Annotated in this window: 203 protein-coding genes, 3 tRNA genes, 1 rRNA gene and 7 pseudogenes (1 of these 214 cut by a window edge); 112 read left to right on the top strand and 102 right to left on the bottom strand. The window is 59.1% G+C overall.

Annotation, left to right across the window (positions count from 1 at the left end):
* From rbsK to BMZ10_RS22220, 3 genes are all read right to left on the bottom strand, one after another.
* On the bottom strand, positions 1-187 hold the start of the coding sequence (gene rbsK / locus BMZ10_RS22230) for a ribokinase (RefSeq protein WP_093467259.1). The gene continues 734 nt to the left of window position 1, outside the view; 187 of the gene's 921 nt are visible here — the first part of the coding sequence; its start codon is at positions 185-187; its stop codon lies beyond the left edge, outside the window.
* 376 nt (positions 188-563) lie between these two features.
* On the bottom strand, positions 564-1514 hold the full coding sequence (locus BMZ10_RS22225) for a DUF979 domain-containing protein (RefSeq protein WP_093467256.1): 951 nt from the start codon (positions 1512-1514) through the stop codon (positions 564-566).
* Positions 1511-2239: a DUF969 domain-containing protein gene (locus BMZ10_RS22220; RefSeq protein ID WP_093467253.1), complete on the bottom strand. Its 729-nt coding sequence runs from the start codon at positions 2237-2239 to the stop codon at positions 1511-1513. Before BMZ10_RS22220 ends, BMZ10_RS22225 begins: the two co-directional genes overlap by 4 nt.
* A gap of 264 nt (positions 2240-2503) precedes the next feature.
* On the opposite strand from BMZ10_RS22220, the gene BMZ10_RS22215 reads away from it, so the two are divergent.
* Positions 2504-3430, top strand: a complete 927-nt coding sequence (locus BMZ10_RS22215; RefSeq protein WP_093467250.1) for a LysR family transcriptional regulator — start codon at positions 2504-2506, stop codon at positions 3428-3430.
* 169 nt (positions 3431-3599) lie between these two features.
* On the opposite strand, the gene BMZ10_RS22210 is transcribed toward BMZ10_RS22215, so the two are convergent.
* Positions 3600-4487, bottom strand: coding sequence for a LysR family transcriptional regulator (locus tag BMZ10_RS22210; protein ID WP_093467247.1), 888 nt, complete (start codon positions 4485-4487; stop codon positions 3600-3602).
* 106 nt (positions 4488-4593) lie between these two features.
* Here BMZ10_RS22210 and BMZ10_RS22205 point away from each other — a divergent pair, with 106 nt between their 5' ends.
* The gene (locus BMZ10_RS22205) at positions 4594-5097 is read left to right on the top strand and encodes a multidrug/biocide efflux PACE transporter (RefSeq protein ID WP_093467244.1); all 504 of its coding nucleotides are present in this window, start codon (positions 4594-4596) and stop codon (positions 5095-5097) included.
* Here BMZ10_RS22205 and BMZ10_RS22200 read toward each other — a convergent pair.
* The gene (locus BMZ10_RS22200; protein ID WP_093467241.1) at positions 5092-5991 is read right to left on the bottom strand and encodes an alpha/beta fold hydrolase; all 900 of its coding nucleotides are present in this window, start codon (positions 5989-5991) and stop codon (positions 5092-5094) included. The two genes, BMZ10_RS22205 and BMZ10_RS22200, sit on opposite strands and share 6 nt — an antisense overlap.
* Before the next feature lie 239 nt (positions 5992-6230).
* Between BMZ10_RS22200 and BMZ10_RS22195 the strand changes: the two genes are divergently transcribed.
* Positions 6231-6668: a carboxymuconolactone decarboxylase family protein gene (locus BMZ10_RS22195; protein ID WP_093467238.1), complete on the top strand. Its 438-nt coding sequence runs from the start codon at positions 6231-6233 to the stop codon at positions 6666-6668.
* 28 nt (positions 6669-6696) lie between these two features.
* On the opposite strand, the gene BMZ10_RS22190 is transcribed toward BMZ10_RS22195, so the two are convergent.
* Positions 6697-7848, bottom strand: a complete 1152-nt coding sequence (locus tag BMZ10_RS22190) for an MFS transporter (RefSeq protein WP_093467235.1) — start codon at positions 7846-7848, stop codon at positions 6697-6699.
* Between the two features lie 283 nt (positions 7849-8131).
* Positions 8132-8773: an HD domain-containing protein gene (locus tag BMZ10_RS22185; RefSeq protein WP_093467232.1), complete on the bottom strand. Its 642-nt coding sequence runs from the start codon at positions 8771-8773 to the stop codon at positions 8132-8134.
* A 262-nt stretch (positions 8774-9035) separates the two neighbouring features.
* Between BMZ10_RS22185 and rarD the strand changes: the two genes are divergently transcribed.
* The gene (gene rarD, locus BMZ10_RS22180; protein WP_093467228.1) at positions 9036-9920 is read left to right on the top strand and encodes an EamA family transporter RarD; all 885 of its coding nucleotides are present in this window, start codon (positions 9036-9038) and stop codon (positions 9918-9920) included.
* Positions 9921-9964: 44 nt separating this feature from the next.
* Here rarD and zapE read toward each other — a convergent pair whose 3' ends face one another.
* Positions 9965-11086 carry a cell division protein ZapE gene (gene zapE, locus BMZ10_RS22175; protein ID WP_093467225.1) on the bottom strand — a complete coding sequence of 374 codons (1122 nt, stop codon included), beginning with the start codon at positions 11084-11086 and terminating at the stop codon, positions 9965-9967.
* Between the two features lie 9 nt (positions 11087-11095).
* Positions 11096-12304, bottom strand: a complete 1209-nt coding sequence (locus BMZ10_RS22170; protein WP_093467222.1) for an MFS transporter — start codon at positions 12302-12304, stop codon at positions 11096-11098.
* A gap of 608 nt (positions 12305-12912) precedes the next feature.
* Between BMZ10_RS22170 and BMZ10_RS22165 the strand changes: the two genes are divergently transcribed.
* The 3 genes and pseudogenes from BMZ10_RS22165 (at position 12913) to BMZ10_RS28420 (ending at position 16574) form a co-directional block, all read left to right on the top strand.
* The gene (locus tag BMZ10_RS22165; RefSeq protein WP_093467219.1) at positions 12913-14358 is read left to right on the top strand and encodes a SulP family inorganic anion transporter; all 1446 of its coding nucleotides are present in this window, start codon (positions 12913-12915) and stop codon (positions 14356-14358) included.
* 278 nt (positions 14359-14636) lie between these two features.
* Positions 14637-15719: pseudogene (locus tag BMZ10_RS28425) on the top strand (cache domain-containing protein); the annotation flags it as partial.
* A 117-nt stretch (positions 15720-15836) separates the two neighbouring features.
* Entirely contained in the window at positions 15837-16574 is a 738-nt protein-coding gene (locus BMZ10_RS28420) for a methyl-accepting chemotaxis protein (protein WP_371266145.1), read from the top strand.
* An 84-nt stretch (positions 16575-16658) separates the two neighbouring features.
* Here BMZ10_RS28420 and BMZ10_RS22155 read toward each other — a convergent pair whose 3' ends face one another.
* Positions 16659-17219 (bottom strand): cysteine hydrolase family protein, encoded by a 561-nt coding sequence (locus BMZ10_RS22155; RefSeq protein ID WP_093467213.1) that lies wholly within the window; start codon positions 17217-17219, stop codon positions 16659-16661.
* 30 nt (positions 17220-17249) lie between these two features.
* Complete coding sequence (locus BMZ10_RS22150; protein WP_093467210.1) at positions 17250-18173, bottom strand: LysR family transcriptional regulator; 924 nt, start codon at positions 18171-18173, stop codon at positions 17250-17252.
* A 118-nt stretch (positions 18174-18291) separates the two neighbouring features.
* On the opposite strand from BMZ10_RS22150, the gene BMZ10_RS22145 reads away from it, so the two are divergent.
* The 10 genes from BMZ10_RS22145 (at position 18292) to BMZ10_RS22100 (ending at position 26333) form a co-directional block, all read left to right on the top strand.
* Entirely contained in the window at positions 18292-19041 is a 750-nt protein-coding gene (locus tag BMZ10_RS22145) for a 3-oxoacyl-ACP reductase family protein (protein WP_093467207.1), read from the top strand.
* A gap of 164 nt (positions 19042-19205) precedes the next feature.
* Positions 19206-19295, top strand: a tRNA-Ser gene (locus tag BMZ10_RS22140).
* A gap of 424 nt (positions 19296-19719) precedes the next feature.
* Entirely contained in the window at positions 19720-20202 is a 483-nt protein-coding gene (locus BMZ10_RS22135; RefSeq protein WP_093467204.1) for a helix-turn-helix domain-containing protein, read from the top strand.
* A gap of 67 nt (positions 20203-20269) precedes the next feature.
* A complete protein-coding gene (locus BMZ10_RS22130) occupies positions 20270-20701 on the top strand; it encodes a DUF4124 domain-containing protein (protein ID WP_177182194.1) in 432 nt (143 codons plus the stop codon).
* 160 nt (positions 20702-20861) lie between these two features.
* On the top strand, positions 20862-21260 hold the full coding sequence (locus BMZ10_RS22125) for a YybH family protein (RefSeq protein WP_093467198.1): 399 nt from the start codon (positions 20862-20864) through the stop codon (positions 21258-21260).
* A 188-nt stretch (positions 21261-21448) separates the two neighbouring features.
* On the top strand, positions 21449-22951 hold the full coding sequence (locus BMZ10_RS22120; RefSeq protein ID WP_093467195.1) for a purine-cytosine permease family protein: 1503 nt from the start codon (positions 21449-21451) through the stop codon (positions 22949-22951).
* A 177-nt stretch (positions 22952-23128) separates the two neighbouring features.
* The gene (locus BMZ10_RS22115) at positions 23129-23422 is read left to right on the top strand and encodes a DUF6388 family protein (protein WP_093467192.1); all 294 of its coding nucleotides are present in this window, start codon (positions 23129-23131) and stop codon (positions 23420-23422) included.
* A gap of 147 nt (positions 23423-23569) precedes the next feature.
* Entirely contained in the window at positions 23570-24262 is a 693-nt protein-coding gene (locus BMZ10_RS22110) for a crotonase/enoyl-CoA hydratase family protein (protein WP_093467189.1), read from the top strand.
* Between the two features lie 251 nt (positions 24263-24513).
* Complete coding sequence (locus BMZ10_RS22105; RefSeq protein WP_093467186.1) at positions 24514-25290, top strand: lysophospholipid acyltransferase family protein; 777 nt, start codon at positions 24514-24516, stop codon at positions 25288-25290.
* A gap of 71 nt (positions 25291-25361) precedes the next feature.
* Entirely contained in the window at positions 25362-26333 is a 972-nt protein-coding gene (locus tag BMZ10_RS22100; protein WP_093467183.1) for a magnesium and cobalt transport protein CorA, read from the top strand.
* 55 nt (positions 26334-26388) lie between these two features.
* Here the strand turns inward: BMZ10_RS22100 and BMZ10_RS22095 are convergent, their stop codons facing one another.
* The 3 genes from BMZ10_RS22095 to BMZ10_RS22085 form a co-directional block, all read right to left on the bottom strand.
* Positions 26389-27111: an amidotransferase gene (locus tag BMZ10_RS22095; protein WP_093467180.1), complete on the bottom strand. Its 723-nt coding sequence runs from the start codon at positions 27109-27111 to the stop codon at positions 26389-26391.
* Between the two features lie 141 nt (positions 27112-27252).
* Positions 27253-29412 (bottom strand): 3-hydroxyacyl-CoA dehydrogenase NAD-binding domain-containing protein, encoded by a 2160-nt coding sequence (locus tag BMZ10_RS22090; RefSeq protein WP_093467177.1) that lies wholly within the window; start codon positions 29410-29412, stop codon positions 27253-27255.
* A gap of 90 nt (positions 29413-29502) precedes the next feature.
* Positions 29503-30708 (bottom strand): acetyl-CoA C-acetyltransferase, encoded by a 1206-nt coding sequence (locus BMZ10_RS22085; protein WP_093467909.1) that lies wholly within the window; start codon positions 30706-30708, stop codon positions 29503-29505.
* Positions 30709-31362: 654 nt separating this feature from the next.
* On the opposite strand from BMZ10_RS22085, the gene BMZ10_RS22080 reads away from it, so the two are divergent.
* Complete coding sequence (locus BMZ10_RS22080) at positions 31363-31734, top strand: rhodanese-like domain-containing protein (RefSeq protein ID WP_093467174.1); 372 nt, start codon at positions 31363-31365, stop codon at positions 31732-31734.
* A 21-nt stretch (positions 31735-31755) separates the two neighbouring features.
* The gene (locus BMZ10_RS22075; RefSeq protein WP_371266143.1) at positions 31756-32562 is read left to right on the top strand and encodes a cytochrome c; all 807 of its coding nucleotides are present in this window, start codon (positions 31756-31758) and stop codon (positions 32560-32562) included.
* Positions 32563-33006: 444 nt separating this feature from the next.
* Here BMZ10_RS22075 and BMZ10_RS22070 read toward each other — a convergent pair whose 3' ends face one another.
* From BMZ10_RS22070 to BMZ10_RS22050, 5 genes are all read right to left on the bottom strand, one after another.
* On the bottom strand, positions 33007-33846 hold the full coding sequence (locus BMZ10_RS22070) for a transglutaminase family protein (RefSeq protein ID WP_093467169.1): 840 nt from the start codon (positions 33844-33846) through the stop codon (positions 33007-33009).
* On the bottom strand, positions 33843-34802 hold the full coding sequence (locus BMZ10_RS22065) for an alpha-E domain-containing protein (protein ID WP_093467166.1): 960 nt from the start codon (positions 34800-34802) through the stop codon (positions 33843-33845). Before BMZ10_RS22065 ends, BMZ10_RS22070 begins: the two co-directional genes overlap by 4 nt.
* 12 nt (positions 34803-34814) lie before the next feature.
* Positions 34815-36224, bottom strand: a complete 1410-nt coding sequence (locus BMZ10_RS22060; RefSeq protein WP_093467163.1) for a circularly permuted type 2 ATP-grasp protein — start codon at positions 36222-36224, stop codon at positions 34815-34817.
* Between the two features lie 523 nt (positions 36225-36747).
* A complete protein-coding gene (locus BMZ10_RS22055) occupies positions 36748-37086 on the bottom strand; it encodes a ribonuclease E inhibitor RraB (protein ID WP_093467160.1) in 339 nt (112 codons plus the stop codon).
* A gap of 247 nt (positions 37087-37333) precedes the next feature.
* Entirely contained in the window at positions 37334-37570 is a 237-nt protein-coding gene (locus tag BMZ10_RS22050; RefSeq protein ID WP_093467157.1) for a hypothetical protein, read from the bottom strand.
* A 285-nt stretch (positions 37571-37855) separates the two neighbouring features.
* On the opposite strand from BMZ10_RS22050, the gene BMZ10_RS22045 reads away from it, so the two are divergent.
* On the top strand, positions 37856-39151 hold the full coding sequence (locus BMZ10_RS22045) for an OprD family porin (protein ID WP_093467154.1): 1296 nt from the start codon (positions 37856-37858) through the stop codon (positions 39149-39151).
* Between the two features lie 186 nt (positions 39152-39337).
* Here BMZ10_RS22045 and BMZ10_RS22040 read toward each other — a convergent pair whose 3' ends face one another.
* From BMZ10_RS22040 to BMZ10_RS22030, 3 genes are all read right to left on the bottom strand, one after another.
* A complete protein-coding gene (locus tag BMZ10_RS22040) occupies positions 39338-41410 on the bottom strand; it encodes an LTA synthase family protein (protein WP_093467151.1) in 2073 nt (690 codons plus the stop codon).
* Positions 41411-41719: 309 nt separating this feature from the next.
* Complete coding sequence (speE, locus tag BMZ10_RS22035; RefSeq protein ID WP_093467148.1) at positions 41720-42580, bottom strand: polyamine aminopropyltransferase; 861 nt, start codon at positions 42578-42580, stop codon at positions 41720-41722.
* Between the two features lie 170 nt (positions 42581-42750).
* Complete coding sequence (locus tag BMZ10_RS22030) at positions 42751-42942, bottom strand: PLDc N-terminal domain-containing protein (protein ID WP_093467145.1); 192 nt, start codon at positions 42940-42942, stop codon at positions 42751-42753.
* Between the two features lie 238 nt (positions 42943-43180).
* On the opposite strand from BMZ10_RS22030, the gene BMZ10_RS22025 reads away from it, so the two are divergent.
* From BMZ10_RS22025 to BMZ10_RS22015, 3 genes are read left to right on the top strand one after another with little or no spacing between them, the layout of a single operon-like run.
* On the top strand, positions 43181-43912 hold the full coding sequence (locus BMZ10_RS22025) for a hypothetical protein (protein ID WP_093467142.1): 732 nt from the start codon (positions 43181-43183) through the stop codon (positions 43910-43912).
* Complete coding sequence (locus BMZ10_RS22020) at positions 43912-44337, top strand: phage holin family protein (RefSeq protein ID WP_093467139.1); 426 nt, start codon at positions 43912-43914, stop codon at positions 44335-44337. Before BMZ10_RS22025 ends, BMZ10_RS22020 begins: the two co-directional genes overlap by 1 nt.
* Positions 44334-45191 carry a DUF3618 domain-containing protein gene (locus BMZ10_RS22015; RefSeq protein ID WP_093467136.1) on the top strand — a complete coding sequence of 286 codons (858 nt, stop codon included), beginning with the start codon at positions 44334-44336 and terminating at the stop codon, positions 45189-45191. Before BMZ10_RS22020 ends, BMZ10_RS22015 begins: the two co-directional genes overlap by 4 nt.
* Before the next feature lie 84 nt (positions 45192-45275).
* Here BMZ10_RS22015 and BMZ10_RS22010 read toward each other — a convergent pair whose 3' ends face one another.
* On the bottom strand, positions 45276-45800 hold the full coding sequence (locus tag BMZ10_RS22010) for a hypothetical protein (protein ID WP_093467133.1): 525 nt from the start codon (positions 45798-45800) through the stop codon (positions 45276-45278).
* A 67-nt stretch (positions 45801-45867) separates the two neighbouring features.
* The gene (locus BMZ10_RS22005; protein WP_093467131.1) at positions 45868-46413 is read right to left on the bottom strand and encodes an ankyrin repeat domain-containing protein; all 546 of its coding nucleotides are present in this window, start codon (positions 46411-46413) and stop codon (positions 45868-45870) included.
* Positions 46414-46911: 498 nt separating this feature from the next.
* Between BMZ10_RS22005 and BMZ10_RS22000 the strand changes: the two genes are divergently transcribed.
* On the top strand, positions 46912-47190 hold the full coding sequence (locus BMZ10_RS22000; RefSeq protein ID WP_093467128.1) for a DUF3509 domain-containing protein: 279 nt from the start codon (positions 46912-46914) through the stop codon (positions 47188-47190).
* 133 nt (positions 47191-47323) lie between these two features.
* Here the strand turns inward: BMZ10_RS22000 and BMZ10_RS21995 are convergent, their stop codons facing one another.
* The 6 genes from BMZ10_RS21995 to aroC form a co-directional block, all read right to left on the bottom strand.
* Positions 47324-48040, bottom strand: coding sequence for a helix-turn-helix transcriptional regulator (locus BMZ10_RS21995; protein ID WP_093467125.1), 717 nt, complete (start codon positions 48038-48040; stop codon positions 47324-47326).
* Between the two features lie 315 nt (positions 48041-48355).
* Positions 48356-49039: an acireductone synthase gene (gene mtnC, locus BMZ10_RS21990; RefSeq protein ID WP_093467122.1), complete on the bottom strand. Its 684-nt coding sequence runs from the start codon at positions 49037-49039 to the stop codon at positions 48356-48358.
* A 7-nt stretch (positions 49040-49046) separates the two neighbouring features.
* Entirely contained in the window at positions 49047-49592 is a 546-nt protein-coding gene (locus BMZ10_RS21985) for a 1,2-dihydroxy-3-keto-5-methylthiopentene dioxygenase (protein ID WP_093467119.1), read from the bottom strand.
* Between the two features lie 86 nt (positions 49593-49678).
* Positions 49679-50293: a methylthioribulose 1-phosphate dehydratase gene (locus BMZ10_RS21980; RefSeq protein ID WP_093467116.1), complete on the bottom strand. Its 615-nt coding sequence runs from the start codon at positions 50291-50293 to the stop codon at positions 49679-49681.
* Positions 50290-51438 (bottom strand): MFS transporter, encoded by a 1149-nt coding sequence (locus tag BMZ10_RS21975; protein WP_093467906.1) that lies wholly within the window; start codon positions 51436-51438, stop codon positions 50290-50292. Before BMZ10_RS21975 ends, BMZ10_RS21980 begins: the two co-directional genes overlap by 4 nt.
* Positions 51439-51475: 37 nt before the next feature.
* Positions 51476-52567, bottom strand: a complete 1092-nt coding sequence (gene aroC / locus BMZ10_RS21970; RefSeq protein WP_093467113.1) for a chorismate synthase — start codon at positions 52565-52567, stop codon at positions 51476-51478.
* 127 nt (positions 52568-52694) lie between these two features.
* Here aroC and BMZ10_RS21965 point away from each other — a divergent pair, with 127 nt between their 5' ends.
* Both BMZ10_RS21965 and BMZ10_RS21960 read left to right on the top strand, forming a co-directional pair.
* Positions 52695-53690 carry an alpha/beta hydrolase gene (locus tag BMZ10_RS21965; RefSeq protein WP_093467110.1) on the top strand — a complete coding sequence of 332 codons (996 nt, stop codon included), beginning with the start codon at positions 52695-52697 and terminating at the stop codon, positions 53688-53690.
* 166 nt (positions 53691-53856) lie between these two features.
* Positions 53857-54657 (top strand): hypothetical protein, encoded by an 801-nt coding sequence (locus BMZ10_RS21960; protein WP_093467108.1) that lies wholly within the window; start codon positions 53857-53859, stop codon positions 54655-54657.
* Positions 54658-54777: 120 nt separating this feature from the next.
* Here BMZ10_RS21960 and prmB read toward each other — a convergent pair whose 3' ends face one another.
* Positions 54778-55686, bottom strand: coding sequence for a 50S ribosomal protein L3 N(5)-glutamine methyltransferase (gene prmB / locus BMZ10_RS21955; RefSeq protein ID WP_093467105.1), 909 nt, complete (start codon positions 55684-55686; stop codon positions 54778-54780).
* Positions 55687-55939: 253 nt separating this feature from the next.
* Between prmB and BMZ10_RS21950 the strand changes: the two genes are divergently transcribed.
* From BMZ10_RS21950 to BMZ10_RS21940, 3 genes are all read left to right on the top strand, one after another.
* Positions 55940-56563, top strand: a complete 624-nt coding sequence (locus BMZ10_RS21950) for a cysteine hydrolase family protein (protein ID WP_093467102.1) — start codon at positions 55940-55942, stop codon at positions 56561-56563.
* A gap of 240 nt (positions 56564-56803) precedes the next feature.
* Positions 56804-57124, top strand: a complete 321-nt coding sequence (locus BMZ10_RS21945; protein WP_093467099.1) for a hypothetical protein — start codon at positions 56804-56806, stop codon at positions 57122-57124.
* Positions 57125-57218: 94 nt separating this feature from the next.
* A complete protein-coding gene (locus BMZ10_RS21940) occupies positions 57219-57779 on the top strand; it encodes a Smr/MutS family protein (protein WP_093467096.1) in 561 nt (186 codons plus the stop codon).
* A 583-nt stretch (positions 57780-58362) separates the two neighbouring features.
* Here the strand turns inward: BMZ10_RS21940 and BMZ10_RS21930 are convergent.
* Positions 58363-58551: a hypothetical protein gene (locus BMZ10_RS21930; RefSeq protein ID WP_306470498.1), complete on the bottom strand. Its 189-nt coding sequence runs from the start codon at positions 58549-58551 to the stop codon at positions 58363-58365.
* A 235-nt stretch (positions 58552-58786) separates the two neighbouring features.
* Between BMZ10_RS21930 and folE the strand changes: the two genes are divergently transcribed.
* On the top strand, positions 58787-59332 hold the full coding sequence (gene folE / locus BMZ10_RS21925) for a GTP cyclohydrolase I FolE (RefSeq protein ID WP_093467093.1): 546 nt from the start codon (positions 58787-58789) through the stop codon (positions 59330-59332).
* 73 nt (positions 59333-59405) lie between these two features.
* Positions 59406-59777: a glutathione S-transferase N-terminal domain-containing protein gene (locus BMZ10_RS21920; protein ID WP_177182193.1), complete on the top strand. Its 372-nt coding sequence runs from the start codon at positions 59406-59408 to the stop codon at positions 59775-59777.
* Between the two features lie 72 nt (positions 59778-59849).
* Here BMZ10_RS21920 and BMZ10_RS21915 read toward each other — a convergent pair whose 3' ends face one another.
* From BMZ10_RS21915 to BMZ10_RS21905, 3 genes are all read right to left on the bottom strand, one after another.
* Complete coding sequence (locus BMZ10_RS21915) at positions 59850-60236, bottom strand: lysozyme inhibitor LprI family protein (RefSeq protein WP_093467091.1); 387 nt, start codon at positions 60234-60236, stop codon at positions 59850-59852.
* Between the two features lie 125 nt (positions 60237-60361).
* Positions 60362-60964 (bottom strand): glutathione S-transferase family protein, encoded by a 603-nt coding sequence (locus BMZ10_RS21910; RefSeq protein WP_093467088.1) that lies wholly within the window; start codon positions 60962-60964, stop codon positions 60362-60364.
* 57 nt (positions 60965-61021) lie between these two features.
* On the bottom strand, positions 61022-62188 hold the full coding sequence (locus BMZ10_RS21905) for an aminotransferase-like domain-containing protein (protein WP_093467894.1): 1167 nt from the start codon (positions 62186-62188) through the stop codon (positions 61022-61024).
* Positions 62189-62269: 81 nt separating this feature from the next.
* Between BMZ10_RS21905 and BMZ10_RS21900 the strand changes: the two genes are divergently transcribed.
* Both BMZ10_RS21900 and BMZ10_RS21895 read left to right on the top strand, forming a co-directional pair.
* The gene (locus tag BMZ10_RS21900; RefSeq protein ID WP_093467085.1) at positions 62270-62707 is read left to right on the top strand and encodes a MarR family transcriptional regulator; all 438 of its coding nucleotides are present in this window, start codon (positions 62270-62272) and stop codon (positions 62705-62707) included.
* 192 nt (positions 62708-62899) lie between these two features.
* On the top strand, positions 62900-64087 hold the full coding sequence (locus BMZ10_RS21895) for a benzoate/H(+) symporter BenE family transporter (protein ID WP_093467082.1): 1188 nt from the start codon (positions 62900-62902) through the stop codon (positions 64085-64087).
* Between the two features lie 503 nt (positions 64088-64590).
* On the opposite strand, the gene BMZ10_RS28415 is transcribed toward BMZ10_RS21895, so the two are convergent.
* The 4 genes and pseudogenes from BMZ10_RS28415 to BMZ10_RS21880 form a co-directional block, all read right to left on the bottom strand.
* Positions 64591-65454: a methyl-accepting chemotaxis protein gene (locus tag BMZ10_RS28415; protein ID WP_371266141.1), complete on the bottom strand. Its 864-nt coding sequence runs from the start codon at positions 65452-65454 to the stop codon at positions 64591-64593.
* Positions 65452-65676, bottom strand: a pseudogene (locus BMZ10_RS28410) (HAMP domain-containing protein); the annotation flags it as partial. The pseudogene BMZ10_RS28410 and the gene BMZ10_RS28415, both read right to left, overlap by 3 nt.
* A gap of 1218 nt (positions 65677-66894) precedes the next feature.
* Positions 66895-67824 (bottom strand): S66 peptidase family protein, encoded by a 930-nt coding sequence (locus tag BMZ10_RS21885; RefSeq protein ID WP_093467891.1) that lies wholly within the window; start codon positions 67822-67824, stop codon positions 66895-66897.
* Between the two features lie 139 nt (positions 67825-67963).
* Complete coding sequence (locus BMZ10_RS21880; protein ID WP_093467076.1) at positions 67964-69436, bottom strand: mechanosensitive ion channel domain-containing protein; 1473 nt, start codon at positions 69434-69436, stop codon at positions 67964-67966.
* Positions 69437-69604: 168 nt separating this feature from the next.
* On the opposite strand from BMZ10_RS21880, the gene BMZ10_RS21875 reads away from it, so the two are divergent.
* Complete coding sequence (locus tag BMZ10_RS21875) at positions 69605-70180, top strand: TetR/AcrR family transcriptional regulator (RefSeq protein WP_093467073.1); 576 nt, start codon at positions 69605-69607, stop codon at positions 70178-70180.
* 1 nt (position 70181) lies between these two features.
* Here the strand turns inward: BMZ10_RS21875 and BMZ10_RS21870 are convergent, their stop codons facing one another.
* A complete protein-coding gene (locus BMZ10_RS21870; protein ID WP_093467070.1) occupies positions 70182-70943 on the bottom strand; it encodes an SDR family oxidoreductase in 762 nt (253 codons plus the stop codon).
* Between the two features lie 249 nt (positions 70944-71192).
* Here BMZ10_RS21870 and BMZ10_RS21865 point away from each other — a divergent pair, with 249 nt between their 5' ends.
* From BMZ10_RS21865 to BMZ10_RS21855, 3 genes are all read left to right on the top strand, one after another.
* Complete coding sequence (locus tag BMZ10_RS21865; RefSeq protein ID WP_093467067.1) at positions 71193-72197, top strand: NADP-dependent oxidoreductase; 1005 nt, start codon at positions 71193-71195, stop codon at positions 72195-72197.
* Positions 72198-72451: 254 nt separating this feature from the next.
* Positions 72452-73795 carry a CDP-diacylglycerol--serine O-phosphatidyltransferase gene (gene pssA / locus BMZ10_RS21860; protein ID WP_093467064.1) on the top strand — a complete coding sequence of 448 codons (1344 nt, stop codon included), beginning with the start codon at positions 72452-72454 and terminating at the stop codon, positions 73793-73795.
* A gap of 2 nt (positions 73796-73797) precedes the next feature.
* On the top strand, positions 73798-74451 hold the full coding sequence (locus BMZ10_RS21855; RefSeq protein WP_177182204.1) for a TetR/AcrR family transcriptional regulator: 654 nt from the start codon (positions 73798-73800) through the stop codon (positions 74449-74451).
* 183 nt (positions 74452-74634) lie between these two features.
* Here the strand turns inward: BMZ10_RS21855 and BMZ10_RS21850 are convergent, their stop codons facing one another.
* From BMZ10_RS21850 to BMZ10_RS21835, 4 genes are all read right to left on the bottom strand, one after another.
* Positions 74635-78243: a molybdopterin cofactor-binding domain-containing protein gene (locus tag BMZ10_RS21850; protein ID WP_177182192.1), complete on the bottom strand. Its 3609-nt coding sequence runs from the start codon at positions 78241-78243 to the stop codon at positions 74635-74637.
* Between the two features lie 14 nt (positions 78244-78257).
* Positions 78258-78746 (bottom strand): (2Fe-2S)-binding protein, encoded by a 489-nt coding sequence (locus BMZ10_RS21845; protein ID WP_093467058.1) that lies wholly within the window; start codon positions 78744-78746, stop codon positions 78258-78260.
* A gap of 247 nt (positions 78747-78993) precedes the next feature.
* Positions 78994-79452, bottom strand: a complete 459-nt coding sequence (locus tag BMZ10_RS21840; RefSeq protein WP_093467055.1) for a MarR family winged helix-turn-helix transcriptional regulator — start codon at positions 79450-79452, stop codon at positions 78994-78996.
* Between the two features lie 243 nt (positions 79453-79695).
* Complete coding sequence (locus tag BMZ10_RS21835) at positions 79696-80745, bottom strand: 2,5-dihydroxypyridine 5,6-dioxygenase (protein WP_093467052.1); 1050 nt, start codon at positions 80743-80745, stop codon at positions 79696-79698.
* A 356-nt stretch (positions 80746-81101) separates the two neighbouring features.
* Here BMZ10_RS21835 and BMZ10_RS21830 point away from each other — a divergent pair, with 356 nt between their 5' ends.
* From BMZ10_RS21830 to BMZ10_RS21810, 5 genes are all read left to right on the top strand, one after another.
* Positions 81102-82250 (top strand): FAD-dependent monooxygenase, encoded by a 1149-nt coding sequence (locus BMZ10_RS21830; RefSeq protein ID WP_093467048.1) that lies wholly within the window; start codon positions 81102-81104, stop codon positions 82248-82250.
* Positions 82247-83065 (top strand): alpha/beta fold hydrolase, encoded by an 819-nt coding sequence (locus BMZ10_RS21825; RefSeq protein WP_093467046.1) that lies wholly within the window; start codon positions 82247-82249, stop codon positions 83063-83065. Before BMZ10_RS21830 ends, BMZ10_RS21825 begins: the two co-directional genes overlap by 4 nt.
* Positions 83066-83141: 76 nt before the next feature.
* The gene (locus BMZ10_RS21820) at positions 83142-83774 is read left to right on the top strand and encodes an N-carbamoylsarcosine amidohydrolase (protein WP_093467043.1); all 633 of its coding nucleotides are present in this window, start codon (positions 83142-83144) and stop codon (positions 83772-83774) included.
* Between the two features lie 391 nt (positions 83775-84165).
* Positions 84166-85479 (top strand): MFS transporter, encoded by a 1314-nt coding sequence (locus BMZ10_RS21815; protein ID WP_093467040.1) that lies wholly within the window; start codon positions 84166-84168, stop codon positions 85477-85479.
* A gap of 205 nt (positions 85480-85684) precedes the next feature.
* Entirely contained in the window at positions 85685-86761 is a 1077-nt protein-coding gene (locus tag BMZ10_RS21810) for a nucleoside hydrolase (RefSeq protein WP_093467037.1), read from the top strand.
* A gap of 376 nt (positions 86762-87137) precedes the next feature.
* On the opposite strand, the gene BMZ10_RS21805 is transcribed toward BMZ10_RS21810, so the two are convergent.
* Together BMZ10_RS21805 and BMZ10_RS21800 are read right to left on the bottom strand one after the other, a co-directional pair.
* The gene (locus tag BMZ10_RS21805) at positions 87138-88109 is read right to left on the bottom strand and encodes an aldo/keto reductase (protein WP_093467034.1); all 972 of its coding nucleotides are present in this window, start codon (positions 88107-88109) and stop codon (positions 87138-87140) included.
* Positions 88106-89407 (bottom strand): NTP/NDP exchange transporter, encoded by a 1302-nt coding sequence (locus BMZ10_RS21800; RefSeq protein WP_093467885.1) that lies wholly within the window; start codon positions 89405-89407, stop codon positions 88106-88108. Before BMZ10_RS21800 ends, BMZ10_RS21805 begins: the two co-directional genes overlap by 4 nt.
* 181 nt (positions 89408-89588) lie before the next feature.
* On the opposite strand from BMZ10_RS21800, the gene BMZ10_RS21795 reads away from it, so the two are divergent.
* Positions 89589-89933, top strand: a complete 345-nt coding sequence (locus BMZ10_RS21795) for a hypothetical protein (protein WP_093467031.1) — start codon at positions 89589-89591, stop codon at positions 89931-89933.
* Between the two features lie 106 nt (positions 89934-90039).
* On the opposite strand, the gene BMZ10_RS21790 is transcribed toward BMZ10_RS21795, so the two are convergent.
* Complete coding sequence (locus BMZ10_RS21790; RefSeq protein ID WP_093467028.1) at positions 90040-90381, bottom strand: carboxymuconolactone decarboxylase family protein; 342 nt, start codon at positions 90379-90381, stop codon at positions 90040-90042.
* 113 nt (positions 90382-90494) lie between these two features.
* Between BMZ10_RS21790 and BMZ10_RS21785 the strand changes: the two genes are divergently transcribed.
* The gene (locus BMZ10_RS21785; protein ID WP_093467025.1) at positions 90495-91445 is read left to right on the top strand and encodes an AraC family transcriptional regulator; all 951 of its coding nucleotides are present in this window, start codon (positions 90495-90497) and stop codon (positions 91443-91445) included.
* Between the two features lie 226 nt (positions 91446-91671).
* On the opposite strand, the gene ligD is transcribed toward BMZ10_RS21785, so the two are convergent.
* Both ligD and BMZ10_RS21775 read right to left on the bottom strand, forming a co-directional pair.
* Entirely contained in the window at positions 91672-94320 is a 2649-nt protein-coding gene (ligD, locus tag BMZ10_RS21780; RefSeq protein ID WP_093467022.1) for a DNA ligase D, read from the bottom strand.
* A gap of 47 nt (positions 94321-94367) precedes the next feature.
* Positions 94368-95288 (bottom strand): non-homologous end joining protein Ku, encoded by a 921-nt coding sequence (locus BMZ10_RS21775; protein ID WP_093467020.1) that lies wholly within the window; start codon positions 95286-95288, stop codon positions 94368-94370.
* A 245-nt stretch (positions 95289-95533) separates the two neighbouring features.
* On the opposite strand from BMZ10_RS21775, the gene BMZ10_RS21770 reads away from it, so the two are divergent.
* Together BMZ10_RS21770 and BMZ10_RS21765 are read left to right on the top strand one after the other, a co-directional pair.
* Positions 95534-96745: an MFS transporter gene (locus BMZ10_RS21770; protein ID WP_093467016.1), complete on the top strand. Its 1212-nt coding sequence runs from the start codon at positions 95534-95536 to the stop codon at positions 96743-96745.
* Positions 96746-96799: 54 nt separating this feature from the next.
* Positions 96800-97522, top strand: coding sequence for an SDR family oxidoreductase (locus BMZ10_RS21765; RefSeq protein ID WP_093467013.1), 723 nt, complete (start codon positions 96800-96802; stop codon positions 97520-97522).
* A gap of 86 nt (positions 97523-97608) precedes the next feature.
* Here BMZ10_RS21765 and metC read toward each other — a convergent pair whose 3' ends face one another.
* The 10 genes from metC to BMZ10_RS21715 all read right to left on the bottom strand — a co-directional run bounded on the left by metC (position 97609) and on the right by BMZ10_RS21715 (position 108610).
* Positions 97609-100347, bottom strand: a complete 2739-nt coding sequence (metC, locus tag BMZ10_RS21760) for a cystathionine beta-lyase (RefSeq protein WP_093467010.1) — start codon at positions 100345-100347, stop codon at positions 97609-97611.
* Between the two features lie 79 nt (positions 100348-100426).
* Positions 100427-101083: a glutathione S-transferase N-terminal domain-containing protein gene (locus BMZ10_RS21755; protein ID WP_093467007.1), complete on the bottom strand. Its 657-nt coding sequence runs from the start codon at positions 101081-101083 to the stop codon at positions 100427-100429.
* Positions 101080-101676, bottom strand: a complete 597-nt coding sequence (locus tag BMZ10_RS21750) for a cysteine dioxygenase family protein (RefSeq protein WP_093467004.1) — start codon at positions 101674-101676, stop codon at positions 101080-101082. The genes BMZ10_RS21755 and BMZ10_RS21750 overlap by 4 nt, the downstream gene beginning before the upstream one ends.
* A gap of 176 nt (positions 101677-101852) precedes the next feature.
* On the bottom strand, positions 101853-102692 hold the full coding sequence (locus BMZ10_RS21745) for an amino acid ABC transporter ATP-binding protein (protein ID WP_093467001.1): 840 nt from the start codon (positions 102690-102692) through the stop codon (positions 101853-101855).
* The gene (locus BMZ10_RS21740; RefSeq protein ID WP_093466998.1) at positions 102679-103467 is read right to left on the bottom strand and encodes an amino acid ABC transporter permease; all 789 of its coding nucleotides are present in this window, start codon (positions 103465-103467) and stop codon (positions 102679-102681) included. Before BMZ10_RS21740 ends, BMZ10_RS21745 begins: the two co-directional genes overlap by 14 nt.
* A complete protein-coding gene (locus BMZ10_RS21735; RefSeq protein ID WP_093466995.1) occupies positions 103457-104209 on the bottom strand; it encodes an amino acid ABC transporter permease in 753 nt (250 codons plus the stop codon). Before BMZ10_RS21735 ends, BMZ10_RS21740 begins: the two co-directional genes overlap by 11 nt.
* Positions 104206-105423 carry an aminotransferase class I/II-fold pyridoxal phosphate-dependent enzyme gene (locus BMZ10_RS21730; protein ID WP_093466992.1) on the bottom strand — a complete coding sequence of 406 codons (1218 nt, stop codon included), beginning with the start codon at positions 105421-105423 and terminating at the stop codon, positions 104206-104208. The genes BMZ10_RS21735 and BMZ10_RS21730 overlap by 4 nt, the downstream gene beginning before the upstream one ends.
* On the bottom strand, positions 105420-106859 hold the full coding sequence (locus BMZ10_RS21725) for an FAD-binding oxidoreductase (RefSeq protein WP_093466990.1): 1440 nt from the start codon (positions 106857-106859) through the stop codon (positions 105420-105422). The genes BMZ10_RS21730 and BMZ10_RS21725 overlap by 4 nt, the downstream gene beginning before the upstream one ends.
* A 17-nt stretch (positions 106860-106876) precedes the next feature.
* Positions 106877-107725, bottom strand: a complete 849-nt coding sequence (locus tag BMZ10_RS21720) for a transporter substrate-binding domain-containing protein (protein ID WP_093466988.1) — start codon at positions 107723-107725, stop codon at positions 106877-106879.
* Positions 107726-107767: 42 nt separating this feature from the next.
* Positions 107768-108610, bottom strand: a complete 843-nt coding sequence (locus BMZ10_RS21715) for a transporter substrate-binding domain-containing protein (protein ID WP_093466986.1) — start codon at positions 108608-108610, stop codon at positions 107768-107770.
* Between the two features lie 404 nt (positions 108611-109014).
* Here BMZ10_RS21715 and BMZ10_RS21710 point away from each other — a divergent pair, with 404 nt between their 5' ends.
* Positions 109015-109869, top strand: coding sequence for a LysR substrate-binding domain-containing protein (locus tag BMZ10_RS21710; RefSeq protein WP_093466984.1), 855 nt, complete (start codon positions 109015-109017; stop codon positions 109867-109869).
* Between the two features lie 43 nt (positions 109870-109912).
* On the opposite strand, the gene BMZ10_RS21705 is transcribed toward BMZ10_RS21710, so the two are convergent.
* The 3 genes from BMZ10_RS21705 to BMZ10_RS21695 form a co-directional block, all read right to left on the bottom strand.
* Complete coding sequence (locus BMZ10_RS21705) at positions 109913-110635, bottom strand: alpha/beta hydrolase (protein ID WP_093467882.1); 723 nt, start codon at positions 110633-110635, stop codon at positions 109913-109915.
* A gap of 277 nt (positions 110636-110912) precedes the next feature.
* The gene (locus BMZ10_RS21700) at positions 110913-112238 is read right to left on the bottom strand and encodes an LLM class flavin-dependent oxidoreductase (protein ID WP_093466982.1); all 1326 of its coding nucleotides are present in this window, start codon (positions 112236-112238) and stop codon (positions 110913-110915) included.
* Positions 112239-112252: 14 nt separating this feature from the next.
* On the bottom strand, positions 112253-113194 hold the full coding sequence (locus tag BMZ10_RS21695; protein ID WP_093466980.1) for an aliphatic sulfonate ABC transporter substrate-binding protein: 942 nt from the start codon (positions 113192-113194) through the stop codon (positions 112253-112255).
* Positions 113195-113405: 211 nt separating this feature from the next.
* Between BMZ10_RS21695 and BMZ10_RS21690 the strand changes: the two genes are divergently transcribed.
* Complete coding sequence (locus tag BMZ10_RS21690; RefSeq protein WP_093466978.1) at positions 113406-113849, top strand: hemerythrin domain-containing protein; 444 nt, start codon at positions 113406-113408, stop codon at positions 113847-113849.
* Between the two features lie 78 nt (positions 113850-113927).
* On the opposite strand, the gene BMZ10_RS21685 is transcribed toward BMZ10_RS21690, so the two are convergent.
* The 3 genes from BMZ10_RS21685 to BMZ10_RS21675 all read right to left on the bottom strand — a co-directional run bounded on the left by BMZ10_RS21685 (position 113928) and on the right by BMZ10_RS21675 (position 117454).
* A complete protein-coding gene (locus BMZ10_RS21685; protein ID WP_093466975.1) occupies positions 113928-114926 on the bottom strand; it encodes a bile acid:sodium symporter family protein in 999 nt (332 codons plus the stop codon).
* A gap of 203 nt (positions 114927-115129) precedes the next feature.
* Positions 115130-115312: a hypothetical protein gene (locus BMZ10_RS21680; RefSeq protein ID WP_177182191.1), complete on the bottom strand. Its 183-nt coding sequence runs from the start codon at positions 115310-115312 to the stop codon at positions 115130-115132.
* A 234-nt stretch (positions 115313-115546) separates the two neighbouring features.
* Positions 115547-117454, bottom strand: a complete 1908-nt coding sequence (locus BMZ10_RS21675; RefSeq protein ID WP_093466969.1) for a sigma-54-dependent Fis family transcriptional regulator — start codon at positions 117452-117454, stop codon at positions 115547-115549.
* Between the two features lie 246 nt (positions 117455-117700).
* On the opposite strand from BMZ10_RS21675, the gene BMZ10_RS21670 reads away from it, so the two are divergent.
* The 12 genes from BMZ10_RS21670 to BMZ10_RS21610 all read left to right on the top strand — a co-directional run bounded on the left by BMZ10_RS21670 (position 117701) and on the right by BMZ10_RS21610 (position 137144).
* The gene (locus BMZ10_RS21670) at positions 117701-119539 is read left to right on the top strand and encodes an NAD(P)/FAD-dependent oxidoreductase (protein ID WP_093466966.1); all 1839 of its coding nucleotides are present in this window, start codon (positions 117701-117703) and stop codon (positions 119537-119539) included.
* 698 nt (positions 119540-120237) lie between these two features.
* Complete coding sequence (locus tag BMZ10_RS21665; protein ID WP_093466963.1) at positions 120238-122613, top strand: type I restriction enzyme HsdR N-terminal domain-containing protein; 2376 nt, start codon at positions 120238-120240, stop codon at positions 122611-122613.
* A 265-nt stretch (positions 122614-122878) separates the two neighbouring features.
* Positions 122879-123775 carry a bacteriophage abortive infection AbiH family protein gene (locus BMZ10_RS21660; protein WP_093466960.1) on the top strand — a complete coding sequence of 299 codons (897 nt, stop codon included), beginning with the start codon at positions 122879-122881 and terminating at the stop codon, positions 123773-123775.
* A 495-nt stretch (positions 123776-124270) separates the two neighbouring features.
* Positions 124271-125485 (top strand): hypothetical protein, encoded by a 1215-nt coding sequence (locus BMZ10_RS21655; protein ID WP_093466957.1) that lies wholly within the window; start codon positions 124271-124273, stop codon positions 125483-125485.
* Complete coding sequence (locus BMZ10_RS21650; RefSeq protein ID WP_093466954.1) at positions 125482-125961, top strand: three component ABC system middle component; 480 nt, start codon at positions 125482-125484, stop codon at positions 125959-125961. The genes BMZ10_RS21655 and BMZ10_RS21650 overlap by 4 nt, the downstream gene beginning before the upstream one ends.
* A complete protein-coding gene (locus BMZ10_RS21645; RefSeq protein WP_093466951.1) occupies positions 125958-127817 on the top strand; it encodes a DUF3732 domain-containing protein in 1860 nt (619 codons plus the stop codon). Before BMZ10_RS21650 ends, BMZ10_RS21645 begins: the two co-directional genes overlap by 4 nt.
* Positions 127818-127853: 36 nt before the next feature.
* Positions 127854-129242, top strand: coding sequence for a DUF6035 family protein (locus BMZ10_RS21640; RefSeq protein ID WP_256214553.1), 1389 nt, complete (start codon positions 127854-127856; stop codon positions 129240-129242).
* 361 nt (positions 129243-129603) lie between these two features.
* The gene (locus BMZ10_RS21635; protein ID WP_093466948.1) at positions 129604-130260 is read left to right on the top strand and encodes a hypothetical protein; all 657 of its coding nucleotides are present in this window, start codon (positions 129604-129606) and stop codon (positions 130258-130260) included.
* A complete protein-coding gene (locus BMZ10_RS21630; protein WP_093466945.1) occupies positions 130260-131129 on the top strand; it encodes a hypothetical protein in 870 nt (289 codons plus the stop codon). Before BMZ10_RS21635 ends, BMZ10_RS21630 begins: the two co-directional genes overlap by 1 nt.
* Positions 131130-132480: 1351 nt before the next feature.
* Positions 132481-133059, top strand: a complete 579-nt coding sequence (locus BMZ10_RS21620; protein ID WP_093466939.1) for a site-specific integrase — start codon at positions 132481-132483, stop codon at positions 133057-133059.
* A complete protein-coding gene (locus BMZ10_RS21615; protein WP_093466936.1) occupies positions 133056-136451 on the top strand; it encodes a hypothetical protein in 3396 nt (1131 codons plus the stop codon). Before BMZ10_RS21620 ends, BMZ10_RS21615 begins: the two co-directional genes overlap by 4 nt.
* Positions 136452-136463: 12 nt before the next feature.
* The gene (locus BMZ10_RS21610) at positions 136464-137144 is read left to right on the top strand and encodes a hypothetical protein (RefSeq protein ID WP_093466933.1); all 681 of its coding nucleotides are present in this window, start codon (positions 136464-136466) and stop codon (positions 137142-137144) included.
* Between the two features lie 312 nt (positions 137145-137456).
* On the opposite strand, the gene BMZ10_RS21605 is transcribed toward BMZ10_RS21610, so the two are convergent.
* Positions 137457-137681, bottom strand: coding sequence for a hypothetical protein (locus tag BMZ10_RS21605; RefSeq protein ID WP_093466930.1), 225 nt, complete (start codon positions 137679-137681; stop codon positions 137457-137459).
* Positions 137682-137884: 203 nt separating this feature from the next.
* On the opposite strand from BMZ10_RS21605, the gene BMZ10_RS21600 reads away from it, so the two are divergent.
* Together BMZ10_RS21600 and BMZ10_RS21595 are read left to right on the top strand one after the other, a co-directional pair.
* The gene (locus BMZ10_RS21600) at positions 137885-138289 is read left to right on the top strand and encodes an avidin-fold protein (RefSeq protein WP_371266047.1); all 405 of its coding nucleotides are present in this window, start codon (positions 137885-137887) and stop codon (positions 138287-138289) included.
* A 613-nt stretch (positions 138290-138902) separates the two neighbouring features.
* A pseudogene (locus BMZ10_RS21595) lies at positions 138903-139413 on the top strand (ProQ/FinO family protein).
* Positions 139414-139432: 19 nt separating this feature from the next.
* On the opposite strand, the gene BMZ10_RS21590 reads toward BMZ10_RS21595, so the two are convergent.
* A complete protein-coding gene (locus BMZ10_RS21590) occupies positions 139433-139651 on the bottom strand; it encodes a hypothetical protein (RefSeq protein WP_093466927.1) in 219 nt (72 codons plus the stop codon).
* A gap of 205 nt (positions 139652-139856) precedes the next feature.
* A complete protein-coding gene (locus BMZ10_RS21585; RefSeq protein WP_093466924.1) occupies positions 139857-140225 on the bottom strand; it encodes a histone-like nucleoid-structuring protein, MvaT/MvaU family in 369 nt (122 codons plus the stop codon).
* Between the two features lie 645 nt (positions 140226-140870).
* On the opposite strand from BMZ10_RS21585, the gene BMZ10_RS27535 reads away from it, so the two are divergent.
* From BMZ10_RS27535 to BMZ10_RS21575, 3 genes are read left to right on the top strand one after another with little or no spacing between them, the layout of a single operon-like run.
* The gene (locus tag BMZ10_RS27535; RefSeq protein ID WP_143070321.1) at positions 140871-141248 is read left to right on the top strand and encodes a hypothetical protein; all 378 of its coding nucleotides are present in this window, start codon (positions 140871-140873) and stop codon (positions 141246-141248) included.
* A gap of 11 nt (positions 141249-141259) precedes the next feature.
* Positions 141260-143134, top strand: coding sequence for a hypothetical protein (locus BMZ10_RS21580; protein WP_143070320.1), 1875 nt, complete (start codon positions 141260-141262; stop codon positions 143132-143134).
* Positions 143131-143958 (top strand): N-acetylmuramoyl-L-alanine amidase, encoded by an 828-nt coding sequence (locus BMZ10_RS21575; protein ID WP_093466920.1) that lies wholly within the window; start codon positions 143131-143133, stop codon positions 143956-143958. Before BMZ10_RS21580 ends, BMZ10_RS21575 begins: the two co-directional genes overlap by 4 nt.
* Positions 143959-144398: 440 nt before the next feature.
* Here the strand turns inward: BMZ10_RS21575 and BMZ10_RS21570 are convergent, their stop codons facing one another.
* Both BMZ10_RS21570 and BMZ10_RS21565 read right to left on the bottom strand, forming a co-directional pair.
* Positions 144399-145610 carry a hypothetical protein gene (locus BMZ10_RS21570; RefSeq protein ID WP_143070319.1) on the bottom strand — a complete coding sequence of 404 codons (1212 nt, stop codon included), beginning with the start codon at positions 145608-145610 and terminating at the stop codon, positions 144399-144401.
* Positions 145611-146365: 755 nt separating this feature from the next.
* A pseudogene (locus BMZ10_RS21565) lies at positions 146366-146596 on the bottom strand (cation:dicarboxylate symporter family transporter); the annotation flags it as partial.
* 105 nt (positions 146597-146701) lie between these two features.
* On the opposite strand from BMZ10_RS21565, the pseudogene BMZ10_RS21560 reads away from it, so the two are divergent.
* Positions 146702-146830: pseudogene (locus tag BMZ10_RS21560) on the top strand (CopG family transcriptional regulator); the annotation flags it as partial.
* 775 nt (positions 146831-147605) lie between these two features.
* On the opposite strand, the gene BMZ10_RS21550 reads toward BMZ10_RS21560, so the two are convergent.
* Together BMZ10_RS21550 and BMZ10_RS28405 are read right to left on the bottom strand one after the other, a co-directional pair.
* The gene (locus tag BMZ10_RS21550; RefSeq protein ID WP_093466914.1) at positions 147606-148268 is read right to left on the bottom strand and encodes an HAD family hydrolase; all 663 of its coding nucleotides are present in this window, start codon (positions 148266-148268) and stop codon (positions 147606-147608) included.
* Between the two features lie 468 nt (positions 148269-148736).
* Complete coding sequence (locus BMZ10_RS28405; RefSeq protein ID WP_371266044.1) at positions 148737-148886, bottom strand: hypothetical protein; 150 nt, start codon at positions 148884-148886, stop codon at positions 148737-148739.
* Positions 148887-149388: 502 nt separating this feature from the next.
* On the opposite strand from BMZ10_RS28405, the gene BMZ10_RS21535 reads away from it, so the two are divergent.
* Positions 149389-150618, top strand: a complete 1230-nt coding sequence (locus tag BMZ10_RS21535) for a hypothetical protein (protein WP_143070318.1) — start codon at positions 149389-149391, stop codon at positions 150616-150618.
* 285 nt (positions 150619-150903) lie between these two features.
* Here BMZ10_RS21535 and BMZ10_RS21530 read toward each other — a convergent pair whose 3' ends face one another.
* From BMZ10_RS21530 to BMZ10_RS21500, 6 genes are all read right to left on the bottom strand, one after another.
* Positions 150904-151263: a hypothetical protein gene (locus BMZ10_RS21530; RefSeq protein ID WP_093466907.1), complete on the bottom strand. Its 360-nt coding sequence runs from the start codon at positions 151261-151263 to the stop codon at positions 150904-150906.
* 177 nt (positions 151264-151440) lie between these two features.
* Complete coding sequence (locus BMZ10_RS21525; RefSeq protein ID WP_371266138.1) at positions 151441-152064, bottom strand: AbiJ-NTD4 domain-containing protein; 624 nt, start codon at positions 152062-152064, stop codon at positions 151441-151443.
* A 1428-nt stretch (positions 152065-153492) separates the two neighbouring features.
* On the bottom strand, positions 153493-153873 hold the full coding sequence (locus tag BMZ10_RS28400; RefSeq protein WP_371266136.1) for a DUF6957 family protein: 381 nt from the start codon (positions 153871-153873) through the stop codon (positions 153493-153495).
* A gap of 237 nt (positions 153874-154110) precedes the next feature.
* A complete protein-coding gene (locus BMZ10_RS21510; RefSeq protein WP_093466898.1) occupies positions 154111-154608 on the bottom strand; it encodes a hypothetical protein in 498 nt (165 codons plus the stop codon).
* A 195-nt stretch (positions 154609-154803) separates the two neighbouring features.
* Positions 154804-155106 (bottom strand): hypothetical protein, encoded by a 303-nt coding sequence (locus BMZ10_RS21505; RefSeq protein WP_256214551.1) that lies wholly within the window; start codon positions 155104-155106, stop codon positions 154804-154806.
* Positions 155107-155120: 14 nt separating this feature from the next.
* Positions 155121-155849: a metallophosphoesterase gene (locus BMZ10_RS21500; RefSeq protein ID WP_093467873.1), complete on the bottom strand. Its 729-nt coding sequence runs from the start codon at positions 155847-155849 to the stop codon at positions 155121-155123.
* 228 nt (positions 155850-156077) lie between these two features.
* On the opposite strand from BMZ10_RS21500, the gene BMZ10_RS21495 reads away from it, so the two are divergent.
* From BMZ10_RS21495 to BMZ10_RS21480, 4 genes are all read left to right on the top strand, one after another.
* On the top strand, positions 156078-156533 hold the full coding sequence (locus BMZ10_RS21495; protein WP_093466893.1) for a helix-turn-helix domain-containing protein: 456 nt from the start codon (positions 156078-156080) through the stop codon (positions 156531-156533).
* 776 nt (positions 156534-157309) lie between these two features.
* Positions 157310-159964, top strand: coding sequence for a TrlF family AAA-like ATPase (locus BMZ10_RS21490; RefSeq protein WP_093466890.1), 2655 nt, complete (start codon positions 157310-157312; stop codon positions 159962-159964).
* Positions 159965-160169: 205 nt separating this feature from the next.
* Positions 160170-160829 (top strand): hypothetical protein, encoded by a 660-nt coding sequence (locus tag BMZ10_RS21485; RefSeq protein WP_093466887.1) that lies wholly within the window; start codon positions 160170-160172, stop codon positions 160827-160829.
* Between the two features lie 358 nt (positions 160830-161187).
* A complete protein-coding gene (locus tag BMZ10_RS21480; protein ID WP_177182190.1) occupies positions 161188-162072 on the top strand; it encodes a pentapeptide repeat-containing protein in 885 nt (294 codons plus the stop codon).
* Positions 162073-162618: 546 nt separating this feature from the next.
* Here the strand turns inward: BMZ10_RS21480 and BMZ10_RS21475 are convergent.
* On the bottom strand, positions 162619-164874 hold the full coding sequence (locus tag BMZ10_RS21475) for a hypothetical protein (RefSeq protein ID WP_177182189.1): 2256 nt from the start codon (positions 164872-164874) through the stop codon (positions 162619-162621).
* A 26-nt stretch (positions 164875-164900) separates the two neighbouring features.
* A complete protein-coding gene (locus BMZ10_RS27770) occupies positions 164901-165074 on the bottom strand; it encodes a hypothetical protein (protein ID WP_177182188.1) in 174 nt (57 codons plus the stop codon).
* Between the two features lie 759 nt (positions 165075-165833).
* On the opposite strand from BMZ10_RS27770, the gene BMZ10_RS27765 reads away from it, so the two are divergent.
* From BMZ10_RS27765 to dsr1, 4 genes are all read left to right on the top strand, one after another.
* A complete protein-coding gene (locus BMZ10_RS27765; protein WP_177182187.1) occupies positions 165834-165989 on the top strand; it encodes a hypothetical protein in 156 nt (51 codons plus the stop codon).
* A 414-nt stretch (positions 165990-166403) separates the two neighbouring features.
* Positions 166404-167657 (top strand): SH3 domain-containing protein, encoded by a 1254-nt coding sequence (locus BMZ10_RS21470; protein ID WP_093466881.1) that lies wholly within the window; start codon positions 166404-166406, stop codon positions 167655-167657.
* 210 nt (positions 167658-167867) lie between these two features.
* Complete coding sequence (locus BMZ10_RS21465; RefSeq protein WP_256214549.1) at positions 167868-168371, top strand: helix-turn-helix domain-containing protein; 504 nt, start codon at positions 167868-167870, stop codon at positions 168369-168371.
* A gap of 549 nt (positions 168372-168920) precedes the next feature.
* Positions 168921-172736 (top strand): anti-phage defense-associated sirtuin Dsr1, encoded by a 3816-nt coding sequence (dsr1, locus tag BMZ10_RS21460; protein ID WP_093466878.1) that lies wholly within the window; start codon positions 168921-168923, stop codon positions 172734-172736.
* 707 nt (positions 172737-173443) lie between these two features.
* Here dsr1 and BMZ10_RS21455 read toward each other — a convergent pair.
* Both BMZ10_RS21455 and BMZ10_RS21445 read right to left on the bottom strand, forming a co-directional pair.
* Positions 173444-173815, bottom strand: coding sequence for an AbiU2 domain-containing protein (locus BMZ10_RS21455; RefSeq protein WP_143070317.1), 372 nt, complete (start codon positions 173813-173815; stop codon positions 173444-173446).
* A gap of 484 nt (positions 173816-174299) precedes the next feature.
* Positions 174300-174854 (bottom strand): hypothetical protein, encoded by a 555-nt coding sequence (locus tag BMZ10_RS21445; RefSeq protein ID WP_093466869.1) that lies wholly within the window; start codon positions 174852-174854, stop codon positions 174300-174302.
* 448 nt (positions 174855-175302) lie between these two features.
* Between BMZ10_RS21445 and BMZ10_RS21440 the strand changes: the two genes are divergently transcribed.
* Positions 175303-176250, top strand: a complete 948-nt coding sequence (locus BMZ10_RS21440; RefSeq protein ID WP_093466867.1) for a hypothetical protein — start codon at positions 175303-175305, stop codon at positions 176248-176250.
* A 283-nt stretch (positions 176251-176533) separates the two neighbouring features.
* On the opposite strand, the gene BMZ10_RS21435 is transcribed toward BMZ10_RS21440, so the two are convergent.
* The 3 genes from BMZ10_RS21435 to BMZ10_RS27760 all read right to left on the bottom strand — a co-directional run bounded on the left by BMZ10_RS21435 (position 176534) and on the right by BMZ10_RS27760 (position 177802).
* On the bottom strand, positions 176534-177085 hold the full coding sequence (locus BMZ10_RS21435) for a hypothetical protein (RefSeq protein WP_093466864.1): 552 nt from the start codon (positions 177083-177085) through the stop codon (positions 176534-176536).
* 505 nt (positions 177086-177590) lie between these two features.
* A tRNA-Ser gene (locus tag BMZ10_RS21430) sits at positions 177591-177681 on the bottom strand.
* A gap of 13 nt (positions 177682-177694) precedes the next feature.
* A tRNA-Ser gene (locus BMZ10_RS27760) sits at positions 177695-177802 on the bottom strand.
* A 134-nt stretch (positions 177803-177936) separates the two neighbouring features.
* Between BMZ10_RS27760 and BMZ10_RS21425 the strand changes: the two genes are divergently transcribed.
* Positions 177937-178608, top strand: coding sequence for a Bax inhibitor-1/YccA family protein (locus BMZ10_RS21425; RefSeq protein WP_093466862.1), 672 nt, complete (start codon positions 177937-177939; stop codon positions 178606-178608).
* 113 nt (positions 178609-178721) lie between these two features.
* Positions 178722-179114 carry a sulfurtransferase complex subunit TusD gene (gene tusD, locus BMZ10_RS21420; protein WP_093466860.1) on the top strand — a complete coding sequence of 131 codons (393 nt, stop codon included), beginning with the start codon at positions 178722-178724 and terminating at the stop codon, positions 179112-179114.
* On the opposite strand, the pseudogene BMZ10_RS28395 reads toward tusD, so the two are convergent.
* Positions 179022-179228: pseudogene (locus BMZ10_RS28395) on the bottom strand (hypothetical protein); the annotation flags it as partial. The gene tusD and the pseudogene BMZ10_RS28395 sit on opposite strands and share 93 nt — an antisense overlap.
* Between BMZ10_RS28395 and tusC the strand changes: the two are divergent.
* The 5 genes from tusC (at position 179128) to BMZ10_RS21395 (ending at position 182206) form a co-directional block, all read left to right on the top strand.
* Complete coding sequence (tusC, locus tag BMZ10_RS21415) at positions 179128-179478, top strand: sulfurtransferase complex subunit TusC (protein WP_371266134.1); 351 nt, start codon at positions 179128-179130, stop codon at positions 179476-179478. The pseudogene BMZ10_RS28395 and the gene tusC sit on opposite strands and share 101 nt — an antisense overlap.
* The gene (gene tusB, locus BMZ10_RS21410) at positions 179478-179777 is read left to right on the top strand and encodes a sulfurtransferase complex subunit TusB (RefSeq protein ID WP_093466856.1); all 300 of its coding nucleotides are present in this window, start codon (positions 179478-179480) and stop codon (positions 179775-179777) included. The genes tusC and tusB overlap by 1 nt, the downstream gene beginning before the upstream one ends.
* Positions 179774-180109 carry a TusE/DsrC/DsvC family sulfur relay protein gene (locus BMZ10_RS21405; RefSeq protein ID WP_093466854.1) on the top strand — a complete coding sequence of 112 codons (336 nt, stop codon included), beginning with the start codon at positions 179774-179776 and terminating at the stop codon, positions 180107-180109. The genes tusB and BMZ10_RS21405 overlap by 4 nt, the downstream gene beginning before the upstream one ends.
* Positions 180106-181107 (top strand): glycosyl transferase family protein, encoded by a 1002-nt coding sequence (locus BMZ10_RS21400; RefSeq protein ID WP_093466851.1) that lies wholly within the window; start codon positions 180106-180108, stop codon positions 181105-181107. Before BMZ10_RS21405 ends, BMZ10_RS21400 begins: the two co-directional genes overlap by 4 nt.
* A gap of 97 nt (positions 181108-181204) precedes the next feature.
* Positions 181205-182206, top strand: a complete 1002-nt coding sequence (locus BMZ10_RS21395; protein ID WP_093466849.1) for a glutathione S-transferase family protein — start codon at positions 181205-181207, stop codon at positions 182204-182206.
* Positions 182207-182295: 89 nt separating this feature from the next.
* On the opposite strand, the gene cysG is transcribed toward BMZ10_RS21395, so the two are convergent.
* The 6 genes from cysG to ftsK all read right to left on the bottom strand — a co-directional run bounded on the left by cysG (position 182296) and on the right by ftsK (position 189821).
* The gene (gene cysG / locus BMZ10_RS21390) at positions 182296-183690 is read right to left on the bottom strand and encodes a siroheme synthase CysG (RefSeq protein WP_093466847.1); all 1395 of its coding nucleotides are present in this window, start codon (positions 183688-183690) and stop codon (positions 182296-182298) included.
* Positions 183691-184971, bottom strand: a complete 1281-nt coding sequence (gene serS / locus BMZ10_RS21385; protein WP_093466845.1) for a serine--tRNA ligase — start codon at positions 184969-184971, stop codon at positions 183691-183693.
* Between the two features lie 29 nt (positions 184972-185000).
* Positions 185001-185375 carry a fluoride efflux transporter CrcB gene (gene crcB / locus BMZ10_RS21380; RefSeq protein WP_093466843.1) on the bottom strand — a complete coding sequence of 125 codons (375 nt, stop codon included), beginning with the start codon at positions 185373-185375 and terminating at the stop codon, positions 185001-185003.
* Positions 185375-186697, bottom strand: a complete 1323-nt coding sequence (locus BMZ10_RS21375; RefSeq protein WP_093466841.1) for a replication-associated recombination protein A — start codon at positions 186695-186697, stop codon at positions 185375-185377. The genes crcB and BMZ10_RS21375 overlap by 1 nt, the downstream gene beginning before the upstream one ends.
* Before the next feature lie 19 nt (positions 186698-186716).
* Positions 186717-187340, bottom strand: a complete 624-nt coding sequence (lolA, locus tag BMZ10_RS21370; RefSeq protein ID WP_093466838.1) for an outer membrane lipoprotein periplasmic chaperone LolA — start codon at positions 187338-187340, stop codon at positions 186717-186719.
* A gap of 75 nt (positions 187341-187415) precedes the next feature.
* Positions 187416-189821 carry a DNA translocase FtsK gene (gene ftsK, locus BMZ10_RS21365; RefSeq protein ID WP_093466836.1) on the bottom strand — a complete coding sequence of 802 codons (2406 nt, stop codon included), beginning with the start codon at positions 189819-189821 and terminating at the stop codon, positions 187416-187418.
* A 438-nt stretch (positions 189822-190259) separates the two neighbouring features.
* On the opposite strand from ftsK, the gene aat reads away from it, so the two are divergent.
* The 3 genes from aat to infA all read left to right on the top strand — a co-directional run bounded on the left by aat (position 190260) and on the right by infA (position 192024).
* Positions 190260-190949 (top strand): leucyl/phenylalanyl-tRNA--protein transferase, encoded by a 690-nt coding sequence (aat, locus tag BMZ10_RS21360; protein ID WP_093466834.1) that lies wholly within the window; start codon positions 190260-190262, stop codon positions 190947-190949.
* 47 nt (positions 190950-190996) lie between these two features.
* The gene (locus BMZ10_RS21355; RefSeq protein WP_093466831.1) at positions 190997-191704 is read left to right on the top strand and encodes an arginyltransferase; all 708 of its coding nucleotides are present in this window, start codon (positions 190997-190999) and stop codon (positions 191702-191704) included.
* 101 nt (positions 191705-191805) lie between these two features.
* Positions 191806-192024 (top strand): translation initiation factor IF-1, encoded by a 219-nt coding sequence (gene infA, locus BMZ10_RS21350; protein ID WP_002553999.1) that lies wholly within the window; start codon positions 191806-191808, stop codon positions 192022-192024.
* A 221-nt stretch (positions 192025-192245) separates the two neighbouring features.
* Here infA and clpA read toward each other — a convergent pair whose 3' ends face one another.
* Both clpA and clpS read right to left on the bottom strand, forming a co-directional pair.
* Positions 192246-194516, bottom strand: a complete 2271-nt coding sequence (gene clpA, locus BMZ10_RS21345) for an ATP-dependent Clp protease ATP-binding subunit ClpA (protein WP_093466828.1) — start codon at positions 194514-194516, stop codon at positions 192246-192248.
* Between the two features lie 29 nt (positions 194517-194545).
* Positions 194546-194908 (bottom strand): ATP-dependent Clp protease adapter ClpS, encoded by a 363-nt coding sequence (gene clpS, locus BMZ10_RS21340; protein ID WP_074755300.1) that lies wholly within the window; start codon positions 194906-194908, stop codon positions 194546-194548.
* Between the two features lie 222 nt (positions 194909-195130).
* Here clpS and cspD point away from each other — a divergent pair, with 222 nt between their 5' ends.
* From cspD to nuoN, 24 genes are all read left to right on the top strand, one after another.
* On the top strand, positions 195131-195400 hold the full coding sequence (gene cspD / locus BMZ10_RS28105; RefSeq protein WP_093466826.1) for a cold shock domain-containing protein CspD: 270 nt from the start codon (positions 195131-195133) through the stop codon (positions 195398-195400).
* A 657-nt stretch (positions 195401-196057) separates the two neighbouring features.
* Positions 196058-198283, top strand: a complete 2226-nt coding sequence (locus BMZ10_RS21325) for an NADP-dependent isocitrate dehydrogenase (RefSeq protein ID WP_093466822.1) — start codon at positions 196058-196060, stop codon at positions 198281-198283.
* Positions 198284-198486: 203 nt separating this feature from the next.
* Positions 198487-198927, top strand: coding sequence for an NUDIX hydrolase (locus BMZ10_RS21320; RefSeq protein WP_093466820.1), 441 nt, complete (start codon positions 198487-198489; stop codon positions 198925-198927).
* A 346-nt stretch (positions 198928-199273) separates the two neighbouring features.
* Positions 199274-200404, top strand: coding sequence for a tRNA 2-thiouridine(34) synthase MnmA (mnmA, locus tag BMZ10_RS21315; protein WP_093466818.1), 1131 nt, complete (start codon positions 199274-199276; stop codon positions 200402-200404).
* On the top strand, positions 200404-201024 hold the full coding sequence (gene hflD, locus BMZ10_RS21310; RefSeq protein WP_081567383.1) for a high frequency lysogenization protein HflD: 621 nt from the start codon (positions 200404-200406) through the stop codon (positions 201022-201024). The genes mnmA and hflD overlap by 1 nt, the downstream gene beginning before the upstream one ends.
* 133 nt (positions 201025-201157) lie before the next feature.
* Complete coding sequence (purB, locus tag BMZ10_RS21305) at positions 201158-202528, top strand: adenylosuccinate lyase (RefSeq protein WP_093466816.1); 1371 nt, start codon at positions 201158-201160, stop codon at positions 202526-202528.
* A gap of 84 nt (positions 202529-202612) precedes the next feature.
* Positions 202613-203779 (top strand): ribosomal protein uL16 3-hydroxylase, encoded by a 1167-nt coding sequence (locus BMZ10_RS21300; RefSeq protein ID WP_093466814.1) that lies wholly within the window; start codon positions 202613-202615, stop codon positions 203777-203779.
* Positions 203772-204197 carry a GNAT family N-acetyltransferase gene (locus BMZ10_RS21295; protein ID WP_093466812.1) on the top strand — a complete coding sequence of 142 codons (426 nt, stop codon included), beginning with the start codon at positions 203772-203774 and terminating at the stop codon, positions 204195-204197. The genes BMZ10_RS21300 and BMZ10_RS21295 overlap by 8 nt, the downstream gene beginning before the upstream one ends.
* Before the next feature lie 165 nt (positions 204198-204362).
* Positions 204363-205151 (top strand): secretin N-terminal domain-containing protein, encoded by a 789-nt coding sequence (locus BMZ10_RS21290; protein WP_093466810.1) that lies wholly within the window; start codon positions 204363-204365, stop codon positions 205149-205151.
* 723 nt (positions 205152-205874) lie between these two features.
* Positions 205875-206012: a hypothetical protein gene (locus BMZ10_RS27755; RefSeq protein WP_177182186.1), complete on the top strand. Its 138-nt coding sequence runs from the start codon at positions 205875-205877 to the stop codon at positions 206010-206012.
* 87 nt (positions 206013-206099) lie between these two features.
* Positions 206100-207425 (top strand): isocitrate lyase, encoded by a 1326-nt coding sequence (gene aceA / locus BMZ10_RS21285; RefSeq protein WP_093466808.1) that lies wholly within the window; start codon positions 206100-206102, stop codon positions 207423-207425.
* A 488-nt stretch (positions 207426-207913) separates the two neighbouring features.
* Positions 207914-208327, top strand: coding sequence for an NADH-quinone oxidoreductase subunit A (locus tag BMZ10_RS21280; protein WP_062380742.1), 414 nt, complete (start codon positions 207914-207916; stop codon positions 208325-208327).
* A gap of 10 nt (positions 208328-208337) precedes the next feature.
* Positions 208338-209012, top strand: coding sequence for a NuoB/complex I 20 kDa subunit family protein (locus BMZ10_RS21275; RefSeq protein ID WP_007929186.1), 675 nt, complete (start codon positions 208338-208340; stop codon positions 209010-209012).
* Between the two features lie 74 nt (positions 209013-209086).
* Complete coding sequence (gene nuoC / locus BMZ10_RS21270) at positions 209087-210868, top strand: NADH-quinone oxidoreductase subunit C/D (RefSeq protein ID WP_093466806.1); 1782 nt, start codon at positions 209087-209089, stop codon at positions 210866-210868.
* 2 nt (positions 210869-210870) lie between these two features.
* Complete coding sequence (gene nuoE, locus BMZ10_RS21265) at positions 210871-211368, top strand: NADH-quinone oxidoreductase subunit NuoE (RefSeq protein WP_093466804.1); 498 nt, start codon at positions 210871-210873, stop codon at positions 211366-211368.
* Positions 211365-212723, top strand: coding sequence for an NADH-quinone oxidoreductase subunit NuoF (gene nuoF / locus BMZ10_RS21260; RefSeq protein WP_093466802.1), 1359 nt, complete (start codon positions 211365-211367; stop codon positions 212721-212723). Before nuoE ends, nuoF begins: the two co-directional genes overlap by 4 nt.
* A gap of 138 nt (positions 212724-212861) precedes the next feature.
* Positions 212862-215579, top strand: a complete 2718-nt coding sequence (gene nuoG / locus BMZ10_RS21255) for an NADH-quinone oxidoreductase subunit NuoG (RefSeq protein WP_093466800.1) — start codon at positions 212862-212864, stop codon at positions 215577-215579.
* Positions 215576-216568, top strand: coding sequence for an NADH-quinone oxidoreductase subunit NuoH (nuoH, locus tag BMZ10_RS21250; protein WP_093466798.1), 993 nt, complete (start codon positions 215576-215578; stop codon positions 216566-216568). Before nuoG ends, nuoH begins: the two co-directional genes overlap by 4 nt.
* 11 nt (positions 216569-216579) lie before the next feature.
* Complete coding sequence (gene nuoI, locus BMZ10_RS21245) at positions 216580-217128, top strand: NADH-quinone oxidoreductase subunit NuoI (protein WP_062380730.1); 549 nt, start codon at positions 216580-216582, stop codon at positions 217126-217128.
* A 9-nt stretch (positions 217129-217137) separates the two neighbouring features.
* Positions 217138-217638, top strand: coding sequence for an NADH-quinone oxidoreductase subunit J (gene nuoJ, locus BMZ10_RS21240; protein ID WP_093466796.1), 501 nt, complete (start codon positions 217138-217140; stop codon positions 217636-217638).
* Between the two features lie 4 nt (positions 217639-217642).
* Positions 217643-217954 carry an NADH-quinone oxidoreductase subunit NuoK gene (gene nuoK, locus BMZ10_RS21235; protein ID WP_093466794.1) on the top strand — a complete coding sequence of 104 codons (312 nt, stop codon included), beginning with the start codon at positions 217643-217645 and terminating at the stop codon, positions 217952-217954.
* Positions 217951-219798: an NADH-quinone oxidoreductase subunit L gene (gene nuoL / locus BMZ10_RS21230; protein ID WP_093466792.1), complete on the top strand. Its 1848-nt coding sequence runs from the start codon at positions 217951-217953 to the stop codon at positions 219796-219798. Before nuoK ends, nuoL begins: the two co-directional genes overlap by 4 nt.
* A 52-nt stretch (positions 219799-219850) precedes the next feature.
* On the top strand, positions 219851-221383 hold the full coding sequence (gene nuoM, locus BMZ10_RS21225; RefSeq protein WP_093466790.1) for an NADH-quinone oxidoreductase subunit M: 1533 nt from the start codon (positions 219851-219853) through the stop codon (positions 221381-221383).
* Between the two features lie 7 nt (positions 221384-221390).
* The gene (nuoN, locus tag BMZ10_RS21220) at positions 221391-222848 is read left to right on the top strand and encodes an NADH-quinone oxidoreductase subunit NuoN (RefSeq protein ID WP_093466789.1); all 1458 of its coding nucleotides are present in this window, start codon (positions 221391-221393) and stop codon (positions 222846-222848) included.
* Between the two features lie 66 nt (positions 222849-222914).
* Here nuoN and BMZ10_RS21215 read toward each other — a convergent pair whose 3' ends face one another.
* The 7 genes and pseudogenes from BMZ10_RS21215 to BMZ10_RS21190 all read right to left on the bottom strand — a co-directional run bounded on the left by BMZ10_RS21215 (position 222915) and on the right by BMZ10_RS21190 (position 228584).
* Complete coding sequence (locus BMZ10_RS21215; protein WP_093466787.1) at positions 222915-223979, bottom strand: AI-2E family transporter; 1065 nt, start codon at positions 223977-223979, stop codon at positions 222915-222917.
* A gap of 163 nt (positions 223980-224142) precedes the next feature.
* A complete protein-coding gene (locus tag BMZ10_RS28390) occupies positions 224143-224898 on the bottom strand; it encodes a methyl-accepting chemotaxis protein (RefSeq protein WP_371266132.1) in 756 nt (251 codons plus the stop codon).
* Positions 224899-225000: 102 nt separating this feature from the next.
* Positions 225001-225732: pseudogene (locus BMZ10_RS28385) on the bottom strand (cache domain-containing protein); the annotation flags it as partial.
* Positions 225733-225926: 194 nt separating this feature from the next.
* Positions 225927-227282, bottom strand: coding sequence for a sensor histidine kinase (locus BMZ10_RS21205; protein WP_093466783.1), 1356 nt, complete (start codon positions 227280-227282; stop codon positions 225927-225929).
* On the bottom strand, positions 227279-227947 hold the full coding sequence (locus BMZ10_RS21200) for a response regulator transcription factor (RefSeq protein ID WP_093466781.1): 669 nt from the start codon (positions 227945-227947) through the stop codon (positions 227279-227281). The genes BMZ10_RS21205 and BMZ10_RS21200 overlap by 4 nt, the downstream gene beginning before the upstream one ends.
* Positions 227947-228213, bottom strand: a complete 267-nt coding sequence (locus tag BMZ10_RS21195) for a PepSY domain-containing protein (RefSeq protein ID WP_093467870.1) — start codon at positions 228211-228213, stop codon at positions 227947-227949. The genes BMZ10_RS21200 and BMZ10_RS21195 overlap by 1 nt, the downstream gene beginning before the upstream one ends.
* Before the next feature lie 62 nt (positions 228214-228275).
* Positions 228276-228584, bottom strand: a complete 309-nt coding sequence (locus BMZ10_RS21190) for a PepSY domain-containing protein (RefSeq protein WP_093466779.1) — start codon at positions 228582-228584, stop codon at positions 228276-228278.
* Positions 228585-228738: 154 nt separating this feature from the next.
* Between BMZ10_RS21190 and BMZ10_RS21185 the strand changes: the two genes are divergently transcribed.
* Together BMZ10_RS21185 and queD are read left to right on the top strand one after the other, a co-directional pair.
* Positions 228739-229821, top strand: a complete 1083-nt coding sequence (locus BMZ10_RS21185) for a patatin-like phospholipase domain-containing protein (RefSeq protein WP_093466777.1) — start codon at positions 228739-228741, stop codon at positions 229819-229821.
* Positions 229822-229922: 101 nt separating this feature from the next.
* Entirely contained in the window at positions 229923-230279 is a 357-nt protein-coding gene (gene queD, locus BMZ10_RS21180) for a 6-carboxytetrahydropterin synthase QueD (RefSeq protein WP_093466775.1), read from the top strand.
* Between the two features lie 129 nt (positions 230280-230408).
* On the opposite strand, the gene rrf is transcribed toward queD, so the two are convergent.
* A 5S ribosomal RNA gene (rrf, locus tag BMZ10_RS21175) occupies positions 230409-230524 on the bottom strand.
* Positions 230525-230686: the final 162 nt, after the last annotated feature.

Genomic DNA, 230686 nt, shown 5'->3' with positions numbered 1-230686 from the left:
CGCCGACCTTGCTCAGCATCAGTACGTCGGCCCCCAGTTTGGCGGCCGCGACGGCCTGGTTGGCCCCTTTGCCGCCGCAACCCATGGCGAAATTCGGCGCTTCGAGGGTTTCACCTTGCGCCGGCATCCGGTCGATGTAGGTGATCAAATCCACCATGTTGCTGCCGATGACCGCGATCTTGTTCATGTGTGTATTTACCTTGTTCACGCGCGGCGTTCCCAAGAGTGAACGGCCGTGGCGTTATTATTTTTGTTATTTAAATAACATTTTCTGTGACTATTCAACCTCTATTTTGCAGGGCAATGGCCACCCGCAGACAAAAACGGCCAGACATCGCTGTCTGGCCCGCTCGGAACGCTGATTCAGAGAGGTTGGGACCGCTGGTCAATACAGACAACCGGTGGTCGCAATCGTTTGCGCGGACATCAAATGACGGAAAAAATCATCCGCATCCGACGATGCTGAGAGGGTGGCGCTCCGCCTGTCCTGGAATCGGCGAAAGGTGGACGGTGGGTTTTCTGGAGCACCGCGTCTGAAGGTTTAACGACGACCTCGTCCCTCGCTACATCAGGAAGTACAGCAGCAGGATATTGGCCACCAGCATCGCCAGCGCCGTTGGGATCTGCGCCTTGATGACCGCGTACTTGTCGGGCAATTCCAGCAGGGCCGCCGGGATGATGTTGTAGTTCGCGGCCATCGGCGTCATCAACGTGCCGCAGTAACCGGAGAACATGCCGATGGCCGCCATGACCGCCGGATTGGCGCCGTACATCCCCACCAGCACTGGCACGCCGATGCCGCCGGTCATCACCGGAAATGCCGCGAATCCGTTCCCCATGACGATGGTGAACAAGGCCATGCCCAGCACGTACACCATCACCGCCACCAGACGGAAATCCAGATTGATGTAGGCCGTCGCCAAGTGCGCCACCGCCTTGCCGACCCCGGCATCGTTGAACACCAGACCGAGCATCGCGAGCATCTGCGGCAGCACCAGCGCCCAGCCCAGTGCTTCGGTCAGTCTTCTTGACTCACGCATGGCCTGCACAGGCGTGTCGCGGGTCAGCCAGCAGGCGAGTGCCAGCGCAACAAGGCTGCCAATACCCAATGAGACAAACGTGCTGTTGGCCGGGTCGAGCAGGAAGACGTCGCCGAACTTGATGTTCTTCAGCAGCACCGCACCGATGACCGTGACCAGTGGAATGGCCAGCGCCGGAATGAACAGTCTGTTCTTCAGACGCCCCGCGCTCTCGCGTCGCGCCTTGTCCGGCAGGTTATCGTGCTGACCGAAACCGACGCCGCCACAGCCTGCAATCAGCGCCATGACAATCACGCCGACACCGACCCACACGGGCGGCAACTGCTCACCGGCCAGAAACGCGACGGCAAACAGTCCCCAGAACAGTCCCGTGCTCCACCGTTTGGGGTTGCTGCGGTCAGTGGCGGTCATGAAGGCGGTGATGACCAGGATCACCCCCGCCAGCCAATACAGGTATTGAATGGAAATGATCATGGCGTCACCTCCTTCGCCGTCGCAGCAGTCTGCGACGCTGCCTGCAGCTCGCGGCTCAGGCGTCGATCGAAACGATGCAGGCGAACCGCGTGAATGACGAAGGCGCAGATCGCCGTCGGAATGCCCCAGAGGGCAATGTGCATGGGGTCGACGTCGATACCCGAGCCGAGCAGGAAGGTGTGCATCAGGGCAATGGCACCAAACGCCACGAAAATGTCCTCGCCGAAGAACAGCCCGACATTGTCGGTGGCCGCACACAGCGCCAGGAGCTTGATGCGCAGCGCCTCGGGCAACTTGCCGAAGCGCGATTCGGCGGCGCCTTCCGCCATCGGCGCGAGCAATGGACGGACCATTTGCGGATGCCCGCCCAGGCTGGTCAGCCCTAATGCCGCCGTGGTTTCCCGCACGAACAGATAGGCGATCAACAGGCGCCCCGCGGTGGCCTGCGTGAAACGTGCGATCCAGTTCTGCGCGTGCAGCCGCAGGCCGTGGCGCTCCAGCAAGCCGATCACGGCCAGCGGCAGCAAGATGATCAGCGGCAGCGTGCGGGTTTTGATGAAGCCGCTGCCGATGGTCGCCAGAATCGTTTCCAGCGGCATGCTCGCGGCAAGGCCGGTGGCCAGCGCTGCGAGTGCCACCACCAGCATCGGATTGAAGCGCAGCACGAAGCCTGTGACGATGACCAGCACGCCGAGCAGCGGCCAGAGGTTGATAGCGGTTTGCATGATGGAATTCTCGTTGTTGGGATGCGTTGACCCGGTTGCACACACTGGCCGCCGCTCTCCTGCCCCTGCGACCATCTTTCGGCAGGCCGGGACGCTGCGTCCAACGGGAAAAAACCGTTATGCCTCATAAAATTTTCTGTTGGGGCGGTGGCATGCAACCTGCTGTCCGTACAGCACGTCTGCTCCCATGCCGACGGCGACAGCAAGCAGAATGGTTCTGCAACCAGGCCGTCGGCAACGCTAAATGTTTAAGGAAATCGCTCGGTGAACCTCAAGTTTCTGGAAACTTTTGTCTGGGTCGCACGGCTGAAAAGCTTTCGTCTGACCGCGGAAAAACTGTTCAGCACCCAGGCTTCCATCTCCAGCCGGATCGCTGCACTGGAGGATGAAATGGGCGTGCGGCTTTTCGTGCGGGACTCCAAAGGCGTGTCGCTGACCTCCGAAGGCCTGCGCGTGCTGGAGTACGCCGAGCACATCATGGACACGATGCAGAACATGAAAGCGGCGATCAAGGACCCCAGCCAGGTGCGCGGGCGAATCCGCATCGGCGCGATGGATACGGTGATACACACCTGGCTTAGCCCGCTGGTAACACGGCTGATGAAGTGTTACCCGAACCTGGAAATCGAGCTGACCGCCGAGACGGCCAGCAACCTGTGTGCGCAACTGGAAAAGGGCTATCAGGACATCATTTTCCAGACCGACGTGCTGCGGTTCGACACCGTGCGCAACGCGGTGCTGGCGCGCTATCCGCTGCAATGGGTAGTGCCGGCAGGCTCGGCGTTCGACCGCCCGGGCGTGACGCTGGAGGACATTGCCCAGCAGCGCATCGTCACGTTTTCGCGCAACTCCAGGCCCCATCAGGACATCCTGAATATGCTGCACTCGGCCAACATCATCACCCCGCGAATCAACTGCGTGAATTCGGCCTCGGCCATCACCCGGCTGGTGCGCGACGGCTTTGGCATTGGCGCCCTGCCCGTCACCCTGGTGCACGGCGAACTGGCGCAAGGCGTGCTGACGCGCATCGAAAACGTGCCGTTGCCACCGGTAATGGACATCGTCGCCAGCTGGCGCACCGGTGCGGGAATGGAGCTGGTGGAAGACATCATCGGGCTCACGCGGGAGGTGGTGAACGAGTTCGCCCAGGACATGCCGGCGGGGTTTGTGCTGCAGGCTTCCTCAGATTGAGCACGGCAGCGCCGCAGATGAAACCCGATTCTGCGCGGGAGCGCTTGCCCGCAGATGTATGAATACGTTCAGTCGCGGGCGCCGAATCGGGGCATTGCCGGGACGTTTGCCCCTCTACGGCTCAGAAGAGCAGCACGATCGCCGATCCACATGGCTTCGCACTGGACGCTCAATAGTCGCCGCGCCCTTCGAGCAACGTGTCCAGCAACCACGCCCCCGCCGGCCCCAGGCTTTTCTGCCGCGACCAGATCACATCCACCGCCGAGCTGCGTGGCCAGCCGGGCACCTGCAGCTCTTTGAGTCGTCCCTGGGCATAACCGCGCACCAGCCAGCGTGGCAATGCCGACCAGCCAAAGCCGAAAATCGCCATGTCCATCAACAACAGGTAATTGGGCGCAGACCAGGTGCGGCGTGCGCCGCTGGGCAGATCATCAGTCGGGATGCTCTCGTCGACGATGGTGTTCAATCGCAGCGCGCGGTGCTGCGCCAGCTGCCGGTAATCCACCGTGCCTTCGCTGGCCAGCGGGTGCTGGTGGGAAACGAACAGGCCGAAATCGGCGCGCTCGGCGATGGTCGCGTGGCCGACTTCCGGCGGATAGCTGGCCTGCGCCGACAGCAATCCCAACGACGCCCGGCCCGACTGGATCAGGTTGATCGCGTCGCCATGCTCGGCAAACACGCATTCAAGCTCCAGCTCGGGAAAGCGTTGATCGAGTTCCGCCATGCGCGCCTCGAATTCGGCGAACTGGTTGGCGTCCGACAGCACCAGTGTCAGCCGGGGCTCCATGCCTTCGGCCAGGCGTCCGGCGGCGCGCCGCAGCTTGTCCGACGCCGCGAGCACTTCTTCGATACGTCCATGAAGGGCTTTTCCTGCTTCGGTGAGCGCCGGATGCCTTGACGAGCGATCGAACAGTTCGACGCCCAGATCGATTTCCAGTCGCGAGATCGCCTCGCTGATCGTCGACTGGCTTTTCCCCAGCCGCCTGGCTGCTGCGCTGAATGAACCCAGCGCAATGGTCTGGGCGAAGGCTTCCAGGGCTTCGGGGGAATAGCTCATGGCTCCATCTCTTGTTCTTCCATCGGTTTTTCCGATGGTAACGATTTTCACTTTAGTCCATCGCGTCGCGACAATGCACCTCTGCCCAGCAAGGAAATCCGCACTCATGCCCATCAGTAAGGCCACCGCGTCGGCCGTTGATAAAAAGTCGCTCCGGGAACGCGCGCTGCACGCGTTGCTGTTCGAAGTCATCGGTGTTCTGGTGTTCGCACCGGGCCTTGCCTGGGTGCTCGGCCAGTCGCTTGGCAAGATGGGCGCGATGACGGTGATGATTTCCACCATCGCGATGCTCTGGAACATGCTGTTCAACGCCGCGTTCGACCGTCTGCGCGCACGCTTCGGATTTGCGATGAGCCTCAAGACCCGCGCGCTGCACGCCCTGTCCTTCGAGAGCGGCCTGATCGTCGCCGTCGTGCCGCTGGCCGCGTGGTGGCTGTCGATCAGTCTGCTGGAAGCCTTTGTGCTGGACATCGGTCTGCTGCTGTTGTTTTTGCCGTACACCCTGCTGTTCAACCTGGCGTACGACCAACTGCGCGAGCGACTGATGCGGCGTGGTCATGGCAAACGCGGGCAGCGCCCGAACCCGCGGCCAGACCGGTCGTCTTTATAGCCCTCCGGCGCGTGCATGCCCCAGGAGAAACGGCAGCACGTTCGCCAGCAATTCATCCGGTATCTCTTCGGCCAGGTAGTGACCGCCCGGCAATGCCTGACCGCGCACATCCGTCGCGACCTTGCGCCACTCATTCAGCGGCTCGAAGCATTTGCCGACCGTGCCGTCGGCGCCCCACAGCACCAGTAGCGGCAGTTGCAAATGATTGCCAGCGGCGATGTCGGCGCGGTCATGCTCAAGGTCGATGCCGGCGCTGGCGCGGTAGTCTTCGCAGACACCCCGGGCCGCGCCGGGCAGGTTGGCGCAGCGCAGGTATTCGGCGAACGCCTCATCGGTGAACGGCGCCAGCCCTGCGCTTCGCGTCCCCATGACACTGCGCAGATACTGTTCCGGATTGGCTTGCAGCAACGTCTCCGGCAGCGGCGCCGGGCGGATCAGGAAGAACCAGTGCCAGTAGGCTCGAGCGAAGGCCTCATTGGTCTGGCTGTACATCGCAAGCGTCGGGGCGATGTCGAGCAGCGCCATGCGCTGGATCACGCCGGGATGATCCAGCGCCATCCGATGGGCGACGCGTGCGCCGCGATCATGGGCAAGCACAGAAAAGTCAGCGAAGCCCAAGGCTTGCATCAACTCGATCATGTCGCGGCCCATTTCGCGCTTGGCGTAAGGGGCGTGGTCGGCGGTGGCAGCAGGCTTGCTGCTGTCGCCATAGCCGCGCAGGTCGGCGGCAACCACCGTGAAATGCTGGCTCAGGCGCTCGGCGATCTTGTGCCAGATGACATGGGTCTGCGGGTGGCCGTGCAACAGCAGCAGCCCCGGGCCGCTGCCTCCGACCCGGTAAGCGATCTGCACGCCATTGACCTGACGCTGATCTTTCTGGAATCCGACAAACATGGCTCGCTCCTTCTGACGTTGTGCCCGCATGCCACCCCAAAGGGCAGGCGCGGCGAGGCCTGCATATGGCCGTGGTGTGGGTGACTGCGTGTCGACAGTCGACCCGGATTAAAGACCACGCAAAGGGCAATTGGTCTCCCTCAATCCCGATTCATTGGCTATTCGAAGCCCACGCTCGCCCGCGTAATGTAGCGCCACCGCTTACGAACCTTCCTGACTGTTTCATCGGAGACGCTGACATGAACAAGAGAATTGCCTGGGCGCAAAAGTCGCCGCAAGCCTACAAAGCCATGCTGGGCCTTGAGGCCGCGCTGGCCGCATCCGGCCTGGACCACTCGCTGCTGGAACTCATCCGCCTGCGCGCTTCGCAGATCAATGGCTGCGCCTATTGCGTGAACATGCACGCCAACGACGCGCGCAAGGCCGGCGAGACCGAAGCGCGGCTGCAGACACTCAGCGTGTGGGCAGAAACCGAATTCTTCACTGAAAAGGAGAAGGTCGTCCTTGCCTGGGTGGAGAGCCTGACGCTGTTACCGGTCCATCACGCGCCTCAACACCAGTATGAAGCGCTGCTCGCCCATTACTCCGAAGCGGATGTCGCCAACATCACCCTGGCCGTTGCCACCATCAATGCCTGGAACCGCTTCGGCGTAGGTTTCGCGATGGTGCCGGCGTGAGTCACCGGGCACCGCCGCCGTCTGCGCTTCAGACTTTCAGGTAACGGCCACTGAGCGCCACACCCAGCAGCATCACGGCGATGACAAGAAATGCAACGCCCAGGCTGCTCAGGTGGGCGACGAAACCGATGCCGGCCGGGCCCATCAGAATGCCGATGTAACCCAGCGTCGTGATGGCCGGAACGGCAACGGTTTCGGGCATGGTCTTCTGCCGCCCCACAGCGCTGTAGAACACCGGGACGATATTCGAACAGCCAAGCCCGACCAGCGCGTAGCCGCACAAGGCCGCCTGCCAGGTGGGAACCAGCGTCGCCACGGCCATGCCGATGGCGGCGCACAGGCCGCCAAACAGAATGATGCGGTGCACGCCCAGGCGCCGCACGACCGGATCGCCGCACAGCCGGCCGATGGCCATGGCCAGGGCGAACACGGCGTAACCGAATCCTGCATAAGACGCTTCGACGCCCCGCTGCGCACTGAGGAAAACCGCGCTCCAGTCCAGCATCGCGCCTTCGGTGAGAAACACCGTAAAGCACATCAAGCCGATGAACAGCACCACGCCGCGGGGAACCGCGAAGGCCGGTCCTCCGGCATCGCTGCCGTACGCGAGCAGATGCGGCGCGGCCTTGTACAAGGCGATGGCGATGAACAGCGCCACCAGGGTCATGCTCAGCCACGGCCACACGCCCGCGCTCAACAATGCCGACACACCGGCGGCACCGATGATGCCGCCGCAACTGAACAGGCCGTGAAAGCCTGACATCATGGTTTTGCCGCTGGCGCGCTCGACGATGATCGCCTGAATATTGGTGACGCAACCCAGCGCGCCCATGCTGGCGCCGTAGATGAACAATGTCGCCACCATCGACGGCATGTGGGTCAGCGTCGCCAGCAGTGGCAGGCACAGGCAAGCGATGCTGCCCACCACGACGATGATGCGCCGACAGCCGAAACGCACGGTTGCGGCCCCCGCCAGCGGCATCGAAAGGATCGAGCCGATACCCAGGCACAGCAGGAGCAAGCCGAGGCTGGCATCGTCCAGCCCCAGCCGGCTTTTGGCGTAGGGCACCAACGGCGCCCAGGCAGAGATGCTGAAACCGGTGATGAAGAAGGCGACGCGGGTCGAGAACTGTTCCAGCCGCCCGGGAATAACGGGCACTGCGGTGCTGATAGAGGTCATTGCCGCTCCCTTGCTGCGTTGATGAATCCTGCCCGCCGCCATGGGCCGGCAAAAACAAGCGTAACAAAGGTTGTGGCGATGCCGAAGGAAGGATGTCGCGGGAATTGCCCTCAGGAATGCCTCAAAGGGCGTGACAGCCACAGGCAGGCCCGACGTTATCAGGCCGAACGCCACCTGCGATCAAGCGCTCGCTCGCGAAGGCGGTCATTCAGACACAGCAACGCTGACTGACACACCGCGTTCGCGAACACGCTCACTGCCCGGATTTATCGACGCGTGAAAGTCAGGCTTTCCACGGCGACTTGCGGATGATGTCGACGAAGTTCAGCGGTTTGAACGTCGGGTCTTCATCCACCAGCACGTCGGCGTTGACGGTGCCGAAAGTGGTGTCCGGTTTCGCCCGGAAGCCGTTGGCAAACGCGCAGATGATGCATTCCTTGAATGCCTCGCCCCGCGGATGGGCATGGGTCACGGTCTCGCGCTGCTCATCGCTGAACTGCTCGTACTTGATCCCGAGTACGTCCATTTCGACACCCGCCGTCACCAGTGCCACGTTCGGCCGCAGATGCTCGGGCACGCCGGGCGTTGTGTGCAGCGCAATCGACAGCCAGACCTGTTCCATGTCGCCTTCGGACAAGCCGAACGGCTTCATGAAGGCACGGGCGGCATTGGCGCCGTCGACTTCGAAGCGCAGGTCCGGGCTGCGGTGCTGTTCCACCAGGCCCAGGTCGTGGAACATCGCGCCGACGTACAGCTGTTCGGCGTCATACTTCAAACCTTTGCGTTCACCGGTCAACGCTCCCCAGAGGAATACGCGACGGGAATGGTGAAACAGCAGGTCGTCTTCCTGATCGCGGATGTAGTCGGTGGTGGCGCGGGCAAGTGCGCTGTCGGGAATCTTGATACCGGCGATTTCCTGGCTCATGGCGGTCTTCCTCAATCGGTCGCGCCGGCATGGCGCGTTGAGGACAAGTCTCCGGCAGGCAGGGGTCGCGCTCAATCGGCACGCGGTCTCGTTCTCTGCCAAACGTGCATCGTTTACTGCCAGCCGATCTGCTGTTTACCAGATAGCTGACCGTCCGCCGCGAACGCTTCGGATAGACTGTGCGCCGTTTCCCGCAAGCAGGCCGAAAGAGCCTGACAGCAGGTGACGTTTTCTCCCACAAGAACCGAACCAAGGAGCCCCCGTGTACAAGGGTGTCGCACTATCGGTCATGGCCTCCTGCCTCTTCGCGGTCATGTACTACTACACCTCATTGCTGAAGCCATTGAGCGGTGAAGAAATCTTCGGCTGGCGCATGCTGCTGACCCTGCCCTGCATCACGCTGTTCATGCTGTCCAGCGGCGACTGGAAACTTGCCCGCGGCCTCGCCGCTCGGGTGCGCCAGACGCCTGCCCTCCTGGGTGCAATGGTGTTGTCGTCGGCATTGATCGGCGCCCAGTTGTGGCTGTTCATGTGGGCGCCTCTGCATGGCCGCAGCCTCGAGGTGTCGCTGGGCTACTTCCTGCTGCCGCTAACGATGATTCTCACAGGCCGCGTGGTCTACGGCGAGCACTTGTCCCGTCTGCAGAAAATCGCGGCCTGCTGCGCGCTGATTGGCGTGGGCAATGAACTGTTCCGGCTGGGCAGTTTTTCCTGGGAAACGCTGTTGGTGTGTCTGGGCTATCCGGTCTATTTCGTCCTGCGCCGGCGGATCAGGACTGACCACCTGGGCGGCCTCTGGTGGGACATGTTGCTGATTCTGCCTGCCGCGCTGCTGTTCATCTGCCGGGGCAATCCGTCGGTGGTCGAGCAGATGCCGAAGCTGTATGCGCTGATCCCCATCCTCGGCGCGATCAGTGCGTCGGCGCTGGTCAGCTACATCCTCGCCAGCCGCTTGCTGGCCTTCAGCGTGTTCGGCCTGCTCAGTTATGTCGAACCGGTGTTGCTGGTCGGCGTTGCCTTGCTGCTTGGCGAAACCATTGGCCGCGACGAATGGCTGACCTACCTGCCGATCTGGGTGGCGGTGCTGGTGCTGGTGGGCGAAGGAGCCAAACATGTGCTGGTGCAGCGACGCAGAAATCAGGCCTGACAGCGCGTGCCGAGGGCGAGGCGGCCTTGGTCAGCAGCAGCGGTTCAGCGCCCGAAGCGCGCCAGCTGCATTTCCTGCAAGCGGCTCAGCGTGCGGCGAAAGGCGAATGCCAGATAACCTTCGGTGTAGAGCGCCTGCATCGGCAGCTCAGCCTCGATGTAGAGCGGCACCTTGCGGTCGTAGCATTCGTCGACCAGCGCAATGAAGCGGCGCACGCCGTCGTCGTAAGGTGACAACTGCGGCAGTTCTCGATCCCCCGCCGCCACCTGCTCGATGCCATCTTCGGTGCCGCGCGCGATGCGCCCCTCGCGCTGCGGCGCGCTCAGTGCCGGCACCTCGCTGAGCAGCACGGCCGTGTAGCGGTCACACAATTCGATGAAATCTGTGGCAGCCAGCGGCTGTTCGCACAGATCGGCGTAACGGCACCAGACCACGGTCTTGCTGCTGCGCACCACCGGCAGATGCCGCCGACCGAGGGGCACCGGCTGGATCGACACCGACTCGCCACTGCTCAGTTGTTCGAAGACGTCGACCAGTGCACTGCGCCCCTGCCCGGCCTTGACCCAGTAACGCTGCTGCGCCTGCCCCGGGTGCAGACGGTGATCCTCACCGCCATCCACGCAGACCACGTTCATGTAGTGATTGATCGCAGTGATCGCTGGCACGAAACGCTCGCGGTTATGCCCCGTGGCATACAGCTGCTCGGGCAGCTGATTAGAGGTGCAGACCAGCACGACACCTTGCTCGAACATCGCCCGCAGCAGGCCGCCCAGGATCACCGCGTCGCCGATGTCATTGACGAACAGCTCGTCGAAACACAGCACCCTGACTTCCTCGCTCAGTTCCCGGGCCAGCACATCCAGCGGCTTTGCCACCCCCGTGAGCTGAAAAAGACGCTGATGGACCCAGCGCATGAAGTGATGGAAATGCTGGCGACGCGCAGGAATCTGCAAGCCTTCGTAAAAACGGTCCATGAGCCAGGTTTTGCCACGCCCCACCGGGCCCCACAGATAAACGCCCTTGGGCGGTGCATGTGGTTTGCCATCGCGCAGGGCCAGCCAGCAGGCCTCAAGCGCGCGGGCAGCCTGACGTTGCGCCTCGTCTGCCTGAAAACCCTGCGTGTCGACGGCCTGCTGCCATGCTGCCAGTGGAGAAAGCGCACTCATCGACAAACGTCACCGCGTACGGGAAGAGGATTCGAGGCGTCTGGAGTACGACGCCCCCAACAGATAAAAACACCCGCCCGCCACGATGAAGCCCGCCAGCATATAGAACATGAAGTGCGCTGACTGGGTGGCCAGGGCAAAACCGCACAGCACCGGGCCGAGCGCGCCGCCCAGGTTGGAGAGGTTCTGCGCGCCGTAGTACATGCCGCGCAGATGAGCAGGGGCGATGCGGTCGATGAACATGTACTCGGCCGGAAACACGATGATTTCGCCCAGGGTGAACACCGCCACCGCCAGCGACCAGTGCAGCACCGTCGAGGACAACGCAAAGCCCACGACGCCGGCCAGAAACAGGCTGAAACCCAGCGTCAGCCACTGGTTGAGGTACTGATGACTGATGTAGCGGCCCACGAAATACTGCAGGCAAATGACCACCGCCGCGTTCACCGCGACCACCGAACTGATGACCTGATAAGTGAATTCCGGCGTGCTGGTGGTGACCAGATATTGCGACAGGTACGCTGTGAACTGGCCGAACACCACTGCGCTGAGCACTCCACCCACGGTGAAGCAGACCAGCCGGTAATCCTTAAGCAGGATCCGGCCCACTGCCACGAACGAAACCGGCGCGTTGGCCGGGTCCGCCGAGCTGAGCCGGCGGTCACCGTAGAGCGCATACACCACGAAGAACCCCAGCCCCAGCGCGGCCGACGTCAGGAACGGCAGTTTCATGTTCCACTGCGCAAGCCCTGCGCCAATGAACGGCCCGACGGCGTAGCCGATGTTGATCAGTGTGTAGCGCACCGAAAACACTTTGCTTTGCTCGGCCACCGGCAGCAGCTTGCCGAAAGCGGCCTTGACGACGATGTCGATGACTGAATAGGCGAAGTTGAACGACACCAGAAACAGGAAGAACAGCCACAGCTGGCCGGTCACGCACATGCCGACGAAGCCGGCCACGAAAAATCCGGTGAAACACAGGATCAGTCGGTAGCTGGACAATTTGTCCGTCAGGTAGCCGCCATACAGACTGAGCAACGAGCCGACGATCAAGGCGCTGCCCACCACCATGCCGATGTCGCTGATGCTCAGCGTGAAGTTCGATGACAGATAGATCACCAGATAAGGCAAGGTGATCGCCCTGCCCAACGTCAGAAACAGCGACGACGACAGCAGGAGATTGACTGAGGCAGGGTAATGTCTGAGCGCGGCGAGCATCCGTGGTCTGTCCTCGACAGTGGGGCAGTGGTCATTCAAGCCAAACATCGTTACACAATCGCGCTTGACTGGACACCGGGATGAAATTTTTCCCTGCGATTTTTTCCGCGTATAAGCGCTTTGGAGCCCCCTTTGATTAGCGGCGTAACACCCGCCGCCTTCCCGGCTAAAGCCGGTCCTACGAAAAACTTACAGCGTCTGTAGGACCGGCTTCAGCCGGTCTTTAGGAAAAGCTTGTAGCGCCTGTAGGACCGGCTTCAGCCGGTCTTTAGGAAAAGCGTGTAGCGCCTGTAGGACCGACTTCAGCCGGGAAGATCCGGTGTGTCGGGTGGAGATCTGGCGGCTGGGAGTCAGCCTTCGCGAGCAAGCGCTCCCACGGGATTTCTGTCTGGCCAGAGAATCTGGGTGTGCCTGGAAATCCCTGTGGGAGTGAGCTTGCTCACGAAGAGGCCGGTACGGGTGGCGGTTCTCGTTTGCCTCATCCATCCAGTCGCTGGCAACACTGCCCTGACAGCTATGTTGCGGGCGCACGGCCGATGTCTGGCTGGCCCGATTCGCTCACATTCCGTAACATCCCCACCCTTTGCGCCCTTCTCCCCAGGTATTTCATGAAGCCCGCTCGTTTGCGCGCCGACGTTCTCGCCGGCCTCACCACCTCGTTCGCCCTCGTGCCCGAGTGCATCGCCTTCGCGCTGGTCGCGCACCTCAACCCACTGATGGGCCTGTACGGCGCCTTCATCATCTGCACGCTGACTGCGCTGTTCGGCGGACGCCCCGGCATGGTTTCCGGCGCTGCGGGGTCGATGGCCGTGGTCATCGTCGCGCTGGTCGTGCAGCACGGCGTGCAATACCTGCTGGCGACCGTCCTGCTGGGCGGGCTGGTGATGATCGCCTTTGGCGCGCTGCGCCTGGGCAAGCTGGTGCGCATGGTCCCCTACCCGGTGATGCTCGGCTTCGTCAACGGCCTGGCCATCGTCATCGCCATGGCTCAACTCGAACACTTCAAAAGCGGCGACGCCTGGCTCAGCGGCACCCCGCTCTACTGGATGATCGGCCTGGTCGCCCTGACCATGGCCATCGTTTACCTGCTGCCGCGCCTGACCCGCGCAGTACCGCCTGCGCTGGTGGCCATTCTCGGCGTCGGCCTGCTGGTGTTCCTGTTCGGCCTGCCAACCCGCACCCTTGGCGACATGGCCCACATCGCCGGCGGCTTGCCGGATATCGCGCTGCCCGACGTGCCCTGGAATCTGGACACCCTGCTGATCATCGCGCCCTATGCCATCCTGATGGCGCTGGTTGGGCTGCTGGAAACCCTGCTCACCCTTAATCTCACCGACGAAATCACGGAAAGCCGTGGCTACCCGGATCGCGAGTGCGTGGCGCTGGGCGTGGCAAACATTACCTCCGGTGTCTGCGGTGGCATGGGTGGCTGCGCGATGATCGGCCAGACCGTCATCAACCTCAGCTCAGGCGGCCGGGGCCGTCTCTCAGGCATCGTCGCCGGGGTGATGATTCTGATGTTCGTCCTTTTCCTGTCGCCGCTGATCGAGCGCATCCCGCTGGCAGCGCTGGTCGGCGTGATGTTCGTGGTCGCTCAGCAGACATTCGCCTGGGCGTCGCTGCGCGTACTGCGCAAGGTGCCGCTCAATGATGTGCTGGCGATCATCGCCGTCACCCTCGTGACGGTGCTCACGGATCTGGCGACCGCCGTGGTGTTCGGCATCCTCATTGCGGCGCTCAACTTCGCCTGGCAGCAGGCGCGCGAGCTGTACGCCGACAGCCATGTCGAAGCCGATGGCAGCAAGATCTATCACCTGCACGGCACGCTGTTTTTCGCCTCCACCACGCCGTTTCTGGATCAGTTCGATCACCTCAACGACCCTGATCACGTCACCCTCGACTGCCGGCACCTGAGCTTCGTCGACTATTCGGCGATCGCTGCCCTGAAAACCCTGCGCGAGCGCTACCAGAAGGCTGGCAAGCATCTGCGTGTGGTGCACTTGTCAGAGCGCTGCAAGCAACTGCTCAAGCGCGCGGGTGTGCATCACGCGTAGACGCCGCCCCACGGCCGGCAGTGGACAGCTTGGGCCGCCACTTTTTCGCGCACCACACTGGAGAATTGTTCCAAAAGTACTCAAATTTTGTACACAACCCGATCCTCGAATAGGTGCAGAGCGATTTGCCAAACGGGCGGAGCGCTGGATTACAAGGGCTGTCGCCACCGCCCGGTAATTTCCTGACCGCCTGATCAACTCAATGGCGCAGTAATTGCTCGTGCACAGATCAGCGGCACTGTTCCATCGTGGTTGTGCGCTTTACTGCGGAGTTTTCTATGCCTGTCTGGCGAAAAAGTATTCAGTGGCAGCTGACATTGAGCATGGGGGCTGCGCTGGTGATCAGCAGCCTGATCGTGATCGCCATCTATGCGTTCGCGCTGAACAGACTCACGGATCGCTACCTGCTGCAGCAGGCCATGCCGGCCAGCGTCGAGGCCATTCGCAACGACCTTGAACGCCTGCTCGCCGCTCCCCTCACGGCGGCCAGCGACATCGCCGACAATACGCTGGTGTCCGAATGGCTGGGTAACGGCGAAGACGCCGCGCAGCAATCGGCTTTTATCCGGTATCTGGCGAAAATCAAAGAACAGCACAACGCGCTGACCACATTCATCGTCGCCAGGGACAGCGGCCATTACATCACCAATAAAGGCGCCGATCGCACGCTGCAACGCGGGCCGACCGAGAACAACTGGTTCTACGGCTTCCTCGACAGCAACAAACAGCGCTCGCTGGACATCGACATCGACGCCACGACCAAGGTGCCGACGCTGTTCATCAATCAGCGGATCGTGCACAACGGCAACGTCGTCGGCGTGGCCGGGCTCGGCTTTGGCATGAGCGCGCTGTCGCAGATGGTTCGCGACTTCCGTTTCGGCAAGCAAGGCCAGGTGTACCTCGTCAGCCAGGACGGCCGGATCAAGGTGCATCCGAATGCCGAGCTCAATGACCGTGAAGCCCTGTCGCAACTGGTCGGCGAGTCTGCCGCTCGCAGGTTGCTCACCGAAAACGAGAACGGCCAGGCGCTGGAATTCAAGCGCGACGGGCAGGACTACGTCGCCGTCGCCAAGCCAGTCGCGTCGCTGGGCTGGACGCTGGTCAGCGAGGTGCCGATGGCTGAAGTCTACGGCCCGGCCAAGGATGCGTTGACGCTCATCTGCGCCATCAGCATCGCGGTTGTGCTGTTCTTCCTCGGTTTCGTGGCGTGGATCGCGCGCGGTATCGTGCGCCCGATTCGTCAGGTGACCCATGCGCTGGTGGACATCGGCGCGGGTCAAGGCGACCTGACCCGGCGACTGGACGACAAACGCGAGAATGAACTGGGCGATCTGGCGCGCGGCTTCAATCGCTTCATTGAAAGCCTGCGCGCACTGATCGGCGACGCCTTGAAAACCAGCGAGCAACTGCGTCACAACGTCGTCGAGGTCACGCGGGTTGTCGACAGCACGTCGAGCCGCGCGCTCAAGCAACAGCAGATGACGGACATGGTCGCCACCGCCGTTCATGAGATGGGCCTGACCGTGCAGGAAATCGCCCGCAATGCCGGGGCAGCGGCCGATGTGTCGCGCAATACGCATCGGGAGGCGGTGTCAGCCAGGCAAGTGGTCGGTGAGTCCATCGACCACATCCAGAGCATGTCCGACGGTGTAGGCATCGCCGCAGGCGCCGTGGAGCATCTGGCCACGCAGATCTCGACCATCGATCAAGTGCTCAGCGTTATCCGCAGCATTTCCGAACAAACCAATCTGCTGGCCCTGAACGCAGCCATCGAGGCAGCGCGAGCAGGCGAAATGGGCCGGGGCTTTGCGGTGGTCGCCGATGAGGTTCGAACGCTCGCCGGCCGCACCCAGACCGCCACTTCGGAAATCCGCCAGATGATGAGCGAACTGAAAAGCGGCGCCGATCAGGCAGTCACCTCGATGCGTGCCGGACAGGCCGCCACCGGAACCGGTGTCCAGGCCAGCCGGCGTACCGGAGATTCCCTGGATGCCATCGCCGGCCACGTCGAAGAGCTGACCGATCGCAATCATCAGGTCGCCGCCGCCACGGAAGAACAGAGCACCGTGACCGAGGAAATCAATCGCAACGTGCAAGGCATTGCCGACCTGGCGCAGTCCACCGCGCAAGACGTCAAGATGTGCAGGGAGGATTGCCTGAAGTTGTCGGAGCAGGCCGATCATCTGGCCATGCAGATGGCGCGCTTCACGTTGTAATACAGACGGTGCGCCCCGTTTGACTCATGGGCAGGCGCCATTCACCGGCCGCCTGCCTGAGGTGCGCCCGCGGACCATGCGCAGTCAGCCCAGCGCCCGAAGGATGTCCTCGGTGCCCAGCACCTGCGCATATTCGCCGTGCAGATTGGCCAGCGACATGGCGTGAATGTCTTCGGCACGGCGCGGCTGACCAAAGAAGTCGGCGCCGTCGAAGGTGTAGCACGCGTCGTGCGGAACGATCACGTCAAAGCCCAGATTGCCGCCGGTGCGCGCGGTGGATTCCACCGAATTGTGGGTGACGACGCCGACGATCACGACCTGGCGAATCCCGTCCGCGCGCAGCCAGCCTTCCAGCGCCGAGTGGCAGAACGCATCCGGAACTTGCTTGTGCAGCTCGCCCTCTCCTTCGTGGGGCAGAAACTCGGGCTGGAATTCGACACCGGACTGCTGGGGCCAGAACACCGAATCCGGCGAGCGGGAGAAATGCCTGACGTGTATGACGGTTCGCTGCGAGTCACGCCAGGCCTCAAGCAGCGCCAGCATGTTCTGCTCGGCATCCGGGTTGTTGCGCCGTCCCAGTTTCGGATGATTAATGCCTTGCTGCATGTCGATGATGACCAGCGCGGCTTTATTATCAAACTTCATTACATCCCTCTTTCCTTGCGCTCGCCCCGCTCACACGGCACTGAAATGCCGCGCTAGTTCTTGTCGGGCGAACTGCTCAATGGTGAAATCCACGAACGCCCGGGTCTTGCCGGGCAACAATTTGTGTTCACTGTAATAAATGCAGATGCTCCCGTCCTCGACATACCAGTCGGGCAGCACGCGCTGCAACGTACCGGCGCGCAGGTAAGGCACGGCGAAGGGCATGCTCACCAACGCAACGCCCAGACCCTGCACCGCCGCGCGGCAGGCGGCCTCGGAATCGCTCATGGTCATGCGCAGCTTCAGCCGCAGCGGCGTCTGCTCCTGAGTGCGATGGATCAAGGGCCAGGAGCGGATCCGCCCGGTCTGCGGCGAGCGGATCAGGATGCCGTCGCACTCGCTCAGATCGTCCGGGTGTGAAACGTGAGCATTTGCCAGCATCCAGTCGGGTGAGGCCACCAGAACGCGGTGCGCCGGGGCCAGCTTGCGCGCCACCACGCCCTGAGGCAGGTCGAAGCCACCGCCGATGGCGGCGTCGAATCCCCCGCCGATCAGGTCCACCTGGCGGTTGTCGAAATGCCAGTCGGGTGTGATCGCGGGGTATCGGCTCAGAAATTCGCCCAGCAGCGGCATCACGTACAGGCAGCCGAATATCGTCCCGACACTGACTTTCAGCGTCCCGGCCGGACTGCCCTGCGCGCTGGCCAGATTGGCGACGGCGTGCTGGATGGTGTTCAGGCTGCTGCCGACTTCGGCCAGAAACCGCTGCCCGGCTTCCGTCAGGGTCAACTTGCGGGTACTGCGTTGAAACAATCGCACGCCCAGCCGAATTTCCAGTTTCGCCACGCTCTTGCCTACGGCGGCTGGGGTCAGGCTCAGGCGTCTGGCGGCTTCGGCAAAACTGCCAACCTCCGCGCTGCGCACGAAGCATTCGAGGCTGCTGAAATATTCCATCGTTCATATTCACAACTTCTGGTTTACACAGACTATAGCGATTACCGGCTACCGGGAATCTAATCCAGGGCAGATACTTTAGTCATTCACCCACTCTCAACGGTTACAGGACATCGACATGACTCATCCCACCAACCTCATCGGCAAGACAGCACTGGTTCAAGGCGGCTCGCGGGGCATCGGCGCAGCCATCGTCAAACGCCTGGTCGAACAAGGCGCCGCCGTCGCCTTCACCTTCGTAAGCTCCGAAGAGAAAGCCCGCGCCCTGCAGGACAGCATCACAGCGGCAGGCGGTAAGGCACTGGCGATCAAAGCGGACAGCGCCAGCGCCGAGGACATTCGCAGCGCGGTGGCCCAGACCGTCGACGCCTTCGGCGGCCTGGACATTCTGGTCAACAACGCGGGCGTGCTGGCCATCGCGCCGCTGGACGAGTTCAGCCTCGAAGACTTCGACAAAACCCTGGCCATCAACGTGCGCAGCGTCTTCATCGCCACTCAGGAAGCCGCTCGCCATATGAAGGAAGGCGGTCGCGTCATCAATATCGGCAGCACCAACGCCGACCGCATGCCGTTTGCCGGCGGCGGGGTCTACGCCATGAGCAAATCGGCGCTGGTCGGCCTGACCAAAGGCCTGGCGCGCGACCTCGGCCCGCGCGGCATCACCATCAATAACGTACAGCCCGGCCCGGTCGATACCGACATGAACCCGGCCAACAGCGACTTCGCCGAAACCCTGCTGGGCCTCATGGCCGTTCCGCGCTACGGCAAGTCCGAAGAAGTCGCCGCCATGGTGGCCTATCTGGCAGGCCCGGAAGCGGGCTACGTGACTGGCGCCAGCCTGACCATCGACGGCGGCTTCGGCGCCTGATCCCAAGGCCGACCGGGAACGAAAAAGCCCCGGACTTCGCGAAGAAGCCGGGGCTTGCTGCATTTCTGCTTAACCGCATGAAAATTCTGAAAAAAAGTTTTGCCTTCGCCAGAACTTTCGACTACATTAGCGCGCCTCGACAGACTGAACGTCTGAAGAGATACGGTGAGGTGTCCGAGTGGCTTAAGGAGCACGCCTGGAAAGTGTGTATACAGGAAACTGTATCGAGGGTTCGAATCCCTCCTTCACCGCCATATTCGATGCAAACAAAACCCCTGACATTCCTCGAGAATTCAGGGGTTTTGTGTTTCTGGCCTTTGCTCTCTTTCGCCTCCGCTCTCCTTGCGCCTCGGTTCCCACGCTGCGCGGATCCTGCCTCTGCTCGTTCCCGCGTGATCGCACGACTGGCGATCCGTCGCCGCGCCGCTGGAACCTATCCGTATGAGTGCGTTACCTATCCAATGCGACAGATTTTATCATTCTGTCCGGGTTTTATTCGTTTAGCTGTAGCAAGACATCGGAAAACTCGCCGCTTGAGTGTATGAAGGTCTATGTTTACCCCTTGTTTCCAACAGGTGAAGCACGACGAGCACCTGAAGGTTCCTCACTGGATCGCCCGCCACCATTGCGCACCCATCAAAACCATAACCAGGGTGCGAATTTCGCAGGAGAAGGTTGATGAACGGTATCGGCAAACGTTTGAGGCAGGAAAGGAAGCGGTTGAAACTGACGCAAAGCGCGCTCGGCGCCATTGGGGGCGTCGAAGCCAACGCGCAGGGTCATTACGAAAGCGGGCAGCGTCTACCCAGAGCGGATTATCTGTTCAGGATCGCGGCGGCCGGGGTGGATATCAGCCGCGTAGTGACAGGCATCGAGTCAACCAATCGAATGGAGATGCCGTTGATGCCGATGCTGGCAGAATCGGTGTCCGAGGAAGATTTCGACAGCTCCGAAAGCGTCGTGAAGATCATCGGTCAGCTTCGACAAAGCCTGTGGGTCACGGCCAATGCTCTGTGCGAAGTGACGCGGCTGGTGGATTCGAAAGACCAGCGTGCGACCCTGGACCATGTCGAGGATCATCTCAAAGTGCTGCAGGGCGACGCGGACATGTTCGCAGCGCTTGCGCTGGCCAAGGTGCAAGCCAATCACGAAACTCACTGACGCTGGCGAGTGCCGCTGACAGCAACTCCCTGCAATGGTAGCCTTACGCCATACAGGGAGGTTTTCAATGAGCAGGTTTTCCACGATATTCGCTGCACTTGCGCTGATATTCTGCATGCCGGCCCAGGGCGACGTGTTCAAATGCGTCACCGAAGAGGGCAACGTCAGCTTCGGCTATAGCCCCTGCCCGACCTATGTGGGCCAGACCACCGTGCAACGCCCGGGTCCGGCACGTATTGGCAGCGAGTGGGAAGACGCTGATTTCCCTTATCGCCTGAACAAGAATGCGACCCAGATTCTGCAGATCAGCCGACGCAGGAAGCTGATCATCACCAACGAAAAAGAAATCGCCGACCGCCTGCAGAGCATCCGGCCGCCGCCACCCGGCGTGCCCTCCACTTGCGTGGCGCCTCGCTACGACAGCGCCTGCTTCGACCCTTCCGGCGGACGCGTGCGTCAGCCGGTGAAGAGCGGCCTGGTGAAATCCGGCGGCAATTGAACCCAGCTTTTGGCCGCGACGATCGCCGCAGGCGCCTGCCCCTGAGCGGCGGCATAGTTCTCGATTTTCTGAACTAAGTTTTTATCGGCACCGATGTTACCGAATGTAAGAGCTGCTTAAAGTCAGGCCCCATCGCCAGAACCACAATAAAGAGACGGCCATGACCCCCATTGAACACCGCGAAGAACAGGTCCGCCAGGCAGCGCAGGCGTTGGTCGCAGCCTTCGCGAGCAACGACACCGAAGCCTATTTTGCCGCCTTCAGCGACGACGCAACGTTCCTGTTTTACACCCTTCCCGCCCCGCTGCTGTCCCGCGCCGCCTATCGCCAGGTATGGAACGGCTGGCAGGCGGATGGCTTCGCCGTGCTGAGCTGCGAATCCAGCAACGTCAACATCAGCCTGCAGGGCGATGTCGCGATTTTCATGCACGATGTGGCCACGCACGTACGCTTCGGCAGCGAAGAGAGCCGCTATCAGGAGCGCGAAACCATTGTATTTCGTTTGCACGGCACGCGATGGCTTGCCTGCCACGAGCATTTGTCGGCGATGGCGGACTGATCCGCTGAATCACGCGGCGAGTGCCCGAAGAGGCGCCGCCTGACCTTCTAACACCAACCACCGCTGCACCTCTTTTACGGTCGGACTGCCGACCACTGCCAATGCCACGACCGGGCGACGTCCGGTCGAAAAACGGGCCGACATTGCGTGTCAGCCTCATAACAACACGACAGCGTGCAGGACATCTCATGTCACACCCCACCACCAGCATCGAAACATTCGGTGTCGAACAGATCCCCGATGATCAACGCAACGCTTCTCCCATCGATCTGTTTCGCCTGACCTTCGGCGGCGCCAACACTTTTGCGACCGCGGTGCTCGGCAGCTTTCCGGTGCTATTCGGCCTGTCCTTCCAGGCAGGCGTCTGGTCGATCATCCTCGGCATCGTACTGGGCTCGATCATCCTGGCACCGATGGGCCTGTTCGGCGCACTCAACGGCACCAACAACGCGGTTTCCTCTGGCGCTCACTTCGGCGTACATGGACGCATCGTCGGATCGTTTCTTTCGCTGCTGACCGCCGTGGCGTTTTTCTCGCTGTCCGTGTGGAGCTCGGGCGATGCGTTGATCGGCGGCGCCAAGCGCATGATCGGCCTGCCGGAAAACGACCTGACGCTGGCGCTGGCCTACGGCGTATTTGCCGTGCTGGTCCTGGTGGTGTGCATTTACGGCTTCCGTTTCATGCTGTGGGTGAACAAGATCGCGGTGTTTGCTTCAAGCCTGCTGTTTCTCTTGGGCATCGTGGCCTTCAGCGGCAGCTTCGATGCGGGGTTCGCCGGCACCGTCAGTCAGGGCAGCGAAGGGTTCTGGGCCGCGTTCATCGGCGCGGCGTTGCTGGCCATGAGCAACCCGGTGTCGTTCGGCGCGTTTCTCGGCGACTGGTCGCGGTACATTCCGCGTCACACCTCGAAAAAACGCATCATGGCCTCGGTGTTTCTGGCACAGCTCTGCACCTTGATCCCGTTCCTGTTCGGTCTGTGCACGGCCACGATCGTTGCCACCCAGTCGCCGCAATACATCACCGACAATAATTATGTCGGCGGCCTGCTCGCGGTGTCTCCGAGCTGGTTCTTCCTGCCGGTCTGTCTGATCGCGATCATCGGCGGCATGTCCACCGGCACGACCTCGCTGTATGGCACGGGTCTGGACATGTCGAGCATGTTCCCGCGTCTGCTGAATCGCGCTCAGGCGACGATTCTGATCGGCATTGCGGCCATCGCCTTCATCTTCATCGGACGTTTCGCTTTCAATCTGGTGCAGAGCGTGTCCACGTTCGCAGTGTTGATCGTCACTTGCACATCGCCATGGATCGTCATCATGGTGCTGGGACTGATCATCCGCCGTGGCTTCTACCACCCGACTGACCTGCAGGTATTCACCCGCGGCCAGAGCGGCGGGCATTACTGGTTCGAGCACGGCTGGAACTGGCGCGGACTGGGCGCGTGGATTCCCAGCGCGGCGGTCGGCCTGTGCTTCGTCAACCTGCCTGGTCAGTTCGTCGGCCCACTCGGCAACCTGGCAGGCGGCATCGACATCAGCCTGCCGATCACGCTGGGCCTGGCAGCGCTGCTGTATATAACGCTGCTGCGCACCTTCCCGGAACCGGTGGGGGTTTATGGCGATCACGGGCCGCACCCACTGCTGGGCGAAAACGCCCATCGCAACGACAAGAAACCCATGGCGATCGGCTGAATTTCCGGGGCAGATGAAGAAAGGGCCTGCCGCTGCGCAGGCCCTTTTCATTTCCGCTACCGACCGACGGCCCGCCTGTGGGTGGCGCGCATCGGTCACATCCAGCACAATCGCGATTCGCGTCACAATCCCGACAACAGAAAAACGTCAGCTCGAACCACAGGAGATCTACCTCACATGAATAAAGAAGAATGGATCGAAGCTGCCCTGCCGAAATACATCGTGACCAACCCGGCTCTGCAGGAAGAGATCTCAGGTCTGAGCCTGAAAGATCAGCAAGACCAGATTCGCTGGGCCTTCGAAGACGAAGCCGAAGCCGTGAACCTTGAAACCTGGGAGCTGGCATTGCGGTTCAGCGACAAATCCGAGGACGAAGTCGCAGCGCTGCGACTGGCGGTGCACAAGGAGGCCGCCGAGGCGCTTGACATGGACTGGGACGAATACTGCGAGTTGAACACGCTCGAAGTCTGAACCACCGCCCCTCCCCACTTCGGGCCGCGACCTTCACTGCCCTCCACGCGGCCCGAATCCCTGACTCATCGGTCACCCTTTACGCTTTACCTGGCCTCGACGGGTGAGTAACGTCTGCGCCACTTCAAAACAAAAAAGGACTCCCTCATGAGTGACCTGGTCGCCTATCAACTGGAAGACGGCGTCGCCACACTGACCCTGAGCAACGGCAAGGTCAACGCCATCAGCAACGACGTGATTGCCGCATTCAATGCCGCTCTGGATCAGGCCGAGAAGGACCGCGCCGTCGTCATCATCACCGGCCAGCCAGGCATTCTGTCGGGCGGCTACGACTTGAAAATCATGACCTCCAGCCCTCAGGCCGCGCTGGATCTGGTGGCCGAAGGCTCGACCCTGGCGCGGCGCATGTTGTCGCACCCCTTCCCCATCGTTGTCGCGTGCAGCGGCCATGCCGTGGCCAAAGGCGCATTTCTGCTGCTGTCGGCGGATTACCGGATCGGGATTGAAGGGCCGTTCAGCATTGGCCTGAACGAGGTGCAGATCGGCATGACCATGCACCATGCGGGAATCGAACTGGCTCGCGACCGACTGAGCAAAAGCGTCTTTGGCCGCTCCGTGATCAATGGCGAGATGTTTGACCCCAACGGCGCGCTGCAGGCGGGCTTCCTGGACAAGGTCGTCACGGCCGAAGAACTGCCCGACGCCGCCCGCACCGTCGCCCTGCAGCTGAAAAAGATCAACATGAGGGCGCACAAGCAAACCAAACTCAAGGTGCGCAAGGACTTCCTCGAGACGCTGGACAAGGCCATCGAACTGGATCGTCAGCATCAGTTTCAATGACGCCTGACTGAGCTTGCTTTGCTGCGGGACTCAGCGTGCTGATGAACGGCGACTGCGCGCTGGCAACGGCCAGCGGCTGCGACCTGGCAGCCGCAATCACGTTGAGCCCCGAAGGGAATAGCCAGATGCTTTGTCCGAAACACTTCAGAAACATCTGCTTAAACACCGCCAAACCATCTGTCCGTCGGCCAATTGCCGATTTCAGTGCACATCCGTAAACTGCGCCACCTTTTATTTCCAGAGTGGTCTGCATGCTGTTCGTACTGCGTATGTCGCTGATGGGTCTGCACTTTGCCGTTGCCGGCTTGCTGGGTCTGCTGATCGGCATCTGCCGTCCTTTCAACCCGGACAACAGCCGCCTGTGCGCGCGACTGTACGCCCTGCCCGCCCTATGGATTCTGCGCCTGCGCCTGAACGCCCAGATGGCGCCCCAGTTCGAACGCACCCGCCCGTGCGTGATCATTTGCAATCACCAGTCCAATTACGACCTGTTCATCCTCGGCAGCATCGTGCCGCCGCGCACGGTCTGTATCGGCAAGAAAAGCCTGAAGTGGGTGCCCCTTTTCGGTCAGCTGTTCTGGCTCGCGGGCAATGTGCTGATCGATCGTGGCAACCCGCTGCGCGCTCGGCATGCGATCAGGCAGACCACCGAAACCCTGCAACATCAGAACACCTCGATCTGGGTATTTCCCGAAGGCACGCGCAATCTGGGCAAGGGTCTGCTGCCGTTCAAGCGGGGCGCGTTCCAGATGGCGATCGACGCCGGCGTGCCTATCGTCCCGGTATGCGTCAGCACCTACGTGCGTGACATGCAACTGAATGCCTGGGACAGCGGTCAGGTGATGATCCGCTCGTTGCCGGCCATTTCCACCGCCGGCCTGACGGGCGATGACATCCCGGCGCTGATCGAGCAGTGCCACGGTCAGATGCGCACGAGCATCGAGCAGATGGACGCGCAACTGCGCAGCCCGGTACCCACTGCCCAAACGGCAGCTGAACAGCTGACACAAAACCCTAGAACTCGCTGAGATTCGCCGACTCTGAACTGGAGAGCGCGCTAAGCTGCGCAGCGAATCCTCAGAAGAAGAAGCAAATCACCATGGGTCGAGTTGTTGCGGCTGCCGTCTATACCGCCGGGAAGAAAGTCACCAACATCACGCTGGACGAAGGCGCTGCCTGGGCGGCCAAGCCCGGGCACTTTGTCTGGATCGGTCTCGAGCGGCCCAGTGCTCAGGAACTGGCGACGCTGCAGAAGCAGTTCAACCTGCACGAACTGGCCATCGAGGATGCGCTGGAAGTACACAGCCGACCCAAACTCGAAACCTTCGGCGATGCGCTGTTCATCGTGACGTACGCGCCGATCCGCGAGAATGGCAAACTGCAGTTCATCGAAACCCATATCTTCGCTGGCAAGGGCTACATCATCACCTCGCGCAACGGCGACTCGAAGTCCTACGGACTGGTGCGTCAACGCTGCGAGGCGCGGCCACTGTTGCTGGAGCACGGTGAAGACTTCGTGCTTTACGCGCTGCTGGACTTCGTCACCGAGAACTACCAGCCGGTCACCGAGGCCATCCACTGCGAGCTGGAGGAACTGGAGCACAGCGTGCTCAGCTCCGAACTCAACGAAGCCGACATCCACCGGATTCACAGCCTGCGTCGCGACCTGCTGCGCCTGCGGCGGTACGTGGCGCCGATGGTCGAGATCGGTGAGGAGTTGCAGAAACTCAGCTTTCCGTTCATCGACAAGAACATGCGACCTTATTTCCGCGACGTGGAAATCCACGTCAAACGGCAGATGGAGGACCTCGCCAACCTGCGTGACATCGCCAGCCAGACCATCGAGATCGGCCTGTTGCTGGAGTCATCGCGACAGAGCCTGACTCAGCGCAAGTTCGCCGCCTGGGCCGCGATCCTCGCGTTTCCCACCGCCATCGCCGGCATCTACGGAATGAATTTCCAGAACATGCCGGAGCTGAGCTGGCACTACGGTTACTTTGTCGTGTTGGGCGTGATCGTCAGCGGGTGCGGAATTTTGTTTGCGAGCTTCAAGCGCTCGGGCTGGCTGTGACTGCACGGACCAACGTGATGGCGCGCCCTGACGCAACGGGGCGCGCGTCACACGCTCAGGCCACCTGAGGCTTATTGGCGACGAATCGCATCATCCACTCGGCAACGGTGGTGCCGTGGTGATCTTCTTCAAGGCTCGCGATGCCCTTGCTGTAGACCTGCTCACCCAGCGCTTCCTGGCGTATGTCCAGGAGCGTGCGGGAATAGTCGTGGATGAATTCCGGATGCCCCTGGAAACACAGCACCTGATCGTTGATGTGGTAGGCGGCAAACTGGCAGAAGTCGCTGGACGCCAGCACCGTCGCGCCTTCCGGCAGCGCGGTCACTTGATCCTGGTGACTGATGAGCAAGGTCAGCTTGTCCATCGCCGGGGTCATCCACGGCTTGGCCGGCGCAAGGTCGTAATGATGGATGCCGACGCCCCAACCCTGCGTCGCACGCTCGGTCTTGCCGCCCAGCAACAGGGCCAGCAGCTGATGACCGAAGCACACGCCCAGCAGCTTGTCGCCCCGCTTGTAGCGGTCGAGCAGGTAAGTCTTGAGGGTTTGAATCCACGGATCGGTGCCGAATGAATCGGCCTTGGAGCCAGTGATCAGGTACGCATCGAACTGCTCCGCATCGGGCGGGTAATCACCCTGCATGACGTTGTAGACGACAAACTCGGCAGGAATCGGCTGACGGGCGAAGAGCGACTGAAACATCCGCCCATAACCTTGATATTGATCGACCAGTTCAGGGCGAAGAACGTCGGTTTCCAGAATGCAGATGCGTAACGACATAGAAATTCCTGAAGCGACAAAGCGAAAATGCGTATAGCCAAGCCTGCCTTGAAGCCTGGAGCAAGGCAAGACCCGTTTGCGTCATGACGCTGCGCGAGGCTGAACCGAGGCTGCCCGAAACGCGCAGACAGTTCGTGACCCTCAATCAAGAGACCGTGCCGGGAAGCGTTTGCCGCTCAAGGCCATTTCCAGCAGCGAAGCAGGCGGCGCGAAGCGTTCGCCGTAGCGTTCGGCCAGATGATGCGCACGGGCGACGAAATCCTTGAGGCCGTACTGATTGATGAACTGCAATGCGCCGCCCGTCCAGGCCGGGAATCCGATGCCGTACACCGAGCCGATGTTCGCGTCGGCAGTCGAGCGCAGCACGCCCTCGTCCAGACAACGCACAGTTTCGATGGCTTGAATGAACAGCAGGCGGTCGCGAATTTCCTGGCCGCCGATCTGCGCCGCGGGCTTTTCGAACCTGGCCTTGAGCTGCCACCACAAGCGCTTTGGCTGGTCCTGCGGATAGTCATAGAAACCCGCGCCGGCAGCCTTGCCTGCGCGCTGAAACTCATTCACCAGCAGCTCGACCACAGCATTCGCCGGATGCTCGACGAGGGTTTCGCCTTGCGCTTCCAGGTCCTTGCGCGCCTGCTGGCGAATGTGACTCATCAAGCTCAGCGACACCTCGTCCGACACCGCCAGCGGTCCCACGGGCATGCCGGCTTTGCGCGCTTCGGTTTCGATCATCGCGGCATTGATGCCCTCGCCCAGCATGGCGATACCTTCGTGGGTGAACGTGGCAAAAACCCGGGAGGTGAAAAAGCCACGCGCATCATTGACTACGATGGGGGTCTTGTTGATCTGCTGCACGAAATCGAAGGCACGGGCCAGGGTCATATCATTGGTGCGCGCGCCTTTGACGATTTCCACCAGCCGCATCTTGTCCACCGGACTGAAGAAGTGCATGCCGATGAAACGCTCCTGACGACTCACCGCACTGGCCAGCCCGGTGATCGGCAGCGTCGAGGTGTTGGAGGCAATGACCGCGTTCGGTACCACCACTTGCTCGGCAGCGGCGCTGACTTGGGCCTTTAGCTCGCGATCCTCGAACACCGCCTCGATGATCAGGTCGCACCCTTCCAGATCACTGTCGCGGCCAGTCGTCTTGATCCTTGCAAGCACCGCATCGCGCTGCTCCGGGGTCATCCGTCCCTGCGTCACCTGCTTGTCGAGCAGGCGCACGGAGTAATCCTTGCCCTTCTGCGCAGCCGCCAGGTTGAGGTCCTTGAGCACCACATCAATCCCCGCCAATGCGGTCACGTAGGCGATCCCGCCCCCCATCATGCCGGCCCCGAGGATGCCCACCTTGCGCATGTGATAGACCGGAGGCGCCTTGGGCCGCGAGTCGCCAGCATTCACCTGATTGAGCTGGAACCAGAAACCGATCATGTTCTTGGCGATCTGGCCGGTGGTCAATTCAGTGAAATAACGCGCTTCGATCTTCTCCGCCGTCGAGAAATCCACCTGTGCGCCTTCCACCGCCGCGGCAAGGATTTTTTCCGGCGCGGGGTAGCAGCCCTGAGTTTTGCTGCGCAGGATCGAAGGGGCAATGGCGAGCATTTGCGCCACTTTGGAATGACTGGCCCCGCCACCGGGAATCTGGAAGCCAGGTCGGTCCCAGGGCTTTTCCGGCGCCGGATTGGCGAGAATCCAGTCGCGCGCCTTGGCGAGCAGGTCGTCGGCATCGTCGGCGATCTGATCGATCAGCCCGATTTTCAGCGCCTGCGCAGCGCTCAGGTTGCGACCTTCCATCAGCAACGGCAGTGCTTTTTCAAGGCCCAGCATGCGCACCAGACGCACCGTTCCGCCACCGCCGGGCAGCAGGCCCAGAGTGACCTCGGGCAGACCAAGGCGCACGTGCTTTTCGTTGAGGGCAATGCGCTGATGACACGCCAGACACAACTCCCAGCCGCCGCCCAGCGCTGCGCCGTTGATGGCCGCGACCACCGGTTTGCCGAAGGTTTCCAGTGCACGAAGTTGGGCCTTGAGGTCCAGCGTCATCTGGTAAAACCACGCGGCACGCGAGGTGTCGACCTGGATCAGCTCGTTCAGGTCGCCACCGGCGAAAAAAGTCTTCTTCGCCGACCTGATGATGACGCCGAGGATGTCATCGCGATCGCGCTGGAGCCGTTCGAGGGTTTCACCCATTGCCTGCCGATAGACAGCGTTCATGGTGTTCGCCTGCTGGCCGGGCATGTCCAGGGTCAGCGTGACGATCTGGTCGGGGCCGATTTCATACGCGATGGCATCAGTCATGCGGTCGTTCTTCCTCAAACTGTTGCGAATAGTGGGGTTGCTCAACCGCGGAGTTGCGTCGGCAAGCGCTGCATAGGATGGGCCCGCGGGTCAGACCCGCTCGATAATGGTCGCGATTCCCATGCCGCCGCCGACGCATAACGTCGCCAGACCGTAGCGCAACTGCCGCGCCTCCAGCTCATCGAGCAACGTACCGAGGATCATGCAGCCGGTGGCGCCCAGTGGATGGCCCAAAGCGATGGACCCGCCGTTGACGTTGACCCTGGCAGGGTCGACACCCATGTCTTTGATGAACTTGAGCACCACGGACGCGAAGGCCTCGTTGACCTCGAGCAAGTCGATGTCCTCGATGTTCAGCCCCGCCCGGGCCAGCGCCTTGCGCGTCGCCGGCGCAGGCCCCGTCAGCATGATGGTGGGATCGGTGCTGGTCACCGCAGCGGCCACGATTCGCGCCCTCGGCCGCAGCCCCAGCGCCTGCCCTTTTTGCGCCGACCCCAGCAGCATCAACGCCGCGCCATCGACGATGCCGGAACTGTTGCCCGGTGTGTGCACGTGCTCGATGCGCTCGACGTGGCTGTACACGCGCAACGCCGTGGCGTCATAACCCAGCTTGCCAATGGCTTCGAAACTGGGCTTGAGCCTGCCCAGTCCCTCGAGCGTGGTGTCGAAGCGAATGAACTCGTCATGATCCAGCAGCAGCATGCCGTTGACGTCGCGGACCGGTACCAGCGACCGCCGAAAAGCGCCTCTTTCCCGGGCCATCGCGGCTTTGTGTTGCGACTGCAGCGCAAACCGGTCGACGTCCTCACGCGTGAAGCCTTCCAGCGTTGCGATCAGGTCCGCGCCAACGCCCTGAGGGGTGAAATGGGTGTGCAGGTTGGTTTGCGGGTCCAGCACCCAGGCGCCGCCATCGCTGCCCATCGGCACCCGGGACATCGATTCGACGCCGCCCACCACGACCAGATCCTCGAACCCGGAGCGGACCTTCATGGCGCCCAGGTTCACCGCCTCAAGTCCCGAGGCACAGAACCGATTGACCTGCACACCGGCCACTTCCACTGCCCAATCGGCGACCAGTGCGGCCGTCTTGGCGATATCGGCGCCCTGATCACCGACTGGCGTGACGCAACCGAGCACGATGTCATCCACCTGATCTGTGTCCAGATGACTGCGCACCTGCAGTTCCCTCAAGAGTCCGGCCACCAGGTCGACCGGCTTGACGCTGTGCAGCGCGCCCTCGGCCTTGCCCTTGCCACGCGGTGTGCGTAGCGCATCGAAAATAAACGCCTCGTTCATCCTGTCCTCGCGCTCTGCTCGAATGGCCTGCTGGAAACAGGTCTGTTGCGTGCCGCCGTTACCATAGCTGGCATGTCCGCGGATGCAATGATCAAAACGATCAGCGCCCTTGACCGCCTTGTAGGGTAGCCGCTTGTAGGACATTTCGGGGTCAGACGAACGGTAGCTTGCTAAAGGAAGTGAATCGATTAGTCCGAAAGCGTCTAGCAAGGGAATGTCTGCGCGGTGGCATTGCGCCTTATACCTTTTACATAGAGTAGACTGCAATGCGAAATACCCAAGCGATCTAAGACGCTCTGCACGCGGGCTCTAAGGTTAAGTCTGTAGCAGAAGCGCAATAAAAACCGATTCTTTCAGCGCCCGCCGTCCGCGATTCATTGATCGGGACATCTGCTCTTTGACTCACCTTTGCCAGCTGCCCGCTTCTGCCATCGCCGAAGCCGGAGAGCTTTTGTCGCTCAGGAATAACAAGAAAAGGCATATGCCATGTTCAAACGTTCAAAAGTACGTCAGGCCGGACTCATCGTTTTCGCCACCACGCTGCTGCTGATTTTGCCCAATCTGACCCGATTGTTTGGCTGACCTCATCACAAGGACTTGCGGCGAATTGCATTTGTGCCACCCTTATCTGCATTCAGGCAGGGAGATGGGCATATGCGTCAGTGGTGGGCAGTTTTTGCATTGGGTTTGAGTGCAGTGGCACACGCCGGGCCGGTTGAACAGGCTGCGGCGGTGGCAGCAATCAAGGAGGGCAAACTCGCCATCGACGTTCGCAGCCAGAGTGATTATGAATCGGGAACGGTGCTCAATGCCGTGCGCGTCGATGACAGGCGCCTGGTCAACCAGCTCAAGCAGGTCATGACCGATCGCAATCTGGTGCTGGTGGTCTTCAGCTCCACCAACGCCCGCGCCAGCAAGGCTCAGGACCAACTGAAAAGAGCCGGTTACACCAGCATCATCAACGGCGGTTCCTACGATGAGTTGCACAACGCGCTCTACGACGTCACCGACGATCCCGCGGAGTAGCCGGTTTTGCGTTTATTTCTGATGCTGGCCAGCATCCTGAGTGCCCTGCCCGTTCATGCCGCTCAGTTGACGATTGACCTCGGCACTGGCTCGCGCACGTGGAGCACAGCGCAACTGCTCGAACACCCGCAGGCGCATGACATCGACATTCCGGACGATGTTTCCTACAAACGAACCATGCACTATCGCGCTGTGCCCATGGCCGCGCTGCTGAAAGGGGTGCCCGTCGACGCGCACCTCCAGGCGATTGCCACTGACGGGTTCGCGGCCGAAATACCTGCCGCGCCTCTGCTGCAGAAGAGCGGGTCGCGGGCTTGGCTGGCCGTTGAAGACCCCGCCCACCCGTGGCCCGGGTTGAGCGAGGACAAACCCGGCGCGGGGCCGTTTTATCTCGTGTGGACCGATCCCGCCGCCAGCAGGATCAGCCCCGAACAATGGCCCTACGCCGTTGGCAGGATTCGCCTGCTGACGCCGGTGGCCGAGCGCTTCCCGGCCCTGCTGCCCGACGCGAAGCTTGCAGCGGACGATCCGGTGAACAAGGGCTTTGCGCTGTTTCAGAAGAACTGTTTCGCGTGCCACCGCTTGAACGGTGCGGGGGATTCGCAGCTCGGTCCGGACCTGAACATCCCGCATAATCCCACCGAATACTTCGCCGGGGATTACCTCAAGTTGTACATCCGCAACCCGCAAGCCCTGCGCCAGTGGCCGCAGGCGAAGATGCCGGCGATCACGGCTGACGTGCTGTCGGATGAGGAATTGGGCCAAGTGGTGAGTTATTTGAAGCACATGGCTGCCAGAAAGATTGCAGATTCAGCGGCCAGCCCATGAGTTATGGCGTGAGACGGGTTTCGTAAACTCCCGTTCTATCAGCGCCGCATCACCCGACGCCTTCGCGAGCAAGCTCGCTCCCACAGGATTTGTGTCGGCCAGGGAATTCGGGAAGCTCGGAAATTGATGTAGGCGTAAGCCAAATGCAGTCAACGCCGTCGCCCAGCGGCGTAACACCCGACACCTTCCCGGCTGAAGCCGGTCCTACGGAAAGCTCTCAGCATCTGTAGGACTGCCGTTCCCGACCAAAACCGGTCCTACCGACAGCTCACAGCGTCCGTCGAACCGGCTTTCCCGGCAAAAGCCAGTCCCACGAACCTTGCAGCGTTCCGTAGGACCGGCTTCAGCCGGGAACAGGCCAGTGCATGCTGTGGAAATGCCGGGGGTTGGCAATCGGCCTTCGCGAGCGCGCTCACTCCCACGGAATGAAGCGCTTCATCGCATTCAAGACTGCCGCTGCACCTGCATCTGCACCACGGGCTGTGCAACAGGCACCGCAATCGGCGCCGAAGGCGACACCACGACCTTCGCGTGCATCTGCTCGCAACCGCCGCCGCGACGCATGCCGCGTACCGGGCAGGCGTCCAGATAATCGAGACCGACCGCAAGTTTCAGATGACGCTCCGGAATCGCCAGCCGGTTGGTCACATCGAAGCTGTACCAGGCGTCGTCGATCCACGCTTCGGCCCAGGCATGGCTGGCCAGGTGCTCGCTGCTGTCGCTGTACAGATAGCCCGACACATACCGCGCCGGCACGCCCAGGCTGCGGGCGCAAGCGAGAAATGCGTGGGTATGGTCCTGACACACGCCGGCGCGATTGGCAAAGGCCTGCGCCGCGCTGGTGTCGACGGCCGTAGCGCCCGGCGTGTAGGTGATGTGCTGATTCAACGCCTGCATCAAGTCGATCAACGCATTGCGATCAGTGCGTTTTTTCGTTTCCTTGGCGGCGAAACTGCGAATGGCCTCGTCAGCCTCCGTCAAACGCGTGAAGCGCAAGAACGGCAGCGAAGACTGGCTCTCATGCTCGGCCTCTCGCGTTTCATCGATCTCGACCTGGCCCCGTGCGCCGATGACGATGGCCTCATGAGGCTCATCCATGGTCAGCACGTGCAGAATATTGCCGAACGGATCGATCTGCGCACGCACCGGACGCGGCAAAGCCAGTTGCCAGCTGAGCACCTGCTGACGCTCGCTGTCATGTGGGGTCAGACGCAAATACTGGATGCTGGCGCGGACCTGATCGTCGTAATGATAGGTAGTCTCGTGGCTAATCGAGAGTCTCATGCAGCCTCCAGATAAGAAGTGTGGATAACGTTACCCAGTTGGGCCAGCAGCGGAATAAATTCGTTCAACCATTCGTGCAGCCCCTCCGCGAGGATTTCATCGATACCGGTGTAGCGCAGTCGTGCATCGAGTTCAGCCGCCAGACGCTGGGCGGGACGACCGTTGGCACCCGGCAGACTGGCCAGAATCATGTCCAGTTCTTCCAGGCAGGCGCGCAGCGAACGAGGAATGTCGGCCCGCAGCAACAGCAGCTCGGCAACCTGACGAGCGCCCGGCGCGTCGCGATAGACCTCGGTGTAGGCCTCGAATGATGAAAGCGCGCGCAGCAGCGCACTCCACTGGTAGTAACCGGCCGCCGAACTGTCCGCCGCCGCGTTGGCTGCCGGCCCGCGCAGCTCGAGCATTTCATAGCGGGCGTCGAGCAGGCGCATGGTGTTGTCGGCGCGCTCGATGAAGGTGCCCAGTCGAATGAAACGGAAGGCATCGTTGCGCATGATCGTGCCGTAAGTCGCGCCGCGGAACAGGTGCGAACGCTCCTTGACCCACTCACAGAACCGGCTCATGCCATAACGGCTGAGGCCCTGTTCAGCGATGCCGCGAATTTCCAGGTAGGTCGCGTTGATGTTTTCCCACATGTCCGCGGTAATCCGCCCACGCACGGCATGGGCACTGGCCCGCGCGGCGGCCAGGCAACTGAAGATACTGGCGGGGTTGGCTGCGTCCAGCGCGAAGAAATGCAGCAAGCGTTCGGCATGCAACTCGCCGTGACGCTCCAGGTAATCGTCCAGCGTTCCGGTGATCAACAGCGGCATGGCGAGTTCATTCAGGCCGTCGCCGCGCCCATCCTGCGGCATCAACGATAACGAGTAACTGACGTCGAGCATTCGCGCGAGGTTCTCGGCCCGCTCCAGGTACCGCGACATCCAATATAAATCCGAGGCAGTTCTACTTAGCATTGGCAGGCATCCTTAATCCTCGACCACCCAGGTGTCCTTGGTTCCGCCACCCTGCGACGAGTTCACCACCAGCGACCCTTCACGCAACGCCACGCGCGTGAGTCCGCCCGGTACGACGCGGGTTTCGCGGCCAGACAGGACAAATGGGCGCAGGTCGATGTGTCGCGGGGCGATGCCGTTCTCGACGAAGGTCGGACAGGTCGACAGGGACAAGGTCGGTTGGGCGATGTACGCATGGGGCTTGGCTTTGAGGCGCGCGCGGAACGCTTCGATCTCGGCTGCCGTGGCGGCAGGCCCTACCAGCATGCCGTAGCCGCCGGAACCCTGGGTTTCCTTCACCACCAGATCGCCAAGGTTGGCCAGCACGTGGGACAGCTCCTCGGGCTTGCGGCATTGCCAGGTCGGCACGTTCTTCAGGATCGGCTCTTCGTCGAGGTAGAAGCGGATCATGTCGGTCACGAACGGATAGATCGACTTGTCGTCGGCAACGCCAGTGCCGATGGCATTGGCCAGCACCACATTGCCTGAGCGATAGGCTGACAACAGGCCCGGCACGCCCAGCATCGATTCGGGGTTGAACGCCAGCGGATCGAGGAAGGCGTCATCCAGGCGACGATAAATCACGTCGACTGCTTTAGGGCCGTCGGTGGTGCGCATGAAAACACGGTCATCTCGCACGAACAGATCCGCGCCTTCGACGAGCTCGACGCCCATCTCGCGCGCCAGAAACGCGTGCTCGAAGAACGCACTGTTGAACCGCCCCGGCGTGAGCACGACGACGCTCGGATTATCCAGAGGACTGGAACTCTTGAGGGTGTCGAGCAGCAGATTCGGGTAATGATCGACGGGAGCGATGCGCTGCGCAGCAAACAGCTCGGGAAACAGCCGCATCATCATCTTGCGGTCTTCGAGCATGTAGCTCACGCCACTGGGCGTACGCAGGTTGTCTTCAAGCACGTAATAGGTACCGTCTGCGTCGCGAACCAGATCGACGCCGGAGATGTGCGAATACAAGTCGCGATGCAGGTTCAGGCCTTGCATCGCCAGTTGATACTGCTCGTTGGCAAGCACCTGTTCGGCAGGGATGATGCCGGCCTTGATGATGCGCTGGTCGTGATAAAGGTCGGCGAGAAACATGTTCAGCGCCTTGACGCGCTGAATGCAGCCGCGTTCGACCACGCGCCATTCACTGGCGGGGATGCTGCGAGGAATCGTATCGAAGGGAATCAGTCGCTCGGTTCCCTGCTCGTCACCGTACAGCGTGAAAGTAATCCCGGCGCGATGAAACAAAAGATCGGCCTCACGCCGACGCTGAGCGAGCAACTCAGGCGGCGCTTCGCCCAGCCAGCGGGCGAATTCCCGATAATGTGGACGGACACCGCCGTCTACATCGTACATCTCATCATAAAAGGTGCGGATCATGCCGTACTCCTTGTCACCATGGACACATGGGCCTTCGCAAGGCCCGTGCCAGCGGCATAAACGCTTATAAATCAATTGGTTGAATAAATTCGAAGACGCTTGCGCACCATTCCTGTGCAAGAAGCGCTCTAACCAATTCTCCTACGCTTCATAGAGAAGCGTCCTGCCGCCGAAAAATCTATTAGCAGCATAGCCAGAGTTGATTTCCCGACGGGATTTTGTTTCCGGATAATCGCGCCATCGACACAGAGAACGTGGCCCAGAGGACTCGAGCGTTTCCTGCCATCGCGCGCTTATTCACGACATTCCCTTTACGCCGCTCAGACCCGAGCGGCTTTTTTTTGCCCTGTTTTTGCCGCCGCACTCCACCGACAGCTTCAACAGATGGGTGACGCAAAGTCGTGAGGGCCGATTCGTTCGCATGGAAACGGTCGATCGCCAGGTGATCTATCTGGCCTCAACCACTGCCCGGCGTTCGATCAGCCCTCACCGTCACACAGTGCGTTGAGCGAGGGCCCAGCCCTCAATGCAGTCGCTTGATCTCCTGCTTCACGCCCCAGCCTTCAACCTCTCCGTCGAGGCCGATAATGGCGCTTTGAAAGTCCTGCTCGAAATCTCCTATGCCGTCGTACGTTGCATACATCAACTTGCTCAACTCCAGGTACCACGCCCCATCCTCCCGGGCGTTGAGCTGGACGTTGACGGATTCACCCCGGAATTTCTCTGCCGCCTGACGCGCCCTTTCCTCGTCCGGGAATATGGCGTAGAACTCAATTGGATGGATGCTGGCGAAGTCGAAACCGCCTTCTTTCATGCGGCGCAGTACGTGACTGCTGATGTCTTCTTGATAGGTCGTGCTCATGAAACGTCCTCCTATGCAACGATAGATAGAGTTTCAACGATCCCGGAACGCCCCGCTGTGGCGCGGCGTCAAGCAGCGGTTCATCCGCTGCCCGGGACTCAAGCATGTCGCTGACAAGGCCGATGCTGCTGTTACAAATCAGGCACTACACGAACAGAATCGGGTAAGTGCTTCACCGGCCTCGATTGCAGAGTACGCCCATTGGCAGCGCGTTGCCAATTGGCGGTAATGGATCGTCGAGGCTGACTCATGATGCCTCGACGATGGAAATGATTTGCACCGCGTTCTGTTCTTTCAAGACTTCCGCCGTGGGGGCGTTTGATCGACCGTCCAGATCGTTCAGATCGAGCTCGCTGACGACGGGGAACAGAATCGGGCGCAAATACCGCGCAGCTTCTTCCTCGCTTGGACGCTGCTCGGATTCAAGATCGTGGGTCTGCTGCACGCCATCTTTATCCTGAAACGAAATAGTCCAGACTTTCATCAATGTCTCCTCAGTGAGAGCCGTTCAAACGGCCTACTGATCTTGACCCTGCGGTATCAGTGACGTTCAACGGGAATGATCACTGCCAGCGTGCGCTGCATCTGCTCGTTTTTTGCGCCGGAACTGCTCTGAATCGGGCCTCGCGGGGCGGGCGCGCTATACAAAAGTGTAATGGGCTAAAAAAGCCCGAGTCACCATACTGCGCGCCCATCCGATGCCCCGCCTTGCTGATCGCGCACTTGCGCCCGCTCTGCGTCGGTCATCCCCACCTGATCTGGAGTTCTCATGCTTATTGGCCGCACCCGCCCGTGCACGCTTGTCGGTCTTGGCACGCTGTCGTTGTTCGCGAGCGTCACTGCCCCGGTATACGCCGAAGGTTTTCTGGAAGACAGCAAGGCGAACATCGAATCGCGCACGATGTATTTCAACCGTGATTTCCGGGATGGCAGCAGCTCCAATCCGCAAGGGGCGTCCAAGCGCGAAGAAGCGGCGCAGGGTTTCATCCTGAACTTCCAGTCGGGTTACACCACAGGACCTGTCGGCTTCGGCATCGACGCGCTGGGCATGGCGGGCTTTCAGCTGGACTCAAGTCCGGACCGCAGTGGCACGGGTCTGCTGCCGTCAAGCGGTCGCAATCCACGCGAATCCAAAGGCGAATACGCCAAGTTTGGCGCAGCGGCGAAGGTGCGCTACTCGCAGACGGTGTTCAAATACGGCGCAATGATGCCCGACCTGCCGCTGCTCAAATACAACGATGGCCGTCTGCTGCCGACCATGTTCAACGGCGGCATGCTGACATCCCAAGACCTGCCTGGCTTCAAGTTCATGGCCTCGCGACTGGATCACTACACCGCGCGGGACTCGACCGACTCGCAGGACATTCGCCTCAACAGCAAGAACAAGCGCTACACCAGCGACATCACGGGCAACCATTTCGACATGTACGGCGTTGATTACCAGGTCACGCCCGCCATCACCGCGCAATACCACTACGCGGCGCTGGAAAACGTCTACCACCAGCACTATGTCGGCTTGCTCGGCAGCGAAAAGGTCGGGCCGGGTGTGGCCTCCGCCGATGTGCATTTCATCAAGAGCCATGATGACGGCTCAGCCCGGGCCGGCGAGATCGACAACCAGGCCTTGAGCACCCTGCTCGCCTACGCGCTGGCCGGGCACAAATTGACCGTTGGCTGGCAGACCATGATCGGCGACACGTCGATGCCTTATCTGGATGGCACCAACCCGTATCTGGTCAACTACATCCAGATCAACGACTTCGCTGCCGCTCAAGAGCGCTCCTGGCAACTGCGTTACGACTACGACTTCAAGGCGATCGGCTTCAACGGCCTGAGCTTCATGACCCGCTACGTCAACGGCGACAACATCAAAGTGGCTGGCAGCGACAGCGAAGGCAAGGAATGGGAACGTGATACCGAGGTCAAGTATGTGATGCAGACCGGTACCTTCAAAGACCTGAGCATCCGCCTGCGCAACGCGACCTTCCGCAGCAACTACGAAAGCTTCGCCCGCGACGTCGACGAAACCCGCGTGATCCTCAGCTACAACTTCTCGGTTCTCTGATAACGCGGCTTACCGACATGCACGTGTGGGGAGGAGTGAATTCATTCGCGAAGGGGTTGTGCGGGCGCTGCATCGTCAGCGTCTGAATATTCAATCGCGAATGAATTCGTGCCTGCGGTGGAATTCGTCGTTCGCCAAGGCAAAAAAAAAACGCCCCGAGACCGGGGCGTTTTTCATTGTGCAGGTTTACTGCGGTTTTGCGTCTTTCACACCGGCGGTGTTATCCAGCAGGCTCTTGGTAGCGGTCTGCAGGAAACTGTCGAGCTTCTTGCGCAACTCGGCGACATCCGCCGCGTCGGGCATCACTTCGGCGTGCGGCTTGGTGCCCAGCTCGTAGCTGTAGACCTTCGGCTCCATCTCCTTTGGCTCGATCAGGATGCGGTTGCCGGTCACCAGCGCAACGGTCTGTTCGCTGCCCGACGGCTTGATCACACCGAAGCCCAGATCGCCAGCAGGCAAGTTCAGCAGGTCGCGACCCCAGCATTGGTGAACGGTCTCGCCACCCAGGCGGCCCATGATGGTCGGGACGATATCGATCTGTGTGCCGACGATGCTGCTGCGCTTGCCGAACTTGTCCTGCAGGCCCGGCGCGATCATCAGCATCGGCACGTTGAAACGACCCAGGTCCATCTCGGTGATCTGCTCGTTGTTGCCAAAGCCATGGTCGCCCACGACCACGAACAGCGTGTCCTTGTAATAAGGCTCTTTCTTGGCTTTTTCGAAGAACTGACCCAGCGCCCAGTCCGAGTAACGCATGGCGGTCAGGTGTTCATCGAGCGTGCCATGACCGGTAACCCGTTCAACGGGCAGGTTGGCCGGCAGCGCATAAGGCGTGTGGTTGGAGAGGGTCTGCAGCAAGGCATAGAAAGGCTTGCCCTTGGCTTCGCGATCCTTGAGCTCCTGCGCGCCACGGTCGAACATGTCCTGGTCGGACACGCCCCATGTAGGATCGGAGAACACCGGATTGACGAAATCGTTACGACCGATGAAGTTCGTCATGCCCTGGTTGCTGAAGAAACCGGACTGGTTGTCCCAGGCGAAATCGCCGTTGTAGACGTAAACGTCGTCGTATTTACGCGCACTCAGCAACTGCGGCAGGCCTGACAGCTTGTGGCTGCCTTCCGGCGTCTGCATCAGGTATTCGAAGCCCGGCAGGTTCGGGAAGCACGCCATCGTGGCGAACATGCCCTGGTGGGTGTGAGTGCCGTTGGAGAAGAAGTGATCGAACAGCAGGCCTTCTTCGGACAGTTTGTCGAAATAAGGCGTGATGTTCGATTCATCCCCCAGCGCGCCGACCGAGTGACCGGCGAAGCTTTCCATGAGGATCACCACGACGTTCTTGATCGGCAACGTATTGGCTTGCGGCGGCGTGAAATCGCGGCGGACAGCTGCACGATCGGCATCGACCAGCTTGTCGTTGTCGGTCAGCAGCATGTCGCGCACGATCTGCTGAGCCTCAGGCTGCGGCAACGTCGCCTTCCAGATATTGTCGCGATCTTCGGACATACGGCTCTTGGCCGCAGCGATCAGCGTCAAGGTGCCGTTCAGGCCCAGGGTGTTGGCGAAATTCGATTCGGTGGTGTACGCATCACCCCAGCGCAACGGTGGGCCTTGACGCAACGTGCCGCGAGCGGCAATCACGGCCACGACCAGACACAGAACGAACACGGCAACGCGCGTGTACCACGGAGCGACGACGCGATTGCCGGTACGGCTGACATTGAAACCGCCACGGGGACGGGTCAGGCGATCCACGCCTTTGAAGACCAGGCTCAGCACCCAGGTCAGCAATGCCCACGCCAGCAGATAGCGCACGACCGGATAGCCGTACCAGATCATGCTCAGAACGGTCTTCGGGTCTTCTTTGACGTACTGAAACACGAGGCCGTTGAGGCGCTGGTGGAATTCACGGTAGAAATCCATTTCCATCAGGCCAAAGAACGTGGTCAGGCTGGCAACCAGCGTCAGCCAGAATCGGAACAGGCCACGGGCGGCCATCATGCGGGCGCTGAACAGGGCCAGCAACAGCGGAATCAGGATGTAGACCACAAGACGCAGGTCGAAACGCAGGCCATTGCCGAACGCTTCGATGAAGGTCGAGGCTGGCGTCGCGCCAATCCCCTCACGGTTGTAAACCAGCAGCGCAATGCGCAAAAGGGTGTACAGGATCATCAGCACCAGACCGCTCAATAGCGTGTAGGCCAGGTGCGATCTGACGGTAGGTTGCGGCGCGCGCGCCGGGGCGTCCGTGTTGGCCATGTGTCTTGGGATCCGTTGGATTCAGGTTGAAGTTCAAAAGCCTTCGCGCCCGGTGACATCGAAACGCCGGACGGGGTCGCGGGGGGCAAATATTACGTGAACGCTGGCTGTTTACCACCGCTCCTGCTCATTCTTCATGAGCGAACGGGCGCCGGACGGCAACGATAGCGGGACAGGCAGATTTCAAGCGACGGAATTTTCCCGAAGAACCGGTGAAAATTCCGTTGCTTCAATGATGTTCAAACATTTTCTTACAAAGCGTCCTGCCCCCTGAGCCATTCAGAAGGCATGAACGTCACATCGCGAGCCTCAGTCGTTGCTCGATTTGCTCACGGCCTGCAACACGTACTGCGGCAGCGCGAACGCGCCCAGATGGATTTCCGGGTTGTAGTAGCGGGTCACGATGCCGCTGCCGGCAAAGCGCTGACGCAAGGTGTCGAGGGCAAGCTTGCGGTACTGGGTGTTGGTCGAGCCCCAGGCGAAGGTCATCGAGCCGCCGATGTAGGTCGGCACGGCCGCCTGATAGAAATGCCAGTCGGCAAACAGGCCATTCATGCGCCCGGCGGTGGTCTGAACTTCACTCAACTGCATGAACGGCGTGCCATTCTGGGTGACCAGAATGCCGCCCTCGTTCAGGCAGCGGTGGCAGGCCTGGTAAAAGTTTTCCGAAAACAGGACTTCGCCAGGGCCGATGGGGTCAGTGGAATCGGAAATGATGACGTCGAATTTTTCCTGAGTGTTGGCGACGAAGCGCATGCCGTCGTCGATCACCAGATTCAGACGCGGGTCTTCGAACGCACCTTTGGAGTGGTTCGGCAGGAACTCCTTGCACATCTCGACCACGGTGCCGTCGATTTCGACCATGGTGATGTGCTCGACGGTCGCGTGTTTGGCGACTTCACGCAGCATGCCGCCGTCTCCGCCGCCGATGATCAGCACGCGCTTGGCCAGGCCGTGGGCGAGAATCGGCACGTGCGTGAGCATTTCGTGGTAGATGAACTCGTCGGCTTCGGTGGTCTGGATCACGCCATCGAGCGCCATCACCCGGCCCATGCGTGGGTTCTGAAAGATCACCAGATGCTGATGTTCGGTGCGCACTTCGTGAAGCATTTTTTCCATGCGAAAGCGTTGGCCGTAGCCTTCGTACAACGTTTCTTGATAATCGCTCATGGATGGGTCCCTGATTAAAGCTGATGACAGGACGGCGGGCCGCCCACAAGAAAGGCGCGCATTCTACGTCGCCCGCCATTACAGGTCGAATCTCGCAGCGCCGCCCATGAAAAACGCCTGATTGCGCAACAGGCCAATCAGGCGTCGATGTTCTGAATCCTTGCCACCGTCTAGACGCGGACATTGCCTCGCGGGCCGGCGATTGCCCAGATGATCAGGCCCAGGACCGGAAGCAGCACGATCAGCAGCACCCAGAGAATCTTCATGCCGGTCTCGGCGCCGCTCTTCAACACATTGATGATGGCCCAGATGTCGAGGGCCAGAATGATCAGTCCAACCAGACCATTGAAGGTGGAACCCATGGTGTCGCTCCTAATTGAAGGCTTGCCCAGATAGGAGTCGCGCGGCGCGATGAGGGTTCCGTCGGGTTGGTGCAGCGCCTTGCGAAAGATGCAGCCGCCGTCCGTCTCTCATTCAGAACTACTGATTCTACTCCCGGCTCAACCCTTTACAGCGTGCAGATTTCCTGCCGCGTGAGATGCAACTGCCAGAAGTGAAGCCGCGGTGAGCATCTCTTTCTATGAAAGGAAGGTGACCAAGATGCCCACGATCAACCAAGGTGGCGACGGCGCGCAGCAGCGCTCCATGCCACCCAATGACGCACTCCACACCCTGCAGGACGACGCCAAGGCACTGTTCGACACGGCGCGGGAACAAGGGACTGAACATCTGGACGAGTATCGGCAGCGCGCGGCAGACGAGATCGAAAATCTGGCCCGGAGTGCGACGTCGGCGGCCGAACAACTGCAAGACAAGGACACCTTGGGCCTGTCTCATTACATCACCGATGTCGCGGACAGCCTGGGCAGCTTTGCCGGAAGCCTGCGCGGAAAAAGCGCCGATGAACTGCTGCATCAGGTGTCGCGGCTGGCCCGCGATAACCCGGCGCTGTTTCTGACGGGCAGCATTGCGTTGGGCTTTGGCCTCTCGCGCTTCATGCGCGCCAGCACGCCGGATCTGGCACAGCCCTCTTCACCTGATTCCACAGCCCGCAGCGCCGATGCCGAAGACGACGCGTTCGATCCCAGGATCGCCGCCGACGAGGAACTCGCCGTCCGCCCGCCGCACACCGACGATGTGATACGCAGCCAGTCGGTCCCGCCCGGCTGGAGCATGTCGTCTGCGCCCGCCGCCGACAGCGACCACGAGCCAGGGATTCAGCAATCGGGGGCCGAGATGGGCAGTTTTGAAGATCACAACGACCGCGACGCCTCCCACGCAAGGCCAGACGAGACGTCCACCGACAAGCCCGCCAATAAAGGAGAGCTGTGATGGCCATCAATCCAGACGTTCCGCGCAGCAGCGGCAGCAATCCAGACAGCGAGCAATCGGTGCTCGGGCTCGTGCGGCAACTGGCGCATGAGGTCCCCGCACTGATCAGTGAAGAACTGGCGCTTGCCAAAGCCGAGATCAAAACCTCCATCGATACCGCCAAAGCAGCGACCGCCGCCGTGGCCGGGGGCGTGGTGTTCATGCTCGCAGGCCTGGTGATTCTGCTCATGGCCGCCGTCTACGGTCTGGCGCTCTACGTTGCCCCGTGGCTGGCTGCCCTGATCGTCGGGGCGGTCGCGATGATCGCAGGTTTCGTGATGGTGCAGTCAGGCAAGAAACAACTCGAACCGTCCCAACTCGCGCCTGAACGCACGATGCATGCCCTCAACAAGGATAAAGACGCTATTCAGAGGAAAGTCTCATGAGCACTGAAAGCAGTTTTGCGACCAAAGAGCAGTTCGAGCAGGACGCCGTTCCCGACGTCGAGGTTCCCAGAAGTCCCGATACGCTGGAGCGCGATATCGACGCACGGCGCGCTAATATCGAGAACATCGTCGATGCACTGGAAAACAAATTGTCGCCGGGGCAGCTGTTCGACCAGGCGCTGGCGTTCACCAGGAACAACGGCGGCGAGTTCTTCACCAATCTAGGCACCTCGATCAAAAACAACCCGGTGCCGGTCGTTCTCGCCACGGTCGGCGTCGGCTGGCTGATGCTCGGTCAGAACAACCGGCCGCACAGCAGCGGGCCTTCGGTGCTCGGTCAGGTGGGCGAAACGTTAGGCGGCGCTGCTGCCGCCGTCAGTGACTCTCTGAGCGGTGCGAAAGATTACGTGCGCCAATCGGCCCATCAGCTCGGCGAAAAGGCCAGCCACCTGGCAGAGGGCGCGAGCGACAAAATGGATGACCTCAAGGGACGCGCGACATCGGGCACCTCAAATGCCCGCGACACGCTGAAGTCGACCGCTGACCGCACGCAGGACGCGCTTCTGAGTCAGGGCCGCAACCTGCAGGGCACGCTGGATTACATGCTCAAGGAGCAGCCATTGGCACTGGCCGCCATCGGCATTGCCCTGGGCGCCACAATTGGCGTGGCCTTGCCCAAGACCAGCCACGAGGACAAGCTGTTCGGCCAGACCCGTGACAAACTCACCGATAAAGTGAAAACCACGATGGATCAGGCCTGGGAGTCAGTCTCGGACCTGGGCAAGGACGTTGTGGATGACCTTAGACAGGCGAAACCGTCGGCCCCCGTCACGGGCTCCAACCTGGATGTCTGAAAATCGGCAGTAGAAGTCGTGCGGGGGCCGGACGTTAAGCCCCCGCAGCTTTCAACGCATCCAGGCAGTCCGCTGCCCGTCGTTTCATTCCTGCCCTTTGAGCGCCTCGAGCGACGGCTCGATGAGAATGCCCAGCTCCACACCAAGCTCCATCACGCGCGCACGGTCATTGCCGTAGACCAACACCGTCTGCAGCTCATCATCCAGTGGCTCGCTGAGATTCATCAGCACATAGCCGCCCATTTCCTTGTTCATGCTGCCCAGCTGGATCTGGATTCGATTCAGCGCGGTCAGCGGTTCGGCCTTGGCCAATTGTTTGGGCTTGATGTTGAACGTGACATCGGGGCCAAACGACGCCGTGATCTCACTGAACAGATCCATGTAGGTGTCCGCCTGAAACATCACCGTTTCCGGGAGGCTGCCCACGACGATCCACTCGCCCAAGGGAATGGGAAAGGTGTCGTCGTAATTGATGTCGGGGTTGGCGTCGAGAAACCCTTGCGGGTCGGCATAAGCCTGGGCGGCCTCATCGGCGATTTTTTCGATTTCCTCGTCGCTCATGCAGCCGGAGCTGATCTTGCTGATGAATTCGATGAGTGAAGCTTTCATGTCGAGTGATCCGCTGGCGAAAAACAGGCGCGCAGAATAGCCGGAAATGCTGCGCGCCTCTATCGCTTCAGGCGCCTGACACGCCCAACCGGGTCAACTGCTCCGCGGTTTCGGTAGCGCCCATGGTCTGAGCGGCCATCAAGGGTGTGACCCCTTTGGCGTCCTGAACGTGGGGGTTGGCACCTTTGGAGATCAGGTAATCGACGATCGCCGTGCGGTTGAACATCGCCGCCATCATCAGCGCGGTCCGACCATCGGCAGACGCGCCTTCGACGTCCGCTCCGCCTTCGACCAGAATCCGGACGACTTCCAGATCGCCCTTGAACGCGGCGCCGGCAATCGGGCTTTGTCCATTGTCATTACGCAGCTCCGGGTCCGCTTTGTGTTTGAGCAGAACCTTCACCGCATCCTGATGCCCGTGGTAGCTGGCCAGCATCAGCAGCGAATCGCCCTTGTGGTTGCGCAGGTTGGGAGTCAGTCCGTTTTCCAGCAAGCGATCCAGCATCTGGGCATCGCCGGCCCGCGCACGGTCGAACACCTGCTCGGCGAATTCCAGTGCCTCCTCATCGGTCATGCGGGTGGCGGAACCGGGGGCGTTAGGTGCTTCAGACATTGCGTAACTCCTGTAGCGCAGACGGCCTGCGCGTGATCGATCATGTGAGCCGGAAAATCTCAGAGACCCGGGCCTGAGGTCAAGTTCCATATCGCTGCACGATGCCAGTTCGGTCCGCCGACTGCGAGGCAGGAATATTGATCGCGCCTATAGACGCGCCTCAATAGTGGTCTCAGCCCGTGGCCTCCACAAAAAGGTGCACTTGCGGCACATAGCCATCTGTCGGCGCGGTGGAAATATTCTGTAGCGTCTGGAAATAAATCCGGGATAACGCTGTCTGAGATTTCAATACCGCTCGATTTTCCCCTCAGCACCCTCCTCTTCTCCCGCAAAATGCAGGACGTCCAACAGCCAGTCATGCAATTTGCACGAAACAGAAAACTTCATAAAATCTTAACCTATTGATTTAAAACGATTTTTTATAACCCTAAAGACTGGCACAGTCACTGCACTAGTAGTTCCAAGCTTGTTATCCCATGAGCAATGGAGCCGCTAGACATGACTTTCATTCAAGAAAAATTCGCTTCCGTATTCTCCGATTTCGAAGTCACCACCCAGCCGCGTCCTGACGGCGGTGTATTGCTGTCGTTGCGCAATCACGAGGGCAAACAGATTCGCCGTTCCGTGTCCTATGCCCAGTTGCACACTCCGGTTCAGCTCGAATGGGTCATCAGTGCGATTCGCCGCGATCTGGCAGCACAAGCCAGTGAACTGCCAGCCATCTCGATGTTGCAAAGCCAGCACCGCTTCGATCTGCCGACTTACCACACGCGTTGAGTCGACGCCCGTTGGCCGTTACACCCTTGAAGCATCCCTTTCAAAACCGCGACAGCATGCGTGCCGTCGCGGTTTTTTTTCGTCCTGACGATGCATCGCTCGCGGCGAGGACATCACCGCACAGGCCACCTTGTCAGGTGATTATGCCTCGACACAGCGCCTCGCCCACCGCCTGGGCACGATTGGTCACGCCGAGCTTGGCGTAAATGCTCTTGAAATGATGTTTGACGGTCGCTTCGGACACTTCCTTGATCAGGCCAATTTCCCAGGCCGTCTTGCCTTCACGCGCCCATTTGAGAATTTCCAGCTCCTTGGGCGTTAACGCCCGCGTCTGCAATTGCCTGCCCTTGCCCGCCACATGCAGCATCGGCACCAGACTCGTCAGCAGGTAGCGGTCGTTATGGGTCAGCGGGCGCTCCATGCCATTAAGCGAGCAGATGGTGATGACGCCCTGATTCGCACGATTCTGGCTGCTGTATCCATAGGAAAACGCTGGCAACAGCTGGCAGTCTTCAACGGCCGCCATGTAGGCGGATGACGGCGGGTAGGTCTTGAAAGCGTCTTCCCAGTCGAGAAACCCCAATGTGTGTCGAAAGCAGCGTATGACCGGATCTTCGATCATCAACCGGCCCTGGCAGTAAAGGTCTTTCCAGTAACTGTCCACGTTCGCGGTGATGCAACTGAGCAACATGCCGTTGCGGTACTGATAGAGCATGGCCCGCTCGCAGCGGCACTCTTCCCTGAGCCAGTCCAGTGCGTTGGCAATGGCGGCGTCGCCGTCCTGTTCAGTGATGCTGCTGACCATTTGCTGGATCAATGGGCTCAGCGTCCCTGTGTGCACGTTTTTCATCTTCCCCTCCGTTTAAAAACGTCATTTCGCGTCCCTGAATGGCCTTTTGATTTGTAATAGATGCCAGCCTCCCGACGGTGCAGGTCATGTACGACCCGCGCGTCTTGAAAAGCTGTCAGGATCCGACAGGCGAAGGGTTACACAGTCCGTGGGGGTTAAACACAAGGGTCAAAACAAACAGGCATGCCTGACCTACAAACAAGCAACTTCCCACAAACGAACAAAAACGTGCTTACATTTTTTATCTTCCAGTAACGAAAACGGCCAATGTCAGAAACATTGGCCGTTCATTTTTTCTACCGACAGAACGTGTCGTCAGAACGCCGACGGATCGATCACCGCGAAGCTGGCAACGTTGGCATGACCTTCCAGCGACCCACCGCTTCTTACCAGCCCGCAGGTCGCCATTCCGGCTGCCTGGGCGGCGTCCAGTTCCTCGACAATGTCCGAGAGAAACAGGATTTCATGAGCCGCAACGCCGATGGCCGACGCAATGGTCCGATACGACGCCTCTTCACGCTTGGGACCCGAGGTCGTGTCGAAATAGCCGCTGAACAGCGGTGACAGGTCGCCCGCCTCGGAACGGCCGAAAATCAGCTTCTGCGCCTGAATCGATCCCGATGAGTAGACATAAAGCCTGAAGCCTTCGGCGTGCCAGCGCTGCAGGGCTTCGACCGCGTCGGGGTACACGTGGCCCTTGAGTTGCCCGGCGAGGTACCCCTGCTGCCAGACCATGCCCTGCAACGCCTTGAGCGGCGTTGCCTTGCGATCCTCGGCGATCCAGGCCAGCAGAATTTCGATCACGCGTTCGACATCAGCGCCAGGTTCGCCGCTGTCTTCGCGCACCGCCTGCAACTGCGCCGCCACCTGCGCCTCGTCGGCGTGCTCGCGAACGTAATCCGGCAAATGCGCCTTCGCATACGGAAACAGCACGTCGAAGACGAAACTCACAGCACTGGTGGTGCCTTCGATGTCGGTCAGAATTGCTTTGATGGCCATGGGATTCTCAGTCTTCCAGACGCGGGAACTGGCTGGCGATCGATTCGCCAGTGAATTTCGCGACCCAGCCTTCCGGGTTGTTGAACAGTCGAATGGCGACGAAATGTGGATGCTCGCCCATGTCGAACCAGTGGCGCGTGCCCGCGGGAACAGAAATCAGATCGTTCTTCTCGCACAGCACGGCGTAGACGAAATCCCCGATGTGCAAGGTAAACAGACCCCGTCCGGCCACGAAGAAACGCACTTCGTCCTCACCATGCTGATGCTCGTCAAGGAATTTGGCGCGCAATTCGGCTTTTTGCGGATGATCGCTGTTGAGGCTGATGACATCGACGGTGACGTAGCCGCGCTCGGTCATCAGTTTGTCGATCTGTGTGCGGTAGGCCGAAATCACGTCTTCCTGACTGGCGCCCGGGGCGATGGGCGTGGCTGCCTGCCAGCGGTCGAACGCCACGCCGTGCTCGGCCAGGGTCGAGGCGATGTCTTCGAAGTGAGTCAGGACCTTGTTCGGCAACTCAGGGGATGACACGTGATAAACGCTAAGACTGCTCATGACGGGGTTCCTCGGTTCGGTCGGCGCGCCGGCTCTGCTGGCCGGTCAGGCGCGTTTCATACAGGCAAATAAAGAGCGGCGATGCATCAGCGATTGAGGACTGACAGCGTCTTCAACTCGCACTCGAACAGAAATTCAAACGCCTCGATCTGGCGCAAAGCATCACTCATCTTCGCCCCCCAGGTGTACAGGCCGTGGCCGCGAATCAGATAACCGGCGCAATCGGGATGCTGATCGAGCCAGGGCTGGACCTTCTGCGCCAGGCACGCGATGTCCTGATCGTTATCGAATATAGGCACCACCACCCGGGATTCGTGGGTGACCACGCCGCTGAACGCCTTCTGCAGTTCGTAATCCTCGAACACCAGATGATCGCCAGCCGTCAGCCGCGACAGCACCGTGGCATTGACCGAATGGGTGTGCAACACGGCGCCCACTTCAGGCTTGCAGCTATAGAGCTGGGTATGCAACAGGGTTTCCGCCGACGGCTTCTTGCCCGGCTCAAGGCTGTTGCCGTCCAGGTCGGTGGCCAGCACATCGTCCGGGCCGAGCTGCCCTTTATGCTTGCCGGACACCGTCAGCAACACCTGGGTCGGGGACAGGCGCACAGAGTAGTTGCTGCTGGTGGCAGGCGACCAGCCGCGACCGTAGAGAAAGCGGCCTGCTTCGATGATGTCTTGGGCCAGTGTTTCGCGATTCATACGCGGTCCTCTTTCAAACGTGATGCAGTCAGAATGGCGGCGGCCATGGCCGCCAGACTGGCAATGGCGAAAGTCCAGCCGGCCCCCAGTGAATTCCAGCTGTAACCGGAATACAACGCGCCCAGTGCGCCGCCGGTGCCGGATAAAGCGGCATACAACGCCTGGCCCTGCCCTTGCTGACGCGCACCGAAACTACGCTGTACGAAATGAATGGCAGCCGCGTGAAAGCTGCCGAAGGTGGCGGCATGGAGCAGTTGGGCGATGATCAGAACCGGCAGATGATCAGCCAGATTGCCCAGCAAAAGCCAGCGCAACGACGCCAGCACGAAACTTGCGATCAGCACCCGGCGGACGCTGAAATGTTGCAGGATCCGGCTCATGGCCAGAAACATCAGCACCTCCGCGACCACGCCGACGGCCCAGAGCATACCGATGATGCCGCGGGTGTAGCCCATGTGCTCGAGGTGCAGCGTCAGAAAGGTGTAATACGGGCCGTGACTGAGCTGCATCAGCCCGACGCTGCCATAAAAGGCCAATACGCCGGGGCTGAGCAATTGCCGGACGAAGCCGTCCCCGGCCTGGCGCAGGCCGCTGTTCACAGGCTGGGCGTTGGGCACCCACCAGCTGCTCGCGACGATACCGGCCATGATGAACAGCAACGCCTGCGGATACAGGTCGAGGCTGAACCACTCGAACAGGCGTCCCAGCCCCACCACCGTCAGGATGAATCCGATCGAGCCCCACAGCCGAATCTGGCTGTACCGTGAGGTCTGCCCTTGCAGATGCGCCAGCGTGATGACCTCGAACTGAGGCAGCACCGCGTGCCAGAAAAACGCGTGCAGGGCCATCACCATCGCCAGCCAGGCGTAGGACTTGTCGAGCAGAATCAGCGAAAAACAGGCCAGCGTGCAGACCGCCCCGAAGCGCACGATGGGCAGCCGCCGCCCGGTATAATCGCCGAGCCAGCCCCAGATGTTCGGCGCAACGCAGCGCATCAGCATGGGAATGGCGATCAGCTCGCCAATGCGCGCACTGGGAAACCCCAGATGATCGAAATACAGCGCCAGAAACGGCGCCGTGGCCCCGAGCAAGGCGAAATAGAACAGATAGAAACTGGACAGTCGCCAGTACGGCAACGCTGCCACGTTCAACAGCCCGTGGCAGCCGCGTCGGGCCAACGCATTACAGCTGACCCAGAACCGGCGTATTCACCCGCACATCGCTGTTCTGCCCGCGATGGCGCAGCAGGTGGTCAAGGAGCACGATGGCCATCATCGCTTCGGCGATGGGCGTAGCGCGAATGCCGACGCAAGGATCGTGGCGACCCTTGGTGATCACCTCCACCGGATGGCCGTCGACATCGATCGAACGGCCCGGCGTGGTGATGCTCGAGGTCGGCTTCAGGGCCAGATGGGCGACGATCGGCTGGCCGGAAGAAATCCCGCCGAGAATCCCGCCGGCGTTGTTGGAAACGAAGCCCTCAGGGGTGAGCTCGTCGCGGTGTTCGGTGCCGCGCTGGGCAACGCTGGCAAACCCGGCACCGATTTCGATGCCCTTGACCGCATTGATGCTCATCAGCGCGTGCGCCAGCTCGGCGTCGAGACGGTCGAAGATGGGCTCGCCCAGGCCAGGCATGACGCCTTCGGCGACCACCGTGATCCTGGCGCCCACCGAGTCCTGGTCGCGGCGCAACTGATCCATATAGGCTTCGAGCTCAGGCACTTTGTCCGGATCAGGGCTGAAAAACGCGTTCTGCTCCACCGAGTCCCACGTCTTGAAGGGGATGTCGATCGGGCCCAGCTGACTCATGTAGCCGCGCACCGAGATGCCCTGGGTCGCCAGGTATTTCTTGGCGATCGCGCCCGCCGCCACACGCATCGCCGTTTCACGCGCAGAGCTGCGACCGCCGCCGCGGTAATCGCGGATGCCATATTTATGGTGATAGGTGTAGTCGGCATGGGCCGGACGGAAGAGATCCTTGATCGCCGAGTAGTCCTTGGACTTCTGGTCAGTGTTGCGGATCAGCAGGCCGATGGCAGCGCCGGTGGTCTTGCCTTCGAAGACGCCGGAGAGGATTTCCACCTCGTCAGCCTCCTGGCGCTGCGTGGTGTGGCGGCTGGTGCCTGGCTTGCGACGATCGAGGTCCCGTTGCAGGTCTTCCAGCGACAGCTCAACGCCCGGCGGGCAGCCATCAACGATAGCGACCAGCGCCGGACCATGGCTTTCGCCGGCGGTGGTAACAGAGAACAGCTTGCCGTAGGTATTGCCGGACATGCGGGAGGCTCCGAAAAACAGTCGATAACTCAGCGCGCCAGTATACGCAGCCTGCGCGCGTAGTTCATCCTCGAACCTTCTTCGATTGGCCGCGTCCAATTGACACTTTATTGATGATGGTCTTGAGATGCTGAGTGCCTTACCCCTGATTCGCGGCTTCTGGCCGCTGCGAGCAATCATCTTGAGCCTGACCCTGCTGTCCTCCCTCGCCCACGCTGGAACACCCGTGGTGCTGCAACGCCCGATCAGTCTGGACACCGGTACCGGCGAGCTTTTCGGCACGCTGCTGCTGCCCAAATCGCCGAACCCGGTGCCAGTCGTGCTGATCATTGCAGGCTCCGGCCCCACTGACCGTGATGGCAACAATACCGATGGCGGGCGCAATGACAGCATGAAACGCCTGGCACTGATCCTGGCCAGGCACAACATCGCCAGCGTGCGTTATGACAAGCGCGGCGTGGCGGCCAGCCGGCCGGCCACCCCTGACGAGCGTGATCTGAGCATAGAAAAGTATGTCGACGATGCCGTCGCCTGGAGCGCAAAACTCAAGGCCGACCCGCGTCTGGGCCCGTTGATTCTGATGGGCCACAGTGAAGGGGCGCTGGTTGCCTCCCTGGCCGCCGAGCGCGCGGGCGCCGTGGCGCTGATTTCCGTTGCCGGGACGGGCCGGCCGGTCGATCAGGTGGTGCGCGAGCAACTGCAATACCGTCTGCCGCCACCTCTGCTCGCGCGCAGCGAGCAATTGATCGAGCAGATCAAGGCTGGCAAGACCGACGACAACGTGCCTGACCCGCTGCAAGTGGTGTTCCGGCCCAGCGTTCAACCGTATCTGATTTCACTGTTCCGGCAGAATCCGACCGCCGCGTTCGGCCGTCTGAAAATTCCCACGCTGATCATCCAGGGGCGCAACGACATGCAGGTCGGCGTGGGCGATGCGCAATTGCTTCAACAGGCCAAGCCGGATTCGCAACTGGCGATCATCGATGGCATGAACCACGTGCTGCGCATCGTGCCGATGGACATGAAGCGTCAGCTGGCGTCGTACAAGGACCCACAGCTGCCACTGGCCAGCGAAGTCACCGACCGGATCCTCACGTTCATCGGCGCCCTGCCCGCCGCCTAAGCTGCACCCGCACTTGCCCTACCCCGCAGCCGACTGGCCTGAAGGCTCTGCTGCGGGGCAGGACAACTGTTTCTGCAAGGTTTTCCCTTCAGCTTCGTCGAAAACGGCCGATATCGGGATGCTGGCATTGTGTTTGCCGAGCAATGTCGAGAACAGGATCGCCGTGATGACAGAAGCAATGAGTGTGGCCGAACCGGTCGCCCCGACCGACGCCAAAGAAGCTGAAGCAGCCTCCCCTGTTTTGTGGGAAGAAGTGCAGGCCGAGCATTTCTCGATGCTGCGTCTGGCGCCGCTGCCGACCGACCGCGCAACCGGTGGGCGACCGCTGCGTTTCGTCGAATTTGGCAAGGCCGAGCGGCACAGCAAGGATTTCAGCCTGCTGCGCATGAATTACCAGTTGCCGGGTCAGAAAACCCGCAAAGAGCAGAACCATCTGGACGTCTGGGTAGACCACAGCAACCGCACCGTTCGTGTCGGTCCTGCATCGGGCTTGCAGATCGAGCCGTGGAACCGTGGCCTGGGCCGCTTCATGCTGGCTCAAGGCATCCACTGGGCGCAGAAGCGTTGGTCCGAATACAAGATCGAAGGTACAGCGCTGGCCAACAAGGATGCGCTGAACGAGGACACGCGCCTGCGTCGGGACCATTTCCTCAAGACCCAGGGCTTTGACGTCGCCTACGCCGACGCGCAGCACCTCAAGGGCAGCGTGAAAGATGCCAAAGTGGGCAATCTGAACAACACCTGGAACACCGACAAGATCCAGATCGTGGAGATTCTCGACGCTGCGCAAATGCTGCAGGCCGCCGAACAAAAGATTCTGGAACAGGAAGTGACAATCAAGAAAGCGGAAGACAAGGTCAGCAAATACCGCCGCGATGACAGCGGTCTGCGCTTCACCATTGCCTGCCTGGTGACTTTCGCCGTGTTTCAGGCCGGGTTGCTGATCTGGATCGCCACCCACCGATAAGCCCGATTCCCCATCGTTTCGATGGGGTCAGCTTGCTGGCGAATGCGGCAGCAAGGCCGGCACCCGCCACCTGCCACACTCCATTGGCCAGCAAGCCCTCTCGATACCTTCAGGTCTGCCTCACACCCTCGCAGCGAACAGCGCCTGATGCTCGCGGCACTGCCCGGCGGTCAGCATGAACACGCCGTGGCCACCGCGGCGGAACTCCAGCCAGGCGAAATCGACTTCCGGGTACAGCGCTTCGACGTGAACCTGGCTGTTCCCGACTTCGACGATCAGCAGCCCCTTTTCGGTCAGGTGATCCGCCGCCTGAGCCAGCATCCGACGCACCAGATTCAGGCCGTCATCGCCACAGGCCAGCGCGAGCTCAGGCTCATGCTGGTACTCATCCGGCATGTCGGCGAAATCCTCGGCATCCACATACGGCGGATTAGACACGATCAGATCGAAACGCTGCCCTGGCAGACCGTCGAAACCGTCGCCCTGCACGGTGTAGACGCGCGCATCGAGACCGTGACGCTCAATGTTCTGGTTCGCCACTTCCAGCGCTTCGAAGGACAGATCCGCCAACGCCACTTCGGCATCGGGGAAGACGTCTGCGCAGGCAATGCCGATGCAGCCGGAGCCGGTGCACAGGTCGAGGATTCGCGCAGGCTCGTTCGCCAGCCACGGCTCGAACCGCTGCTCGATCAGCTCGCCGATCGGCGAGCGCGGGATCAGCACGCGCTCGTCGACGATGAACGACATGCCGCAGAACCAGGCCTCGCCCAGCAGGTAGGCGGTCGGCACGCGCTCATCGATGCGGCGCTTGATCAGGCGCTGCACCTGCACCAGCTCTTCATCTTCGAGGTTGCAATCGAGGTAGTTATCGGAGATTTCCCAAGGCAGGTGTAGCGCCCCCAAAACCAGCTGGCGGGCTTCGTCCCAGGCGTTGTCGGTGCCATGACCGTAGAACAGATCTTCCCCGTGGAAACGGCTGACGGCCCAACGGATATGATCGCGCAGGGTGCGCAGGCGGGAAGTGATCACAGCAGACTCCTTGAAAAAACGACGGGCGATTCTAGCAGCCATCCCTTCAACAAACGATGCCTGAACCCGACACCGGCCTACCCTGGAAAATTTTCAACAGCCTTTCGTGCAGTTTGCAGGCAATATGACAGTAACCGCGACCTGCTCGACGGCTTGAAGCCCGGCGAAAAAGCGATGTCTGTGAGCATGACGATTCACAGAATCGCTCTGCCAGTGGACAATGTGGCAAAAGCCCCACTCGAAGGAGCCCCAGATGTCTGTTTCAAACAACGGTCCCAAGACCATGTTTCAACTCAGTGGCCGTGAATACGCAGCGGCCACTTTGAGTAATGCCACGCTGATCATCATCGATGCCCAGAAGGAATACCTGAGCGGCCCGCTGGCCCTGACCGGGGTTCAGGAAGCCATCGATAACATCGTCAGGCTGGTGGACGCTGCCCGTGCCGCCAAGTCGCCGATCATCCACGTCCGCCATCTGGGCACGGTGGGCGGCATGTTCGACCCTCAGGGCGAACGCGGCAAGTTCGTCCCTGAACTGCAACCGCAAGCCGGCGAACACGTCATTGAAAAGCGTCTGCCCAATGCATTGAACGGCACGTTGACCACTGATGATCGCAAGACCCTGCACAGGCTGCTCGAAGAACTGGGACGTCTGGATCTGGTGGTCTGCGGTTTCATGAGTCACTCCAGTGTCAGCACGACCGTTCGCGCCACCAAGGATTATGGCTTCCGCTGCACACTGGTCGAAGACGCCTGCGCGACCCGCGACCTGCCAACGCCGACGGGCGTGATCAAGGCCGAGCTGGTGCAGCAGGCGGAGATGGCAATCATGAACGACAACTTCGCCAGGCTGGCGCGGACCGAAGACCTGATCTGAGCGCTACACCTTTCATCAGGAGCTGATTAGACCGATCCGCGGCGCAAGTGCCCGGCCGGCGCATCATTTTCCGGCAGTTCCTGAAGAAAAAGCGTACAAAATGCAGTCATCAGGTTGTGTGATGCCTTTCACATAACCGCCTATCCATTAATCAGTCGTGTTTACCTTTGAATCCTGACCCTGCGGGAACCACGCCTTTGCAGACGGGTCAGAGCGCCGATACCCATAGAGGAAATCGGAATGAAGATATCCGATGGTTTTGATGCCCGTCGCCTGCGCCCCAAAGGCCAGAGCAACTGGGGAATGCGCTTCGGCGCAGCAATCTCGGCAATTCTCGCCACCGCGGGCATCCTGCTCGCCATGGCTGGCGTCGCCAGCGTGATCGGTCACCCCGCTGCACTCGGCGAGCTCAATGCCAGCCCGGCAGGCGCCGTCGTGACGATCATTGTCGGTCTTTTTTTGTTGTACGCCGGCGTCTGGCTCTGGCGCCGCAGCCGCCGTCGCCGCCGTCGTGCAGGCGAGCTGAACATGTCCCCGCACCTGATGAAGAAGCACGACTGACCCCTGCCCTGCGTCATCCGCAGCCGTTTGATCGTTTTAGTCGCGCCGATTGCGGCGTGACTTGGTTAAACTGGCGTCCTTCGCGGAGACCATCATGCAAGACGACGACTTTTCCCTGTTCAGAAGCGAGATTCGTGGCGTAAAGCCCATCAAGACTGAACACGCCGATGTGGGCAAACCGAAAACAGACCGTAAGAATCTGGCCAGATTGCGTCAGGCAGCGACCGTCCGTTCAGATGCGACGATTACCGTGGACGGCCTGTCGGACCAGTTCGTGATCGACGTAGGCCCCGAGGACGCCCTGTATTGGGCGCGTGACGGGGTTCAGGAAGGCCAGATGCGCAAGCTCAAGCTGGGTCAGATCAGCTTTGAGGGCAGCCTGGATCTGCACGGCATGAGCGTGGAGCTGGCGCGCGAGACGATGTGGGAGTTTCTGACCGAGGCCACCCGCCTGGAGATCCGCTGTGTGCGCATCACCCATGGCAAAGCGGTCAGGCTGGACGGCAAACGTCCGATGATCAAAAGCCACGTCAACACCTGGCTGCGCCAACATCAGCAGGTGCTGGGCTTTGCCTCGTGCATCCCCCGCCATGGCGGCACGGGTGCGGTTTACGTGATGCTAAAGCGCACCATGATGGACGGGCGTGACGAGTAACCTTGTGGTGGCACGGCCCTGGACCGCTGGGCATCAACTGTGAATGCGATCAGGCGGCCGAGCTATTCCGCCTGACCGGACCATTCGGGAAGCCTGATCAACCCCGTTCCGGATGAACCTGCCCAGCGATCCTGAGCAGCGCCGTTGACAGCAGCGCTCAGGATGTGACGCGGGTCCGGTATCAGTGCGGGCCCGGACCGCCGCCAGGCCCACCGCCACCGCCGGGGCCGCCACCCTCATAATGACCACCACCGCCGCCTCCGTGCCCACCGCCATGCCCCCCTCCGCCCGGACCCCAGAAAGGCCAGCAACCGGACATGGCCGACATGACCGCGACGGCCATCGCGACTTTCGCTATACGACTCAACATTTTCGTTACTCTCTCAACGGCAGGCATTCATCACCTGCCCAGTCTGACAGCGCGAGCCCGTCAAACCGCGTCGTCATTTGGTACCCGGCCGGTATCACCAGTGATACGAAGCGACGCCATGAAAAAGGCCGCGACGAGGAATCCCTCCAGTCGCGGCCTGCGTTCAGCGCTCGATTGAGATCAGGGCATTCACACCTGATTGGGGTCTGAAGATCAGCGGCGGTAATAACCCGGACCCGGGCCGTAGCCGCCCCGTCCGCCGTCGTAATGGCCACCGTCGTAGTAACGATGGTCATGCCAGCCACCGCCGTGGCGTCCCCAGCCGGGGCCAAAGAAACATCCCGAAACCGACGACGTCAGGGCGATCACCAGTGCGATTTTCGCGATTCGGCTAAACATCATATTCACTCTCTTCATCCGGGCATCTGTCACCCGTTAAATCAGACAACGAGCCGACACATTTCGACATATGGGCTGAGTAAAGGTTGGGTAAAGGTCCCTGCGAGACAGCCCGGCGTCGAGATGCCGCAGGTTTGTCGGTCGCCCGCCATACACCTGCCCGCCCAGCTAGGCTACTATGTGCGCCTTTGCAGGCGAGCACTCCTGCCTTTCTTGAACCCACACGGAACACACCCCTGTGACACTGGAACAGAACTACACGGCGATCCTTGGTCAACTCGGCGAGGACGTTTCCCGCGAAGGCTTGCTCGACACCCCGAAACGTGCGGCCAAAGCCATGCAGTATCTCTGCCGCGGCTATCAGCAGACGCTCGAAGAAGTCACCAACGGCGCACTGTTCAGCTCCGACAACAGCGAGATGGTGGTGGTCAAGGACATCGAGCTGTACTCACTCTGTGAACACCACTTGCTGCCTTTCATCGGCAAGGCCCACGTGGCCTATATCCCGAGCGGCAAGGTGCTGGGCCTGTCGAAAGTGGCGCGCATCGTCGACATGTATGCCCGCCGCCTGCAGATTCAGGAAAACCTCAGCCGCCAGATCGCCGAAGCCATTCAGCAGGTCACTGGTGCTCTGGGTGTTGCGGTCGTCATCGAAGCCAAACACATGTGCATGATGATGCGCGGTGTCGAGAAGCAGAACTCCTCGATGATCACCTCGGTGATGCTGGGCGAGTTCCGCGAAAACGCGGCGACCCGCACTGAGTTCCTCAGCCTGATCAAGTGATCCGGGCTTTCTGAAAGGCCGCAGCCGACGTTGCGGCCGTCTGGCGGTGGTTACCGCCGAATGAGGTTTGAGCATGTTGATGAAGGCATTGAGAGTCGGCCTGGGCCAGGTCGTCATTCTGGTGGATTTCCTGACCCGTCCCGGCAAGAAAAAGCGTTCGCCGCAAGCGCAGGCGGCCGTCGACGCGTCGGCACAGGACCTGACGCTGTATCAGTTTCACGCCTGCCCGTTCTGCGTGAAGACCCGCCGCACGCTGCGCCGCCTGAACGTGCCAGTGGCGCTGCGCGATGCGAAGAACAACGAGCTCGACCGTCAGACCCTGCTCAAAGAAGGCGGGAAGATCAAATTGCCTTGCCTGCGGATCGAAGAAGCCGGCCAGACCGTCTGGATGTATGAATCCAAGGCGATCATCGATTACCTCGACACGCGCTTTGCGGCAGTCTGACAGCGCTCGCCCGGCTGAAACCCTGTAGCGGCCGTCGATCGACGCCGCTGCAATGACAGCCGTCATCGACGCTTATTTCGGGCAGCCTTCCTGCCGACATGCCGTATAAGCTTTCAACTGCTCGACGCGCGTCCGGGTCTGCTCGGTCAGGCACTGCGCCTGCGCGAGTGGCCACAGGCTGCCGCCATCCTCACGTTTGCCCACCTGGTACGCGCAATCGGCGTCACGAAAGGCGATCCATTTCTTCTGCGCATCCTGCAGAGCCTTCTTCTTCGCCGGGCTCGTGAGAAACGCCATCTGCGCCTTGTACTGAGCGTTCAACTCGCTATCCAGCGCTGCGTACTGCTTGCTCGCGCACTGGTTCATCGCCACCTGAGTCGAATCACAATCCTGCGCCTGGGCAGAACAGCCGATGCCCAGCGCCATGAACGTGCCCACCGCTATCATCATGAAGCGCATTGCAATCTCCCTTTTCTTCACTGGGCGTCCGGCCGATACCGGACGATCCTTTTTGCTTGCACGGTACTCAGACACAAAAAAACCGGTCACTGCTGCCAGGACCGGCTTTTTAATTGCGCCGACACTCAATCCAGCATGCCGACGTAGCCTGGCTGCTGCTGAACACGCTCGAGCCAGTGTTGGATGGCCGGGAATTGAGTCAGGTCAAATCCCCCCTGATGAGCGACGTGGGTGTAGGCGTACAGTGCGATATCGGCGATGGAACAATGTTCGCCCACCAGAAACGGCGTGCGTTGCAGTTGCTGTTCCATCACTTTCAGGGCTTTGTAACCGCGTCTGTGCAGCGAGCGGTATTCCTCCAGACGCTCTTCGGGAAGGCCGAGGTAAAACTGGATGAAACGGGCAACGGCAATGGTGGGCTCGTGGCTGTACTGCTCGAAAAACTGCCACTGCAGCATCTGCGTGCGCAGACGCGGCTCGGTCAGCAGCAGAGGCGTGCCTTCGGCCAGGAAATTCAGAATTGCGTTGGATTCCCACAGGCACGTCCCGTCTTCCAGCTCCAGAACCGGGATCTTGCCGTTCGGGTTTTTCGCCAGAAACGCGTCGGTCTCGGTCTCGCCCTTGAGAATATCGATCGGCACCCACTCGTACGCCGCGCCCAACAGGCTGAGCATCAATTTGATTTTGTAGCAGTTGCCCGAGTTGTAATCGCCGTAAACCTTGTACATCTGTCGCTCTCCCCTTCGTTCGTGCAATCGTGCCCGCTGCTGCGTGTGCGTAATGTATCAGGCTGCCTGGGCGGCCTGCGCGTCTGCGATGACCGCCGCCAGACGTCCCAGGCCTTCGTCGAGCCGTTGCGGATCGATGTGGCTGAAGTTCAGCCGCAGGTAACCGGGGTTGGTGTCCGGATCGGTGAAAAACGGCTCGCCGGGCATGAACGCGACGTTTTGCGCCAGCGCGCTGTCGAGTAAGGTGCGCGTGTCGATTTTCTGTTTGAGGGTCAGCCAGAAAAACAAGCCGCCCTGCGGGCAGTTCCACTCGGCAAGGCCGCTGAAGTGACGCTGCAGCGCCGCCTCGAACTGATCTCGACGGGCGCGGTAAAAACCGCGCAATTCCAGCAGGTGCTGCTGGTACTGCTCGCTGCCGATCCATTGCAACGCCTGCCACTGACCAACGCGATTGGTGTGCAGATCGGCCGCCTGCTTGAGTTTGAGCAGGTGCGGGAACAGATCGGGCGTGGCGATGAGGAACCCTACGCGCAGGCCAGGCATCAGCGTCTTGGACACGGTTCCGGTGTAAATCCAACTGGCCTTTTTCAGGCGACTGACGATAGGCCGCGCGCTGGCGCCGTCAAAACTCAACTCGCGATAGGGTTCGTCCTCGATCAGCGTGACGCCGAACTCGTCCAGCAGTGCTGCGACGGCATCCCGCGCCTGCTCGCTGTAACGCACGGCAGACGGGTTCTGGAAGGTCGGAATCAGGTAGGCGAATGAAGGCGCGTGACGCTCCAGACGCTCACGCAGTACATTCAGGTCCGGGCCGTCAGTGAGCAACGGCACGGTGAGGCAATCGGCGCCGAACAGCTGGAAAATCTGCAGCGCCGCGAGGTACGTCGGCCCCTCCAGAAGGATCTCGGTGCCCTTGTCGATGTACAGTTTCGCCCCCAGATCCAGTGTCTGCTGCGACCCGCTGACGATCATCACCTGGCTGGCCTCACAAGGGATGCCCAGCGCGCGTGCCTGCGCGGCGAGCGCTTCACGCAATTGCGGCTCGCCCTCGCTCATGCCGTACTGGCCAATGCTGCGCGGCATGCCCGACCACTCGCTGTGCGGCAGCATGGTCTCGGCCGGCAGACCGCCTGCGAACGACATCATTTCCGGACGCTGGGCAGCGGCAAGGATTTCGCGAATCAGAGAACTCTTCAGTCGGGTAACGCGTTCGGAAAAAGGCATGTGATCACCGCTGGCGGACATAATCGGAAATACGTCAAACTGGTTGACCGAAATTACGACGACTCATGCGGATACGTCAATATGCTTGACCTTAAAAATGCTGCGACTCAGCAAATCGCCATGGAGGCCTTCTTCTTCGGCTATCAGGCGTTCACCGCCAAAGCCGACGAGATGCTTGATCGGCGCGGCCTGAGTCGGGTGCACCAGCGCATCGTGTTTTTCATCGCGCGCTATCCGGGCCTCAGCGTCAAGGAACTGCTCGGTGTACTGGGCGTGAGCAAACAGGCGTTGAATACCCCGCTGCGGCAGTTGATCGAGATGGAGCTGGTGCTCAGCGTCGCGCCCGAGGACGACAAGCGTAAGCGGCTGCTGGAACTGACGGCCGAAGGCGCCAGGTTTGAGGAATCGCTGCGGCGCGAGCAGGTGAAGTTGCTGCAGAAGGTCTTCGCCGAAGCTGGCCGGGAGGCGGTGGACGGCTGGTTGGCGGTCAATCAGGCGCTGGGGCATGCAGTGAAATGATCACAATCGAGCCGCTCTGCCCCGAGTAACAGGTTCGCATCGGGCAGCGTTCCGATGACTGGCCCGCGCGGGCGCTGTCTCGGCGCCTGGCAACTGTGCCGATTATTGCGCGTGTGGCTGTATCGCAACGAACGGTCACCACTGCGTATAGGCTTGCCATTCTGATCCAACCGCCGCTTGCAGGAACACCGAATGACTGACGCGACACACACGCCGCTGCGACCGCTGGCCGACTCTTCGCCTTCGGCCATCGTCGCCGGATTCATCGCCATGATGACGGGCGTCACCAGCTCTCTGGCGCTCATCTTTCAGGCCGGTCAGGCAGCCGCCCTGACACCGGCGCAGATTTCCTCCTGGATCTGGGCGCTGTTCATCGGCATGGCCATCTGCAGCATCGGTTTGTCGTTGCGCTATCGCTCGCCGGTAACTGTGGCGTGGTCGACGCCGGGTGCGGCGTTGCTGATCACAAGCCTCGGCCATGTCGCGTATCCGGAGGCCATCGGCGCCTTTATCACCAGCGCGTTGCTGGTGTTGATCTGCGGCGTGACCGGCACCTTCGAAAAACTGGTCAAACGCCTGCCGACTTCACTGGCTGCGGCTTTGCTGGCCGGCATCCTGTTCAAGATCGGCAGTGAGATTTTCATCGCCGCGCAGCACCGCACCGGCATGGTGCTGGGGATGTTTTTCACCTACCTCATCGTCAAGCGCTTCTCGCCGCGTTACGCAGTGCTGGTCACCTTGCTGGTCGGCGTGGCGCTGTCGGCCATGCTCGGCATGCTCGACTTCAGCGGGTTCACGCTGGAAGTTGCGGTGCCGGTCTGGACGACGCCTTCGTTTTCGCTGGGCGCTACGATCAGCATCGGCATTCCACTCTTCGTGGTGGCCATGACCTCGCAAAACATGCCTGGCATCGCGGTGCTGCGCGCAGACGATTACCACGTCCCCGCCTCTCCGCTGATCAGTGCAACCGGGTTGATATCGATCCTCACTGCCCCCTTCGGCGCTCACGGCATCACGCTGGCAGCCATCAGCGCCGCGATCTGCACTGGCCCGCACGCGCACGAAGATCGCAGCAAACGCTACACGGCGGCCATCTGGTGCGGAATTTTCTACGCCGTCGCCGGCGTGTTCGGCGCCACGCTGGCGGCGCTGTTTGCGGCGTTTCCCAAGGAACTGGTGCTGTCGATTGCCGCGCTCGCACTGTTCGGTTCGATCATCAACGGCCTGACGGTGGCGATGAACGAGCCGAAAGAACGCGAAGCCGCGTTGATTACCTTCATGGTCACCGCGTCGGGGCTGACGCTGTTCTCCATCGGCTCGGCGTTCTGGGGGATCGTGGCAGGGGTTCTCACGTTGCTGATTCTGAATTATCGCAAGTGAGGGCAGACACCGCGTCTGCAGATCTGCCTGCCGGTGCCCGGCAGATCGTCCAACGCGGCCCAGAGCAAGCGCGCTCCAACGCCTGCGGCAGAGGCGGCCATGCCTGGACCCGGTGGGAGTGAGCCAACTGTCTTTAACGCCCCTTCGATTAACGGCGTAATACCCGACGCCTTCCCGGCTGAAGCCGGTCCTACGAAAAACTTGCAGCGTCTGTGGGACCGGCTTCAGCCGGGAAGAGGCCGGTGCATGCCGTGCAGATGTAGCGTCCGGAATTCAGTCTTTGCGGGCAAGCGCGCTCCAACAGGATTCGTGTCTGGGCGGAGAATCGGGAATGCCCGGAGATTCCTGTGGGAATGAGCCTGCTCTGGGCCGCACACGGACGATCGGCTGCGCAGCAGTCGTCAAACCGATCACCGCGTTTGCCTGATACACCGCATTCACTGGACTTGCTGCCGGGTCCCGGCCTGCGCAGCGGGCGTGACATGCCGCGCTCGGGCGGGGCGTTACAGCCTGAAATGGCCCACCATGCCTTTCAATTCCATGCCCAGTGAGGCGAGCTGGATGCTGGATGCGGCGTTGCCTTGCATGGCCAGAGCCGATTGATCGGCGCTGGCGCGGATGCTGGTGACGCTGCGATTGATCTCTTCGGCCACTGAGCTTTGTTCTTCGGCGGCGGCGGCGATTTGTTGATTCATCTGCTGAATCATCGACACCGCTGCCGCAATGCTGCCCAGGGCGCTCTCGGTCTGTAAGGCATCACTGACGGCCAGCTTCACCAGTTCGCCGCTGTTCTGGATCTGCGCCACCGAGGCTTGCGCCCCGGATTGCAGACTGGTCACCAACCGCTCGATCTCTTCGGTCGATTGCTGAGTGCGCCTGGCCAGCGCCCGCACTTCATCGGCGACCACCGCGAAGCCTCTGCCCTGCTCGCCTGCCCGCGCGGCTTCGATGGCCGCGTTGAGGGCCAGCAGGTTGGTCTGCTCCGCGACACTTTTGATCACACTCAGCACTTTGCCGATGTTCTGGATCTCGGCGCTGAGGTTTTCGATGCTGTGACTGGCCGAGTTCGCCGAAGACGCCAGCTGCTCAATGCGCTGCATGCTCTGGCGTACCACCGCCTGGCCGCTGTCGACCTTGCTGTCAGCGGTCTGTGCTGCCAGCGCCGCTTCCTCAGCATTGCGTGCGACATCGTGAACGGTGGCGGTCATCTGATTCATGGCCGTGGCCACCTGCTCGGTTTCCTCTTTCTGGGTGCTGACTTCCAGATTGGTTTGCTCGGTCACGGCCGACAACGAGTGCGCCGACGTCGCCAGTTGTTCGATCCCCGCCTGGAGGCCACTGACGATGCCACTCAGGCCGGCGCCCATCTGCTGCATGGCCTGCATCAGCTGACCGATTTCGTCTTTGCGGGTGACCTGGACCGTGCCGCTCAGATCACCCGAAGCGATCCGCTGAGCGATGGCGATCACACTGCGCAGCGGGGCAACGATGAGGCGGGTGATGACAAACGAGGCGATCAGACCGACAAACAACGCGAGCACTGAGGAGCCGATGATTTTCAGCGAATTGGCGTGAAGCTCCGCCAGCATCGACTGATCTTCGGCGTCGTAAGCCTGATTGACCTGCTGCACGACGGTTTTGGCGTTGGTCGCCAGTTGCGCAGAAACCTTGGCTTCACTGTCCAGCAGCCCGGTGTACTCGTTGAGCTTGTCGCTGAAGTTGGTGATATGCCCGCCCACTTCGGTCAGCACGGTCAAGTAGCCGGCGTCCTTGATCACGCCTTTGAGCTGTTCGGCGAGCTCCTGGGCCTGGACCGCCTGCTCGATCCGGCCTGTCTTGGCTTCTTCACCGGAACCGGTCTTGCGGCTCTTGTCCAGCCGCACGCGGGCTTCGTCCAGGGCCTGCATCATCAGTTTGGAAATCTGGCTGACCTGATTCGACTGCTCGATGAACTCCCCGCCCTGCTGACCTTGCGAATCCTTCAGACCATAGGCTCCATCATCGGCGAGCCCGGCCTGCAGGACGTCAAGATTGTTGGCGACGCTGGACACCGACCAACTGGCCATTTCCAGCGCCAGATCCTTGCTCTGACTGATGCTGACGAATTCATCGAAGGATTTGCGATACGCCGCGAGCGCCTGCTGGACCTCGCCCATGACCTGCTGATTCACGGCAGAGCCGGCTTTGAGCTGCTCGGCCTGAGCATCCAGACCATCGAGCCCCGCGTGCAACTGATCGACCACCTTCGGATCGCTGTGCAGGGCGTAATCCTGCTCCAGCAGACGAACCCGGTTAAGCCCGGTGTTGAGCGCGGTCATGTCCTTGAGGCTGTCGAAATGCACGCTGATCGAGCGCAGCGACCAGACACCGATGGCGGCGACGAGGGCAGTCAGCAGCAGAACCAGCACGAACCCGATGCCCAGCTTCTTGGCCATACCCAGATTGGCAAAACGCGTTTTCACGGCCGAAATCATATCGCTCAATCCCCGCTCGACAGCTGAAGGCGCACACAATGAGGCCAGCTCAGCACGGCCATTCAATTTTCGTGCAGATTCGCAACGGGTCAGCTGCAAAACAAGTCTCTGACGTCGGAATAATGGCAAATAGCTACGCCAACGTCGCTTCCAGAATGGTGACCGGCGTATCCAGAGCAGACAGCAAAGCGCAGTGAGCGCGACGGCCCCGTATCAGCGGCCTGTTGCGTCATTCAGTAACGCGCCATGAAGGAGCGAAACCGGCCTGCGGTGACTGTTCGTGCGCCGTTCAGGCTCGACGGTGAGGCTGCCTGATCGCTCGATCCGCGTCGGTCAGCGCGCCGCCGCTGAAACGGTCAGCGTGCCTTCATCGGCATCCAGCACCGCGTGAGCGCCCAGTGCCACGGCGAGGTTGCGATCGCCGTGACCGATGGAAAGTCCGCCTAATAGCACGATTCCCAGGTCGCCCAGGCGCTCACTGAGTACATCTGGTGGCCGCACCGGATTATTGCCGTGGCCGGGCTCGCTGAACTGGCCGACCGCAATACCGCGCACCTGCTGGAGGATTCCGCAGTTGCGCAATTGTGTCAGCAACCGGTCGACCCGGTATGCCAGTTCGCCGACATCTTCGATGAGCAGGATCGCATCGCGCAGATCGGGCATGAACGGCGTGCCGACGCAGGTGCAGAGCATGCTCAGGTTGCCGCCCAGCAGAATGCCTTCGGTAACGCCACGGGTGCGCACGCTGAAGGTGGGCTCGTCAGCGTCGGCCGTGATCACCGAGGGTTGCGTGGTCATCAGCGCTTGCTTGAGGGTGCTGGCGAAAACGCCGCCTCGCTCCAGTTGCGCGGCCACCGGGCCGTGAACGGTGACAAGGCCGGTCCGGTTCCAGAGTGCGCCGTGCAACGCCGTGATGTCGGAAAAGCCCACCACCAGTTTCGGGTCGCGGCGCACGGCATCGTAATCGACGTGCTCGAGGATGCGCTGCACGCCATAGCCACCCCGGTTACACAACACGGCGCGAATGTCCGGATCGGCGAGCGCATCGTTCAGATCCGCCACCCGGTCGGCATCGCTGCCTGCGAGAAATCCCGTGCTGTCCAGTGCGTGCGGGTAAACCCGAGGGCGCAATCCCCACGCCGTCAGCTCGCGCACAGCGGCCTGAACCCTTGCCTCGGCCACCGGCCCTGCCGGTGACACCAGCGCTACCGCGTCGCCAGCGCGCAGGACTTGAGGATGCAGGGTCGGAGGGGATGCGGGCATGTGGGCAACTCGGCTGGCGTTCAAATGAACAGGCAATGTAGAGCACTCATTGCCTCGAATCCAGAGGTCGGTGCCGCCGCGTGCGGTCGGGGCAGAACGATCTGCGGCGACGAATCTGTCACGAAGGGTGTCGGACATCTCAACTCATCCTGTCGGGCGGGCGCTGGCCGCGGGTGATTTCCAGGCGCCTGACGCTTTTGCGCAACCAACTGAGGAATCCGCTCGGATCGGCCACCGCCGGTTTGGTTTCGAGCATCGACGCACGGGCCTTGGCGCGGAATTTTGCGAGCCCCGCCAACGCGCCGAGCAATTCCCCATGTTCGGCCAGCCAGGGCTCCAGGTCGGCCTTATCGATCCGGTAAATCATGCAGTCGGTGTAAGCACAGAAGCGCGCCTGTGTCGGCGAGGCGTCTACGAAACCGCCCTCGCCGAGCAACTCGCCCGGCCCCATCCGTCCCAGTTCCAGCCAACCCTCGGGCCGCAACAGGGAAACCGACACCACGCCTGATTCAATGATGAACAGCGCATCGGGGACCACGCCTTCGGCCAGCACAATCTCCTTGGCGGTATAGGCGGCCAGACGCATGTGTTGCTCAAGCTGAGCGCGGTCCGCGTCGCTGAGCATGCGCAAGGCGCCGACGGTGTTGAGCACTTGAGACTGCCGGGTAGCAGGACGCAACTGTTCCTGCCGGGTTTCGGTGGACGCCAGTTGCCGGTGGATCAGATCGAACAATTGATTGCGCACCGCCGAGCGTCGGTCACGGGATTTGACATAGCCGGTGACCTCGTACTCGACCGTGCGCATGCCGGACTTGACCACGATTGCCGAGGGCTTGGGCTGGGCCAGCAGCTCACGACAGCCCTGCAGCGCCTTGTCCAGCGAGTCCAGCACCAGGCTGGGGCGCAGACGGGTCGACAGCTCGATGGACAGCGTCACCGAATGAAAATGATCAGGGCGGCTGAAATTGACGATGCGGGTCTTGGCCGCCATGGAGTTGGGGATGACCGCCATGCTGCCTTCGGAAGTCAGCAGGTGGGTGGAGCGCCAGTCGATTTCGATCACCTTGCCTTCGATATCGTCCACGCGGATCCAGTCATCGACACGGAACGGTTTGGTGGCGTTGAGCACAATGCCGGAGAACACATCACCCAAGGTGCTTTGCACCGCCAGACCGAAGATGATCGCCACGGCGCCGGACGTCGCCAGCAGACCCTTGACCGGCAGATCCAGCACATAGCCCGCCGCAGCGACCGCGGCCACCAGGAAAAAGATCGCGCCCATCACGTCCTGAAGCAGATGGCCCTTGCCGCCGATACGCGGCTCCATCACCACCACCGCCAGCACAGTCAGCGCGCGTGCGCCGAACAGCCACCAGGCAAAGGTCAGCAGCGTACCCAACACATGGCGTGGCACCGACCAGTCCATGGGCACCGGATAAAGCGGGCTCAGGCCGCCGTCGAGCAGGGCCATGCTGAAGAGGACGAACAGCACCAGCCGGCACACGAGCTTGCGCCGCAGAAATCGGGGGTGAAGCCATTGCCAAAGCAGCAGGTCGATGATCAGCAGCAGCGAGGCGCTGATCAGTGGATAGGCGAACCACAGATGATCCATCGAAGCTCCCTGAAGGTAGACAGCCAGTGCAGCTTAGCTGATTACTGCGCGAGCGGATGAGGCGCCGGAACAGGATGTCGTGCGCCCTCCAATCCACCGCATGGGCGTGCCACATTTGGCGTATGATCGATCGCCATATCGCTCAGAACGTTGTCAGCGGAGGTTCCCATGTCGCGCTCACAGGCCGAGAAGGCTGCCATTCATGAACACATCGTCGACCTCGCCGCCGCACGTTTTCGCGAAGTCGGGCTGAACGGCATCGGGGTGGCCGACCTCATGAAAGAAGCGGGTCGAACGGGCGGCGGATTCTACAAACACTTCGAATCCCGGGAAAAACTCGTTGAGGAGGCCCTGCAATGCGCCTTCGATAAGCGGGCCAGTGCTCTGGAAAAATACACCGAACCGGATTCCACGCTGACCATGAGCGATCTGGTGGAGCGTTACCTGAGCGAACGCCACCTGAACGATCCGGGATCGGGCTGTGCGTTCGCCGCGCTGGTCAATGATGTCGCCCGCAGCAGCGATCCGGTCCGCGAGATGTACGCTCAGGGGCTTGAAAAAGAATTCGCGACACTGGCCAGCCTGAGCAGCGCAAAGCAGTCGGCCAAAAAGCGCGCGCAGGCGGTGATGGCGATGTGCACCTTGGTCGGCGCCATCGGCCTGGCCCGCGCCGTCAAGGACGAGGACATGACCGCAGAGATCCTCAATGTCGGCAAAACCCTGCTCAAGGCACTGGACGCGTGAATCAGAACGCCGTCACGCCGCCGTCCACTGCCAGTGAATGCCCCGTCGTGAAGGCCGCTCCGTCGCTGCACAGATAGAGCACGGCCGCGGCAATTTCCTCGACCTTGCCGATGCGTCCCACCGGATGCATAGTGGCCGCGAATTCAGCCTTGCGCGGATCGGCTTCGTGAGCGCGACGGAACATGTCGGTGTCGATCACCGCCGGGCACACCGCGTTGACCCGAATGTGTTTCTTCGCGTATTCGATGGCGGCGGATTTGGTCAGGCCGATGACGGCGTGTTTCGAGGCCGCGTAGATGCTCATCTTCGGCGCCGCGCCCAGCCCGGCGACCGATGCAGTGTTGACGATGGCCCCGCCGCCCTGAGCCAGCATGACCGGCAGCTGGTACTTCATGCACAGCCAGACGCCTTTGACGTTCACGCCCATGATGGCGTCGAACTCCGCTTCGCTGCCCTCGGCCAGCCGCCCTTTCTCGATCTCGATGCCTGCGTTGTTGAACGCATAGTCCACGCGACCGAACGCGTCTACCGCCTGGCTCATCATCTGTTGCACATTGGCTTCACGGGTCACGTCGCAGCGCAGGAAAAGCGCCTCGCCTCCGGCCTGACGAATCAATCGCGCCGTTCCTTCTCCCCCATCACTGTCCACATCGACCAACAGCACTTTCAACCCTTGCTCGGCAAACGCCAACGCGGTGGCGCGACCAATGCCTGCGGCGGCGCCGGTCACCAGGGCGACCTGGCCGGAAAACGTCATGCTCATGGATTCGTCCTTTTTTTGTACCTGTATCAAGAGGGATGGCGCAAGGCCGGACAGCGGCAGTTTAGCCAGTGCCTTGCCCCACCCGTCAGCACTATCAGGGCCCCGGTTGAAGGTGCATGCACCGCAGTGATGTCGAGCACCGATCACATCATCGAGATGGATCGGGGCGCATTCGCTGCAACGTCTTTACTTGCCCGGCGCGACATGCGCGTTTATCACTGGCGTTTCTCTTCTTGATCGAGAACCATCATGAGCGCCTTGAACAACCGCCAGTTTCTCCTCGCGCGTCGCCCCGTTGGCGCCGCATGCCGCGACGACTTCACCTTTCAGACCGTTCCGGTGGCGACCGCGGCGGAGGGTCAGATTGTGGTGAAAAGTGAATACCTGTCGCTTGACCCGGCCATGCGCGGCTGGATGAATGAGGGCAAGTCGTACATTGCTCCTGTTGAGCTGGGGGCGGTCATGCGGGCGCTGGGCGTGGGCAAGGTGATCGAATCGAATCACCCCGGTTTCGCGGTGGGCGACTACGTCCAGGGCGTGCTGGGCGTGCAGGACTACTTCGTCGGCGAGCCCAAGGGCTTCAACAAGGTCGACCCCAAGCGGGTGCCCTTGCCGGTGTATCTGGCGGCATTGGGCATGACCGGCATGTCGGCGTATTTCGCGCTGCTGGAGGTGGGCCAGCCGAACGCCGGGGACACCGTGGTGATTTCCGGGGCCGCAGGTGCGGTGGGCAGCATTGCCGGGCAGATCGCGAAAATCAAAGGCTGCCGGGTGATCGGCATCGCGGGCGGCCAGGAAAAATGCCAGACACTCATCAATGAGTTCGGCTTCGACGGCGCCATCGACTACAAGAGCGAAGACATTCAAGCCGCGCTCAAACGCGAATGCCCGAAAGGTGTCGACGTGTATTTCGACAACGTCGGCGGCGACATTCTGGACGCCGTCCTCACGCGACTGGCGCTGAAGGCGCGCGTGGTGATCTGCGGCGCGATCAGTCAGTACAACAACAAAGAAGCCGTCAAAGGCCCGGCCAATTACCTGTCGCTGCTGGTCAACCGCGCGCGAATGGAAGGTTTCGTGGTCATGGACCATACGGAGCATTTCGCTCGGGCGGGCATGGAAATGGCCGGCTGGCTCGCCCAGGGCAAGCTCAAGAGCAAGGAGCACATCGTTGACGGCCTTGAAACGTTTCCGGAGACGCTGCAGATGCTGTTCAAAGGTGAGAACAGCGGGAAACTGGTGTTGAAGGTGTAATCCGATTGCCGTTTTTCTGCAGGACAGCTCTTGCCCACGAAGGCTTGGCCGCCACCGACCGAAATGCGTCGGCGGCCCGGGCCACTGCGAGCAAGCGCGCTGCAACCGGTGTGCAGCCCTGCACGCCGCTGCGCCATTGCTCTCCGGGTTCCTGAAATTTCCCTGAACAAGTCAACGAAGCCGCTGCCAAAACCACCACAAGGCGCGCGCTGGTGTAAGCTCGTGCGCTGTTGATCCGACCCATCGAGAGGCTTATGCGGGCTCCCTTCCGACGTTCTACCCTTGCGGCGTTGCGCGGTTTCGAATCGTCCAGCGCCGCAATCACCCTTCTGCCCAGTGCGGCTGACTATCGGCGCACGCTGCTGGAAAAGATTGCCGCAGCGACCCGGCGTATCTGCATCGTCGCGCTGTACTTGCAGGAAGACGAAGCCGGTCAGGAAATCCTCGACGCCCTCTACGCCGCCAAAGCGGCAAGGCCTGCGCTGGACATCGTCGTGCTGGTGGACTGGTTTCGCGCGCAGCGCGGGCTGATCGGCGCGGGCAAGCAGGCCGGCAATTCGGCGTGGTATCAGGCGCAAAACCTCGAGCACGAACAGGAATTGCCGGTCTACGGCGTGCCGGTGCAGACCCGCGAGCTGTTCGGCGTGCTGCATTTGAAGGGCAGCATCATCGATGACTGCGTGATCTACAGCGGCGCGAGCATCAACAACGTCTACCTGCACAAACTGGCGAAATACCGGCTCGATCGGTATCACTTGCTGGAAAACAAGGGCCTGGCCGATTCGTTTCTGCGTCTGGTGCAACAGGAAATCCTGCCGTCCGAGGCCGTGCACCGGCTGGACCTGCCCAACCCGCCCGCCTCGCGCAGCCTGCGCGGGGAAATCCGCCAGTTCCGCCAGCGCCTCAAGCGCGCCAGTTATGACGTCAACGACGGCATTCGTGAGAATGGCGAATTCCGCCTGATCCCGCTGCTGGGCATCGGCAACAAGAACCCGCTGAGCAAGACGCTTTGCGACCTGATCGCCGCGACCCGGCAGCAACTGACGCTGTGCACGCCGTATTTCAACATGCCGCTGGTGATCAAGCGCGAGATCAACCGGGCCCTCAAGCGCGGCGTCAAAGTGGACATCATCATTGGCGACAAAACCGCCAACGACTTCTTCATCGATCCGGACGAGCCGTTCAAGGTCATTTCCGCGCTGCCTTATCTGTACGAAATCAGCCTGCGTCGTTTCATGCAGAAGCATCAGGCGGCGATCGCCAGGCATCAGTTGAACATTCACCTGTGGAAAGACGGCGATAACACCTATCACCTCAAAGGGTTGTGGTCCGACGAGCGCTACACACTGCTGACAGGCAACAACCTGAACCCCCGCGCCTTCCAGCTGGACCTGGAAAACGCCGTGCTGATCGACGATCCCAAGGGCGAATGGCTCACGCCCCGCGCTCAGGAGCTCGAGCTGCTGATGCGCAATACCCATCGCGTCGGCAAGTTCGACGAACTCGACACGTTGAGTGAGTACCCGCTGGGCGTGCGCACCTTTTTGCGGCGCGTCAGCCGCGTGCGCGTCGAACGCCTGCTGTACCGGATTCTGTAACGATCATGAGCAAAAACACTGGCATCCGCGCGCAACAGGCCGATCAGACGCGAGCGCGCATCCTCAAAGCGGCCATCGCCGTGTTCACCCGCGACGGCTACTCCGGCGGACGGATCGAGAAGATATCGGCCGAGGCCGAGTCCAACGACCGGATGATTTATTACTACTTCGGCAGCAAGGAGAAACTGTTCGTCAAAGTGCTGGAGCACACCTACGAGCAGTTCAACCGCACCGAAAGCACGCTGCAGCTGGACCCGTCGACACCGGTGGCGACCCTGCGCCAACTGGTGGCGTTCGTCTGGGACTACTACGTGACTCATCCGGAATTCGTCGCGATTCTGAGCATCGAGAACCTGCACAAGGGCAAGCACGCCCGACAATCCAGCGAGTTGCGGCGCCTGTCAGGCGAAGCCGTCGGCGTGCTCAGACCAATCATCGAAGCGGGTCAGCAACAGGGATTGTTCCGGGAGGATGTGGACATCAAGCATGTCTACCTGATGATCGCCTCGCTGTGCTACTTCTATAACTCGAACCTGCACACCCTCACCTCGTTTCTGGGTCAGGACATGGCCAGCCAGGGCGAGCGGCAGGGCTGGCTGGCGTTCATCCAGGATCTGGTGGTGCGTGGGGTGATGGTGTTGCCGGCCCAGGCATGACACCCATCAACGGCAAAACCGCGGCGTCTCCGGCGATTTGCCCGCAGTTGCACTCGGCCTCGGCGTCTACACACTCGGTAGAACCGGCGAACGCCTTGCAGCAGCGCAATCGCATTCGCCGGTTGTACGACGGGTTCCCAGTCGATTGCGGGACACGCCGCGCCTGCAAGCGCTCGATGCCCGTCAGTGGCTGCCGGGATTGGCCTTCAGGTAGGCCACTTTGTCCTGCAGTCCCGTCCATTGCGGCTCATTGGGCGCGAACCGACTGCGCAGGTACGCCGCCAGATCGCTGATCTGGGTATTCGACAGGCTGTCCTTGAAGCCGGGCATGTAACCCAGGTCCGCTGTTGCCGGTTTGGCGATGCCTTGCTGAATCACTTTGATCAGATTGTCCGGCAGCGCGCTGTGCACGTTGGTGTTGGTCGCAAGCGACGGGCTGACGCCGAACAGTTTCGGCCCCAGACCATCGGCATGACAGCCTTGGCAGGAACCCTCGAAAACGCGCTGGCCATTGCTCAGCGATTGCGGGGAGACCGTCGCCTGAGAGGCCGCCACAGCCACTTTTTGGGCGGTTACTGTCGGCGCAGGCATTGTCGGCACAGCCTCGGCGGAACCGTTCAAGGACGCGAGGTACACCGCCATCGCGCGCACGTCGGTCCTGGGCAACTTCGCCAGCTCCGAAACCACTGGCCCCATCGGTCCGGCGGCCACGCCATGGGCATCGGAATAGCCGGTACTCAGGTAATTGAACAATTGGTCCTCCGTCCACGGCGTCGGCGCTTTCGACAGGCTGTTGAGTGCCGGTGCCTCCCAGCCGTCAACCATGCCACCCGCGAGGAAAGAGGCGCCGCCCTTCTCCGCTCCCATCAGGTTGCGCGGTGAGTGGCAGGCGGCGCAGTGGCCCAGGCCGTTGACCAGGTATTGCCCGCGATTCCATTGCGCACTTTGTTGTGGCTGAGCCTGAACCTCGCCCTTGCGCAGAAAAAGCGCGTTCCAGCCGGCCATCAGCGGCCGCATGTTGAACGGGAACCGCAGGGCATTGGCGGGCTGAACCTGCTTCACCGGCGTCTGCGACATCAGGTACGCGTACAGCGCCTGCATGTCGGCGTCGTCGATATTTCGGAACGCGGTGTAGGGAAACGCCGGATACAGATGTTTGCCATCGCGACTGATGCCGTCACGCATCGCCCGCTCGAATGCCGGATACGACCAGTTGCCGATGCCCGTTTCAGGGTCGGGTGTGATGTTGCTGCTGTAAAGCGTGCCGAAAGGTGTCTGCATGGCCAGACCGCCAGCGTTGGTCACACCACCTGCGCTCGTGTGGCAAACGGCACAATCGCCAGTCGAGGCCAGCAATCGCCCGCGTTCCAGCGTCGCCGCCGACCAGGTGCCCGCGGCTGGCGGGGCAATCGGGGCAATTTCCGCGCGCCACGGCAGCGCTGTCGCCGCCACGCCCAGCACCGCGCCGAATGCTGCGAACAATGAACCGAACAACCATTTGGAGCGCTTGGCCTTCGGCGATTCCGGCGGCTGGGCGCTGGCCTCGTCGCCGGCGCTTTTCATCGCGGCCAGGATGCGTTCGGCAGTGATCGGCAGCTCGCGGAAGCGAATACCGGTGGCGTCATAGACGGCGTTGGCGATCGCCGCCGCGCTGGGCACCGACGCCGATTCGCCCGCGCCCATGGGCGGCTCGGTCTGGCGCGGCATCATCATGACGTCGACCTTGGGCACTTCCGGAAAGGTGAGGATCGGATAGCCGCCCCATTCCTGGCTGCTGACGGTCGACTCCTCGAACGTCACACGCTCCTTGAGCACGCGACTGGTGGACTGGATGACGTTGCCATGAATCTGATGTTGCACGCCTGCCGGATTGACCATCATTCCGGCGTCGTGCCCGATCACCACGCGAGTGACCGACACATCGCCGGTGTTTTTGTCCACCGCGACATCGGCGACCCAGGCCGCCCACGCCGCGCCGAAGCCGGGAAATTTGCTGTGGATGTAACGGGCGTAGGCGAACCCGCGCCCACGTAGCACGCCGTCGTCTTCGGGCGTCTGCATCGGCTGGGTGCGTGGCGTCCAGTCCGCACGGGCGGCGGTCGCCTTGACCAGCTCGCTGGCGCGGTCGTCGTTGAGGTAACGCAGGCGGTATTCGACCGGGTCGACGCCGGCCGCGAAGGCCAGTTCATCGATGTAGGATTCGTGCGCGAAGGTGTTGGGCAGCGCCGAGACGCCGCGCATCCATGACGCCCGGACAATCGGCGCCATGTCGTTGATGGTGACGCGCATGTGCTCGATCTCGTAGGGCGGGATCGAGGTCCGGTCGCCCATCTCGAACATGGCCGCCACCGGGTCAACCCGCCCGGTCAGCAAAAGCGCGAGCGTTGGCGAGTTGTTCGACGGGTAACTGGTCGTGAAGTCGTAGCCGGCAATACCGCCCTCGGCGGTCAGCCCGCCATCGACTTCCATCAACTGCGCCGTCCCCTTCGGCTCCCACACGTGTTCCTGTTCGCGGGTCAGTTGCACCCGGACCGGAAGGCCCACCGCTCTGGACAACAGCACGGCGTCGGCGCACACATCGTCGGCGCAGTTGCGCCCGTAGCAACCGGCCGCTTCCATGCGAATGATTTCAATCCGTTCCTCGGGGTATTCCAGCAACCACGCCAGATCCGCCCGCAACATGTGCGGATTCTGCGTGCCGGACCATACCCGGATGCCGTCTTCGCGGTAGTCCGCCAGCCCGCAGGACGGTCCGATGGAGCCGTGAATCTGGTAGGGCCACAGGTAAGTGCGGGTCATGCGCTCGCTGGCATCGGCAAGCGCCTGATCGACATTGCCCTTGTCCAGCACCACGCGCTGGACGCTCGGGTTATCGCGAATGGCCTGCTCGACGTCGCTCATGTCCGGCAACTTGTGCTGCCAGGCTTTCCAGCTGACTTTCAGCTCGCGCGCAGCTTTGGCCGCCTGCTCTTCGCGCATCGCCACCACGCCGACGAAATCACGGATCACCACCACACGCACGATGCCTGGAATATGGGCGATGGACGACTCATCGACTTCCAGCAGGCTGTTGCCGACGAAATCGCCGGTGTCGTGGCCGGCGTACGGCGGCCGCACCACCCGACCATGCAGCATGTCGGGCAAGCGCATGTCGTGGACGTAGGTCAGCTCGCCCGTGGCTTTGCCGGGAATATCGACCCGCGCAGCGCCCTGTCCCACCAGCTTGTAGTCTTCCTGACGCTTGAGTGGCGCGTTGCCGGAGATGCGCAGTTCGACGTGTCGATCGATCAGCAGATCGCCAAACCTCGCGCTGCGCCCGTCGGCGGCCTTGATCACGCCGCTTTCCACAACCAGAGAATCGGCACTGACAGCCCAGCGCTGTGCGGCCTGCTCCAAGAGGTAGCGGCGGGCCTCGGCGGCGGCATTGCGCAGCGGGATGGCGGAAATCTGCAACGTGGCGCTGGCGATGGTCGCGCCTTGATTGGGCGCGCGCTCGGTGTCGCCCAGGACCATGATGACCTGATCCATCTGCAGGTCGAGCTCTTCGGCGACGATCTGCGCCAGCGACGTGCGGATGCCGGTACCCAGATCGACATGGCCGTTGAAGGCGTAGACCGTACTGTCCTGATCGATGGCAATGAACAGCCCCAGTTCCTTGGGCTTCACTGTGGGGGTGCCGCCTTTGGCGACCGGGCCGGAAGGCGGCAGGATGTCGTCGATGATAAGCAGAACGCCGTTTCTGGCCAGCAGTTCATCGCGGGTGGGAATGGGCGCAGTCGTGGACTGATTCAAGGAAGGCGCTCCGTTCAAAGCGGGTGGCGCGCGGCACGCATGACCGCACGAAGGATTTCGATGTGGGTGCCGCAACGACACAGATTGGCCGACAGCTCATTGCGAATCTGCGCCTCGGTCGGGTGGGGATTGCGGTCGAGCAAGGCCTTGGCGGTCATGATCATGCCGTTCATGCAATAGCCGCATTGCGCGGCCTGCTCATCGATGAACGCCTGCTGCACCGGGTGCGGGCACTCGCGAGAGCCGATGCCCTCCAACGTGGTGATTTCCCGGCCTTCGGCCCCCGCCAGCGGGAAGACGCAGGCGCGCGCCGCCACGCCATCGACAATCACCGTGCAGGCACCGCATTCGCCCAGACCACAGCCATATTTGGGGCCATTGAGTTGCAGGTCGTTACGCAGGATCAATAACAGCGGCGTGTCAGGCATCGCCGTGACAGACGCAATCTGACCGTTGACCTTGAGTGTCACGGTCTTCTCAGCCGCCAGGAGCTGCTCGCTCATATGGCCTTCCCCATTCGTTACCCGCCTTCCCTGGCATTTGATGAAGTGTTCACTTCATGAAAAGGGAGCAGGAAGCGTGCCAGCGCGAAATGAAAGGCGCGAAATGATCGGAGGGCGATGCAGACGAGCTTGTGCGAGCCGCTTAATCGCGAACGGGCCGGCCCTGTCGGTGCATCGTCAGGGGATGCTCTTCATGCCCCGCGAACGCGCTCGCTCACTCAGGTTTACAGATGCCCAAAAGAGCGGGTTACTCCTCCGGCTCGTCGATCAGCTTGCGCAGCAGGTACAACACCGCCACACGTTCGGCCGGGTTAAGTCTGCTCAGGGTCAGCTCGGTGATCTGCGCGGCGCGGGGCACGGTCTCCTGCACCAGTTGCAGGCCACTGTCGGTCAGGCTGCAGATCACTTTGCGCCGGTCTTGCGGATCAGGATCGAGGCTGATCAGGTCCCGCGCCTTCAGCCGGTCGACGATGCCGCGAATGGTCGCCTGATCGACTGCCGTCGCCTTGACCAGCTCCGTCTGGGAGCTGGGTCCGTGATCGCGCAGCGCGCACAGGGTCACGAATTGCACGGCGGTGAGCTGCGAATCACCGACATTTTGCTGGAAGATCGCCAGATGCCGCTGATACGCCTTGCGCAGCAAGTGGCCGACCTGCTCGGAAAAGGTGTAGGACTGATTGTTTTTGGATGATTGGTCGGTAGACACGGAGGGGCTCGTTTGGCGGATCCGGGGAGATGGCGGCTACATTAACGGTTGCGCCGGGCTAAAGGGAGCCCTCAGGTCAACCCAAGTCAAAACGCTGGGAGGGAGCCAACTGTTTTCACCTCCTTGTCGATCAACGGCGTGATACTCGACGCCTTCCCGGCTAAAGCCGGTCCTACGAAAAACTTGCAGCGTCCGTAGGACCGGCTTCACAGGATTCAGATCCTGGTATGAAGGAGAAACGTCTCAGGCCTTCGAGGCCTCGGGCGCCACCACGTCACCGCCCAGCACCACCGCCAGGTCATCCAGATATATGTCGCAATGGCGCAGCGGAATGTCCAGATGGCACGGCGTTTTACGCTTACCGCCCACTTCGGTATTCGGCCCGGTGGAGAACAGGAAATTGCCATAGAACGCCCTGGCGTCCATGCACATGCCGTCGTTCTTGTCATGCAGGCCCATGGCCGTCCACTGCGCGCGAGGCTGCAATCCCCAGCCGATGTGGGAAATGCCGTACACCTCGGGATCGTTGAAATACTTCATGTAGTCACGCAGGTATTCGGCCTCGAAACCGCCATGAATACCGGTGATGAAGCCCTTTTCGATCTCCAGCGTGATCTGCTCGCGGGAGTAGGTTTTGAAGGGCAGAACGATGTCGCCGACATCGATGACCAGCGTGCCCTCGGCGGTCTCCTCGTTCGGCCAGGAGAACAGAAAACCACTGGGCCAATGATCCCAGCGCCCCGGCTCGTCGGCAAAACCGTACTCGGTGACGGACGGATACTGCCCCAGTTGCGCGCGGAAATCGCTGCCCGCCCGTGACTTGACGTGGATCGAACGCGCCGCTTTCAACACCTGTTCTGCCGCCAGCACGCGCTCTTTGTCCGCGACGGTCGGCAGCATGCGCGCCAGCACTTCCGGGGGTTCGACAGCCAGCAGAATGCGAGTGCCGGTCTTGAGGATCTGCTCCTGCTCGGGCGAATGCAGCAACATCATGGTGTCGACCACCAGATCGGCTGCTTCAAGCGCGCGTTGTGCCGCCAGATTGCCGGTCAGCGCGGTGTCGCCGCAATACGCCGTCATGTCGTTGCCCATGGCTTTAGGATGATTGAACGAGGGCAGCTCAACCGCATAAACCTTGGCGCCCAGGCGCTGCGCGGCGTCCATGGCGGCGCGCACGGTGCGCGGGTCTGAATAGTGGCTCTTGAGGACGGCGACACTCTGGGTCGGGTCCACCTTCGACAGTTTCAGCACATGCTCGAACATCTGGGTCAATTCGCAATCGCTAACCGGCATCTCTGATCTCCTGGTGGTTCGGGCTGATCTATCTGCGTGACGCCAAGTGCACCATTGAAAGGCATCACGCTTCACTCTAGTGCATTTTTTAAAGCGTGTACGCTAATTAAAAGTGATAAGACATCAATTGAAGGCAGGCTGCAATAGCTGCGCCAATTCGTTACCTATGCACACATACGTTGAATTCAGCGGGTTACGAAGGGTGACATGCCTATTTGCGACGTCGCTGAGTCTTTTTTGAAATACCTGTTCACATTTGAAAAATTCAGCGTATACACTTAAAAAACGCAGCATGACGACGCGCCATCGTCGCCATGTACTCACCAGAGATTCACGAAACACGAAGGAAGCGCGCCATGCCAACTACGCAAAAAATCGCCATCGTCGGAGCCGGTCTGGGTGGGGCTGCTGCAGCCACGCTGTTGCAGAAAGCGGGTTTTCAAGTCGACGTCTACGAGCAGGCTGCTGAGTTCTCGCGCATTGGCGCGGGCATTCACATGGGGCCGAACATCATGAAGATCTTCCGCCGCATGGGCATCGAGCAGCAGCTGAGTGACATGGGCTCGCACCCGGACTTCTGGTTCAGCCGCGACGGTGCCACCGGCGATTACCTGTCGCGCATCGCGCTGGGCGAGTTCTCGCTGAAGGAATACGGCGCGGCGTACATCACCGTTCACCGCGGCGATCTGCATGCATTGCAGATGTCGACCCTGGCACCGGGCAGCGTGCATTTCAGCAAATGCCTCACCGCCCTCGAAGAGCGCGATCACGGCGTGCGCCTGAACTTCGCCGACGGCACCTTCGCGGACGCCGACATCGTCATCGGCGCCGACGGCATCAATTCCAAGATCCGGGAAGTGTTGCTGGGCCAGGAAAAACCGCTGTACAGCGGCTGGGTCGCCCACCGCGCGCTGATCCGCAGCGACGTGCTGACCAAGTACAACCTGAATTTCGAAAACTGCGTGAAATGGTGGAGCGAAGACCGTCACATGATGGTTTACCACACCACCGGCAAGCGCGATGAGTACTACTACGTGACCGGCGTGCCCCATGCCGAATGGGATTTCCAGGGCAACTGGGTCGACAGCAGCCAAGAAGAAATGTACGAAGCGTTTGCCGGCTATCACCCCACCGTGCAGGCGCTGATCGAATCCACCGAAAGCGTGACCAAATGGCCGTTGCTCAACCGCAACCCGCTGCCGCTGTGGAGTCGTGGCCGCCTGGTGTTGCTGGGCGATGCCTGCCACCCGATGAAGCCGCACATGGCTCAGGGCGCAGGCATGGCCATCGAAGACGCCGCCATGCTGACGCGCTGCCTGCAGGAAACCGGCCTGAGCGACTACCGCACCGCGTTCGGCCTTTATGAAGCCAACCGCAAGGAGCGCGCCTCGCGCGTGCAAGCGGTGTCCAACGCCAACACCTGGCTGCGCACGCAGGAAGATCCAGCCTGGGTCTACGGTTATGACCTGTACGCACAGGACCTGAAATCGGGGGTGGCAGCGTGAGCACGTTCATCCACGGCGGCAACGTCCAGGCCAACGGCATCCGCCAGCACTATCTGCGCTACGGCGGCGAGCAGCACGCAGGCAAACCGGCGCTTGTCCTGATTCCCGGCATCACCAGTCCGGCGATTACCTGGGGCTTCGTGGCCGAGCATCTGGGCAAGTCGTTCGACACTTACGTGCTCGACGCCCGAGGCCGAGGGCTGTCTTCGACCGGCCCGGACCTGGATTACAGCGTCGACACCTGTGCCGACGACATCAGTGCGTTCGCCCAGGCCATGGGCCTGGCAAGCTACCACCTGGTCGGGCACTCCATGGGCGCGCGCTTTGCCGTGCGTGTCTCGGTCCGCAACCCGCAGGGCCTGAAAAGCCTGGTGCTGATCGACCCGCCGGTGTCAGGGCCGGGCCGTCGCGAATACCCCTCGAAATTGCCGTGGTACGTCGATTCGATCCGACAGGCCCAGAACGGCATGAGCGCCGACGACATGCGCGCGTTCTGCCCGACCTGGACCGAGGATCAGTTGCAACTGCGCGCCGAGTGGCTGCACACCTGCTACGAGCCCGCGATCGTGCGCGCTTTCAACGACTTCCATGACGTCGATTTTCATCAGGACCTGCCGCACGTGCCGGTCCCTGCCCTGCTGATCGTCGCCACTCGCGGCGGTGTGATTCAGGCCGAGGACGAGGCTGAAATCCAGCAACGGCTGCCCGGCATACGGATCACTCGGGTCGAAGACGCCGGGCACATGATTCCGTGGGACAACCTGCCGGGTTTCCTTGCCGCGTTTGGGGATTTTCTGGGCAGCCCGTTGGCGTGAGGCCATCTCGACCGCAGGAGCGCGGCTTGCCCCGCTCCTACCAGGGATCAGCCTTGGCATTTGAGAGGAGAACAGAATGAGCAACCAACAAAGCGCAGACGCCAACTATCAGGGTGTGTGGGGCAACCGCATCGGTTTCGGGCAAAAGCCCGCGTTGCTGATGATCGACTTCATGCAGGGCTACACCCAGCCGGGCGCGCCGCTGTTCGCACCGGGCGTGGTCAGTGCCGTGGCGCAAAGCGTGGAGCTGCTGGCCTGTGCGCGGCAGCACGGCATCCCCGTGGTGCACACCAATATTCGCTATCACCCTGCGCATTTCGCCGATGGCGGCATGTGGGTGAAAAAAGCCCCGGTCATGAAGGACATGGTCGAGGGCAACCCACTGGCCGCATTCTGCGACGAAGTGCTGCCGCTCCCGGAAGAAGTGGTGATCAGCAAGCAATACGCCAGTTCGTTCTTTGGCACCTCTTTGGCATCGATGCTGCACACACAAGGCATCGACACCGTGGTGCTGGCCGGATGCTCCACCAGCGGCTGTATTCGGGCGACGGCAGTGGATGCAGTGCAACACGGGTTCCGGACCATCGTGGTGCGCGAATGCGTCGGCGACCGCCACCCTGATCCCCATGAAGCGAATCTGTTCGATATCGACAGTAAATACGGCGACGTGGTGAGCAAGCAGGAAGCTGTCGAACACTTCAGGAAATAACGTGAAACCCGTAGGAGCGCACTTGCCCGCGATGGGAACCTGTCTGTGACATTGATGACGCATGACACACCACAATCGCGGGCAAGCGCGCTCCTACACAATCGACGCAATACGCAAACCCGGCAGAAAAGGATATTCCGCCGTCAGAACCACGCCAGAGAGCGCTGGTCGCGCAGGTTAAACGCGCACTTACTGGACACTGTTTTGCCATGGATCGGCGACGGGACGCCCAGTCTTCTGACACTGCCTTTGGAAGTCGCCCTCCGGTGCTTGCCAAAGTACTGGAAGTGCGGCAAACAAAAATCACAACAGGCCGTTTGAGATCGCTGCAAATACAGGCACCATCAGCCGCTGTCGCGCTCAACGGTCATAGAACCGCCAGGAGACACCCATGCCCTCTGCGAACATAGAAACTCCCGCGACCGTTGTCGCGGACCCGATCAAAGCGCTGTACCACAAGATCACCTGGAAGCTCATCCCGTTCCTGTGTTTCTGCTACCTGGCCGCGTACCTGGACCGCATCAACATCGGCTTTGCCAAACTGCAGATGCTCGATCAGCTGCACTTCAGCGAAACCGCCTTCGGCCTGGGCGCCGGGCTGTTTTTCGTGGGTTATATCCTGTTCGAAGTCCCCAGCAACCTGGTGCTGGAAAAGGTCGGTGCGAAAATCTGGATCGCGCGCATCATGATCACCTGGGGCCTGCTGTCGGCCTGCACGCTGTTCGTCAGCACGCCGATGCAGTTCTACATTTTGCGGTTCTTCCTCGGCGCGGCCGAAGCGGGCTTTCTGCCGGGCGTGCTGTTCTACCTGACCACCTGGTTTCCCACCTACCGGCGCGGACGCATCATCGCGCTGTTCATGATCGGCCTGCCGTTGTCCAGCGTCATTGGCGGTCCGTTGTCCGGCTGGATCATGGGCCATTTCGATCAGGCCGCAGGTTTGCGCGGCTGGCAATGGCTGTTCCTCATCGAAGGCGTGCCCAGCGTATTGCTCGGCGTGCTGACGTTCTGGGCCCTGCCCAACGCACCGAAAGACGCCAAGTGGCTGAACGCTTCCGAACAGACCCTGCTGGAAGGCGAGCTGCGCCTGGACGACGCCGAAGGCAAGGACAGCAAGCACAGTTTCCGCGACGGTTTCTTCAACCTGAAAGTCTGGATGCTCGGCGGTATCGACTTCTCGATCCTGCTCAGTGCCTACGCCATGGGCTTCTGGATGCCGACCTTCATCAAGAACGCCGGGGTCACCGACACCTTTCACATCGGCGTGCTGACCGCGCTGCCGAGTGTCGCGGCACTGATCGGCATGCTGATGATCGGCGCCAGTTCGGACCGTCGCCGTGAGCGTCGCTGGCACATCATCGTGCCGTTCTGGATCGGCGCGGTGGCGATGGCGGCGAGCCCGTTCTTCACCCACAACGTGGTCGCGACCGTTGCCCTGTTCGCCATCGCCTCAGCGGCGATCATCGGTGCAGTACCGGTGTTCTTCAGCCTGCCGGCGACCTTCCTCAAGGGTCGAGCAGCCGCCACCGGCTTCGCGCTGGCCTGTTCACTGGCCAACATCGCCGGGCTGGTCAGCAACTCAATGATGGGTATCGCCATCGACGTCACCGGCAGCAGCGCGGGCGCCTTGTGGTTCTTCGCCGGTTGCCTGCTGCTCAGCAGCCTGCTGGTCGTGGCGCTGCCGGCGAAGCTGGTGAACCGATAAACAGCGACAAACCCTGTAGGAGCGTGGCTTGTCCCGCGATCGGCGACGCAGTCGTCGTGAATCCGTTAGATGCGGTGTATCAGGTGAAACGAGCCGCCTGACGTTACGACTGCTGCGCAGCCGATCGTCCGGATGCGGCCCAGACACAAGCCACGCTCCTACAGTGCGAATCACGTTCGTCCAATAACAACGGTGGAATCCGAGCATGCATGCGTTTTTGAAAAGTTGTGCCCTGGCTGTCAGCCTCGGGCTGTCAGCGACCTCCGTCCATGCGGCGGAAAAGGTCATCTTCGACACCGATTTCAACGTGCTCAACGATGATGGCCAGGCGTTCATCATGCTGGCGCAACTGCACGCGCAAAAACGCATCGACCTGCTGGGCATGACGCTGGTCAGCGGCAATGCCTGGGTCGATCAGGAACAGGTCGATGCGCTCAAGGCGGTCGAACGCATGGGCGTCGAGAAGGAGATCGGCGTGTATTCCGGCGCGGCCTACCCGCTGCTGCACGACTACGCCACCAACGAGCAGGAAAAGGCGCTGTTTGGCGCAGGCTGGCCGGGCGCGTTCAAGCACCCGCGTCCAACCTCGGCTTCTGAACTGACCGCGCCGCCGGATGGCCTGGCGACGCACACCCGGCTGCGTGACGAGACTGCCGTGCAGTTCATCGTCGACAGCGTCAGGAAAAACCCTCACCAGGTGACCATCCTCGCGGTCGGTCCGCTGACCAACATCGCCCTGGCGATACGCAGCGCGCCGGACATCGTGCCGTTGATCAAACGCATCGTGTACATGGGCGGCGCCATCGAGATCCCCGGCAACACGACGCCCGCGGCCGAGTTCAACTGGTGGTTCGATCCGGAGGCCGCGAAGATCGTCCTGCGCTCGCCCATCGAGCATGTCATCTTTCCCAACGACGTCTGCGAGAAAGTCCTGTTCGACGCCTCGGTCTATCAGCGCATCGTTGCCCACCCGGGCACCATCCCGCAGTTGTACAAAACCGTGCTCGGGCCCGACTTCGCCAAGGACCCGAATTATCACAGCTTCACATGGGACAGTTTGCCCGCGCTGTACCTGGTGCACCCGGAACTGGTCAGTGAATCGAAGGATCTGTGGATCGATGTCGACACCCACTTCGGCCCCGACTACGGCCGCTCCATGGGCTACAAAAAAGGCGCGCCGGTCGGTACGCAGAAGGCCAAAGTGGTGTTCGCGGTGGATCAGCCGAGATTCTGGGATGAATACGTGAAACTGGTGACCCTGCCCGCGCCGGTCAAACGCTGAGGTACCGCTCGTCTTGAGTCACCCGTAGGAGCTGTCGGAGGTTACGACGGTGGCGAATGCGATCAGCGACATCGAGGTCGACCGACACTCACCTTCGCGAGCAAGCTCTACAAGAATCTCCGGGCATTCCCGAGCTCTCTGACTCGACACAAACCCTGTAGGAGCGAGCTTGCTCGCGAAGGCTGATTTCCAGCCACTGCATAGCCGGCGGATGTACCGGCCTCTTCCCGGCTGAAGCCGGTCCTACAGGCGCCGCAACCTATCCGTAGGACCGGCTTTAGGCGGGAAGGCGTCGGCTGTTACGCCGTTGATCGAGGGGCTGTTAAAGACAGTTGGCTCACTCCTACAGGTAGCGGCTGCCAATCCAGACAGCGCATCAACCCACCAGCGCAATCAACTGCTGGCGCTGCGCATCGGTCAGTAACGGACCCATCGCCGCGCCGGCGTTTTCCTTCATGTACTTCGGATTGCCCGTCCCCGGAATCGCGCAAGTGACGGCCGGGTGGGCGATCAGAAACTTCAGCGCCAGCTGAGCCCAACTGCTGGCCTGGACTTCCGCCGCCCAACCCGGCAGCGGTTTGTCGCGCAAACGCCCCAGCAGCCCGCCGCCGCCAAACGGGCGATTGCAGATCACCGCCACGCCGCGCTCCCGGCACAGCGGCAGCAGCCGCCCCTCCACTGCACGGTCATCCAGCGCGTAGTTGATCTGCAGAAAATCGAACGCTTCGGCTTTCAGCGCCGCTTCCACCTCGGCATACGCCGATGATGTGTAATGGGTGATACCGATGTAACGAATGCGTCCCTGCTGCTTCCACTCACGCAGGACCGGAAGATGGGTCTTCCAGTCCAGCAGGTTGTGGATCTGCATCAGGTCGATGCGGTCAGTCTGCAACAGCCGGAACGAATCCTCCATCTGCGCGATGCCGGCGTCGCGCCCTCGCGTCCAGACCTTGGTCGCGAGAAACGCCGGTGAACGCGGCTGATGAATCGACAGCAGCTCTCCGGTCGTCTGCTCGGCGCGGCCATACATGGGCGAGCTGTCGAGCACGGTGCCACCCGCCAGAAACAACTGGTCAACCACCGCCGGCAGCAGTTTGTACGCCTCACTGCCCGGCTCGACATCGAAGCCGCGATAGGTGCCAAGACCGATCATCGGCAGCGCTTCGCCGCTGGAAGGAATGTTTCGTGTGAGCATTTTCGCGTCTCCTTGGGTGGCGGACTGCCCCGTGGGGCCGGTGTTTTGCGGCGTCTGGGCCGCCAGCACGTGACGGTCGAAGGCCAGCGCCGCCGACACGCCGGCAGCCAGCGTGAGCAATTGTCTTCGGGTGAACAGGCTGGAACGGGTCATGGCAGTGTCCTCTCCTCGGCGTCGCGCCGCTTGTCTTCCTGTCGTGCCGCCAGCCATGCCGACAGCCAGGCCCAGAGGCCGGCGAACGGCACGATCAGCACCGCCAGCAGCCCGAAACCTGCGCCCAGGGCTGCAAGGCCCACCGACAACCAGCCACTGGCCGCGTCGCCGCCACGGTAGATCAGCGTTTCGACGACGTTTTTGGCCTTGTATTTCTCTTCACGGCTGACCACGGTCCACAAGACTTCCCGCCCCGGGCGCACGATGGCGAATTCCACCGCACGTCGCAGGCCTTGAGCCAGCGCGACACTGATCGGGACCGGCGCCACAGCCATGGCGGCAAACGCCAGCAATGTCGCGATCGGCATGGCGGCCAGCGCGCCGCCGATCCCGACCAGGCGAATCAGCGGCGCCGTAAGCAGCAACTGAAACACCAGCGTCAGCACCGACACGGTCAGGTCCACGTACGCGAAAAACTGCGTACGCGTCGCCACGTCGACGTAGCGGTCGGCGACGATCCGACCCTGTTCGAAATACAACAAGGTCGCCGCGCTGGTGTGCAACAGCATGAACAGCACCATACCCAGCAAGTACCGTGACCGGATAATCATCGTCACGCCGGCCAGCACACCGCCGCCCATTCGGCGGTTTTCCTCGCCGAGTCGTTGATAACCGCTCTGTGCCGTCGATGCAGTCGGCCGGGTCTTGTCGAGCAGGCGGCGGTAACAGCGCACGGCGATTTCCAGCAACACGGCGGCTGCCAGCGTCAGTGCCAGTGGTCCGAGACGAGCCGCCAGTGTGGCGGCCAGCAGAGGGCCGATGAATGCCCCCAGCGTGCCGCCTGCGGCGATGCAGCCGAACAGCCTGCGCCCTTGCGCGTTGGAGAAGCGGTCGACCAGTACGCTCCAGAACACCGTGACGATGAACAGGTTGTAGACGCTGATCCAGACAAAAAACACTCGGCCGACCCACACGGTCGCCCAGTGCTGTGCGATCAGCACGCCAAAGATCACCATCGACAGCGCCACCAGCCGGTACACCAGCGGCACGAACCGGGTGGCCGGCAGCCTGGCGACCGCAGCGCCATACGCCGGCACGGCCACAAGCATCACGATGAAGGTCGCGCTGAACAGCCATTGCAGCTGATCCGCCCCGCCTTCCAGCCCCAGCGCGTCGCGCAACGGGCGCACCAGGTAATAACTGGCGAGCACACAAAAGTGGAAGGCAAACCCCAGCAACAGCGCCGGCCGTTCGTGGGGCAGGACCTGAAGTCCTTTGAGCGTTGGCAGACGGATCATGTCGCACAGCGTCTGGAGCAGGCCATTGCGGGTCTCCGGCAGAGGATGGATCACGCAGTCTTTGATCGACCGCCGGAGCCAGCGCTCGGTTCAACGGCCATTTCGTCCGGCGGGCGAAGATCTCGGGAACGCTCTCCCGCGGCGTACGTCACACGTTAAGCACTGACCAGGAGCCAATGACATGAAGACAGTGATTACGTTGCAAGAACTCGCCGAGGCCGACCTGCGGCCCTACAAGGAAGTCTGGCTGGCTTCGCCGGTCGCGTTGACCGAAGGCGGCCATGCCGAAGATGAGTTGTGCCTCTGGCGTGCGAGCCAGGCGGTCACCCACGACATGCTCAGCGAGGGCACCCACGATCAGAACGTCGCGGGTGTCTGGCTGGGGGTAGACGATATCGATGATCCCCACCAGGTGCGCATCATCGAGGACAGCCTGCGTCTGAGGCTTCAGGATCTGAACCTTGACGGTGAGTTCTACCCGGCCGAGACAGGTGACAGCCACGCGACGGGCGGACTCACGCACTGACCAAGGGTTAATCGCGGACGGTCGTTCTGGCTGCGGTGCTTGATCAGTTAACCCGGAAAACCGGCTCCCGCTCTCGCGGGAGCCATCATCGTCACGACGCGTGCTTTTATTTCTTCAGCGCGTCGTACGCCTCCAGCGCATGCATCGAGTAAATGTACGCAGCGCCGGCGTTCAGTGAAATGGCCGTGGCCAGTGCAGCAGCGACTTCTTCACGCGTCGCGCCTGCGGCAATGGCCGCTTCCGAATGAGCGCCGATACAGCCGTCGCAGCGAGTGGTGATGGCCACCGCGATGGAAATCAATTCGCGGGTCTTGGCGTCGAGCACGTTGTTCTCGGCGGCGGCGTCGCCAAGGGCCATGTAGGCCTTGACCATTTTGGGATTGGATTTGGACAACGATCCAAACGACTTCTTGATGGTGGCAACCAGATCGGGCCAATTGCTGAACATGATGGTATCTCCTGTGGGCGGCGACTAGACTGCGCCGGGAACACAAACAGTGTCCGCCAAGGGCGTATGCGTAACTTGCTCGTTTGGCTCATTTCTTTGTCCGAAAGTCGCATATGAACGCCATTGACACGCTCATCACTCTAGCCGACGTGCGCGGCAGCCTAGACCTTCGTTGCCAGTTTCAGGGCGACTGGGCGCTTGATCATAATCAGGAAGCCGACGGCATCGCGCCGTATCACATCGTGCTCGCCGGGCAATGCCGGGTCGAACTGCCCGATGGGCGCCGAATCACGCTGGTCGCAGGCGATATCCTCGTGCTGCCGGCAGGCACCCGGCACCTTCTACTCAGTACCGACGAGCGCGTGACGCCGTCCCGACCGCAACGGGTCGATGGCGGGTTGCTGCCGGTGCAGCGCTTTGGCAATGGCGCGGACCTGGACCTGCTTTGCGGGCGCTTCGTCCACCAGCGCCAGTCCCTGCTTTTCTCATCGCTGCCCGATCACCTGGTGATATCAAGTCAGGCGCTCAACCCGTCCGATCCTCTGCCGGCGTTGGTCGCCTTGCTGCGCAGCGAGGCCGATGCCAATCAGGCGGGTGCGCGTTTCATGGTCAACGCCTTGACCTCGGCCTTGTTTACCCTGGTCCTGCGCGCACACCTGGAACAATCACCACAACGCGAAGGCAGCCTGGCGCTGCTGGGCGACAAACGCCTCGGCCGCGCCTGGCAAGCGATGCTCGAAGACCCTGCCCACGACTGGACCGTCGAAGCGCTGGCCGAACTGGCAAGCATGTCGCGGGCAACGTTCATGCGCGCATTCGGCAAACTCAGCGGAAGCTCACCCTGGACGTTGCTGACACACGTCCGCATGCAGATGGCCTACGGCTTGTTGAGCCGCTCACAAAGCGGCCTGAGCGACATCGCCGCTCAAGTCGGCTACCAATCCCAGGCGGCGTTCAGCAAAGTGTTCAAAGACACCTTCGGCATGGCACCCGGGCAACTGCGCCGAAGCCTGAACGGCAATGCACCTGAACTCCCGGGCTCCGCTCAGGCATCGACCATCTGAAGCATCCGGCGTCGGTGGGAGGTTGCGTACTGATGAATGCGGTGGGCCAGCCATGAAGATGTCAGCTGCCACTCAGCTTTCGTCAGCAAGCTGATTCCCACAGGGGATGTGGGGTGCCGATCCGCTCTGCAGCCCCACGGAATCCGTAGGAGCGCGCTTGCTCTGGGCAGAACAAAAAATCGGTGGGAGTCACCAGCTCCCAGAGGGCTGTCGGCCTGGCCCTCGCTCAGGGTGCTTTGACGCCCAGGCGTTTCCACATCGGTTTGGTGATGCGCTGGGTGTTCTTGTAGCCGGCCCACGGATCGGCCTTGAGCTTGCGCAAGCGTTTGAGCACGTTGCTGATGTTCCACTGGGCCGAGGATTTAACGCTGGCCAGTTCGTCGCGGGCGATGGGCACCGAGACCGGCAATCCCGGTCTTGCCCTGACCGAGTAGGCGGCGACGGTGCTGGCGCCGCGGGTATTGCGCAGGTAGTCGATGAAGATCTTGCCCACCCGATTCTTGGGCCCGGAGGTGGCGGTGAACCGCTCCGGCAACTGCGCCGAGATAAACTGCGCTAGCGCCTTGGCGAACGCCTTCACGGCATCCCAGTCCGCCTTGCGCGCCAGCGGCACGATGACGTGCATGCCTTTGCCGCCGCTGGTCTTGATGTAGGCATCGAGTCCCAGTTCATCGAGCACCGCCAGGGTCATCTGCGTGGCTTCGATCATGCTGCGCCACGGCAGCGCCTCGTCGGGGTCCAGGTCGAGCACGAAATGGTCGGGCAGCTCGATCTGATCGTACGTCGAGCCCCATGTGTGCAGTTCGATCGTGCCCATCTGCGCCGCGCCGACAAGCGCCTGAACACTGTCGATTTCCATCAGCCGCGCGTGGCCGGGATCGAGCTTGGGGTCCAGCTGTTTGATATTCGGGATCGCCAGACGCTCCGAATGCTTCTGAAAAAACTGCTCGCCTTCCACCCCTTCCGGACAGCGCAGCAGCGCCACGGGACGATGGTCCAGGTGGGGCAGAATCCAGTCGCCGATGGATTCGTAATAATGCGCCAGATCGATCTTGTGCAGGCCGCTCTGCCTGTCGATCACCCGCTCGGGATGACTGATCAGCACACCGGCGACGTCAATTTTGTCCTTGTCCTGAGCGCCGCGCTTGCTGGACGCAGGCTTTTTCTCGCGGGCAGGGCTGTCTTGCGCAGGTTCCGCCTTGGCTTTGGACGCTTTGGGCTTGAAGGGCGCCTTGATGTCTTTGGGCGTCCTGGGGTACTCGTGAACGACTTCACTGGCCGGTTTGTCGCTGCGCAGCGCAATGAAGGCCGAATGGCGGATGATGCCTTCACGTGTCCACTCACCGAATTCGACCTCGCCCACCAATGTCGGCTCGATCCAGTGCACGCCGCGGGCCTGGGCGCTGGTGAGTTTCTTCGATAACGGCGAAGCGTCCTGCTCAAGCGGCTTCATCTGCTCGAACAGGTCGCCCAGCATTTTCTGGTTGAACCCGGTGCCGACGCGCCCGGCGTACACCAGGCCTGCGCCCTCCTCGTTCACCGCCAGCAGCAACGCGCCGAATCCGCTGCGCGTGCCTTGAGGCTTGGTAAACCCGACGATGACGAATTCCTGGCGCAGTTTGCACTTGAGCTTGATCCAGTCCGGGCTGCGTCGGGATTGGTAAACGCTCCCGGCGCGCTTGCCGATCACCCCTTCCAGCGATAAAGAGCAGGCGCTTTCGACGATGTCGCGGTGGCTGGCAGAAAAGGCGTCGGAAAAGCGCAGCAGGCGGTTCTTCTGCTTGCCCAGCAGCTTTTTCAGCGCGGCGCGGCGGTCTTCCACGGGCTTTTCACGCAGGTCTTCGCCATTGAGAAACGGCACGTCGAACAGGTAATAAACAATGTCTTTGCTGCGGCCGATCTCGAAGGCGTTCTGCAGCGCCTGGAAATCCGGCAAGCCGGCGTCGTTGAGTACCACCGCCTCGCCGTCCAGCCAGCTGTCGCCCAGGTTCATCTCGCTGACAGCCTTGGCCTGCAGGGGCAGACGCTCGGTCCGGTCATGTCCGTTGCGCGTGATCATCCGCACCTCGCCATCAATGATCCGGGTCATGATGCGGTAGCCGTCAAACTTGATTTCGTACAGCCAGTCGCCCTCCGGCGGGGTGTCCACCAGGGTGGCCAGTTGCGGCGCGAGTTTGTCGGGCAGGCGCTTGTTTCCCGCCGCAGCTTTTCGAGCGGGCTTTTTTGCAGCTGCAGCTTGCGGCTCCGGCGAGGAAGCGGCGGTCTTGCGCGTGCGGCTGTTTTTCTTCGCGGGCGCCCGGCCCCCGCCTACAGTCGTGCCGCTGACGACGCTCTCAGGCTTGTCGACAACGATGTCGTATTCGTCACCGGACCGGACCGCCTCGTCCTTTTCCTTGATGAGCAGCCATTGCTCCTTGTCACCGCTGCCGCGCAAGTGGGTGCGCACCAACGCCCAGTCGCCGGTGAGTTTCTCACCGATCAGCGTGAACTTGAGCTTGCCCTCCTTGTAGGTTTCACGCGGATCGCCATGGGGCTGCCAGATGCCGCGATCCCAGACGATGACGTCCCCGGCGCCGTACTGCCCCTCAGGAATGCTGCCCTCGAAACTGCCATAACCGAGCGGATGATCTTCGACATGCACCGCCAGGCGCTTGTTCTTCGGGTCCAGGCTCGGCCCCTTGGGCACCGCCCAGCTTTTCAGGGTGCCGTCCAGTTCCAGTCGAAAGTCGTAATGCAGATTGCGCGCATCGTGCTTGTGAATGACGAACGTCAGCGCCTTGCCTTTGCTGCTGCGAGCCTTGCCACCGGTTTCGGCAGGTTCGGATGTGATGTCGAAGTTGCGCTTGCGGGTGTATTCACTCACAGGTTTTGCCATGATCGATCAGACCTCTGCGCTTATACCTATGCACCCGACGCCGTGGGTCACGACGCCTTGGTGGTTTTTTTCCTGGCAGGGGCGCGCCGTTTGGCCGGTGGTGCTTCATCAGCGGCTGCGGTTTTGCTCTTGCTGGCAGGCTTGTCTTTCACTGGAGCCTTGGCCGAACCGCCACGGCTGCCCAGGCTGCGTTTGAGCAATTCGGTGAGATCGATGACATCCGCGGATTTACGCTCGGTCTCGCCAGCATCGGTTTCCACATCCTCGATCTTGCCTTCCCGGGCCTTGGTCTCGACCAGCGCCATGATCTGGTCCTGAAACGTGTCTCGGTACTCCTCGGCGTCAGGTTTCCATTCAGTGCTCATGTCCTTGACCAGACGCTTGGCCATATCCAGCTCACTCTTGCTGAGTTTGACGTCGGTGGCTTCCTTGGGCAGTTCGAGGCTGTCCAGGCCGCGCACTTCGGACGGCCAGCGCAGCAACACCAGCACGATGGCCGACTCCAGCGGCATCACCGCGGCCAGATGCTGACTTGTGCGAATGACCACGTGAGCCAGTGCGACCTTGCCGGTGTCCACCAACGTCTGCCGTAGAAGAGCGTAGACCTTCTCGCCGCGCTTGTCGGGCGCCAGGAAATACGGCGTGTCGATATGCTGAAGGGGGATCTGCTTGCTGTCGACGAAACCGAAGATGTCGATGGTCTGCGTCGACTTCGGGTGCGCGGCGCGGATTTCGTCCTCGCTGATCACCACGTAGCGACCTTTCTCGTACTGCACGCCCTTGACGATGTTTTCCTTGTTGATTTCCTTGCCGGTAACCTTGTTGATCCGCTTGTAACCGACAGGGTCCATGCTGCGCTTGTCCAGCCAGTCGAAATCGACGCCCTGCTGCGACGTTGCCGAAACCAGCGCCACAGGAATATGCACTAGCCCAAAACTGATCGCGCCCTTCCAGATTGCCCGAGCCATTGCCTTCATTCCCAAGGAGTGTGTGTAGGAATGACCGGGGCGCGCAGTGAAAAGTTTCGGCGACACGACCGATGTGCCGGGGCCCGGGTAAAAACCAGTCGTTTTCATGCATGACTCTTATCGAGCCGACGGCCCTTCTTAACGCAACGAAAAAGCGTTAGCCTTCGCGCACGCCTTCAGGCTCCTTTTTCAGCAACCCGCGCGGCAATCCAGTCGCCAGAGTGCAACCTCAACCGAGTACGTGCATGACTTCCCTGCCCGCCGCCGACCATGGCACGACGATGACCAAGGGCCTGGCAACGCTGTTTGCGTTCTGCTGTGGCGCGATCGTTGCCAACCTGTATTACGCCCAACCGATCATCGGCCTGATCGCGCCTGACATCGGTCTGTCCAGCACGCTGGCGAGCTTCATCGTGTCGCTGACCCAGATCGGCTACGCCATCGGCCTGTTTTTTCTGGTGCCGCTGGGCGATCTGCTGGAAAACCGGCGGCTGATGATCACCACCACCGGGGTGGCCATTCTCAGTCTGCTGGGTGCAGCGTTGGCCCAGACGCCCAATCTGTTCCTGCTGGCGTCGCTGCTGGTGGGCTTCAGCTCGGTGGCGGTGCAGATTCTGATTCCGCTGGCCGCGCATCTGGCGCCGGAAGAAACCCGCGGGCGGGTAGTCGGCAGCATCATGGGCGGTCTGCTGCTCGGCATTCTGCTGGCCAGACCTGCGGCCAGCGTGATCGCCGACCATTTCGGCTGGCGCGCCGTGTTCGGCACTGCCGCGCTGGTGATGCTGCTGATCAGCGGTGTGCTGGCGACCACCATTCCCCGGCATCAACCGGCCCACAGCGCCAGTTATGGCCAGTTGCTGAAATCGCTGTGGACGCTGCTCAGCGAGCAGCCGGTGCTGCGTCGGCGGGCGTTTTATCAGGCGTGCATGTTCGCGACCTTCAGCCTGTTCTGGACGGCCGCGCCGCTGGAGCTGGCGCGCAATCACGGCCTGTCGCAGAGCCAGATCGCCCTCTTCGCACTGGTGGGTGCCATCGGCGCCATTGCCGCCCCGTTCGCCGGACGCCTGGCCGACGCAGGTCATACGCGCATCGCCAGCCTGTGCGCCATGCTGTTTGCCGCGCTGAGTTTTCTGCCCAGCCTCGTGGAATCGCCCTACGCTGTGATAGCCACGGCGCTGACAGGCGTTGTTCTCGATTTTTGCGTGCAGATGAACATGGTCCTCGGCCAGCGCTCAATCTACGCCTTGGACGCCAAAAGCCGCAGCCGCCTCAATGCGCTGTACATGACCAGCATTTTCATTGGCGGCGCCATCGGTTCGGTGATCGCCAGCGCCCTGTATGACCACGGCGGCTGGCGCTGGATCGTCATCGCCGGCAGCGTGTTTCCGCTGCTTGCGTTGCTGGCTTTTCTGAAGCATTCCATGTCTCAGTCGCCATCCTCCCGAGCGCCCCGATAGTTCACTGGCGTTGGCCCGGGCGTCCATTCATTCAGTCTTCACGGAGCAATTCTCATGTCTTCCCGCACCTTTCTCATCACCGGCGCCAGCAAAGGCATAGGCCGTGCGCTGTCGGAACATCTGGCGGCCGCGGGGCACACCGTGGTGGGCATCGCGCGCAACGCCGACGACCCGACGTTTCCCGGCGTCCTCAAAGAGCTGGATCTGAGCGACAAGGACCAGACTCGATGCGGGCTGACTGAACTGGCTCAGCATTACCGCTTCGACGGCCTGGTGAACAACGTGGGGCTGGTCCGCCCACAGGCGCTTGGACAAATCGAGCTGGACGATTTCGACGCGGTGATGAGCGTCAACCTGCACTCGGCGTTGCTGGCCACCCAGGCGCTGCTGCCCAACATGCGCGAGCAAGGCTGGGGCCGGATCGTCAACATTTCCAGCCTGACCGTTCTCGGCATCGCGCAACGCACGGCGTATGCCGCCGCCAAGGCCGCGCTGATCAGCTTCACGCGTTCCTGGGCGCTGGAACTGGCGCAGACCGGCATCACCGTCAACGCCATTGCCCCCGGCCCGACCGAGACCGAGCTGTTCCGGCAGAACAATCCGGTCGGCAGCGAAGGCGAAAAACGCTACCTGGCAGGCGTGCCCATGGGCCGCTTCGGCCAACCGGAAGAAATCGCTTCGGCGATCGCGTTTCTGCTGTCCGAACAGAGTGGTTTCATCACCGGGCAGACGTTGTTCGTCGACGGCGGCGCTTCGGTGGGCAAGGCAGGGTTCTGAGATCCGCACCCTGCGATTGATTCAGCCCCGTCGGGAGCGGATGCATTCACGCATGCATCCGCGCCCGACGGCGGGCAGCCCGCGAATCAACGAATCGCTGCAAACCCTCTCTGCAGGTCCTCGATCAGCGCGCTGACGTCCTCAAGACCGATGTGCAGGCGCAGCAACGGATTGAGCGCCTTGTCTGCAGCGTTTTCGCGATCACGTACGTTGGCGGCGATGATCAGGCTTTCGAAGCCGCCCCACGATGCGCCGAGGCCGAACAGGTGCAGGGCGTCGATGAACCGCTCCAGATGCCTGGGGTCGTTGTCGGCCAGCTCGAAGGTCAACAGGCCGTTGCTGCCAGTGAAATCACGCTGCCACAACGCGTGGCCGGGATGCTCGGGCAACGCGGGATGAAACACGCGCCGGACCTGCGGATGCTGTTGCAACCAGCGTGCGACCTCCAAGGCCTGACGCTGATGGACGTCCAGCCGCGTTGCCAGGGTGCGGGCGCCGCGCAGCACCAGCCAGGCATCGTCCGGACTGACGGTGCTGCCGAACGTGTCCGTCATGACGGCCAGGGGCTGCCACACGGCCTGAGTCGTACAGACGCTGCCCATGACCACATCGCTATGCCCGGCCAGGTATTTGGTCAGGGCCATGATCGAGATATCGGCGCCCAGCGCCAGTGGCCGGTACTGATAGCCGGATCCGTAAGTGTTGTCGACCGCCAGCAGGATGCCTCGGGATTTGCACAGCGCCGCCATCGCCGGCAGGTCGGCCAGCTCGTAGAGCAGCGACCCCGGCACCTCGGCGTAGACCATGCGTGTATTGGCCTGCAGCCGTTCCTGCAGGCCGCTGCCGTCAGCCGGAAAATAGCTGTATTGAATGCCGAAGGGCTTGAGAAATTCTTCGGCGACCTGACGCACCGGCGAATACACCGCATCGGTGATCAACACGTGATCGCCGGGACGCAGGTACGCCAGAAACGTCTGCGCAACGGCCGCCAGCCCCGTGCCGAACAGCCGCGTGCGATAGCCGCCTTCCAGCTCGGTGACCAGATCTTCCAGGGCGAATGCCGTGGGATTGCCGCGTGCGCCATAGCTCAACACGCGTTCGGTATCACGACGTTTCCGCGCGTCGCGCATGTCGCCCAGGCTGTCGAACAGCACGGTGCTCATGCGCGAGACAGGCGGATTGACCCCGCGCACGCCGCTGCCCTTCTGGCCACGAGCGGCATGCACCAGGCGCGTGCGGACGCGGTCGTGCCCTGGGCTGGCCAGCGGCTTGAGACTGGCGATTTCCTGCGCGGTCATTTGTCCGAGCAGGCCGATTTCCCACGCCAGGTACTGACGCGCAGCGTCCTTGTTGCCTGAGTGCCGGTCGTGGGTGAAGAACAGGAAATCGATGCAGCGCTCGTCGGGCGGCGTGCTCGCGTCCTCGCTGAGGGGCAGCCCGGCGGCCTGCCAGGCTGCGAAATCCAGCCAGCGCAGCTGACGGCGTTGCGCCTCGGGCAGCTCCAGCGCAGCGATTGCTGCCACATCGGGATGCTCGGCGACCAGCACGACCGGTCGGGTTTCGTCGACCAGATCATCGGCCAGGCGCGGGCGAATGGACCAGCGCGCGCCCTCGATGCGGGCTTTGCGAAACGCCATGCTCGCACGCAGGTCGATCAGCGCAACGGCGTTGTCCCGCAGCGCATCCGTCAACTGCGCGGGGCTCAACGATGGCAACGGATCGGCGACCGTCTGATGCGCCTGCGGCAGGGACAGTTCGCTGCGCAGGCCGTCCTCCAGCACGTACGCGTCGTGGCCCAACTGGCGCAGCCAGCTGGCGACGATCGGCGCGCGGACGCCATCGTTGTCGATCAACACCAGACGCGCCTGACGCACGCCGACATACAGGTCGGTGGATTGAATCAGTTGCCCGCCTGGCGTGTGCTGCGCGCCGGGCAGGCTGCCCAGCGCGAATTCCTCCGGCGTACGGACGTCGCACAAAAACAGGCTGCGACTGGCGTCTTGCGACCAGGCCGTGACCTGCGCGGCGTTCACACTCGCCACTCCCGCGCGCCGGGCCAGACGCTGTGCGGCCTCACGCTCATGGCTCAGGGATGCGGCCGCAGACACTTCGGGATAGCGCCGGCTGCTGCCATGTTCGAGCGGCAGGTCAGCGAGGTACCAGCCTTGCGTACCGTTTTCCAGCGCATAGACCGGGTTCTTCACCCCCAGATCGATCAGCGTCTGCGCGCCGATGATGCTGCGGGTTCGGCCGGCGCAATTGACCACGATGGGCGTGGTGTCGTCCGGCACCAGATCGGCCAGGCGATACCCCAGCTCGCCATTGGGGCAGCACACGGAGCCCGGAATGGTCATCTTGCGGTATTCCTCGAAGGGACGACCATCGAGCAGCACCAGCGCTTCGCCTCGGGCCTGCCGCGCAGCCAGCTCGGTGGCGCTGATGTGCGGCGTGTGGCTGACCTCTTCAACCCGCTCGCCGAACGCCTTGGACGGTACGTGAACCCCGGCGAACAGTTGCAGCCCCGCGGCCTGCCAGCCTTCGGCGCCGCCCTCGAGGATATGCACGCGGGAGTACCCCAGGGCGTGCAGGCGCCGGGCAGCGGCAATGGAGACGTCGCCGCCGGTCTGGTCATAGATCACCAGACGCACTGCGGGATTGGGCGCGAGGCGACGCACTTCCAGTTCCAGACGGCTGTAGGGCAGGTTAACCCCGTGGAACAGATGGGCTTCGCCGTACTGACCGTGTTCGCGCACGTCGAACAGCGCGATCTCCTGCCCATCGAACAGCCAGGCTTGCAGGTCTTGCGGGGTGACTTTTTGGCTCATGGAATTCTCGTGAATCAACGTAAACAATCGAACGGCGTTACGCAGGCGCTCATCAATGATGGACGGGTCATTGCGGGCTTCACTGCAGCACCAGCGACCTCTCGCCCGCCGCCACTTCCCTGCCCTTCCGGTACGCGCGCTGCACCGCGGGACGGGCCTTGATGCGCTCGCGCCAGGCGTCGATAGCGGGGTAATCTTCCAGGTCCTGCCCCTGACGCAAGGGCTGGATCCACGGGAAGATCGCCATGTCGGCGATGGAGTACTCACCGGCGACGTAATCCGCCGCTTGCAGCCGCTTTTCCAGCACGCCGTACAGCCGCGAAGCCTCGGCACCCAGCAGGTCAAGGGCGAAGGGAATCGGTTCAGGCGCCTTCTCTTTGAACACCTGCAACTGGCTCAGATAAGGCGTGACATGCCCGACCTGCCAGAACAGCCATTCCTGCACGCGCTGGCGCTCGACGCTGCCTTCAGGCGGCAGAAAACGACCCGCCTTGCTCGCCAGATAATTGAGAATAGCTCCGGATTCGAACAGGCTCAGCGGCTGCAGACCTGCGCCGGGCGCATGGTCGACGATGGCCGGAATGCGTCCGTTGGCGCTGATCGCCTGGAACCAAGTCTGCTTCTGTTCGCCGGTGCGAATGTTGATCGGCAAGACCCGATAGTCCTGCCCCAGCTCTTCGAGCAGGATGGCGACCTTCAGGCCGTTGCCGGTTGGCCAGAAATACAGGTCGATCATGCGTAAGCCTTGATCGATGGGGCCATCTGCGAGGCGTTGTAGTTGAGGACCTTGCCTTCGGTGTTGACGCCGTAACGCCCGTTCAGGGATTCCAGCGGACGGCCGTAGAGGTGGAAATGCAGGGTCGGGGTGTCACCATCGACCTTGATGCCGTGCAGATCCTCGCCCAGGAAACTGATTGAGGTGCCCGGTTGCACCACCACTTCTTTTTCCAGCTCCAGCCTGGCGAAGGTCGGGTCACTGCCGTCGTCGGTCCGGGCCCAGACGTAGTTGATCTCCTGCCCCTGCACCGCCACGATCACTGCCCAGGTTTCATGGTTGTGCGGCAGCGTGCTTTTGCCCGGCAGCAGCGAGTTCATGTACAGCGTCGGGGTCTCGCCGTCGTCGTTCAGGCGATAGCGGAACGCAGTGTCTCCTTCACCGGGAACCGGCGCCGGAAACGTGTCGAAGTTGAACAGGTCGCGGCGCTCGGCCAGGCCTTCCAGCAGGCCGACGATCTCTTTCAGCGCATCGCGGTCCACGCCGCGTTGGTGAATGACGCGGATTTTCTGAAGGAAGTCTTCGATCACGGGGCTACGGGTTTCGATGCTCATCAGGTGCTCCTTTTATGAGTCTCACTAAGTGAAATGCGTACCGCTTTGTGTAGGAGCGCGCTTGCCCGCGATGGGGGATACCTGTCGCCGACCGTGTCGGATGGTTTGTCGCCATCGCGGGCAAGCGCGCTCGTGCAAGGTCTGCGGTGACCGAGGGTCGCCATTCCAGCCCGTCGCTACACCGACAGGCTGTACCGACTGATATTGCTCAACAAATAAGGGTCGCCGCTGGCGGCGGGACGCCGACCCGCGTCGCCGAGCGCGTGCCGTAAAAAGGCCTGGGTGCGTTCGCTTTGCGGGTGCTGAAAAATCTGTTCGGCGCTGCCGTGTTCGACGATCAGGCCATGCTCGGTGAAATACACCACGTCGCTGATGTCCTCGGCGAAGCGCATTTCGTGGGTGACCAGCACGCACGTCATGCCCTCCTCTGTGAGTTCGCGGATCACCGTCAGCACCTCGCCCACGGTTTCCGGGTCCAGCGCCGAGGTCACTTCGTCGAACAGGATCAGCTCGGGACGCATCGCCAGCGTCCGCGCGATCGCCACGCGCTGCTGCTGGCCACCGGACAACTGCCCCGGGTACGCATCGGCCTTGTGCTCCATGCGCACCTTGGCGAGCAGCGCCCGAGCCTCTTTTTCCGCATCGACCGAATTGCGCCCCAGCACCTTGCGCGGTGCGATCACCAGGTTTTCCAACACCGACAGATGCGGAAACAGGTTGTACTGCTGGAAAACGAATCCGACGCGCTTGCGCAGCTCGATACGCTGCGCTTCGTTATTGAGCGTGTGGACCTCGGTGGTGCCGACGCGGATCGACCCGCGTTCAGGTTGCAACAAGCCGGTGATGCAACGCAGGATCGTCGATTTGCCCGAGCCCGACGGGCCGATGATCGACACTGCCTGGCCGCGCTGCACGTCGAGATCGATGCCCTTGAGCACGCGGTTGCTGCCAAACGACAGATGGATATCGCGCAGGCTGATCAGGGGTTGCTCGGCGCGCGTTTCAGGAGAAGGCATAACGTCGCTCCAGGTACTGAGTGAGTCGGGAAATCGGGTAGCAATAGGCGAAGAACAGCGCCAGCACGCTGAAATAGATCAGCACCGTAAAGCCGGTCCGGTTGACGGTATTGCTGGCGATCTGCGCGGTGTCGATCAGGTCATGCACACCCACCAGCGAGGCCAGCGCGGTGCCCATGGTGATGACCGCGTAAAGGTTCATCCACGGCGGCAACATGCGTTTGAAGCACTGCGGCAGGATGATCGAGCGGAAAATCTGCCCCCGAGTGAAGGCCAGCGAGCGCGAGGCCTCCCACTGAGTGCTGGGGATCGAGCCGATCGCGCCACGAAAGATCTCCGCGACATTGGCGCTGGCCGGCAAGGCCAGACCGAGCGTGACTTTCACCCAATCAGGGAAGGCGATCCATGCGCTGCCTATATGCAACTCGAACGGGAACACATAAGTGGTGAAGTAGATCAATACCAGCCACGGCGCGTTGCGAAACACCTGGACCCAGATGCGCGCGGGCAAGCGGGTGATCCACAACGGCGACACGCCCAGTGCGCCGATCAGCAGCCCCAGCAGCGAACCGATCGCAATCGCCAGCAGGCTGATGAGAATGTTCTGGCCGAAGCCTGTGACCAGCGCAGGTGACCATTCCCACAGCGCCGCCAGCACCGGACTGCCCGGCGCCGCATAAATAACCAGCACGGCAAACACCGCTGCCAGCAGCAGCTTGCCCGGATGCCGACGCGGCCACGAAAGCGGCAGGTTCACGGACGAATCAATGGCCATAGCCGGGCATCCTCAATTTTGCTTCCAGGGCTCGGCCAACGCAGTTGACGACGAAACTGAGCAGACCGAAGAACGCTAGCAGCAGAATCATCAGCTCCAGCACGTTGTCGCTCTGGGTCCAGATCATGATCGAGGCATAAGTGATGTCGCCCACGGCAATGGCCGAGGCCACCGCGGTCATCTTCACCAGGTCGATCAGGTTGTTGATCAGTGAGGGCAACGCGAAGCGCAAGGCCAGCGGCAGCTGCACGTTCCACAGCAGTTGGCGCGTGCTGAACGCCAGCGAACTCGCCGCCTCCAGGGTGACCGCCGGCACCGCTTCGATGCCGGCGCGCAACGCCTCGGCATGAAAGGCGCCCTTGTGCAGGGAGATCACGATCACCACCCAGGCGAACGGAGTCAGCGGGTTGGCGGCGCCCACCGCCTGGGTCAGCAGCATGTTCAGGACAAGGAACGCGCAGTACAGCTGCACCAGCGTCGGCGTGTTGCGGGTGACTTCGATGAACACCCGCGCAGGCCTGGCCAGATAAGGCTTGCCGCTGGTCAGCATGGCCGCCAGCGCGACGCCTGCCAGCAGGCTGCCGACGATGGTGCACAGGCACAGCAGCACCGTCGTCAGCGCACCGCTGACCAGCGAACCCCGCTGGTAAGCATCCAGCAGAAAGCCGTAGTTCAGGCCGAACGTCGCGGTCCACTGCACGAACGTCCCCAGCCATTGATCAAGGGCAAGCCAATGACTCATGCAAGTGCCTCGCTGCGCAATTGTGCGCAGGCGTCGGCAATGCGCCGTCCGGCCTCGATCACGCTGGGGGTGGCGGTGGCGATGGACAGACGAAACCAGGGCGACAAGCCGTACGCACTGCCTGCAACACCGGCCACGCCCTGCTCCAGCAGATAATCGACGACATCGCCGTCGTCGTTCAGGCGCTGACCGTCGGGACGGATGCGTCCCAGCAGACCGGCGCATCGCACGAAGACGAAAAACCCGCCTTCGGGCATGAGCACGTCCAGGCCTTGCACATCGCCGAGTGCCGAAACCAGCAGATCCCGACGTTGCCGATAGGCTTGCACCTGATCGGGAAGAAACGCCAGGCCGCCCTCGAATGCGGCCAGTGCCGCAGCCTGTCCCACCGAAGACGCGCCGGAGGTCGACTGCGACTGCATGACCGCCATGGCGTCGGTCAGCGCCTGCGGGCCGGCGCCAAAGCCGATGCGCCAGCCCGTCATGGCGTAGGTTTTCGACACCCCGCCGACCAGCAAAGCCCGGGCCTGAAGGTCGGGCGCGACGTTGAACAGGCTCACGGCCGGTTGCCCGTCGAAACGAATGTGCTCGTACAGTTCGTCCAGCAACACCAGCACGTGGGGATGTCGACGCAACACCTCGGCCAGCGCCAGCAGTTCCGCCTCGCTGTATACCGCGCCGCTCGGGTTGCCCGGGCCGTTGAGAATCAGCCAGCGGGTGCGCCCGTTGATGTGCTGTTCGAGCTGCGCCGGGGTCAGCTTGCAGCCCTGCTCCAGGCCGCATTCGATGAACACCGGCTCACCGCCGTTGACCCGCACGATGTCCGGAAACGACGGCCAGTAAGGCACCGGCACCAGCACTTCATCGCCCTCATCCAGCGTCGCGGCGAAGGCATTGAAAATGACTTGCTTGGCGCCGTTGGCGACGACGATCGACGACAGCGTGTAATCCAGGCGGTTTTCCCGCTGCAGCTTGCGCTGGATCGCTTCACGCAGTTTTTTCACGCCTGGCGTCGGCGTGTACTTGGTGGCGCCAGCGTCGATGGCGCGGTAGGCGGCCTGCTTGATGTGCTCCGGTGTGTCGAAATCCGGCTCGCCGGTGGTCAGGTCGAGGATGTCGCGACCGGCCTCACGCAACTCGGTGGCCCGGGATTTGGCGGCGGCATTGGCCGACAGCGAAACGCGCTGGATGCGCGTGGACAGACGAACGCTCATGGGGCGTCACTCCGGCTTTCGGGGCTCGCCAGGACTTTGCCTGGGTTGAGCAGATTGAGGGGGTCCAGCGCCTGCTTCACTCGGCGCATGAGGTCCAGTTCGACGGCGCTCTTGTAGCGCGGCAGCATCGCCCGCTTGCGCTGACCGATGCCGTGTTCGGCGCTGATCGAGCCGCCGAACGCGTGAGCACTGTCATGCACCCGTTCACTCACCGCAGCGTAATGCGCCATGTGCGCCTCGACCGTGGAGTCCAGCGGATGCGCGACGTTGTAATGCAGATTGCCATCGCCCAGATGACCGAAAGTGAAATGGCGCACGCCGGGAAAATGCGCCTGCAGCAAGGCATCGGTGTGCTCGACGAACTCGACGATGCGCGAGACCGGTATCGAAATATCGTGCTTCATGTTGCGACCGGCGCGTTTCTGCGCCTCGCTCATGTTCTCCCTCAGCAGCCACAGCGCTTCGCTCTGCGCCAGGCTCTCGGCAATCAGCGCGTCGGCCAGCAGACCTTCTTCGAAGGCGTTGCCCAGCACGTCTTCGAACGCCTGGCGGGCATGCGCTTCGCTGTGGTTGTCGGACAGTTCGAGCAAGGCGAACCAGGGTTGCGGCGCCCGCTGAAAAGGCTGCGGCCCTTCGGGGAACTGCTCGCGCAGCAGCGCCAGGCAATCGGCCGTCAGCAGCTCGAACGCGGTCAGGCTGGCGCCGAAACCGGCCCGGGCGTGAGACAGGAAACTGACCGCCTGCGCCAGCGAATCAAACGCCAGAAAGGCCGTGCTCTGCGCCTTGGGCAACGGAAACAGCTTCAGCGTCGCGGCGGTGATGATGCCGAGCGTGCCTTCGCTGCCGATGTACAGGTCGCGCAGATCGTAGCCGGTGTTGTCCTTGCGCAGCCCGCGCAGCCCGTTCCAGATTTCACCCTCGGCGGTGACCACTTCCAGCCCCAGCGTAAGCTCGCGGGTGTTGCCGTAGCGCAGCACCGCGGTGCCTCCTGCGTTGGTGCCCAGATTACCGCCAATGGTGCAGCTGCCCTCAGCGCCCAGGCTCAGTGGAAACAGCCGCCCCGCGCGACGGGCAACCTCCTGAACGTTCTGCAGGATGCAACCGGCCTCGACGGTGAGGGTGTCGTTATCGGTATCAACCTCACGCACCCGGTTGAGCCGGTCGAGCAGCAACAGCACCGCCCGTCCGCTGCTGTCCGGGGTTGCCGCGCCCATCAGGCCGGTGTTTCCGCCCTGCACGACGATCGGCGCCCGGTGCGCGACGCAGGCACGCACCACTGCGGCGACCTCCTCCGTATTGGCCGGACGCACCACCGCCAGCGCTTTGCCGACATAGGTGCCCTGCTTATCGGTGAGTTGCGCGGGTGACGCCTCACCCGGCAGGACGTAAGGCGTGCCAAGCAATTGCTGCAAGGTCTGGAACAGTTCGCCGCTCATGGCTGGTCTCCCGGGAATCACTGCGCCGCCAGCGGCGCGGCATTGCGGAACTGCTCGTGCAGATCGCGCAGGGCCTGGGAGGGCGCCATGCCAGTGCGCTGGCCGAGGTCGATCAGCCAGCCACTGCGGTGCCAGTCACGAATGATCGCGTCCAGTTTCGCTTGCGTGTCGTGTTCGCCCTTGCGCACCCAGATCACCGATTTGGACGGGATCAGGTCGGTGGCCAGCGGAATGTTGTAGTCGGCCCATTCCGGGTCATCGAGCAACGCGTGCATGGTCGGGCTGACGTGCACCGCCGCCACGCAGCCGTTACCGCGCAACGACAACAGTGACTCGGACTGGCTGCGGAACGCCTTGATCTGCGCGCCGTAGGTTTCCTGCAACGGCTTGATGAAGTTGCTGCCCTGCGACACGCACACCGGCTTGCCCTTGAGGTCTTCCCACGTGCTGATGCCTGCGCCTTTGCGGATCAGGGCCGCGCCGCCCACTTCTTCATAAGGCGTGGGCACGTAGTCGAGAATCTCGGCCCGTTCATCGGTGTACTGCATGTTGGCGATCAGGATGTCGACCTTGCCCTGCTGCAGAAACTGCACGCGATTGGGTGCCAGTACCGACACGGTCTCGACCTCCACACCCAGCTTTTGCGCGATCCCCTTGGCCAGCTCGACGTTGTAGCCCAGGTGCTCGCCGGTCTTGGGATCGATGGTGCCGAACGGCGGACCGCTGAGGATCACACCGATGCTGATCTTGTGCCGCTGCTGAATCTTGTCCAGCGTTGCGTCGGCGTGTGCGGACGCGGCGCTCAGCGCCAGACTCAGCGCCAGGCCGCAAGTGGACAGCGTCTTGCCAAAGGAAAAACTGCTCATGAACGATTGCCTTGTGGTGGAAGCCCGAATGAATGCAACGCCTCAGGCGCCGGCGGCCTGAAACTTGTCATGCAGCTCGACCAGCGCAGGCGACGCAGGCGTGATGTGATGGCGCTTTTCGGCCTCGATCAGCCAGCCGCTGCGATGCAGTTCCTTGACGATGGAGTCGAGCCTGGCTTGGGTGTCGGTCTCGCCGGGGCGTGTCCAGATCACCGAAGGCGCAGGGTTGAGTTCGGGGCTGATCGCGCGATAGTTCTGCCACTCCGGACTGTCGGCGATCAACGGGTTGATCAGCGTGGCGTCATGTACGGCTGCGACGCAGTTGTTGCCGCGCAGGGCGAGCAGCGATTCCGACGAGCTCTTGAACGCTTTCAGCTGCGCCCCGAACTCGGTCAACGGCTTGACGTAACTGCTGCCTTGCGAGGTGCAGACGGGCTGGCCTTTGAGGTCTTCCCAGCGGGTGATCTTGCTGTCCTTGAGCACCGCCGCAGTGCCGCCGACGCGATAAAACGGCGTCGGCACGAAGCCCAGCTGCTGGCCGCGCTCGGCGGTCCACTCCATGTTGGCGATCAACAGATCGACCTTGCCCTGCTGGAGGAACTGCACCCGGTTGGCCGGAAGCACCGGCACCAGTTCAGCCTCAGCGCCCAACTGACTGGCGATGTTCTGCGCCAGATCGACATTCAGGCCTTTGGGTTGCTGGGTGAGCGGATCGATGGAACCGAACGGCCCACCGGACAACAGCACGCCGACCACCACACGATGACGCTGCTCGATCTTGTCCAGCGTGGCGTCGGCCTGCGCGGCGAAGCTGGCGCCCAACGCGACAAGGGCGCCCGCGAACAAGGGCAACAGACGGGTAATGGGCGAGCGCGTGTACGGCATGGATTTCCCCTCGAAAGATCATCGGCTCGGCGCCTGAGACTCGTGGGCCGGCGCCTTGTAATGAACGCATCCTAGGGGAGCAATCAACAGCAACGGAAATGCAAATATCAAATATGGTTATAACTTTCTGGTTTCACGGCTTAGCGCAAAGCGGAATAAGTACGTGTTTATTGGGCTTCGTGAATATCCTGAAAGAAACGGTGTTTCGTATTCATAAAAATCCGTAATGTATTGGCCTGCGCATCTGATGTAATTCGTTCCTGCGCGTGGCTTGTCTCGCGTTCCGTTGTCGACTCGGCGCGCAGCACGCCAGACTGCGCTGTCGCCCGATTCATAGCCGTTAACCGGCAGATCGGCGGCACAAGCCTCGCGCCTACACATACTGACGTTACAGGATAGAAAACATGTCCTCGACACTCGATCTCGAACTGCTGCGCACCTTCGTTGCCGTTGTCGATCATCACAGTTTCGCCGGCGCGGGCGCGCAGCTGTCGCGCACGCAATCATCAGTGACGCAGCACATGCAGCGCCTCGAACAGCAGATCGGTGTCAGTCTGTTTCAGAAACAGGGTCGTCAGAAGCAGCTCACCGAGCCCGGGCGACAGCTGCTGCGCCACGCCCGGCAGATGCTGTCGCTCAACGACGATGCGCTTAATTCCCTGCGCGAAAGCAGCCTCAGCGGCGTGCTGCGCATCGGCTCGCCTCATGACATCGCCGATACCATCCTGCCGCCCATCCTCAGCCACATCGCCCGGTCGGCGCCCAGGCTGCGTCTGGAAATTGACGTGGGCCGCAGCCCGTTCCTGATGGAGGACCTGCACCGCGGCAAGGTCGACATGGTGATTTCGACCCGCGAGGATCCGGCGCTCGAAGGGTTCGCCCTGCGCACCTCGCCGGTCTGGTGGATCTGCTCGGCGCAATACATCCACGTACCGGGCGAGCCGATTCCATTGATTCTGGTGGACGAACCGAGCATCTACCGTCGCTACGCGCTTCAGGCGCTGGAAAGCGCCAACATCGCCTGGCGCCAGGCCTACCTGGCGTCAAACCTGATCGGCATCAAAGCCGCCACCCGCGCAGGGCTGGGCGTGACGGCGCGCAGCATGGAAATGCTCGGCCCGGACATGCGCGTACTCGGTGAAGCCGACGGACTGCCGCGATTGCCGGACGTCACCTATCACCTGTGGATACGGCCCAACACCGTCAACCCACTGGCCCGCAGGGCGTATGAACTGATTCGCGGCAGCCAGGGACTGTGACCGGAGGGGCAGTTCGCCGTGCGGGGCGAATTCATTCGCGCGGTCAAGGCTTCAGCACGGTCTCGATCCAGCGCTTCAGATCGGTCACCTCGGTTCCCGTGATCGTGTGCCCTGCTCCGGCATACGCGTGAAACTGCGGACTGATCAGCAGGTTTTCCAGAACGGTCTGCGCATCGGTTGCGCCCGTGTATGCCACGCGGGTGTCGGCCGTGCCGTGGCCGATGAAGACTTTCAACGGTTTGAGGTGATCGTCAGGTTTCAGGCGGGCATTCAGGTCGGCCAGGATCTTGCCGCTCAGTGGCGCAATGGCGCGGACGAGTTCCGGGTATTGCAGGCCGATCTGGTAACTCATCATCGCGCCCTGGCTGAAGCCGATCAGCACCACCTTGTCGGGCTGGGTGGCGTATTTTTCCGTGGCTTGCTGAATGAACGTCCTGAGCTGATCGGTGCTTTGGTCAACGTCTCGGGTCACGCCTTCGTACTCGGCCTGAGCGGTGTCCTGGCTGAACCATTTGTAACCGCCGCCATCGACTTCCAGCGGCGCGCGCACTGACAGGTAGGTGTAATCCTGGGGCAACTCGTCCTTGATGCCGAACAGATCACGCTCATCGCTGCCGTAGCCGTGCAGGAAGATGATCAGGGGTTTGTTCCGGGTGTCCGCCGGGGCAGCGGCCAGATAGGGCAAGGCAAGGTCGCCCAGCAGAGCGGGTTCGGCATGGGCAAAACCCGTGAATACGCACAGCAGCGCGGCGAAAAACTTCATCATCGACATGGGCCCTTTGCAAAAAAACGTCGGGCCCATCATACGCAGCATGCTCCGGATGTCAGCCCGGAATTGAGCAAGAGAGGCTGTCAATACGCTGTACAGGATGCAGATTGTCCGGACACACCCTGAAGCCGGGACGAATGCCACTCACTGTGGGAGCGGGCGTGCTCGCGAAAATTCGAGGTCAGCCACTGAAGCAGCGTCGGCGGGACCGGCTTCTTCGCGAGCGAACTCGCTCTCACAGGGGGCGATTCAGATAAAGTCAGCGTTCGCGGACTCAATCCTCCAGCGGGGCAAGCCCCAGATGCTCGCGCAATGTCGAGCCTTCGTAAGCCGTGCGAAACAGCCCTTTGCGCTGCAAGTGCGGGATCACGCTTTCGACGAACTCGCTGAACGAGCCGGGCAGATACGCCGGAGAAATCACGAAGCCATCGCAGCCACCCTGGGTGAACAATTCCGCCAGTTGATCGGCGATCTGCGCGCCTGTTCCCACCAGTTGCGGGACCCGAACGCTGCTGGCGAAGATCCGCCCCAGTTCCTCCAACGTGGTCTGCGCGCCCTGCATCAGCAGCTTCTCGGCGGCAGCCGGATGGATCGACGGATCACGGGCAATTTCGGCCAGCGTGGCCGACAGCGGAAACGGCGACAGGTCCACGTTCAATTGCGAGGCCAGCGTCACCAGCCCCAACTCTGGACGCGCCAGCGCGTTGTGCCGGGCGCGCTTGGCCCGCGCTTCGGCCTCGCTGCCACCAATGAACGGCATCACGGCGGTCAACACCTTGCAACTGTCGGCACTGCGCCCTTGCTGCACGACTTGCCCACGCACGTCTTCGCGAAACGCCTGCATCGCTTTCAGGTGAGGGTGAATGGTGAAGATCGCCTCGGCCCAGCGCGCACCGAACCGCCGCCCTCGCCCCGACGAACCGGCCTGGATCAGCACCGGACGGCCCTGCGGTGTGCGCGGTATGTTCAGCGGCCCTTCGACCTTGAACCACTCGCCCTGATGCTGCACGGAGGTAATCTTCGAAGGGTCGGCCAGCACACCGCTTTCGCGATCCAGCTTCAAGGCATCCAGCGCCCAACTGCGCCATAGCTTGAGCGCCACTTCGACGAACTCATCGGCGCGGTCATACCGCAGATCGTGCTCAAGGTGCTTGTCCTTGCCGAACAGTCGCCCTTCGCTGTCGTTCATGGACGTGACGATGTTCCACGCCGCCCGGCCTTTGGACAGATGATCCAGCGTGGCGAACTCTCGGGCGATGTGCGCGGGCTCGTAGTAAGTGGTCGAACGCGTGGCGCCCAGCCCCAGCTTGCTGGTCTGCCCCACCAGATAGGACAGAATCGGCAGCGGATCCAGACGCGTCGCATCCTGGGCGCCGTAACGCAACGCCACATCGCGGGAGCCGCCCATCTGGTCACCGACGGCCAGACGATCGGCGAAAAACAGAAAATCGAACAGCCCTTCTTCCACCACCCGCGCCGTGCGCGCGTAGTACTCAGGGTCCAGATAATTGCCGATCGTTTCAGGGTGGCGCCAGGCCGCGTGACTGTGGATGACCGGGCCGGTCAGCAGAAAGGCAGACAGGTGAATGTGACGACTCATGGACAGTCTCCTGCTTAGTTGGCCTTGGGCACCCAGACGGCGATGTCGGAAATTTTCAGTGGCTTGGGAATCAGCCTGGCTTCGAAGTAGTAATCGGCGATGCGCTGCTGCTCGGCCAGTTGGTCGATCTTGACCGGCACGATGTCGTAGCTGCGACGGCTGTTGGCCAGCTCGACGGTTGCCGTCGGCAGGTTGCCCCACAGCGGCGCCAGGTTTTTCGCCGCTTCCTGCGGATGGCCTTTGACCCACTGCCCGGCGTCATGAAGGGTATCGAAGACTACTTGCAGCACGTCCGGGTGGGCCTTGGCGAAGCTTGTATTGGCGACATAGAAACGGTTGTAGTTGGCAACGCCATCACTGCCATCGGCCAATACACGCACATGGTGCTCTCGCTGTTGCGTCGCCAGGAACGGGTCCCAGATCGCCCACGCGTCGACATTGCCGCTGGAGAACGCCGCCACGCCGTCCGGCGCTTCCAGGTAGACGGGCTGGATATCAGCGAGGGTCAGCCCGGCTTTTTTCAGCGCCGAGATCAACAGAAAATTGCTGCCCGAGCCCTTGGACACCGCGACGCGCTTGCCCTTCAGATCGGCCAGGCTGTGGATCGGCGAGTTGTCCTGGACGATGATTGCCTGCGCTGTCGGCGACGGGTTCTCACGGGCGTAATAGGTCAGCGGCGTGTTGGCGGCCTGTGTAAACAGGGCAAAGGCATCCGCCACATCTGCGTGCAGATCAACGCTGCCGGCATTCATGGCACTCAACAGGCCGCTGCTGAATTCATGCCAGCTGACCGTGAAGCCCAACGGCTTGAGGCGCTGTTCGAGCTGTCCGTCGTTCTTGAGCAAAATCCACAGCGTCGAAGACCGTTGATAGCCGATATTGATGACCTGCTCGGCGTGGGCTGTGACCGCCGCCAGCAGCAGAGTGGCGGCGACGATGAGGGTGCGAAGGGACATGGCGATCCTTGGGTTGACGGCGACTGAAACAGGACGCTCAGCATGGAAAAGCATGAGCACCCAGGCCTAAATTCGTTTTTATTATAAAAACTGCCCACAGATATGAAAGAAACGTATGGATCTAAGCTTATGCCCCTGCCCTTACGGAACGTCCGATCGTCGCCGAGGGTCTAGCAATAGGCACACCTGCCGTTGACCTAGGAATCACACCGTGAACATTTTCGAAGCCCTGAGAGAAAGCCATGACCGGCAGCGCGGTTACGCCGATGCACTGACCCGGACCCACGGCGACAGCAAGGAGCGCGTTGAGGCGTACAAGCAGCTCAAGGCCGAACTCCAGGCTCATGAAACCGCCGAAGAGCGCTTCTTCTATATCCCGCTGATGCAGTTCGACAACGGCGTCGATCTGAGCCGCCATGCCATTTCCGAGCACCATGAGATGGACGAGATGATGGAAGAACTGGATGAGACCGAAATGTCCAGCCCGGCCTGGCTGGCGACCGCCAAGAAGCTCTCGGAGAAGGTCCACCATCACTTGAAGGAAGAGGAGCAGAAGTTCTTCCAGATGGCCGGAAAACTGCTCGACGACAAGCAGAAAGTGAAACTGGCGGGCGAGTACGTCAAGGAATACGAGGAACAACTGGCCGAAGCCTGATCGCGATCAACGCTTGCAGACACAAAAAGCCGCGAATCATCGGGGCTTTTTCATATCAGCGGCGTGACACCAAGACGATTACGGATCGACCTGCGCCATCAGTTCCGCAACCGGTTCAGTGCGCTTGGCGTAACGCTGGGCGAGCACCGCGCAAACCATCAACTGAATCTGATGAAACAGCATCAGCGGCAGGATCAACACACCGATGGTGCTGCCGGCGAACAGCACTTGCGCCATCGGGACGCCGGTCGCCAGGCTTTTCTTCGAACCACAGAACAGAATCGTGATGCGGTCTTCCTGATTGAAGCCGAAGACCTTAGACAGCAGGGTCGAGGCCGTCAACACCAGCGCCAGCACCACACAGCAGACGACCACCAGACCGCCCAGTTGCCAGAGCGGGATCTTGTGCCAGATGCCTTCGTTGACCGCCTCGCTGAATGCGCCATAGACCACCAGCAGAATCGAGCCCTGATCGACGAACTTCAGCCAGCTTTTATTGCGCCCTACCCAGGCACCGATCCAGCGGCGGGCGATCTGGCCGACAATGAACGGCAGCAGCAGCTGCACGCTGATCTTGATGATCGCATCGAGCGTCGAGCCGCCTTCGCCGTGAACATTCAGCAGCAGCGTCACCAACAGCGGGGTCAGGAAAATCCCGAACAGACTCGACGCCGCCGCGCTGCAGATCGCCGCCGGAATATTGCCGCGCGCCAGCGACGTGAAGGCAATTGCCGACTGCACCGTTGCCGGCAGTGCGCAAAGGTAAAAGATGCCCATGTAAAGATCGCTGCCGATCAGCGGCGACAGCACCGGCTTGAGCGCCAGGCCCAGCAGCGGGAACAGCACGAAGGTCAGGCCGAACACCAGCAAATGCAGGCGCCAGTGGCCTGCACCGGCGATGATCGACTCACGCGAGAGTTTCGCCCCGTGAAGGAAGAACAGCAGGGCAATGGCGATATTGGTCAACCAGCCAAAGCCGACCGCGACCTGCCCACTGGCGGGCAAAAAGCTTGCGATGATCACCACGGCGACCAGCGTCAGGGTGAAGTTGTCAGGTAAAAACCGAGGGCGCGTCATCTCTTTCATCCGGATGTGCAGGAACATGGTGGCGACTTTAACGCGCCCTGAACGTGCAGGCTAACGCCAATATGTCGACCAATGCCGCCTAACGGACATACTTCAAGACTCGGACGAAGTTCGATGCAGCGGCCTGGGTGAGCCGCAGCGCGGTATTGCTTCAAGCCGCGCTGCGTCTGTTACCCGGGCGAATCATCCAGGTTTTACGACAGCCCGCCCTGAATCACGCGCATGACCGTCACCCGACGCTGACCTTGCGTCCGGGTGATCAGGTCGCTGAGTTGCGCCTGCCACTTGAGCACGTCCTTCTCCTGGGAGAGCGCCATCAACTGCTCCCAGCCCATCCCCGCCGGCGCGGCGCCTTGCGCACCAGGCGCCTCGGTCATGTGTTCACGCTTCAAAAGGTTTGCTGCAATTTCCGAGAGGGTGCTCAAGGCTGGCTCCAAGGCAGCTCATCTGGGAGCGTGCCGATTCGTGTCTGCGAGAAGGTGCAGGCGCCTTGCGTCAATTTTCGGTTGGCGAGGCGTCCTGTACAGGGGAAGTAGCAAGGTTCAGACCAACACGGGCGAGACTCTGGAAAGCGCGCGCTGGCAGCGTCGCCGCTTTCTGCGCACGGGCAGTCACGAGGGCAGCGGGTCGGGCCGGCCGGGACGAACGATGCCGTGATGCCGCAGCTTGCGATACAGCGTATTGCGACTGATGCCCAGCCGCGCGGCGACCCGAGCAATATGCCAGTGCTCGGCTTCGATCAGGCTGAGCAGCGTCTGACGCTCGGACTGATGCAAGGGGTTCAGCGCCACCGCCGAGCCGTCCGGCAACAGCTCGGCCACATCGTCGAGCGTCACGCGCCCTTCCCGGGCCAGCGCGATCAATGTGCGCAGGCAGGTGCGCAGTTGTCGGACGTTGCCCGGCCAGGGGTGCGCCAGCAAATGTTCCCTGACGCCCCGCTCCAGCTGAATCCGCACGCCCTTGGCCTCATCGCGCAGCAGCAGGTCGAGCAGCGCGTCTCGGTCGGAGCGCTCGCGCAGCGGCGGCAACTGCACGGCAAAACCGCCGACGCGATAGAACAGGTCCTCACGAAAACGGCCGTCGACCACGCAGGCCTGCAAGTCCTGATGGCTGGCACTGATCAGGCGAACATCCAGAGGACGCGCCGACGCACCGCCCAGCGGCACGACCTGACGCTCCTCCAGCACCCGCAACAGACGCGTCTGCAGTGCCAGCGGCATGTCGGCAATTTCATCGAGAAAAAGGATTCCGCCGTGGGCCTGCTCCAGCTTGCCGACCATGCCGTCCTTGCGCGCGCCGGTAAAGCTGCCGCCACGGTAACCAAACAGCTCGCTTTCGATCAGCGACTCGGGAATGGCCGCGCAGTTGATCGCGATAAAAGGTTGGCCTGCCCTGCTGCTGGCCCGATGCAGTGCCGCGGCGAACGCTTCTTTTCCCGTGCCGGTTTCGCCTTGCAGAAACACCGGCACATCCCGCTCCAGTACCCGTAGCGCGCGGTCGAAGCCGCGCTGCAGGCGCGGATCCTCCAGGCACACGCGCGCATCCTTGATGCGGGGTTGCGAGGGCGTCGTACGTGGTGACGTACGCAGCGGTGCGCGAAGCTGAGCGTAAAACAGCCGGCCGTCGAGCAAGCGCAGTGGCCAGCACACGCCAGGCTGGACGCTGGCCTGACTCAACAGGTGTTCGATGGGCGTCTGCACTAACGCTGCAAGCGGCTGGCCCACCAGTTGCGCCCGGGTCATGTCCCACAGATCCAAAGCGGCCTGATTGACCGAGCAGACGCGGGCATCATCGTCGAAACCGAGCAGGCCTTCTCCCAGCAGCCCCACAAATCCGGCTTCCGGGTGAAAGCGCAACAGATAACGGTGCGGCTCGTTGCCCAGGAAAAAGCAGCTTTCGATCAGTCTGGCGGACAGCTGGGTCAGCGCCATGGCCTGAAAATGCTGTGCGAGGCTCTGCTCTCTGCGCACCGAGGAAAGATTGAGCACCGCCAGCAATTCGCCGCTGGAATCGAATACCGGGCTGGCCGAACAGGTGAGCCCGACGTGTTTGCCGCGAAAATGCTCATCACGCCGAATCGTCACGTGGCGGCGCTCCACCAGGCAAGTGCCGACGCCATTGGTGCCCTCGTTTTCTTCGCTCCACACCGACCCCAGCCACAGCCCGGAGCGCTGGAACTCCGAACGCTCGGCCTCGTTGAATACGCTGTCGATCGCAACCCCGCGAGCGTCGGTCAGCAACACCACATGACCATCACGCCCGACCTGTTGGTGCAGGCTGTTCATCTGCCAGCGCGCGGCGGCGATCATGTGTTCCAGCGGCGCGCGGTGATCCTGCAGGCGCGGCTGCTCGAGGACATCGGGCGCGCGGCGGCTGGCGGGATCGAGTCGATGTTGATCCAGACAGCGGCGCCACGATCGGGTGATGGCAAGGTCGGGGCCTGCGCCAGCACTGGCGTGAGTGCCCTGCACCGCTTGCAGCACCTGCTGCGCGTGGGCGTTGATCAGGGTGGGCGTCATTATTGTTGTTCTCCGTGACGGAAGCGACGGCTGAGTCCGCAGCTTAGACCAAGAGACCGCCGCCGGCCGCCCGCGCGCCGCGTGACACTGTGTCACCGAGTCATATCGCCAGCGTGACACTCCGCCGTTCTCAAAACACTGGCCAAACCTCCGAAAACCGCTCTGCCACGCAGGTTTGGTCAAGGTGGCCCGACGCTTGCTCTTATCCAGTCCGGTACAAAAACAACAAGATCGGGAGAAGCCCCCATGAACATTGCGGTAGACACACCTCTTCAAACGCCGACCACCGAACTGGCCGCTTGGGTCGACAATCTGGGTCAGCGGCTCGCCCAACGGGACCTGGACGGCGCCCTGGAACTCTTTGCCGACGAATGCTACTGGCGCGATTTGCTGCTGTTCAGCTGGAACCTGGTCACACTGGAAGGCCAGACCGCGATCCGGGACATGCTCGAAGCGCGCCTGGACCTGACCCGGCCTGAGCAGTGGCAGCTGGACGGAGAAGCGACGTTGAACGATGGCGTGCTCGAAGGCTGGATCAGCCTTGAGACAGACGCTGGTCGCGGCAAAGGCTACGTGCGTCTGAAGGACGGCCTGTGCTGGACACTGTTGACGACCCTTCGCGAGCTCAAGGGGTTCGAAGAGCCCACCGGCCGCCGGCGACCGATGGGCGCCATTCATGGTCACGGCCACGCCGACAGGCGCAACTGGCTGGAGCGTCGTCGCGATGAAGAAGCCTCGCTGGGCCTCACCGTTCAGCCGTACTGCCTGATCGTTGGCGGAGGTCAGGGCGGCCTCGGCCTGGCGGCGCGGCTCAAACGCATGGGCGTGCCTGCCCTGATTGTCGATAAAGCCGAGCGCCCCGGTGATCAATGGCGCGGACGCTACAAATCGCTGTGCCTGCATGACCCGGTCTGGTACGACCACATGCCGTACCTGCCCTTCCCCGATCACTGGCCGGTGTTCACGCCAAAGGACCAGATCGGCGACTGGCTGGAGATGTATGCCAAAGTCATGGAGCTCAACTACTGGCCGCGCACCGAATGCGTCAGTGCGCGCTTCGACGAGCAAGCGGGCACCTGGACCGTTCAGGTGCAGCGTGACGGCGAGCCGCTGACGCTGACCCCGACCCAGCTGATTCTGGCCACCGGCATGTCCGGCGTGCCGAACGTGCCGGCCTACCCCGGCGCCGAACACTTCCAGGGTCAGCAGCATCATTCCAGCCGACATCCGGGCGGCGATGCCTGGCGCGGCAAGCGGGCGGTGGTGATCGGCGCGAACAACTCGGCCCACGACATCTGCGCCGACCTTGTCGAAAACGGCGCCGAGGTCACAATGGTGCAGCGCTCCAGCACGCACATCGTGCGCTCCGACAGCCTGATGGACCTGGTGTTTGGCGGCCTGTACTCGGAGGACGCCGTGGAAAGCGGCCTGACCACGGACAAGGCCGACATGCTCTTCGCCTCCATCCCTTACAAAGTCATGCCCGACTTCCATCGGCCGGTGTTCGACCTCATCAAGGCGCGTGACAAAGACTTCTACGAGGGTTTGAGCCAGGCAGGTTTCATGCTCGATTTCGGCGACGACGAGTCGGGCCTGTTCATGAAATACGTGCGGCGCGGCTCCGGTTATTACATCGACGTGGGCGCCTCGGCGCTGATCGCCGATGGCACCATCAAACTGAAAAGCGCGCCGGGCCTGGGCGTCGAGCGCATCGAAGCGGACACGGTGGTGCTCAACGACGGCAGTCGCCTGCCCGCGGACCTGATCGTCTACGCCACCGGTTACGGATCGATGAACGGCTGGGCAGCGAAGCTGATTTCCCAGGAAGTCGCCGATAACGTCGGGCCCTGCTGGGGGCTGGGCTCGGGCACCACCAAAGATCCGGGTCCGTACGAGGGCGAACTGCGCAACATGTGGAAGCCGACGCGGCAGCCGAACCTGTGGTTCCACGGCGGCAACCTGCATCAGTCGCGGCATTACTCGCTGTACCTGGCGTTGCAGCTCAAAGCGCGTTTCGAAGGACTGGCCACTCCTGTCTATGCCCCGCCCCGCGCACCCGGCGACGAAGGGGGCGCCACTGCCTGACGCTGAACCCGATACATGACCGGCGATTAAAAAACCGAGGACGATTGCGCAGGACCTTCCTGTGCAATTGCGCCCGGTCTGGGCAGGCTTGATGAAGTATTCAGGGCGCTGCGTCAGTCGAGGGGGTATTCGAGGGGCTGCGACATGGGTCAAGCAGCAGGATCCGGGGGACGTGAAAACCCGATCCCCGGAAACAACAAAGCCCCGAAAAACGGGGCTTTGACGGTACAGAATATGGCGGAGGCGCAGAGATTCGAACCCTTATCCTAGGTACCCCCCGTATCGCTTTTTGAGAACGTTTTCTCGCGTACCGAAAAGTCGCTAAAGACTAACAAATCCGGGGACATTAGCAATCCCTTGATCTATCCCAAAGCGTGCAACTGACTGCATGCTTTCCAAAGACTGCCAAACGACCAAATTACCCTAATCCGCAGCATCATTCCTCTCTGCCCTACTCCCTTCGTGGCAGGGAACCAATCAGCAAGGCTATCGCATAAACCGCCATCACTGTGTCCAAATTCAGTTGCAGGCTCGTTCGGGCCGCGTCATCCAACCAAGACCTCCAGTGAGGAGCCATTGCTGTATTCGACCTGTGAGGTATCGATTGGCTATGGGTCTGAGCGCTCTGCTTGCAAAGTTCAACAGCTGAGTCAAACAATCCCGCAATTTGAAAATGGCCAGCGACGGAACCCCCTCCCATGACCGCACAAGACATTCCCACCTCCGCAACTGAAGCTGACCTTGAGGCGGAATTGCATGCCGCCATCCGCGTGGCTTTCCCACTACTCCCCCGCGCGAACATTCGCCACCAGACGCAATTCAGTTTTAAATTTGGTCATGCCGAGATTAGCCTTGATGGTTTGCGGCCCAGATACTCCGCCAGAGCACGAGCCGACGTCATTTTGTACCTTGATGAAAAACCGCTTGCCGTACTCGAACTCAAGCGCAAGGACATTCCTCTTGAGGCAGCGGACGGCTTTCAAGGTTTGTCATATGCGAAATTACTAAACCCAATGCCCCCCTTGGTGGTGGTTAGCAATGGGGTCGAAACACGATATCTCGAAACCCACGGCGCGAAGGCGTGGTCGCCAGCCAATCGAGATGAACTCGCCTTTAAAGCGTTGATGGACAACGCCACTGAAGTCGCCACTGGCGACCTGAAACTCGCGGTTCAAAATCTCATGGGTACTAATCCAGAGGTTTGGATGCAAGCTATCCGCCAGGCGACTAGCGCTAACCTGAATGAGCTAACGGGTGATCTTGCAGATATAGGCCAGCCATTTGCCCGAGATTTTATGATACCGAGAAAAGCTACGTCTGAGGTCATTCAGCTGTTGTCGCAACGCAGATTGATCCTGGTTGAAGGTTCATCCTTGGTGGGCAAGAGCAACGTTCTGCGTGAACTGTGCGAGCTGAATGCGAAAAACAACACCCGGGCGATTCTTTATCTAGAGACCAGCTCGGGAGCTAGCATTCTTCAAAGCGTCTCGGACGTACTCGAAGACCATCTGGATTGGCCGATCACCCCCAGAGAAGCGCGCTCATGGTTGAAGAAGGTCTCTGAGAGTGACGGCCCAGAACTTGTCTTGGCGATCGACGGCCTCAACAACGATGACAGGGAGCTACGCAAAGAGATCGAAGATCTCTCAGCGACCAAGTTTGGAGAACGCCTAAAACTCGTAGTGGCGCTCGATACCTCGGTGGCAAGCAGGATTGTCATTACCAATGGCCGTAGCCCTTCACCGATTGGGCGCCGGGCTGCACGGGTGTACGTCACTCTTCTGAACGATGAAGAGTTCAGCGAAGCCGCGCGCACGTTTAGTGAAAATCGCCTGATTTTCATGCGCGGAGCCAAGCTTTCACGTGAGTATCGATATCCTTGGGTACTTAGGCACGTAGCCGCTGATTCGCTATCGAGCTTTGCAGGGCAGCCCACCAACACTGTTCTTGCACCTCTTCCTTTGCTGAGCATCCATCTCATTGAATTTGCACGTAGCCGCTTTGACGATATCGACCTTAAACGCAGCTTCGGCAAACTAGCGCAGGCCATGCTAGACGAAACCAAAGACCGTACTCGTCACCCTGCGCTTGTCACCGAATGCATAGCGACTTTTGCTATTCGCCGCACTACCTTGCTGAACCATCTCACTACACAGGAGTTGGAAACGCTTTCTGAGTCAGGTTATCTGAAACAAGCAAGCCACGAAGCCTCCGGCACGGATATCTGTTACGTACGGCAACCCGCGCTGCTGGCAAGTGAGCTTGCGAAGCTCCTGAAGTCCGAGATCCTCAGCCAGGCGATCAATGATCACGCGAGTGCTGCTGAATGGTTAACTGGCACAGCCTCACGATTGCCACTAGGCGATGTCATCTCAGCACAGGCACTGGCGGAGGCAGCGACCTCAGAACACGGGCTTCAAGCAGGCATCCTGCTTGAACTCATGCAAACGAAGCCGAGAAAAACATCCCTTTCCCCGGGAACAGTCGTTTCGGGGCACCTACCTGAAATTGGATACGTGAAATTTCGGGTGATCAGTGACACTCAAATAGACATCCTGAGTGACGGCAGGCCGCGCCGGGTCTCTTTCGACGAGCCGATCGGTACAACATATGCTGACCATACTGCTTGGTTAATCCTTTCCCATCTGTGTAGCGCTCAAACTGAAATCTGGGATGAGCACGGCAACGGGACTCGCCTGGAGTCAGCCATACTCCTTCAAGTCTCCTCTTCAAAAATGCCCCTGCTCCCGTCATTCAATACGGGCCCACAGCTCCTTACACATGAACTACCCGATGGAAGCTCCATAGTCTGCCACCGTGTGGGAATTGTTGAGCCTATTACCCAGTCGATCCTGATTTTTCTTCAGCGCGACTTGGAGGAGTCTGTTGAATGGATCAAGTGGGCATTGACAAAAAAAAGCGCTGCCGTAGTAGCCCGAATCCACATAGCGCTCAGTGAGATTGCGAACATGACCGAACCCCGTTCCGGCTGGGCAAAAAGCCTGCTGGCAAACTACATCATCCCAGAGATGAAGGTTTTTTTTCCTAACAATGACGGGCACTTCGCACAATAGCGATATCGCACAAGCACGAGCGATCGCGAAAGCCCCTATCTTCTGGGGGCTTAAAGGGGGGGCGGCATATTCAAATAATTGTGAAGGCCTATTTTATTCATATCGCCTACTGCACCACGGTGGCGGAGGAGCATTCAGATGACTCCTGCCATCGATCAGACTGGCGCGCCAGGGCAGGCGAGTGTTATCCATACACACTTGCGCCGAGTCACAGCAGTGGAAAGCGCAAAAACCCTGGCCACAATCCAATTCCCTAGGAATCAGCATGCCCAGTCAGACCCTCTACATCATCGGCAATGGCTTCGACCTGCATCATGGCCTGCCCACCCAGTATAAAAACTTCAAGGCGTACCTGAAGACGGTTGATACGGAGGTGTTCGACTGGGTAGACACGTATATCGCGATCGACGAGGACTGGGCAGAGCTTGAGCTAGCCCTTGCCGATTTGGACACCGAGAACATCGTATCTGACCTGGGGAACTTTTTAGTCTCCTATTCAGCAGAGAACTGGAGCGATTCCGGGCATCACGATTTTCAGTATGAGGTCAAACGGGTAGCGGCTGGGCTTTCGGGGTCGTTGCAACAGCATTTTGCAGAATGGATTAGATCGATCGCGATTCCCGAGCGCAGCGAAGTCGCGAACCCTCTGAGCAATCTCGAAACAGACGCAACCTTCTTGACGTTCAACTACACCAGCACACTCTCGAAGATCTACAGTGTTGCCCCAGAAAACATTCTGCATATCCATGGTGAGGGCAAGGATGAGAGCTCTGAGCTCATCCTTGGTCACGCGTGGGCGGCTGATGCTCGCCCCTCACTGCAAGGCAGGTTGGATGAGGATGCTGACACACGCTTTATGGAGGCGATGGGCATACTGGATGACTATTTCGAAGACACGTTCAAGCCGAGTGCGAAGATCATCAAACAACAGGCTGAGTTTTTTTCGGCACTGAGATCGGTCACGAAGGTAGTTGTGCTCGGGCATTCACTGTCCACAGTAGACGAGGCTTACTTTTTGGCGCTCGTGGAAGCCTTGCAAGCCGTGCCCACTTGGACGGTTGCCGTTAGATCTCACGCGGAGGATCCGGATAGAGCGGCATGCCTGACGGAGTTTGGTGTGCCCCGGGAATCCATAGACTTCAAGCTCTGGTCGCAGATGTGACATGGAAGGGGGGGCGCTGGTCGCCCCCTATATGATGACACTCCTGGCGAGTGAACACCTCTCAGCGGACTCAACGAGTATGGTTATCACCGGCATGCGTAATCGAGCGTGACGATGATTGTTCACCAGTCTCGGGCACTGTGACCCTGTCTCCACCTCACAGTGGTCAGCGTCAAATTCAGTGGAATGTGGTGCACATTGTTTGTACTGGCGTTAGTACGCAGGCTTCTTTAGAAATACTTATCCGTTCTTGGCTAATGAGATCGCTCAGGGGGGGCCATCTAACTGTCGTACCTCCCGGACAAGTTTATCTGGCAGCAAGCGACTTAATAGCTGAGCCGTTATCGCCCCAAGAAACTGGATATAAAAACAGTACCAACGAGTATGATAGCAAAATAGTTGCACCTCGCCTGCACCTGTGGCCTCATAGCTCACCATTGGATCCCATCACAGCTGTGACAAGCAGCAGTATTCTTGCGGTCACAGGTATGTCGTATGGCTAAAGAAAAAACATTCATGGAAGAGTCGACTGCACCCGGCACCGGGGCAGCGTTCGATTATCAATTCTACTATTTCATATACCGTCTTCTGAACATGAAGAAAGGTCAGTCTATTGGCCTGGAGATCAGAGATGACGTCCACAGCGAGCTAGACAACGACGTTCAGCTGCTGTTTCAGGTCAAACACACGATTCAGACCAAAGCTGACGGTGCGCCTATCACCCTCGCGGAACTGGATTCAGATCTGTGGAAGACGCTCTACAACTGGGCACGGGTCATTTCTGACCCCAAGGCGGGCCGGAAAGGTACCGACGACCAGATCAATTTTGTCAAGAAGACTGAGTTTCATCTGGTCTCCAACAAAAGCCAAAGCAAGCTCAACATCTTCTTGGGCTTGGTGACTGCCTACAGGCAATACCCTTCCCCACAGGCGTTCGATGCGTTGCGCGAGCATACGCAGGAGCTGGCGCAGTCGACACAGGATGAGAAGATTAAGACCTATATTGATTTCGTTCTCACTTTGGACACAACAGTCCTCAGGGAATACTTCAAGAGGGTATTTTTTCAGCTCGAAGAAACGGAAATCATCCAGAAGATCAAGGACGCCCTGGAAGACAAGTTTGTCCCCCCGGAGGATGTCAACAGCGTTTACGAGCGGCTTTGCTCAGTTATCCGGGACGACAACTACATCGCGATCATCGCCGGCGAACTGACCAGCATCAGCTTCACCGACTTCAGAGACCGTTACAGAAGAATCATCTCGGAATCCGCTCGTAAATCCCTCAGCTTTTTGAGGTCGGATCCGCCGCTCCCGAAAGATTTACTAGGCCAACGATTCATTCAGCAGCTTGTAGCCATCGAAGATATCAGCCCCACGGATGTCGAGTTGATCACCCAGATGTCCACCTACAAAGTCCGGATGGCCCGAAACCTTGAGGTCTGGGTGCATGGCGGAGAGGTGGTATCAGACGAGGTCGACGACCTGCACAGGGACGTGACACTTCGCTGGCGTAACAGGCATCGAAAGGCGTTCAGGAAGTGCACCGAGGACGACATCAACGAAGAAGCCCAGCGAATCGTGGACGCCATGCGGGATGAGACTTACCAACTGGGGGATGACCAGCTCAGCACTGAACAATCCAATGGCGAGCTGTACATTCTCTCAGAGGATGACGTCATTGGCTGGCATCGAGACTGGGAGACCCTATGAGCCTTGATGATCCAAAACTCTCGCCTCTGACCTTTCGTGCTTGGAGCGGGTACAACAACGCTGGGATAGCCGCAGTGGCTATAGGGTCAGTGCTCCGCCACACCCGCTCGCTCAGCTTGGCGAAAGCACTGCTGATCATGCCGATCGTGATGCACAGTGAAATGACAAAATTCTTGGCGAGTGAACGCACCCGATCCAGAGAGGTTGCTTCCTTGTTGGCTATCCGCCCCGACTTCGTCGCCAACTTTGATCGACGCTTCCACAGCAGCCTCGCCCATTCAGTCAACGCGATTCAGCTTTTGCACCAGTTGGGCTACCTGAATTTCGACACCGTCTTGACCGAAACCACGCCTTTCGTGGTCAGCAAGGAATTCGGCAAGCGCGCCGCTTTGATCGCAAAAGCCTCATCGGAAATCGCGCACCTGCTGCAGACGTCGGAAGATGATCTATATCTAAACCTAAGGGTAGAGTTGTGAAATTCGGCATCGACACCATCCGCCTTTGGTCGCACAGCGGCGAAACCCGAGACGTAAACTTTGAACGTGGTCGTATCAACGTGTTGTCGGGCAGCAGCAACCGAGGCAAGACCTCGCTGCTCCACATCATCGACTACTGCTTGTTGTCCAGCACTCACAACATTCCGCATGCCGTGATCAACGATACTGTGGCGTGGTATGGCATCAAATTCTATGTCAATGCCAAAGAGCTGGTCATCGCCAGGCGCAGCCCCCACGCACAGACAGTATCCGATGAATTGTACTTCTCCAGCATTGGCGAACTACCTGCTCTGCCGCAGGCCAACGCCAACAGCGAAGACATCAAGGCGATCCTTCAGAGCGAGTTCAGCCTGGACAGCAGCGTCATATTGTATGGCGGGCGTGGGGTTCGCTACGGCACTCAGGTTTCGTTTCGATATTTCCTGCTCTACAACACCATTTCTGACGACATCATCACGAACACGACAGCCTACTTTGACCACCAGCAGGAGGACAGGTATCGCGTTGCTCTTCCTCGGGTACTGGATTTGGGGTTGGGGATCGACAGCTTGGAAAACATCGAGCAGCGAGAGCGCCGTGATGACCTTAATCGCGCGATTGAGCGCCTGGAAAAGAAGAAGCGTGTCATCAGCGGCGGGCGGCATTTATTCGAAAAGGAGGCGCGCCAACTGGCCGCGAGCGCGGCGGAATTTGGCCTGATTGAGGAGGTGCCTAAAGAAGTCACCATTGAGTTCTTGCGAGACGTCGTCAAAGGGGTGCCGACCCCCGAAGCAACTGGCGAGGATGCCAAGCGCCTCTCCACCGCTCGCTCCAAGCTGTTTGAAATCAACCGGCGCATGCGCAGACTTCGCGAGTTCTCTGACGAGCACAAGCAATACAAGATTGCGCTCAACATCACGCGCGACAGCCTCAAGCCATTGGACACGCTGCTGGATCAGACGTCCCAGCTCCTCAAAACAGATCTCTTTGACGACCTCATCGACAGCTTGAACGTCGACCTGAAAGCACTGAAGGCCGCGACATCTACCCAGCAACCTGTCGACACCCAAGTCACGGCAATGATGACCGAGCTAACTGAGCAGAAAGAGGAACAATTGAAGCTCATTGAGTCATTGCCTAAGGCGCAGAAGTCCTTTGAAGACACGATCCAGCTGGTCAAGTTTGTTACTCGTATCGAGACTAAGCTTGAGACCTACAGCACCGTCTCAACCGACAGCCCCGAAGATTATGATGGCGAGATCGAAAGGCTTTCCAAGCAGCTCGAAGGGATGGCGGTGGTCGATGTCGCCACTGTTCGCAATGGCACCGTTGGACAGATCAACGACGTGGCATTGCAGCTTCTAAGCGAAGCAGCTGGTGCCATGGACAATTACGCGAACTTCCTGCCTTCGTTTAACTATGAGTCGAAAAAGCTGCAGCTCAGAAGGCCGAAGTCGTCCTTCATCGAAAACGTAGGCAGCAGTTCGAACCACATGTTCCTCCACTTGTTCATGTTTCTGGCGCTGCATGAGGTAGCCATCGATAAAGGAGGAAAATTCGTTCCGGCGTTCCTGTTCATCGATCAACCTAGCCGACCCTACTACGGTGAAGAACAAATCATGGATGAGGTCACCCTGAAGTATTCGGATCAGGCGAAAGTCAGCCAGGCGTTCCAGCTGCTGGGCAGCTTCGTCAACCGCATGCGAAAAAACTATTCCGCGGAATTTCAGATGATCGTTCTGGAGCACGTTCCGATAAGGCTTTTCGAGAATGTGCCCAATGTGAATGTGCTGCCTGAATTCAGAGGCCAGAATGCCTTGATCCCGTCGCATTGGCAGGCTGCCGAAAGGCGTTGATTGACGTAGCTCGTAGGCACGGAGGCCACGCAACTCATGTCCAAGATTTACACCTATCAGTCAGCAGCCCCTACCGACCAGATGCTGCTGACCGACATCATGGATCTCGATATCGGGGCGCAGGTGGATGTACAGGCGTTTCTAACCCGAGATCTGGTTGAGGTCATCCAGGATAGAAACGAGTTGGCAGGACGTTATGCGCGCGATCCCGACCAACCTTGGATGACCTGCAGGCTTTGTGGCGGCGCTGTGATGCTTGTGCTGACTCAGCAGCGACTTTTTCATTTCAGGCATCACACTTCAGAGGAAGGTGTACGAGACTGCCCCATCTCTACCCGAGGAGCTTTCAGCGCAGATCAGATCAACCGGATGAAGTACAACGCGGCGAAGGAAAGCGTCGCGCACCAGACCCTGAAACGAATCATCCGGGACAGCCTCTACGCTGATGTGCACTGCTCTGAGCCTGAAGTGGAAAAGGTCTGGCGAGGGATGCCAGTGGCAGAGCGGGCAACCTGGCGTAAGCCCGATGTGCAGGTGTATCGCGCAACACAACGATTTGCGTTCGAAGTGCAGCTATCGACCACTTTTCTCACAGAGATCGTCGGCCGGCGAGAGTTCTATCGGCTCAATGGAGGCGCGATCATTTGGGTGTTTCAAGGGTTCAACCCTCATGAGACGCGTACCGCCGAGGAAGACATCTTCTATCTGAACAACCTCAATGTTTTCATCGTGAATGACCACACGCTTGCTCGCTCATTGGAAGCGGAACGCATGGTCATGGTTTGCTGGTACGCCGTCCCTCATATCAACGGGCGGATCATCGTGAATGAGTGGATCACGCAGGAAATTACCCTTGACCAACTGACGGTCGATACGGATAGGCAACTGGTCTACTTTTACGACTATCTGACGCATCGCAAGGCCTTGGAGACGAGCATCGGCGAAGCCGCGCTCAGGCAGCAATTCCACGATTTCTGGAGGACTCTTTCTCCTCAGTATGAGAAAGATGCCGAACAGGCTTGGATACCGCTAAGGGCTCGCATCAACGATGTCCTACCCCACCTGGAACTACCTCAATCATTCGACGATGGGCATTTCCATGGGGTGGTGTCTATCGTCCTCAGCGCGCGGTACGGTGAGCCGGTGGGATACCGTTGGCCACGCCTGCTAAATGTAGCGAACCATGCCTACGATCATTACAAGGCTTACCTGCTCCCCTTCGGATGGACGCTGGATGCCTTTAATCAACATGAGATGCTACTCGCACAGGATACGAACAAGACTTGGCAGAAACGTCGAGCACTCATTCGAAGCGCGCTGAAAGGGCACGCCCCTGCATTTCAGCAAGATGTTCAGTACAACACCGTCTTGGCATTCCTTGTGCCGGAGATCAAAGACCGCCTAAAGGAAAACCGACGCTGGTGATCGGTGGAGTCGTCAGCCGATGCCCATAATATTTACCCAGCACGCCCACTCAGCCATCGTCACCCGAGATCGAGGCTCCGTACGGACAGGGATGCTATATGGGCGCTACGGCGCAAGGCTAGGGCTAATCTACACAACCTCGAACGTTGATGGCTCTGAATTCGGCTGAACCTCGCATCTCTGCGTCTAGACACGAGGGATGGCATTACGCTACTTTTGGATCCAGTTCCTGTCAGGTAGCCCTCGGTACGGATCGGGATACCGATCAGAACATACGGCCAAGGCAGTACAGACTCATAAGTAGATCCATCGCCATCCCGCTACCCCCTCATCATGCTTCGCTATAGGAATACGTCTTTCAATGGATTTTCGAAACTTCATCCTAGAATCAACCCATGCCCACTATGGCAAGACGGGCCAGGCGCTGCTGCTTGCCGCCATCGGTCATCTCGCCAGTGCGCAGGGTATAAAAATTCGTGATGAACTCAACGGCGTCAAACTTACAAAGTTCATCACTGACCACCTGAGCGACGAACTCGACATCGTACAATCGAATACTGACCGATTGGTGTTTGGGGTTGTGCCAAAAGGTCAATCGCCAGCCGACCCAGCCCTGTCTACCACGATGCGGCCACCTGAGTTTCCGCTGAGTGACGTAAACAGAGCGCTGCAAGCCGCCTTTCTGCGACCTATCAAACACGAGCGCACGCGGTACGTGTTAACGCAGCCGACGTTATCGTATGTGGATGTTGCCGCTGGCCAGACGCCCCCTCTGGGTGGGATCGCCCTGGAAGGGACTTTTCTTCCCACACCAGAGCAGGCTGCCAACCCCGTAATACTTCGCTCCTTCATCGAACGTTTCGCAAACGCATACCAGATCGAAATTGGCTATGTCCGCAATCCAAGAGGCCCGCTAGTTGACTCGCTGCTCTCGAAAATTGTTGAGTGCCTCACGGACGATGAGCTGGCGCGCGTTTCAATTCCTTTGGATATTGTGGCAAAACTGATGAGGAAGTAATGGATTACGTATTCGGGTTTGCTGGCATTCCAAAGGAGTTGCGGGAAGCTGTTGAAGCCAGAAACGCTGAGTTTGCACGGAAGGCAAGGTTTTTCATTGATGCCATGCCATCAGGTGCATCCTACCGTCAGCGAAACGTAGACTTCTTCGCCGAGCACTTCCGCCAGTATGCGAACAAAGACGTCCACCAAGCCGTCTCTCTGGCGATTTTCTATCTTGTGAAGGATGATGAAAGCACTGACTTTTTCGTTGAGTCCTTCTTCCCTCATACGCTAATGATTCCTGTCTGCTGGAAATGGGACAACGAAAATGGTGGATCGGTGGTGAAAGCTGCAAAATCACTGGTCGCAACGCTGGCACGCCAAGTCGCGACTGCACGTGCCGCTCTTCCAATCCTGAAGGATGAGCTGCAATCGCGAGCCGCCACCACCCCGTGGTTGCTGCCGCCAAAAAATTTCGATTCCGATACCTACGTACCGACGCTGAAGAACCTCCACCGAGCGATCGGTGATGGCTTCTGTATCCAGACGGCGCTGACGCAGCATCGTGCAACGTTTGCCAAGGCGCATCCTGGGGTGCGACTACCTGGTAAGACCAAGAGCTGTTATGTAGATAAGCGAGGAGTTGAGTTTCATCCTCCAGGTAATGACCGCCATGGATTTGCTCGCGACAGCGCTGAGCACGAACGGCAGTGTCTACTCGCAGGTCGTTGGCGTCTAGGAGCTCCGTATGATCGGTTGTTTCATTACGACTGTACGAGAGGGGACAGAAAACTGAAGGGACAATTCTACGGCTGCCACAGTCCCCAAGCGAAACAGGAGGGCAATCCTCACCTCAACATCTCGCCAAACGACCATGTTCGTCGCTAGCTAAATGATAAAGGGCAGCAGGCTTGGCCAAGCTTGGCTGCCTTGACTTGCGCTTGGTAACACAGCGCTTGGCGACGACGCTGGCCAGATGACAGGAACGACAACGGCCAGATAAACTGGCCGTTGGTTTTCCTTCGAAAGGAATAACATTGCAAACCCAAGAAGCAGAGGCTTCTATCACGTGTCTTATGGCTAGTAGGCCAAAGGCTGGGACGCTCCGGAACGAGCCAACCCATCTAACCTAGCTACCCAAGCTTACCCGAGCAATGTTGTCCGAGTAGAGCATTCGCAAGTTGCGTTCCCGGTACCCTTCAAGAGAGTACAAAGTAGCAAGCACGGGGCCTTAAGTTCGAATCGCACCTTAACGATGCGTAAGACAATGCTAACACGCCCATCCTCTGGAAACCAAACATTTCCTCGATCTCAGCGTGATACCCACGCTAGGAGCCACCAGCAACGGTGATCTGAGTGTGTGAGACGGTCGACTCTCAGCAGGTCATCTTTTCCATCAGGTCAAGCAGACCGCGCTGAGTCACTGCACGTTCGTCACTGATTGATCAGTCTGCGCTGCGCCAGTGATCAGGATTACCGATGCTGGTGTTTCTGACACGCGCAACATTAGGCTTGTGCCCTAGTGCTTTTGCCTTGGTAATCGCCTCGGCTTGGGTAGTGAATGTCGTGTCGACAGCCTTTGTGCCGCCAGCCAATTTCAAGTGGTAGCCGGTGATCGGGCTACCCTCGGGACGGCCAGGAGGCTGTTGCTCAACGTAAACGTTCGGCATAGCTAAACCTCTGATAACGACGGATTGGCCTACCCAATATGACCTAATACTCAGGACATCACAATGGATCCAATCAGTGTTCCCCCCCATTATAAACGGCTATGAAGCGCTGCGTTACAGCGCAGGCTGAGACTGCCAGCTGCAGGCATTGCATCGCCCTGATTTGTGGATCCCGAGCCATGTAATTGAGCCGGCCCGGATCTGCTCCGATGCGCATCATGTGGCATCCCGATAGGATAGCAACCGGCCCACTCCAACGCCCTGCTCCACAATCCTATCCTCACGTCTCAGGTGTGGGCCATCGCGGCGGCGCGCCCGGCTTGCCCTTCGCAAACACATTATCCTGATTGACTCCGCGGAACAGGCTTCGCCATGAAAGGCGCGCAAGCCGGCCTCGACGACAACTGCACTCCTGCATGACCATAAAATTATCGCGGGATTTTGAAGAGGCGTTTTGGCTTGCGGCGGATGAGGCGTTGTTGCTAAATCCAATGAAAGCCATATGGAGACGCCACATTGAGTCAAGTCGCTAAACGTTTGAACGAGTCCCGTGCAACACCAGGCGCAACGTGCTCATCAAGTACATGACAGCGACAGAAATTGACGGTTTACCTCATAAGGGAAGAGCCCATTCGGAAACGTTCTTGATTGAACCCTTCGCCTCGATGTTCTGGGTGGCCCTGGAACAATATAAGGCAGAAATGCGAAAGCAGCCTCTCATGGCACCTGTAAGACATGACTTTCTGGTGCGAAGCCTGAAGGACGGCGAGCCGATGCATAACGGTTACCAAGGATTGTATGAGCGCATCAGTAAAGCCGCCAAGAAGCTTACTGGTCGCTCGTACGGGTTTCACTCCTTACGGCACATGTATGGGTATTACCTACTCAATCACTGCCCCAATCCAAACCCTCACAGTAGCCGTAAATATGGACTGGAACTCGATAGGGTCAAACAGTTCATGGGGCATGCACGGGTAAAAACGACTAAGCGCTATGCGCGCCAAGATGCTCATCTTCTATATGCGTCGATGGCCGCTGCAAACTTTGCACGGCTGAGCGGAGGGCCCAAAACAGTCCTTCAAGCGCGAATTGCTTATCACCAACATGAAATCAAACAACTACGGCAACTGGCCTTGGAGGCAGCATGATCAATCCTTCGCACGAAAAACTTATCTGGCTGATCAAAAGCAAAGAAATTGGCCCAACTTTCGACTTGGCAATGATCGATGTGCGCCATCGTTACTGGAAGCTTTACAACAACCCGGACGGTGGACGAACGCTGAAGGCGTTGTTGGCTCTGAACGACTTGGGCCCACGTCCTTTCTTTGCAATCAAACGTGCCCAGGTCGAGCAGTTGCTCATCTGCTGCTTTTCGGGAACCCGAGAGCGCGAAGAGATCATCAAAACGGCCATTCCAGATATGCCAGCCTCGATGGTCGCCTCTTCGATCGCCCCGCTGACCTCCATTCTGAAAATGACTTTTCTGCGCCTCTGGATCGAGAAAAAAGTCGTTCTCCCTCTAGGTTGGAACAACCCTATCAACAGCGACGGATTGCTGGATGAGTTGATTCAGGAGCATAAGGAAAGCTGCCCGATGCTGTTTAAGATCAGAGCGCTCAATCCCAAGTCGTCACTCGTTTTCGACGGCACCATGAGCGATAAGAACCGCCAGCTGAGGTCGACCGGGTGGCTGCGGCTGCTGGTTGCATCCAACCTGCACAATCCTGAAAGCTTTACTGCGGAGCTTGCTCGCGATCTGAAAGAGCGTAGCTTCGGGCACAAGTCCGAGCTCGCACGATTCTATACGGATGACTTCTCGGTATTCTTCGCTGATGCATCGAACAACCCCTGGATGCGGGAGCATGTCGATCGCATTCTCGCCGAGAGTCGCGATAAATTACGCGAAGCACGCAAGCAAGGGCAGGAGGTGGGCAAGCAGAATCAGGTCAGCCGATACCACGCCCAGCTTGTCGAGAAAACTCGTTCTTACTTTGAAGGTACGGAGCATGGCATCCCAACATTTGCAGCTCTATTCTCCGATGCTAACGCTCTAAACCGGGCCTTTCGGATGGACGGCCTGGATGAGTTGCCGCCAGGCCTGGAGATGCTTCCCGAAAAGGTCGTCCAGTTTTGCAGGCTGATCAACGCGACCTACCGGGCATTTCTCAAGTCCAAACGGCTTGAAAACCAGAAGAACCACAAGTCATGCCTGTACCAGATGATCGCCTACTGCGGCCCCTACCTCTATCAGTTCTTTATGGATCGTGATGGGAACCTGGATGCATATCCAACTACATTCAACGATTTCACCTGCGCCATCTACATCACAGCAGATGCCGATCTATTAAAGGAGGTCGGCAATTATGAGAAGGAGCTTCCAGAAACACTTTTGAAGATGATCAACATCATCGTGGATATCGATAAGAACACTCCGGAAACCCATTATGCCAAAATTTATCCCATCGAAGATTTCTTCGACTACATCATTGGCCAATCTGCTGTAATCCCGAACGCTGATAAAGTCAGAAATAGTTTCTCACCCGACTGCTACCCGGCGCAGTCCAAAAAGTGGGGGACGGTGAAAAAGCCCATTCCTCGAATGTATTTCTCGACGTTCCTCAGCATGATGTACTCGCTTGAGTACCTGACGATGCATCTCAATGCCATGGCGGACGGCATCGAACCAGGTGTTGTCGCCGGAGAGCTCAAGTGGCCAAATCTTAGCGAACTTGTCCACAGCTCCGAATGGGCGGGACTTTGGGGTACAGGCCAATTGAGCTGCGCGAGCGTTGACCTCAACGCTTTGAACTACACCCCTATCTTTTATTTTCAAGGCAAACCTCGGCCCTTCTCCTATATTCCTCGTTTCTATCGCATCTCCGACAGACACATCAACGGTGAAGTGCAGCCACGCGTCGTCATGAATGATGTTCGCTCCACGCTTTTGATGTGCGAGACGGGCATCCGTCAGCAACACTTGGTGTGGCTTGATCTTGACCGCTATGCGAACTACGTGGAGCGCCAGATGAAGAGGCCTCTAGCGCCGCTATTGGTGAGTACCGACAAAGCTCATGGAGAATGGACATCCATCGTTTCAGACCGCGTCATTCAAATTCTGGACAGGCAAAACGCTTGGTACCGCCGGTGCACTTGCCCCAGCTTCCAAGAGCAGATCTGGTACAACACTAACGAAGGCTCCAAATTTGGTCGGCTCCGTCCGTTGTTCAGACTCGCGACTACCCCGAAGAACTGGATGAACTATGACCCTTTCCGACTCCTGCTGCTCTGCCTGCAGTACTTCATCAAAGCCGTACAGGGCGACGTGAGCTGCCCTGACATCGTGTGGTGCAAACCCTCTGCAGACTCGACGGAGGAGCGCCAATACATCACGAACCACACTGTAGAGAGCTTGTCGTCGATCACGGCCAGTACGCTGACTTCTGACTACACACCGCATGGCCTACGTGCGGGATTCGTCTCAGAGGCCATCAAGTTCCTGCCTCCGTCGATCGTGGGCCAATGGCTCACTGGTCAGTCTGAGGCGCTGGTGTCCTATTACTCCATTTTCGATGAGACCGACCTTGGCATGACGCATCAACAGATGCTTTGCATGTCACTCATGAGCAATCACGACAAACTCAGCGCAGGCGACTTCCCTGACTTGGCAGCAACAATCGCCAGGCTAAATCAAACGCTTCAGAAGGACATTGCCGCTGACCCGGCAGGCGCTATTGCCAAGCACAGACTGATGAGCCTATCGAGCGTCAAACGTGAGTCTGACACTGGCCTTGATCGGATCATCGCCAAGGAAGTGAGCGAACTGGCGTTCAACACCACTCACATTTGTCCCTTCAGCAACATCTGCCCAAAAGAGGTGCTTGACCTGTTCGGCGAGCCCAATTGCTGCTCCGCGTGTCACTTTGCAATCAGGGGCGTCATCCACCTTCCCGCGATCTCCGCCAAGAAGGACAAGTACCGGGAGTTGATGGCGAGCACGCTGACTCTGATTCAGCAGTATCTGACACGCAAGCCCTCGGCGCGCATCAGTACGGAACTCGATCAGCTTGAGGCCGAGAACGACCGATTCGCCCGCGAAGCTTGTCTTCTGGAAGCTATCGAGAACCAGCTCATTTACATGCATGAGCACGGCCTCGACGATGAGCTGATTGTCAAAGACCGCGAGGGTGTTCAACAACACTACGAGCATATGTCCCTGCCGGAGGAGGCACGCGTGCTAAAGCGATTGATTGACTTCCAAAACTTCCCGGACACATCCTCCGAAGACCTGAGCATGAGACTGGCTCAGCTGCGCCACATCCTACTATTGAAGGAAGGCGACATTGCCAAAATTCTCGGGGTGGATCCTGACAGCGCGAAAGCAATCGCAACCAGATTGGCAGCTCAGATCAGCAGCATGGTCAAGTCAGGGGCTATCAGCGAATTCGACGTATTTGCTGCCAGCTCCGGCGATGTCAGCACAATCAAACGACTGGTCTCAGGCGCTGACTCTATGCTTCAACTCACGCACATGGTGGCGTAACAGGACTTACGCATGAAGAAGAATAATCGTGAGGGCAAACCCTCAAAGAAGCCCTCTAGGTTCGATGAGTATGTAGCTGCCCGGTCTGCTCAGATTGAGAAGATGCTCCAACAGGCTTTGCGGTACGTCGATGCTCAAAAGTACGGCAACGTTACTGACTATTGCAAAGCCTTGGCAGCTGTCATCTCAGATGTGCGCGAGGCCAAGGCCGGGGATCCCACTACGCCTTTTTACAACAAACGAGTGCGCAAATTCAGCTACATCACGCTGCTCCGTAATGATGACTATAGACGCATGGTCGACGCGACTTTTGATCAGAGCCGTGAGGCGCTTGAGCAACCCGAAATGGTTTCAGAAGAGGCATTGCTGAAGATCTCAAGTCTCAACGCTCAGCTCAACTTGTTGAAAGACAGGCTAAGCAGCATCAAAACGGGAGACCAGTCGAATGCGTTGGTGGATGCAAACGCCCAAGAGACCATCAGAAAGCTAAGTCTGTATCTAAACACCACACTCGCGGTCTACAGCACAATGCGCGAACAGTTCAAAGGAGTGGCTAAGATATTTGACGTTCCGGCGAAAGACATTCCTGGGCTTTGGAGCTCCTATGGTTTGATCGCGGATAAAGAAGCGTTACATGAAATCGAGGATGGGCGGAAATTCCTGAGTCAGCTGCCTAGAACCGACGACGCTTAGAGTGTCGGCATATACCAGCCAGGAGGAAATTGCGCCTGGCTGCTCGACCAGCCCCTTGATCCACCCTCATGGATACGACTGCCAGTCAGTTTCTGACCACCCTCTCCGGGAGAGGGTGAGCGCGAAGCAGACAGGATTTCAGAACTCAGCACCTACCGGTTGCCATGTCTAACGCACTTGTACCAAGGTGCGAAATCGGAGCTTTCGCGCCACGGACATCGCGCCTGCTGTAGTTGTTGGCCTATTCTGCTCGGCGACCCTCCCTTGAGATTTGACTGACGAGCAGGTCGTGGAATAAAGCTGGGCGAACGCTCATGCATCCTTGTCGTCGTTCACCTCCAAGAAGATCCTGGAACGCTCCTGCTGAACGTTAAAGCGGTGGTAGTCTCTCGATTTATCCAGATCGTCGGGCAGCTCGTAGAACATGCGGTAGAAGTTGAAAAGCTTGGCGGTGATGTCCACGTCCTGGCGGGTGCATTCAATCACTTCTATAAGCGGCCCCCTTGCGGTTTGGTTGGGAGAAAAATTCTGATCCAAGCCGCCTGCTCATCTCAACGATCGGTACATTGAACGGCAGCTTACTTAGGAACGGGGGCTCTTTGAGCGCGGCTGTCGTGAACCAAGCCGCCTGCAGACACCCTGGCCCGGAGGGCTTCCATCCTCACGCACTCGTATTTGCTTACAAACTACAGCGCCATCCGCGTTTTTGGCTGCGCAACAATGCGGTACGGTAACGGAGAATGGATACCCAGATTTCGATTAAAGGACGCTTTCTCGTGACAACCCTATCTTCGCTAGTCGCCGAACGCCTGCACAACTGTAAATTCCAGGTTGCCGGCAACGCCCATGGCCTGTCCGGGGCCGGCACTGTTTTTGAGTACCAAGTCGATGGCACTGCGATCACGAGCACCTACAAAGGCGGAAGGATCCGCACAGGGCACCAGGTGGGTCATGTGACGGGCCCCGACACATTCGATCTGCTCTTCCATTGCATCACAACAGATGGAGAGATTCTTTCCGGACGCTCTCGCGGTAAGGTCGAGGTCGATGCGGCGGGTCGCACGACGCTGTCATTTGTTTGGGCCTGGTTGTCTGGCGCCAGTGGTGGTGGAGAGTCCAGCTATGTCGAGCTCGACTCCAGATAAGTTGTAATTCGCGGCGCTGTCCACGTGATGGCGGAAAGATTCAATGACATCCGTGTGCACCCCCTTTGTGGTAGGTCTTGGAGCATCAAAAATCTTGGCATTGCGCCGGTAGGCTCCTCGAACTGGTCTACTCAGAATCTCGGGTAAACCAGCTGTAAAACCACCGGTGCATTTCGCCAAGCCCGAGCAAGTACCAGAATTCGAGAAAGTACATGAGATAGCTTATCCAGACTCCCCACCCGCGACCTGGAAGGCTCATGTGGACAAAGCCAATAAGCACTGCGCCTACTACTCACAGACACAACGCTAATGCCCATGCTCTCCGTCTGTAAACCCAACATTCGTTCCTAGTCATCGACGCTCGATCTTCGGGGCTTACTGATTTGGCCATTTCCGGCGCGAATCGTTTCCAGCAATTGAGCGTCATGAGCTCGGACGTCTGAGCGAGGTGGAGGTCGTCAGGTGCGTCCCCCCATCCATCCTGTCATGCCTGGTTCTGTGCAACCACTCGGAACCCCGACGAATTAGCAGCGCGTCCTGTTTCTGCTGCGACCTAGGCCTACATGCAATATCCTTACGCCACGCAATCAACCTAGAAGCAGTGAATAGAACGATGGGTTTTGAACAACTAGCTGAGCTACGTGACCGCCTGCGGGCCGAGAAAGAACCCCAAAAGGACGAACGCGCGAAACACCCCAAGCGTAAGTCTCCCCCACCGGCGAAGCCTCGCAATCAAGATCCAGCCGTAGAAGCAATCTGGCCATTGCAGAAGCATTTTCCACTGGCGTTTCCCCGTCAATCCGGCTCCGAAGGTTCCGCTCAAAGAAGGCATTCTTAAGGATGCCGAGCAACACTTGGAGCTGTTAGGGTTGACCAGCGAGCAGCTCAAGCTAGGCATCTCAACCTGGTGCCAAGGATCCCGATACTGGAAAAGCATGGTGGAAAATGCACCGCGCTTGGATTTGAACGGTCAGCCCGTTGGCATCGTGACTACTTCACAAGCGCTTCATGCGAAGCGCCAGGCCTCTCGGCAACGTGGCCAAGACAGGCGAAATCGTGCACAGCCAAAACCCGGCGCGCCAGCGTCCGCCGCAGATCCAGATCTAAAGCGAACAGCTGACTAAGGAATGACTTAAAGATCATTCATTCTGGAATACGCGGCTGCATTAGTGCCCCCACGCAAGCGCCAATCAGGCCTTGAGAGTCAGCAATCACTTGCAGCCGTTCTCTCACCGAACTGGCTGCTTCGGGTGAGCCGCTGTTCTCTATCCAAATCGCAACGTCCTGAAGAGCAGCCGTGATAGCAGCCTGGTTTCCCAAGATGGCGTTCAGCAGCGTGGGGGTAACTTCACTGCGATGCATCGGCTGCTCCTAGCTGGTAGGCAAGTACCTTCGGGCAATACGCCACTACACAGACTTGTATCTCATCCTGGTCAATAGCTCCACATCCAAATGGACGTGTTTGTCATGTCCTGATGGGGCGTGTGGAAGAAGCGCTCGCAGGATCAGGGTGGCTTGCAGTAACAATAAAGCCGCCCTTAGGCGGCTTTATTTGATAGCTCAGATGTCACTGGGAAACCCAGGACTCCACGACATCGCTGCCATGCTCGGCCTTCCAGGCTTTCAGCGTTTTATGGTTACCGCCCTTTGTCTCCACGATTTCACCATTATGAGGATTCTTGTAAACCTTCACGGTACGTGCGCGACGAGTCGCTTTCTCCTGAACGACTGGTGCACCCTTGCGACTGGCTGCTTGTGGATCAAGGATGTTGATCACGTCACGCAAGCTGTAGCCGTACTTAGCTAGGAGATCACGGAATTTGGTTTCGAACTCGATTTCTTTCTTCAGGCCATCGTCATTTTTGAGCGTTTCCAGCTCAGCCAATTGGGCTGCCAGTTGCTGTTCGAGTTTGCGAAATTCTGCGAGACGGGACATGTAAATCTCTTGAGATCCTAATGGTGACGCTTGTGGAGTAAATGTTAGTTCAAAGCCCACCAGCGGTCACCTTGAGCATTCAAAAATCACGAGTCAGATGCCAAGACCCTGCTTCAAATTTTCCCGTGCAAATTTAGGCCCAGCTTGATTTGCTGCCTAAGCTAGCCAAGAAACTCAAACTCTTCCTCTAGATATTAGATATGGCAGGTACAGGTTGGCCCCAGTCTTGTGGCCAAAATGCTCGCTGAAGTGATCCAGCAGACCGCTGGCATATTCGGCATCCCGGCCAACACTATGAAACTGGATGTAGTTGACCAAGGCATTGCTTGCCATCAGATAGGCCGGCACTTGACTGGCCCGGCTGTGATCGCATGACCCTACGGTGACAGAAGCTTTTTTTATAAATCTGGTTGGGTTTCGCAGATCACGTCGTCAGAACTTCAGACAGGGCGATCGGATAGATAATGCAGCCTCAATCATAGGCTGTATTTATTACCACGAATGTCAAGATAGTTATTATACATAAGACTTTTTTGACATCCCCTAAATGCAAGCTAACATCCAAACCACTCTCAGGTATTTGACCATCCTTGGTTACCGTAGTGTGAGGAGCCTTATGCCCTAACAACGGAACTGGGGGATGCTATGAGCTCGATACCTAAAAATTTGCAACGACTTTTGTTGATTACCCTCATCATTCTTTCATACACCCATGCCTTCGCTTCTTGCGGAAAAAATGCTGTCCTCGGTTTTTTTGAAGACGGGGAAACTATCGCTGATATCGCTGACAAATGCGAAATGGATGAGGCAGACGTAAAATCTATAGTCTCGAAAAAAACACCTTCGCCACCAGATACCAAACTTCCACCGGGCACACCTTTAGAGGGTTGTGGGTGCTGGGGATTTGTTACGCCTGGAGCAACTCAGGCGATGCCCGCGTGCAGTAAAGGATATGCGCATGCTAGTGCGTGCGGGGCTATGTGCCCTACTGGTGGATTTGCATGGCAGCGCATCTGCAACTGAGGTGAACTGGAATGAAAGCATTTCCCCAGCTGATCTTAGGAATTGCCGCTCTGTACGGCACAGGTGCGCTATGCGCTAGCGAACTAAGTAATGAAGGCTCTTGCTTAAACGCAAATTCAAAAGACTCTGGCATTGACTGTGCAGGGGCGCCGGACGTCTTGGACTTCGGTAGAAATCTTAAAATATTAGAAGCGATAGATGCACTTGGCTTAAAAGGCGAGAGCATTACATTTTCAGGCTGCGCTAACGGCCGATTCAGTACGTCCGATATCAGCCCAAAAGAAGATCAGCATATATTTAGAATCTCGTATCCGATTTATCCTGACGCATCACAATCATCGCACGACGACCAAGGTATAGCCGAGCTATACATCCCACCATTGACGCATGAACTGTCGCATGTATTTCAAATTAAGTATATCGGCAACGTACACCATCTTACTACACGAATGCCAATGCCGAACGTCGAATTGGAAGCCGACTTTCTCAGTGGAATCGTATTCACGCGCACACAGGACGCAGCCACCATAAACTACTACCAGCGGAATCTATCGCTGGTGGGTCTTTACAACGACTCATCCACAGATGCCCATGGAACGTGGGAAGCAAGAGTCAGTGCCTTCAGAAGAGGGGCTTTCCTTGAAAGCAAAGTTGGAAAAGTAGAGATAGCGAAAGCTGACGATATTTTTCAGTACGACGTATATAAAGAGCTGATAGAAAACTCTCCAAATGAAAAAATGACGACTGAGCAATCTCCGCTCCAACTGGACATACTATCCAACTGCGGCGACGCCAATAAATTATACGACGCGCTTCAATCAAATCTTGATTCAATGAGGTGTAGAAGCGCAAAAAACCCAACAGAAAAATATGTAGAAAGCCAGACCGCTACGCCTGGGCTTGATATTTGCTTTACAAATACCTCAATCGATACATTGGCAACATTTAGCTGTCTCAAGATTCTTGATCAAGACTCAAACCCCGCAATCCTATGCTTCAAGCCTGCCCCCAACTCGATTCTTGATGAGCATTTCAACGACAAACAAATATTACAAAGCGCTCAATACCTGCGCTCAGTGGGTAAATGCGGGAAGGATATTGACACGTCGATCAGCCTCGATTCACTTTATCCACAATTTCTTCGGAGTTTTTCCAGCTTTCAGTTTGGATTTATCCGGAACTTGGGTGACCGAAAGGCCAGAAACTCGGTAATGAGCCACGGATTTGGTAAGTGGGATAATCCTTCCGGCGGATCTGACTGGGCGCTAGAATACGTTTACGCCTTTATAAACAGAACCCCACCCCTCGCGACTGCCAAATCGAAAATTGGGGCATGGTATGTCCAGATTGACAATGGGGAAGAGTTTTCCCGGCTCCTTGGGAAGACGATATTTAAAGGACTAAATGACAAGATCTCCTTCAAAATCAGAAGTGTTGAGATAGAGCGTGCTGCTTATGAGGAACGTCCGACATCAGAAAAAATCCTACTGCTGAAACGAATAAATCAAGACTTACAAGACCAATTGGAAACCGAAGGCTTCCAGCAGCTTCCAGAAAGCTTCTGGGCGACACCAGAAGGTCAGGATCTTGAAAAGAACCTTAACGATCTTAAAGAGAAATCCAAAGGTGCTATAAGCCTAGACGAAACTTCGATGTATATTAGTTCCATCCTCCCGTGCGCCTCCGATGGCTCAGGCGCAGTTGGGGCACTTCCTTTCACGACTCCTGCGCCAGCTGACAAAACTCGGAGCTTTGGTGCGGCCACTATGATTGTCGTAACCTTGGGCAACTGCGCTGGGTTATCAGCCTCTGCGAACAAATACACTTCCAGAATGCTGGAACAAACTGAAAGCCTCATATTGAAACGCTTGGATAAAACAAAATGAATATCAAGAGCGCCCTACCCGCCACCTTACTATCTGTGACGTTTTTTTCTTTAGCTTTCGCAGCAGACAGTCAAGAGCCTGAAGAAGCCCATCCCAGCAAGAGCTCCTCGGAGTATCTTGCAAGCTCTGACGGTGATCTCGAAAAACTTATGGCTGCTGGCTTTCAAAATAGTTTACAGTCCAGTGCATTAGGCTCGAGCAGCGCTGATCTACTTAGTCAAAACACAAATAAAATCAAATCAACCTGGGAGTCTCTCAACACTGAGCTCGGTGCAACGGATGTAACGTACGACATCATACTCCAAGCAGGGCACTATAACCGTAAGACGGGAAAAACTGGCACCACAGGCGCGCTAGTAGCTGAAAAATGGGTGACAGCATATCTAGTAAAAAATATTTCCGACCACCTGTTATCTGAAGGAAAATACACCGTTCTCGCCATTTCCGCGGATGATTACTCACCCCATCTGAATGCAAAAATATTCTTAGCCATTCACGCTGACGGCAGTGTTAAGCAATGCACTACTGGGCCTAGCCTCTCCTATCAAGATAATGGGTCGACGTTGGCGATGCACGCCATTGGATGGGGACTCAGCCAAGCACTTGGCTACAAGTACAGCGAGTTCAGGCAAGACGGATTTACCGTAGATGCGGCAAAATACTACATGTACAAAAAGTTAAATGCTCCCATAATGAAAGGCTTATTAGAGGTCGGAGAGCTGACGTGTCCAAAGAGAGAAGAGCAGCTGATTGTCGGAATCGACGCCGTGGCTAATAATGTGGCACGTGCGTTGTCATTCGTCCTAGCATCTACCACGCCATGAGGCACCGCTCTGGCGTGACAGTGCTCGGAGATGACCTATGGCGAGGTGACCTAAGGCTGAGCGTCGTCGGATTGTCGCATCAGTCTGATTCCGTTGTTGCATCGACTGACTTGTGGCCTAGAGACAACCGATTTAACGTGGTAACAGGACTGAAACCACCGATACGCCAACGACAGCCACTCTCTTCACCTTAAAGTTTTGGTAGTCGAGAAGGAAGGTGTAGAAACTAGAACGCCGCCCGAAGGCGGCGTTTCAAAAAGCCATCCGCACTCAGTGGGCGTTGACTCTCAAAGCGAGCGACTCAACAGCCTCGCCATTCAAAATCTTCCGAGCTCGGTCAGACATCGCCTTTCGTACGTCCTCAGCCGTCATCGCCTTCTTGGTGGATACGGAGGCGGTAGGCTTGCGTACCAGCTTGACTGACAGTTCGTATCTCATCGTCACTCCTCCTGAACCATTGCGAAACTCATATCTTCAATCAACATTAGCATCTTGCCCAAATGATAGCAAATAGGGGTCAAAAGCTGGATAAATAGGTCTGCCCTGTCAGCATTGAGCAGCATATTCTCGTTGTTCTTGTTTATGTTCAGTACACCTATCAGCCGATCTTCAGAAAAAATAGGTATGCTGATCAGCGACTTGACGGCCTTAAGCTTGTCATAGTACTTGCGAAGACCTTCTTCATAACGCTCGTTGAGCTCTGGATTACGCCTGGCCTGCTTGGCTAGCCACCCCTCCATGAAGTCTTGGACGTTGCTCAGGTACTCGGATGCTTGAAACGCGACTACGCTCGGCGCTCCTGGAAGATTAGGGTGATGAAAGCCTTCCCTGTATTCCTGGTCATACGTGAACGGTAGGCAAATCTGCTCTATAGAGGGGTCTGGGACATCATCATCAAGTGTGGACGTGGCTGAAAACGCCGCGTCCTGGATAAACACGATTCCAGAGCATCGCTCTACCGCGACGCCGTATGACTGGTTGTGGAGGAAGAACTCGAATTGCAGCAGCCATTTTTCAAGTGAGTTGCTGACCTCGGTTGGCGAGTCATTGGCGGCGCCGTCTTTATCGAAATTTAGCTCTGGCGCAGGGTTGGTTGAGATTTCCTCACGCATCAAAACCTTCATCACGTTGGCTTGATACACCACCGTCTTGTTCGCTGTCGCAACGCCATCCCATAGACGGGTGAGGCTCAGAATGCTCGCCAGGATCGCGCGCACACGAGAGTTCAGCATCTCTAAATCGACTTTCTTTTCTCGAACCTCCTCTTTGCTAAGCCGCCGCAATTCGCCAACGCTACGGATCGCAGCGACGTACTCCTCAATGAACTGCCGAGGCGGCAGATTAGTGAGACGCCCCTCCATTTCCCTCCCTTGCGATGCGAGCTCAGCTTCCTTAGCGGCAGTCAAATCTGCCAAACCTCGTTCCCTCAACCAGACGAACATAACCGCAAGAGATGAAAGCCCAAGCGCCCAAGCAAGCTCCAATGGGCATGCTGGTACTGCTCCCTTGACTGGAGGTAAGACCAGTGCCTTAGCTTGTGCAAGGATAGCTGTGCTACATACGGATACAAAGGCAGCGCTGCCAACGCTGAACAGCGCCAGAACCGTGGATCCTGCAGCGCGTGCGAAAAACCCTGAAAAGGAAGTTCGCACGCGCCTGATTCCATTCATGAGACAGTGAAAAATCAATGTGTCGACTCAGTTGATTATCTGTGGAAGCTTGGCGCCGAGAAGCTCACGGACGAGTTGGACACCTATACACTCCGCCGCACCTGCATGAGAACAAGGGCGTAAGCAGCTGCTACCAGAGGTGCTGTTTTCTGAACTCATCCCGTCTTGCTCGCTCGACCTCTGTTCCCGAGGATATTCGATGCCTGGAAATATTTTTCAAGCCGTTCAGGATCTTCAAAGATGTTCGCGGGTCTGGATCCAATTAAACGATAGCATTATGCCTCCTGACGATGCGACTCGGCAATTGCAGCCGCCTCTGTGATTTGGCCCAAATGGCAACCAGGAGTCAGCAAAACAGAGAGGGATTTCTTGATCGCAATCGACGCTCAAACCCTCCGATGCAGATTGCGCCAAATCTACGAAAACCTGCGCAAGCAACCGGCATGGTCGGCCGGAGCTTTCTACACAGCCAGATCTCAGATCTGATCGAAATGAATGATGTGGATATGGTCTTGGGATCTATTGGAAGGGATGGAACGAGTCAGTTTACTTCTGAGAAGCCCGTGGCCTTCCGGTTGGCAAGCACTTAGTAGAGACGAGACTCGGCAGCTAGATCGGCTATCGACTTCCAGCAAATCCGTCGTATGCCCCACGCTGTGCATGGGGCTCGACGTCGAGTAGCTGTCAGATCCGTTCACGTGCGTGGCGTGAAGGATAAGACAGCTGGACACAACTCATTATCCAAGCTCGCGCTTGAGCTGCTCACGGTCAAGAGCTCCGTCCCACCGCGCAATGAAGAGTGTGGCTACACCGTTGCCAATGACATTGATGAGCGCTCCACCTTCTGAAATAAACCGGTAAACACCCAGGACGAGCACCAACCCTGCGGCTGGAATAACGTCTAGCGACCCTAAAGTTGCCGCCAGTGTGATGAATGCTCCGCCTGTGACGCTGGCAGCGTTTTTGGAGTAGGATGACGCTTGGGCACTTGCATTCAGCGGAGCTAGACACTAATGAATGGTTCCCTGAAAGGGACGGTGATCCGCGACGGTGCTCGCGTTGGGAGCGGCAGAGAAGAGCGTAGTCGTCTAACCCGTGAGGCCTTAGCCGATGTTGACGCATGCCGGGTTATTGACCACCAAGCGGTCAAGGCTTGGGTAGACAGTCTCAGTACCGACACGCCATTGCCGGTACCGCCATGATGGAGTTGAAGTGGACAGGCGCGACTTTTTAGTTGCCGCTGCCAAAGTGAGTCCTGTCAGCGGATATCGATGCCCCGTCAGTACGGCATCGGTGCCTACACATCTACACGCCTGCGGCGCGATATAGAATGCGCTTTAACATACACACTTCTAGGATTTCTCGTCCTATAAGGGTTCAACGTCGTAAGTGACGCGGCATCTTTCCTTTGGCGAATGGACGCATATGTCCACGATGCCCCGAAGGGGCTCTGGGCTGATGCGGCTGAATACGCACTGAGCTTTTTTCAGCAGCCAGGCTTTGCGTTTGCTGACGTTCATATGGCGATGCTCGCCGCTGGCGCAGTTCATCATCATGCGATCTAAACACGTACTGCTGAGCTTTTTCGCTTGGATCAGCAGGGCAGCTTGGTGGCTGGGCCAATGGTTCCCACCTAGTGCCACGCCCTTCAAGCTTTCGCATCGCAGGAGTATGCCGCTTGTGTCCACCTTCTCGAACCTGTAGCCAATGAGGTGGTTCTCATGGGCAGTAGTAGGGCACAGAGAGAAGTTGTTAAAGACACTTTGCTTGTGGTGATGATGCGGGAGAGTGAGGTGCAGAAAGTAAAAAACTTGATTGATAAACGGCTGCACCGTCGCCCTTCTCGGCGGGACAGTCGCTGGCTGGAAGCGCTTTACTCATAGTGGGAGAAGCTTTCGTCCAAGTGCTGGCCAGAGTGAGACGTGCTCACGCGCTGATATGGATCAGATGACGACTGCTATCGCTGAAACTGAGTGATTACTGGAGCGATTCGCCAAAGCCGTTACGCCGATCCTCAATCACGAGCTCGGCGAACTGCCGCAGGCTGCTGATAGGCCCTCCCCCATTTCTGTCGAGATGGTACCCGGATATCCCGACGGCTCTAGGCCCCAGCTGGTCGCACTGTACCGAATCACCAATCATTACGACCCGGTCTCCCGATGCCGTCATATCCCACGCTGGTGAGACGTGGAGTCGGTGACAGATTTCGCGATAAATGTCTGGGTTCGGCTTCATGGAACCAAGCTCATAGCTCAAGGCGAATCCATCCACTTCCCCAAACAGATCTCGAAGTACGGAGCCGTATGGCAAAGCCAGGTTCGAACAGATGCCGATCGCTACGCCATCAGCCTTGAGCAACCGCAGCGCTTCCAGGGCATCAGGGTACGGTGTGATCGAAACCAACTCAGCCTCAAGATCATTCTGCAATGACGTCATCTGCTGGGCGCTCAAGCGAATGCCGAAATGCTCAGCAGCAGCTTCAAGGGACAAGCTGGACGTCATCAGCGTATGAAGATCCACAGCGCCGGGCCTGCGTCCTTGTTCTGCACCGATGCGCAGCAGCTGTCGGAAGGGATGGCGCTTGCGCCCAATGTGAACAACAGTCCCGAACGCATCGAAAACAGAGGCTACGATTGGCATGGGTTAGGCACTTGATAATCAGTCTGCGTTAGAACGTCACTTCAGAAGTGGCGGAGTTCGTTCGGCAGGGTTGGAGAAAATGGTGAAGTGGCTACAGGTTCAATGAATCACGCCAGAGCAGCTTACCATCGAGGCGTGACAGACAAACGCCCCGCCCGAAGTGTGGCCTCCTCCATCCAACTGCTCCGACCTCTTCACTTCAACCGCAGACACTGCAGCGACTCAGAATCGGGCCGTGCCAGGCGCTCAAGTATGTTCGTCCTTGTCAGAGGAGCCATCAGCATCTCTACCTGCCCGCTCTGCCGTCTGGGATTGCTGACCTGACGCTTGTGCGCCAACCGTTCAAGCATCCAGTCACCTGCCAGGTCGAACTCGCGTATCATCGAGTCAAATTCTTCATCAGTAAGTGCCCGGGGGACTTGTTTGGCCTCCATTGAACCAGCTCGCCTGCGCATGAGTGGGTGGAAATCAAACTTGAACAGGCTGGATTGAAACGATTTCAAAATATCGAAATTTCGCCTTCTTGGCGGCTGTTTTTGCCTCACCTTCCGCCACCAACCTGCTCAGAGTGTTGGCGTCGGAGTCAAACGTTTCTTCAGGCCCCTCGAACACCTTCATGACGGTCATCGTTACGCGCAATCTGGAAGACAAAGACTTTGACCGAGGTACCTTGCGAGCGCGGTAGATGAGGGCGCGCTCTGCTCGGTAACAGAGGCGAGAGGCGGCTGAGCACTGCCGAACAGCGCTTGGTGCATTTGCTCCTCGGTAAGGGATCCACTCATCATTTCGCTCTCATGAATATCAGGCAGTCGATGATGAGCATGGCCAATGTAAACCTGAAAAATGACCTGTAAACCTTGAAGCCTTACAGGTCAAAAAATAGGTTTACACGCAGCCAGTCGGACACCATCTGGCCAAGCATTTTACCCTTTTGAACGCTGCCCACCAATGAACCCGGGATCGGACGCTGAGCGAAAAGCTCCACCGAGAACTACAAAGGCGAAATCCTGGAGGCAGAGCCCATGATCGAAAGGATAGGTAAGCTCAAGCATGAATGAAAGCGAGCCTACGGAAACCAGTGGGCGGTGACAGAATTTTCTCGTAGATGGGGAAGGAAAGCTTGATCGAACTACTGAAGTCCAAGATCGGATTGCTGCATGGCGCCGAGCTCGAAAGTTTCGTGCGCCGACTGCTCCCGACGGTATCCAGCGACTACGAGAACTTGAATGACACCTTGAATTATCTGGGTCGGGTGACTCGGGGCCCTGCCGATCTGCTGGCCTACAAGAAGGCGGATGACCGCTACATTGCCGTGCTATGCACTGGCCAGATTTCAGGACTGCAAGCCAAAGTCTTGGGCGACATTGAAAAACTCAGACGTGAGGATTGCGAGATCCGCGACAAGATCGACGAGGTCGTGGTCTGCATTGCGGCGCCCGTCGGCACGGACGAAGAGATTTATCGCAAAGCGTGTTCGAACCATGGCTGGGCTTCGACCATCTATCCTCTCCATCAGCTCGCCCACCTTGCAAATGAAAGCCCTGAGATCACAGATGCTCTTTGCGCCGTAGAGATCTCGGCGGTGATGAAGAGGCTGGATAATCCGCAAGAACAACTTCCTGCCAAAGACACGACAATGACAAAACGCTTCTACAACTGCGGTAAGCGGGTTCATGCGGTCAGAGCGAGCCTGTCAATGTCTCCAAGCCGTTTCATTGACTTGATCGATTACGACAGCGAGCAGCGATTAGCCTACTTGGAATCCGAGACCATCGAGATGAGTCAGGTCGAGATTGGAGGTATTTGCAACGCTACTGGAGTTTGTGCTGAATGGCTGACACACGGTGAAAAGGATATGTTCTCCATAGAGACCATCTCTACCTACCATTGGGAGCACTTGAAGTGGCTGAAGGACGCCTGCCCATCGTCCGTGCACGTGCTGATCAACGAAACAACCCAGCAGCTGGTAGTGCTCGCACATTTACATTCAAAGAACTGGAAAATCTACAGCATCGGTTTCGACATCAACTTCGCGGCCTGGTGGGGAGACCATCATCGAATTCCGGAAGTGTATGACATGCTTAAACAGCTTGCGGACGATTACCGAGGGCGCATTTTTGGCAGGGTGATCGGCGCTAGGCAGCATGCTGACATCCTGTCTGGTAACACTCATCCCGCCCTGTTTCTGAACAAAACCAACGCTGCTGGTGCCCACTGGTTCGACGACATATTTGACTACGATCACGGCTATCCGATCGCTGAAAAATACGAGGGTTGGTATGGGGCATGGTTCACGACGGCGCAAGACTTCTTCAGGCGGCTGGTGCCCAAGACATCCGCATCAAATTAGCGGAAGCGGCGTGCAGCGACTGAGAAAGAGCACAGCATTCTCACGGATTTTACCATGGCCGTTGGGAGGTGGGTGGACGTTGCTCTGAGAGGCGTCGCGTCACCTGCCAGCCCAAGGATTACGATACGTCACTGCGTTTAGACACCTGCCGATCAGCTTCGGCAGGTGCTTGATGGGCTCAGGACTTGGTGAGGATGGGGCCAAGGTTAAATAGGCCCGGCGTATCTCGCCAGCCCGGTATGGATGACCCGTCGACGAGTCATTCACTTCTTCGGCAGCCTTCGATTACTTGGCGCGCTTGTGATCGACACCGCTGATTTGCAAAAGCACAGCGACATCACCATCGCTATTCCAAACGGACGTATTCATGTTCCAGTACACCCGGTGCCATACTGTTCCGTCTTCCGCTTTCACTGATGTGTCAGTACCTTTTTTTGTCCACACAGAGACTTTATTGCCCTTCTTCACCTGCACGGAGGGCAGCCACTTTACATGGCGGTGCTTGTTCGAAACCTGTCCGTCCTTGTCGTAGGTAGTGTCCATGAGCACGTAACCACTCAAGTTGCAGTCCTCCAGCACATTCAGCGCTACGTGCTCTTTATCGAGGTCACCATGGTTAAAAACGCCTGCGATTTTCAGCTTCATTTTCGTCCTTAAAATGGGGGAATAGCACCGCCAGAATATCATATGGCCATCATCTAGCGACAGGCCTCTATCTCGCTACATCTGAGCTTGCGCGTTGGTCACATTATCTGCCACGCCAGCGGTGGATCTCCCACTTCCCAGAGAGCCTAGAACACGCCGGTGGGGCGTTCATTCCGATTACTTGATCAGGTAGCTGCTGACCGAGGTACAAAGCCCCACGACCAGCTCAGCGTCCTCAAATGGGGGTTCTCGGCCTTCCTGGATGTGCCGCCCAAACTCGGACGCATACGCCCAAGTCTTGATGACCACCTGATCCAAGGGCGGTGATATAAGCATTCGGTGATCATTCATGATTCTGCCGAGTGTGGCCTGATGATCACCTGTGAGCTGCCGAGCGACACACTCTAGCGACGCCATGGCATGCTGTATCGCGCCGGTCGGATCCGGCGCCGGACGCCTTGAAAGATCGGATATGGCCTGATGCAGCTCTTTACTGGCCGTCACATGCCCGAACTGATGTTCTGTATCCTTTGCCGACTTCAATACCTGCTCAAAAGACTCGGAACCCCAAATCTCAATACCCCCCAATAGCTTCCAGCCAATACCGTGCTCCACAAAAAACTCGTTGAGCTCGCTGTTGAAGTACTGGTAGGCATCAGGGTTATAGAGCGTGTTGCCTAGGTAGTCGTCGAGCCGCTCGATGACGTCATACACCTTGAACCATTTGCACCGCTCAAGTAGCTGGACGTTTTGCTCATGAATGTTGGGCGTCTCGCTCCAGTTCTGCTTGTCAGGAAGCACCTTCAAGGTCTGACAGGTGACTTGAGGCAGGTTAGATGGCTTGAGGCCACACTCGTAGCTCAGCAGGTATTCCTGCAGCGCTTGTAGCGCGTCCCACGGACAGTAATTTCTGCCTCAGCAACCTGTGAGAAGCCATGACGCTTTGAGAATGAGTCCTTCATGGTAATGCTCTGTATGATCGGCCTGCAGGTAGTTGCGATCGTGATTCACCCGATAATGCGCGCCAATTTGGGCATCGTGTAGAACACTGATCAGACAGGGCTCTCATGGCGTGGCGCGACGGGTAAACAGCACAGATCCAGGCGTCAACCCGGTAGGCTAAAGTCCTAAGTCTGAGGCAAAGAAATCATCTCTGATTTCGGAGCTGGCATAACCTTGGGTGACCAAACGGCATTGCAGAGAACGGACGATGTGCCAGTGAAGCCTACTGAGAATCTCGATGTACTCATGATGCAGTGAGTACACGCCTGGTGCAGCGTGCCGTGAAAGCACATCTGCCAATACGGCCAGCGCGGGGCCAGCTGTGTTTAAGTGCAAACGTGATGTCTCGTTAAATCCGGGCCGTCTCCGATACTCGGCCAGCGCCTGGGCCAACTCATCCCTGAGAAATGGCCCGTACACAGACCAAGACAAAGCCCAGACGGCGGTTTCCAATTCAGAACTCAGCCGCATCCACTACCGCCCACAACGCACAAACCACAATATGTAGTTAATTAAAGCCATAAAACTCACAAAAAACACTATATGTAGTTTATTTTAAAGAAATCACCGGTAGTTTGTTTTCAAAGCAGAAGCAGCAGCCTACCGGCTGCAAAGTAGAACGATCCCCCTTGCTCCCAGCCTCACCACTTCGACCTCAGCTTCACCTCCAGTCCTCAAGACCGTGTGACCTAGAAGCCCTAAACATCAGAAGCAAAAGCCGCCGGTATACTGTGAGGAATTCAGCGTCTGGGCCACCTCTGCTTTTTCTTTGCTCTCAAATATATAACTCCGTCTCGTTTAAAAATTTTAAAGGGGGTGGGGAGCAAAGTCGTCGCAAATATATAAACATTGTCGCCTTGAGTTAAGTTTGTCTGAGATTGGCCGGAAAATCTGACGCTTAGCGGCAGACTGCGTTCCCAGCAGTTGGACGGAGACTACTGCTCGTCACGGAATGATCGCCACCGGCCTATGAGGTCTTCACTGCGCATACAATGTTCAGATGTAGGAGCGACATGTCGAGCTTTGAGTTGATCTTTCATCCACTCCTCGGCCTCATGAAACTCGCGCATCATCTGTTCGTACTCAACTGGGGTAAGCTCCTGCGGCACCTGTGGAGTCATCAATCCTCGCCTCAATGCACTAAGGCCTAAGCCGTCTTCGATCCATCTACCTGTCTTAGATCGACGTGAGAGCGCTGCGTCCACCGAACCACAACGCGCTCTGAGATTAAAATAACAAACTTAGAGGATCGAATTTCGCTCGCTTACGCCTACCAAAGCCTAGCAGGACGTACACGGTGTTCTTTGTGACAAAAAATGGCCCCTCGTGCCGCGCGGCCAAAAACGATGTTCGCACGCCCCTGCCTGGTCTGAACCGATCTCGACTGTCATACACTATCTCGCTGGCGAACAAGAGAGCTGGCAGTTCTCCTTGGGCAGCCATTCGTTGCTTGATCAAGGGTGAAGCTGAGAACTCTATCCAGCACCATTCCCTGACAATGCAGAAGCTACGCTCAGGGAAACATTCTTCGACCAGCCTGAGGGCATCTTGGAGTGTCGCGTCCAGCCCCTCAGCGACGAGGCTCGGGCCCTCTAGCCAGTCAAACATTGAACGTTCTACATCCTCACTCATACCTTGCCCTTCAAGCCTCTGGACTTCTGTTCTTCAGCGAGAGGATACGTGTTTACTCAAGGCCTTCCACTCCATCGCGCAGATAGAGCAGGTAGCTCACGATCACGTAGCCCTGCTCATTCTCTACCCGATCCCCTAGGTCGTTTCTGGTACTTGGTACGTGCCACTTGTGACGCTGAAGCACCGCGCTTCGGGCGAAGACCACATAGAGCGCTACCTCACGACAACCCCGTAAGTTGCCAGGTCACTCACGAGCGTCTTGCGACTCAGCATGGCAGGCACTTTGAAGATATGTCGGTAACCGTAATAAAAACCTGCTGGGATGATTAACAAGCCTAGGCCGAACGTTGCAGTTGCTGCGACGAGGCCCGCAGGTATGGAGCCCAAGCCATAAATGATGCCCTTGATGAGACTCGACCTTGCAACAAGGCTCATATGATCCAGGTCGTATTCAATCTTACCGTCACTTTTCTCAAAGGCCACGATGACGATTTCTTTTTTACTTAGGTGTTTGTAGAACCATGTGCGCGGCTTGTCAGTCACCATTGCGCCATGTTTTTTAAGGTAATCGAGCACTACGACACGTTTGAAGTGGAAGGTTTTCCCCTCCGAGTCCTCACAGCGAACCATGCTGTACAGCGCATCGAAATCCCCACTGGCCTGCAGATTAGAATTCTTGATTGTAAGGGTAAGCTTCTTGAGATCTGACATAACTTTCCTTAAGTACGAGAAAACCATTTCCATTGTTCACACACAAATTGGGTGCACGTGTCGGGCCCCCGTGTTCTTTGGGGTAATGCCACCTAGCTGCTTGCTTTAATCCGAATATCATCAGCCACGTTTAATCAGACACTGAGTGCCCTACTGCTCATGAACACTCTGATCCCCGTTCATAAATCAGCACGGTTAGCGAGGGGTTGCTGATCGCACATGGCTTTCCGAGAGGATGGAAACGATCACGTAGTGATCTCCCTCATCGAGACTGCGCACTAATAGATAGCCGTCTCTCTCAACTATTGGCCGAATCGGAGGGGTAACAATCGTCATCCCATCAGGGATGACGCCGGACAGGTCGTGATAAACCAGAGCGGCGTAGCGATCGCCTACTCGCGCCGCGTCTGTCAGGTACGCATCAACGATGACGCCCCATTCGACAGCGCTGGCCCGCGCAATCGCTGCGGGACGATCCATCAGTTCACAAGCACTCACGCAATACTTCCTCGCTAAACTTCGATAACTTTCGCAGGATCAAAACCACATTCTTCCCCGGGGTATCCGCGCTGATTCGACAAAAATCGGCAGCCACCAAGCACCGTGTCGATCGAGTGATGGGTGTGTCCAAACGCCCAGTAGTCCGCCTGCTCCGCTAAGCTATGCCACCTGTTGTAGTAGGCGGCGCTGACGTGACCATCATGTTCATCCCCCGCGACCTCTGGGAGAGGGCTGTGATGCGTGACGACAAAGGTCTTGCCCTGGAATGGCTGACTCAACTCTCTGCTGAGAAACGCCTTGCTGGCCTCATTTCTAGAGATCACATCTGCTGGCCGCATCCGCCGATAATTTGAATCAGCCCGTATCATCCGAAAGTCATTCATCTCCCGAGCACAGGTCATCGAGGCAGCAGTCACATCGCCGGTGCTCGAAAAGTCCGTCCATCCGGTAGCGACCAGAAACCTCACGCCCCCGACAATCCATGATTCGTTCTCCATGACATGGACATGCGGTGCCGCTGCAGCTTTCATCTTGTCGACTGTGCGATCGATGTTGCCTTTGTAATGCTCATGGTTGCCGGCGCAGTAGATCACGGGTGACTTGAACGCCTCGTTTGCCCACACAACACCGCGTGATTGGAGATCAACGTCTCCGGCAAGCACGACGAGATCCACCGGTACATCGGGCGGGATGAAGCGATCGAACTCGTTATGCAAATCTGAGTAGAGCAGTACATTCATGGGCATGGAGGCTTAGGAGTTTGCTACCAGGTGCACTGGGTGGGTTCGCAGGGATAAGGCCCGGCTTACTGCGCCTCAGAGCTAAATGTCGGGTTATGCCAATATTGAACATCCGCTCCCGGAGCTGCACACAGGCAAACGGTGGACTCAATGTCAATTTACGTGACTATAGGCATTTGCGTATGACAAAGCAAATTCAGCATATCGTTCCGTTTGACGGAAACGTTTATGTCGCTTCGCACCGCCTACGCCTCAGCTCTAAGATTTCTTCGCATGCATCGCGAGGCTTCGCAGCAGGCGCTGGGCCAGGCTGCCGATCGCTCCTATATCAGCCGGCTTGAAAGGGGTGAGCGCTCAGTGACCCTCGACGTCAGTCACTCACTTGCTCAGGCGCTGGAGGTAGATCCTTTGACGCTTTTAGTACTGGCTTATGCTGCGGAGCGAGGTCAGACGCCGCAACAGGTTGTGGATCACCTCCTGGACGACCTCACTGCTACCGACCTGATGCGGAGCAAGATCCCTTCCCTGCCCCCCGAGATTCCCCATCCAATAATTGCTGCTGCTGAGGAATTGCGCGCACGGATAAAGGAACTCATTGATCAGGGACTGAGCCAGGCTGAGGTTGCCAGGCGTCTGGGGGTTGCTCGTCAGACTGTAAGTAATCACTTGAAGAAAATGGATTGATTTTGAGTCTCTACGCAAGCGATCAAAATCTGGTCTCGGCAAAACAAAAAGCAGTGAGGAAGCCGTGTTGGCTCGTAGTCAACCTGCGAGCAAGCAACAAGACTATCGCCAAGTGTGTCTTGGGCAACGCGAAAATGATCACCGCGTTGCTGGATCGAAACGCGTAGCACTCCGAAAATTTTTCTCGCTAGAGGTTTGGCAGGGGGAATTGAAGGATTGGCGTCTTTGTCGAGATTGTCAGTTAATACCGGCCCCTCGAAATGGCGACGTGTAACAACTTGACTGCAGCATGCTGCTGCTTCGCGTAGTGATTGGCATCCGGACGCGGTCAAACTCAAGTCCTTTTAAAAGCAACCGCGTGGAAATGGTTCCTGCACCCAGGGCCGTGCCCGCAATGGTCAGCCGATGCCTGACCGTCTCGGACGCTACGGCCATGCTGCGGTGCCGTCCAGCACCGGGCTCACGAAGACCTCGCGGCGCATCTGTGGTCATTTCACCCCGACGCATCATGGCGTTCATCGGGCCACCGTGGCGGTCGAGAGTGTTCACGACGGATTCACGACGTCTAGATTATGTTTCCCGAGAAAATCCGTACCCGGAGGAAGTCGGACTGAAGAGTTCTAGAAGTGCGATTAACGAGGTGGGTGCCTGGAGGCCTTTGCCCAAAACCTGATCTGAAAGATCTACTCCGGCTCAATTTCCACCTGTACAGTCATCTGTAGTAACGACGTCTTCTTTCATACCCACTCAGCCTGCTTTCTAATGAAGGAACCATCATGGACGATCGCTTCACGTACGCCCGGTTCTGGCGCTGCGCCCTTCAGGTCAATCCGTTTTCATACCACGGCGCGTACCGAGGCGCCGATCATCAGTTGGACGAAGCTAACTACAACCAAGCGCTCCTCCAGAAGTGTCTGCAACTCGACATCAAGGTAGTCGGGATCGCTGACCATGGAAGTGTCGCGGCGGTGGATGCTTTGCGTCAGGCACTGACACCACACGGGATTGTGGTGTTTCCGGGCTTTGAAATTGCCGCGAGTGACAAGACCCACTTCGTCTGCCTGTTTCCTGAGGACACTTCGGTGCAGTCACTTGAGCGCTACCTGGGAAACCTTGAGCTGCTTGATCCTCAAGAGCGCATTCTTCCGTCGCAGTTAAGCTCCATCAAGTTGATCGACAAGATCGAGCAGATGGGTGGATTTATCTACGCAGCCCACTGCACACACGACAGCGGGCTGCTGAAAAACCGCCTGAGTCACGTCTGGAAGCATCCTACGCTCAGGGCAGCCCAGATACCCTTCTCTGTTGAAGATCTGGCCGGTGAAGAGAGCGACTTCTACCGTCGTGTGCTTCTGGGCAGAGATGACGCGTATCGAAGGGACAAGCCCATCGCAGTCATCAACGCAAAAGATGTCGCCAAGCCTGAAGACCTTGAGAAGCCCAACGCAACGTGCCTCATCAAGATGACCCGCCCGACCTTTGCGGCTTTCAGGGTGGCATTCCTCGATCCCGAGTCACGCATACGCCTGAACTCCACTGAGGCCAAAAGCCCAATCGGGCGATTGATCAGCATGAGCGTGGCCGGCGGCTACCTTGACGGAGTGCATGTCAGTTTCTCTGACCATCTCAACACCGTCATTGGAGGCAGGGGCACAGGCAAATCAACCCTTCTCGAATGTGTACGCTTCGCTCTCGATTGCAAGCCAAAAGGGAAACAGGCGCAGAAGCTGCACAGCGATATCATGAAGGAAAACCTAGGTCTGGAAGGTGGCCGCGTAGAACTGACATTGGTTTCGTCTTCACAAAACGGCCGGCGGTACAGCATCAGCCGCCGCTACGGCGAGCCTCCAGTTGTTCGAGACGAACACGGAACTGTTTCGACCATGACGCCTGGCGATGTGATGCCAGGGATCGACATCTATGGTCAAAACGAGATCTATGAACTCGCCCAGGACGAATCCAGCCGCATACAACTGCTCGAACGATTCCTGCCAGAGGAAGGTGATTACAACATCAAGCGAGCTGACGCCCAGCGTCGGTTGAAGGCCAATCAGCTGAGCATTTCTGAAACACTCGGGGACATCGACGATCTGAACACACAGGTCGATCGCCTACCCAACCTGGAAGAACAGTTGAGCGGGTTCGATGATCTGGGCGTAAAAGAAAAGCTGGCCAAGACCTCTTTGCTCGCCCGCGAGCGTGAGATAGCCAAGAGCGCTAAAGAGGCGATTGGCAACGTTCAAACCGCCGTACCGATGTTCAACGAGCACTTCTCTGACCTTTCGTTTATCAGTGACGAGGTGCTTGAGGGCGTGCCCGACATCGATGCTCTCATCGCCATGAGGGGCACGTTGGAAAAGCTCACATCGGACTGCGCCGTTCTTCTAAAGGCGATGCAGACGCTCGTCGACGCAGCGGTGCAGGCGTTCAATCTTCAGCATGACGCCTGGGAGCAGCAGATCAAACAGCACGACGCGGAGCTTGAGAAAGAGCTACGTGCCCTGCCCGACGCCGCCGGCAAAACAGGCCAAGCCATCGGTGCGGCTTACCAGCGGGTGCAGGAGGACATCGAGCGCATCAAGCCACTAAAGTCCAAGCTACCACCCCATCAAACGCACCTTGAGGAGCTCGAACAGGAGCGTCGAACTGTGCTGGCTGAGCTCTCTGATCTGCGGGCCGAGCGCATTGGCGCCTTGGTGAAGGCCGCGAAGAAAATGAGCAAGCGGCTCCAGGGCAAGCTCAAAATTGAGATCGTTCCTGACGCGGACAGATCCCCTATCGTGCAATTCCTTCTGAGCTGCAAGCTTGACAACATAGGCGAAAAGCGCCTTGGCTGGATTGGCGCAGCTGAATCGATCACACCGGTGGCGTTGGTTAAATCCATCAGGGAAGGCGCTGGCGTCATCTACCTCGACTGGGGCACACCGCAGATGGTGGCCGATGCTCTTGCCAAACTGCAGCCATCCCAAATCATGGAGCTCGAAGCACTGGAGTTGGCCCACAGAGTCGATATTTCTCTGAACGTCGCTCACGGCGACGCCGAGCCGGCCTTCAGGCCGTTAAGCAAGCTATCCACGGGACAGCAATGCACGGCGATCCTTCACATGCTGTTGCTCGACAATCCAGACCCGCTGCTCATGGATCAGCCCGAAGACAATCTGGACAACGCATTCATTGCGGAAAGGATCGTCGCTGAATTAAGGGACGCGAAGACATCCAGGCAATTCTTGTTCGCTACCCATAACGCAAACATCCCTGTCTTCGGTGATGCCGAATGGATCGGGGTTTTCACTGCGGAGGATAAACGGGGGTCTCTGACCTTGGAAGCTCAAGGGTCGATTGATGTCCCGGCGATCCGAGACCAGGTAGCGAAGATACTTGAGGGTGGCCGGGCCGCTTTCATTCAGCGCAAAGAGAAGTACGAGTTTTAGGTCGCCGCGTCCTGCTGCGGCACAACCCAGTGACCTAGGGTGGTGGCTTCCCGCTGCAATGACATTACTTGCCACTGCTCTTGCCGTGTTACGGTTCGAGCAGTTCTCTTTTGATTGCAAGTGCTTACGGGCCTCACCCTGATGGCTACAGGTCTTGCCAAATGCCCTTTCGCTCAGCATGCTTGTCTGCTGATTGGGAGGAGCCATGAAGGCGTTCAAGAAGCACGCTCTACAGTTGATGAAAGACGATCAAGCATCCGTGGACAGACGAAAATTATGGCCTGGAATGGTCGACCGCGTGCGCGCCGTCTTCGCTGAGGTCGAGCATTCACCTCTGGCCGGCCACTACGGCTCGCTATACCTTCACCCCGTGATTCCTGAAGCCCTTCTCGACTTTCGAGGGGATCAGATTCTAGGCCTACTACAACTCTCCTGCGGTACGAGGCAGTTGGGGCTTTGGGGAGTCGAGACAAAGGTGGAGGAAAGAAAGGGGAAAGCGAAGCCTCTATTCGAAGGTAACGCCGCGCTGTGGTTCAACCAAGCCCCGTCGGGAATGGTGACCGTTTTCATGGCTCCCTATGGCTCTGACAACCTGAGAATGACCGAAGACAACATCGTTCTGGGAATGTACAGAAGCCCAGCCAAGGTCACCGACCGGGAAATCAGAAAACTTTTCTCGAAATTCTTCAAGTATCTGTCTATCACAAGCGCCCACCACCAACAGGCATTCAGCGAATATGCCTGGCGAGTGTGGCTTATTTATAAGGACGTTCGCACTCGCAAACACAACGGCGGGATAAAGCTTTTGGAACACCTGCTGATTGCGGCTGGGGCGGCTGCCTGCATCATTCCGCTGCTTCCTTAGTCGCGGTGTATAGAAGCCGATTGGACTGGGGTGCGCCTCTAGACCGTTGAGCCGTCGGAGCACCAGAGTTAATGGCTCAGCAGCTTCAAACACTACCACATGCGGTATTGCAAGGACTTGGCCACCCATTTGCATAATCACCGATCACCCACTTGCACTCGACTTGGCAGCATACTCCTGAGCGGTGATTGGTAGAGACCAACTAAAGCAACCCATTTTGAATAGGGTGCGGACGATCAGAGAGAACCGCAACCTGTTTCATCCCCGAAGTGCAATCTCAATTTGACGTATGTTCTTGGGTTGCGTCATCATCCAGAATCAGCGACTACAACACTCATACAGAATTTACATACATCCCATGACCAAAACCTTCAACCCAGAACAATATAAACTAATAACCGAGTGCGCACGAAAAGAAAATTTCTCAGAATGGAATGACTACACCTCAAAAACTAACGACATTATCGATTTGCGAGAGTCAAACCTAGAGGGCCTAAAATTCATTGGCGCCAATTTCAAAAATGCCGATGGCAAGGGTGCGAACTTTTGCGACGCAAATTTAAAAAATGCAAAGCTAGACGGTGTGGATATGTCTGATTGCGCTTTCTTGAATGCAGACCCGACCGGCATTGAGGCATACGGATCTAGCTTTCACGAAGCTATTTTCGCCAAAGCAAAAATAGTCAACGCATATTTTATGCTTTGCAATTTTGATGAAGCTAACTTCCAGCAAAGCAATTTAACTGCAGTGAAATTTTCTAACTCACACTTTTACGAGTGTAGCTTTTACGCGGCAGACCTTTCAGGTGCCCTTTCTGGCAAATGCCTCGACGTCGCGCTCTCACTGCGCGAGCCTTTGGAAACAATCTTCGATGTCCCGTTGACGCTTACGCTCGGATACGTGAGATTCGAAAATCAGGCCGTTTTCCATACGCCCGAAGGAAAACTCAAGCAGATGCTAAAGCAGAATTTAACGCTGCAAGCTGTCAACATTCATGCCTGGTTGACGCTACCGAGCCATGAGATTATCGATCTGACATTTTTCACTTCTGTTGGCGTGCGCTACCAGCAACCGAACTATATCGGCTTGGCATGTCTTGGTCATTCCGATGACATGGGTGAAGATCTGTCTTACCACCCCCAGCTAGTTGGTGACGGTTTCCTCTGGCAAACAGGTCTGTTATTGAAAGGCATCGGAGGGTTTCGAACCACCGGGCGCAGTGCTAAAGGTAGTCTCTACTGATCGGCGCTTTCCGAGACCAGACTCGATGGGGGGGTACCCCTCATTGATCTCATCCTGCCTGGATCGCATGTGTAATCTTGTCAACAAAGACCCTCGTTTTGTCGGAATGAGTCACCCAGGTGGCATAACAGCGTAAAAGCCACCTTCTTCTAAACCTCGCCAACAGGCAGTACCGGAAAGCAATCGAGCTGATCACGGGGCTGGAGCACGGATTCAGCGCTTAGACGACCACTCCTGACCCGCTTCACAGTTGGCATGAAAGCCGTGTGCCCGTCCTTGCTTAAACGAAAGCACACCCAGTGTTGCCCGGCAGCTTCGTACCCTGTTTGGAAAAACGGTAATGACAGCACTGTTTTCCAATCCTGCAGGCTTGTAGCGAGCGTCAAGGAAAAATGCTATCGACGCCAGTCACTGCACGATGTTCCTCAATGGCGCCTCGTACCTCTGTCCCAGTGGCCATGTCATGTGCGGCAGTCGTCAACGCTATCTCGTACGCCTACATGACACCTGACAATCTGATAGGGCGGAAAAAAAGCCTCTGCAGACTCAATCCTCAGTGACTTGGGGAGCGTTCACCTTAACTCCCTGAAGCCGAGCCTGCTCGGTCAAGAAGCGGGACTTGGCTGGAAACGCTTCTATAGCGAATTCGTCTTTCGGGAAGTACGCCCGAAACCGCATCAGCGCATTTTTGAGCAACTGGGACGAGTTGTGGTAATCACCGCTGTAGCGTCCTGACATCGAATTGATGACCCATCCCCCCTCCACTTTCCATAGCTCCCCTGCGATCCTTGCAGGCTTGAAACGGGTGATGCTTGGATGACCACACGGCTCATCGTTTCCGTCGATTCTTACGTACACCTCTTCCCCGACTAGCAACGCACCATCTTCGGCAATCGCCCAGATCAAATAGATGAGACCTGGCTCGTCAAATCGGCCCAGCAGCTCCCCGATTCGACCATGGGTTGAATCTCGAAGCACCTTGCGGGTTTCGTTGTCAAAAATCTCACCACCCGCAAATTCCTGTTTCTTGAGTTTGATCGGAGCTCTGAGCGCTCCGTAAGTGGTTTCGAGATAACTATCCAGGGTCTCATCCTGGTCACGCAGTCGCGCCAAGAACGAATCGTAAAAGTGGGCAGACTGAGCCCGCTCTTCCTTGAATGACCCGTAGCGTTTCAGAACATTCAGCGCAGGCTTACTGAGATAGATGCTGTCGACGAAAATTGCCGAAACGGCATTTCCTTGCGGTATGTCACTCGCATCGATGAAAATACGAAAGGCCTTCTGCGATCGGCAGAAAAACTGAACCTCCCATTGAAGTCGCGCGAAGCTGGACATCAGGAAGTGAGCCTTATCCTTGTCCCATTGGTCACGCTCTTGCTGATCAATCGGGATGATCTCACCCGTCAACAAGTCGGTATGACATGCATCTGCGACTTGGCTTCTGATGCCTTGGCGAATATCGGAGATAGACCGAAGCTTCACTGCATATGTCAGCCCGTTTTCCTCCAAAAACGGCTCAGAACCTACTGCCGTTGAGATATCCTCAAATGCCAGGGCAATGTTTCGGCCTGTGTAATGAGCATAGAAGAAGGGTAACCGCGCTTTCTTGTCGGTCGCAGCCGCCAAAAACTCCGGCACGATCAACTCATGCGGTCTAAGCCATATCTTCGTGGTTTCGTCCATGAGCTGCAGCCCCAGCGCCCAAGCATTAGCCGCAGCGCCAGGCTTGAAATCGCTTAATTTGACGAGCAGGGCTCGTGCATAGGGCCCCAGCCGGTCATCATGAACGTAAACCACGCTTTCGCTATCCACCTTGTAGCCAAGGATGCAGATGGCATGGTTTGCATCATAGGGATCCAGCCCTTCGTCCACGACCTTGTGTACTGATCCGGTCAGCACCAGAGGTAGGTGGCTGTCGATGTGACCTATGACCGTCGCGAGAAAATCTTCCTCTGATAGCTGCTGCTTTTTCAAATCTTCGGAGTGATGCCGTAGCCCCTCAACGTCGAGACTTCTAAGGATCTGCTTGTTGGTGAGTTCCTTGTTGGGGAAGCTGTTTGATGATCCGTCGATGTGGTTGATGGCATTCATCGTGATTTCGCTACACGAGTGAATGGTTCTTACGTCGCACCATTTCAAGGTGTGCAACGCTGACCAGATTGCGGTTGATGCGCAGGCTGCGACAACCTTGTCTTGCTCCTGGAAAGCAATCGAGCGGACGCTGAGCTCAATTCCGAACAGATCCACCACATACGTACGAGATAGCCTGCATTTCTGCCTGCCAATCTGGCCGGTGTCGCCAACCTGAACGCTGGCAATCGTCCCATCGGCTCCCGCAGCAGCATTAGCAATCGCTGGGACGTCAGACATTACTTTGAGGCAGGTTTTGCCTATGAACGTCTTGGGCAAAGGCTTGATGACCATAAAGCCCAGGTAGGAATCATTCAGATCTCTTGCAAGCTGCTCCGAATCCGCCTCGCCTTTCAGAACTTTCTCGATGTGCTGGTGCGTCACGTCGCTGGAGAAAAAATGCATACGAGCACATTTGTGCCCCGCGTTTCCGAAACGCTTGACGTAGTACCTGGAAAAATCTTCCAGGTAATCCTTGTCTACATAATTCAACTCAAGCAGCACAGATTTCGCGCCGAGCTCGTCCAGGTAATCGCGCACGTATGCGATCTGACGCTTCTGATAGATCTCAGAAAAGTCAGAACCAAAACAATGGGTGACTAGATTACTCAGCGTCTGCTGTTCGAATTTTGAAACGAGAAATGAATTCATGGGTATAAAAAAAGCAGCCATGAGGCTGCTTTTCCTTACGTAATTTTTTAAAGGCTACAGGTCTTCGCCAGCAGCTCGTGACCAACGGCTTTGTTAGCAACCTGCTTTTCGATCTTGGAATCGTACTCACGATGCCGCTGGCGAGCATCCTCAAGCCGACGCTGAGCGTCGCGATCGATGTGGCGGATGCTTGAAAGGTCAGTCAGTGCTTTTAGGCTCATGTATTCTCTCACTGAAAATGCACGTCAAAATCAAAGTAGCACGTGAAATCACGCGCGCACAACCATCAACGCTCGACAAACCTGAATGGCCAGCCATGAATTGCGCACAAACGAGCCTAGATGATAAGGCCGCGCATTCTAGCGATGAGATCGCAAACCGGAAAGTGAAATCTGATCAACGCACGTCCGGCGATCGGTTTGCAGAGCGTCGAATCGCGCATCAAAACGACGATCTGCGAACACAGCTACGACTCTCGAAAGCGTATGACGTTCCGTAATGCGCTTCGGATTAAAGCGTTAACGCATGGCCTAAAGCTTGGTTCTCGCCAACCTATCTCGACACTGCCTCCGTTGTATCGGCACTCCCCATCGATGCTTTAACAGCGTATGGACAGCTCTCAGATCAAGCAGGCTACTGATGCTTCATTCCAATCCGCAGGGTTAGAAATTGCTCGTTTGATGAGGCAGTGCATGTCTCACCGCAGCAGACTCACGTCACCATGGTGGAAGATCTCTTCGCTGCGGCCAAGATTGAAATCAATAATGTGCAGAGCTGACAGGTCTCGCATCCAGCCTCTGTGAGGCCCAGCGCTCGGTGACGGACACTCGCTGAGCGAGGTAGTACTCAACTGCTGCGGCGAGCCACATCGAGTAGGTCAGCAACTCAATCCCCTCCTCCACCGTCGTCTTCGCAAGTCGTGCATAGCCATCGCTCAGAATGATGTGCCACAACGTGCCTGTGCCAAAAATCGGGAGAAGATGAGTACCCCAAGCCCTGTCGCCATCGATCCAAATATCGGTGTGCGTGTGAAGGTGCCCAGCGCTTCAAATGAGCTTTTCCCTTCACCGGGTTTGAACGCCTTCCAGATGCACGCCAATCCGATCAAGCTGAAAGGCCAACACCAGGCGCTGTGACTTATTGGATCAACACAAATAGAGACCGCCCTTGTAAGATCTACACACGAATTTTTCACATTTTTTTCACAAAAAGACGACATTCCTATTTTCGATGGGGACGCCCCATTGATTGTGTTAGGGCATGCTCTGGGACGGCTTTTCAGCCACTACTGTTACCTAATTTCAAGCGGGCAAGGAAGCGAGAGAGCCTGCACGATCACCCGTAGATAACACGCCGGAGCATGATGGAGAGGTTCGCGATAAAGGGACGGAATTTACAGAATGATCGACATCCAGTAGCCGCTTCTCACGGTTGTGCTGACCACTGCAATCATGATCTTTAGCGATCTGCACGACGGAGGGTCGACAGAATTCATCATGCTTGGCTGATCATGCTCAAGCACAGACAGTGATTACCAAAGAGGGAAGACAATGTCGAAAGATGGGGAGCAATCGAAACCTTCGGTCAGTCTCGAAGATTTTCTGAACGTACGTGAGAATGCCTGGCTGGACGCAAGTGCTCATACGCCTCGATTGGAAGCCTTGTCGGCATCGGTATTGTCCTCACGGCGACTGAGCAGGATGGATACGCTTCCTGACTTTCAAGCAGAGGTCATGTCGTCCGTTGCGGCTGCTTCCAAGCCATACCTTGATGCCATGTCTGCTTTACAAATGTCCATCAACACCCCCTTGGCTCAAACAGCAGCGGTAGTGAGCAGTCTCAGCGAAAGGATGGGCGCTCCAGCGATATCGGCGGCGCACGCAATCTCGGAACAAGTGAGACAATGGAAGGATCTGGCGCGCCCGACTTTTGAAGCAGTGGGAGGCATCACCACTGGCCGATGGTGGGATTCACTGACGCAAACTTCAGCGAGCGACTCGCTGCGCCACATAGCGGAGCAGTTTGCGCAGATCCAGTCCTCCCCGTTATCCGGACATTATTTTTCAGCGTCATCGCCGTTCGATTCAATCCTGTCTTCAAATAAAGCATCGGAAAACCTTGAGCGAATCTTCACGACCCTAGTTGGCTCCTCGCACCTAGGCTCAGCGAGCAGCCTCGAATCGCTCCTCGTAGACACGGCCTCGTTACGCAACAGCACGGTCTTTCGAGCTATGGAAGCTGCGGGCGGTACAACGCTTGATTCGATGATCGAATCCTCCGCTGCTTACGTCCACGCGGAGCTTGCGAGGGATGCGCCCGTCTACCTCGATGAGCAAGAGATTCCCACAGTACAGAGCGAGATCGTCCAAGCGCTGACACAGGGTGATGGCCAAGCGAAGCTAACGCCAGCTGCGCTTCTGTTTCTGTACTGCCTTTTCATCTTCGTATCAGGTGCCTACACCGTTTTAAGCCAATGGCAGGACGTACGGGAAGGCATATGCGACTGGAATGACCGTATCCCCAACGCCCTTACTACGGCGCAGGCGCGGAATAACATCAGATCGTTCTTCTGCCACATGCCCATCAGTGCATCTGCCCGGCTGCGGCTTGTAGCCCGCGACAATGTGAATCTGCGCGGAGAGCCTCGACTTAAGTCAGAAGTGATTCTGACCCTCGACAAGTATTCGATTCTTGAAGTGATTGATTCGACCGATCGAAAATGGCTGCAGGTCATGTACAAGCATGACGACGCTGAGATCGTTGGATGGGTTTCGAGGAGCATGGTGCGGACGATCTCAAAGTAGATTTCACCCAGCAACGTCCCGGTATGAAAACGGGTTGGTCACGCGCCAGAGGTCAAAGGCTTCTTCATGTAACGGCTCTCCCAATCGACGGGGCATCACCGATGAAAATCAATCTCCTGTGATAGGCTCCACGGCCTGGAACACAAGGTGTCTTTGCCTTTCTTGGAAACGGGCCACGAAGGAGAGTAGCTTGGGAAGCTGGAGCACACGATGTCGCTGAAATCTGCCATAGCAGCCGTACTCAAGGCACTGCGCGAGGCTCGCGGGGTTTCTCAGAACAATTTGGCGCAGGTGAGCAGCCGAACCTACGTCTCGAAGCTTGAAGGTGGGCACACCCGCCCGCCCCTTGAAATTTTGGCAACCTTGAGCTCGCCGCTCGGCTTGAGCCCCCTGGCACTGGTCGCTCTGACATTGGCGACACAGACAGGACAGTCAATCAGATCGCTAATGAGCGGAGTCGAGGGTGAACTCATCGAGCTTCCCAAGTCAGGCGCTTTCAATGAGCTGCAGATTGCCTTTAGCGACGGCGAGGCGCCAGCTCGATTAACTGCAAGAGCCAAGCATCGCCATGCTTTGATGCATCCCGGCAGACTGAGTTTTGTTTCGCGGACTGAGCCACCCGCCAATGCGCAGCTGGTTGTCATAGCCTGGCAGAGTCCTCTAATCCGCCGGGGCACAACACATATGCTACACACACTGACTGGGGCTAGATAAAAGCGATAGGCCCTCTTCCAGACTCCACCCTGAAGGCTCGCAAGCTGCTCAACGTCCCACTTCGCACGATGATATCGCCACGCTTGCTCGCTGAGCTTGGAAACATTCAAGTCCAGATGATCTGCCTGCGCAATGGTGTCAGGCGCTTTTCAACCGACCATGGCATTACGGAAAAGGTGGCATGAGCAAGTTGATCCAACCGGGTGGATGGTTCTCAAGCGATAATGGACTCGCTCTGGTGGAAGCAGCAAAAAGGGGCTGGGAGCCATCCAGGTGCCTAGCTATTATGGCCAGGCCGCGCTCGACCAAGGTGGCTTTGTGAGCATCCTCGACGAATGGAACGCGGGTAGGAATTTCGAATTCTATGTCGTGTTTCCCTTTGCCCGATACATCCCTCACCCGGGTGGGGGTATTGGCTGATTATCTGAAGGCTGAAGCAGAACGGCAAAACCCCTGGCAAGCAGGATGACCCCATTCAGCTCGATGATCAGCGACTCTGTTCAACCACTGCTGAGCCCCCTCAGCGACTAACACTCTGGGAGCAACGGAATGCAGTTTGTAGCAGATGGGCCAGATATCCCTGAAGAGCTTTTGCAGGCGCATGAGGAAGGACGAGTCGTCATTTTCTGCGGCGCAGGCATCTCGTATCCAGCAGGCCTGCCAGGATTCGGCGGTTTGGTTAAAGATATCTATAAAAACGCAGGCACGTTCCCAAACAAAATTGAGGAGGAAGCCTGCAAGAGGCAGCAATACGATGCCGTGCTCGATCTACTGGAGCAACGGATCAGCGGCCAGCACAAGACGCTCAGGACTGCCCTGTTTAAGTCGTTGAAACCCAACCTTAAACTCGAAGGAGCTACGGATACCCACGCAGCATTACTGAGGCTCGCTCGGACACGGTCAGGCACACTCCGGCTAGTGACGACCAACTTTGACCGGATATTCGAGGCAGCGGCCAAGCGCATCAGCGTGAAGCCTCAAATCTACACCGCCCCGATGCTCCCGATTCCAAAAAACAGCCGATGGAACGGGCTGGTATTTCTGCACGGTTTGCTTCCCAAAACTGCGGATGAGCACGAGTTGCGACGACTGGTAGTAACCAGTGGGGACTTCGGCTTGGCCTACCTGACCGAGCGCTGGGCGGCGCGATTCGTCGGCGAGCTATTCCGCAACTACACCGTTTGTTTCATCGGGTACAGCATCAATGACCCGGTGATGCGGTACATGATGGACGCTCTCGCTGCCGACCGCAGGCTGGGAGAAATCACCCCGCAGGCTTGGGCCTTCGGCGAGTGCGAGCCCGGCCAGGAAGCTCAGCAAACCGTCGAGTGGGAAGCTAAGGGGGTCACTCCGATACTCTACAAAGTGATTCCAGGCAGTTATGACCACTACCGCTTGCACACCACCCTCCACAGGTGGAGTGAGACCTACAGCGAGGGAACCACAGGCAAGGAGCGAATGGTTTCGTTGAATGCGCTCGCACGACCATCGGCCAGTACCAAGGAAGATGACTTTGTAGGCCGAATGCTTTGGGCGCTCTCGGACAAATCAGGCATTCCCGCAAAACGATTTGCAGACTTCAATCCGGTGCCCGCCCTTGAGTGGTTGACTGACGCGTTTTCAGACCCTCGATTCAAACACAGCGATCTGAACCGGTTTGGCGTGACAGCCCATCATGAAGTTGATCCTAAATTAATGTTCAACCTGGTAGCCCGCCCTACCCCCTACTCCCTTGCTCCACATATGCGACTCGTCTCCACAGGCTCGGAAAGCACGAGGTGGGACAGGGTAATGTGGGAGCTTTCGCGATGGCTGCTCAGACACCTGAATGACCCAGAACTGATTTTGTGGGTCGTCAGTCAAGGTGGGCATCTGCACGAAGAATTCCGGTCGAGGATCGACTACAGGCTGAGTGAGCTGGCCACGCTCCAACACAGTGGATCAAGTTCAGAACTCAAGGAGCTCCAAACTCACTCCCCCAATGCCATCCCGTCTCGGGAGATGGAAATTCTCTGGCGCTTATTGCTGAGCGGGCGGGTGAAATCGCCTTGGCGAGATCTTGATTTGTATCGCTGGGCAGAGCGCTTGCAGCTGGAGGGCATGACATTATTGCTGAAGCTGGAGCTTCGCGAGCTCCTTACTCCAAGGGTAGCGCTCAGAAGGCCGTTCCGCTGGGGCGATGAAGCACATGATGTGGATAAGCCCAAAACCATCAGAAGCATTGTGGATTGGGAGGTTACGCTGACGGCAGACCACGTCGGCTCGACACTCAAGGAGATGTTCGATCGAGACTTGGAAGAATTCCTGCCTGGCTTGATTGATGACTTCGCGCTTTTGCTGCTGGAGGCTTTAAACCTTCGAAGCGTCCTGGGTGGAGCAACCGCCCGCTCTGATCGCTCGAATTGGGATTTACCCTCGATCCAGGATCATGATCAAAACAAGCGGTCTCGGGACTGGGTTGCACTGATCGAATTGCTGCGCGATGCCTGGCTCACTATCCGAGCAGCAGACCCAGCGAGAGCAACTCGGATTGCTGTACAGTGGTTCGAGGTTCCCTACCCCACATTCAAGCGTCTGGCCCTGTTTGCAGCGAGTCAAAATGATTGCATCGCTCCTAAGCTGTGGGTGTCATGGCTGACTGCTGACGAGGGCTGGTGGCTATGGTCAGGAGACACCAGACGAGAGACGCTACGACTTCTGGTTCTGCAAGGAAGCCAACTTAGTGGTGTGACCGCCACTAAGCTCCAACAAGCGATCTTGAAAGGCCCACCTCGGGAGATCTTCAGAGACGATGTTGAGCCCGAGCGACTGCAGCAACACGCTGACCGCATGGTTTGGCTCGCGCTGGCGAAGCTTGATAGCTCAGGATTTCGGCTTAATGCATCTTCGACGAAGCGCTTTGCCAAGTTATCCACGGCTTACCCTGGCTGGAGACTTGCCGATAACCAGAAAGACGAATTCTCGCGCTGGACGAGCGGAACCGGCGATGCTGATTTTGAGAATAGTATCGTCCTGATAACGGCCCCCACCAAGCGAGCACAATTGGTGGATTGGCTGAAGGAGCCGCTCAAAAATCCGTACGGGCTGAGCCGCGACGATTGGGGAGACACCTGTCGCAGGCACCCCTTGAACTGCCTCTACGCGCTGAATGATCTCGTTGAACAAGACATCATACCGGTCGAGCGCTGGCGTGAATTTTTTCGTGTCTGGAGCAATAAGGCGTCGAACACTCGATTCTGGAGACACGCAGCTCCACTCGTTCAGGCACTGCCTGATCGCGCCTTGGCCGAGCTTGCATATAGCGTGTCAAATTGGCTAGAGGCGGTGTCGGATCACAACATTACTAACGAGGAGCCGCTGTTCACGCTATGCCGCCGAATAATGGCTCTGCCGCAAAATCCTGACGAGGTCGTTCAGGAAGAAGATGCCATGGCCCGCCCCGTGACAGATGCAATCAACCACCCTATTGGCATGGTCACCCAAGCGCTTGTAAATCGGTGGTTCAAACAGCCTATTCACGACAATGAGAAACTGTCACCGCCGTTTGCGGATTTTTTCACCGGCCTAGCTGACACCAGCTTAAGCCATTACCGTCATGCCCGAGTGATCCTCGGATCACACCTGATCGCGATCTTTCGAGTGGACAGGGAATGGACAACACGCCATCTGCTTCCTCTGCTGAATTGGGATCAGGACGCAGTCGAGGCCAAAGGCGTATGGGAGGGGTTTCTGTGGTCTCCCCGACCCTATGCTCCATTGCTGAAGGCATTCAAAACCGAGTTCTTACAAACGACGCAGCACTACAATGAGCTCGGTGAGCACAGTCAGCAATTCGCCGGTTTCTTTACCTATGCAGCCATAGATCCCGTCGAAGGCTACTCAGTTGAGGAACTACGAGCTGCCCTTCATGCATTGCCTTCTGAGGGTCTGGACGAAGCTGCACAGGCCCTCTCTCAAGCCCTTGAGGGTGCCGCAGAACAACGTGAAGAGTACTGGGACAATAGGATTGTGCCGTTCTGGCAGAATATCTGGCCCAAGGATCGAGATCGGAAAACAGTGAGAATTGCCGAATCGCTGGCTCGATTGACACTCGCTGCCGGGGAGAGATTTCCTTCTGCGATGGAAATGGTCGAGGATTGGTTTGGCCCGTTGGAGCATCCATACTTCATCGTAGCGACATTGCAAGACTCGATGTTCTGCGAGCGCTTCCCTGCTGCCGCATTGAAGCTTCTCAGCTTGATAATCGACGACAGCCGCTGGGTATTTGAAGAGCTTCGAACGTGCCTGAAACGCATCAGTGAGAGCGACCCAAGTCTAACCAGCGATCCTCGGTATCAGCGTCTACAAGATCAGTCCAGACAGTAAGCCTCAGTATCGGACAGAGGGCATCCACGCTGGTGCCCTGATTCCCGACTCATCTAAATGAGCATCAGTCCTTCGCCCTCTGCAACTACACGCAGGCTTAGCCAAACCTATCATTGAGATATTCAACACTCCGCCTCCATGCGGTGGTCGGCCTGATGGAAATTAGGGTTGCTCCCGACCATAGCTGATCTTCCACTGACATTGAGCCAAAACGAGCACACCGTAGGGTACTCAGATTATGCGCCGACAGTCTCTGCGTATATGAATTACTCCACGCAGAACGTGGGCCCCGCAGAGTCTCCCCCCAGCCAGCATTGGATTGTAGGCGATCAGCCCTTTCGTTCAGCATCGAGTGCGCAACTAGACTTCAAATTTGTAGTCGCTTTAGAGCCGGTAATGATCCACGGCATCCCCCGGCTTACCTCAGAGTGTCATCACAGATGCGTGCCAGGTTTCTGATGTTTTCGAGATACCCTCCCAGCGCCTATCGATCATACTGGTGGTCTTTCTTTCTGCAGCAATCCACCAATAACGGCGTACGTCTGGCGACAAAAAACCCTCAACCTAGTGGGCTGGCTGTTCCCAAAAGCAGCCAGCGGCATAGCCGCCAAAGATACGATCCTACGTCCAATAGATCTTTAAATCGTCATATGCGAGATCGACTTTAACGGCCTTGTAATCACGCTAAAATCCCCCCGTAGCACCTCTCACCAGGATTCTGAAGGCTTACGATAATGGGGATGCCCCTCGGTGCGCTCACCACGCGCAGACGCCCAGAAGTGTTTCGCGTGATGCTTATAGACCATGGTTGCCTCGGATAAATCGAAGGCCACGCCTTGAACCAAACTCAACAGGAGGCGCACGATTTCGAGATTGTCTTGGTAGAACACCTCAATCTCGTCATCGGTAGCCCAAACAGTCTTTTCACCTTCCTGGCTTGGCTGATCTGATGCATCAGCCTCCAGCACTGCCGCCGGTGCATCTGGTAGTTGGCGATGCGCCAAACGCTCGTGACGTAAGGTTTTCAGCTTCCTCAAAACCTCGGCAGCTGCACCGCCCTCGCTGTATTTGTTGATCAAGCTCAGTACCAAATCCCGTTTGGGTGTGAGTGACTCTCTCACTGCAGTGGGTACGAACATGGATCGAAGAACGATCCAATCTGAGGGGCCTCGTCGGCGAGTGATTTAACCCTCTTGATACATCTCCTGATCCCCCTTCCAATTTCCATGTCCATCTCCATGTCCAAAGGGTACATCCACTGCCTACGGGCGGAGAATGCCACTCAGGCTATAAACCCCGCGCGCCCCTTCGTGCAGGAGTTCATTGGTGACTTGGCCGGGCGCGTCATACCTGGTGCACCTCGCTTTAAGCAAGCGGAGCGCGCAGGCGTGAGGATGGATGCCCTAACGGCCAAGACCGGCGCTTTCAAACGGGCTTGGTTCACGACAGCCAGCCCGGGACGGGCACGCCATTACGTAATCTCCGATCCCTGTCAGTAACGCTGGCTCCGATTGCTCAACGCTCCAGTACGGATGATGCAAATCCGATCCTCAAAATATAGAGTCAGTTTCCTAAATCCCCGCTGAAACGGGCATCCCGCAGATGGTCTGGAAGCAGCTCAACCGGCGCAAGTCCAAGCGCTGTCCAAGTCAGATCATGCCAAATCTCGTTTTGGATGATGTAGCTACCAACCATCTCGCAAGGCTCCTCCGCGTCTTCACAGTCCTCGGCATCAACTGACATCAATGATCCCTTCGGCAGGATGTCGATTAGGAGGTCAATGATTGCGGTGGGATATCTACCCTTGCGGTCGAGATAAGCTATCGGGGAAAACCTGAAGCAACCCCAGTCCTGCCTGTGAGCCACAACGTGGATGAGTTTTCCCCGCAGCGATTGGTACGTGAAATTGGCAGCAACCAGCCACCATATCAACTCGACATCTTCGATTTCCATGCCTTCGGGCGGGGTCTCTCTATGATTCTCAAACTCCTCGAAGAGCACCACCTCAGGCCGAGGAATTGGCTGGCCTGGTTGCCAGGAGGTTAGCGTCTGTTCAGAACCGAATACGTTGTCCTGAGGATGATGAACGTCGGTGTCATGGACGTCTGAGGTTCGCATTACGACTGGCTCTCTAAATTTTCAGAGAACATTACCCGAGAAGCTGCTGGATAGGCGAACTCTCACACCGGACGCTTACACTGGGCGCTCAAGGAAGGTATTTTTCGAGAGTCGCAGCATGGTACCCATGGAGATTGAGAGGACGAATCTCCCATCTGCACGGCTTGGGTTTACCAACCTCTATTGTAGGACGACACTGGAATAGGAAAGCGGACTGAGTGGACGACATCCCGTCCCTTCAACAACGTCGTAAGCTCACAGCGCTGGAGTGCGGTAGGTCACGTGACAGGGCCCTGACCAGGAATGCCCATGTCTACTCATGTTCGATGCCCGCCGTGTCAAACCAGGCACTACGCGCACATGCAAGATACGCCTAGAGAAGGTATCGTCATGAAAACAGAGTTACCTCATGGCATAATGCCATCAACAAGACTCGTAAGGAAATGCTGTGGGCTACAAATTGAAAGAAGGTGAGAATAACTACCTCCCCCCCTCATTTTTGAAAGAATTCGTTAGATATGACTATGTCCCTCCCGGCATCGATCGCTCAAAGGACGATATCCTCAATTCGATCGCAAAAGCGCGGATGGTTTTCGCTCGTCATAAAGTAAAAGTCAGGCAAGGTAGCTCAGTTGACCAACTGCTTTCGCGTGCGGAAAGAGAAATACGCAAGAGTTCAGGAATCCGAGCGAGAGCAGCGGATCTTCAATACGTCATTGCCCTGACGGGTCTCCTGATAGGCTTGGCAGATGAAAAAGGTATCAGCATACTTTTAGATCGTATCGCCAAAAGTAACATGGAGACCTCCTGTGTAAAACCGTCCCAGGGTAAGGATGCGGTATGGGAGCTTTCTTGCATGTCAACTTTCCAAATTGGTGCTATTCACACACGCCTTGCTGAACCTGACATCGTGATCGACATCGGCGAAGGCGACTACGGCGTAGCCTGCAAGAAAGTGTATTCTGAGAATAGTGTTGAGAAGTGTATTGCGAAGGGCGTAAAGCAAATCGCCGATGCCCAAATGCCCGGATTCATCGCCTTGAATATCGACGAACTCCTGATCCCTCCGCGTCGATTAATGTATGCAATGGATCAGGAAACCTTAAGAGGAATTCTTCAAGGGTATGCAAGCGACTTCAGAGCGCGACATCTTTCGACCTTAGAAAAATATGGACAGGAGGGGGCCTGCGACGGTTTTATTTTAAGTGCAACAAAAGTCGGATGGCTGCTGACCACTCGTCAATGGGTACAAATAACTGTAAACCTTCACGCGCCTATGCAAAGCACGAAGGCCCCAGGAAGTGTGCGTTTGGATAAGCTGGGACGACTGACAGCAAACGCGGACGGCCTAGAGGCTTGGGTGGCCAAAGTGGGCGGAAAGGCATTTGGCCTGTGAGGATTTTATCTATCATCTGGCATGCTTGAACACGGGCTGCCACCATCTGTACCCAACCTGTAAAACTATCAGGTTTACAGGTCAAAAAAGGTGGTTTACATCCGGCGCTTTCTACCTCGTTCATCTCACGAGCGGGCGATCACAGCGCAGGCTCCACACGAACACCTCAATTGCGGTCGTCAATGCTTCATCAGTTCCGGCTGAGGTTATCCAGGGAGGATTGCGGATAGTGGAGCGCTCGCCCTACAGTGCGTGCAACAGATCATGATTTTCTCGCAGCCGATTACAGGTCGTGCGCAGAACCCCATGAGCTCTGGGCGAAGCCATTATCATCAACCAGGATCAGGTTCATCCTTGCTCGATAACGCTCGTTCTCAAGCCCTCTATACTCGATAACCAACGGAATGACCCCTCCGCTCTTCCAAGCCCCTGACTCTCCACCAAGGTGTCCAAAGGCGTTTGTGATCCGCTTGCCGTTGGCCAGTACAGAAATTTGTTTATCGCTGAAAAAACAGTGCCGCGCATCGCCTGGGATTTCAGCTCCGTTCGGGTGATCCAAAGCTGCTAGAACGTGCTTCTTGATCGCAACCAACTTGATGTCTTTAGCGGGCCGATTCCCAGAATTTTCCAACACGATATTCAGCGCTATAGCCTTTTCGCCAGCGGCCGCACTCGCAATCCATGCCGTGAGAATGGGCCGGTTCGTTTTTCTCCAGAGACGCCAGGTGAGCGTCAGCGAGCTGATGGCAACCAGAAGTGAGGCCGCTGCCACACTGATTCCAATGAACGCCAACGGATTCTCAATCGCTTTGGCCGCCACAATATCCATCATCATTAAAAACTTCTCCTCGCTCGCTTCCAAGAAATTTCACTTCCCATGGGCGCTGGAAATCTACTGGGTCGAAGGCCCAGCGCGGATGTCCGAATAGATGATTTTCCGAGGGGGGGATGGCACCGCTTCCCAACCGAATATCGATGTCTGAACCGATGTCTGCACCGCTCGAACATTCAGTCAGTTACGCGAGCCTTTCGTCAAGTGTGGAACTGGGCGCTGACAGGATGCTTGGTTCGTTGCTTGGTCGTTGGGAAGTGAAGCAACAGGATTGAGCTCTTTACGCTACGCCAATGGCGCTGAACATCAATGGGAATGGGGCTTTCACAAGCATGCAGCTGAAGGCGCCTTGTCTTTTTGGTGTGCAGCAGAGCGCAGTAGCGTGCATTCAGCTGAGTGCAGACTGGTGATTCTGGGCTTTGGGGGATAGGCACCTGGCCGGGGCATCGAAAATGACCAGACACATAAAAAGGGCTTAGATCGCTCCAAGCCCTGATTCTACTGAGTGTGGCGGGAAACCAGGGATTCGAACCCTGGGTACGCTATTAACGTACGCCGGTTTTCAAGACCGGTGCATTCAACCACTCTGCCAATTTCCCGGATGCTGCTGATGGGAGGTGTGTAGTGTGCAGTCAGGATGTACCTAAGATAAGAACTCAGGGACCTGTTACAGTCGGCAGTTTTCAAGACTGCTGCCTTAAACCACTCGGCCACACCTCCAATTGCGTTGCGGGCGCCATAATACCGGAATGAAACAAGCTGTCAAACTCTCTGCCTGGCGCGGGGCTTCGGCTCTGTTATGATCTTTGCAACTTGAGGTTTCAAACCGCTCATTTCACATCAGGAGTAGCGCCATGCGCGAACAGGATTACGCAGTCAACAACCGCGTGCAGGTCGAGCAGCTAGAGGTTAGCCGCGTCCTGCGCAACACTTATGGCCTTCTGGCCCTCACTCTCGCATTCAGCGGCATCATGGCGTTCGTCGCGCAGCAGATGAACGTCCGCTACCCAAATGTTTTCGTCGTGCTGATCGGTTTCTACGGTCTGTTCTTCCTGACCAACAAACTGCGCGATTCGGCGTGGGGCCTGGTATCGGCGTTCGCGCTGACCGGCTTCATGGGTTTCATCCTCGGCCCGATCCTCAACCGCTACCTGGGCATGCAGGGCGGCGCTGAGATCGTTTCCTCGGCGTTCGCCATGACCGCGCTGGTGTTCGGTGGTCTGTCGGCCTACGTGCTGATCACCCGCAAGGACATGAGCTTCCTCGGGGGTTTCATCACCGCTGGCTTCTTCGTCTTGCTGGCCGCTGTGCTGGCGAGCATGTTCTTCCAGATCAGCGGCCTGCAACTGGCAATCAGCGCAGGCTTCGTCCTGTTCTCGTCGGTCTGCATCCTGTTCCAGACCAGCGCCATCATCCACGGTGGCGAGCGCAACTACATCATGGCAACGATCAGCCTGTATGTATCGATCTACAACCTGTTCATCAGCCTGTTGCAGATCTTCGGCATCATGGGCCGCGACGACTGATTCGACGCGCCTTCCAACAAAAAGCCCGCTTCGGCGGGCTTTTTGCTGTCTCGCGTTCATGAATTCTTTATCATTGCCTGCATTGACCACACCGTTTTGCTGCCGAGCCGCCCATGAAGTTCGCGATTGCCCTCTACTCCCCTGCTCACGCGCCCTCGTCGCGCCGGGCCTTGCTGTTCGCGCAGGCGGTCCTGGCAGGCGGCCATGAAATCGTGCGGCTGTTTTTCTATCAGGATGGCGTGCACAGCGCGTCGTCCAGCATTGTGACGCCGCAGGATGAACAGGACGTCGCGGCGCAGTGGCGGGACTTTGTGACAGACAATCAACTAGACGGCGTCGTCTGCATCGCCGCGGCCCTGCGCCGTGGCGTTCTCGACGCGGACGAAGCCCGGCGTTACTCGCGCCCGGCCGTCAATCTCGCAGCGCCTTGGGAGTTGTCCGGTCTGGGCCAGTTGCACGATGCGGTGCAATCGGCCGATCGTCTGATCTGCTTTGGAGGGCCATGACATGGCAAAGTCATTGTTGATCATCAGTCGGCAGGCGCCATGGGCCGGGCCAAGTGCTCGCGAAGCGCTGGACATCGCCCTTGCAGGCGGCGCGTTCGATCTCCCGCTGGCGATGCTGTTTCTGGACGACGGCGTGTTGCAGCTGCTGCCCGCCCAGGCCGCCGGCGAACTGCAGCAGAAAGACATCACCGCCAACCTGCAGGCGCTTTCGATGTTTGGCGTCGATGATCTGTTTGCCTGCCACACCAGCCTGGCCGAGCGTGGGATGGGCCCAACTGAACTGAACGTCGAGACGCTGCAGGTCCTGCGCGATCAGGAGATCGCCGCGCTCATTGACCGTTACGACCAGGTGATTACGCTCTGATGTCGACTTTGCATGTGTTATCTCACTCGCCTTTTACAGACACGCGCCTGAACAGCTGCCTGCGCCTGCTTGGCAGCGCCGATGCGATTCTGCTCTGCGGCGACGCCACGTACGCGCTCAGTGCCTCGACGGCACCGCGTCAGGCGCTGGAAGCGCGGGCCGACAATCTGTTGTTGTTTGTGCTGGACGAGGACGCCAAAGCGCGAAATCTCCCACTGCCGAAATGGGCAACGGCTGTCGACTATCCCCGATTCGTCGCATTGTCAGTGCAATACGACAAGGTCAACACCTGGCTATGAAGCAACTTATCGTCGAAGGACGTACCCTGGCACTGGACAAGGACGGCTACCTCGAAGACCTGCACGCCTGGTCTGACGAGGTTGCCCAGGCCCTGGCGCTGGAGGAAGACATCGTTCTGACCGCCGAGCACTGGGAAATCCTGCGGCTGCTGCGTGACTTCTACGCCGAGTTCCAGCTGTCACCCGCCACACGGCCGCTGGTCAAGTACACCGCGCTCAAGCTCGGGGCCGAAAAAGGCAACAGCCTGCACCTCAACCGTCTGTTCAACGGCACTCCTGCCAAACTTGCCGCCAAGCTGGCGGGCCTGCCCAGACCGACCAATTGCTTATGACTGATTTCACCCCACTCGTGACCGAAACGCCCGCCGAGCACCCGTTCGCACAGTTCGTGCGCATTCTGGGCAAAGGCAAACGCGGCGCGCGCAACATGACCCGCGAAGAGGCCCGCGAAGCGATGGGCATGGTGCTCGATCAGAAGGTCGAGGACACCCAGCTTGGCGCCTTCCTCATGTTGCTGCGCCATAAGGAAGAAAGCGCAGACGAACTCGCGGGTTTCACCGCAGCGGTGCGCGAACGACTGAATGCACCGCCGCTGGCGGTCGACGTTGACTGGCCGACCTACGCCGGCAAGAAGCGCCATCTGCCCTGGTACCTGCTGGCCGCCAAATGCCTCGCGCAGAACGGCGTGCGGGTGCTGATGCATGGCGGCGGCGCTCATACTGCGGGCCGTCTCTACAGCGAGCAACTGCTCGATTCGCTGGGCATTCCGCTGTGCCGCAACTGGCAAGCGGTCGGTCAGGCGCTCGAACAACAGAACATCGCGTTCATCCCGCTGGGCGACTGGGCGCCGCAGTTGCAGCGCATGATCGACCTGCGCAACACGCTGGGGCTTCGCTCGCCGATCCATTCGCTGGCGCGCATCCTCAATCCGCTCGGGGCTCGCTGCGGCTTGCAGAGTATCTTCCATCCCGGCTATCAGGCCGTGCACCGCGACGCGAGCAGCCTGCTGGGCGATCACGCCATCGTCATCAAGGGCGACGGCGGGGAAATCGAAATCAACCCGGATACCATCAGCCACCTTTACGGCACAACAGCGGGTCAGCCCTGGGACGAAGAGTGGCCGGCGCTGTCCGATCGTCGTCATGTCAAACCCGCAACCCTCGACCCGCAGCAACTGATTGCCATCTGGAAGGGCGAAGCGCAGGACAGCTATCCGCAGCTGGCACTGATCGCCACGATCGCGCTGGCATTGCGGGGCCTGGGCATGCCCAGGCCCGAAGCGTTCGAATGCGCCGAACAATACTGGGCAAACCGGGATAAATCGATTTAATCGATTATTACAGCCCAGTCTTTGCGCTATTTGTTCGAACGATTCTCTTTAGACTGATCTCCAACGTACATCTATACAGATCTATTTGGAGTCAGACATGGGCCTTCTTGTTGAAGGACGCTGGCAAGACCAGTGGTATGAAAGCAGCAAAGACGGCGCATTCCAGCGTGAACAGGCCAAACGCCGTAACTGGGTGACCGCAGACGGCCGCCCTGGTCCTTCCGGCGAAGGCGGCTTCAAAGCTGAAGCCGGCCGTTACCACCTGTATGTTTCGCTCGCCTGCCCCTGGGCCCATCGGACGCTGATCGTGCGCAAACTCAAAGGCCTTGAGGACCTGATCGATGTGTCGGTCGTCAGCTGGCTGATGCGCGAAAACGGCTGGACCTTCGACCTGCAGAAAGGCTCGACGGGCGATCCGCTCGACGGCCACACCTACATGTATCAGCGCTACCTCGCCGACACGCCCGATTACACCGGCCGTGTGACGGTTCCAGTGCTGTGGGACAAAAAGCTGCAGCGCATCGTCAGTAATGAATCCTCGGAAATCATCCGCATGTTCAACTCAGCGTTCGACGATCTGACCGGCAACACGCTGGATCTGTACCCCGAAGCGCTGCGCCCGGAAATCAACCGTTTGAACGACGAGATCTATCCTGCGGTGAACAACGGCGTTTATCGCGCCGGTTTTGCGACGTCTCAGGGTGCGTACGAAGAGGCGTTCGATGACGTGTTCGGCGAACTCGACAAGCTGGAGACGTTGCTGGACAGCAAGCGTTATCTGGCGGGCGAGTACCTGACCGAAGCCGATGTTCGCCTGTTCACCACGTTGATTCGCTTTGACGCCGTCTATCACGGCCACTTCAAATGCAACCTGCGGCGGATCGCGGATTATCCGAACCTGAGCAACTGGGTTCGCGAGATGTATCAATTGCCGGGCGTCGCCGACACCGTCGATTTCGAACACATCAAGCATCATTACTACGCCAGCCACGTCACCATCAACCCGACGGGCGTGGTGCCGAAAGGCCCGGCGCAGGACTTCAGTGGCGAGCATGACCGTGCGCGATTGAGCGGCAAAGGTATTCTGCAACACGCCTGATCCACCTGCTCGTGCTGCAAAGCACAGGAGCGCGGCTGGCCTGATCGAAACAGGTCAGCGACGCGCCTGGCATCAGTCAGCGGCGCTGATCAAATGCTCGCTTGCGCCCCTTCGAACCACTTCAGCTTGTCACGCAGCGTGACGACTTCCCCCACGATCACCAGCGTCGGTGCATGCACTTCATGCTCCGCCACCAGCTGCGGCAGGTTGGCGAGCGTGCCGGTGAACACACGCTGGTTGGACGTGGTGCCTTGCTGAATGAGCGCGGCCGGTGTGTCTGCGGCGCGACCATGGCGGATCAATTCGCTGCAGATGATCGGCAGGCCGATCAGCCCCATGTAGAACACCAGCGTCTGAGCGGGTGACACAAGATCCTTCCACGGCAGATCGGTGGTGTTGTTCTTCAGATGACCGGTGACGAAACGCACGGACTGGGCGTAATCGCGGTGGGTCAGCGGAATACCGGCGTAGGCGGCGCATCCGCTGGCCGCAGTGATGCCCGGTACCACCTGAAACGGAATGCCGTGGGCCGCCAACTCTTCGATTTCCTCGCCGCCACGGCCAAAGATGAACGGATCGCCGCCCTTGAGCCGCACCACGCGCTTGCCCTGCCGGGCCAGCGCAACCAGTTGCTGGTTGATCTGGTCCTGAGGCACCGCGTGATCGGCGCGCTGCTTGCCGACATAGATCCGGTCCGCATCGCGACGGCACAGTTCGAGAATCGCCGGTGCAACCAGACGGTCGTAGAGGACGACATCAGCTTGCTGCATCAGGCGCAACGCTTTGAAGGTCAGCAGGTCCGGATCACCCGGCCCAGCGCCGACCAGATACACCTCACCGGTGGCCGCGGGCGCCTCGCCATCAATCTTCGCCTGCAGCAGACGCTCCGCTTCCGCGCCCTGCCCTGCGAGCTGCCGATCAGCGATGGGTCCCTGGAACACGTCTTCCCAGAAGGCCCGGCGCTGCTGCACGTTGGGAAACAGGTTCTTCACCTGATGCCGAAAACGCGCGGCCAGACCAGCAAGGTGCCCGTAGGTGGGCGGAATCCAGCTCTCCATCTTGGCGCGAATCAGCCGCGCCAGGACGGGTGCGTCGCCGCCACTGGAGACGGCGATGACCAAGGGCGAACGGTCGACGATCGCCGGGAAGATGACACTGCACAGCGCGGGCGCATCCACCACGTTGACCGGCACGCCGCGCTGACGCGCATCGGCGGAGACCTGCGCGTTGAGCGGCTCGTCATCGGTCGCGGCAATGATCAGCACGCAGCCGTCCAGGTCGGCTTCGCTGTAGCCACGCAACAACTCTTCGCCACCGCTGCTGTCGATCAGCTCGTGCAACTCTGCGCCAATCTGGGGAGCAACCACGCGCAGCACCGCTCCGGCGTCAGCCAGCAGCCGAGACTTGCGCAAGGCAATCTCGCCGCCGCCCACGACCAGAACCCGGGCGCCCCGCAGGTTATGGAACAGTGGCAGAAATTCCATTTAGCCGATGACCTCGATACCACCCATCCAGGGTTTCAGCACGTCAGGCACACGAATCGAACCGTCAGCCTGCTGGTAGTTTTCCAGCACCGCCACCAGCGTACGACCCACCGCCAGCCCGGAACCGTTCAGGGTGTGAACCAGCTCCGGCTTGCCGGTTTCCGGGTTGCGCCAGCGCGCCTGCATACGACGGGCCTGGAAATCGCCGCAGTTGGAGCACGACGAGATTTCGCGGTACTTGCCCTGGCTCGGAATCCACACTTCCAGGTCGTAGGTTTTCACCGCACTGAAGCCCATGTCGCCGGTGCACAGCGCCAGCACGCGGTAAGGCAATTCCAGCAACTGCAGCACGCGTTCGGCGTTGCCGGTCAGGCTTTCCAGCGCTTCCATGGATTTCTCGGGCTCGACGATCTGCACCATCTCGACCTTGTCGAACTGGTGCTGACGAATCATCCCGCGCGTGTCGCGGCCCGAAGCGCCCGCCTCACTACGAAAGCATGGCGTGTGAGCGACGAACTTCAACGGCAGCTGCCTGGCGTCGAGGATTTCGCCGGAGACGATATTGGTCAGCGAGACTTCGGCGGTCGGGATCAGGTAAAGATCGGCTTCGCCTTCGCGGGCGATCTTGAACAGATCCTCTTCGAACTTCGGCAACTGACCGGTGCCTTGCAACGCAGGCGCCTGAACCAGATAAGGGGTGTAAGCCTCTTCGTAGCCGTGCTCATTGATGTGCAGGGTGATCATGAACTGCGCCAACGCACGGTGCAGGCGAGCGATCGGGCCGCGCAACAGCGCAAACCGTGCGCCAGAAAGCTTGGCGGCGGTTTCGAAATCCAGCCAGCCGAACTTTTCGCCCAGCGCCACGTGATCCTTGACCTCGAAATCGAACGCGGCAGGCGTGCCCCATTTGCGCACTTCGACGTTTTCTTCTTCATCAGCACCGACCGGCACCGATTCATGCGGCAGGTTCGGCATGCTCAGGAGCATGGCATCCAGTTCGGACTGAATGCCGTCCAGCTCTTTCTTGCCAGTGCTCAGCTCTTCGGCCATGCGGTCGATATCGGCCATCAACGGCGCGATGTCTTCGCCACGCTGTTTGGCCTGGCCGATGGATTTGGAACGGGCATTACGCTCGGCCTGAAGCTGCTCAGTGCGGGTCTGCACGGTCTTGCGCTGGTTCTCCAGCGCTTCGATGCGGGCCACGTCCAGTGTGAAGCCCCGTGAAGCCAGGCGATCCGCTACGTCCTGAAGCTGGGTACGTAACAGTTTGGAGTCGAGCATATCGTTGCCTCGTTATTGAATCGGGTTTATTAAATTCGGGTCAGGGACAGGCCGGCCCAGGTGGCAAGCAGCCCGCCGAACACGCTGACTGCCGCATAGCCGATGGCCAGTGGCGCCTGCCCGCTTTCCAGCAAACGCAGCGTGTCCAGAGAAAAAGACGAAAACGTCGTCAGGCCGCCGACGAAACCGACGATCAGGCCGGCACGGACCTCGATCGGCACTTCCGGGCGCAGTAAAAACCATCCATACAACAGGCCGATGATCAGGCATCCCACCAGGTTGACGGCCAGCGTCGCGGTGTAGAAGTGCCGGGGCCAGTTGGCAGACACCCAAGTGCCTGCCGCGAAACGCAGTAATGTACCAGCGATGCCAGCAATCGACACCGCAAGAATCGTCTGAATCACTATTTTCTCCGCTGGCGGGGACTGGCGCGATCGAGCGCAGCCAGGTGCTTGAGCTTTTCGCCGATTTTGAGCTCCAGACCACGGGGCACCGGCTGATAATACTGACGTGGCTCGAGTTCCTGCGGGAAGTAGTCTTCGCCGGCCGCGTAGGCATCAGGCTCATCATGGGCGTAGCGATACTCTTCGCCGTAACCCAACTGCTTCATCAGCTTGGTCGGCGCGTTACGCAGATGCAGCGGCACCTCCAGCGAACCGTGCTCGGTGGCCTCGCGCATGGCCATCTTAAAGCCCATGTACACCGCGTTGCTTTTCGGCGCGCACGCCAGGTAGACGATGGCCTGCGCGACGGCCAGTTCACCTTCCGGACTGCCGAGCCGCTCCTGCACATCCCACGCCGACATGCACAGCGGCAGCGCGCGAGGATCGGCATTGCCGATGTCTTCGCTGGCCATGCGCACCACGCGGCGCGCCAGGTACAACGGATCGCAACCGCCGTCGATCATCCGCGCGAACCAGTACAACGCCGCGTCAGGGTTGGAACCGCGAATGGATTTGTGCAGGGCCGAAATCTGGTCGTAGAAGGCTTCCCCGCCCTTGTCGAAACGACGACGGCTGTCGCCCAGCAGGCTCGCCAGCAACTGCGGTTCGATTTCGCTGCCGTCTTCGGCCAGGTCGGAGGCGTTCTCCAACAGGTTGAGCATGCGTCGGCCATCACCGTCGGCTGCGGCCAGCAGCGTGCTGAAAGCTTCATCGCCCAGGGTCAGATGACGATTGCCCAGCCCACGGTCCTCGGTCAATGCGCGATTGACCAGTTGACGCAACGCCGCTTCATCAAGGCTTTTGAGCACATACACACGGGCGCGGGACAGCAACGCGTTGTTGAGTTCGAACGAGGGGTTCTCAGTGGTGGCACCGATGAAGATCAGCGTGCCGTCTTCCACGTACGGGAGAAAAGCGTCCTGTTGCGACTTGTTGAACCGGTGCACTTCGTCGACGAACAGAATGGTGCGGCGACCGTACTGGCCTGCCTGCTGCTTGGCGACTTCGACGGCCTGGCGAATCTCTTTAACACCCGCCAGCACGGCCGACACCGTTTCGAAATGCGCGTCCGAGACCTTGGCCAGCAGGCGCGCCAGCGTGGTTTTGCCCACGCCCGGCGGCCCCCAGAAAATCATGGAGTGCAGCGCGCCCTGCTCCAGCGCTTCGCGCAAGGGCTTGCCATGGGCGAGCAGATGTTGCTGACCGACATACTCATCCAGATTGGTCGCACGCAAACGCGCGGCCAGAGGCTGGGCTATCGGCTCACTGCTGAACAGATCCATGAACGACCGTTGAAACCTCTTATTCCTGAATGACGTCAGCGCCTTTCGGGATCTGGAACTGGAATTTGCTCGCCGCGACAGGCTCGTTCGCCTTGACGCCAGTGAACAGGATATTGGTGCGCTGGCCCACGCTGTCGATCAGCTGCATGTCATTGATCATGCCGTTGCGAAACGACAGGCGCAGGTTGTCGAACAGGGTGTCTTTGGATTTGGGCTTGAGCACGAAGTCGATCACGCCGCCTGCCTCCTTGGCCGTGATGTCGAAGCTTTCGCTGATTTTCGAGACGTCGCCGGACAGCAGCAGGGCCGGGGTCTGGGTCAGGCGCTGATCGAGGGTCTTGATGGTGGCCTGCTCAAGATCCGGGTCCCACAGCGTGACCTTCTTGCCGTCGGACACCATGGTCTGTTCCTGCGGCGCATTGGTGTGCCAGTAGAACAGGCCCGGGCGCTGCAAGACCAAATCACCGGTGGTTTCCTGCAACTGGGTACCGCCGCCGTCAAGGGTCAACTGGGAAAAGTTGCCGGAGAGGGTTTTAGAGTTTTCCAGCAACTGAGTCAGGCGCGCCACGTCCCTGGCGTCGGCGTGGGCCGGAATAGCGGAAAAAGCCAGTGCAGATGCCAACAGCATGCGGATAAGACGCATGGGATTCCTCTTTGAGTTCAGTTAAAGCCGGACGGCGCCATGGTGGCGCCGTCCAGTCACTCGTGACGTAAAGTGTCAGTCACGCATGGGGGCTGGTGCAATCACTTCCCGCGAGCCGTTGGTGTTCATCGCTGTCACGACGCCGGCCATTTCCATGGCTTCAATCATGCGCGCGGCGCGGTTATAGCCGATTTTCAGTTTGCGCTGAACCGCGGAGATCGACGCGCGACGGCTTTCCAGCACGAACTTGACCGCCTCGTCGTACAGCGCGTCGCTTTCGCTGTCATCACCGTCGCCACCGCCGCCGCCACCTTCAAACCCACTGCCCGCCTCTTCGACACCGTTGAGGATGTCGTCGTTGTATTGCGGGGTGCCGCGCAGTTTCCAGGCTTCGACGACGCGATGCACTTCATCGTCGGAAACGAAGGCGCCATGAACCCGGATCGGCAGGCTGGTGCCTGGCGGCATGTAAAGCATGTCACCGTGACCCAGCAACTGCTCGGCGCCGCCCTGGTCGATGATCGTGCGCGAGTCGATCTTGCTCGACACCTGGAACGCCATGCGCGTTGGAATGTTGGCCTTGATCAGACCCGTGATCACGTCAACGGAAGGACGCTGGGTCGCCAGAATCAGGTGAATACCGGCGGCACGGGCCTTCTGGGCGATCCGGGCGATCAGCTCTTCGACCTTCTTGCCGACGATCATCATCATGTCGGCGAATTCGTCGACCACCACGACGATGGTCGGCAGCTTGGTCAGCAGCGGCGCTTCGTCGTGAATGCTTTCGCGGTGGTACAACGGATCGGCAATCGGAGTGCCCGCCTCTTCCGCTTCCTTGATCTTGTGGTTGAAGCCCGACAGGTTACGCACGCCCATCTTGGCCATCAGTTTGTAGCGACGTTCCATTTCCGCCACCGACCAGCGCAGGGCGTTGGCGGCGTCTTTCATGTCGGTGACCACCGGACACAGCAGATGCGGAATGCCTTCATAGATCGACAGCTCGAGCATTTTCGGGTCGATCATGATCAGCTTGGCGTCTTCGGGGCCTGACTTGAACAGAATCGACAGAATCATCGCGTTCACGCCCACCGACTTACCGGAACCGGTCGTACCGGCCACCAGCAAGTGCGGCATCTTGGCCAGGTCGGTGATGATCGGCTTGCCGCCGATGTCGTGGCCCAGCGCCAGCGTGACCGGCGATTTGAAATTGTCGTACTCCGGCGTCGACAGCACCTCGGAAAACCGCACGATCTGGCGGTCTTCGTTAGGGATTTCGATGCCGACCGTGGTCTTGCCCGGAATCACCTCGACCACCCGCACGCTGGTCACTGCCAGCGAACGCGCCAGATCCTTCGCCAGGTTGGCGATGCGGCTGACCTTCACACCGGCCGCGGGCTGAATCTCGTAGCGGGTGATCACAGGGCCGGGGTGAATCGAGTCCACCGAGACCTCGACGCCAAACTCCTTGAGCTTGATTTCCAGCAAATGACCAACGGCTGCCAGCGATTCGGGCGAATAATTGAGCTGTTTCTTTTCCGCCGGATCGAGGATCGAGATCGGTGGCAACGTGCCTTCCACGGCGCTGTCGACGAACAGCGGCGCCTGTTTCTCTTTCTGCACGCGCTTGCTTGGCTCGGGCGGGCGGACCGGTGCGGGAGCAATGACCGCAGGCACATGCTTTTCACGGGCGGTCATGTGTTCACTCAGTGCCTGTTCGCGTTCGATCAGACGCTCTTTGGCCTTCGCCTGCTCGCGTCGGTCCGGTGCGACGGGCGCCACCACCTCGTCGACACGCATGTCGACTTCGCGCAATTGGGCGACCATCTGCTTGCGTTCATTGCGCGCCGTCCACCAGCGATTGATCGCACCCTGGAACAACTCGACGAGGTCCAGCGTGATCTTGCCGGTGGTGTCCATCACCTTGAACCAGGACAGATCGGTGAATACGGTCAGGCCGAACAGAAACAGTGCGATGAACAGCAGCGTGCTGCCCTGAACATTCAGCGCGCGCTTGGCCAGATCGCCCAGCACTTCGCCCAGCACGCCACCCGCAGAACCCGGCAGACCCGAGGCGGAATGGAAATGGATATGCGCCAGCGCCGCGCCGGCCAGGACCAGAAACACCAGGCCGATGAGGCGCCAGGAAAACAGCCAGCCGCTCCACTGCCACGGGTCATGGCGCTGGCGGAACACCTGATACGCTTTCACACCCAGCAACAACGGAAAGATGTAGGCAAAGTAGCCCAGCACCATGAAGAGGATGTCGGCGGAGAACGCGCCGGCACGACCGGCAGCGTTCTGCACCTGAACAGAGCTGCTGGTATGGCTCCAGCCCGGATCGGCCTGATCGTAGGTCAACAAGGCCATCATCAGATACAGGCACAAGGCGCCGAACGCGATCAGCGCACCTTCCTTGAGTCGGTAGTGCAAATGCTGCCGCCAGAGCGGAACGGGGATGGGTGCTGCGGTGGATTTCTTCAAAACGCTTCAATTCCTGCGCGCAAGCGCGAACATCTGATGGTTGACTATACGAATAGTGCTGACCGATCCCTGAACGGCGTCGGGAACAACGGTGAGGTTGAACACGCACTCGACAGGTAACTTGAAAAAAGGTTAAACAACAACGGGCATTGTACGGATTTGCACGCCCTACGCCACGTTAGTCTGGCGTGGGCCTTGCAGATCTTCAAGCCTGGATGACAACAGATGATTCGAGCACGCATTTTCTTTGCCGACAAAGGGTTATGACGTCTTGCTCTCACCCCACACTACTGTCCAACGGCCATGCCTGATGCGAAGCGTTAAAATCTCCCCGACACCCGTTCGATGCTGCGACGGTCAACCGCCTGTGACCGCGCTGATGGCCTGGAGTTGCACACCCGCGCACTCTCCCCTCCCCTCTCGTAAAGTCTCGACGCCATGCTGACCTGGTTACAACGCGACAATCTTGAATTCCCTGCGCTGGAGAAAGCCACTCGCGAACCCAACGGCTTGCTCGCCGCGGGTGGAGACCTGTCAGCCGACCGGCTTGTTCAGGCCTATCGGCACGGCTGCTTTCCCTGGTATCAGCAAGGCCAGCCGATCCTCTGGTGGTCGCCGGACCCGCGCACCGTTTTGTTTCCCGAGGAATTGCACGTCTCGCGCAGCTTGAACAAGGTTCTGCGCCAGCAACGCTATCAAGTGACGTTCGATCAGGATTTCGCCGCGGTGATTCAGGCCTGCGCCGAGCCTCGCGACTACGCCGACGGCACGTGGATCACAGGCTCCATGCAGGCTGCTTATATTGAACTGCACGCGCGGGGATTCGCTCACAGCGTTGAAGTCTGGGATGGGCAGCGGCTGGTCGGCGGGCTATACGGGCTGGCGATGGGGCAGCTGTTTTTCGGTGAGTCGATGTTCAGCCGGGCCGACAACGCCTCGAAGGTGGGTTTCGTCACGCTGGTCGACCACTTGCGGCAGTGGGGCTTCGTGCTGATCGATTGTCAGATGCCGACGCAGCACCTGCAAAGCCTGGGCGCTCGCTCGATCCCGCGCCAGAGCTTCGCCGAATATCTGCACGGACACCTGGACGCGGAGACTTCCGCCGACTGGCTACCTAGGCGATTTTGATTCGCCTGGCATACACTCTTATCTAAAGTTTTTCTCGAGGGTTGATCATGACCGAGCTGGCGCGGCTTAAGTTCTATGCCACTCAACCCCACTCCTGCAGCTACCTGCCCGAGGAACAAGCCACCACGCTGTTTCTCGATCCCAGCCAGCCGATGGATGTTCAGGTCTACGCCGACCTCTCCGACATGGGGTTTCGCCGCAGTGGCGACCATCTCTACCGCCCGCACTGCCAGAATTGCAGCGCCTGCGTGCCTGCGCGCATTCCCGTAGGACTGTTCGTTCCCGATCGCCAGCAAAAACGCATTTTCAAGCGCAACGCCGACATCGAAGTCACCAGCACCAAGCCTCATTTCAGTGAGGAATACTTCGACCTCTATCAGCGTTACATCGAGCAACGCCATGCCGATGGCGACATGTACCCGCCCAGTCGTGACCAGTTCTCGACGTTTCTGGTGCGCGACCTGCCGTTCTCGCGGTTTTACGAATTCCGCGTGGAAGGTCGGCTCCTCGCCGTCGCGGTCACGGACCTGCTGCCCAACGGACTGTCAGCCGTCTATACCTTTTACGAGCCGTCCGAAGAGCGGCGCAGTCTTGGCCGTTACGCGATTCTCTGGCAAATCGCCGAAGCCGCGCGCCTGCAGTTGCACGCCGTGTATCTGGGTTACTGGATCAAGAACTGCAAAAAGATGAACTACAAGACTCAATATCGACCGATCGAGCTGCTGACCAATCAAAGATGGGTCACTCTTTACTGAAGCCCTTGGCTTGACCCCCACTTTTCGGGCACAATGCAGCCCGCTTTTGCCTGGCTGCCGTTTGCACCGGGCCATTCATTGGATACCGAGGGCTTTACTGCATGTCGAAAGAAGACAGCTTCGAAATGGAAGGCACTGTCGTCGACACCCTGCCCAACACCATGTTCCGTGTGGAGTTGGAAAATGGGCACGTCGTAACCGCGCACATCTCCGGCAAGATGCGCAAGAACTACATTCGTATTCTTACCGGCGATAAGGTCCGCGTTGAGCTGACGCCCTACGACTTGAGCAAAGGGCGCATCACTTACCGCGCCCGCTAACAGGTCTTAACAAAAACGCCCGGCACATGCCGGGCGTTTTTGTTGGCACAGCTTAAGCACAGCACCCTGTGCAGGAGCGCGCCTGCCCGCGATTACTGGCTTTCTGACACGTATGCCTTAACTGATACGACGCCATCGCGGGCAAGCGCGCTCCTACAGTTTATCGCAGGCAACAAAAAGGCGCCTGAGTCGGCGCCTGTTTGCTCTATCGCGATGAAACGTCAGGCCATTTCCGCCGTGGTCTCGTAATCGAACGTGATCTCGCCGTCCTTGTAGTCGATGTGTACCACACCGCCATGCTCGGACAACTCGCCGAAGAGAATTTCCTCGGCCAGTGGACGCTTGATCTTGTCCTGGATCAGACGTGCCATCGGACGCGCGCCCATGGCCGCGTCGTAACCGCCTTCCGCCAGATAGCTTCTGGCCGCATCGGTCACCTCGAGCAGCACACGCTTGTCTTCCAGTTGCGCCTGAAGTTCGGTAAGGAACTTGTCCACCACGCTTTTGATGACCTCGTGACTGAGGCGACCGAATTGAATGATGGTGTCCAGGCGGTTGCGGAATTCCGGCGTGAAGCTTTTCTTGATGACTTCCATCGCATCGGACGAGTGGTCCTGATGGGTGAAACCGATCGAAGCACGCGCAGCGGTCTCGGCACCGGCGTTGGTGGTCATGATCACGATCACATTGCGGAAGTCCGCCTTGCGGCCGTTGTTATCGGTGAGCGTACCGTGGTCCATCACCTGCAGCAGCAGGTTGAAGACTTCCGGATGCGCCTTCTCGATCTCGTCGAGCAGCAGCACGCAATGCGGTTGCTTGGTGATCGCCTCGGTCAACAGACCGCCCTGGTCGAAACCGACATAGCCCGGCGGCGCACCGATCAGACGCGACACGGTGTGGCGCTCCATGTATTCGGACATGTCGAAACGAACCAGCTCGATACCCAGCGCTTTCGCCAATTGACGCGCCGCTTCGGTTTTACCGACACCGGTCGGACCTGCGAACAGGAACGAACCGACAGGCTTGTCTGGCGACTTCAGGCCGGCTCGCGACAGCTTGATCGCCGTCGACAGCGAATCGATCGCCGCATCCTGACCAAAGACCGTGAGCTTCAGATCGCGTTCAAGGTTACGCAGCAGCTCCTTATCGGAACTGTTGACGTGTTTAGGCGGAATCCGCGCGATCTTGGCGACGATGTCCTCGACCTGAGCCACGTCGATGCGCTTGACGCGCATTTCCGCAGGCTGCAGACGCTGGAAAGCACCCGCCTCGTCGATCACGTCAATGGCCTTGTCGGGCATGTGACGATCATTGATGTAGCGCGACGCGAGTTCGGCCGCTGCGCGCAGGGCTTCGTCGCTGTACTCGATGTTGTGGTGCTGCTCGAAGCGGCCTTTGAGCCCACGCAGAATGCCGATGGTGTCCTCGACCGAAGGCTCGGACACGTCGACCTTCTGGAAGCGACGGGCCAGCGCGCGGTCTTTTTCGAAGATGCCGCGGAATTCCTGGAACGTGGTCGAACCGATGCAACGGATATCACCCGAAGACAGCAGCGGTTTGAGCAGGTTGGACGCATCCATCACCCCGCCCGATGCAGCACCGGCGCCGATGATGGTGTGGATTTCATCGATGAACAGGATCGCCTGCGGGCGCTTCTTCAACTCGCCCAGCAGCGCCTTGAAGCGCTTCTCGAAATCACCACGGTATTTGGTCCCCGCCAGCAGGGCGCCCAGATCAAGCGAATAGACGACACTGTTGGCCAGCAGATCCGGCACCTGGTTGTCGACGATGCGTTTGGCCAGGCCTTCGGCGATGGCGGTCTTGCCGACGCCGGCCTCACCGACCAGCAACGGGTTGTTTTTGCGACGGCGCGCGAGAATCTGAGCGACGCGCTCGACCTCAAGCTCACGGCCCACCAACGGATCGATGCGGCCCTGACGGGCCAGTTCATTCAGGTTGCTGGCATAGGCATCCAGAGGATTGCCTGAGGAAGAAGACTCACCGCCCTCGTCGTCCTGCATATCTTGCTCACCTTCAGAGTGATCGCCATGCCCAGGCACCTTGGAAATGCCATGAGCGATGTAGTTGACGACATCGATACGGGCAACGCTCTGCTGCTTGAGCAGAAACACCGCCTGACTTTCCTGTTCACTGAAAATTGCCACCAGCACGTTGGCGCCGGTGACTTCACGCTTGCCGGAACTCTGCACGTGAAACACGGCACGTTGCAGCACACGCTGGAAGCCCAGAGTGGGTTGGGTCTCGCGATCCTCGTCGTGTACGGGAATCAGCGGCGTGGTGGAGTCGATGAACTCCTGAAGGTCGTGTTTGAGTTTGTCGAGGTTTGCGCCGCAGGCACGCAGAACAGTGGCGGCAGCCTCATTGTCCAATAGGGCCAGCAGGAGGTGCTCGACCGTCATGAATTCATGACGTTTGGAGCGGGCCTCTTTGAAAGCCAAATTGAGGGTGACTTCGAGCTCACGGTTTAACATAGCTTCACCTCATACCCAAGTGTCCGGCGTTAACCGTCCTTCTCGATCTCACAGAGTAGCGGATGCTGGCTTTCCCTGGCGTATTGGTTGACCTGCATTGCCTTGGTCTCGGCGATGTCGCGGGTAAACAATCCACAGACTGCCCGTCCCTCTGTATGGACGGCCAGCATGACCTTGGTGGCCAGCTCACGATTCAGGTTGAAAAACACCTCGAGCACTTCGACAACGAAATCCATCGGGGTGTAGTCATCGTTGAACAAAACCACCTTGTACATCGGTGGCACCTGCAATGTCGGCTTGGCTTCCTGTACAGCGATGCCCGCCGCGTCGTCCTCATGGGATTGCGGATCATCCTGATTGAATGTTAGTCGAATCTTGCTGATTGCATGCATGGTAAAGAAGGTTCACAGGGGACGTAATTGAAATAAGTAGTCGCAGTCATACCGGTTTTCAACTGGACCGCTGCGTGACCTTGACTATCGGCTAATCGGTGTTACAAACAATAGAACCCACATTGGGTAAAAAGGGTCCGCGCAGTCAACCAAAATTTTTTAGGTCCGGCGGATGAGAGGTGATGATACTCCCATCGGAGTCCTTTGCAGAGGGATGTGACTATGTCAAGCGGTAAGGTCAAGTGGTTCAACAACGCCAAGGGGTATGGCTTCATCGTCGAAGATGGCAAGGATGAGGACCTGTTTGCGCACTACTCAGCGATCAGAATGGACGGCTACAAGACCCTAAAGGCCGGGCAACTGGTTCAGTTCAAGATTACTCAGGGTCCCAAAGGGCTGCATGCAGTGGAAATCACTGCGCACCCATCCGCCACTAAAGAGACGATCGATCAGCACGAAACGCATCACGAACACAGCAAAGATCACGCCTGAGCCGGACCGTTCACGCGCGAGACCTTAAAGCCGGTCGGCCCACGAAAGCCGACCGGCTTTTTTTCGCCTGTACCCTCTGGCGTGCCTATAAATAAGGTTATGTCGAAGGCGCGGCCGACAAAGCCATCACTCTGGCCTGGCAAACGGCCCGGGCCTGCGTTCGACGCTTCGTGCATCTTGTTTCCCTCCGCCGACAGCTTGAGACCCGCGCGGATAGAATGCTCCTTTAGTCGAAATCCGACTTGCAATCCGACTGTCCGACACTGCACCATCCCGGCTGCGTCAGGTTGACGCAGGGCAAGCAGGCCGTGGCCTGTGGCGATCAGTGAGGATTTTCAAGGCCCGACCGACGGCACTGAACCAATCGCTGCGAGCGCAACGCGTTCACTCGGGTATCGTATCAATGGTCGGGACCGGTGATATACTCGCGCCGGTGACCGTAGGGTCATTGGGGGCCGAGCCATCTGGAACGAGACTTTCAGCCCTCGACAAGCCGCGCTGTTACCGCAGTCCGGCTGCTTGATGCTCGACTGATCTACCCCATATCACGCGACGAAATTCTCGACTTTCGGCTCATCGATACTTTGGGCGAAAGTGCCTACCCTGCGCATATCGAAATTTTGTGTACGCTCAGCAAAGAAGAGAGTTATCCCAAAAATGTCCAACCGCTCGAAGATCATCTATACCTTCACCGACGAAGCGCCTGCCCTCGCCACCTACTCACTGCTTCCCATCATCGAAGCCTTCACCTCCTCCGCCGACATCACCGTCGAAACCCGCGACATCTCTCTTGCAGCCCGTATTCTGGCCAGCTTCCCCGAGCAGCTGGGCGACAAGAAGGTTTCCGACGATCTGGCAGAGCTGGGCGAACTGGCGACGACGCCGGAAGCCAACATCATCAAGTTGCCGAACATCAGCGCATCGGTTCCGCAACTGAAGGCCGCGATCAAGGAACTGCAAGCCAAGGGCTACGACGTGCCGGACTATCCGGATGAAGTCGTGACCGAAGCCGACAAGGCAGCCCGGGCTGGCTATGACAAAGTAAAAGGCAGCGCCGTGAACCCGGTTCTGCGTGAAGGTAACTCTGATCGTCGCGCGCCGCTTTCGGTGAAGAACTACGCTCGCAAGCACCCGCACAAAATGGGCGCCTGGGCTGCCGACTCCAAATCCCACGTTGCCCACATGGACAATGGCGATTTCTACGGCAGCGAGCAGTCCTCCCTGATCGAAACCGCAGGTGCGGTGAAGATCGAACTGATCGGCAAAGACGGCAGCACCACCGTGCTGAAGGACAAGACCTCGGTGCTGGCTGGCGAAGTCATCGACTGCGCAGTCATGAGCAAGAAAGCGCTGCGCGCATTCGTCGCCAAGGAAATCGAAGACGCCAGGAAGCTGGGCGTGCTGTTCTCCGTTCACCTCAAAGCCACCATGATGAAGGTCTCTGACCCGATCATGTTCGGCGAGATCGTCGCCGAGTACTATCAGGATGCGCTGAACAAGCACGCTGAAGTCCTGAAGGAAATCGGCTTCAACCTGAACAACGGCATCGGCGACCTGTACGCCCGCATCAAGAATCTGCCGGCCGATCAGCAGGCGCAGATCGAAGCGGACGTCAAGGCCGTTTACGCCACCCGCCCTCCTCTGGCGATGGTCAACTCCGACAAGGGCATCACCAACCTGCACGTGCCGAGCGACGTCATCGTTGACGCCTCGATGCCTGCGATGATTCGTGATTCCGGCAAGATGTGGAACAACGACGGCGTCCTGCAAGACACCAAGGCCGTGATTCCGGATCGTTGCTACGCCACCATCTATCAGGCTGTGATCGAAGACTGCAAGAAAAACGGCGCCTTCGATCCGACCACCATGGGCAGCGTACCGAACGTCGGCCTGATGGCGCAGAAAGCCGAAGAGTACGGCTCGCACAACAAGACGTTCCAGATCGAAACCGACGGCGTGGTCCGCGTGACCGACGACAAAGGCCAGGTCTTGATGGAACAGAATGTTGAAGCAGGCGATATCTGGCGCATGTGCCAGACCAAGGACGCGCCGATCCAGGACTGGGTCAAACTGGCCGTCAACCGCTCGCGCCTGAGCAATACCCCTGCCATTTTCTGGCTGGACCCACAGCGCGCCCACGACGCGGTGATGATCAAGAAGGTCGAAAAGTACCTGAAAGATCACGATACCAGCGGCCTGGACATCACCATCAAGTCGCCTGTCGATGCGATGAAAACCTCGCTGGAGCGGATCCGCGCCGGCAAGGACACCATCTCGGTGACCGGCAACGTCCTGCGTGACTACCTGACCGACCTGTTCCCGATCATGGAACTGGGCACCAGCGCGAAAATGTTGTCCATCGTTCCGTTGATGAACGGCGGCGGCCTGTTCGAAACCGGCGCCGGCGGTTCGGCTCCGAAGCACGTTCAGCAGCTGAACGAAGAGAACTTCCTGCGCTGGGACTCGCTGGGCGAATTCCTGGCACTGGCGGCTTCCCTTGAGCACCTGGGCAACGTCTACGACAACCCGAAAGCGCTGGTACTCGCCACTGCCCTGGACAAAGCCACCGGCCAGTTCCTGGACAACAACAAGTCGCCATCGCGCAAGGTTGGCGGTATCGACAACCGTGGCAGCCACTTCTATCTGGCGATGTACTGGGCTCAGGCCCTGGCAGCCCAGACCGAAGATACCGCGCTGCAAGCCAAGTTCACCCAACTGGCGAAAACCCTGGCCGACAATGAAGCAACCATCGTTGCCGAACTGAACAGCGTTCAGGGCAAGCCCCTGGACATCGGCGGTTACTACTTCGCCACGCCGGAACTGGCCAGCAAAGCCATGCGCCCTAGCAAAACCCTGAACGACGCGATCAACGCGTTGAAGTAAGGTTGCCAGGTCGGCGGTTCACCCCGCCGAACGCATCATGAAAGCCCCGGCCATGTGTCGGGGCTTTCTTTTTTCCTGGATGCACACGATTCCCTGTAGGAGCAATCGGAGGTTACGACGGTCGCGATGCGGTGTGTCAGGAAAACCGCTATCGCGCCCCTCGCAAACTCGGATTGCTCCTACATTAACCGAGGAGATCTCGAATGACCTGGCAACCCCACATCACGGTCGCAACCGTCATCGAAGACAGCGGCCGCTTCCTGTTCGTCGAAGAATTGAAAAACGGCAAGCAGGTGCTCAATCAGCCCGCCGGTCACCTGGAAGCCAACGAAACCCTGCGCGAAGCCGCCATCCGTGAAACGTTCGAAGAAACGGGTTGGGACGTCGAGCTGACCGGCGTCGTCGGCATCTATCTGTACACAGCGCCCAGCAACGGCGTGACCTATCAGCGCGTATGTTTTTCGGCCAAGGCGATCAATCATCATCTCGATCAGCCACTGGACACCGGTATCGTCGGCGCCCCGTGGCTTACCCGCGATGAACTGGTCAGCCAGCCCGAACGCTGGCGCAGCGAGCTGGTGCTGCGATGCATCGACGATTATCTGGCCGGCCCGGTTCACAGCCTGGAGGTCGTGCGCGACTGACGGGCGCCTTCCCGGCTGAAGCCGGTCCTACTGAAACACGCCTTCCCGGCTAAAGCTGAAACGCATACTCCCGCGGGACCGGCTTCAGCGGGAACCGACATGCGCACGTCATCGTAGGACCGGCTTCAGCAGGAACCGACATGCGCACGTCATCGTAGGACCGGCTTCAGCCGGGAAGGCGTCCGGTTTCACACCCGAACACTCGGGATGCTCACTCAGCCCTGCTCTCGGCTGAAGCCGGTGCTCTGTTCCCATGCATTGCGTCAGCGCAACTGAATAGCTTTTAGCCTTGACGCCGACTCCCTGATAGAATCGCGTCCTTTTCCAGACTACCCATCGAATTCCTATGTCTGATTCAGCCTTTTCCAACACAGAAAAGAAGCGCGTCATCGTCGGCATGTCCGGCGGCGTGGATTCTTCGGTCTCCGCCCTTCTGCTCATGGAGCAGGGGTATCAGGTGGAAGGCCTGTTCATGAAGAACTGGGAAGAAGACGACGGAACGGAATACTGCACCGCCATGGACGACCTCGCGGACGCTCAGGCGGTGTGCGACAAGATCGGCATCAAGCTGCACACCGTGAATTTCGCGGCCGAATACTGGGATAACGTCTTCGAGCACTTCCTCGAGGAGTACAAGGCCGGCCGCACGCCGAACCCGGACATCCTGTGCAACCGCGAAATCAAGTTCAAAGCCTTTCTCGACTACGCCTTCATGCTCGGCGCCGACCTGATCGCCACCGGTCATTACGTGCGCCGTCGCGACATCGATGGCCGTACCGAACTGCTCAAGGGCCTGGACCCGAACAAGGATCAGAGCTACTTCCTGCACGCCGTCGGCGGCGAACAGATCGCCAAGACCCTGTTCCCGGTCGGCGAACTGGAGAAGCCCGAAGTGCGCGCCATCGCCGAGAAGTACCAGTTGGCGACCGCGAAAAAAAAGGACTCTACCGGCATCTGCTTCATCGGCGAACGTCGTTTCACCGACTTCCTCAAGCAGTACCTCCCTGCGCAGCCGGGCGAAATCAAGACCACCGAAGGCGAAGTCATCGGGCGCCACGCGGGCCTGATGTACCACACCATCGGTCAGCGTCAGGGACTGGGCATCGGCGGACTGAAGGATGCCGGCGATGAACCCTGGTATGTGCTGGTCAAGGATCTGGAGCATAACGAGCTGATCGTCGGCCAGGGCAACGAGCACCCGTGGTTGTTCTCCCGCGCCCTGCTCGCCTCGGAGATCTACTGGGTCAACCCGGTCGACCTCAGCACGCCGCGCCAGCTGACTGCCAAAGTGCGTTACCGGCAGAGCGACCAGAGCTGCACGCTGGAACGCACCGCCACCGGCTACCGCGCCACCTTCGACGAGCCACAGCGCGCGGTCACCCCCGGTCAGTCCGTGGTGTTTTACGACGGCGAAGTCTGCCTGGGCGGCGGCGTCATCGAAATCGCCGAACCCTGGCACAGCAAGGATGCTCGTTGATGAGTCCGATCCAAGAGCAACTGACCGCCCTGGGCGGCGTTTTTCAGGCTGCGGTGCTGGTGGACCGCATCGCCAAGACCGGTCAGGCCAGCGAGGCGGCGGTCGGCTGCCTGCTGGGCGGACTGCTGGTGATGGACCCCAAGGACACACTCGATGTGTTCGGCGGCGACGACCTGAACCTGCGCGAAGGCTATCGCGCGCTCGCCAGCGCTCTGGAGCGTGACCCCGGCACCCTGCAGCGCGAGCCATTGCGTTATGCCCTGGCGATGCTTGGGCTGGAGCGCCAGCTGTCCAAGCGCGACGACATGCTCGAGACCATCGGCAAGCGTCTGCCGCAGATCAAGTCCCAGGTCGAACATTTCGGGATCGTTCACGAGAACGTCATCGCTGCCAGTGGCGCGCTGTACCAGGACACGTTGAGCACGCTGCGCCAGCGCATTCAGGTGCATGGCGACATGCGCAACCTGCAACAGCCGAACAACGCCTCGAAAATCCGTGCACTGCTGCTGGCCGGAATACGCTGTGCGCGACTTTGGCGACAAGTGGGCGGGCATCGCTGGCAACTGGTCATCAGCCGTCGCAAGTTATTGAAAGAACTGTATCCCTTGCTCCACGGTTGATCCGGCGAGCACTGCGCTACCCAGGTTTTACCCCTCACGGCGCCCTCCATGACGGTAACCCGGCCTCGGCTGGACCGAATTTTCATGTATGATACGCGCCCCTTTTCGTTGCCCGACTGTCCGAGAACACCCCATGCAGCTTTCTTCGCTCACTGCGGTTTCCCCTGTAGACGGCCGCTACGCCGGCAAAACCCAGGCCCTGCGCCCTATCTTCAGCGAATACGGCCTGATCCGTTTCCGCGCCCTCGTCGAGGTTCGCTGGCTTCAACGCCTGGCGGCTCACCCGCAAATCTCTGAAGTCCCGGCCTTTTCCGCCGAAGCCAATGCCATTCTCGACGCGCTGGCCGATGACTTCGCGCTGGAGCACGCCGAGCGTGTGAAAGAGATCGAGCGCACCACCAACCACGACGTCAAGGCCATCGAGTACCTGCTCAAGGAACAGGCCGCCAAGCTGCCTGAACTGGCCAAGGTGAGCGAATTCATCCACTTCGCCTGCACCAGCGAGGACATCAACAACCTGTCCCACGCCCTGATGCTGCGCGAAGGCCGTGACACCGTGCTGCTGCCGCTGATGCGTCAGATCGCTGAGTCGATCCGCGAGCTGGCGATCCGTTTCGCTGCCGTACCGATGCTGTCGCGCACCCATGGTCAGCCGGCTTCGCCGACCACACTGGGCAAGGAACTGGCGAACGTCGTGTACCGCCTGGAGCGCCAGATCGCGCAGGTCGCCGCAGTTCCGCTGCTCGGCAAGATCAACGGCGCTGTCGGCAACTACAATGCACACTTGTCGGCCTACCCGGACATCGACTGGGAAGCCAACGCACGCGCCTTCATCGAAGACGAGCTGGGCCTGGGCTTCAACCCTTACACCACTCAGATCGAACCGCACGACTACATCGCCGAACTGTTCGACGCGATCGCGCGTTACAACACCATCCTGATCGACTTCGACCGCGACATCTGGGGCTACATTTCCCTGGGTTACTTCAAGCAGAAGACCGTCGCTGGCGAAATCGGCTCCTCGACCATGCCGCACAAGGTCAACCCGATCGACTTCGAAAACTCCGAAGGCAACCTGGGCATCGCCAACGCATTGTTCCAGCACCTGGCGAGCAAACTGCCGATCTCCCGCTGGCAGCGCGACCTGACCGACTCCACCGTATTGCGCAACCTCGGCGTGGGCTTCGCTCACAGCGTGATTGCCTACGAAGCGAGCCTCAAAGGTATCGGCAAGCTGGAGCTGAACGAGCAGAAGATCGCCGCCGACCTGGACGCCTGCTGGGAAGTGCTGGCCGAGCCAATCCAGACCGTCATGCGCCGCTACGACATCGAGAACCCGTACGAGAAGCTCAAAGAACTGACCCGCGGCAAGGGCATCAGCCCAGAAGCGCTGCAGACGTTCATCGACGGCCTCGAAATGCCCGCCGAAGCGAAGGCCGAGCTGAAAAAGCTGACGCCTACGAATTACATCGGCAACGCCGTGGCCCAAGCCCAGCGCATCTGATCGCACCCTACACGCTCTGAACGCCCGGCTGAGCCGGGCGTTTTTATTCCGGTCTGAAAAATACCTTTTTTCAATAGGTTACACATGAATCCTGATACTCCTCTTCAGTTGCTCGGTGGCATCTCGGCTCGCGAATTCCTGCGCGACTACTGGCAGAAGAAACCGCTGCTGATCCGCCAGGCGATTCCAGACTTTCAAAGCCCGATCGACCCTGACGAACTGGCGGGTCTGGCGCTGGAAGAAGAAGTCGAGTCGCGCCTGATCATCGAAAATGGCGAGCGCCCCTGGGAGCTGCGTCGCGGCCCGTTTGCGGAAGACGAATTTAGCAAACTCCCGGAAACCGAGTGGACGCTGCTGGTTCAGGCCGTCGATCAGTTCGTTCCTGAAGTCGGCGAGCTGCTGGAGCACTTCCGCTTTCTGCCCAGCTGGCGCATCGACGATGTGATGATCAGCTATGCAGCGCCGGGCGGCAGCGTCGGCCCGCACTTCGATAACTATGATGTGTTCCTGCTGCAGGGCCACGGCAAGCGCCACTGGAAAATCGGCCAGATGTGCGACACCGAAAGCCCTCTGCTGGAGCACGCCGACCTGCGCATTCTCGCTGACTTTCAGGGCGGCGAAGAGTGGACGCTGGAGCCGGGCGACATGCTGTACCTGCCGCCGCGCCTGGCGCACTGGGGTGTTGCAGTGGACGACTGCCTGACGTACTCGGTGGGCTTCCGCGCGCCGAGCGCGGCCGAAGTCCTGACGCACTTCACCGATTTCCTGAGCCAGTTCATGTCGGACGAAGAGCGCTATACCGACGCCGACGCCCAACCGGTCAGCGATCCGCATCAAATTCAGCACGACGCGCTGGACCGGCTGAAAGCGTTGCTGGCCGAACACATGGGCGACGAACGCCTGCTGCTGACCTGGTTTGGCCAGTTCATGACCGAGCCGCGTTACCCTGAACTGGTCGTCGGCCCTGAACTGGACGACACCGAACTGCTCGACAGCCTGGAACAGGGCGCCGTACTGATCCGCAACCCAAGCGCGCGCCTGGCGTGGTCGGAAGTCGACGACGACCTGTTACTGTTCGCCAGCGGCCAGAGCCGCCTGTTGCCAGGCCATTTGCGCGAGCTGCTGAAAATGATCTGCGCCGCCGATGCACTGCATTTCGATAATCTGGGCCAGTGGCTGGCAGATGACGACGGTCGCAACCTGCTCTGCGAGCTGGTCAAACAAGGAAGTCTGGGGTTTGCCGATGAATAAGATCCGCGTACGGGTAGCCGACTGGCAGAAAGATAACGCCGACATCCGGCGCATTCGCGAAGCCGTGTTCATTGCCGAGCAATCGGTTCCGCCGGAGCTTGAGTGGGACGCCGAGGATGCAGGTGCCCTGCACTTTCTCGCCCACGAAGGCGATTACCCGGTCGGGACGGCGCGGCTGTTACCCGATGGCGAGATCGGCAGGCTGTCCGTTCTCAAGGACTGGCGCGGCCTGAAGGTAGGCGACGCCTTGCTGACCGCGGTGATCAGCGAAGCGGAGAATCGCGATCTGAAAGAGCAGAAGCTCAGCGCTCAGGTTCATGCAACGGCGTTCTATGAGCGCTTTGGCTTCACGGTGATCAGCGAAGAGTTCCTCGAAGCCGGCCTGCCGCACGTGGACATGGTCCGGCATTCGGCATAAGCGAGGGCGCTGCCGCCTTTGAACGCCCCGTCGTTCTTGCCTCAGCTGGCTATGCTGATACAAGAACGCCGGGGCGTTCTGCTGTCTGCGATTCAATTTGGTCATGTCCAGGCCGACAAACTGGCAAACTCACTGCTTTGATGTGCCCTCGCGGAGAACTCACCGATGTCGTTACGCACCCTGCTCGCTTCAATGCTGTTGGCTTGCAGCTTCGCGGCAGTTGCCGCCACTGAAGTCATCCCCCTGAACAATCGCACCAGCGATGACCTGATGCCGACGGTGAAATCCTTTCTGGGCAACGAAGGCACCGTCAATGCTTACGGCAACAAGCTGATCGTCAACGCCGAGCCGGGCAAGATCAGTGAGTTGCGCGACCTGCTGTCTCAACTGGACACCGCGCCGAGGCGCCTGCTGATCACGGTCGACACCAGCGACAGCACTGTGCAGAACGATCAGGGTTATTCGGTCAACGGCACCGTTCGGTCGCAAAACGGCCGCACCGGCGTCAACGGTCAGACGCGCATCATCAACTACGGCACGGCCAGCCGTGACGGCGGCCAGCAACAGGTTCAGGCCAACGAGGGCACGCCCGCACTGATTCAGGTGGGCCAGAGCATTCCCATCACCACCGTGCAGTCGGACGGCTATGGCTACCCGCAGACGAACACGCAATATCGCAACGTGACACAAGGTTTCTACGTCACCGCCAACGTCAGCGGCGACACCGTTCACCTGAGCATCACCACCAACAACGACCGCATGAGCCAACAGCGCGCCGACGCCATCAAGGTGCAGAGCACCGACACTCAGGTCAGCGGTCGACTGGGTGAATGGATCACCCTGGCCGGGGTGAGCGATCAGTCCCGCGCCAACGAACAGGGGGTAACACAGCGCTATTCCACTCAAGGCCGGGACGACATGACCCTGCGCGTGAAAGTCGACAGCCTCGATTGACCCCACACCCACCGGGATGTTGCAGCATCACCGGCGTCTAAGCTGACGCTCTCATCCGAATGCTGCGGCATTACCTGGCATCCGAGCTGGGACTCAAACCTGTAGGAGTGAGCTTGCTCGCGATGACTGACGACCTGTCACAGCATCTCCAGCGGATGCACCGGCCTCTTCCCGGCTGAAGCCGGTCCTACAGACAAGGCAAGCTTTTCATAGCACCGGCTTCAGCCGGGAAGGCATCGGGTATCAGGCCGTTGATCGAAGCGGCTTCAAAGCCTGTGGCTCACTCCCACAAGATCTCCAGGCTCCCCAACCCTCCAGTCAGACACAAATCCCGAGGGAGCGAGCTTGCTCGCGAGGACTGACTACCTGTCACCGCACCTCCAACGGATGTACCGACCTTTTCTTGAGCAAGCTCACTTCCACAGCGATGCGGCTGGATTATCCGGCATAGCAAAAGCTGGTCTTCCTGCGATGCAATCGATCCATTTCCAGCCTGCTATGTAGTGCGCATTTACGCACTACATAATTCCCTTCATCCCGTGACCGCCCAGTCCTGTAGCTGACTTGTGCGATCTGGACCTCAAAGCCCGAATCTGACTGGCGAGTCGTTTTCGACGAATAATGTAGTACGAATAAAAAAGCACTACAAAGTGTTTGACGAGGCGAAAATGCCGAGGCATGATGACCTCGCTCCCACTGACAGGAGGCGCTACAGAACGCCTCATGATCGCGCTCAAACTCAACCAGATTGAGCCGGTTTGTATCATTTTCGCCCAAAAGGCGGCGTCATCGCTTCACCACCGTGACCGCGAAAAGAATTCAGGCAATCCACATGCTTTCCTGTCCAGTGAGCAGCCATAAGTGCGCCTTGAATAAATGCAAGGCCCCCCGGCGGAGCAAGGCGCTTCACCTCAAGACCCACAAGACCAAGCGACGAGGTTTACCCCCATGGCACTGACACGCGAACAACAAATTGCAGCCATCGAGAAAGACTGGGCCGAGAATCCACGCTGGAAAGGCGTAACCCGCACCTACTCCGCTGCTGACGTCGTCCGCCTGCGTGGCTCGATCCAGCCTGAACATACACTGGCGAAAATGGGCGCTGAAAAGCTCTGGAATCTGGTGACTCAAGGCGCCAAGCCGTCCTTCCGTCCCGACAAAGACTTCGTCAACTGCATGGGCGCCCTGACCGGCGGTCAAGCGGTGCAACAGGTCAAGGCCGGGATTCAGGCGATCTATCTGTCGGGCTGGCAGGTGGCCGCCGACAATAACTCTGCGGAGTCGATGTACCCCGATCAGTCGCTGTACCCGGTGGATTCGGTTCCGACCGTGGTCAAGCGCATCAATAACTCATTCCGTCGCGCCGACCAGATCCAGTGGAAAGCCGGCAAGAACCCAGGTGACGAAGGGTATATCGACTATTTCGCGCCGATCGTGGCTGACGCCGAAGCCGGCTTTGGCGGTGTGCTGAACGCTTACGAACTGATGAAGAGCATGATCGAAGCGGGCGCTGCCGGCGTGCATTTCGAAGACCAGCTGGCTTCGGTGAAGAAATGCGGCCACATGGGCGGCAAGGTGCTGGTCCCGACTCAGGAAGCGGTGCAGAAGCTGGTGGCAGCACGACTGGCCGCCGACGTTGCGGGGGTGCCGACGATCATCCTGGCGCGCACCGACGCCAACGCCGCCGACTTGCTGACGTCCGACTGCGATCCGTATGACAAACCGTTCGTGACCGGCACCCGAACGCCCGAAGGCTTCTATAAAGTGCGCGCGGGTCTGGATCAGGCCATCGCCCGTGGCCTGGCATACGCGCCTTATGCAGACCTGATCTGGTGTGAAACCGCCAAACCGGATCTGGACGAAGCCCGCCGCTTCGCCGAAGCAATCAAAAAGGAATACCCGGACCAACTGCTGTCCTACAACTGCTCACCTTCCTTCAACTGGAAGAAGAACCTGGACGACGCGACCATCGCCAAATTCCAGCGCGAGCTGTCGGCGATGGGCTACAAGCACCAGTTCATCACGCTGGCAGGCATCCATAACATGTGGCACAGCATGTTCAACCTGGCGCACGACTACGCTCGCAACGACATGACGGCCTACGTGAAGCTTCAGGAGCAGGAGTTCGCCGATGCGGCGAAGGGCTATACGTTTGTGGCGCACCAGCAGGAAGTGGGCACCGGCTACTTCGACGACATGACCACCGTGATCCAGGGCGGTCAGTCCTCGGTGACCGCATTGACCGGGTCGACGGAAGAAGAGCAGTTTCACTAAGCGCTCTACGCAATTACCAGAAAGCCGCCTTCGGGCGGCTTTCTGTTTGGGACGCAGAAGCAACGATCGACCTAAGCAGTCAACCGTTATCTGATAGGCACATCGAATCAACCCGCGCAAGTTAATTAACCTGAGCCCCATATATCTCGCCATTCAACGGCCAGCATTAAGGCCAACTTTGTCACAGCGCAGTGACAGATGCATAAAGGTGCTCAAATGATATTAATTATCATTCGATGACCACGACTTTCATTACCGCGGGTGTGAAACATAATTAACAAAACGGCCCCTAATGCCCGTCCCATCAGGCCCCGCGCACCAAAACCATGACTTATCTCATTAATCCTACGAATAAATTTGATGCAGAAAATTTACTTGCCCACCTTTTGCACATAAAATCCCGGAATTGATCGCACTGCGACATATCGTCACTGCTTCTACTTCTTTTCAAGCTCAGAGACCTTTGCTCTCTGTTAAGGACTGCCAGCATGCCCGAATCGACAGGTTTGATTGCCCACAACTGGGGCTTCGCCATTTTCCTTTTGGGCGTCATCGGCCTCTGTGCCTTCATGCTCGGCCTCTCCAGCCTGCTGGGTTCCAAAGCCTGGGGCCGCAGCAAGAACGAGCCGTTCGAATCCGGCATGCTGCCTACAGGCGGCGCCCGCCTGCGGCTCTCCGCAAAATTCTATCTGGTCGCGATGCTGTTCGTGATTTTCGATATCGAAGCCCTCTTTCTGTACGCCTGGTCTGTGTCCGTCCGCGAAAGTGGCTGGACCGGCTTCGCCGAAGCTCTCGTTTTCATAGCAATTCTGTTGGCAGGTCTTGTCTACCTATGGCGGGTAGGGGCGCTCGATTGGGCTCCCGTTGGTCGTCGTAACCGGCAGGCGAAGCTAAAACAATGAGGCTTTGGCAATGCAATACAATCTCACCAGGATCGACCCGGATGCTCCTAACGAGCAGTACCCCATCGGCGAACGGGAAACCGTTTCCGATCCGTTAGAAGATCAAGTCCACAAAAACATCTTCATGGGCAAGCTCGAGGACGTGCTGAGCGGTGCCGTCAACTGGGGTCGCAAAAACTCCCTTTGGCCGTACAACTTCGGTCTGTCCTGCTGCTACGTGGAAATGACCACCGCCTTCACGGCGCCCCACGACATCGCGCGCTTCGGCGCCGAAGTGATCCGGGCATCGCCGCGTCAGGCGGATTTCATGGTTATTGCCGGTACCTGCTTCATCAAGATGGCGCCGATCATCCAGCGTCTCTACGAGCAAATGCTCGAGCCTAAATGGGTCATCTCCATGGGTTCGTGCGCCAACTCCGGTGGCATGTACGACATCTATTCCGTTGTGCAGGGCGTGGACAAGTTCCTGCCTGTGGATGTCTACGTGCCCGGCTGTCCGCCCCGTCCAGAGGCATTTCTGCAAGGCCTGATGCTGTTGCAGGAATCCATTGGCCAGGAGCGTCGCCCTCTTTCCTGGGTCGTCGGCGACCAAGGCGTGTACCGCGCCGAGATGCCGTCGCAGAAGGAACAGCGCCGCGAACAGCGTATTCAGGTCACAAACCTGCGCAGCCCCGACGAAGTCTGATCCAGGTTTTCTTTTACAAAAAGAAGCCTGAACCTGGGTTCATTCTGTACGTTGACCGATAGCGATCGAGACCTATGACTGCAGACACCGCTCTGTACATCCCGCCTTACAAGGCTGACGACCAAGATGTCGTCGTTGAACTCCACAACCGTTTTGGCGCCGAGGCGTTCACCGCCCAGTCCACCGTCACCGGCATGCCGGTGCTGTGGGTGGCGCGTGCAAGACTGTTCGAAATCCTGACGTTCCTGCGCAATGTGCCGAAGCCGTACTCGATGCTGTACGACCTGCACGGCGTTGACGAACGCTTGCGTACCAAGCGCCGTGGCTTGCCGGACGCTGACTTCACCGTGTTCTACCACCTGCTGTCGGTGGAACGTAACAGTGACGTGATGATCAAGGTCGCGCTGTCCGAGGGCGACCTCAGCGTGCCGACCGTCACCAGCATCTGGCCGAACGCCAACTGGTACGAGCGTGAAGTGTGGGACATGTTCGGGATCGATTTCCCGGGTCACCCGCACCTGAGCCGCATCATGATGCCGCCGACCTGGGAAGGTCACCCGCTGCGCAAGGACTACCCTGCCCGCGCCACCGAATTCGACCCGTACAGCCTGACGCTGGCCAAGCAACAACTGGAAGAAGAAGCCGCGCGCTTCCGTCCGGAAGACTGGGGCATGAAGCGTTCCGGGACCAACGAGGACTACATGTTCCTCAACCTGGGCCCGAACCACCCTTCGGCCCACGGTGCGTTCCGCATCGTGCTGCAACTGGACGGTGAAGAGATCGTCGATTGCGTTCCGGACATCGGCTACCACCACCGTGGTGCCGAGAAGATGGCCGAGCGTCAGTCCTGGCACAGCTTCATTCCCTACACCGACCGTATCGATTACCTGGGCGGGGTGATGAACAACCTGCCGTACGTGCTTTCAGTCGAGAAACTGGCCGGCATCAAGGTGCCCGAGAAGGTCGATGTCATCCGCATCATGATGGCCGAGTTCTTCCGCATCACCAGCCACCTGCTGTTCCTGGGGACCTACATTCAGGACGTGGGCGCCATGACGCCGGTGTTCTTCACCTTCACCGACCGGCAGAAAGCCTATACGGTGATCGAAGCGATCACCGGTTTCCGCCTGCACCCGGCCTGGTATCGCATCGGTGGCGTCGCACATGACCTGCCCCGCGGCTGGGACAAACTGGTCAAGGACTTCGTCGAGTGGTTGCCCAAGCGCCTGGACGAATACACCAAGGCTGCGCTGCAGAACAGCATCCTGAAAGGGCGCACCATCGGCGTCGCCGCCTACAACACCAAAGAAGCGCTGGAATGGGGCGTCACCGGTGCCGGCCTGCGCTCGACCGGCTGCGACTTCGACCTGCGCAAGGCACGCCCTTACTCCGGATACGAGAACTTCGAATTCGAAGTGCCACTGGGGCACAACGGCGATGCCTATGACCGCTGCATGGTCCGCGTCGAAGAGATGCGCCAGAGCATCAGGATCATCGACCAGTGCCTGCGCAACATGCCGGAAGGCCCGTACAAAGCGGACCATCCGCTGACCACGCCGCCGCCCAAAGAGCGCACGCTGCAGCACATCGAAACCTTGATCACGCACTTCCTGCAGGTTTCGTGGGGTCCGGTCATGCCGGCCAACGAATCCTTCCAGATGATCGAAGCGACCAAGGGCATCAACAGTTATTACCTGACGAGCGACGGCGGCACCATGAGCTACCGTACCCGGATTCGCACCCCAAGCTACCCGCACCTGCAGCAGATCCCTTCGGTGATCAAAGGCAGCATGGTCGCGGACTTGATCGCGTACCTGGGTAGTATCGACTTCGTTATGGCCGACGTGGACCGCTAAGCATGAACAGCACGCTTATCCAGACAGACCGTTTCGCCCTGAGCGAATCCGAGCGCTCGGCCATCGAGCACGAAATGCATCACTACGAGGACCCTCGCGCGGCGTCCATCGAAGCCCTGAAGATCGTTCAGAAAGAACGCGGCTGGGTGCCGGACGGCGCCATCTATGCGATCGGCGAAGTGCTGGGCATCCCGGCCAGTGACGTTGAAGGCGTAGCCACGTTCTACAGCCAGATCTTCCGTCAACCGGTTGGCCGTCACATCATCCGCGTCTGCAACAGCATGGTCTGCTTCATCGCCGGTCACGAAGACATCGTCGGCGAAATCCAGAGCAAGCTGGGCATCGGCCTGGGCCAGACCACTGCCGACGGCCGTTTCACGCTGCTGCCGGCCTGCTGCCTGGGCAACTGTGACAAGGCACCGGCGGTCATGATCGACGACGATACTTTCGGCAATCTGCAGCCGGCGGGCGTTGCCCAGCTGCTGGAGGGTTACGTATGACCATCACTTCCTTCGGCCCGGCCAACCTGATTACCCGTACGCCGGAAACTCACCCGCTGACCTGGCGTCTGCGCGACGACGGCGAGCCGGTGTGGTTCGACGAGTACGTGGCCAAAGACGGCTATGCCGCTGCCCGCAAAGCGTTCGCCCAGCAATCGCCTGACGAAATCGTTCAGTCGGTCAAGGATTCCGGCCTCAAAGGTCGTGGCGGCGCAGGCTTTCCCACGGGTGTGAAATGGGGCCTGATGCCCAAAGACGAATCCCTGAATATCCGCTACCTGCTGTGCAACGCGGACGAGATGGAACCGAACACCTGGAAAGACCGCATGCTGATGGAGCAACTGCCCCATCTGCTGGTGGAAGGCATGCTCATCAGTGCCCGCGCCCTGAAAGCCTACCGCGGCTACATCTTCCTGCGTGGCGAGTACGTCACCGCCGCCAAACATCTGAATCGCGCCGTGGCCGAAGCCAAGGCCGCGGGTCTGTTGGGCAAGAACATCCTGGGCACTGGCTTCGATTTCGAGCTGTTCGTCCACACCGGCGCCGGGCGTTACATCTGCGGTGAAGAGACTGCACTGATCAACTCCCTGGAAGGCCGCCGCGCCAACCCGCGCTCCAAGCCGCCCTTCCCTGCCGCCGTCGGCGTGTGGGGCAAGCCGACCTGCGTGAACAACGTCGAAACCCTGTGCAACGTCCCGGCCATCGTCAACAACGGCAACGACTGGTACAAGTCGCTCGCCCGCGAAGGCAGCGAAGACCACGGCACCAAGCTGATGGGCTTCTCCGGCAAGGTGAAGAACCCGGGCATCTGGGAGCTGCCATTCGGCCTGCCCGCTCGCGAGCTGTTCGAAGACTACGCAGGCGGCATGCGTGACGGCTACAAGCTCAAGTGCTGGCAGCCAGGCGGCGCCGGTACCGGTTTCCTTCTGCCTGAACACCTCGATTGCCAGTTCTATGCTGGCGGCGTGGCCAAGGTCGGCACCCGGATGGGTACAGGCCTTGCGATGGCGGTGGACGACAAGGTCAACATGGTTTCGCTGCTGCGCAACATGGAAGAGTTCTTCGCCCAGGAGTCGTGCGGTTTCTGCACCCCTTGCCGCGACGGTCTGCCATGGAGCGTGAAAATGTTGCGCGCCCTCGAAAAAGGCCAGGGTCAACCGGGCGATATCGAGACGCTGCTGGGGCTGGTCAACTTCCTCGGCCCAGGCAAGACGTTCTGCGCTCACGCACCGGGCGCCGTGGAACCTCTGGGCAGCGCGATCAAATACTTCCGTGCGGAATTTGAAGCAGGCATCGCACCTGCACGGGCTGGCGACCTCAATCAGGTCAAGAGCCCGACGATCGCGGGCGCATAAAAAAGACAGACCGGTCAGTGGCCCGCAAGGCCGCTGACCTTCGCTCCGATTGCGCCCACCGGGCTGACTGAATCGGAGCAGCACCGAGATTCCATTAGCCACGCCCGCTGACACCGGGCCAACGAAGAACTTTGAACCATGGCTACTATCCACGTAGACGGCAAAGCGCTCGAAGTCGATGGCGCAGACAACCTGTTACAGGCCTGTCTGTCGCTGGGGCTCGACATCCCTTATTTCTGCTGGCATCCAGCCCTTGGCAGCGTTGGCGCCTGTCGCCAGTGCGCGGTCAAGCAGTACACCGACGAGAACGACACCCGTGGTCGTATCGTCATGTCCTGCATGACGCCAGCCACGGACAACACCTGGATCTCCATCGACGACGAAGAATCCAAGGCGTTCCGCGCCAGCGTCGTCGAATGGCTGATGACCAACCATCCTCACGACTGTCCGGTCTGTGAAGAAGGCGGTCACTGCCATCTGCAGGACATGACCGTGATGACCGGCCACAACGAGCGCCGGTATCGCTTCACCAAGCGCACCCACCAGAATCAGGAGCTGGGGCCGTTCATCGCGCATGAGATGAACCGCTGCATCGCCTGCTATCGCTGTGTGCGCTTCTATAAAGACTACGCCGGTGGCACCGACCTCGGGGTCTTCGGCGCCCACGACAACGTGTACTTCGGTCGCGTCGAAGACGGCACGCTGGAAAGCGAGTTCTCCGGCAACCTCACCGAGGTCTGCCCGACCGGTGTGTTCACCGACAAGACGCACTCCGAGCGTTACAACCGTAAGTGGGACATGCAGTTCTCGCCGAGCATCTGCCACGGCTGCTCCAGCGGCTGCAACATCAGCCCGGGCGAACGTTATGGCGAAATCCGCCGTATCGAGAACCGCTACAACGGCTCGGTGAACCAGTATTTCCTCTGCGACCGCGGCCGGTTCGGCTACGGCTACGTCAATCGCAAGGACCGTCCGCGTCAGCCGCTGCTGGCCGAAGGCAACGTCAAGCTGAGCCTGGACGCTGCGCTGGACAAGGCCGCCGACATGCTGCGCGGTCGCAACATCGTCGGCATCGGGTCGCCTCGCGCCAGCCTCGAAAGCAACTTCGCCCTGCGCGAACTGGTCGGTGCCGAGCATTTCTACTCGGGCATCGAAGCCGGTGAGCTTGCGCGTCTGCGCTTGATCGCCCAGGTCCTGAAGGACAGCCCGCTGCCCATCCCGACCCTGCGCGAAGTCGAAGAGCACGATGCCGTGTTCATCCTTGGCGAAGACGTGACTCAGACGGCAGCGCGCATGGCCCTCGGTCTGCGTCAACTGGTGAAGAACAAGGCCGAAGACATGGCCGCCGCGATGAAAGTCCAGCCATGGCTCGACGCTGCGGTGAAAAACATCGGTCAGCACGAGATGAACCCGCTGTTCATCGCCAGCCTGGCTGAAACCCGCCTGGACGACATCGCCGAGGAATGCGTGCATGCCGCCCCTGACGACCTGGCGCGCATCGGTTTTGCCGTGGCGCATGCCATCGACCCGAGCGCACCGGCGGTCGTGGGTCTGGACAGCGAAGCGCTGGAACTCGCTCAGCGCATCGCCACTGCCCTGCTCGAAGCCAAGCGTCCGCTGATCGTCTCCGGTGCCTCGCTGGGTTCAGACGCGCTGATCGAAGCGGCCGCGAACATCGCCAAGGCCCTGAAGCTGCGCGACAAGAACGGCTCGCTCAGCCTGGTCGTGCCGGAAGCCAACAGCATGGGCCTGACCCTGTTCGGTGGCGATTCGGTCGATGACGCGCTGCAAGCGGTGATCTCGGGCAAGGCCGACGCCATCGTCGTGCTGGAAAACGATCTGTTCACCCGCGTCGATGCCGCGACGGTCGAGGCTGCATTGAAGGCCGCGAAAGTGGTGATCGTTGCCGACCACCAGAAGACCGCGACCACCGATCGCGCGCACCTTGTGCTGCCAGCCGCCAGCTTCGCGGAAGGCGACGGCACGCTGGTCAGCCAGGAAGGCCGCGCTCAGCGTTTCTTCCAGGTCTACGATCCGACTTACCTTGACGCCAGCATCCAGATCCATGAAGGCTGGCGCTGGTTGCATGCCCTGCGCGCGACCCTGCTGAACAAGCCGGTCGACTGGACTCAACTGGACCACGTCACCGAAGCCTGTGCTGCGAGCAACGCGCAACTGGCCGGCATCGTCGGTGCCGCACCGTCCGCTGCGTTCCGCATCAAGGGTCTGAAACTGGCCCGTGAACCGCTGCGCTACAGTGGCCGTACCGCCATGCGCGCCAACATCAGCGTGCATGAACCGCGCACCTCGCAAGACAAGGACACTGCGTTCTCGTTCTCGATGGAAGGCTACTCGGGCTCGGCCGAGCCTCGCTCTCAGGTGCCGTTCGCCTGGTCGCCGGGCTGGAACTCGCCACAGGCCTGGAACAAGTTCCAGGACGAAGTCGGTGGTCATCTGCGTGCGGGCGATCCGGGCGTGCGCCTGATCGAAAGCAGCGGCGACAACCTGAGCTGGTTCGCCAGCGTGCCGCGCGCATTCTCCCCTGCTCAAGGGACCTGGCAGGTCGTGCCGTTCTACCACCTGTTCGGCAGCGACGAGAACTCGTCCAAAGCCGCGCCGGTTCAGGAACGTATTCCGGCTGCCTACGTCGCACTGGCCAAGTCCGAAGCGGACCGCCTGGGCGTCAACGACGGTGCCATGCTCAGCCTCAACGTTGCCGGCCAGACCCTGCGTCTGCCACTGCGCATCAATGAAGAACTGGGCGCCGGTCTGGTGGCGCTGCCATCGGGTCTGGCGGGCATTCCTCCGGCACTGGCCGGGAAAACCGTTGAAGGTCTGCAGGAGGCAGCACAATGACCACATGGTTTACCCCTGAGGTGATCGACTCGATCATCGCCGTCATCAAGGCCATCGTGGTGCTGCTGGCCGTGGTGGTCTGCGGCGCCCTGCTCAGCTTCGTCGAGCGTCGGCTGCTGGGCTGGTGGCAGGACCGTTACGGTCCCAACCGCGTCGGTCCGTTCGGTATGTTCCAGATTGCCGCCGACATGCTGAAGATGTTCTTCAAGGAAGACTGGAACCCTCCCTTCGTCGACAAGATGATCTTCACCCTGGCGCCAGTCGTGGCCATGAGCGCGCTGCTGATCTCGTTCTCGATCATCCCGGTCACCCAGACCTGGGTTGTCGCGGACCTGAACATCGGCCTGCTGTTCTTCTTCGCGATGGCCGGTCTTTCGGTCTACGCCGTGCTGTTCGCAGGCTGGTCGTCGAACAACAAGTACGCGCTGCTCGGCAGCTTGCGGGCCTCGGCTCAGACCGTCTCGTACGAAGTGTTCCTGGGCCTGTCCCTGATGGGCATCATCGTTCAGGTCGGCTCGTTCAACATGGGCGACATCGTTCAGTACCAGGCCGATCATCTGTGGTTCATCATTCCGCAGTTCTTCGGCTTCTGCACCTTCTTCATCGCTGGCGTCGCCGTGACTCACCGTCACCCGTTCGACCAGCCGGAAGCGGAACAGGAACTGGCCGACGGTTACCACATTGAATACGCCGGCATGAAATGGGGCATGTTCTTCGTCGGTGAGTACATCGGCATCATCCTGATCTCGGCGCTGCTGGTGACCCTGTTCTTCGGTGGCTGGCACGGCCCGTTCAACATCCTGCCGCAACTGTCGTTCATGTGGTTCGTCCTGAAGACCGCGTTCTTCATCATGCTGTTCATCCTGCTGCGCGCTTCCATTCCGCGTCCGCGTTATGACCAGGTGATGGATTTCAGCTGGAAGTTCTGCCTGCCACTGACCCTGATCAATTTGCTAGTGACCGCTGCGGTCGTCTTGGCGGCTCAGTGAGGATTTGACCCATGTTCAAATATATCGGCGACATCGTTAAGGGTACGGGTACCCAGCTGCGCAGCCTGATCATGGTCTTCGGCCATGGCTTCCGTAAGCGCGACACCCTGCAATATCCGGAAGAAGCGGTTTACCTGCCGCCTCGCTACCGTGGCCGCATCGTCCTGACCCGCGATCCCGACGGCGAAGAGCGCTGCGTGGCCTGCAACCTGTGCGCCGTGGCCTGCCCGGTCGGCTGCATCTCGCTGCAGAAAGCGGAAACCGAAGACGGCCGCTGGTACCCGGACTTCTTCCGCATCAACTTCTCGCGTTGCATCTTCTGCGGTCTCTGTGAAGAAGCCTGCCCGACCACCGCGATCCAGCTCACGCCGGATTTCGAAATGGCCGAGTTCAAACGTCAGGATCTGGTGTACGAGAAAGAAGATCTGCTGATCTCCGGCCCCGGCAAGAACCCTGACTACAACTTCTACCGCGTTGCGGGGATGGCGATCGCCGGCAAGCCGAAAGGCGCTGCCCAGAACGAAGCCGAGCCCATCAACGTCAAGAGCTTGCTGCCTTAAGGAAGAAAGATGGAATTCGCTTTCTATTTCGCATCCGGCATCGCTGTTGTGGCCACCCTGCGGGTGATCACCAACACGAACCCGGTGCACGCCCTGCTCTACCTGATCATTTCGCTGATCGCCGTGGCCATGACCTTCTTCAGTCTCGGCGCTCCGTTCGCCGGCGCTTTGGAAGTCATCGCCTACGCCGGCGCTATCATGGTGCTGTTCGTGTTCGTGGTGATGATGCTGAACCTGGGCCCGGCCTCGGTTCAGCAAGAACGCGCATGGCTCAAACCCGGTATCTGGCTGGGCCCGATCCTGCTGGGCGGCCTGCTGCTGGCAGAGCTGCTGTACGTGCTGTTCGCCAACTCCACCGGTGCCGGTATCGGTCACACCACCGTGCATGCCAAGGCGGTCGGCATCAGCCTGTTCGGTCCTTACCTGCTGGTTGTCGAACTCGCCTCGATGCTGCTGCTCGCCGCAGCGGTAACGGCGTTCCATGTCGGCCGCAACGAGGCGAAGGAGTAATCCCATGCATGCACAAATTCCTCTGGAACACGGGCTGGCCGTCGCCGGCATCCTGTTCTGCCTCGGCCTGGCGGGCCTGTTGGTACGCCGCAACATTCTGTTCGTGTTGATGAGCCTGGAAGTGATGATGAACGCGTCCGCGCTGGCTTTCGTCGTGGCGGGCAGCCGCTGGGCGCAGCCTGACGGTCAGATCATGTTCATTCTGGTGATCAGCCTTGCCGCAGCCGAGGCCAGTATCGGCCTGGCGATCCTGCTGCAACTGTATCGCCGCTTCCACACTCTCGATATCGACGCTGCCAGCGAGATGCGCGGATGAACCTACTCTTTCTGACTTTCGTATTCCCCCTGATCGGTTTCCTGCTGCTGTCGTTCTCTCGCGGCAAATGGTCGGAAAACCTCTCGGCCCTGGTAGGCGTCGGCTCCATTGGTCTGTCGGCCATCGTCGCCGCCTACGTGATCTTCCAGTTCAACGTCGCACCGCCTGAAGGCGGCCACCTGACGATGGTGCTGTGGCAATGGATGTCGGTGGACGGCTTCGACCCCAACTTCGCGCTGTATGTGGATGGCCTGTCCATCACCATGTTGGGCGTCGTGGTCGGCGTGGGCTTCCTGATCCATCTGTTCGCGTCCTGGTACATGCGCGGTGAAGATGGCTACTCGCGCTTCTTCGCCTACACCAACCTGTTCATTGCCAGCATGTTGTTCCTGATCCTGGGCGACAACCTGCTGTTCATCTACTTCGGTTGGGAAGGCGTGGGCCTTTGCTCGTACCTGTTGATCGGTTTCTATTACAGCAACCGCAACAACGGCAACGCGGCACTGAAAGCCTTCATCGTCACCCGCATCGGCGACGTGTTCATGGCCATCGGCCTGTTCATCCTGTTCCAGCAACTGGGCACGCTGAACATTCAGGAACTGCTGGTCCGTGCACCGCAGCACTTCAAGGTCGGCGATTTCTGGATCGTGCTGGCGACCCTGATGCTGCTGGGCGGCGCTGTCGGTAAATCCGCGCAACTGCCGCTGCAGACCTGGCTGGCGGATGCGATGGCCGGTCCTACCCCGGTTTCCGCACTGATCCACGCGGCAACCATGGTGACCGCCGGTGTCTACCTGATCGCCCGTACCCACGGCCTGTTCGCCCTGGCGCCGGACATCTTGCACCTGGTCGGCATCGTCGGCGGTGTGACCCTGGTGCTGGCCGGTTTCGCGGCACTGGTTCAGACCGACATCAAACGTATCCTCGCCTACTCGACCATGAGCCAGATCGGCTACATGTTCCTGGCGCTGGGTGTGGGCGCCTGGGAAGGCGCGATCTTCCACCTGATGACTCACGCGTTCTTCAAGGCCCTGTTGTTCCTTGCTTCGGGTGCGGTGATCGTCGCCTGCCACCACGAGCAGAACATCTTCAAGATGGGCGGCCTGTGGAAAAAACTGCCACTGGCCTACGCCAGCTTCATCGTCGGCGGCGCGGCTCTGGCGGCATTGCCTCTGGTCACTGCGGGCTTCTACTCCAAAGATGAAATTCTCTGGGAAGCCTTCGCCAGCGGCCATCAGTATCTGCTGTACGCAGGTCTGGTCGGTGCCTTCATGACCTCGCTGTACACCTTCCGCCTGATCTTCATCGCCTTCCACGGCGAAGCGAAGACCGAAGCTCATGCCGGCCACGGGATCTCCCACTGGTTGCCGCTGAGCGTGCTGATCGTGCTGTCGACTTTCATCGGCGCCTGGATTCATCCGCCACTGGCCGGCGTGCTGCCGGAAAGCGCGGGTCATGCGGGCGGCGAAGCCAAGCACAGCCTGGAAATCGCCTCGGGCGCCATCGCCTTGGCCGGGATCCTGCTGGCAGCGCTGCTGTTCCTCGGCAAGCGTCGTCTGGTCACTGCCATCGCCAACAGCGGACCGGGTCGTTTCCTGTCTGCCTGGTGGTTTGCGGCATGGGGCTTCGACTGGGTTTACGACGTGCTGTTCGTCAAACCATACCTGGCTATCAGCCGCATTCTGCGTGGCGATCCGCTCGACCACACAATCGGCCTGATCCCGCGTCTGGTCAAAGCCGGTAACGGCTTGATGAGCCGCACTGAAACCGGTCAGCTCCGCTGGTACGCCGCTTCGATCGCTGCAGGTGCCGTACTGGTACTCGGCGCGATCGTGCTGGTCTGATGAGTCGATCTGACATGAACCTTGCGACTTTGCGAAAGGAATTGAGCCCGTCATGATTCTGCCTTGGCTAATCCTGATCCCCTTTATCGGCGGCCTGCTGTGCTGGCAAGGTGAGCGCTTCGGCCCTACCCTGCCGCGCTGGATTGCGCTGGTTACGATGTCCCTCCTGACCGCACTGGGTCTGTGGCTGTGGAGCACCGGTACGTACAGCTACGCACCGGCTCCCGGCGTCGATCCGACCTGGGCGGTCGAATTCAAGGCCCAGTGGATCCAGCGCTTCGGCATCAGCGTGCATCTGGCGCTCGACGGTCTGTCGCTGCTGATGATCCTGCTGACCGGCCTGCTGGGTATCCTCTCGGTACTCTGCTCGTGGAAAGAGATCCAGCGTAACGTCGGCTTCTTTCACCTGAACCTGATGTGGATCCTGGGCGGCGTCGTTGGCGTGTTCCTGGCCATCGACCTGTTCATGTTCTTTTTCTTCTGGGAAATGATGCTCGTGCCGATGTACTTCCTCATCGCGCTCTGGGGTCACAGCTCGGCAGACGGCAAGAAGACCCGCATCTACGCCGCGACCAAGTTCTTCATCTTCACTCAGGCCAGCGGTCTGATCATGCTGGTGGCGATCCTGGGTCTGGTGCTGGTGAATTTCAACCAGACCGGCGTGATCACGTTCAGCTACGCCGACCTGCTGAAGACCAAGCTGTCCAACGGTACCGAATACATCCTGATGCTGGGCTTCTTCATCGCATTCGCGGTGAAGCTGCCGATCGTGCCGTTGCACTCCTGGCTGCCTGACGCTCACGCCCAGGCGCCGACCGCAGGTTCGGTGGATCTGGCGGGTATTCTGCTCAAGACCGCTGCGTACGGTCTGCTGCGTTTCGCCCTGCCGTTGTTCCCGAACGCGTCGGCAGAATTCGCCCCGATCGCGATGATCCTCGGCCTGATCGGGATCTTCTACGGCGCCTTCCTGGCCTTCGCCCAGACCGACATCAAGCGTCTGATCGCGTTCTCCAGCGTCTCGCACATGGGCTTCGTGCTGATCGGTATCTACTCCGGCAGCCAGCAGGCGCTGCAAGGTGTCGTGGTTCAGATGCTGGCGCACGGTCTGTCAGCCGCGGCGCTGTTCATCCTCAGCGGCCAGCTGTACGAGCGTCTGCACACCCGTGACATGCGTGAGATGGGCGGCTTGTGGAACAAGATCGCTTACCTGCCGGCCATCAGCCTGTTCTTTGCGGCCGCTTCTCTGGGTCTGCCGGGCACCGGCAACTTCGTCGGCGAGTTCCTGATCCTGATCGGCAGCTTCGTCAGTGCGCCATGGATCACGGCGATTGCCACCTCCGGTCTGGTGTTCGGTTCGGTCTACTCGCTGATCATGATCCACCGCGCCTACTTCGGTCCTGCCAAGACCGATACGGTCTACAAAGGCATGGACGGACGGGAAATGATCATGGTGCTGGGCCTGGCCGTGTTGCTGGTTCTGCTGGGTATTTACCCGCAGCCGATCCTGGACACTTCCTCGGCGACCATGCATGGCGTGCAGCAATGGCTCGGCACCGCCTTCACTCAACTCGCTTCGGCCCGGTAAGAGCGCTATGGACCTGACGATTCAACACTTTATTGCGCTGGCGCCGCTGCTGATCACCAGCCTCACCGTTGTCGTGGTGATGCTCGGTATCGCATGGCGTCGCAACCACTCGCAATCGTTCCTGCTGACCGTGGCAGGACTCAACCTGGCCCTGCTGTCGATCTACCCGGCCCTCAAAGTCGCGCCGCTGGTGGTCACTCCCCTGCTGCAGATCGACAGCTTTGCCCTTCTGTACATCGGCATCATCCTTGTCTCGACGCTGGCGTGTGTCACCCTGGCGCACGCCTACCTAGGTGAAGGCAAGGCCGGCTACCCGGGCAACCGCGAAGAGCTTTATCTGCTGATCCTGATGGCGGCCGCTGGCGGCATGGTGCTGGTCGCTGCGCAACACCTGGCGAGCCTGTTCATCGGCCTGGAGCTGCTGTCGGTGCCGGTCTACGGTCTGGTGGCTTACGCGTTCTTCAACAAACGCTCGCTGGAAGCCGGTATCAAGTACATGGTGCTGTCGGCGGCGGGATCGGCGTTTCTGTTGTTCGGCATGGCGCTGTTGTACGCCGAAGCCGGCAGCCTGGGCTTCAGCGAAATCGGCAAGGCCATCGCGGCCACCGGCCTGCCGAGCCCGATTGCCAGCCTGGGTCTGGGCATGATGCTGATCGGCCTGGGCTTCAAGCTGTCGCTGGTGCCCTTCCACCTGTGGACGCCGGACGTGTACGAAGGCGCCCCTGCGCCGGTCGCCGCATTCCTGGCCACCGCGAGCAAGGTCGCCGTGTTCGGCGTGCTGGTCCGTCTGTTCCAGATTTCGCCGGCCGCCACCAGTGGCGTGCTGTCCGATGTGATGTCAGTCATCGCCGTCGCATCGATCATCATCGGCAACCTGCTGGCGCTGACCCAGAGCAACCTCAAGCGCCTGCTCGGTTACTCATCCATTGCTCACTTCGGTTATCTGATGATCGCAATGGTCGCGAGCAAAGGTCTGGCGGTCGAGGCGATCAGTGTCTATCTGGTGACGTACGTGCTGACCAGCCTGGGCGCGTTCGGCGTGGTCACGCTGATGTCTTCGCCTTACAGCGGTCGCGACGCAGATGCGATGTTTGAATACCGCGGCCTGTTCTGGCGTCGTCCGTACCTGACCGCTGTACTGACCGTGATGATGTTGTCCCTGGCGGGTATCCCGCTGACCACAGGCTTCATCGGCAAGTTCTACATCATCGCGACGGGTGTCGAAGCGCACCTGTGGTGGCTGACGGCCTCGCTGGTCATCGGCAGCGCGATCGGCGTGTTCTACTACCTGCGGGTGATGGTCACGCTGTATCTGCAGGACTCGAAGATCCAGCGCCACGATGCCCCATTCAATTGGGCGCAACGTGCCGGTGGTGTAATGCTGTTGGGCATTACGCTGCTGGCGTTCTTCCTCGGCGTCTACCCACAGCCGCTGTTGAGCCTGGTGCAACACGCCGGACTGTGATGGTCGGCTGAGGTATAAAAAAACCCTGCTCTGGAGCAGGGTTTTTTTATGGTCATGCCCAAGTGGCTAACCGGGCAATCGCACCGTCTTTTTAGTTCCCACGAACAAACCCCAGGTCGACATGAACAATGCCGCGACCATCGGACCGATCACGAACCCGTTCAGGCCGAACACAGCCATGCCGCCCAGCGTCGAGATGAGAATCAGGTAATCCGGCATCCGTGTGTCCTTGCCCACCAGAATGGGACGCAGCACGTTATCCACCAGCCCGATTACGAAGACACCGAACAGCCCCAGCACCACGCCCTGCCAGACCATGCCGCTCAACAGAAAATAGGCCGCAACCGGGGCCCATACGATGCCCGCGCCTACTGCCGGCAGCAGCGACAGAAATGCCATCAGCACAGCCCAGAGCAGTGCACTCGGGATGTCAAGAATCCAGAAAATCAGCCCGCCCAATGCTCCCTGAGTGATGGCGACCACGACATTGCCTTTGACCGTCGCACGCACCACGCGGGTGAATTTGAGCTGCAGTCGACGCTTCTGCGGCTCAGCCAGCGGAAAGGCGATGCGGATCCTGCGCGTCAGGTCCTGCCCATCGCGCAGGAAAAAGAACAACAGATAGAGCATCACGAAGAAGCTCACCACGAAGTCGAAAGTGCCCTGACCGAAGCTGAAGGCCTGAGTGGCGAGGTACTGACTGCCTTGCATGGCCGTCTTCGAGATTTTGTCCTGCAGCCCTTTGAAATCGCCCATGCCCAGACGATCGAGCCAGTGCTGAAGCGATGGCGGCAGCAGAGCCTTGAATTCTGCAAGGTACTTGGCAACGTCCAGCTGCCCGCTTTCCACACTTTTGTAGAGCGCCGCGCCTTCCTGGACCATCAACATGCCGATGATGATCACCGGCAGGATCGCAATCACCAGACACACCATCAACGTGCACAATGAGGTGAGGTTGCGTTGCCAGCCGAAACGCGCCAACAGCCGTCGCTGCAGCGGCGCAAAGATGATGCCCAGCACGACGGCCCAGAACACGGCGCCGTAGAACGGCAGCAGAATCCAGATGAAGGCAATGGTCACCAGCACCAACAGCAGCATGAGGGTTTTGTTTTGTAGCGAAGTCTCGTTCATGTCTCTTCCATGTCATCGAGCCGCGCTGAACGCACGGCCTGATTATTAGTCCGCCAATCGCTACAGGAGTGCCACCTGTAACACTGCGCTAACAGACATGAAAGCAGCGCGATGAAGGCGGAGGACCCGATAAGCCCCACCGTCTCCATCCGCTTGTTTAACCTCAGATTCGGAACTGTCCTACCAACTGGCCGAGCCGTTGATTCAGCGCGGTCAGGTTGCGCGAAGTCGTGGCGCCATGGCGAGTTTCTTCCGCGACGCTTTCAACCGCCACCGCGATCTGATGCACGCTGCGATTGATCTCCTCGGCCACCGCCGTCTGCTCTTCCGCAGCGCTGGCGATCTGTGCGTTCATCGCATTGATCGTGCCGATCAACTGACCGATCGTGTCCAGGGACGCTCCGGCTTCATTGGCCTGTGCAGACGTGCCGTCTCCGGCATCGCTTGAGCGTCGCATCGCGGCCACCGCGCCTTGCGTGCCTTGCTGCAGCCGGTCGATCATGCCCTGGATTTCCTGGGTGCTTTGCTGAGTGCGACTGGCCAGAGCACGAACCTCGTCGGCGACCACCGCGAACCCGCGCCCGGCTTCACCTGCCCGGGCCGCTTCAATGGCGGCGTTGAGGGCCAGCAGATTGGTCTGCTCGGCAATGGAACGGATAACAGCCAGCACGCCGACAATCGACGACACATCGTTCTGCAGGCTGTCCAGCGAGGTACCGCTGTGGCGGATGTCACTCACCAGCGCGTGAATCTGCTGAATGCTGCCATCGACGACCCGCTTGGCGGCCTGTCCTTGCGCATCGGTCTGCTGCGCCGCCACCGAGGCACCCTGCGCGCTTTTCGCGACTTCCTGCGCGGCCGCCGACATCTGATTGATCGCGGTCGCGACCTGATCGGTCTCGTGCCGCTGACGTTCCATCGCCTGTTCCGAGCGCTGCGCCTGATGAGTGACATCGCTGACGAGTCCGGTCAACTGCCCGGTCATCTCGGCGATCTGCTTCACCAGACCGTGAATCTTGTCGACAAAACGGTTGAACGAGCTGGCCAGTTCGCCCAGTTCATCCTGCGACGACACCGCCAGCCGTCGCGTCAGGTCGCCCTCTCCGGCAGCAATATCGTCCAGATTGGCCTTCATCAGTCGCAACGGGCGCAGGATACTTCCCGCCATCCAGACACCGACCACCGCGATGACGGCCAGGACCAGCAGCGTGATGCCGATGATGCTGACCAACATGCTCTGCATGCGCTCGGCAACGTTCTTGCGAACCTCGGCAACCTTGGCGTCGATGTTGTCCAGGTTGACCGAGGAACCGACCGCCATGTCCCATTTAGGCAAGTACTCGGAATAGCCCAGCTTGGGCACCAGATCGCTTGAGCCGGGCAACGGAGACGAATATTCCAGATAATGGGTGCCCGCTTTCGCGACCTCGACCAAACCTGCGTTGACGTAAACGCCGTTAGGATCGCGGGCATCCTTGAAGCTCTTGCCGATGCCGTCGGGGCTGCTGCCCTTGAACAGGCGAACGGCCTGCGAGTCGTAGCCGAAGAAGTAGCCGTCTTTGGCGTAATTGACCTGAGAGAGCATCTTGATGACTTGGGCGCGGGCCTCCAGGTCGCCCGGAGCCGACGCGTCATACAGCGGCTTGATGGTGCCCATCGCGACCGCCACGTAACTCTGCAGTGTCGTCTTGGCTTCGGCGAGCAAGTGCTGTCGCGTTTCTTCAACGTCGCGCCGCGCCTGCTCGCGCAACATCAAGACCGTACTGGCACTGACGATCAGCGCGAACAGCAACACGGGCAATACCGCGAGCGAAAGTAACCTGGCTTTGAGATTTAGCCGCATAGAAGTCGTGACCCTTTATTGTTGTGTGCATTACGCCGTGGGGCTCCTCTTCGGTTAACGGCCCGGTCCCACGAAAGTTGAGGTCACACAACAGGGTCGCACAATCAAAGCGACTCGGACGGTTCCGAGCGGGACGATTGCAGCGCATGGCGCTCAGGCAGATCGATTCGAATCAAAAGGCCGCCGAGGGAGCTGTCCGACAACTGAATTACCCCGTCCCAGGCTTGGACAATGTCTTTGACGATCCCCAGGCCCAGCCCGTGGCCGTTCACCTGTTCGTCCAGGCGATTGCCACGTCCAAGCACTTCATCACGACGAGATTCGGGAATACCCGGACCGTCGTCATCGATCATCAGGCTGTAGCCCTGAGCGTCCAGGGTGATCGTCAGCCGGACCTGGCTGTCTGCCCATTTGCAGGCGTTGTCCATCAGATTGCCAAGCAGCTCGAGGATGTCTTCACGGTCCCAAGGCAGGATCAGCCCTTGCGCGACCTGAGCGCTGAGATCGAGGTGCTCGCCATGAATCATGCGCAGCGTGGAGAACAACCCCGGTAACTCGGCGCCACAATCGAAACGCGCACCGGGCAACGCATCGCCTGACAATCTCGCGCGGTTGAGTTCGCGCTCCAGACGCTGCTGAATCTGCTGCAACTGATCACGCAAAGTAGCGCGCACGTGCGGCTGCTGCTCCAGCGCCTGGCCCTCGGCGAGACTCATCAAAACCGCCAGCGGGGTTTTCAGCGCATGCCCCAGGTTACCCAGCGCGTTGCGCGAGCGCTTGAGGCTGTCCTCAGTGTGAGCCAGCAGATGGTTGATCTGCGCCACAAGGGGGGCAAGTTCGAGTGGTACGCTTTCGTCAAGCTGCGAACGCTGCCCTTGCTGAAGCTGAAAAAGCTGCTCGCGAGCGGTATCCAGAGGCTTCAGGGCACGCCTCACCGTCACTCGCTGAAGGATGAGAATCAGCACCAGCGCAGCGAGGCCGAGGCCTAAACCGATTTGTTTGACGAGAGCAAAGCTGGCCTGGACTGGCGTGTAGTCCTGAGCCACTGTGATGGCGATCTTCTGGCCGAATTTGCGGTATTCGGTATGCAGCAACAACAGCGACTGATGACTCTTCTGCAACTCAAGGTTGGCATGCAGCCCGGGATGCTCAGGCTGTGGCAGTTCCAGATCCCACAAAGACCTTGAACGCCAGTGCCCGCCGTCAAAATCAATGCGGAAATAATGACCGGAATACGGACGCTGATACCCCGGCGAAAGGCGGTGTTCATCGAGTTGCAGGCCATCTGGACCTCGAACGAGGGCGACCAGCAAAGATTCACTTTCATTGCGCAGACCGGATTCGAGGTAGCGCTGCAGGCCGATTTCGAACAGCCAAAGGCTGATCTGCGCCAGAACCAGCCCGACGATCAGCAAAACGCTGATCAAACCAAGACTCAGGCGGCGCTGGATCGACCTCACCCGCCGGCCCCACCAAACCGATAGCCCTGGCCTCGCCGCGTCTCCACGACGGCTCGACCCAGCTTGCGCCGCAGGTGGTTGACGTGCACCTCGATCACGTTGGAATCACGCTCGCTCTCGCCGTCATAGAGGTGCTCGGCCAGGTGACTCTTGGAGAGAATCTGCTCCGGATGAAGCATGAAGTATCGCAACAGGCGAAACTCCGCGGACGTCAACTGAATCTCCTCGCCCTCCCGGCTGACGCACTGCCGTCCTTCATCCAGATGCAGGCCGGCTGCTTGCAATGTCGGTTGATTAGCCAGCCCCCTGACGCGGCGTAACAGCGCTTGAATGCGCAGTTGCAGTTCTTCGGGATGAAAGGGCTTGGTCAGGTAATCATCGGCACCGGCTTTGAGCCCTTCGATACGCTCAGCCCATGACCCACGAGCCGTCAGAATCAGAACCGGAGTCGCCAACCCGTCCGCACGCCACTTCTGCAACACGTCCAGGCCCGGTATGCCCGGCAGTCCCAGATCAAGCACAATCAAGTCGTAAGGCTCGCTGGCCCCCTGATAAATAGCGTCTCGGCCGTCGGCAAGCCAGTCCACCGCATAGCCTTGGCGGTTCAACGTGCTCATCAGCTCATCGGCCAGCGGTACATGATCCTCAACCAGTAACAAACGCATCAATCATCTTCCTTGTCTTCCAGCAAACGACAGTCGCTGGCATCGAATTTCAGCTCGCGGACCACGTGATCCGAGGTCAACAACTCGATTTCATACACCAGCACGTCATGCTTTTCTTCGAGCTCCGCTTCCAGGAGCTTTGAACCGGGATAGCGCCCCAGTGCCTGTTCGATGAATTGCTCCAAGGGCAAGATGACGCCCTGCCTGCGCAATTGCAGCGCCTCATCCTGGTCCAGGTCCCGCGCCGCGCACATCATGCAGAACATGACGGCGCAGGTTGCCAGCAACCAGTGAACGACACATGTGCCGGGGCGCTTACTGGCGATCATCAGGTGTCCTGATGATCTTTGAGGATCTGGCTGCTGACCGCGTCGATCTCCACATCCCACTCGACACCCTTGGCGTCGCGCAGCTCAACCTGATAAACGTATTTGCCATATTCCTCTTCCAGCTCGGTCTCGGTGATGTTCGCTTTGGGATGCTTGGCCAGCGCCGCGTCGTTGAGTTTTTCGAAAGACTGAATAGTACCTGCATCGCGCAGACGCAGCGCCTCATCCGGGCCAAGATCCCGCGCCTGAGCGTAACCAGCCGCGACAGTAAGGGCAGATGCAGCGAAAAAAGCCGTCAACGTTTTCATCGTAGTTCTCCGTTCTCGTAGTAATGTTTACGACCTTTACGATAAACGCACGAACTTAATTAAAACTGAATTTATCTGGCTAGGTGCCATCACCGCTTGCCGTTGCCCCGGCTCTTCAGATCATTCACTTTGCGCCGTTCTCCAAGGAGCATCCATGAGCGCCATTCACATCAAAACGCCGGCGCTCACGATAAAGGCCGGCAAAAGAGCCATCGCCCGCATTCGCGATCAGGGCCTTGCTCCGCAAGACGTCGGCATCATTCCCGGCGCCGCGGGCGGCCCCAAGGCACTAGGTATCCAGGGACTGGACCTGGCGCTGTTTGGCGAATGGCTCCCACGCGCCAAACGCGAACGCTCGCTGATCGGCGCGTCGATCGGCTCGTGGCGTTTCGCAAGCGCCTGTCTTCCTGACCCTGTCGAAGGCCTCAAGCTACTCGGCAGGCTATATAACGAGCAGAGCTTCGCCAAAGGCGTGACCATGGCACAGGTGAGTCAGAGCTGCGTCAAAATGCTCGATGATCTGTTGCAAGGGCGCGATGCGAACGTGCTCAGCAACCCGCACTATCGCCTGAATATCATGATCGTCAAAAGTCATGGGCTGCTTGCGCAGGATGATCGACGTGGACTGGGATTGGGATTGTCTTCGGTCATCGCCAGCAACCTACTGGGCCGCGACCGGCTTTCGAGGCATTTTGAGCGTCTGATCCTCCACGACGCGCGTCGGGCCCCTCCCCTACTGGCATTGACCGACTTCCCTTCACGGTGTCTGCATCTGAAAACGTCAAACTTGCGTCTGGCCCTGTTGGCGTCGGGCTCCATTCCCATGGTCATGCAGGGCGTGATGGATATCCCGGGCGTCGGACCCGGCACCTTCCGCGACGGGGGACTTCTGGATTACCACCTTGATCTACCGTACAGCGGCAGTGACATCGTTCTGTATCCGCATTTCACCGACAAAATCATACCGGGCTGGTTCGACAAAGCCCTGCCATGGCGTCGAGGCGATTTGAACCGCTTGCAGGACGTATTGCTGCTGGCGCCTTCGCGCGAATACCTGTCGACCTTGCCGCTTGGAAAGCTGCCTGATCGAAGCGACTTCAAGCGGTTCATGGGTAAAGACGCAGAACGCCAGCGTTATTGGCGCACCGCAATGGAAAACAGCCAGCGACTGGGGGATGAGTTTGTGGAGCTGGTGGATACCGGTCGATTGGCAGAACGGCTTCAGCCATTGGTTTAACCAGGCGGTCAGGTTCCGCCTGTCCCTTGGGAAACCATTGCTGGTAAACTCGCGCTCTGCATTTATCGCTCTGGCGATCGCCACTTTTTAAGGTTCACATCGTGGAAATTTTTAAAGAATTTACGTTCGAATCCGCCCATCGCCTCCCCCACGTACCGGAAGGCCACAAGTGTGGGCGTTTGCACGGTCACTCGTTCCGCATTGCCATTTACCTTCAAGGCGAACCCGACCCTCAAACCGGATGGATTCGTGATTTTTCAGAAATCAAAACCATCTTCAAGCCTCTGTACGAGCGCCTGGACCATAACTATCTGAATGACATTCCCGGTCTGGAGAATCCAACCAGTGAAGTGCTGGTGAAATGGATCTGGAATGAATTGAAGCCGCTGTTACCCGAGCTGTCGGCCATCCGTATCCACGAAACATGTACAAGCGGTTGCGTGTATCGCGGAGACTGATCGGCGATGAAGTAAAAGAACCACCTTCGGGTGGTTTTTTTGTAGGTGGGATTTTTATCGGGGCCGCAGATTTTTCACGCGCAAAAACAAAACCCCATCTGCTTTCGCAAATGGGGTTCTGGAATTTAATCTTGACGATGACCTACTCTCACATGGGGAAACCCCACACTACCATCGGCGATGCATCGTTTCACTTCTGAGTTCGGGATGGGATCAGGTGGTTCCAATGCTCTATGGTCGTCAAGAAATTCGGGTACCGAACCGAGGCCTGGGGCCGCGCTTCAGCCAATCGGGTATGTGATCAGGTCTGGCCTGTATGCTGCAAACTTTCGGTGCGTGTCGTCTTCACAGTCACCGCAATCTGTGCTCGTCCGAGTCGCAGATTGCTTGGGTGTTATATGGTCAAG

This window comes from Pseudomonas sp. NFR16, assembly GCF_900108875.1.
Classification (GTDB): Bacteria; Pseudomonadota; Gammaproteobacteria; order Pseudomonadales; family Pseudomonadaceae; genus Aquipseudomonas.
The sequence above is the reverse complement of the archived record's forward strand: the minus strand, read 5'-3'. Positions and strand labels throughout refer to the sequence as shown.

What these genes read in the sequence shown, in the direction of transcription:
- BMZ10_RS22185 (WP_093467232.1), bottom strand. Translation starts at nt 8,773, where the DNA reads ATGAGCCAGGAAATCGCCGGTATCAAGATTCCCGACAGCGCACTTGCC.
- BMZ10_RS22010 (WP_093467133.1), bottom strand. Translation starts at nt 45,800, where the DNA reads ATGAAAGCTTCACTCATCGAATTCATCAGCAAGATCAGCTCCGGCTGC.
- BMZ10_RS21195 (WP_093467870.1), bottom strand. Translation starts at nt 228,213, where the DNA reads ATGTTCTGCATGATGTGCGCGGCGCGGGACCTGGACCAGGATGAGGCG.
- BMZ10_RS27755 (WP_177182186.1), top strand. Translation starts at nt 205,875, where the DNA reads ATGATCGCGCTCAAACTCAACCAGATTGAGCCGGTTTGTATCATTTTC.
- BMZ10_RS21290 (WP_093466810.1), top strand. Translation starts at nt 204,363, where the DNA reads ATGTCGTTACGCACCCTGCTCGCTTCAATGCTGTTGGCTTGCAGCTTC.
- BMZ10_RS21765 (WP_093467013.1), top strand. Translation starts at nt 96,800, where the DNA reads ATGTCTTCCCGCACCTTTCTCATCACCGGCGCCAGCAAAGGCATAGGC.
- BMZ10_RS21445 (WP_093466869.1), bottom strand. Translation starts at nt 174,854, where the DNA reads ATGCGAACCTCAGACGTCCATGACACCGACGTTCATCATCCTCAGGAC.
- BMZ10_RS22000 (WP_093467128.1), top strand. Translation starts at nt 46,912, where the DNA reads ATGACTTTCATTCAAGAAAAATTCGCTTCCGTATTCTCCGATTTCGAA.
- BMZ10_RS28400 (WP_371266136.1), bottom strand. Translation starts at nt 153,873, where the DNA reads ATGTTTGACTGGCTAGAGGGCCCGAGCCTCGTCGCTGAGGGGCTGGAC.
- BMZ10_RS21630 (WP_093466945.1), top strand. Translation starts at nt 130,260, where the DNA reads ATGGATTACGTATTCGGGTTTGCTGGCATTCCAAAGGAGTTGCGGGAA.
- serS (WP_093466845.1), bottom strand. Translation starts at nt 184,971, where the DNA reads ATGCTCGACTCCAAACTGTTACGTACCCAGCTTCAGGACGTAGCGGAT.
- aceA (WP_093466808.1), top strand. Translation starts at nt 206,100, where the DNA reads ATGGCACTGACACGCGAACAACAAATTGCAGCCATCGAGAAAGACTGG.
- BMZ10_RS21985 (WP_093467119.1), bottom strand. Translation starts at nt 49,592, where the DNA reads ATGAGCAGTCTTAGCGTTTATCACGTGTCATCCCCTGAGTTGCCGAAC.
- BMZ10_RS21665 (WP_093466963.1), top strand. Translation starts at nt 120,238, where the DNA reads ATGACCGCACAAGACATTCCCACCTCCGCAACTGAAGCTGACCTTGAG.
- BMZ10_RS21275 (WP_007929186.1), top strand. Translation starts at nt 208,338, where the DNA reads ATGCAATACAATCTCACCAGGATCGACCCGGATGCTCCTAACGAGCAG.
- BMZ10_RS21720 (WP_093466988.1), bottom strand. Translation starts at nt 107,725, where the DNA reads ATGAGCAGTTTTTCCTTTGGCAAGACGCTGTCCACTTGCGGCCTGGCG.
- nuoI (WP_062380730.1), top strand. Translation starts at nt 216,580, where the DNA reads ATGTTCAAATATATCGGCGACATCGTTAAGGGTACGGGTACCCAGCTG.
- BMZ10_RS21835 (WP_093467052.1), bottom strand. Translation starts at nt 80,745, where the DNA reads ATGCCGGTTAGCGATTGCGAATTGACCCAGATGTTCGAGCATGTGCTG.
- BMZ10_RS21875 (WP_093467073.1), top strand. Translation starts at nt 69,605, where the DNA reads ATGTCGCGCTCACAGGCCGAGAAGGCTGCCATTCATGAACACATCGTC.
- BMZ10_RS21375 (WP_093466841.1), bottom strand. Translation starts at nt 186,697, where the DNA reads ATGGATCTGTTCAGCAGTGAGCCGATAGCCCAGCCTCTGGCCGCGCGT.
- BMZ10_RS21810 (WP_093467037.1), top strand. Translation starts at nt 85,685, where the DNA reads ATGCATGCGTTTTTGAAAAGTTGTGCCCTGGCTGTCAGCCTCGGGCTG.
- nuoH (WP_093466798.1), top strand. Translation starts at nt 215,576, where the DNA reads ATGACCACATGGTTTACCCCTGAGGTGATCGACTCGATCATCGCCGTC.
- BMZ10_RS22095 (WP_093467180.1), bottom strand. Translation starts at nt 27,111, where the DNA reads ATGTCGTTACGCATCTGCATTCTGGAAACCGACGTTCTTCGCCCTGAA.
- BMZ10_RS21870 (WP_093467070.1), bottom strand. Translation starts at nt 70,943, where the DNA reads ATGAGCATGACGTTTTCCGGCCAGGTCGCCCTGGTGACCGGCGCCGCC.
- BMZ10_RS21785 (WP_093467025.1), top strand. Translation starts at nt 90,495, where the DNA reads ATGAACGCCATTGACACGCTCATCACTCTAGCCGACGTGCGCGGCAGC.
- BMZ10_RS22170 (WP_093467222.1), bottom strand. Translation starts at nt 12,304, where the DNA reads ATGCTCGCCGCGCTCAGACATTACCCTGCCTCAGTCAATCTCCTGCTG.
- BMZ10_RS21675 (WP_093466969.1), bottom strand. Translation starts at nt 117,454, where the DNA reads ATGACGCCCACCCTGATCAACGCCCACGCGCAGCAGGTGCTGCAAGCG.
- BMZ10_RS21920 (WP_177182193.1), top strand. Translation starts at nt 59,406, where the DNA reads ATGTTGATGAAGGCATTGAGAGTCGGCCTGGGCCAGGTCGTCATTCTG.
- BMZ10_RS22155 (WP_093467213.1), bottom strand. Translation starts at nt 17,219, where the DNA reads ATGAAGTTTGATAATAAAGCCGCGCTGGTCATCATCGACATGCAGCAA.
- BMZ10_RS21950 (WP_093467102.1), top strand. Translation starts at nt 55,940, where the DNA reads ATGTCTGTTTCAAACAACGGTCCCAAGACCATGTTTCAACTCAGTGGC.
- BMZ10_RS21755 (WP_093467007.1), bottom strand. Translation starts at nt 101,083, where the DNA reads ATGATCGACCTGTATTTCTGGCCAACCGGCAACGGCCTGAAGGTCGCC.
- BMZ10_RS21500 (WP_093467873.1), bottom strand. Translation starts at nt 155,849, where the DNA reads ATGAATGTACTGCTCTACTCAGATTTGCATAACGAGTTCGATCGCTTC.
- BMZ10_RS21735 (WP_093466995.1), bottom strand. Translation starts at nt 104,209, where the DNA reads ATGAGTCATTGGCTTGCCCTTGATCAATGGCTGGGGACGTTCGTGCAG.
- BMZ10_RS21580 (WP_143070320.1), top strand. Translation starts at nt 141,260, where the DNA reads ATGAAAGCATTTCCCCAGCTGATCTTAGGAATTGCCGCTCTGTACGGC.
- BMZ10_RS21820 (WP_093467043.1), top strand. Translation starts at nt 83,142, where the DNA reads ATGAGCAACCAACAAAGCGCAGACGCCAACTATCAGGGTGTGTGGGGC.
- BMZ10_RS21710 (WP_093466984.1), top strand. Translation starts at nt 109,015, where the DNA reads ATGTCCTCGACACTCGATCTCGAACTGCTGCGCACCTTCGTTGCCGTT.
- BMZ10_RS21215 (WP_093466787.1), bottom strand. Translation starts at nt 223,979, where the DNA reads ATGAACGAGACTTCGCTACAAAACAAAACCCTCATGCTGCTGTTGGTG.
- cspD (WP_093466826.1), top strand. Translation starts at nt 195,131, where the DNA reads ATGTCAAGCGGTAAGGTCAAGTGGTTCAACAACGCCAAGGGGTATGGC.
- BMZ10_RS21965 (WP_093467110.1), top strand. Translation starts at nt 52,695, where the DNA reads ATGCTGAGTGCCTTACCCCTGATTCGCGGCTTCTGGCCGCTGCGAGCA.
- nuoM (WP_093466790.1), top strand. Translation starts at nt 219,851, where the DNA reads ATGATTCTGCCTTGGCTAATCCTGATCCCCTTTATCGGCGGCCTGCTG.
- BMZ10_RS21480 (WP_177182190.1), top strand. Translation starts at nt 161,188, where the DNA reads ATGACCAAAACCTTCAACCCAGAACAATATAAACTAATAACCGAGTGC.
- BMZ10_RS21475 (WP_177182189.1), bottom strand. Translation starts at nt 164,874, where the DNA reads ATGGCTGCTTTTTTTATACCCATGAATTCATTTCTCGTTTCAAAATTC.
- BMZ10_RS21400 (WP_093466851.1), top strand. Translation starts at nt 180,106, where the DNA reads ATGACTGATTTCACCCCACTCGTGACCGAAACGCCCGCCGAGCACCCG.
- BMZ10_RS21300 (WP_093466814.1), top strand. Translation starts at nt 202,613, where the DNA reads ATGAATCCTGATACTCCTCTTCAGTTGCTCGGTGGCATCTCGGCTCGC.
- BMZ10_RS22120 (WP_093467195.1), top strand. Translation starts at nt 21,449, where the DNA reads ATGTCACACCCCACCACCAGCATCGAAACATTCGGTGTCGAACAGATC.
- BMZ10_RS21320 (WP_093466820.1), top strand. Translation starts at nt 198,487, where the DNA reads ATGACCTGGCAACCCCACATCACGGTCGCAACCGTCATCGAAGACAGC.
- BMZ10_RS21680 (WP_177182191.1), bottom strand. Translation starts at nt 115,312, where the DNA reads ATGACCGAGGCGCCTGGTGCGCAAGGCGCCGCGCCGGCGGGGATGGGC.
- BMZ10_RS21635 (WP_093466948.1), top strand. Translation starts at nt 129,604, where the DNA reads ATGGATTTTCGAAACTTCATCCTAGAATCAACCCATGCCCACTATGGC.
- BMZ10_RS22135 (WP_093467204.1), top strand. Translation starts at nt 19,720, where the DNA reads ATGAACGGTATCGGCAAACGTTTGAGGCAGGAAAGGAAGCGGTTGAAA.
- zapE (WP_093467225.1), bottom strand. Translation starts at nt 11,086, where the DNA reads ATGAGTGCGCTTTCTCCACTGGCAGCATGGCAGCAGGCCGTCGACACG.
- BMZ10_RS21465 (WP_256214549.1), top strand. Translation starts at nt 167,868, where the DNA reads ATGTCGCTGAAATCTGCCATAGCAGCCGTACTCAAGGCACTGCGCGAG.
- BMZ10_RS21685 (WP_093466975.1), bottom strand. Translation starts at nt 114,926, where the DNA reads ATGACGCGCCCTCGGTTTTTACCTGACAACTTCACCCTGACGCTGGTC.
- BMZ10_RS22020 (WP_093467139.1), top strand. Translation starts at nt 43,912, where the DNA reads ATGGCCATCAATCCAGACGTTCCGCGCAGCAGCGGCAGCAATCCAGAC.
- BMZ10_RS21795 (WP_093467031.1), top strand. Translation starts at nt 89,589, where the DNA reads ATGAAGACAGTGATTACGTTGCAAGAACTCGCCGAGGCCGACCTGCGG.
- pssA (WP_093467064.1), top strand. Translation starts at nt 72,452, where the DNA reads ATGCGGGCTCCCTTCCGACGTTCTACCCTTGCGGCGTTGCGCGGTTTC.
- BMZ10_RS21590 (WP_093466927.1), bottom strand. Translation starts at nt 139,651, where the DNA reads ATGCATCGCAGTGAAGTTACCCCCACGCTGCTGAACGCCATCTTGGGA.
- BMZ10_RS22050 (WP_093467157.1), bottom strand. Translation starts at nt 37,570, where the DNA reads ATGAAAGTCTGGACTATTTCGTTTCAGGATAAAGATGGCGTGCAGCAG.
- BMZ10_RS21940 (WP_093467096.1), top strand. Translation starts at nt 57,219, where the DNA reads ATGCAAGACGACGACTTTTCCCTGTTCAGAAGCGAGATTCGTGGCGTA.
- BMZ10_RS22025 (WP_093467142.1), top strand. Translation starts at nt 43,181, where the DNA reads ATGCCCACGATCAACCAAGGTGGCGACGGCGCGCAGCAGCGCTCCATG.
- BMZ10_RS21805 (WP_093467034.1), bottom strand. Translation starts at nt 88,109, where the DNA reads ATGACCCGTTCCAGCCTGTTCACCCGAAGACAATTGCTCACGCTGGCT.
- BMZ10_RS21550 (WP_093466914.1), bottom strand. Translation starts at nt 148,268, where the DNA reads ATGCCAATCGTAGCCTCTGTTTTCGATGCGTTCGGGACTGTTGTTCAC.
- BMZ10_RS22130 (WP_177182194.1), top strand. Translation starts at nt 20,270, where the DNA reads ATGAGCAGGTTTTCCACGATATTCGCTGCACTTGCGCTGATATTCTGC.
- BMZ10_RS21485 (WP_093466887.1), top strand. Translation starts at nt 160,170, where the DNA reads ATGAAGGCGTTCAAGAAGCACGCTCTACAGTTGATGAAAGACGATCAA.
- BMZ10_RS22060 (WP_093467163.1), bottom strand. Translation starts at nt 36,224, where the DNA reads ATGATCCGCACCTTTTATGATGAGATGTACGATGTAGACGGCGGTGTC.
- BMZ10_RS28415 (WP_371266141.1), bottom strand. Translation starts at nt 65,454, where the DNA reads ATGGGCGCCGGCCTGAGTGGCATCGTCAGTGGCCTCCAGGCGGGGATC.
- BMZ10_RS21530 (WP_093466907.1), bottom strand. Translation starts at nt 151,263, where the DNA reads ATGAAGCTGAAAATCGCAGGCGTTTTTAACCATGGTGACCTCGATAAA.
- BMZ10_RS22115 (WP_093467192.1), top strand. Translation starts at nt 23,129, where the DNA reads ATGAATAAAGAAGAATGGATCGAAGCTGCCCTGCCGAAATACATCGTG.
- metC (WP_093467010.1), bottom strand. Translation starts at nt 100,347, where the DNA reads ATGAGCCAAAAAGTCACCCCGCAAGACCTGCAAGCCTGGCTGTTCGAT.
- nuoE (WP_093466804.1), top strand. Translation starts at nt 210,871, where the DNA reads ATGAACAGCACGCTTATCCAGACAGACCGTTTCGCCCTGAGCGAATCC.
- aroC (WP_093467113.1), bottom strand. Translation starts at nt 52,567, where the DNA reads ATGTCCGGCAATACCTACGGCAAGCTGTTCTCTGTTACCACCGCCGGC.
- lolA (WP_093466838.1), bottom strand. Translation starts at nt 187,340, where the DNA reads ATGCGTCTTATCCGCATGCTGTTGGCATCTGCACTGGCTTTTTCCGCT.
- BMZ10_RS21910 (WP_093467088.1), bottom strand. Translation starts at nt 60,964, where the DNA reads ATGTACAAGGTTTACGGCGATTACAACTCGGGCAACTGCTACAAAATC.
- BMZ10_RS21770 (WP_093467016.1), top strand. Translation starts at nt 95,534, where the DNA reads ATGACTTCCCTGCCCGCCGCCGACCATGGCACGACGATGACCAAGGGC.
- BMZ10_RS21585 (WP_093466924.1), bottom strand. Translation starts at nt 140,225, where the DNA reads ATGTCCCGTCTCGCAGAATTTCGCAAACTCGAACAGCAACTGGCAGCC.
- BMZ10_RS21830 (WP_093467048.1), top strand. Translation starts at nt 81,102, where the DNA reads ATGCCAACTACGCAAAAAATCGCCATCGTCGGAGCCGGTCTGGGTGGG.
- BMZ10_RS22125 (WP_093467198.1), top strand. Translation starts at nt 20,862, where the DNA reads ATGACCCCCATTGAACACCGCGAAGAACAGGTCCGCCAGGCAGCGCAG.
- BMZ10_RS22015 (WP_093467136.1), top strand. Translation starts at nt 44,334, where the DNA reads ATGAGCACTGAAAGCAGTTTTGCGACCAAAGAGCAGTTCGAGCAGGAC.
- BMZ10_RS22055 (WP_093467160.1), bottom strand. Translation starts at nt 37,086, where the DNA reads ATGAGCACGACCTATCAAGAAGACATCAGCAGTCACGTACTGCGCCGC.
- ligD (WP_093467022.1), bottom strand. Translation starts at nt 94,320, where the DNA reads ATGGCAAAACCTGTGAGTGAATACACCCGCAAGCGCAACTTCGACATC.
- BMZ10_RS21510 (WP_093466898.1), bottom strand. Translation starts at nt 154,608, where the DNA reads ATGTCAGATCTCAAGAAGCTTACCCTTACAATCAAGAATTCTAATCTG.
- BMZ10_RS21915 (WP_093467091.1), bottom strand. Translation starts at nt 60,236, where the DNA reads ATGCGCTTCATGATGATAGCGGTGGGCACGTTCATGGCGCTGGGCATC.
- BMZ10_RS21725 (WP_093466990.1), bottom strand. Translation starts at nt 106,859, where the DNA reads ATGAGCGGCGAACTGTTCCAGACCTTGCAGCAATTGCTTGGCACGCCT.
- BMZ10_RS21200 (WP_093466781.1), bottom strand. Translation starts at nt 227,947, where the DNA reads ATGCGTTTGTTACTGGTTGAGGATCATGTACCGCTGGCCGATGAGCTG.
- BMZ10_RS21405 (WP_093466854.1), top strand. Translation starts at nt 179,774, where the DNA reads ATGAAGCAACTTATCGTCGAAGGACGTACCCTGGCACTGGACAAGGAC.
- BMZ10_RS22165 (WP_093467219.1), top strand. Translation starts at nt 12,913, where the DNA reads ATGAAGCCCGCTCGTTTGCGCGCCGACGTTCTCGCCGGCCTCACCACC.
- speE (WP_093467148.1), bottom strand. Translation starts at nt 42,580, where the DNA reads ATGAGCGATTATCAAGAAACGTTGTACGAAGGCTACGGCCAACGCTTT.
- BMZ10_RS21995 (WP_093467125.1), bottom strand. Translation starts at nt 48,040, where the DNA reads ATGAAAAACGTGCACACAGGGACGCTGAGCCCATTGATCCAGCAAATG.
- BMZ10_RS22090 (WP_093467177.1), bottom strand. Translation starts at nt 29,412, where the DNA reads ATGACTGATGCCATCGCGTATGAAATCGGCCCCGACCAGATCGTCACG.
- BMZ10_RS21435 (WP_093466864.1), bottom strand. Translation starts at nt 177,085, where the DNA reads ATGATGATGGATATTGTGGCGGCCAAAGCGATTGAGAATCCGTTGGCG.
- BMZ10_RS21470 (WP_093466881.1), top strand. Translation starts at nt 166,404, where the DNA reads ATGTCGAAAGATGGGGAGCAATCGAAACCTTCGGTCAGTCTCGAAGAT.
- BMZ10_RS21960 (WP_093467108.1), top strand. Translation starts at nt 53,857, where the DNA reads ATGACAGAAGCAATGAGTGTGGCCGAACCGGTCGCCCCGACCGACGCC.
- BMZ10_RS21900 (WP_093467085.1), top strand. Translation starts at nt 62,270, where the DNA reads ATGCTTGACCTTAAAAATGCTGCGACTCAGCAAATCGCCATGGAGGCC.
- nuoG (WP_093466800.1), top strand. Translation starts at nt 212,862, where the DNA reads ATGGCTACTATCCACGTAGACGGCAAAGCGCTCGAAGTCGATGGCGCA.
- BMZ10_RS21745 (WP_093467001.1), bottom strand. Translation starts at nt 102,692, where the DNA reads ATGCCTTCTCCTGAAACGCGCGCCGAGCAACCCCTGATCAGCCTGCGC.
- tusD (WP_093466860.1), top strand. Translation starts at nt 178,722, where the DNA reads ATGAAGTTCGCGATTGCCCTCTACTCCCCTGCTCACGCGCCCTCGTCG.
- BMZ10_RS22190 (WP_093467235.1), bottom strand. Translation starts at nt 7,848, where the DNA reads ATGACCTCTATCAGCACCGCAGTGCCCGTTATTCCCGGGCGGCTGGAA.
- infA (WP_002553999.1), top strand. Translation starts at nt 191,806, where the DNA reads ATGTCGAAAGAAGACAGCTTCGAAATGGAAGGCACTGTCGTCGACACC.
- BMZ10_RS22045 (WP_093467154.1), top strand. Translation starts at nt 37,856, where the DNA reads ATGCTTATTGGCCGCACCCGCCCGTGCACGCTTGTCGGTCTTGGCACG.
- BMZ10_RS21750 (WP_093467004.1), bottom strand. Translation starts at nt 101,676, where the DNA reads ATGAGCATCGAAACCCGTAGCCCCGTGATCGAAGACTTCCTTCAGAAA.
- BMZ10_RS22070 (WP_093467169.1), bottom strand. Translation starts at nt 33,846, where the DNA reads ATGAGACTCTCGATTAGCCACGAGACTACCTATCATTACGACGATCAG.
- BMZ10_RS21700 (WP_093466982.1), bottom strand. Translation starts at nt 112,238, where the DNA reads ATGAGTCGTCACATTCACCTGTCTGCCTTTCTGCTGACCGGCCCGGTC.
- BMZ10_RS21670 (WP_093466966.1), top strand. Translation starts at nt 117,701, where the DNA reads ATGAACATTGCGGTAGACACACCTCTTCAAACGCCGACCACCGAACTG.
- BMZ10_RS21295 (WP_093466812.1), top strand. Translation starts at nt 203,772, where the DNA reads ATGAATAAGATCCGCGTACGGGTAGCCGACTGGCAGAAAGATAACGCC.
- BMZ10_RS22065 (WP_093467166.1), bottom strand. Translation starts at nt 34,802, where the DNA reads ATGCTAAGTAGAACTGCCTCGGATTTATATTGGATGTCGCGGTACCTG.
- BMZ10_RS22200 (WP_093467241.1), bottom strand. Translation starts at nt 5,991, where the DNA reads ATGTTTGTCGGATTCCAGAAAGATCAGCGTCAGGTCAATGGCGTGCAG.
- BMZ10_RS21355 (WP_093466831.1), top strand. Translation starts at nt 190,997, where the DNA reads ATGACCGAGCTGGCGCGGCTTAAGTTCTATGCCACTCAACCCCACTCC.
- BMZ10_RS21610 (WP_093466933.1), top strand. Translation starts at nt 136,464, where the DNA reads ATGAAGAAGAATAATCGTGAGGGCAAACCCTCAAAGAAGCCCTCTAGG.
- BMZ10_RS22100 (WP_093467183.1), top strand. Translation starts at nt 25,362, where the DNA reads ATGGGTCGAGTTGTTGCGGCTGCCGTCTATACCGCCGGGAAGAAAGTC.
- BMZ10_RS28420 (WP_371266145.1), top strand. Translation starts at nt 15,837, where the DNA reads ATGACGGACATGGTCGCCACCGCCGTTCATGAGATGGGCCTGACCGTG.
- BMZ10_RS27535 (WP_143070321.1), top strand. Translation starts at nt 140,871, where the DNA reads ATGAGCTCGATACCTAAAAATTTGCAACGACTTTTGTTGATTACCCTC.
- BMZ10_RS21185 (WP_093466777.1), top strand. Translation starts at nt 228,739, where the DNA reads ATGAGCGCCATTCACATCAAAACGCCGGCGCTCACGATAAAGGCCGGC.
- BMZ10_RS21885 (WP_093467891.1), bottom strand. Translation starts at nt 67,824, where the DNA reads ATGCCCGCATCCCCTCCGACCCTGCATCCTCAAGTCCTGCGCGCTGGC.
- BMZ10_RS21640 (WP_256214553.1), top strand. Translation starts at nt 127,854, where the DNA reads ATGTCCAAGATTTACACCTATCAGTCAGCAGCCCCTACCGACCAGATG.
- BMZ10_RS21705 (WP_093467882.1), bottom strand. Translation starts at nt 110,635, where the DNA reads ATGATGAAGTTTTTCGCCGCGCTGCTGTGCGTATTCACGGGTTTTGCC.
- mtnC (WP_093467122.1), bottom strand. Translation starts at nt 49,039, where the DNA reads ATGGCCATCAAAGCAATTCTGACCGACATCGAAGGCACCACCAGTGCT.
- BMZ10_RS22225 (WP_093467256.1), bottom strand. Translation starts at nt 1,514, where the DNA reads ATGATCATTTCCATTCAATACCTGTATTGGCTGGCGGGGGTGATCCTG.
- BMZ10_RS21490 (WP_093466890.1), top strand. Translation starts at nt 157,310, where the DNA reads ATGGACGATCGCTTCACGTACGCCCGGTTCTGGCGCTGCGCCCTTCAG.
- tusB (WP_093466856.1), top strand. Translation starts at nt 179,478, where the DNA reads ATGTCGACTTTGCATGTGTTATCTCACTCGCCTTTTACAGACACGCGC.
- BMZ10_RS22040 (WP_093467151.1), bottom strand. Translation starts at nt 41,410, where the DNA reads ATGGCCAACACGGACGCCCCGGCGCGCGCGCCGCAACCTACCGTCAGA.
- BMZ10_RS21730 (WP_093466992.1), bottom strand. Translation starts at nt 105,423, where the DNA reads ATGAGCGTTCGTCTGTCCACGCGCATCCAGCGCGTTTCGCTGTCGGCC.
- nuoL (WP_093466792.1), top strand. Translation starts at nt 217,951, where the DNA reads ATGAACCTACTCTTTCTGACTTTCGTATTCCCCCTGATCGGTTTCCTG.
- BMZ10_RS27770 (WP_177182188.1), bottom strand. Translation starts at nt 165,074, where the DNA reads ATGAGCCTAAAAGCACTGACTGACCTTTCAAGCATCCGCCACATCGAT.
- BMZ10_RS21945 (WP_093467099.1), top strand. Translation starts at nt 56,804, where the DNA reads ATGAAGATATCCGATGGTTTTGATGCCCGTCGCCTGCGCCCCAAAGGC.
- BMZ10_RS21815 (WP_093467040.1), top strand. Translation starts at nt 84,166, where the DNA reads ATGCCCTCTGCGAACATAGAAACTCCCGCGACCGTTGTCGCGGACCCG.
- BMZ10_RS22030 (WP_093467145.1), bottom strand. Translation starts at nt 42,942, where the DNA reads ATGGGTTCCACCTTCAATGGTCTGGTTGGACTGATCATTCTGGCCCTC.
- BMZ10_RS21865 (WP_093467067.1), top strand. Translation starts at nt 71,193, where the DNA reads ATGAGCGCCTTGAACAACCGCCAGTTTCTCCTCGCGCGTCGCCCCGTT.
- nuoK (WP_093466794.1), top strand. Translation starts at nt 217,643, where the DNA reads ATGCATGCACAAATTCCTCTGGAACACGGGCTGGCCGTCGCCGGCATC.
- BMZ10_RS21895 (WP_093467082.1), top strand. Translation starts at nt 62,900, where the DNA reads ATGACTGACGCGACACACACGCCGCTGCGACCGCTGGCCGACTCTTCG.
- BMZ10_RS21650 (WP_093466954.1), top strand. Translation starts at nt 125,482, where the DNA reads ATGAGCCTTGATGATCCAAAACTCTCGCCTCTGACCTTTCGTGCTTGG.
- BMZ10_RS21695 (WP_093466980.1), bottom strand. Translation starts at nt 113,194, where the DNA reads ATGTCCCTTCGCACCCTCATCGTCGCCGCCACTCTGCTGCTGGCGGCG.
- BMZ10_RS22220 (WP_093467253.1), bottom strand. Translation starts at nt 2,239, where the DNA reads ATGCAAACCGCTATCAACCTCTGGCCGCTGCTCGGCGTGCTGGTCATC.
- nuoJ (WP_093466796.1), top strand. Translation starts at nt 217,138, where the DNA reads ATGGAATTCGCTTTCTATTTCGCATCCGGCATCGCTGTTGTGGCCACC.
- BMZ10_RS21905 (WP_093467894.1), bottom strand. Translation starts at nt 62,188, where the DNA reads ATGCCTTTTTCCGAACGCGTTACCCGACTGAAGAGTTCTCTGATTCGC.
- hflD (WP_081567383.1), top strand. Translation starts at nt 200,404, where the DNA reads ATGAGTCCGATCCAAGAGCAACTGACCGCCCTGGGCGGCGTTTTTCAG.
- BMZ10_RS22110 (WP_093467189.1), top strand. Translation starts at nt 23,570, where the DNA reads ATGAGTGACCTGGTCGCCTATCAACTGGAAGACGGCGTCGCCACACTG.
- BMZ10_RS21575 (WP_093466920.1), top strand. Translation starts at nt 143,131, where the DNA reads ATGAATATCAAGAGCGCCCTACCCGCCACCTTACTATCTGTGACGTTT.
- BMZ10_RS21715 (WP_093466986.1), bottom strand. Translation starts at nt 108,610, where the DNA reads ATGCCGTACACGCGCTCGCCCATTACCCGTCTGTTGCCCTTGTTCGCG.
- BMZ10_RS22080 (WP_093467174.1), top strand. Translation starts at nt 31,363, where the DNA reads ATGCGTCAGTGGTGGGCAGTTTTTGCATTGGGTTTGAGTGCAGTGGCA.
- BMZ10_RS22075 (WP_371266143.1), top strand. Translation starts at nt 31,756, where the DNA reads ATGCTGGCCAGCATCCTGAGTGCCCTGCCCGTTCATGCCGCTCAGTTG.
- BMZ10_RS21495 (WP_093466893.1), top strand. Translation starts at nt 156,078, where the DNA reads ATGTCGCTTCGCACCGCCTACGCCTCAGCTCTAAGATTTCTTCGCATG.
- BMZ10_RS21930 (WP_306470498.1), bottom strand. Translation starts at nt 58,551, where the DNA reads ATGATGTTTAGCCGAATCGCGAAAATCGCACTGGTGATCGCCCTGACG.
- clpS (WP_074755300.1), bottom strand. Translation starts at nt 194,908, where the DNA reads ATGCATGCAATCAGCAAGATTCGACTAACATTCAATCAGGATGATCCG.
- BMZ10_RS22085 (WP_093467909.1), bottom strand. Translation starts at nt 30,708, where the DNA reads ATGAACGAGGCGTTTATTTTCGATGCGCTACGCACACCGCGTGGCAAG.
- BMZ10_RS22145 (WP_093467207.1), top strand. Translation starts at nt 18,292, where the DNA reads ATGACTCATCCCACCAACCTCATCGGCAAGACAGCACTGGTTCAAGGC.
- BMZ10_RS22195 (WP_093467238.1), top strand. Translation starts at nt 6,231, where the DNA reads ATGAACAAGAGAATTGCCTGGGCGCAAAAGTCGCCGCAAGCCTACAAA.
- BMZ10_RS28405 (WP_371266044.1), bottom strand. Translation starts at nt 148,886, where the DNA reads ATGAAGGTGTTCGAGGGGCCTGAAGAAACGTTTGACTCCGACGCCAAC.
- BMZ10_RS21775 (WP_093467020.1), bottom strand. Translation starts at nt 95,288, where the DNA reads ATGGCTCGGGCAATCTGGAAGGGCGCGATCAGTTTTGGGCTAGTGCAT.
- BMZ10_RS21880 (WP_093467076.1), bottom strand. Translation starts at nt 69,436, where the DNA reads ATGGATCATCTGTGGTTCGCCTATCCACTGATCAGCGCCTCGCTGCTG.
- BMZ10_RS21615 (WP_093466936.1), top strand. Translation starts at nt 133,056, where the DNA reads ATGATCAATCCTTCGCACGAAAAACTTATCTGGCTGATCAAAAGCAAA.
- BMZ10_RS21655 (WP_093466957.1), top strand. Translation starts at nt 124,271, where the DNA reads ATGGCTAAAGAAAAAACATTCATGGAAGAGTCGACTGCACCCGGCACC.
- BMZ10_RS21790 (WP_093467028.1), bottom strand. Translation starts at nt 90,381, where the DNA reads ATGTTCAGCAATTGGCCCGATCTGGTTGCCACCATCAAGAAGTCGTTT.
- aat (WP_093466834.1), top strand. Translation starts at nt 190,260, where the DNA reads ATGCTGACCTGGTTACAACGCGACAATCTTGAATTCCCTGCGCTGGAG.
- clpA (WP_093466828.1), bottom strand. Translation starts at nt 194,516, where the DNA reads ATGTTAAACCGTGAGCTCGAAGTCACCCTCAATTTGGCTTTCAAAGAG.
- BMZ10_RS21395 (WP_093466849.1), top strand. Translation starts at nt 181,205, where the DNA reads ATGGGCCTTCTTGTTGAAGGACGCTGGCAAGACCAGTGGTATGAAAGC.
- BMZ10_RS21660 (WP_093466960.1), top strand. Translation starts at nt 122,879, where the DNA reads ATGCCCAGTCAGACCCTCTACATCATCGGCAATGGCTTCGACCTGCAT.
- BMZ10_RS22205 (WP_093467244.1), top strand. Translation starts at nt 4,594, where the DNA reads ATGCCCATCAGTAAGGCCACCGCGTCGGCCGTTGATAAAAAGTCGCTC.
- BMZ10_RS27765 (WP_177182187.1), top strand. Translation starts at nt 165,834, where the DNA reads ATGAGTACCCCAAGCCCTGTCGCCATCGATCCAAATATCGGTGTGCGT.
- BMZ10_RS21800 (WP_093467885.1), bottom strand. Translation starts at nt 89,407, where the DNA reads ATGATCCGTCTGCCAACGCTCAAAGGACTTCAGGTCCTGCCCCACGAA.
- BMZ10_RS21425 (WP_093466862.1), top strand. Translation starts at nt 177,937, where the DNA reads ATGCGCGAACAGGATTACGCAGTCAACAACCGCGTGCAGGTCGAGCAG.
- BMZ10_RS22005 (WP_093467131.1), bottom strand. Translation starts at nt 46,413, where the DNA reads ATGTCTGAAGCACCTAACGCCCCCGGTTCCGCCACCCGCATGACCGAT.
- BMZ10_RS22105 (WP_093467186.1), top strand. Translation starts at nt 24,514, where the DNA reads ATGCTGTTCGTACTGCGTATGTCGCTGATGGGTCTGCACTTTGCCGTT.
- nuoC (WP_093466806.1), top strand. Translation starts at nt 209,087, where the DNA reads ATGACTGCAGACACCGCTCTGTACATCCCGCCTTACAAGGCTGACGAC.
- BMZ10_RS22150 (WP_093467210.1), bottom strand. Translation starts at nt 18,173, where the DNA reads ATGGAATATTTCAGCAGCCTCGAATGCTTCGTGCGCAGCGCGGAGGTT.
- BMZ10_RS21280 (WP_062380742.1), top strand. Translation starts at nt 207,914, where the DNA reads ATGCCCGAATCGACAGGTTTGATTGCCCACAACTGGGGCTTCGCCATT.
- purB (WP_093466816.1), top strand. Translation starts at nt 201,158, where the DNA reads ATGCAGCTTTCTTCGCTCACTGCGGTTTCCCCTGTAGACGGCCGCTAC.
- cysG (WP_093466847.1), bottom strand. Translation starts at nt 183,690, where the DNA reads ATGGAATTTCTGCCACTGTTCCATAACCTGCGGGGCGCCCGGGTTCTG.
- nuoN (WP_093466789.1), top strand. Translation starts at nt 221,391, where the DNA reads ATGGACCTGACGATTCAACACTTTATTGCGCTGGCGCCGCTGCTGATC.
- BMZ10_RS21740 (WP_093466998.1), bottom strand. Translation starts at nt 103,467, where the DNA reads ATGGCCATTGATTCGTCCGTGAACCTGCCGCTTTCGTGGCCGCGTCGG.
- BMZ10_RS21600 (WP_371266047.1), top strand. Translation starts at nt 137,885, where the DNA reads ATGGATACCCAGATTTCGATTAAAGGACGCTTTCTCGTGACAACCCTA.
- dsr1 (WP_093466878.1), top strand. Translation starts at nt 168,921, where the DNA reads ATGCAGTTTGTAGCAGATGGGCCAGATATCCCTGAAGAGCTTTTGCAG.
- BMZ10_RS28390 (WP_371266132.1), bottom strand. Translation starts at nt 224,898, where the DNA reads ATGGAACGTCAGCGGCACGAGACCGATCAGGTCGCGACCGCGATCAAT.
- nuoF (WP_093466802.1), top strand. Translation starts at nt 211,365, where the DNA reads ATGACCATCACTTCCTTCGGCCCGGCCAACCTGATTACCCGTACGCCG.
- BMZ10_RS22210 (WP_093467247.1), bottom strand. Translation starts at nt 4,487, where the DNA reads ATGAGCTATTCCCCCGAAGCCCTGGAAGCCTTCGCCCAGACCATTGCG.
- mnmA (WP_093466818.1), top strand. Translation starts at nt 199,274, where the DNA reads ATGTCTGATTCAGCCTTTTCCAACACAGAAAAGAAGCGCGTCATCGTC.
- BMZ10_RS21980 (WP_093467116.1), bottom strand. Translation starts at nt 50,293, where the DNA reads ATGAATCGCGAAACACTGGCCCAAGACATCATCGAAGCAGGCCGCTTT.
- BMZ10_RS21190 (WP_093466779.1), bottom strand. Translation starts at nt 228,584, where the DNA reads ATGAAAACGTTGACGGCTTTTTTCGCTGCATCTGCCCTTACTGTCGCG.
- BMZ10_RS21325 (WP_093466822.1), top strand. Translation starts at nt 196,058, where the DNA reads ATGTCCAACCGCTCGAAGATCATCTATACCTTCACCGACGAAGCGCCT.
- BMZ10_RS21845 (WP_093467058.1), bottom strand. Translation starts at nt 78,746, where the DNA reads ATGAGCGAGCAGCTCCTGGCGGCTGAGAAGACCGTGACACTCAAGGTC.